The sequence below is a fragment of the Lachnospiraceae bacterium KGMB03038 genome (assembly GCA_007361935.1).
Taxonomy (GTDB): domain Bacteria; phylum Bacillota; class Clostridia; order Lachnospirales; family Lachnospiraceae; genus Massilistercora.
Genome location: CP041667.1, coordinates 890,686 through 1,077,500 on the forward strand (window position 1 = coordinate 890,686; position 186,815 = coordinate 1,077,500).

Sequence of the window (186,815 nt, forward strand, 5' to 3'; positions counted from 1 at the left end):
GATCCTGGATGTGATGATGCCAAAGATGGACGGCTGGCAGACCTGCCGAGAGATCCGCCAGTCCTCCAATGTTCCGGTGATCATGCTGACCGCGAGGTCGGAAGAAAGGGATGAACTGCAGGGCTTTAATCTGGGAGTGGACGAATATATATCAAAGCCCTTCAGCCCCAAGATCCTGGTGGCCAGAGTGGAAGCGATCCTTAGGCGCTCCCATGCCCTTGGAACGGAAGAGGTAGTAAGCGCGGGAGGGATTTCCATTGATAAATCTGCTCACCAGGTCCGGATTGACGGGCAGGAGGTGGAGTTGAGCTTTAAGGAATTTGAGCTTCTTACTTATTTCATAGAGAATCAAGGGATTGCCCTTTCCAGGGAGAAGATCCTGAATAATGTGTGGAATTACGACTATTTTGGAGATGCCAGAACCATCGATACTCATGTGAAGAAGCTGAGAAATAAGCTGGGAGACAGAGGAAGCTATATCAAGACCATCTGGGGGATGGGCTATAAGTTCGAGGTGGACGCAGAATGAAACATTCGATCAAGTGGCAGGTAACAGCGGTTTTCGCGGGATTGCTGATCGTGCTGATCCTTGCCCTTATGATGATCAATCTCCGCTTTTTAGAGCCATATTATATCAACAATAAAAAAGTGGCTTTTATTGAGATGTATCAGGAACTGAATACCGCGGTAGAAGACGGGAGTATCGAGAATGAAGATGTGTCTACGGAACTGGCCCACCTTGCGGAGGAGAATAACATTTCCTTTCTGGTCAGCGATCAGACTTTAGAAAAAGTGTTTACCAATGTACAAAATCCGGAGCTCCTTCGGAATCAGCTGGTGGGATATCTTTTGAATCAGGCCCAGAAGCAGGGGAAGGTTCTGGAGAAAACCAATGACTATGAGATCAGCCAGTCTTTTGATCCCTGGAACCAGAAGGAATATATTGATATGTGGGGGCATATAGGGAACGACAATCAGTTTTTGCTGAGGAGCCCTGTAGAAGGGATTCGGGAGAGCGCGGAGATTTCCAACCGCTTTTTGGTTTATATCGGAAGCGTTCTGGGAATCCTTGCTCTTGTGCTGGTCTGGTATTTCTCCAAGCGGATGACTAAGCCGCTTCTGGAACTGACAGCTTTGTCAGACCGGATGGCGAATCTGGATTTTGAGGCCAAATACAACAGCGGCGGGAAAAATGAGATTGGAGAGCTGGGGGCTAATTTCAACCGGATGTCAGAAAAACTGGAGAGTACGATCTCTGAACTGAAGAAGGCCAATAACAGTCTGAAGCATGATATTGAACAGAAAGAGAAGATCGAACAGATGCGGACGGAATTTCTGGGGAATGTGTCTCATGAACTGAAGACGCCGATCGCTTTAATCCAGGGATATGCGGAAGGGCTGAAGGAAGGAGTCAGTGACGATCCGGACAGCAGGCAGTTCTATTGCGACGTGATCATGGACGAGGCGGCAAAAATGAATCAGATGGTGAAAAACCTTCTGACCTTGAACCAATTGGAATTTGGAGATGAGGATATCGTTTTTGAACGGTTTGATATTACAGAATTGATCCGGGGAATTCTCCAGAGCATGGAGATCCTTGCTCAGCAGGCGGAAGCCCAGGTGATCTTTGGCCTGCGGGAACCGGTCTATGTATGGGCGGATGAATTCAAGGTAGAACAGGTGCTCCGCAACTATATCAGCAACGCTTTCCATCATGTAGACGGTGAAAAGGTGGTGGAAGTGAAAGTAATGAAAGGACCGGATAAAGCCAGGGTCAGCGTGTTCAATACCGGGCAGCCCATCCCTGAGGAAGATCTGGCCCATATCTGGGATAAATTCTATAAAGTGGACAAGGCCCATACCAGGGAGTACGGCGGAAATGGGATCGGTCTTTCGATCGTGAAAGCGATCATGGAATCTTTCCATCAGGAATATGGAGTTAATAATTATGACAATGGTGTTGAATTCTGGTTTGAACTGGATGTAAAATAGAAAACAGAGTTTTCATTTTATAAGGAGATTAGAAGAATGATCGCAATCATAGACTATGACGCGGGAAATATCAGAAGCGTGGAGAAAGCCCTGCGGTTTCTGGGACAGGAGGTTTCAATTACACGGGATAAAGAAGAAATCCTGGCGGCGGATAAGGTGGTCCTTCCAGGAGTAGGAGCCTTCGGGGACGCCATGGAGAAGATCCGGCAGTATGACCTGGAGGGAGTGATCTATCAGGTGGCGGAACGCAATATCCCCTTCCTTGGGATCTGCCTTGGCCTGCAGCTCCTGTTTGAGAGAAGCGAAGAATCTCCGGGTGCTGTCGGCCTGGGCCTCTTAAAGGGAGAAATCCTGCGGATCCCGGAAGGAGAAGGCCGCAAGATCCCGCATATAGGATGGAATTCCTTGAATCTTCAGAATGAGGGACGACTGTTTCGGGGAATCCCGGAAGGGGCCTATGTGTATTTTGTCCATTCCTACTATCTGAAAGCGGCGGATGAACAGATGGTGAAGGCGTCTGCAGAATATGGCCCGGTGATCCATGCCTCTGTAGAGAAAGATAATATCTTCGCCTGTCAGTTTCATCCGGAGAAAAGCGGCAGCACAGGATTAAAGATTCTTAAGAATTTTGTGGAAATATAGACTGGGAGGGAAGGTATGCATACGAAGAGAATCATTCCCTGCCTGGACGTGAAAGACGGCCGGGTAGTCAAAGGAGTTAATTTTGTAGATTTGAAAGACGCCGGAGATCCGGTGGAGATCGGGGCGGCCTATGATCAGGCGGGAGCGGACGAACTGGTGTTTCTGGATATTACGGCTTCTTCCGACGCTAGAAAAACCGTGGCGGACATGGTGCGCAAAGTGGCGGAGACCGTATTTATCCCGTTTACCGTGGGAGGCGGGATACGGACAGTGGAAGATTTCAGGGCGCTTCTCAGGGAAGGGGCGGACAAGATTTCGATTAATTCTTCCGCTATCAATACGCCAAGACTGATCTCGGATGCGGCGGAGAAGTTTGGCAGTCAGTGCGTTGTTGTGGCGATCGATGCAAAAAGGAGGCCGGATGGCAGCGGCTGGAATATTTATAAAAATGGAGGCCGCATTGATGTGGGGATCGACGCGCTGGAGTGGGCGGCTGAAGCGGAGAAGCTGGGCGCGGGAGAGATTCTGCTCACCAGCATGGATTGTGATGGGACGAAGGCAGGATACGATTTGGAACTGACCCGCGCTATTGCGGAGACCGTATCGGTTCCGGTGATCGCGTCCGGCGGGGCGGGAAGCTTGGAGCATTTCTATGATGCCCTGACGGAAGGGAAAGCGGATGCGGCTCTGGCGGCTTCCTTATTCCACTATAAAGAACTGGAAATCCGGGAAGTAAAAGAATACTTGAGAGAAAAAGGCGTATCCGTACGTCTGTAATGGAAAAGGAGAAGAACAGCATGGCGGCGATCAGCAACGACTGGCTTGAAGTCCTGCAGGATGAGTTTAAGAAGCCATATTATAAACAATTGTTCCAGACGGTAAACCAGGAGTACCGGACCAGGAAGATCTTTCCCCCGGCAGAGGACATTTTCAACGCGTTCCATCTGACCCCTTTCCATCAGGTGAAGGTGGTGATCTTAGGACAGGATCCTTACCATAATTACGGACAGGCCCATGGCCTTTGCTTTTCCGTAAGGAAAGGAGTGGAGATCCCGCCGTCCCTGGTCAATATCTATCAGGAGCTTCATGACGATCTGGGCTGTACGATCCCAGACCATGGGTGCCTCACAAAGTGGGCGGAGCAGGGCGTGCTGATGCTGAATACCGTACTGACTGTACGGGCCCATCAGGCCCATTCCCATCGGGATATTGGCTGGGAGGAATTTACAGACGCGGTGATAAGGGCCTTAAACAAGGAGGATCGGCCGATTGTCTTTATCCTGTGGGGAGCGCCGGCTCAGCGCAAGGCATCCATGCTTGATAACCCAAATCATTTGATCCTAAAATCGCCTCATCCAAGTCCTTTGTCCGCGTTTAGGGGATTCTTTGGGAGCCGGCCCTTTAGCAAGACCAACGCTTTTTTGAAGGAGCATGGGGAAACGGAGATCGACTGGCAGATCGACTGGACCCCAATGGGGCGATGAATTTTTAGAAAACAGTAAAAATGGTTACGAAAATGTTAATTTTGTCTTGTTTTTATGCCAAATGGTTGAAATCACAAAAACCATTTGGCATAATTAATTGGTGTAGAATGATTGCAGTATGTCCTGCATATAGATAGTTATAGAAGAGGAAAGTAGAGTTATGACGGCGCAGTTGAAAAGGAGAAGTTTGATCTTTGGTGCTGGCGTTTTGGTTTATCTTTGCGCATTGGGAGTTTCAGCGCAGGTGACCTTGTCAGACTGGGTAAGATTCATCTGGTTTTTAATTGCATATTTGATTGTTGGATTCGATTCTTTTATGGGACTACGAGACCGGTTTGCTCAAAAAAGATTTCTGACAGAGTATACGCTGATGATCCTGGCTACGGTCGGGGCTTTTGGCGTTGAGCGGTATGAAGAGGGCGTTTTGGTTATGATCTTGTTTGAACTGGGTCTGATCTTCGAGGCGTTTTCCACAGATACGGCAAAGAGGTCTATTGCTGAGATGATCGATATACGTCCTCAGTACGCGACCCGCAAAGTAAAGGGAAAGGAACAGCAGGTAGATCCTTCAGAATTAAAGCGCAATCATATCATTATCATCAAACCGGGAGAAAGAATACCGGTAGACGCCGTCATCACGAGCGGGACAACAACCATCGACACAAAGGCGGTGACAGGAGAGTCTGTTCCGGTCAGCGCGGGACCGGGGGACCGGATTTACAGCGGCTGCATCAATCTGCGGGGAGTGATCGAGGCAAGAGTATCTAAAGTATATAAAGAGTCTACCGTCTCTAAGATCATGGAGATGGTAGAAGAAGCGCAGAATAAAAAGGCGGAAAGCGAGACGATCATCTCTCGCTTCGCGAGGATCTACACGCCGATCATGCTGGGGCTTGCGTTTTTGGTCATGATCTATCCGCCCCTTACCTTTTCTTACGGCAACTGGGATACCTGGATCTATCGGGGACTCATCTTTCTGATCGTGGCCTGTCCAAGCGGAATCGTCATGTCGATCCCAATCGCGTTCCTTGGAGGGATCGCCGCGGCGGCACGGCAGGGAATCCTGGTAAAAGGCGGCAATTATCTGGAAGACATGTCGAAAGCGGATACGTTCATTTTTGATAAGACAGGAACCTTAACGAAAGGCGTGTTTAAAGTAAAGGAGATCCAGCCAGAAGGAATAAGCGAGGACGAACTGCTGGAGATCGCGGCCCATGTGGAAAGCTACTCTAATCATCCCATCGCGCAGTCTCTGACGGAGGCATATATAGAACGGGGGAAAACTCTGGATAAAGAAAAGGTCTATCGGATGAAAGAAATCCCAGGATTCGGGATCACAGCCACCTATGCGGGACAGCGGGTATATGTGGGAAACTGGCGTATGATGCGGAAGCAGAAAGTGGAGGCAGAGGAGATAGAGAAGGCCGGCACAGTCGTATATGTGGCGGTAGACCGGCGTTACGCGGGATATATCGTGATCGCGGATGAGATCAAAGAAGAGGCTAAGGAGACGCTTCAATATTTGAAGGAGAAATGCAGAGGCGTTCTGGTCATGCTGACAGGAGATTCGGAAGCGGCAGGCCAGGAGGTGGCCGATGAACTGGAAATGGACTATGTTTATTCCAACCTGCTCCCGAAGGATAAGCTGGAACAGGTAGAGGATTTCTTGTCTTTGCAGGACTCTACAGAGCGGCTGGTATGCGTAGGGGACGGCATCAATGATGCGCCGATCCTGACACGCGCGGACGTAGGAATCGCAATGGGAGATCTTGGATCGGCCGCGGCGGTAGAGGCCGCGGATGTGATCCTGATGGAAGATGAGCTTGGAAAGATTACGGAAGTGATCCGGATCGCGAAAGAAACCCTGAGAGTGGTCAGCCAGAATCTTTCTTTTGCGCTGGTCATTAAGGCGATGGTGCTGGTTCTGGCGGTGGTCGGATATTTTGGGATGTGGGAAGCGATCCTGGCAGAAGTGGGAGTCATGTTCACTGTGATCCTGAACGCGGTCGGGGTTGTGAAATACACAGCTTAGGAGGAAATATGAGAAAAGTTCAAAGTTTATTGATCATAGCGGCCGCTGGGATATTTCTTGCGGGCTGCGGACAGAATCCCTATGACAGCGGAATGGAACAGTTGGAAGCGGGTTCCTATTCAGAGGCGGCCCAGCAGTTCCAACAGGCCATAGAGGAGGAAGATAATCTGGCGGATTCTTACCGTGGATTGGGACTGGCCCTCTGGGAACAGGAGGACTATGAAGGAGCGAGGGATGCGCTAGTATCCGCCCTAGAGCAGGGAAGCCAGGAAAGCGGAACAATCTACAGCCTTCTCGGCAACTGCGAATTGCGGCTGGACAACCCGGAGCAGGCGGTCCAATACTATGAGAAGGGGATCGCGGCAGAGGACAGCAGCAAAGAACTGATCCAGGAAATGAAGCATAATGAGATTGCCGCCTACGAACAGATGGGAGATCTGGAACAGGCGAAGTCGCTTTTGGAAGAATATATAGAAGCCTATCCGGAGGATGAGGCGGCTGCCAAGGAAGCAGAGTTTTTAGAGACAAGATAGCAGAGCGTATGATTGAATTAGGAAAAGAGCAAGAAAAGGTCATCCTGGTTGGAGTCAACCTTCCGGGCCAGGAGGATACAGAACAGCTGCTGGATGAGCTGGCGTTTCTGGCTGACACGGCGGGAGCCAGGGAAGTAGGAAGAGTGATCCAGTCAAGAGATCAGATCCACCCGGCGACATATGTGGGAACGGGAAAGATCAGAGAGATCAAAGATCTTCTATGGGAAACAGAGGCCACAGGGGTTATCTGTGATGATGAGCTGACACCGGCTCAGATGAAGAATCTGCAGGATGAGCTGGAGGTCAAGGTGATGGACCGGACTCTTTTGATCCTGGATATCTTTGCGGCGAGAGCGCTCACCAGTGAAGGAAAGATCCAGGTGGAGCTGGCGCAGCTCAAATACCGGCAGACCAGACTTGCGGGTTTTGGGGCGTCTCTTTCCAGACTGGGCGGAGGAATCGGAACAAGAGGACCGGGAGAGAAGAAGCTGGAGACAGACCGCCGCCTGATCCGGAACCGGATCGGCCAGCTAAACCGGGAATTAAAAGCGGTCCGGATGCACCGGCAGGTAACGCGGGAACAAAGAAGGAAAAGCGCGCTTCCGGTGGCCGCCATTGTGGGTTATACCAACGCGGGGAAATCCACCCTTTTAAACCGGCTTACAGGGGCTGGCATCCTGGCGGAAGACAAGCTGTTTGCCACTCTGGACCCAACGACAAGGAATTTTAAACTGCCGGGAGGCCAGGAGATCCTTCTGACGGATACAGTAGGATTTATCCGGAAACTGCCCCATCACCTGATCGATGCGTTCCGAAGTACGTTGGAAGAGGCATGCTATGCGGATATGATCATCCATATGGCGGATATCTCCAGCCCTCAGGTGGAAGAGCAGATGCACACCGTTTATGAGACCCTGCAGGAATTGGGAGTCAAAGATAAACCTATTATCACAGTCTTAAACAAACGGGACCGGGTGGAGAAGCTGCCCCTGATCCGGGATTTTAAGGCGGACTGTACGGTGGCGGTCTCGGCAAGGACGGGGCAGGGATTGGAAGAATTTTTAAGTTTGGTGGAAGGAATCTTACGCGCCCAGGAGATCTGCATCGAAGCAATCTTTCCTTATCAGGATGGAGGGAAGATCCAGCTGATCCGCAAATACGGAGAGATCTTGGAAGAAGAGTACAAGGAAGAAGGGATTTTGATCAAAGCCTATCTTCCCGCCCAGCTCTACGAAAGAGTGCGGCCATCCTGAGGAGAGCGGCCGAAAAGCTTGCGGTAAGCCCGGAAGAAGGTGGAGTAGTCCCGGTAACCGCATTGGAAGCAGGCCTGAGCGGGCGGCATGCCGGACAGGATCAATTCTTTGGCCAGCAGAAGCCGTTTTTGGGAGATATAACTTCCCATGGTGTATCCCGTTTCTTGCTTGAAAAGCCGCATCATATGATATTTGCTGATATAGAATGTCTCCGCGATCTGGCCGATGCTAAGATCTTCTGACAGATTGTCGTTGATATACTGAAGAATGGCGCTGACTTTAGAGCCATTCTTTTCTTTATCCAGGAATTCCAGCCGGTTTCTTCTGGCGGCCCGGTTTAAATGAACCAGGAATTCCAGAAATAAAAGCTGGCGGTAAAGGCCGCAGGCATACCCTTCGTCAGAAAAAGAACGCTCCAGCCGGGTAATAGCGTGAAAGAGAGAACTTTTCTCCAGAGAAGGAATACGCAGTACATTGGAACCTTCCTGATAAGCCTTCTGGAAACAGAAGCTCAGATCGTAGTCGGCAGTTTTGTAAGCCTCGATAAAGGAAGGAGAGATATAGACGATGATCCGCTCGTAGGGAGCTTGATCGTCCACAGTGAGACGATGCAGATCATTATGTTTGACAAGGACAATGTCGTAGGGTTTCAGTTCGTAAGAACGGCCCTCCACCACATAGGTTACCCGTCCTTTGACAAAGATGGTGATCTTGTCGAAATCATGATAGTGGTATTCGATTTCCCGTGTTTCCTGGTCTGTTAGATGGAACAGACGGAATTGACCGTCCAGATATCCCTTTTTCTCATAACGTTCCATATTGCTGTCCTCCGGCTGTGTGGGGCTATACGAATTGAAAGTCTGTAAGTTGTCTTCTATTCTAATTGAAAAGAGCAGGATTTGCAATAAAAAGGGCATGATTTGCCTTGAAAGAGTAAATCATGCCTGCTATGATGAAACTAACATGGAGTGGAGAACCGAAAGAGATTCGGGAAAAGCATGGAGGTATATCATGAAGGTTGTATTGGAGCGATATCATGGTCTGGGAAATGATTATGTAGTATTTGACCCCAACAGAAATGAGCTGGAACTTAGAGAAGAAAATGTGCGGATGATCTGCGACCGGAACGAAGGCTTAGGCGCGGACGGGATCTTAGAAGGCCCGATCCTGAAAGAAGAGGGAATGTACGTAAAGGTGTGGAACCCTGACGGCAGCGAGTCGGAGACCAGCGGAAACGGCGTCCGCATTTTCGCGAAATATTTAAAAGATGCGGATTATGTGCAGAAAAAGCATTTTACACTTTATACAGAAAACGGACCTGTAGAAGTTACCTTCCTGAATGAGGAAGGGAGCCGCTTAAGAGTGTCCATGGGAAAACTTTCCTTCTGGAGCGACGATATCCCGGTGACTGGAGAGCGCAGGGAAGTGATCAATGAAGACATGGTATTTGGACGGACGCTGTACCCGGTAACCTGCGTCAGCATCGGCAATCCCCACTGTGTGATCCCTATGCGGGAGGTGTCTAAGCCGCTGGTGTGCAAGATTGGCGATTACGCGGAGATTGCCAGATATTTCCCGAATCGGATCAATACACAGATCATGAAGGTGATCGACAAAGAGAATATCGCTATCGAGATCTATGAAAGAGGCGCCGGATACACTCTGGCCTCCGGAACAGGAGCCTGCGCGGCGGCAGGCGTAGCCTACAAGCTGGGAATGACCAATAATAAAGTGATCGTCCACATGCCGGGGGGAGATCTGCAGGTAGAAGTGGAAGACGACTGGAACGTCTATATGACCGGAGATGTCTTCTATGTGGCCAAGATCACACTGAGTAATGAATTTGTAGAAAAATTAAGAAGCATATAGTATACTAAGGCATAGGGAGGAACACCTATGCCTTTAAAATTTATTTTTGGACCTTCCGGGTCCGGGAAATCCTATCAGTTGTATCATCAGATCATCCAAGATTCTATGCGTCATCCGGAACGCTCGTATATTGTTTTGGTACCGGAGCAGTTTACCATGCAGACGCAGAAGGATCTTGTCTTATTACACCCCCGGAAAGGGATCATGAATATTGACGTGCTGAGCTTTGGCCGTTTGGCTTACCGGGTATTTGAGGAAACAGGCGGCAATTTGCTTCCTGTGCTGGATGATGAAGGGAAGAATCTGATTCTGCGCAAGATCGCTGGAGACTATGAAAAAGAGCTGAAGGTCCTTCGGGGAAATATGAAGAAGCTCGGGTATATCAGCGAGGTCAAGTCGGCGCTGTCTGAATTTACCCAGTATGACATTGGACAAGAGGAACTTTCCCAGGTTATGGAGGAAGCGGGAGAGGGCAGCAGGCTGTATTATAAGCTTAGAGATATTGGGATTCTGTACCGGGGATTTTACGATTATCTGGAGAAAAAATATATTACGAAAGAAGAACTTTTAGACGTGCTCAGCCGTCTGGTAAAACGTTCGAAGACCTTAAGAGACGCGACGATCGCTTTGGATGGATTTACCGGATTTACCCCGGTGCAGAACCGGCTGCTGGGAGAACTTCTGACTTACTGCCGGGAGGTTTTCGTGACGGTCACTATGGATCAGAGGGAAGATCCCTGGCGGTATGACCATCCCTATCAATTGTTTTCTCTGAGCAAACAGATGGTCACGTCCCTGACCCGTATCGCCGGAGAGTTAAAGGTTCCTATAGAAGAACCAGAGTTTTTGTATGACGGAGTCCCGCAACGTTTCCGAAGCAGCCCGGCGCTGGCGTTTTTGGAACGGAATCTGTTCCGGGCTGAGGGAGATATTTATAAAGAAAAGACTGCCGCTATTGGGCTCCATCAGGCCAGGAATCCCAGAGAAGAGGCGTTTGCCGCGGCAGGGAAGATCCGCTCCCTTGTGAGGAGACAGGGACTGCGTTACCGGGAGATCGGTGTGATCACAAGCAGTATGGAAACTTATGGAGATTATCTGGAACAGGCCTTTGAAGCCTATGAGATCCCAGTATTCATGGACCATAAGCGCAGTATTCTTCTGAATCCTTTTATTGAATATATCCGGAGTCTGCTGAATATGGGGGTGCAGAACTTCACATACGAAAGCGTCTTTCGGTTCCTGAGGACCAATCTGGCTGGATTTACCTACGAGGAGACCGACCGGCTGGAAAGCTACGTGATTGGTTTGGGGATCAAAGGTTATAAGCGGTGGCAGGAAAGATGGACGCGGCGTCTGAAGGGAATGAAGGAAGAAGAGCTGGAAGAGCTGAACCATTTTAGAGTGGCGTTTGTGGAAAAAGTGGACGGCCTGATGTATGTGCTGAGACAAAGGAGCAAGACAGTCCAGGATATCACCCAGGCAGTTTATGAGTTCATGGTTCAGGAAGAATTGCAGCTCAAGCTGAAGAAACAGGAGGAAGCGTTCCAGAACAGGGGAGAACTGGCGCTGGCGAAAGAATACGCCCAGATCTACCGCATCTTGATCCAGCTGTTTGAAAAATTTGTGGAACTCCTGGGAGATGAAAGAGTGGGGCTGGAAGAATACTGCCAGCTTTTTGACGCGGGACTGGAAGAGGCGCGGGTAGGTGTGATTCCGCCCAGCGTAGATCAGGTAGTGGCGGGAGATATGGAACGGACCCGGCTTAAAGACGTAAAAGCGCTGTTTTTTGTAGGGGCTAATGACGTACATCTGCCGGGGGCCCTGACTCGTACCGGGCTTCTGTCTGAGCGGGACAGGGAAGTATTTGGCAAAAGGCGGATTTCCCTTGCGCCGGGAGGAAAGGAACAGGCCTATATCCAGAAGTTTTATCTGTATACCAATCTGACCAAGCCTTCCGAATACTTGGAGGTCTATTACAGCAAAGTCTCCCCGGACGGAAAGAGTCTGCGTCCTTCCTATCTGATCCAGGAGCTTCGGAGACTCTACCCTGCGCTGGAAGTGGAAGATGAGGAGAAGAGGAAGATCCAGGATGGAGAATTGACCGCCCCTATAGGGATGGACTGGCTGATCCGGGGATTGCAGGGGATAGGAGAGGGAATGGATCCGGCGTGGCAGGAATTATACACCTGGTACCAGAAGGAGCCATCCTGGAAACAGGAGACAGAGCGGCTTCTGGAAGCGGCCAGTTACCACTGCCCCAAAGACTCGCTGACCCGGAAGACGGCGGAAAAATTATACGGGAAAGAGTTCCAGGACAGCATTACCAGGATGGAGAAATTTTCTTCCTGCGCTTTTGCCCATTTCATGGATTACGGCCTGCGGCTTCAGGAGCGCCAGGAGTATGATTTCGAGGCTTTGGATCTGGGAAATATCTGTCACAGCGCTTTGGAGCTCTATTCTAAGAAAGTGGAAGGGGAAACGGGAGGATGGCTCGGTGTTTCCCGGGAAAAACGAAGAGCATATATCGATGAGAGCGTGGAGGAAGCGGCCGCCGGCTATGGAAATTCTATTCTCTACAGTTCCGCCCGCAATGAATATGTGATCGTCCGCATCAAGCGGATGCTGGAACGGACCGTGTGGGCTTTGACCCGCCAGCTTGAGGCCGGGGATTTCCGGCCATCCGCATACGAGCAGAGATTTTCGGGAGGAAAGATCGACCGGGTGGACCTGTGCAGGGAAGGAAATAAGATCTATGTCAAGGTTCTGGACTATAAGACAGGAATGAAAGCGTTTGACGCGGGGGCCTTGTATTACGGCCTCCAGCTTCAGCTGATGGTGTATATGTCTGCGGCGGTCCGGCAGGAAGAAAAGCGGAATCCTGACTGTGAAGTGATCCCCGCGGGAGTATTTTACTACCGGATCTGGGATCCGCTGGTGGACAGGCAGAAAGACGGAGCCGTGGAAGAGGCGGTGCTGAAAGAACTGCGGCCTGATGGGATCGTGAATCTGAAAGAGGAAGCGCTGGAGCACCTGGACCGGACGAAGGCAGGGGAATCTCTGGCGGTTCCAGTGAAGTTTAAGAAAGATGGGAGTCTGTCCAAGACTTCCAGGGCAGTGTCAGATGAAGAATTTCGTGTGATGATGGATTTTGCCGGGGAAAAAGTAGAGGAAAACCACCAAAGAATCCTGGAAGGAGAGATACGGCCCAGGCCCTACCGGCAGGGAAATACAACAGGATGTGATTACTGCGGATACCGGCATATCTGCGGATTTGATGTAAGGATGCCGGGATTTGGCTACCGGGAACTTGGGAAACTGAGCCGTGAGGAAGCCATCCTGCGGATGCAAAAGGATCTGGAAAAAGGAGAAAGGTAGACCATGGGAGTACAGTGGACCAAAGAACAACAGAAGGTGATCGACTTAAGAGACCGCAATATCCTGGTATCCGCGGCAGCGGGATCGGGAAAGACCGCGGTGCTGGTAGAGCGGATCATCTCCATGCTCACAGATCCGGAACATCCGATGGATGTAGACCGGCTTTTGGTGGTGACGTTTACCGAAGCGACGGCGGCAGAGATGAAGGAGCGGATCCGGACGGCCATCGAGAAGAAACTTGCGGAGAATCCGCGGCAGGAACATCTGAAGCGGCAGGCTACGCTGATTCACAGCGCCCAGATCACTACGATCCACAGTTTCTGTCTTTCGGTAGTGCGGGATCATTTTCACGCCATTGACCTGGATCCTGGATTCCGGATCGGGGAAGAGGGAGAATTAAAGCTTTTGGAAAGGGAAGTGTTAGGGGAGATCCTGGAAGAGCAGTACGAGGAAGGAGAGAAGGGATTCCTTAACTTTGCCAGCGCATATGGGACTGGAAGAAGCGATAAAAAGCTGGAAGACCTGATTTTGAAGATTTTCCAATTCTCCAGAAGCTATCCGGATTCGGAGAAATGGTTGGAAGATTGTGTCAGCGCCTATCAGGCGGAGAGCTTGGAGGAATTAGAGGAAAGCAGGTATATCCGCCTTCTGATAGAGCTGGTAAAGAAAAACTTACAGGACGCGGAAGCGTTTTTGGACCGGGGGATCAGGATCTGCCGGGAGCCGGACGGACCGGCGGTATACGAGGAAATGCTGCTGGACGATCGGGAAACGGTGCGGGGGCTCCTGAAGAAAGAGAGCTATCAGGCGCTGGGGAAAGGATTTGGAAACTTGTCCTGGATGCGGCTGAAAGCGTGCAGGGACCAGGAAGTCTCGGAGGAGAAGATCCTGCAGGTGAAAGGGATCCGGGAGGAAGTTAAAGACATGGTCAAGGATCTGGCCTCCCAGTATTTCTATGAGGAAGCGGAAGTGATCCTGGCAGATCTGAAGCTGTGCCGCCCCTATATGGAGGAATTGGCCCGCCTTACGAAACTGTTTGCCGTAAGATTTGAGGAAAAGAAACGATCCCGGAACCTGATCGATTTCTCAGATATGGAGCAGTACGCCCTGCGGATCCTGACCAGGGAAGAACATGGCAGGCGGGTTCCATCGGATACCGCGGAAGAATACCAGCGGCAGTTTTATGAGATCATGATCGACGAATACCAGGACAGCAATCTGATCCAGGAGACGATCCTGACCAGCATTTCTGGAGTTTCAAAGGGACGCTACAATATTTTCATGGTGGGGGATGTGAAGCAGAGCATCTACCGCTTCCGTCTTTCCCGGCCGGAACTTTTCATGGAGAAGTTCGATACCTATGATCTGGAGTACGGGCCCCGGCAGAGGATCGACCTGCACAAAAACTTCCGAAGCCGCGGCCAGGTGCTGGATAGCGTCAATGCTCTGTTCCGAAAGCTTATGCGGCGGGAACTTGGGGGGATCGCCTATGATGACCGGGCGGCCCTTTACGTGGGAGCCTCGTACCCGGAGGGGGAAGGGTTTGATACGGAAGTCCTGCTGGTCGATACGGAACCGCCGGAGGGAGAGGGAGCCTCTGGCGGATCAGATGTTCCCGAGTCTGCGGGACCAAGCGCCCTGGAACTGGAAGCGCGGGCGATCGCGGGCAGGATTCGCGGTCTTTTGGCGGAACAGAAGGTGCTGGACCGGGAGAGCGGGAATCTGCGTCCCGTCAGATATGGGGACATTGTGGTTCTGACCAGGAGTATTCGGGGATCTGCGGAAGTATTTGCGGAAGTGTTGGCCAAAGAAGGGATTCCGGCCCATGTTGGGACGCGGGAAGGATATTTTTCCGCGCAGGAAGTGGGACTTGTGCTGGATTATCTGCGAGTGCTGGATAACCGGCGTCAGGATATTCCGCTGGCAGCGGTATTGGCCTCGCCTATGGGAGAGCTGAACAGCGAAGAGTTGGCGCGTATCCGCGGCGCGTATCCGGAGGAGCCTTTCCATCAGGCGGTGGAGCGCTGCCGCAGAGAAGAGGAGATGGAAGAGATCTCCCGGAAACTGGAAAAGTGCCTTGGAACGATGGACCGATTGAGAAGCCTGGTTCCTTATACCCCTATGCATGAACTTCTGCAAAAGGTGTTAAAAGAGACTGGCTACGGAGCTTACGCGGCGGCCATGCCGGGAGGAATACAGAAGAAAGCTAATCTGGAAATGCTGGAAGAGAAGGCCAGGGCTTTTGAAGCGACCAGTTATAAAGGGCTGTTTCATTTTATCCGGTATATCGAACAGCTTGAGAAATATGATGTAGATTACGGAGAAGCCAGCATCGAGGACGAGAATTCTGACGCGGTAAGGATCATGACCATCCATAAGAGCAAAGGGTTGGAGTTCCCCATCGTCTTTGCGGCGGGGATGGGAAAGCGGTTCAACATGCAGGACACCAGAAGCAGTGTGGTCCTTCACCCGGATCTGGGGATCGGCCTGGAAGCCATCGACCTGGACAGCAGAACGAAAAGTCCCAGCCTGATCAAGAAAGTGATCCAAAAGGAGGAAGTCATGGACAGTCTGGCGGAGGAGCTTCGGGTGCTGTATGTAGCGTTTACCAGGGCGAAGGAAAAACTGATCATTACCGGAACCCTTGCCCAGGCAGCCCAAAAAGCGGAAGCGGCGAAGTCGATCATACTGGATAAAGAAGAAGCTCTGCCTTTTGGAAAGCTGAGCCGGGCATCTGTCTACTGGGACTGGCTGCTTCCCGCTCTTGTCAGCCTGCCGGAAGAAGCCGGGGTTAAGCTCCGCCTGCTGGGATTGGAAGAGATTACCAAAGAAGAGGTGCTGCGGGAGACAACGGATACGGTAAAACGGCAGATATTGGAACATTGGGATATAGACCGGGTCTATGACCGGGAGGTCAAAGAAAGGCTGGACCAGCAGTTTCGTTATCAATATCCGGATACAAAAGCAGGAGAGCGGAAGCTGAAGTTTACGGTATCAGAATTAAAGAAGCGGGCCCATCTGATAGAAGAGCAGGGATCCGGGGAGGATGACCTGGGTCAGTTGGTTTATGAAGAACCGGAAGTGATTCCGCTGATCCCAAAGTTCCTGGAAGAAAAGGAAGAATTGACCGGCGCATCCAGGGGAACCGCTTATCACCGGGTCATGGAACTGCTGGATTTTGGAAAAGATTACAGCCGGGAAGAATTAGAAGAGGAAATCCGGTGTTTCCATGAGGAAGGAAAGCTTTCAGAGGAAATGGCTTCCTGCATCCGGGCGGATGACATCGGCAAAGTAGTAGACAGCCCTTTGGGACAGCGGCTTAAGGAAGCCGCCGGGAAAGACCGTTTGTGGAAAGAACAGCCCTTTGTCCTGGGACTTCCCGCCCGTGAGCTCTATCCGGAAGAGCGGGAAGAGGAAGTGGTGCTGGTCCAAGGGATCATAGACGTGTATTTTGAGGAAGAAGACGGGCTGGTAGTGCTGGATTATAAGACGGACCGGGTAAAGAACGTAGAAGAACTGGCAGAGAAATATCACGCTCAGCTTGAGTATTACGCAAAAGCTTTGGAACAGCTGACGGAAAAGAAGGTGAAGGAGAAGATCGTCTATTCCTTTACTCTGGGTGAGTATAAATATCTGTAGAAATCGATACGTGGAGGATAAAAGCTGATGGAAGAGAAAAAGAGTAAGATTTTGATCGCGGACGATGAGCGCGAGATTCGAGAGATCGTGGAACTGCTTCTGGAAGGGGAAGGCTATGAGGTGGTGGCGGCGAAAGATGGCCAGGAAGCGCTGGATCTTGCGGATTCTACTGTGGATCTGTATATTTTGGATGTAAATATGCCGGTTTTGTCCGGGTTTGCGGCGGCGGCAAAGATCAGGAAAAGGTTCTACGCGCCGATTCTTTTCCTGACGGCTTACTCAGGAGAGTCCGATAAGGTTATGGGATTCTCGGTAGGCGGCGATGATTATTTGGTGAAGCCTTTTTCCAATACGGAGCTTTTAATACGAGTGAAGGCGCATCTGAGAAGGGCGCAGCAGTACCATCCATCCGGAGAGATTGAGGAAGAAGAGCCGACGAAGATCCCATACAAAGACCTGATCCTGGATTTAGACAGTCAGTCTGTATATAAGGGAGAAGAAGTGATCACTCTGACATATACAGAGTTTAAGATATTAGAATTATTTATTACATACCGCAGGAAGATTTTCTCTCTGGATAATATTTACGAGAGTGTCTGGGGAGAAGAGGCGGTAGGAGACAGCACTATCATGGTACATATTAAGAATATACGCAAAAAACTGGGAGACAGCTCAAGGAATCCTAAGTATATCAAAACGGCCTGGGGGAAAGGATATTATGCGGACTGACGCTAAGAAGAAAAACGAGAAAAGCAAGAAACTTTCTATAGTCATTTTAGAATACTTGATCCTGTCGGCGCTGATCTCAGGCTTTATCTTTTTCTTTCTGTATGGAGTCTCCGATTCGATCGCGGAAAACTATTTTTTAAGAAAAGGAATCCAGCTTACCGATGTCCAGGTCCGGGTGCTGCATGTGTGGCTGCGGAGTATCTGCGGATTTGCGGGAATTATCGTGTTTGTGATCCTTTTCCTTTTTATGCTGGGGCAGAGGCTGTCCTATTTGATCCAGATCATCCAAGGGGTTGAAAAGCTTCAGGAGAATAAGATGGACCACAGAATCCCTCTGGAGGGAATGGATGAACTGACGCGGCTGGCGGAGACGATCAATTATCTCTCCGCTTCCCAGCGGGAATTAAATCAGAAGGAAACCCAGATGAAAGAAGAGAGGGAAGCGTGGATCAGGTCCCTGTCCCACGATATCCGCACGCCTCTTACTTCGATGATCTCCTACTCGGAATTTGTACTGGAGAAGAAGGAGCCGGATTTGGAAGAAATGAAAAATTGTATTGCTCTGATCCATACCAAATCGATTCAGATCAAAGAACTTACCGATCAGCTTATGGGAAGGAATCAAGTAAACTGGGAGCCGGTGGAGGATGTGGGCTTCTTGTTTTCCCAACTGGCCCAGGAATGGCAGGAAATCTTGGAAGACCGGTTCCAGTGCGGCATAAGGCTTGAATCTATGGAGGGTATGGATGGACTTGCGGATATCTATGTTCTTCGGAGGATCGTAGATAATCTGGCTTCTAATGTAGAGAAATACGCAGATGACAGTCAGCCGGTGAAGCTGGAGATCCAGGAAGAAGACCGCACTGTTTCTATCATACAGAGCAATGGAATCCGCACGGGGGAAGGCCCGGCAAGAGAAAGTCATAAAATCGGTCTGTCAAATATACAGAAGCTGGCGGCCTTATATGGGGGAACTGTGGAAATAAAAGAAGAAGACTGTCAGTTCCAGATCAGGATCAGCCTGTATATACGTCCCCTTGTTTAGAATTTTTTAGGAATTCATTTAGAATTTCTTTATGAGCGATTGGTATCCTAAGTCCATAGAAAAGACAAGGAGGAAATAAAAAATGGCAATTGGTTTAATTATGGTCATGTTTGTGGGGATGAGCGCAATCAGTATTGTGGGGATGATCCTGCTGCTTTTGGTAAAAAATGAAACAGTAAAAAGAAGATTATTTTATGTAATGTGCGCATGGGGGATGGTCGTTGCGATATTGAGCGCGAACAGTCTTCCCGCCAACTGGACCGGACAGCAGATATTGGCATGGGGGATGGGATTCCTCAGCGTGGCCGGAGGGATCGTACATGTGAAAGCAAAGACGAGATATCAGTATTTGGCAGCCTATGGTCTGGTAGCGGTATCCTGTATAGGCGGTGTCTTGAAAATGTTTATAATCTAAGAAATGTGAAAAGCTTCCTGCGAAAATCGGGAAGCTTTTTTTGTGTTTATTGACAGTTTGGGTTTTTGATGCTATTATGATGATATCAAAATGATATCAAAAAGAAAAGGGGGAATACAATATGGAAAAAGAGAAGATCAGGAAGGAAAAAGTATTAAACCCTATGAATGGATATGTAATGCTTTTCTTAGGTGTAATTGGAATTATAGGGGGGATCGGGGTGATCGTTGCCGGGTCTGTGATCGGAGCTGGAGCAGGCAGCGCCTGGACGATCAGCCTCAGTGTGTGCGTGGGAGTGGTACTGCTGGTTTTAGCGGTCATTCTTCTATGCGGGCTGAAGGTATTGAATCCCAATGAAGCATATGTGTTTGCTCTTTTTGGCAATTATTATGGGACGCTGAAAAGAGAAGGGTTCTTCTGGGTCAATCCATTTTGCAGCGCCTTGAATCCGACAGTCAAAGGGACGCCGGTAGTGACCGGTAAGGTAGAAGGGGCCTCTGCGGCGTTTTCTGTAGGAAATTCTGTGAAAAAGGTGTCTATGAGGACAATGACTTTGGATAACAAGAAGCAGAAAGTCAACGATCTTCTGGGGAACCCGGTTGAGATTGGAGCAGTTGTGATCTGGAAGGTGGAGAATCCTACGAAAGCGGTCATTAATGTAGAGAATTATAAGAATTACCTGTCTATCCAGTGCGATGCCATTATCCGCAATACTGCGAGACAGTATCCTTACGATACTAACGAGGGCGGCGATGAGAAGTCCCTGCGGGGCAGCAGTCAGGAGATCGCGGAGATCATGAGCCAGGAACTGCAGGAGAAGACGGTGGAAGCAGGCATTAAGATCATAGACGTGAGGATCACACATTTGGCTTACGCGCCGGAGATTGCCTCGGCTATGCTGCAGCGCCAGCAGGCATCCGCGATTATCGATGCGCGGCAGAAGATTGTAGAGGGCGCGGTAGGAATGGTAGAGATGGCTCTTGGAAGGCTGAGTGAAGCGGAAGTGGTGGATCTGGACGAGGAAAGAAAAGCAGCTATGGTAAGCAATCTTTTGGTAGTGCTCTGCGGAAATAGAGAGGCCCAGCCGATTGTAAACAGCGGCAGTCTGTATTAGAATAATAAAAAACTGGCAGAAAGGGGGAGGATTTTGGAAAAGGAAAAGAAATCAAAGAAACAGGTCCCCCTGCGTCTTTCAGAGAAATTGTATAACGAGATCGCCCAATGGGCGGAAGATGACTTCCGCTCCATGAACGGGCAGATCGAATATCTTCTGACAGAATGTGTAAAACATAGAAAAGGGAAAAAGGATCCTAAGTAAAACTCTGCATCTGTGTTAATAGCTGATCTGTGGACGGAGAAGGATAGGAGTGAATCATCAAAGAGAGTCTGTCAGCGTGGCCCATGGCAAGGGTCCCCATGAGGGATTTCGCGTCCACAGCGCGGTTCCCGCTTACCAGATCCATATGAAAAGGATATTGATTTGCGATTTCTACAAATTTTACAATGTCGTCAGTCTTGCGAAAATTAATAGGGATCTTGATCAATTATAACCGCTCCTTTCTTTTGATTGCTTCAGTCTAATATATTATATTTGATCAATGCCGAAAAAAGTAGAACCAGGATTGTAAAAAAAAGGCCATATTTTGTAAGAATAGGAGAAATTTGGCAAAATCTGTCGATTCTGGCAAAAAAGAGGACGAAAATTGCGCAAGTGTGATATAGTAGAGACAGGAAGCGGCAAAAGAGGCGGACAAAGGGAGTGGGCCGGATGGATAAAAAGCTTTTGGAATATCTGGAAGAAATGAACGACCAAGAGAAGAAGATCTTAAGCGAAGGGAAACCGGTGCTTTCCTACTTTACAAAAGGTGAGAATGATACGGTTGTAGATTCTGAGGTCGTGATGCGTCCGATGACATTGATCGACATTTTGAAACAGCCCAGATTTGTATCACTGCCAAGACATACCCACAATTACATGGAGATGGTGTATATGTGCAGCGGCTCTACGACCCATGTGATAAACGGAGAGACTGAGATCACTCTAAGGGAGGGAGAAGTGCTGTTTCTCCAGCAGGGAACGTCTCATGCGGTCAGCGCGGCCGAATATCATGACATTGCGGTGCGTTTTATGATCCTTCCCGCTTTTTTGCAGTATCCTTTAAGTATGCTGCGGGAAGACACTGTTTTGCGCAGATTCATCGAACGCGCGGTGGAGGACGATAGAAAAGAAGGTGATTTCCTTCAGTTTCACCTGCAGGATATGCCGGAAGCGGAGAACCTTCTGGAAAATATGACTCGGATGCTTTTAAACCGCCGCAGGAACAGCAGGCAGATCCTGCAGGCAACAATGGGCGTACTGCTTTTGGAACTCTCCGGAAGGACTTATAAGATCACGGTAGGAGCGCCTTCCTCTTATGAACAGGAAATCGTATTGAAGGCGATGAACTACATCGAGACAGAGTATGAGACGGCAAGTCTGGGCAAGTTCTGTAAAGAGCAGAATCTGCCGGATTACTATATCAGCCGGCTGATGAAACGATATTCTCCTTATACATTTACTCAGTATCTTCAGAAAAGACGGCTTTTGCAGGCCGCATATATGCTGACGGAGACGAAAGAGCCGGTGGAGAATATCATTCTGTCTGTGGGATATGAGAATTCCAGCCATTTTCACAGGCTGTTCAAAGAAACTTACGGTATGACGCCCAAAGAATACCGAAAGAAGTATACCATGTCAGAGTGGCCTATGTTTGAGGAGCGAAAGAAAAACCCTGAGAGATGAATTTCTCTCAGGGTTTGACTTTTCACTAAACCTAGCGGTTCCGCAGACGAGCCAGGAATCCTTTTTTCTTTACTGGCGTCTCAAGAGGACCTCTTAAGCCCTTGACCGCTGTGATATAGATTCCGCTGACGGTTGCTTTTACTTCCTTTTTTACAGGAATCAGCGGATAGATCTGAGCGTCGCACATTAAAGTCATGACTTTGGGACCTACCTTAGCTTTTACTACCGGAACTTTGGAGCGGCGCAGATACTTGGGGGTGTTCTCGATCACAACAGCTGGCAGCCCGGCTTCTTTTAAACGAAGCTTTCCTTTATCAATGATCAGCATGGATACGGTCTGAGCGACAGCATCCAACTGTTCCTGCTGCTCGGCCTGTTTTTTCTCTGCCCGTTTACCGAGAAAATACAGTACGACGCAGGCAATGATCAAAACAACTAAAATCACGAGAAGAACGATGGTTAATGTACTCATGATAAACCTCCTAAATAACTCGTTTTCACGAAGTACATTGTATCATTGTTTTTGGACAAGTGCAAGAGATTTGAGGTTTTGAGGTTACTTTTTAGGGGAATACAGATATAATATAGAGACAAAAGGGAAAGGAAGGTCGCATCATGCTGGAAACGGCGGGACAGGCTCTTGGCAGCGGTTATCTGTGGGTTCTGGAGCATTTTATCATTATCAATATTTTGTTTTCACTTCTGATCATCTTCTTTCAGAGGCGGAATCCGACGACGGTCTGGGCATGGCTGCTTTTGCTGTATTTTATTCCGGTCCTTGGATTTGTCTTGTATCTGATTCTGGGACAGAATTTCCGAAAGGAGAGGATGTTTAAGATGAAGGAGATCGAAGGGGAGATCAAATACGCGGTGCGGCGCCAGGAAGAATCCATCTACCAAAGAAAGCTGCGTCTGCGGAATCCGGAAATGGAGCGGTTCAAAAGCCTGATCTTATACAATTTGAATGAAGGGGAAGCAGTGTTGACGGATAATAATGATATCCGTATCTACACAGATGGGGAAGAAAAGTTTCGGGCGCTGATGTGGGAGATGGATCACGCCAGGAATTATATTCATCTTCAATATTATATTATCCGCAATGACGAGCTGTGGCAGGAGATTGAGACAATTCTGGCGCGAAAGGCCAGACAGGGAGTGGAAGTAAGGGTCTTGTTCGATAGTATGGGCTGCAGAGGAATGAGAAGATCAGATTGGGAACGACTGGAAAAGGCGGGAATACAGGTGGCTGAGTTCTTTCCCGCGGTGCTTGGCAAACTGCAGCTTCGGGTCAACTATCGTAATCACCGGAAGATTGTGGTGATCGATGGAAGAATCGGATTTATCGGAGGATTCAACATTGGACGGGAATACCTGGGACGGAGCCGGAAGTTTGGTTATTGGAGAGATACCCATATCTGCGTGGAAGGATCTGCGGTAACCTCTTTGGCGGTAAGATTTGTACTGGATTGGAACTATGCCGCCAAAGAGAATTTATTTCTGGAGGATCGTCTGTTCGGACTTCCGGAATATGAACGGGGAGGCGGGGATCCGGTGCAGATCATATCCAGCGGGCCGGATTCTCACAGCCGGGAGATCAGGAACAATTATCTCAGGCTGATCCATATGGCCCAGAAGAATATTTATATCCAGACACCTTACTTTATTCCAGACGATGATATTCGGGATGGTCTTATTATTGCCGCAAAGTCCGGAATCGACGTCAGGATCATGATACCCTGCAAGCCGGATCATCCCTTTGTATACTGGGCCACTTATTCTTATATCGGAGAGCTGGTGGAAGCGGGAGCCAGATGTTACACGTATGACAACGGATTCCTTCATACCAAATGTCTGTGCGCGGATGGACTGGTAAGCTGTATTGGCACGGCGAATATGGATATCCGCAGCTTTAGTTTGAATTTTGAGGTGAACGCGGTGATCTACAGCGCTTCTACAGTCAGAAAATTGGAGGAAGCATTTGAAAATGACATCGCAAAGAGCACCCTGATCACTCGGGAACAGTATGAACAGCGCGGTCTGCTGATTCGGGGGAAAGAGCAGTTCTGCCGGTTGTTTTCTCCGGTGCTGTGATAGAAAATATACCAGAATATCTTTAAAATCCAGACAAAATGTGATATAACTTAAGAGTGTGCCTTTATCTGGAAATAGGGAGGGATGACGGCGCGCTTATATCAGGAAAATATAGTTGAACGAGGTGTAGTAAATGAAGAGAAGAGCAATAGTTCTGGCAGGAATCCTGACAGCGGCCCTGGTGTTTGGCGGCTGCGCGGCCAGCAAAGGTCTGGAGACCGATGCGATAAAGATCACAAAGTACAAGGGCGTAGAGGTGGCTCAGGTGGAAGAACCAAGTGAGATCACAGAGGATGATGTGGAGGCGGCGATCCAGTCCACGCTGGAATCTGAAGCGACTACCACAGAGATCACAGACCGGGCTGTAGAGTCTGGAGATACAGTGAACATCGATTTCGTAGGGAAGATGGACGGGGAAGAGTTCGAGGGAGGATCTGCCGAGGATTATCCTTTGACCATCGGATCTGGAGTATTCATTGAAGGGTTTGAAGATAGTATCATCGGCCATAATGTGGGAGAGACGTTTGACTGGAACGGTACCTTTCCGGATGATTACGGCAATGCGGACATGGCAGGCAAAGACGTGGTATTTACCATTACCGTGAATTCGATCACAGTGGACGAAGTGCCGGAACTAACGGACGATCTGGTAAAAACACTGTCTGAAGAATCAGCAACGGTAGAGGAATACCGGGAAGAAGTCAAGAAGCAGTTAGAAGAAGAGGCCCAGACCAGCTTTGACTCTACTCTGGAACAGAATGCGTGGCAGGCAGTACTTGAGAATACAGAAGTAAAAGAGTATCCGGAAGAGAAAGTAGAAGAGCTGTCTGATTCGCTGATCCAGCAGTATAAAGACGCGGCTGAATACTATCAGATGGAATACGATCAATTTATCGAAGAACAGATGGGATATACAACGGAAGATTTCGAGGCTGAGGTCAAGAATGTGGCTCAGGAGAATGTAAAAGATGAGATGGCGGTAGAAGCTATCGCTGATAAAGAGAATATTGAGCTGACAGACGAGGCTTATGAAGAACAGCTTGGAATTCTTGCAAAAGACTATGGATATGAAGACGGGGACGCGATGAAGGAAGCCTTTGACGAGGAAGAACTGAAAAGCGCGGCGTTAAAAAATCTGGTCATGGAGTATGTAAAAGACAACTGTATCCAGGTGGCGGAGTAATCAAAGGAGAACTTGCGGTTTCCTCTTTTCTGTGATAAGGTATAGCAATAAAAACTGTCGGCAGAGAGATTATATCAATCTGCCGACAGTTTTTTAGATGCATATTTATAAAAGATCAAACCGGCTGATGGGAAAACTTTGGAGCTTTCTTTTCCTGGGCCGCGTAGATCAGCGGATAAAGGATACTGGCCATGGCAAAGGCGGCGATCATATCTGTTACAGAATGTTGTTTTAAAAATACGGTAGACAGAATGATCAGGGCAGTCAGGATATAAGCCCCCCATTGGAGCATCCGGTGCTTCTTCAAAGAGCTGCTTTTGGCGATCGCGATGGCCGCGCCGAGCGAATTAAACACGTGGATGCTTGGCAGCACATTGGTCGGTGTATCCGTTTGGTAAATATATCGTACAAGATCTACAAATACGTTGTCACGGGCAAATGTATCCGGACGCAGATTTTGCGCGTTTGGAAAGACGGTACATACGATCAGGAAGATCGTCATGCCGGTACACAAAAATGCGGCGAGGCGATAGAATCCTCTTTTGTCCGTGAAGAAGAAGTATGCTAAGGTCGCCGCGATAAAAATGAACCAGAGCAAGTAAGGAATAACAAAATATTCAATAAAAGGGATTTGATCATCCAGAGGTGAATGGATATAGAAATACCGGACGCCTCTGCGATTCTCCAGATAACAGAACCAGGGCATATAGATAAATCCGTACAAAAGCACCCAGATATGACTATATTTTTTTGCCAGGTCGATCAGTTTTTTCTTGGCCGTCATGATGATACTTCCTTTTTATGGTTTCTTGGTCTATGGATCGTTGCTTTTTGATTATTTGGATTATATCATGAAAAAAATGAATCAACAAGAATCTTCACCCTTTCTTAATAATTTTTCATGAGGTTTTAATAAGGCGAAGTTTCTGGGATTCCAGTCCAGCTGTTATATGCTGCTGAAAAATGACGGGTTCTCCATCCGTGTGGACGGGAAGCGCTTTTTCGCTAAGAATATGGGCTTCTTTGAAGCGGCAGGTAAAGACGCCTTTAAAATGTGTATGCCAGCCTTTAAAAGCGGTAGGAAGCAGCAGCAGAGTCTTCCATTTTGGAAGGCCGGCTATTACGATCAGATCAAGGCTTCCGTCAGAGGGATCCGCCTTGGGGCAGAAGCGGAAACCGCCGCCCTCATAAGGATGATTCATAACTGCCGCAAAATAGACTTTCTCAAATTTTAAGCTCTCTTTTCCATCCAGAGTAAGAGTCATCCTTCCGGGAGTAAGGGAAAGAAGAAGGCCAAGAGCCACTGCGGTATAAGACAATTTTCCAAGACCGATTTTGTTCAGAAGGATTTTAAGGCGGGAGACCGCTACCTGGTGACAGACGCCGGCGTCGAAGCCAATCCCAGAACTGACTACAAACCGTCTCCGTTTATCCTGATACTGAAGTATCCCGATATCGGTACTGATATACCGCGACGGCGTAAGGATTTCATGCAGGGCTTTTATGGGATCCTGCTCAAGTCTTAAGCTTCTGGCGAAATCATTACTGGAACCAATGGGGATGTAGCCCAGGATAACCTTGGAGAGATCCTGGATTCCGTTGACAGCCTCATTTAACGTGCCGTCTCCGCCCAAGACGATAAGAGAGCGGCAGGACTGCTTTTGGGTAAGTTCTCTGGCGATCGAAACGGCGTGGTTCTGGTATTTGGTGAAAAAGACCTGATATCGCACCTGTTTTTTCTCTAATTCTTGTTCAAGGATTTTCCACGTCCGCAGTCCTTTTCCGGAGCGAGCGTTAGGATTTACAATAAAATAGTACATGGTAAGCCCCCGCGGTATTTGCTATAGATACTATCTATAAATAGATTCAAATAAACAATTAGAAATCCTGGGAAAAAAGGATTATAATAAAACCATAAGATATTATTGTTTGGCAGCATAGCTGCCGGTTTCCTTCCGGAAAATCCTTTAAGCTTTACTTAAAGGATTTTTTGTTTCGGCAAATAAATCAAAGAACCCCGTCCAGATATGCTTCCAAAGTACGTTTCATATTTCCCTCAAAGTCCGCGTTTCCATTTTTCAGACACCATTCAAATACATTCCCGATCACGATGATACGGATATCACTGGTAATCTCTTCCAGAGAAAATTTGGGTGAAAGGATACCGGCATCGATACATTTCTGCAAGTAGTTTTGGACAGTAACGATCGGGTAAGGCCGTTCTGTACGGATCAATGGATTGAGAGACTGGTTTTTGGGAGTATAGTAGTTTGCCATGAATTCAAGTCCCAGTTCCCGGCAGTAGTGGACGTAATTTAAGTAAACATAGACAATAGCCGCTTCTGCCTCCTTAGCGCTTTTGGGAAGTTCCAGAAGGTCCGGGTCGATACTGGGCTGTTCTTCAATATAGTAGGACAGAAGATCCTCCTTGGTCTTAAAATGATGATAGAAGCTTCCATTGGAAACTCCGGCTTCCTCACAGATGTTTTTGATGGAAAGAGCTTCATAGCCTTTCTTCTGGAGAATCCGTTTGGCGGCCTGGAAGATCTTGGCTTTTGTTTCCTGAGATTTCTGCTGCTGACGGGATAATTCCCTGGTTTCGTTTTTTTGACTCATAGATTTATAATGCTCCCTCGTTTGATTTCTCCCGGCGGCAGGCGGCCGCACTGTTGGGGGATTCCTTTTCCCTTGCGGTTAAGGTGCCCTCAGTATAGCACAGCGGACAAGGATTTTCAAGAAAACAGAGTGAACTCTAATTTAAGCGTGAGAGAATTTAAGATCGCCGCATGTCTGGAGGGGTTATACATTGCGCGGCAGGGGAAATTCAGTTATAATCTAGAGAGACCAAAAGATAAAATATGTAAAGCGGCCCCAAAAGGGCGGAGATAAGAGGAAAACAGCATGGATATCAATCAAAAGATCACAGAAGAACTGGGCGTGAAAAAGTGGCAGGTGGATGCGGCGGCAGCGCTGATCGACGAGGGGAATACGATTCCATTTATCGCTCGGTACCGCAAAGAAGCCACCGGTACTCTGGATGACGAGCAGCTTAGAAAACTGTATGAACGTTTAAATTATCTGCGGGGATTGGAAGAGAAAAAGGAACAGGTCCTCTCCAGTATCGAAGAACAAGGGAAACTGACGCCGGAATTAAGGGAGAAGATCCAGGCGGCGGAGACGCTGGTAGTGGTGGAAGATCTGTACCGGCCCTACCGTCCCAAGAGAAGGACGAGAGCCACCATCGCCAAAGAAAAAGGGCTGGAACCGCTGGCCGCGGCTATTGCTTTGCAGAAAATGGAACAAACCGTGGAAGAAGCGGCGGAAAAATATATTGATGAAGCAAAAGGAGTGTCCTCGGTAAAAGAAGCGATTGCGGGCGCTCAGGATATCATTGCCGAATATGTTTCAGACAAGGCAGATTATAGAAGCTGGATCCGGAAGACGACGATGAAAAAGGGAACTTTATTATCCCAGGCCAAAGATCCCAAGAAAGAGTCGGTCTACGAGATGTACTATGAATTTGAAGAGCCGGTAAACCGGCTGGCGGGACACAGGATCCTGGCGGTAAACCGGGGAGAAAAGGAGAAATTCCTGACGGTAAAGATCCAGGCGCCGGAGGAGGAGATTCTTCAATACCTGGAGCGGCAGATGATCCGTCCCGGAAATCCAAGGACAGAGCCGGTGATGAAAGAAGCTTTGGAAGACAGCTATCAAAGGCTGATCGCTCCGGCCATTGAGCGGGAGATCCGCAATGAGCTGACAGAGAAGGCGGAAGATGGGGCGATTCAGGTCTTTGGAAAAAACCTGACCCAGCTTCTGATGCAGCCGCCGATCACGGGGCAGACGGTGCTTGGATGGGACCCGGCATTTCGGACAGGCTGTAAATTGGCTGTAGTAGACCCTACCGGCAAGGTCATAGGCACGACGGTGATCTATCCCACGGCCCCTACCACGCCCAAAAAGATTCAGGCCTCCAAGGATCTCTTAAAGAAGATCATAGAGAAATATCATATTACGCTGATCTCTTTGGGAAATGGAACGGCTTCCAGAGAATCGGAACAATTTATCGTAGAACTGCTGAAAGAAATCCCTCAGAAGGTGCAGTATGTTATCGTAAGCGAGGCGGGCGCTTCTGTGTATTCCGCGAGTAAGCTGGCATCCGAGGAGTTTCCAAAATTCGATGTGGGCCAAAGGAGCGCCGCTTCGATTGCCAGAAGGCTTCAGGATCCGCTGGCGGAATTAGTGAAGATCGATCCAAAGTCGATCGGGGTAGGTCAGTATCAGCATGATATGAACCAAAAGAAATTAAGCGAAGCCCTCTCGGGTGTAGTGGAGGACTGTGTAAACCGAGTAGGCGTGGATCTAAATACGGCTTCCGCGCCGCTGCTTTCCTATATTTCCGGGATCACTCCGGCTGTCGCCAGGAATATTGTGGCTTACCGGGAAGAAAACGGACGGTTTACCAATCGAGGCCAGCTTTTAAAAGTGGCGAAGCTGGGCCCCAAGGCTTTTGAACAGTGCGCCGGATTTATGCGGATCCAGGGAGGCGAGAATCCATTGGACGCGACCAGCGTCCATCCGGAAAGCTATGAGGCGGCGAAAGGGCTTTTAAAGAAGCAGGGGTTTTCTGCGGAAGACGTAAGAGAAGGCCGGCTGGCCGGATTGTCGCTCACGATCCGGGATTATCCGGGATTGGCGCAAGAATTGGGGATCGGGGAGATCACGCTTAGGGATATTGTCAAAGAATTGGAGAAGCCGGGCAGAGATCCAAGAGATGAGATGCCGGCTCCGATCCTGCGGACAGATGTCCTGGAAATGAAGGATCTAAAGGAAGGAATGGTGCTCAAAGGCACAGTCCGCAATGTGATCGATTTTGGCGTGTTTGTAGACATCGGCGTCCATCAGGACGGCCTGGTCCATATCTCAGAAGTGACGGATAAGAAGTTTATCCGGCATCCGCTGGAAGTGGTCAGCGTGGGAGATATTGTGGATGTAAGGGTGATGAGTGTGGATCTGAAAAAGAAACGGATACAACTGAGTATGAAAGGAATTTCATAGGAAACAAAATATAGAAGAAGTTCAGCGGGTGTGTCAGAGAGGAAGGAGAAGATTCATATGAAAAGGACAGATGAAAAGTACCAGGCGTATGTAAAGATCCTGGAAGAGGAACTTGTTCCGGCTATGGGGTGTACGGAACCTATTGCCCTGGCCTACGCGGCGGCTAAGGCGAGAGAGACTCTGGGCTGTATGCCTGAAAAGGTAGAGATCGGCGCAAGCGGGAGCATTATCAAAAATGTAAAAAGCGTTATCGTACCAAATACCGGACATCTAAAAGGAATCCCGTCCGCGGCCGCCGCCGGGATCGTGGCAGGAAATCCAGACCGGGAATTGGAAGTGATCGCGGATGTGACAGAAGAACAGACCAGGGAGATTGCCGAATATCTAAAGACGGCGGAGATTACAGTAGAGCACATTGACCAGGGAATCACATTCGATATCATTGTGGCGGTCTCAAAGGGGGATTCTTCCGCGAAAGTACGGATCGCCAACTATCATACCAATATTGTGCTGGTGGAGAAGAACGGCGAGAAACTGCTGGATCTTCCGGTAGAAGGAGAGAAGGAGGAAGGCCTTACAGACAGGAGCCTTTTGGATATGGAGAGTATCTGGGATTTCATCAATACGGTGAAGGTTGACGATATTCGGGAAGTGATCAGCCGCCAGATTGAATATAATACGGCCATCGCAAAAGAAGGGCTGCGGGGAGATTATGGGGCGAATATAGGAAGCGTCCTGCTTGAGACTTACGGACAGGATGTGAAGAATCGAGCGAAAGCATTGGCCGCCGCCGGCTCTGACGCCCGGATGAATGGCTGTGAACTTCCGGTTATTATCAACGCTGGAAGCGGCAATCAAGGAATGACCTGCTCTCTGCCTGTACTGGAGTATGCGAAAGAACTGAAAACAGAAGAAGAGCAGGTGTATCGGGCGCTTGCTTTGTCAAATCTGGTGGCGATCCATCAGAAGACAGGAATCGGAAGATTGTCTGCTTACTGCGGAGCTGTCAGCGCGGGGGCGGCGGCAGGCGCGGGTATTGCCTATCTGTGCGGAGGCGGTTATGAAGAAGTGATCCATACGGTGGTGAACGCCCTGGCCATTGTTTCAGGAATCGTCTGCGATGGGGCGAAAGCTTCCTGCGCGGCTAAGATTGCCTCCGCGGTGGACGCGGGGATATTGGGATATCATATGTACCTGAACGGGCAGCAGTTCTATGCCGGCGATGGGATCGTTACCAAAGGCGTAGAGGCTACGATCACGAATATCGGACGGCTGGGAAAAGAAGGCATGCGGGAAACCAACGAAGAGATCATCAAGATGATGATCGGAGATTAACCCTAAACCGGCTGTAAAGCAATCTCTAATGGAGAGCTTTACAGCCGGTTTTATAATGCTAAGATTTCATTTCCGAGGCGCATTGGTCAATAACAGCGGCAGCCTTTAAAGCTTGTTGAATGATAAATTGGATTTCTTCCGGAATCGAAACCTCTTCTGGAACGGTGAAAGGAACATTGTCAAGAAATGAGTTTGCCAGAAGATAGACATAAGCTTCCGCGTTTTGCTGCTCGTTTGCCAGTATATCTCCGGTAAAACGCATTCCATCTAAGCTTATTTCACCGCCAAGGACCATTTGATTCAAAGTTTCCAGCATAATGAAGAAATGACTGTCATCCCAGGCAGATAAATACATACATTTGCATAGACCGGGAGTAAAGAAAGGCTGGTCTGAGAAACAGTCCAAAAGCTCTTTGAAACGGGTCCGGTGTCCGGAATCGATAAACATTTTTTCCTCATTAAGCGCCGAAAGGCACAAATCTTTCCATGTCATAGCCGCCCCTCCATAATCGACTGGATAACTTTATTATAGGATAAGAATGGAAAGAACACAATATATTAAGAAAAAAGTCTTGAATCAGGAAAAGCAGGGGCGTATAATGGAAAAGAACTAAAAAAGAATTTCTTCGGGGCAGGGTGACACAAGAAGGAGAGACTCTGATGTTTGTGAATTCCCAACCGGCGGTAGAGTCCGCGACCCGGCGCGTTTCGCGCTGGCTGATCTGGTGAGATTCCAGAACCGACAGTATAGTCTGGATGAGAGAAGAAGTGTGATTGTGATGCTGCAAAACCCCGATACTTTATGTGTCGGGGTTTTTTCACGGGAAATGTGCAGGGCATGTCCTTCAAGACGGCGGACGTTACATAATTCTAAGAAGATTTTCTTTCTTTGTTGAGTTTATTTGAAAAGGAGAGAAAAAGACATGAGTTCAGAAGTAATGACAAACACAAAAGCAAAGGTAAATGTAAGGAAGATGGCCCAGGTAGCAATGCTGAGCGCGATCGCGGTAGTATTGATGCTGTTCGAGATTCCGCTTCCCTTCGCGCCGTCCTTCTATGAGATTGACTTCAGCGAAGTTCCAGTGCTGGTAGGATGTTTTGCAATGGGCCCGCTTGCGGGAGTGGCGATAGAACTGCTGAAGATCCTCCTGAATCTGGTGATCAATGGAAGCGCCACAGCAGGCGTAGGAGAAATGGCCAACTTTCTGATCGGATGCGCGCTGGTTCTTCCGGCGGCAGTGATCTATAAACGGATGCATACCAGGAAAGGCGCGATCGTCGGTATGGCCGCCGGGACCGTATTTATGACGGCCGTAGGATGTTTCCTTAACGCATTTGTCCTGCTTCCAGCTTACGCGGCTGCTTTTGGAATGCCTATCAGCGGACTTGTGGAAATGGGAACCGCGGTAAACAGCGGGATTACGGATCTTACCACCTTTGTGCTATTTGCGGTAGCGCCTTTTAACCTGCTGAAAGGTGTCCTTGTATCATTGATCGTGTTCATTATCTATAAAAAGATCAGTCCGGTACTGCGGATGAGGTAAGGGTGGATTTGTTGAGATCAGGTCCCTGCTTTTGGCTGTCCATATCCCCAATTTCATCGGGATTAGGAAAATCCATCTCTAAAAATGTTAGGCTTCGGGATTGCGCTATGTTAGGCGACAATCCCGGAGCCTTATATTTTTGTGGATGTGAGTTACAGGGGACGGAGCAGCGAGTCAGTTATCCCGGCTTCTGCGTGTGACCTTTATCCCGACAACCCCGAATTGTACTGGCATATTCTTTTCATATGGATTACAATAGAGAAAAACGCGGATTTGTGAGAGGAAAGATGATGGTATACGAGAAATTATCAAAACGTGCGCTCTATTGCATGTATGCGGCTGGGGCGGTGACCGGAACAGTTGTGCTTGCGGTGATCGGGGCGGTAAATTGGTTCTGGCTGTTCCCGAATGATATTGGCGTGGGAAAGATCATATCGCTTATCCTGGCGGTCCTGACGGTGGCTGACGTGGCGGTGAGCCCTTATTTCAGATATCATCGGTACCGCTATTGCATTAATGAGGAATGTATTGATATCCAGGAAGGATATTTGTTTGTAGAGAGAAATATTGTTCCTATTGAAAGGCTGCATAAGCTGCAGACGGCAAAAGGACCGCTGGATCAGCTTTTTCGAGTGGCTAAGGTGGTAGTGACGACTGCGGGTGGAGATGTGACGATCCGTTTCCTGGAAGAAGAAAAGGCAGAAAAGATTGCGGATACGCTCAGAAAAAGGATCAACGAGATTGTGGAAGAGCAGAGGAACGCAGATGGAAGGCAGTCAAATGATGAAGAATGAAAGATTCAGAAATCATATATCGATCGTGGCGGAACGGATGGGGAAAGGGTTTGTGGTCATTTTGGCGCTTCTTGTAGGAGGAATCGCCCAAAATTTAGGGGAAGCGGCAGAGCTGGCCGAGCACGGAATGAAAGCCGGACGGGAGATCCTGCCGGCAATGCTTGCGGCTTTGGTGTTCTTGGTCCTGCTGACTGTCTGGCAGATACTGATCTGGGCCAGGACTTATATTTCCATTGATGGAACGACTTTGGTGATTGAGAAGAATACCCTGAACCGGAAGAAAAATACGATCGGGATCGGAAATATTTCAAATGTAAATACAGAGCAGAATTTATTTGAGATGCTGATCGGCACCTGTAAGATCAAGATAGATACGAACAGTTTATCCACAGCAGATTCTACAGATGTAAAGATTGTCCTGAAAAGGCGGGAAGCGGAAGCCCTTTGCGGACGGATCACAGGAATCATGGAAGAACTGGCGGGCAGAAATGGTCAGGAAGGACAGACAGCGCCGGAGATGGTCCCCGCAAAAAGGCGGGGAGGCGTGGAAGAGGCGCTGAGAGATACACCAGGCGCATCCCTTGGGACTATGTTTGTCCATGGATTTTATCAGGCCAGTCTGCTCTCGGCGTTGATCGTGATTCTCTGTCTTGTGGGAACAGCAGCTGGAGCGGCGGAATCTCTGAGCAAAGGAAATATTGGAAGAAGCTTGGTGGAACTTCTGGCGGCCGGCGCGGTAGTGATCTTTGTTTTCCTTTCTGCGGTATGGGATCTGCTCAAGGGATTTATCCAATACTATGATTTTAAAGTGAAGAGAAAAGAAGATAAACTTTATATCAGTTATGGCCTTTTGAAGAAAATCAGTTATACGATCCCGGTGGACAAGATCAATGGATTGAAATTGACCCAGTCTTTCCAGGGAAGGCTGACAGGACGATGTATGGCAGAAATTCTTAATGTAGGGATGGGAGACGATCAAGAGGAAAAGAAGTCCTTTCTCCTCCTGTACGATAAGAAGGCGAAAAATGCGGAAAGAATCCGGGAACTGCTTCCCGAATTCTCGGGAGTGACAGAATGGGAGACGCAGAAACAGCCTAAGCAAGTGTGGCTGCTTTGGCTGGTCCGGGGATTGATCTGGACCCTGCTGACGGCAGGGGCGGCCTGGATCGCGGCAGTGATATGGCAGGAATACCAGATTTGGATTCTTGCCGCGGAAGCTCTTCTGCTGGCCGCGGCAGGAGGAATGCTGGTATGCCGGTATCGTACGGCAGGAGTGGGAGTCAGTGAGGAATTCCTGCTCATATCCAGCGGATATATGGGAAGGCGCTTCCTGGCTGTACGATTCGGGAAGATCCAATACCTGCAGATAAAGCAGAGCTTTCTGGCAAAGCGCTGGAAAATGCAGAAGGGAACCATCTATCTTCTTGCGGCGGCGTCCGACCGTACGCAGAACATCCCCTATTTCAGGGAAGCGGTATCAGAACAATTAAAGACATGCATACTAAAAAGAAAAGATAAGGCGAGGGAGAACTTATGAAGAGAACAGGAGTTGTAAATGGAAGATTTCAGGTGCTTCATTTAAAACATATGGAGTATATCCTGGCGGCCAAGATGCGCTGCGGGAAATTATATATCGGGCTTACGAACCCAGACAGCCTGCATACCAGAGAGTCTGTCAATGATGCGAACCGTTCTGCCAAATACGCAAATCCACTGACCTATTTTGAGCGTTATGAGATGATCCGGGGAGCGATGGCAGAATTTAGAGTTCCGGAGTCTGAATATGATATCCTGCCGTTCCCGATCAATTGTCCGGAATATATCCCCCAGTACGCGCCGAAAGATGCGGTATTCTATATGGGACTGTGTGATGAGTGGGACGAAGAGAAATATAAGATTCTGAGAAGTCTGGGATTGGAGGTTGAGGTCCTTTGGAGAAAGCCGCCGGAAGAAAAAGGGGTCACCTCTTCCTGGGTCAGAAGCTGCATCGCCACAGACCAGGAGTGGGCTCACTTAGTCCCCAAAAGCGTATACGCTTATCTGACGGAGCATCATCTGGACGAGCGGATCAAGCGACTGGAACAGATGCGGATGGATGAAAAAGATGTGAGTCTTTTGTAATTTTGTTTGTATTCCTACGCAGAAAGAATACTCAGAGAAAAGACAAAATAACAGATGCGAATGCTTTATCGACTTACACCTCTTTCTGTGCTATGATTATGAATGCATAATATAGAGAGAAAGGGGTATTTTCTATGGGAAATACGTCTGAAGATAGAGTGGATAAAAATGGACAGAGCAGATCAGGACATCTCTGTATGGGTATCCTCGCCCATGTGGACTCGGGCAAGACCACCCTTTCCGAGGGGATTCTCTATCTGTGCGGGAAGATTCGGAAGCTGGGGAGAGTGGACCATAAAGACGCGTTTCTGGATACGGAAGAACTGGAGAAAGACAGAGGGATCACCATCTTCTCCAAACAGGCGGTGTTTGAGTTGGGAGATAAGCGGGTAACACTTCTGGATACGCCGGGACATGTGGATTTTGCCGCGGAGATGGAGCGAACTCTTCAGGTACTGGATTACGCCGTGCTGGTGATCAGCGGCGCGGACGGCATACAGGGACATACCCGCACGCTGTGGAAGCTGCTGGAACGGTATCAGATCCCGGTCTTTTTGTTTATCAATAAGATGGATCAGGCGGGAACTCAAAGAGAGGCGGTCCTGGAAGAAATACAGAATGGATTAAGCGAAAGCTGTATCGCTTTTGACAGGGCGCAGACGCCGGATTTCCTGGAAAGTCTGGCCATGTGTGAGGATCAGGCCCTGGAAGAATATCTGCGGACAGAAAGTCTGAAGAAAGAGACGGTCTCACGGATGATCCGGCACAGAAAGGTCTTTCCCTGCTATTTTGGATCGGCTCTGAAGCTGGAAGGGGTACAGGAGCTTTTAGACGGACTGGCCCAGTACGCGCAGAGCTTTTCTGAGAGAAAAGAGAAGACAGGAGACGGACGCTTTGGGGCCAGGGTATACAAAATTTCCAGAGACGGCCAGGGGAACCGTCTGACTCATATGAAGATTACAGGTGGCATCCTGAAAGTGAAGGATACACTGGGCGCGGAAGGAGAAAAGGTGAACCAGATCCGGATTTATTCCGGAGGCAAATATGAAATGGTTCAGGAAGCGCAGGCGGGAATGATCTGCGCTGTCACGGGGCTGAGTCAGACTTATCCTGGAGAAGGGCTTGGGAAAGAGCCGCCGGCCCATCCGCCGGTCCTTGAACCGGTGCTGAGTTACCAGATCTATCTGCCGGAAGGCTGCGAAGTATCGAAAGCCCTCTCTGACCTGCGGCAGCTGGAGGAAGAGGACCCGCTGTTTCGAATTGTGTGGATGGAAGAATTGGGAGAACTGCACGCTCAGGTTATGGGAGAAGTGCAGATTGAGATCCTGAAAAGGCTGATCCAGGATCGATTTGGACTGGAAGTGGAGTTTGGAGCCGGAAGCATTGTCTATAAAGAGACAATTCAGAATCGGGTGGAAGGAGTGGGACATTTTGAACCTCTCCGGCATTACGCGGAAGTCCATCTTATCCTGGAGCCGGGCGAACCGGGAAGCGGCATGGTCTATGTTTCCGAATGCGGTGAGGATGTGCTGGACCGTTCCTGGCAGAGACTGATTTTGACTCACTTAGAGGAAAAAAGGCATCTGGGGGTGCTGACCGGAGCGGAATTGACAGACGTGAAAATTACGCTGAAGGCCGGGAGAGCCCATTTAAAACATACAGAAGGCGGGGATTTCCGGCAGGCGACTTACCGAGCGGTCCGCCAGGGACTGATGCAGGCACAGAGTGTACTTTTGGAACCTTATTATGAGTTCCGGCTGGAAGTCCCCTCGGAGAATCTTGGGAGAGCCATGACGGATATCCAGAGGATGAGCGGAGAGTTCCTGCCGCCTAAGACGGAAGGTGAAATGGCGGTCCTGACAGGAACGGTGCCGGCGGCTGGTCTGAATGGATACCAGATCCAGGTAGCAGGCTATACCGGGGGGAGAGGCCATTTATCCTATGTGTTCCGGGGATATGGACGCTGTCAGAATGAAGAAGCGGTTGTGGAGGCTGCTGGTTATGATCCTTTAAGGGATATGGACAACCCTTCAGATTCTATTTTCTGCAGCCATGGAGCAGGATTCAGCGTGCCATGGGATCAAGTGCCGGAATATATGCATATAGAGAGCGTTTTAAAGAAAGAACAAAAGAAAGAAGAAGGACGGAACATTTCTAAGGAAAAGAAAAACGGAGGCAGAAGTTCTGCCGGATACGCCCAGAGCAAAGAAGCGGAAAAGGAGCTGGAAGAGATCTTTATCCGCACCTACGGGAAGATCGAGCGGAAAAAAGCGCCGGAGACCAGCCGGGTAACTGCCAGAGGAGAGGCGAAACGCCGCAAAAAGGAAGATAGATTGAGGGAATATCTGCTGGTGGACGGATATAATGTGATCTTTGCCTGGGAAGAGCTGAAAGATCTGGCCAGAGATAATATTGACGGGGCCAGAAACCGGCTGATGGATATTCTCTGCAACTATCAGGGTTATAAAAAATGCACAGTGATTCTGGTTTTCGATGCTTACAGGGTAGAGGGAGACGTGCTGGAAATCCAGAAATATCACAACATTCATGTGGTTTATACCAAGGAGGCGGAGACGGCGGATCAGTATATTGAGAAAGTGGTCCATGAGATCGGCCGGAAATATCACGTGACAGTAGTGACTTCAGACGGTGTTGAGCAGGTGGTGACACTGGGGCAGGGGGGAACTCTGATCTCCGCCAGAGAATTCCGGGAGGAAGTAGAGATCGTCCGCCAAGAGATCCGCAGGGAATGGGAGGCAAGAAGAGAGAAGAAAAAGCAGTATTTATTTGACTCCATGGAAGATGAATTGGCGGAGCAGATGGAGAAAGTGCGTCTGGGAAAACAAAAACTGGAATAAAAGAAGGAAGAGAAAGAGGTATATTTTGCCGGAATGGACGACAGACTAATAGGAAAAGCGGAAAGGATGGCAATAGACATGGAAAAACAAACGCTGGCACTATTAAAGGAATGTAGTTCTGGATGCAAAATGGCTGTTGACAGTATGGATCAGATCAAGGAATATGTTCTGGATTCAAACCTGTCTCAAGTGATCGACGAGGCAAAAAAACGGCATCTGCAATTGGAAAAGGAAACCGATGAACTGCTCAGAGAGCAGGGGGAAAGAGGCCGGGAACCAGAGAAGCTGGCGCAGGCGTTCTCCTGGATCACAACGGAGATGAAACTTCTGATCAAAGATGATAACACTCAGATCGCTAAAATTTTGATGGACGGGTGCGGCATGGGGATCAAGAGCTTGAGCGAACAGATCAATAAATACCCGGAAGCATCTAGGGAGAGCAGAACTGTGGCTGGCAAGATCGTAAAATGCGAGGAAAAACTGATGGGAGAATTAAAGAAGTTTCTGTAAGAAACGGGGCAGAGATGAACTGCGGCCGCATGGGGAATGGAAGAGGACCAAGGAGGAAACAGATATGATAAGTTTTGAAAATGTAAAGAAAAACTTTGGCTTTGGATGTATGCGTCTTCCCATGAAGGGAGATGAGGTAGACACAGCAGAATTTTCTAAAATGGTGGATATATTTCTGGAAGCCGGATTCAATTATTTTGACACAGCAAGAGGATATCTGGAGGGTAAGAGCGAGACCGCTCTGCGGGAATGTCTCACCAGCAGATATCCCCGCGGCCGCTATATCCTGACGGATAAACTGACGGAAACTTTTTTCAAAACAGAAGCGGATATCCGGCCGTTTTTTGAAAGCCAGCTGGAAGCCTGCGGCGTAGACTATTTTGATTTCTATTTGATGCACTCTCAAAATGCGGAATATTTTAAAAAATTCAAAAAATGCCGCGCCTATGAGACGGCGTTTGCTCTGAAAGAAGAGGGAAAGATCCGTCATGTGGGGATCTCATTTCATGACAAAGCGGCGGTGCTGGAACAGATCCTGGAAGAGTATCCGCAGATCGAAGTTGTCCAGATCCAATTTAATTATGTAGACTATGAGGACGCGGCGGTAGAAGGACGGAAGTGTTATGAGGTCTGTGTGCGCCATAAGAAGCCGGTTATCGTCATGGAGCCGGTAAAAGGAGGCAATCTGGTGAATCTGCCAAAAGAGGCGAAGGAAGTTCTGGATGAGTTAAAAGGCGGTTCTCCAGCCAGCTATGCGATCCGCTTTGCCGCTGGGTTTGAAGGGAACGAGATGGTAATCTCCGGAATGAGCAATATGGAACAGATGGAGGATAATTTGAGTTATATGAAAGACTTCCATCCCCTTGACCAACGGGAAATGGCTGCGGTAGAAAAGGTGGCGAAGATCTTCCGGTCTATGGATCTGATCTCTTGTACCGCCTGCCGTTACTGTGTTGCCGGATGTCCCCAAAATATCCTTATTCCGGAACTGTTCGCGGCGATGAACGCAAAGCACACATACCAGGACTGGAACAGCGGCTGGTATTATATGATACATACGCTGAATAAAGGGAAGGCTTCTGACTGCATCAAATGCGGAAAATGCGAGAAGGCATGTCCGCAGCATTTGAAGATCCGTGAACTGCTGGAGGCAGTGGCAAAGGAATTTGAGAAAAAGGAAGCCTGACGGCGTCAGCCGCGCAAAAGCCCTGAAAGATTCTGTCGTTACCACGCCAAGAAAATCAAATGTCTGCTGCGCAGCCGCTTGATTTTCTTTTGAGCGTGGTATTTTAATGTTTTTTTCATGTTTTTGTACTATAATTGAGAAAATGGACGGAAATAGGAGGGATTTCTATGCGCCTTTTGGTGGTGGAAGATGAGATCTACCTTTTGGATGTTTTAAAGAAAAGACTGACGAAGGAGCACTATAGTGTGGATGCCTGTGAGGACGGCCTGGAAGCGTGGGATTTTATCAAGCTGACTCCTTATGATGGGATTATTCTGGATATTATGCTTCCGGGAATGGATGGCATCGAGATATTGAAGCGGATGCGAAAGGAAGGAAACCATACGCCGGTGCTTCTTCTGACGGCCAGGGACAGTATTGAGGATCGGGTAACGGGATTGGATATCGGAGCGGATGATTATCTGGTCAAGCCTTTTGCTTTTGAAGAACTTCTGGCCAGAATCCGGGTCATGCTGCGCCGGAAGAATACGGTGCAGCCCCAGGAGGAGGTCTATACTTTGGCGGATCTGTCAGTAGACTGCAAGAGCCATGAGGTGGCCAGGGCGGGAAAGCAGATTGAACTTTCCGCAAAAGAATTTGCGCTGCTGGAATATTTGATCCGCAATCAGGGAGTCGTGCTTTCCAGAGAACAGATTGAAGAACATATCTGGAATTACGATTATATGGGGAGTTCTAATATGGTGGACGTTTATATCCGGTATCTGCGCAAGAAAATTGACGACGGACATGAGAAAAAGCTGATCCAGACGGTGCGGGGCGCGGGGTATGTCCTGCGGGAAACATCATAAAGGAGAGGGAGTATGAAAAAACTTTCGATCAAAATGAAGGTGACCATATGGTATACGGTTTTTGTGGCTATTGTGGCGCTGTTTGCCCTTGGAGTCGTCGCGCTTTACGCGGGCCGGATGATCTGGTCAGAGCAGGAAAAAGAACTGCGGGAAGAGGTGGCGGAGTTCGCCGAGGAGCTGGAAGTGTCTGGAAGCGGCTATGTGACAGAAGAAGGACGGTTCTACGATGACGATATTGTGTTCAGTCTGTACAATGAAAGCGGAGCGCTGCTGGACGGAAACGTCCCGGCCTCTTTTCCAGAGAACACCACGTTAAAAAATGGTGTGGTCCAGACCATTTCGTCAGGAGAGCAGGAGTGGCTGACCTATGATATTGCTGTAGACTATGGCGGGGATCATATGGTGTGGGTGCGGGGAATCACATATATGGGCCTGGCAATGACTATGTCGGGAGGACTTCTCATTGTTTCCTGTATCTTGATCCCGGTTCTGGTAGTCTTGGCCGCTGCCGGCGGATTCATCATTACAAAGCGGGCTTTTAAGCCGGTAGAAGATATCCAAAGAACAGCGGCTGAAATCGCGGGAAGCAAAGACCTGGCCCGTCGGATGCCCACAGAAGAGGCCAGCGGGGAGATCCGGGAACTGGCGGAAACTTTTAACGGTATGCTGGGGACGCTGGAATCGACCTTGGAGGACGAGAAGCGGTTTACGGCGGACGTATCCCATGAACTTCGGACGCCGGTATCGGTGATCATGGCTCAGGGAGAATACGCCATGCTGGAAGATTCCACGGAAGAAGAGCGGAAAGAGGCGCTGGAGATCATTGTAGGACAGGCCAAGAAAATGTCTGCCATGATCGCCCAGCTTCTGGAAATGGCAAGAAGAGAAAAGAGCGCCGGACCGGCGGGAAGAGAGAAGGTAGACCTGGGAGAGATCGTGAATCTTGCGGCGGAAGAACTAAAAGATCTGTCCGGAGAGAAGCGGATCACTATCACAAGCGACAGCGAGCAGGAATTGTATGTCTGGGGAGAGCAGACGGCATTTACCCGGATCTTCATGAACCTGGTAACAAACGCGGTCCAGTACGGGAAAGAAGGGGGCCATGTGTGGCTTAAAGCGTGGAAAGAAGGAGAAGAAGTCCTGTGCAGCGTGAGAGATGACGGGATCGGCATCGGGCCGGAGGAACTGCCCCACATTTTCCGCAGGTTTTACCGGGAGGATAAGTCGCGGACCGGCCGGGCGGAGGCGCACGCGGGATTGGGATTGTCTATGGTAAAGCATCTGACTGAGAATTTCGGTGGAACTATCCAGGTATACAGCCAGAAGGAGAAAGGCACTACCTTTGTACTGCATTTTCCCGCTTTACGAAATCCAGACAATCCGTTACAATAGATAATAAAGTTTTAGAGATACAAAAAGGAAGGTATGAATTATGGCAAATCCAATTGTTACAATTGAAATGGAAAATGGAGATATCATGAAGGCAGAGCTTTATCCGGATATTGCTCCAAATACAGTGAATAATTTTATCTCATTGGTGAAGAAAGGGTATTATGACGGTTTGATCTTCCATCGGGTGATCAATGGATTTATGATCCAGGGAGGCTGCCCGGAAGGAAGAGGAACCGGCGGGCCGGGCTATCACATCAAGGGAGAGTTCTCTCAAAATGGGGTGGAGAATCCGCTGGCTCACACAGAGGGGGTCCTTTCTATGGCAAGGGCTATGCATCCGAATTCAGCAGGGTCCCAGTTCTTTATCATGCATAAGACGTCACCCCATCTGGACGGAGCTTACGCGGCTTTCGGAAAGATCATTGAGGGCATGGATGTGGTCAATAAGATCGCGGAAACTCAGACCGACTATCAGGATCGTCCGTTAACTGAGCAGAAGATGAAGAAGGTTACGGTAGACACCATGGGTGTGGACTATCCGGAGCCAGAGAAAGAATAGAGGAACCAGCAAACAGATGGAACGATTTTATCAAAATACGGCAGTCAGGGTCATCCTGGCATTGGTGTGCTGCGCCTTATGGGGCAGCGCATTTCCGTGTGTAAAAATCGGATATGAAATGTTTCAGGTGACGGGAGCGGGCAGTCAGATTTTATTTGCGGGCTGCCGCTTTTTCCTGGCGGGAGTTCTTACATTCTTAATGGCCTGTCTGCTGGAGCGGCGGGTCGTGAGGATCAAACGATCTTCCGTGCCTTATGTATTTGGACAGGGAGTCCTTCAGACCACGATCCAGTATGTCTGCTTTTATATTGGGCTTTCAAATACCACTGGATCCAAGGGATCGGTGATCAATGCCTCGAACGCCTTTTTTTCTATTATTATGGCGCATTTTCTGCTGAAATCAGAGAAGATCACTTGGAGGAAGGCCCTTGGCTGTGTGGTCGGTTTCGCGGGAGTGATCGTGATCAATCTGGCGCCGGGCGCTTGGGGAAGCGGCTTCCATCTGGCGGGAGAGGGGCTGATCCTGCTCTGCTCCTTTGCCTACGGGACCAGTTCTGTTACCTTGAAAATGATTTCTGATAAGGAAAGTCCAGCCGCGATCACGGCGTATCAGCTATTGTTTGGAGGCGCGCTTTTGATCCTGATCGGAGTGATGACGGGAGGAAGAGTAGGGCATTTTACACTTAAGTCCGCGGCGCTCCTATTTTATCTGGCCTTATTATCCACGATCGCCTTTACCTTGTGGGCAGAACTTTTGAAATATAATCCGGTAGGCCGGGTGGCGGTATTCGGCTTTAGTATTCCAGTATTTGGAGTAGCGCTGTCAGCGCTGCTGCTGGGGGAAGATATTTTCCGGTTTCAAAATCTGGCGGCCCTTGTATTGGTAAGTCTGGGGATTATTGCGGTGAATCTGCCGCCTTGCAAAAAGACCGGGGATAACGTACAATAGGAACAACAACCACTGGGAGGCGTTGAGATTGATGGATAGACAGACGGATATGGTGCAGGCAGAACAACTGATATTCGAGTATGAGAAACGGGATGAAGAAGGCAACGTGATCGGCGCTTCCCGTGCCATTGACAAGGTGGATCTGGATGTGAAAGAAGGACAGTTTATTGCCATCTTAGGCCACAATGGTTCTGGAAAATCTACGCTGGCAAAGCATATAAACGCCATTCTTGTGCCAACAGAGGGAACAATCTGGGTAGATGGAAAGGATACGAAAGATCCGGAGGAATTGTGGAATGTGCGCCAAAGCGCCGGTATGGTCTTTCAAAATCCAGATAACCAGATCATTGGTACTGTAGTGGAAGAGGATGTGGGGTTTGGACCGGAAAATCTGGGAGTCCCTACGGATGAGATCTGGCAGAGAGTGGAGGAAAGTCTAAAAGCGGTGGGTATGCTTTCTTACCGCCATCATTCTCCTAACAAATTGTCAGGAGGGCAGAAACAGCGGGTGGCCATTGCCGGGGTTGTAGCTATGGAACCAAAGTGTATTGTTTTGGACGAGCCTACCGCAATGCTGGATCCTATGGGACGCAAAGAAGTCCTTAAAACCGTACAGAAACTGCGGGAGCAAAAACAGGTAACAGTGATTCTGATCACTCACTATATGGAAGAAGTGGTGGATGCGGATAGAATTTATGTAATGGATCACGGGCATGTTGTCATGGAGGGAACGCCAAGAGAGATATTCTCAAGAGTAGAGGAACTAAAAAACTACCGGCTGGACGTGCCTCAGGTGACGATCCTGGCGGATGAACTTAAGAAACGGGGACTGGATCTCCCGGCAGGGATCTTGAAAAAGGAAGAATTGGTGGAAGCATTATGTCAATTAAAATAGAGCATTTGAATTATATATACAGTCCTGGGACGGCGTATGAAAGACAGGCGCTCAAAGACATCTGCCTGGAGCTTCCCCATGGAGAATTTGTTGGGATCATCGGCCATACGGGTTCCGGGAAATCTACATTGATCCAGCATTTGAACGGGCTGATCAAGGCCACCAGCGGGAAGATCTATTATAATGGAGAGGACATTTACCAGGAAGGGTACGATATGAAGGCTTTGAGAAGCCAGGTGGGCCTGGTCTTCCAGTATCCAGAGCATCAGTTGTTTGAAGTGGACGTGATGACGGATGTGTGCTTTGGCCCTAAGAATCTGGGACTTGGCCCGGAAGAATGTAAGGAACGGGCGCTGGAGGCCCTGCGGCTGGTGGGCCTGAAGGAGAAATATTATAAATCTTCGCCTTTTGAATTATCGGGAGGCCAGAAACGGCGGGCCGCCATAGCGGGAGTCCTGGCTATGCATCCTAAGGTGCTGGTCCTGGATGAACCGACAGCCGGACTGGACCCTAAGGGAAGAGACGATATCCTGGATCAGATCGCATATCTCCATCAGGAGACGGATATGACGGTGATCCTGGTTTCCCACAGCATGGAAGATATCGCCAAATACGCCGACCGTATCGTGGTGATGAACCAGGGAGAGGTTCTTTATAATGATACGCCCCGGAAAGTATTTGCCCACTATCAGGAACTGGAACAGGTGGGGCTTGCGGCGCCCCAGGTAACTTATATCATGCATGATCTAAAGGAAAAAGGATTTCCGGTCAGCGTTCATGTAACTACGGTACAGGAAGCGGCAGATGAGATCATGAAAGCACTGGAGAGGGAAGCATGATTCGAGATATTACGATTGGACAATATTATCCCGCAAAAAGTATACTGCACAGACTGAATCCAAGAGTGAAGATCGTGTGTACCCTTTTGTATCTGGTTTCTTTGTTTTTATTTCGGAGTATTCCGGGCTATCTGGCGACAACGGTGTTTCTGATCGCGGTCATCCGCATGTCGAAAGTGCCCTTGTCCTATATTATGAAAGGGCTGAAGCCGATCATTTTCCTGCTTTTGATCACGGTTTTGTTCAATCTGTTTTTGACCAGAAGCGGGGAAGTGCTCTTTCAGAAATGGATCTTTACGATTACGGCGGGAGGGCTTCAGACGGCAGTATATATGGGAATCCGGCTGATCTATCTGATCATCGGTTCCTCTTTGATGACATTTACCACAACGCCCAATGAACTGACGGACGGGATCGAGGCGCTGCTTGGGCCGCTCAAGAAGCTCCGTGTGCCGGTCCACGAGGTGGCCATGATGATGTCCATAGCCCTGCGGTTCATCCCGATCCTTCTGGAAGAGACCGATAAGATCATGAAAGCCCAGATTGCCAGAGGCGCAGATCTGGAAAGCGGCAATCTGATCCAGCGAGCCAAAAGCATGATTCCGATCCTGGTACCCTTGTTCGTGTCCGCGTTCCGGCGGGCCAATGATTTGGCGATGGCTATGGAGTCCCGATGCTACCGGGGCGGTGAGGGAAGAACCAAGATGAAACCGCTGAGGTATCGGAGCAGAGATTATATTGCGTATATTGTTGTAATTGTTTATGTAATAGCGGTGGTACTGATCGGAAGGTACGTGCCACTGCATATCTGGGTGTTTTAATTGTAATTTGGGACGTAGTATTTTGCAAAAATACTACGTCCCAAATTGAAAGATGCCCTGTACCCAATGGAGGTTCTATGAAAAGAGTCAGAATTGTTGTCGCTTATGACGGAACGGATTACTGCGGCTGGCAGATCCAGCCCAATGGGGTTACGATTGAGGAGGTTTTGAATAAGTGTCTGAAGGCGCTGACGGGAGAGGAAATCCGGGTGATCGGCGCGAGCCGTACGGATTCCGGGGTTCATGCTCTGGGGAATGTGGCGGTGTTTGACACGGAGTCCAGGATTCCGCCGGAGCGGATGGCTTACGCTATGAATCAGCGGCTGCCGGAGGATATTGTTGTGGTCCGGTCGGAAGAGGTGCCTCTTGACTGGCATCCCCGCTATCAGTCCCAGATCAGAAAGACTTATGAATATCATATTTACAACGCGAAATCCAAGAACCCGCTGCGTCGGCGTTATGCCGCGTTCGTTTCTTTTCCTCTGGATATCGAAAAGATGCGGGAAGGGGCGGCATATCTTATGGGAACCCATGATTTTGCAAGTTTCTGCTGTATCCGCTCTAATGTGGAAGATACCGTGCGGACCATTGACGACATACAGATCCGGCAGGAAGGGCCGGAGATCACGCTGAAGGTCAGCGGAAGCGGCTTTTTATACAACATGGTGCGGATCATTGCCGGAACACTGATCCGGGTGGGAAGAGGTTTCTATACTCCGGAGATGGTCCGGGAGATCCTGGAAGCGCGGGAGCGGACGTCAGCCGGAGTGACAGCGCCGCCGGAAGGGTTGGTTTTAGTGGAGGTGTGTTATGGAGAATCGGATCTATTTTGACAATGGGAGTACGTCCTGGCCCAAGGCGCCCGGTGTGGCGCAAGCAGTGGAAAAGCTTTTGACGGAAGGCGCTTTCAACATTAACAGGGGAAACTATGAGGGAGCTTATGAGGTGGAAGGAATGGTGCTTGAGACCAGAGACCAGCTTGCGGACTTGTTCCAGGCCCCTTCCTCCAGAAATGTGATCTTCACGCCAGGTATTACCTATTCCTTGAATTACTTTATCAAAGGTTTTCTGCGGTCAGGGGATCATGTGATCATTACCGGGATCGAACACAATGCGGTCATGCGGCCTCTGTGGCAGATGAAAGCGGAAGGAGTGGCCTTCGATGTGGCAAAAACAGATGAGGAAGGAACGGTGGACCCGGAGAGTGTGGAAAAATTGATCCGCAAAGAGACGAAAGCGGTCATTGTTTCTCATGCGTCCAATGTATGCGGAACCATTGTGCCGCTCCGGGAAATCGGAGAAATCTGCCGCCGCCATCACATATTTTTTGTGGTGGACAGCGCCCAGAGCGCTGGAACGCTGGAAATCAATATCAAAGAATGGGGGATTGATTTTCTCACCTTTACAGGACATAAAGGACTGCTTGGACCTCAGGGGATCGGTGGTTTTGTGGTGTCGGAAGAATTGGATCAGGAGATGGCCCCGCTGATCGCGGGCGGAACAGGAAGCCAGTCGGATTCTTATGAGATGCCCCGGATGCTTCCGGATAAATATGAAAGCGGGACCATGAACCTGCCTGGGATCGCGGGCCTTCATGCCGCCTTATCCTATCTTCAGGCAGCAGGGATCTCCCGGATTTATGAAAAGAAAATGGAGCTGACCGGATATTTTCTGGAACAGACAAGAGAGATTCCGGATTTAAGAGTGGTGGGAAAGCAGGGGGTGCAGGACCGAACCGCGGTCGTGTCCATTGATTTTCAAAAGATAGACAACGCGCAGGCGGCTTTTGAGCTGGAGCAGCGGTATGGGATCATGACCAGAGTCGGCCTGCACTGCGCGCCTTTGGCCCATAAGACCCTGGGCAGTTATCCCAGGGGAACAGTCAGGTTTGCTTTTAGCGGGGCAAATACAAAGGATGAGATTGATATCTGTGTAAAAGGAATTCGAGAATTGTTTTCAGTATAGAAACAGTCGATAAATTTTGGAAAACATAAGAAAAATCAATGATCCAAGGCGGTGGATTTCATTGTTTTGCTTTAGAAAACATGTTACGGTAAATCTAGTTCAGACAATTTGGCGCAGGCTGGATTGTATAGTCACGAAAGAAGCAAGGAGGAATGTAAAATGGCTGATTACCGTAAAATGTGGGAAGAACTGGGGATGGATCTGGAGACTCACGATCAATTGTGCGAAGTGCTTCCACAGGCGTTTGGGGATGTGTATCTATCCCAGGAAAACCGTCCGGAGGGCATGGATTACTATAATATGGTAGTCGCTGATATCCACGGGATCCGCCCGGCAGAGCTGATCGAACATCAGAAGAAAGGCGGAAAAGTCTTTGGAACTTTCTGCGTATATGTACCGGATGAGATCGTATTTGCGGCAGACGGGATCGCGACAGGTCTGTGCGGCGGTTCGCAGTTCTGGGTGCCGGGTGGGGAGAAAGTGCTGCCTACGAATACCTGCCCCTTGATCAAAGCGTCGGTGGGAGCAAGATTGGATCGGACTTGCCCGTTTTTCCGGATCGCGGATATCTATGTGGGCGAGACTACCTGCGATGGAAAGAAGAAAGCTTGGGAGATTCTGGGAGAGGACGTTCCGGTCTATGTGATGAACCTTCCTCAGATGAAGCGGGCGAAAGACGTGCAGGCATGGGCGGAAGAGATCGCGGCTTTCAAAGATAAAGTGGAAGAAGTTACAGGAAATCAGGTGACAGCAGAGAAGCTGGCTGAAAGCATCCGCCTGATCAACGGAAAGAGAAAAGCCCTGGAACGCTTATATGAAACCCGGAAACAGGAGAATCTTCCGATCAGCGGACGGGATGCGCTTTTGATTTCTCAGATCGCTTTCTATGACGATCCGGGGAGATTCACCCAGATGACGAACAAGCTGTGCGAAGAGCTGGAGCAGCGGGTGAAAGATGGCGTCAGCGTGTTTGAAAAAGGAACAAAACGGATCATGCTGACAGGTACGCCTCTGGCGATTCCAAACTGGAAGCTTCACAATATTGTAGAGACCAGCGGAGGAGCAGTTGTCTGTGAGGAAATGTGTACGGGAACCCGTTACTTTGAACACCAGGTGGATGAAAGCGGACGGACTCTGGAGGAGCAGATTCAGGCCCTGGCTGAAAGATATATGAACATTAACTGCGCTTGTTTCACGCCAAACAGCGGAAGGATCGACGATATCCTGCGGCTGGCCAAAGAGTACAAGGTGGATGGGATCATTGATGTAAATCTGAAATTCTGCGGCCTCTACGACACAGAAGGATACTTTGTAGAGCGGGCGATGAAAGAAGCGGGAATTCCGGTGCTTGGCATTGAGACAGACTATACGGATAGTGATGCGCAGCAGCTTCGTACGAGGGTAAGCGCGTTTATCGAGATGCTGAATAACTAGAGAGAAGAGTCAGAAGGAAGTGTCTGTATGGATCAGATCCAGCATTATGTGTTGTTTCCCAACCACGACAACGGGATGCGTCTGTATCAGGAATTAAAAAAGCTGGGATTAAAAGTGACGATCGCGCCAACACCCCGGTCTGCCAGCAAATGCTGCGGTATTTCCCTGATCGTGCAGGAGAAAGATCTGGACAGGATTCGTGCCTGTATCCGGGAACATGAAATAGAGATCTTGAAGATCGCGGCGATTAAACGGGATATCAACGCAAATAGAGACAAATATTGTTAGTAAAAAGATTCGGCTATAAGGCCTGGATTTTGAGAGATATTCTCGAAATCCGGGCCTTTCTGCGTGAGAACCCTGGAAACCGGGACGGGTTTGTGATAAGATAGAAACCAAAGTTGAAAACAAACATCCAGAAAAAGTTTGCGGATAAAAAGGAGTGTTGATTATGACAAAAGTAGATATTATTTCAGGATTCCTGGGAGCCGGGAAGACCACCTTCATCAAAGAACTGATCAATAAGGTGTTTGCCGGGGAAAAACTGGTGCTGATCGAAAATGAATTCGGGGAGATCGGAATTGACGGCGGTTTCTTAAAAGATGCGGGAATAGAGATCACAGAAATGAATTCCGGCTGCATCTGCTGTACTCTTGTGGGGGATTTCAGCAAGGCGCTTCAGAAGGTGCTGGAAGAATATCAGCCGGATCGGGTAATGATCGAGCCCTCTGGCGTAGGGAAGCTTTCGGATATTGTAAAAGCTATCGAGGACGTAAAAGCAAACGCCGATATAGAGATCCATGGAAGGATCACAGTGGTAGATGGGAAAAAGGCGAAAGTGTATATGAAGAACTTCGGAGAATTCTTCAAAGATCAGGTGGCCCATGCTTCCACCATTGTGATCAGCCGGACCCAGTCTATGTCCGCGGAGAAGATTGAGGAATGTGTGCACATGCTCAGAGAAGAGAATGGAGAGGCAACCATTATTTCTACGCCATGGGAAGAATTGGGGAAAGAAGCGATCATCCGCGCCCTGGAACATGGGGCGGAGATTGAAGGAATCCTGGAGGAGCACAGCCACGATCACGAGCATCATCATGACCATGATCATGATCACTGCTGCGGCCACGACCATCACGATCACGACCATGACCACGAGCATTGCAGTGACCACGACCATCACGATCATGATCACTGCTGCGGCCACGATCATCACGATCATGACCACGACCATGATTACTGCTGCGGCCACGACCACCACCATCATCACGCGGACGAGGTGTTTACAAGCTGGGGAAGAGAGACTGCCCACAAATATACAGAAGAGGAACTGGATTTCATTTTGAAAGCGCTGTCTGAGACGGAAGGCTATGGAACGATCCTGCGTTCAAAAGGGATCATCGCAATGGCAGACGGAACATGGAAACAGTTTGACCTGGTGCCGGAAGAGTATGAAGCGCGAAAAGGACAGGCGGACTATACAGGCCGTATCTGTGTGATCGGAACGGATCTGAAAGAAGAGGAGTTGGAAAAGCTGTTCCATATTTAATGAAAGAGCAGGCTAGAAAGAAAGGCAGGTGTTCTCAATGAGCACACCAGTATTTGTATGTACTGGATTTTTAGACAGCGGAAAGACCACATTAGTAAAAGATACTCTTATGAAGCAGGACTGGATCGAACCCGGACTGACGCTTCTGATCCTCTGCGAAGAAGGGGAAGAGGAATATTCGGAAAAATATCTGGAAGAAAATGAGATGAAGCTTTTGACTGTCGAAGAGCCGGAACAGTTAAACAGAGAATTCTTTGTCAACTGTGAGAAAAACTATCGTCCATCCCAGGTCGTCATCGAATATAACGGCATGTGGAATCTGGGAGAGCTGCTGTCCAAGAAATATCCCAAAGGATGGGAGATCCAGGGAATCTACTCTACGGTAAATGGAACGACGCTGGATATGTATCTGAAGAATATGCGCAATCTTCTAATGGAACAATTGACGGAATCAAGTTTGATCGTAGTCAACCGCTGCGACAAACAGGTGGATCGTTCTGGCTTCCGAAGGGCGCTGAAGGTACAAAACCCAATGGCGCAGCTGATCTTCGAGGACCTGGACGGCAATATCATACAACCGTCAGAGGATGATCTGCCCTACGATGTAAAAGGAGATAAAATCGTGATCCAAGACATGGATTTTGGTGTCTGGTATGTGGATGCCTATGATCATCCGGGGCTTTATCTCCATAAGGAGATCGAGTTTGTGGCTCAGGCGTTCCGTCCCAAAGGAATGGGAGAGGATATGTTTGTCCCGGTGCGCAAGATCATGACCTGCTGCGCCAATGATATGCGGTTCTATGGATACCCGTGCAAAATAGAAAATAAAATGAAAATTCCGTTAAAAAAATGGGTCCGTGTAACGGCCAGGTTTGAGTTTGAGCCAATACCGCCCTATGGGAACAGGCAGCCGGTTTTACATTTGGTCAAGATGGAACCGGCGAAAAAACCGGAAGAAGAAGTGGTGTATCTGGGGTGATCGGGATTTACAGAATGTAAGGCGGCGGAAACGCCGCCTTACATTCTGTAAATCCCATCTTTTTTGGACAGAAATCCCCACCCTTATCCTGATTCTCTCTGATGCAACAAAAAAGATTTGTGAAATGGAAATAGCCATGTTGACAAACAATATTATATAACATATAATATTGTTAAAACAAATATATTTGTGGGTAAATAATATTATAAGATTCACTAAAAGGGGTGAGGACATGGTATTTAACACCGGAGCCGCCCTTCTGGATGCGATCGTACTTGCGGTAGTATCGCGGGAGAAGGAAGGAACTTACGGTTATAAGATCACACAGGATGTGCGCAGAGCCATTGACGTCTCTGAATCAACGCTGTATCCGGTCCTGCGCAGACTTCAGAAAGACGAATGTCTGGAAGTCTACGATCAGCAGTTTGACGGAAGGAACCGAAGATATTATAAAGTGACGGATAAGGGAGTGGCGCAGCTGAATCTTTACCGTGTAGAATGGAAGAATTATTCGACAAAGATCAATGAGTTATTTGAGGGAGGTGTGACCGCATGAACCGCATTGAATTTATGACAGAATTAGCCGCGCTGCTGCAGGATGTCCCAGTAGAGGAACGCAGAGAGGCGATGCGGTACTATAATGACTATTTTGACGAAGCGGGAAAGGAGAATGAGGCGCAGGCCGTTTCAGATTTAGGTGATCCGGCGAAGGCGGCGGCCAAGATCAAAGAAGAATTAGGCAGTCAGAATAAAGCGGGAGAAGAATATAAAGAATACAGAGAGACCGGGTATCAGGACACCCGGTTTGAGCAAAGAAACGTGCCCGGCGGAAGAGGGCAGCAGGGGAACAACAATGTATTGAAAATAATCCTGATCATTCTGATCATCGTGATCGGCGCGCCGATTGTTCTTCCGATTGTGACCGGGCTGCTGGGCCTTTTGGTTGGCGCGCTGGCAGTGGTTTTTGGGATTTTTATCGCGCTGGTCGTTTTGTTCCTGGCCCTTGCGGTTACCGGCGCCGCCCTGGTGTGCGCGGGAATTGTGAGTTTGGTTCCGGAGATCGCGGTAGGCCTTGCTCTGATCGGTATGGGTCTGATCCTGGCGGTGATCGGCGTGATCGGAACAGTAGCCTGTGTAAAACTCTGCATGGTGGTATTTCCAAGTTTGTTCCGCTGGATCGTGAATCTATGTCGGAAACCTTTTCATAGGAAGGCGGTGTGATAAGGGATGAAAAAGCGATGGAAAGTCTTCTGGATTGTGTGCGGGATCACAGCTGGGATAGGGTTTGCCTGCTGTATCGCGGCGCTGGCGCTGGGGGTCACCGTAGAGATGTTGGAAAACCGTTTTCCTAACGGGATTGGGATCGTATCTGGAAACCATGGGTCAGAGAGTACCTCGGAGTCCTATGGCGGGGTTCAAAAGATCGATATGGACTTAGCCGCCGGAGAAGTGATCGTCCTGCCTTCAGACAACCAGGAGACGGTCGTGGTGGAGACGGAGAATATCAGCCGGCGGCTTAAGTTTTCTACTTATATGGAAGGAAATGAATTGAAGATCACCTCCGCGAAATGGCTGCTTTTTGGAGAACACATAGGCAAGGGGAAGATTTATGTATATATTCCGCAAAATCAGACAATGGAAGAGGTTTCTCTGGATATGGGAGCGGGAAATCTAACGGTAGAGAACCTGTGGGCAAAGAAATTCTCGCTCTCTGTGGGCGCGGGTGACGCAGAGGTGTGGGATTTTACGGCGCAGGAAGCAGACTTTGACTGCGGAACCGGAAAGATCACGGCTTGCGGGGGAGCCAGCCGCGGGATAGATATTGACTGCGGCGTTGGTGATATAGAATATACGGCTTATGGAAATGAAAGGGACTACAATTATGATATTGACTGCGGCGTCGGCGACGTGGTGATCGGAGCGAATGAGTATTCCGGGCTTGGAAGAAGCAAGAACGTCAATAATGGGGCGGACCGAGAGATCAGTATTGATTGCGGAGTCGGAAAAGTCAATGTCGCGTTTGACAGCAGTCGTCAGGCAGCCGGACCGAGAATGGCGGCGCGGCGGACCGCGGATTTTTAAGCAGAAGAAAAGGAGGAATTTCTATGGAAACAAAGCGACTTTACCGTTCCCGGGAGAACCGGATGGTCTGCGGAGTATGCGGCGGCATCGCGGAATATTTTGGGGTAGACCCCACACTGATCCGGCTGCTGCTGGTCTTGATCGTGTGTACGGCCGGTTTTGGGATCCTGGCCTATTTTATCGCGGCTATTATTATACCGGACAGGCCGCAGATATAGAGACAAAATCTTTCTGCCAAAATGAATAACTCTGCCGCCTTTTGTACATACTCCAGAAAAAGAAAGGGGTATGACAGATGGCGGGAAAGAATCAGAAACCAATCCGGTTAGAAGAATTAACGCAGGAAGAAAAGATGAAATACGAGATCGCGGAAGAACTTGGACTTCTTGACAGGGTCCTGGAAGAAGGATGGCGCTCATTGTCTTCCAAAGAAACCGGCAGGATTGGCGGCCTGCTTGCAAGGAGAAAGCGGGCTGCGGGAAAAAAATAACAAAATTATTAAGAACTGTGAACATTTTGTTAGAAACCTTGAAAACACACCGCCTGTTTGCTATAATCGGAAAGCTGGAAGAAAGCGATAGCAGGTGGAAACATGAGTGCCAAGATAAATGTTTTGGATATTGAAATCGATAATTGTACAGCTAAAGAAGCAATGAAGAAAGCAGTGGAGTATCTGGCCACGGAACCGGCCAATATGATCGAGATGGTAACGGTAGATGCCATTATGCAGCTGGATGAAATGACAGAGATGAGAAAAGAATTCAGTCAGTTCGATCTGGTGCTGGCGGGCGATCGGATGATCCTGGAAGCGGCGGAAGTTACAGACCGCAAGTATCTTCAGGAGACGGAGAATCATGTTTTCTTAAAAATGTTTCTGCGGTATCTCCATAAAAACCACAAGAGGATATACCTTCTGGTGGAGTCGGAAGAAGACGGACAGAATTTTTATGATTATCTGGAACGGCATTACGGCGGCGTCCAGATTGTGGGAATGGCGAAAGTATCCGCTCAGAACCGGGCGGATGATATGCTGGTCAACGCGATCAACGGCGGAGAGATCGACTGTGTCTTATCTGCTTTGGCGGCTCCTCTCCAAGAAGAGTTTATTGTGCGGAATAGGAACCTTTTGAACGCGGGGCTGTGGCTTGGACTTGGATGCGAGATGCTCCCGGTGCGGCGCGCGGGGTTTGGAAGAGGACGGATCAGCCAGTTCCTTGTGAAGATGATCTTTAAAAAAGAGATGGAGAAACGAAAAAATAGAACGTAAAAAAGAGGAAATTAACAAAAAATCGTAATTTCCTCTTTCTTTTTTTGTAAAAATATATTAAGATAAATTTTGAAGTATGCATTTTGACAAAATAATTTCTTTTTTTGTTGTGAAAAATGCATATTGTAACGAGTGGAGGAGATAGAATATGATATCTAATCAAATACTTCAAAATACAATTGAAGGATTGAAGGGGATCACAAGAATTGATTTTTGTGTCATGGATACAGACGGAAAATCTCTTGCCAGTACATTTTCGGAGCAGGAAGACTATGAAGATGAGGTGCTATCTTTTGTAGGTTCACCCGCGGACAGCCAGGTAGTCCAGGGATATCAGTTCTTCAAAATCTTTGACGAACACCAGCTAGAGTACGTTCTTTTGGCAAACGGCGGAAGCGATGATGTATATATGGTAGGGAAAATAGCCGCGTTTCAGATCCAGAATCTTTTGGTGGCTTACAAGGAGCGTTTTGATAAAGATAATTTTATAAAAAATCTTTTGTTGGATAATCTGCTTTTGGTGGATATTTATAACCGTGCCAAAAAATTACATATTGACACAGAAGTCAGACGTGTTATCTTTATTATTGAGACAAAACATGAGAAAGATTCCAATGCCCTTGATAATATGCGCGGTCTTTTGGGCAATAAAGCCAAAGATTTTGTTACGGCAGTGGATGAAAAAAATGTGATCGTGGTCAAAGAGCTGGAGGAGCAGGATGGTCCTGCGGAACTGGAAAAGACGGCGGAGAATTTCTACGAAATCTTGAAAAATGACGGCGAGGAAGAGATTCTCATCGCATATGGGACGATCATCAATGATATCAAGGAGGTGTCAAAATCCTATAAAGAAGCGAAGCTTGCCCTTGATGTAGGGAAAATTTTCTTTAGCGAGAAGAATGTTATTGCGTTCAGCGAATTGGGGATTGGAAGGCTGATCTATCAGCTGCCTGTCCCGCTGTGCAAGATGTTCATTCGAGAGATATTTGAGGGGAAATCACCGGATGATTTTGACGAAGAGACGTTGACTACCATCAACAAGTTCTTTGAAAATAATCTGAACGTGTCAGAGACATCCAGACAGCTGTATATTCACAGGAACACTCTGGTATACCGTCTGGATAAGCTTCAGAAGAGCACAGGTTTGGATCTGCGCGTTTTTGAAGATGCCATTACTTTTAAGATCGCCCTTATGGTGGTAAAATACATGAAGTATATGGAGTCACTGGAGTATTAGTAATTAGGAGGAACATATGATTGAATTAAAAGAAGTTACAAAGGAGTATTCCAAGGGGATCTCTGCTTTGAATGGAGTGAACCTGAAGGTGGAGAAGGGGGAGTTCGTCTTCATTGTAGGTGACAGCGGTTCCGGGAAATCTACATTGATCCGTCTTATTATGAAAGAGCTGGATCCCACATCAGGAACGATCATTGTCAACGGTCAGAACCTGAATCGGATGAAACATAGAAAGATTCCGATGTACCGCAGGAGACTGGGGGTTGTATTCCAGGATTTCCGACTTTTGAAGGACAGGAATATCTATGAGAATATTGCTTTTGCCCAGCGAGTGACAGAAGTCCCCACAAGAGTGATCAAGAAGAAGGTGCCGGCAGCCCTTTCGCTGGTAGGTCTGGCACAGAAATATAAATCCTTCCCTCGTGAGTTGTCTGGAGGAGAACAGCAGCGCGTAGCCATTGCAAGGGCGATCGTAAATGAGCCGGCGATCCTTCTGGCAGATGAGCCTACGGGAAATCTGGACCCGACAAATTCATGGGAGATCATGAAGCTTTTGGAAGAAGCCAACGACAGAGGGACGACCGTCCTTGTCGTTACTCATAACCAGGAGATTGTAAACGAAATGAAGAAGCGGGTGGTTACAATGAAAAAGGGGGTCATTGTAAGCGACGAGAAAAAAGGTGGGTATAAATAAATGAGGATAAGTACATTTGGATATTCGATGAAACAAGGAGTAAAGAACATAGGAAGAAACAAGATGTTTTCCATTGCTTCCATTGCGACGATGGCTGCTTGTATTTTCTTGTTCGGGCTTTTTTATTCCATCGTACTCAATTTTAATTACATTGTAGCCAAGGCGGAAGAGAGTGTTGCGATCACCGTTTTCTTCGAGGAAGACACGACAGATGATCAGAAAGAAGAGATCGGGAATCAGCTGGAAACGGCGGATGGTGTTTTAAGCGTGACATACGTAAGCGCGGACGAAGCCTGGGAAAGCTTCCAGGAAGATTATTTCGGAGGATCAGAAGAAGCGGCGGCGGGATTCGCTAACGACAATCCATTGGCTACTTCAGACAACTATGAAGTTTATATGGCGGACGTGTCCAAACAGGATGATGTGGTCGAGTTCGCGGAGAGCCTGGACGGCGTGCGGATGGTCAATAAATCAGATACTGTGGCAGATACGCTGACCAGTGTAAACAGGCTGGTGGGATACATATCCGCGGCGATCATCCTGATCTTGCTGGTGGTATCTGTTTTCCTGATCAGCAATACCGTTACCATGGGTGTTACGGTAAGAAGAGAAGAGATCGCGATCATGAAATATATAGGGGCCAAAGACGGGTTTGTCCGGGCGCCGTTCGTGTTCGAAGGCCTTCTGATCGGAGTCATCGGAGCGCTGATTCCGCTGGTGGCGCTGTATTTCATGTACGATAAGGCGGTACAGTATATTATGACCAGGTTCAGTCTTTTGAACAATATTATCGATTTCCTGCCGGTTACAACTGTATATAGAACGCTTCTTCCGGTAGGCATCGCGCTGGGAGTCGGAATTGGATTCCTGGGAAGTTTCCTGACGATCAGAAAGCATTTAAGAGTATAAGTTTCAGGGGAAAATTATATAGGGGGTACATAAGATGCGAGGAAAGAAGATCATCAGTATTTTATGCGTATTGTCTCTGTGCTTTGGGATGACGTTCCAGGTACAGGCGACAGGTCTCCAAGAGAAGAGGGAGCAGCTTAACGATCTGGAGAAGGAAAAGGCCGCCGCTGAGCAGGAGAAGGCAGACCTTTCAAAACAGCTTGAGACGGTCGTGGCTGAAATGGAGACCATGAAAGGTGAGATCGAGAAGAAAGAAGCGGAGATCACCGTCAAGGAGGAAGAACTGATCCAGGCTCAGATTGATGAGAACGATCAATATGAGAGTATGAAAAAGCGGATCAAATACATGTATGAAAACGGCAGCAGCCAGTTTATCGAGGTGCTGTGCGAGGCTAAAGATATTACAGATTTTCTGAACAAGGCGGAATATATTTCAAATATTTCGGATTACGACAGAGATATGCTCAAACAGTTCCAGGATATTGTGGCCGAGGTGGAAGCGCAGGAAAAACAGCTTCAGGCAGAATACGATGAGATGGAACAGATGCAGAATGATCTGATCGAGAAACAAAGCTCTATTGAATCCTTGATCGATGCGAAAGATACCGAGATCGGGGAGATGTCGGATCAGCTTGCGGAATTGAAGGAAGCTGTGGCTACGGCGGAGCGGAAGCAGCAGGAGCGGGCTTCTTCTTATTCCAACAGCGCGGGGGCGTCCGTGGTGACGGGGAATGGGACTTTTACACATCCATGCCCTGGCTATACAAGAATCTCCAGCTATTTTGGATGGAGAGAGCAGCCGCTGCCGGGAGCCAGTACGAACCACAAAGGCATGGATTTTGCGGCGCCTACTGGAACGCCGATCTACGCGGCCGCGGGAGGCACGGTTACCTCAGCGGGGTACAGCGGCAATGCCGGGAATCTGATCATCATCAATCATGGAAATGGCCTGCAGACTTACTATATGCACTGCCATCAGATTTATGTCCGGGCAGGGCAGAAGGTGAGCAAGGGACAGAATATTGCGATCGTGGGTACGACAGGAAACTCGACGGGGCCGCATCTGCATTTCCAGGTAATGTCCGGCGGGACGCCTGTGAATCCACAGAATTATTTGTAGATAGGACTGAACAGATATGAAATATCAAAAGAGATTTTGGCAGGGGGCGCTGTGCGGCGCCCTTGCTGTATTGCTGGGAGCAGGGCTGGTGTCCTGTGCCGGAAGATTCCCCTTTGGCGGGGGAGATACGGTCTCTGATGTGACGGAGGAAAAGCTTTCCCAGATCCAGGCGCTGATCCAGGAGGAATATCTGGGCGAAGTGGACGAAGAAGCATTGCAGACGGGATTGTGCCAAGGCTATGTAAATGCCCTGGAAGACCCTTATTCTGTATATTACGATGAAGAACAGACTACTGCTTTGATGGAATCTACTCAGGGAGAATACGGAGGGATTGGAGTGGTCCTGACACAGAATCTGGAGACAGGGATCACAGAGGCATCCAGCGTATATGAGGATTCTCCGGCAATGGAAGCCGGGATGCAGGATGGAGACGTGATCTATAAAGTGGACGGGGAAGATATGTCCGGTAAAGATTTGGAAGAGATCTCCGGAAGCATCAAAGGAGAAAAGGGAACCGCTGTCGAGATCACTGTCCTTCGGGGAGAAGATCAAGAGGAGATTACTCTTACGGTCACCAGGGATACTATACAGGCGGAAACTGTAGAATCCCGCATGTTGGGAGACGGCGTGGGATATCTTGCTGTCAGTGAATTTGACGATGTGACATTTGACCAGTATCAGGGAGCCATGACAGAGCTGGAAGCAGAAGGCATGGAAGGTTTGATCGTGGATCTGAGGGGAAATCCGGGAGGAAACCTGGATACCGTCTGCCAGATCCTGGACCTTATGCTTCCGGAGGGGTTGATCGTGTATACAGAAGATAAGGATGGCAACCGGCAGGAGTCTACTTCGGATGGGGAGCATAAGATCGATATGCCGCTGGTAGTGTTAGTAGATGGAAACAGCGCCAGCGCGGCGGAGATTTATGCGGGAGCCATTCAGGATCATGGAATCGGCAAGATCGTGGGAACCCAGACTTATGGGAAAGGCGTGGTTCAGTCTATCTATGATCTGGGTGACGGAACCAGCTTGAAACTGACGGTGGCAGAATACTTTACGCCTAACGGAAGGAGCATTGACGGGGAAGGGATCACTCCGGATGTGGAAGTGGAATATCAGCCGGATGAAAAGAACCCAGAGGCGGATAACCAACTGGACCGGGCAGTTGAAGTCCTGCAGGAAGAGATGAAATAGCAAAAATATAGTGAGGGATGAAAAGGGAATGTCAAAAGGGGCATTCCTTTTTTTTAGGCCATATGATAAAATAGAAAAGAATATGGAATGATAAAATGCCCTTATTGTTGGGCGGAAAGGGAAGTATATGCGGACGATCATTCAAAACGGATGGGTAGTGGATCCACTTTCCAGAACAGTGGAGCAATCAGATGTTCTGATCGAAAACGGCAGGATTCAAAAAATAGAAAAAGAGATCCAAGAGAAAGGCGGCAAGATCCTGAAAGCCGACGGCTGCTATGTGATGCCAGGATTTATCGATCTCCACGTGCATCTGCGGGATCCGGGACAGGAATATAAAGAAACTCTGGGAACCGGAGGAAAAGCGGCGGTAAAAGGCGGGGTAACCGCTCTCTGCGCTATGCCTAACACACGTCCCCCTATCGATGATGGGGAGAAATACAAAGCCGTTCAAGAACGGGCAAAAGAAGAGTCGCCGGCCCGCGTCTTTCAGTTGGGGGCAGTGACCAAAGGACAAAAAGGAGAAGAGCTGGCAGATATTAAAGGAATGGCTGAGGCTGGCTGCGTGGGGATCAGCGAGGACGGCAAGTCTGTCATGAACGCGTCTCTCTATCGGAAGGGAATGAAGCTGGCAAAAGAGTGCGGAATGACTGTATTCGCTCATTGTGAAGATATCCATATGGTAGAAGGCGGCGTCATGAACGCTGATGAAAACGCCGGGCGGCTGGGAATGAAAGGGATCACCAATTCTGTAGAAGACGTGATCGTCGCAAGAGATATCCTGCTGGCAAAAGAGACAGGGGTAAAACTGCATCTGTGCCACTGCTCCACCGCGGACAGCGTTAAGATGGTAGAAGAGGCTAAAAAAGCCGGCCTTCCGGTAACTGCTGAAGTGTGTCCCCATCATTTTATCCTGACCTCTGACGATATCCCTGGAGACGACGGAAATTATAAGATGAATCCGCCATTAAGGAGCAGGGAGGATGTCGAAGAACTGCGAAGAGGGCTGAAGGAAGGGATCATGGATGTGATCGCCACAGACCACGCCCCTCATGGCGAAGAAGAGAAGAATCAGTCTATGAAGAAGGCGCCGTTTGGGATCGTGGGATTGGAGACGTCGGCGGCTCTTACCTATACGGAACTGGTGAAAACAGGCATCTTGAGCATTGTGGATATGGCGGATAAGATGAGTTTCCAGCCGGCCAAGATCCTGGGATTGGCAGAGCAGGGAAGCGTCACGGAAGGAAAGATCGCGGATCTTGTGATCTTTGACCCGGAAAAAGAGTATGAGATCGACCGGGAAACCTTTGTGTCTAAGGGAAAGAATACGCCGTTCCATGGCCGAAAAGTCTGGGGAGAAGTGAAATACACCCTGGTTGGCGGCCGTGTAGTATACGAAAATGGGCAAATTTAGAAAGTGATAAAAAGAGCAGGAGGAAAAAGAATTGATCAATCGATTAGTGGAAAATATAAAAAAGACAAATGCGCCGATCGTGGTGGGATTAGACCCGATGCTGAAATATGTGCCGGAGCGGGTGCAGAAAAAAGCGTTCGCTGAATATGGAGAGACATTAGAAGGAGCGGCTGAAGCAGTCTGGCAGTTTAATAAAGAGATCGTGGACAAGACCTGGGATCTGATCCCGGCGGTGAAGCCGCAGATCGCCATGTATGAACAATTTGGGATCCCAGGGCTTGCGGCCTTTAAGAAGACGGTGGACTACTGCCGGGAGAAAGGGCTGGCAGTGATCGGAGACATTAAGAGAGGGGATATCGGCTCTACATCGGCGGCTTATGCCGCGGGGCACTTAGGACGTGTCAATGTGGGAAGCAAGACCTATGTGCCCTTTGGGGAAGATTTTGTGACAGTCAATCCCTATCTTGGCTCAGACGGGGTCAATCCATTCCTGGATGTATGCAGAGAAGAGAAGAAAGGGATTTTTGTCCTTGTCAAAACGTCCAATCCATCCAGCGGAGAATTCCAGGACCAGAAGATTGACGGAAGACCGCTCTATGAGCTGGTAGGAGAGAAGGTGGCAGCCTGGGGAGAAGACCTGATGGGGAAGGATTACAGCTATGTAGGCGCTGTAGTGGGCGCTACCTATCCGGAGATGGGGAAAGTGCTGCGCAAACTCATGCCCAAAGCCTATATTCTGGTGCCGGGATACGGCGCCCAGGGCGGAAAGGGAAAAGACCTGGTACATTTCTTCAATGAGGATGGACTGGGAGCCATCATCAATTCTTCCAGAGGCATCATCGCAGCCTGGCAGCAGGAGAAATATGCTTCCTTTGGAGCGGAACATTATGGAGAGGCGGCCAGAGAAGCGGTATTGGATATGAGGAAAGATATCCAGGAAGCTCTGGAAGGCCAAAGATAGGAATAGAAGAGAAGCAAAAGCGAGGAAAAGCGGTTATGAGTAAATATAAAGAACATGCCCTGGTCTGTTCCCAGGAGCAGATCGGGACAGATATCTGGAGCCTGTGGATCCAGACGGGAAATATTGCAAGAGAAGCGGGACCGGGCCAGTTTCTGTCCGTTTATACCGGAGACGGGACCAAATTACTGCCGCGTCCCATCAGTATCTGTGAGATCGACCGGGAAAGAAACCGGATCCGCCTGGTATACCGGGTAACAGGTCCGGGTACTGGAACCGAGCAGTTCTCAAGAATGAAAGCGGGAGATATTCTTGAGGTAATGGGACCGTTGGGAAATGGATTCCCTACAGATTTCAAGGGAACGGTATTCCTGGTAGGCGGAGGCATTGGGATTCCGCCAATGCTGGAATTGGCGAAGGAGATTTCCGCAGACAAGAAAATTATCTTAGGCTACCGAGATGAGCAGTATCTGGCCGAGGAATTAAAGGCCTGCGGAGAGGTGTATATAGCTACGGAAGACGGCAGCGCGGGAACAAGAGGAAATGTGCTGGATGCCATCCGGGAAGGCGGCCTGGACGCGGACGTGATCTGCGCCTGCGGGCCTACGCCAATGCTGCGTGCTTTGAAAGAGTATGCCGCGGAAAAAAATATATTATGCTATCTTTCCTTGGAAGAGCGGATGGCCTGTGGGATCGGCGCCTGTCTGGGATGTGTCTGCCAGTCCACGGAAGTGGACGGCCACAGCAATGTCCGCAATAAGCGGGTCTGCAAAGACGGTCCGGTATTCCTGTCAACGGAGGTGGAGTTATCATGAATACAAAGGTAAAGATTGCGGGTGTGGAGCTGAAAAACCCGGTTATGACGGCCTCCGGGACTTTTGGGTCAGGCGAGGAATACAGCGAGTTTGTAGACTTGAACAAGCTGGGAGCGGTGGTGACCAAAGGAGTCGCCAATGTGCCCTGGGAGGGGAATCCAACGCCCAGGATCGCCGAGACCAGCAGCGGGATGCTCAATGCCATCGGACTGCAGAATCCGGGAGTAGATGTGTTTTGTAAAAGAGATCTGCCATTTCTGCAGAAGTTTGATACGAAGATCATTGTGAATGTCTGTGGCCATGCGCCGGAGGAGTATCTGGAAGTTGCAGAACGCTTATCGGAGGAGAAGATCGATCTGATGGAGATCAATATTTCCTGCCCGAATGTAAACGCGGGATTTCTGGCCTTTGGACAGGATGCTTCCCATGTTGAGAAACTGACGGCGCAGATCAAACGGATCGCCGCACATCCGGTGATCATGAAGCTGACCCCAAATGTAACAGATATTACAGAGATCGCCAAAGCGGCGGAAGCGGGAGGGGCAGACGCGGTCTCTCTGATCAATACGCTGACAGGAATGAAGATCGATGTAAACCGAAGGACATTTGCTCTGGCAAACCGGACGGGAGGATTGTCCGGCCCGGCGATCAAGCCCGTGGCCGTTCGTATGGTTTATCAGGCTGCCCGCGCGGTAAAGATCCCTGTGATCGGAATGGGGGGCATTGCCAGCACAGAAGATGCGCTGGAGTTTATCCTGGCAGGGGCCACAGCCGTAGCCGTCGGGACCGCGAATTTCAGGAATCCCCGCATAGCGGAGGAAATCGCGGATGGCATAAAAACATATATGGAACACGCAAAAATTGACGATATCCAGGAATTGATCGGAGGTGTAAGATAAATGGCTGGATGTGGAACATGTACACAAAGAAACGGCTAAAAAGAAGGGAGAATTCTTCTGTTTATCGATTTTTACAGAAACAAGTTTAAAGAAAAGTTAAAGGAAGCCCTGATCGCGGTGCTTCCTACCATTGGAATCGTATTATTATTAAGTTTTACGATCGCGCCGATCCCGCCGAGCATCCTGCTTTTATTCCTTTTTGGGGCGGTACTCTTGGTGATCGGAATGATGTTTTTTACCCTGGGAGCGGAACTGGCGATGACGCCTATTGGCGAGAAGATCGGAACAAGGATCGCTCATTCCAGGAAACTGGGCGTTGTTTTGCTGCTGTGTTTCATCCTGGGGTTCATTATTACCATATCTGAGCCGGATCTGCAGGTTCTGGCAGAACAGGTACCGTCGGTCCCCAATCTTACATTGATCTTGGCGGTGGCTGCAGGCGTAGGATTATTTCTGATGATAGCGATGCTGCGAATGTTATTTTCCAGAACATTGCGCTCACTATTGATCTTATTCTATCTGTTGGTATTCGGGCTGGCTTTTTTCGTGCCAGATGATTTCCTTGCGGTTGCGTTTGATTCCGGAGGTGTGACCACCGGGCCAATGACGGTACCCTTTATCATGGCCCTGGGCGTTGGTTTTGCCGCGGTTCGAAGTGATAAACACGCAGAGGACGATAGTTTCGGACTGGTAGCTCTCTGCTCTATTGGACCGATTATGGCGGTTTTGATCCTGGGATTTTTGTACCGGCCGGAGGATACAGCATATACGCCGTCTGAACTTCCGGTGATCCAAGATTCTGTTGAACTTTGGAGATGTTTTGCGGAAGGACTGCCGAAATATATCATGGAGATCGCGGTCTCTCTTCTGCCGATCGTGATATTTTTCGCTGTTTTCCAGGTGATCTCTTTGAAAATAAAGAAGAAGCCGCTCCTAAAGATCATAATCGGAATGGTCTACACCTATATCGGACTGGTGCTTTTCCTGACGGGAGTAAATGTAGGATTCATGCCTGCCGGAAATTATCTTGGCGAGACGATCGCGGGACTTTCCTACCGCTGGATCTTGATCCCTATCGGAATGATCATTGGATTCTTTATTGTAAAAGCGGAGCCGGCGGTTTACGTGTTAAAAGAGCAGGTGGAAGAAATCACTTCCGGGGCGATCCCTGGACAAGCAATGGCGCTGAGCCTGTCGCTTGGAGTTTCTGCCTCTATTGGCCTGGCCATGATCCGTGTGCTGACAGGGATCTCTATTTTCTGGTTTATCCTGCCAGGCTACGTCATTGCCTTATGTCTTTCCTTTTTTGTCCCGAAGATTTTTACAGCAATCGCGTTTGACTCCGGCGGTGTTGCCTCAGGTCCTATGACGGCCACGTTCCTTTTGCCTTTTGCTATGGGAGCGTGCCAGGCGGCAGGAGGAAATATTGTGCAGGATGCGTTTGGAGTTGTGGCAATGGTGGCGATGACGCCGCTGATCACCATCCAGGTCATGGGAGTGATCTACAAATACCGGTTTGCTCATGCAGAAGCGGCAGAGGCCGCGGCAGTATCCTATCTGGATGCCTGGGCAGACGACGATATCATAGAGTTATAGGAGGAAGGCCATGAATCAAATATATGTATTGGGGTTGATCACCAACCGGGGAATGAGAGAACGGTTTCTCCAGTTTTTTAAAGAATATCATATAGAAGTGACCTTCACGACTCTGGGAAGAGGAACGGCTGCCAGTTCTCTTTTGGATTTCCTTGGGATGGAAGATACAGAGAAGGCGATCTATCTGGCAGTGATCACGCGGGATACCTGGCAGGGACTGAAGAAAGGGCTCTATACTCGTATGAGGATTGATATACCGGGAAGAGGAATCGCTTTTTTGATCCCGTTAAGCAGTGTTGGGGGAAAGAAAGTCTTGCAGTATCTGACAGCTGGACAGAAAATCGAGATTGAGGAGGAAAGCGTTTTGCAGAACACAGAGTATGAATTGCTGATCGCGATCGCGAATTCAGGATACACGGAGACGATCATGGATGCCGCCAGAAGCGCCCGCGCTCCCGGCGGAACGGTGATCCATGCCAAAGGAACTGGAGCGGAACACGCTGAGAAATTCTTGGGCATCAGTCTGGCGGAAGAAAAAGAGATGGTATTTATCGCCGTTAAGACCAGCCGGAAAAAGGCGATCATGAAAGCCATCATGGAAAAGGCCGGCGCCGATACCAAGGCGGGAACGGTTGTGTTTTCCCTGCCGATAACGGAAACTGCCGGCCTGCGTATGCTGGATGAGATGGAAGAAGATTAATTCCAGAAGTCAGTCTTATCCTTAAGCTGGATATCAGCCGCCTTGAATACGGGATCTTTCCCTTCCTTTTTCTGTTTTGTATAATCGCGCATTGCCCGGATCGCCGGGGCGCCCAAGATCACAATGACAGGAAGGTTGATAAGAGCCATCAGTCCCATAAGGACGTCGGCCATATTCCATACCAGTCCAAACTCCATCATCGCGCCGGCAAGAACGATCGCAGCGGCGATGATGCGGAAGATATTGAGCAGAAGCTTTCCGGGGTTTCTGCCGCACAGGAACTTTAAGCCCATCTCCGCATAGTAAAAGTTGCCGATCAGAGTTGTGAAGGCGAACAGGCAGAGAGCGATGGTGATAAAGATTGTTCCAAATCCGCCCAGGGAATTGGAAGCCGCGGCCTGTACCCAAGGCATTCCCGCAAGGTCGATATCCGGCGCTACTCCGGAACACAGGAGCATGAATGAAGTGGCGGAACAAATCAGTATGGTGTCGATAAAAACAGAGAGCATCTGTACCAGTCCCTGTTTTACCGGATGTGAAACCGCCGCGCTGGCGGCCGCGTTCGGAGCGGATCCCACGCCGGCCTCGTTGGAGAACAGTCCCCGCTTGATTCCCTGCATGATGCAGGAACCGGCAAACCCGCCGAAGATGGCCCGGAAATCGAAAGCGTTGGTGAAGATGTCCGTGAACATCTGAGGGATCAATTGAAAATGTGTGACTACAATAAACAGTGATACCGCCAGGTAAAAGATCCCCATGAGCGGAACCAGTACGCCGGTGATCTTGGAGATCTGCTTGCTGCCTCCGAAAATAGAGGCGGCAAAGATCAGGGCTAGGATCACGCCGATAACGATCGGGGTCATCTTGGGATCATAGAAACCATAGGCGCGGAAAGAATCCGCGATATTAAAGGAAGCCACAAGATTAAAGCCGCCCATATAAGTAAAAATAAGAGTAACGGCGAATAATACGCCGATCCAGCGCTTTTTGAGGGCTGCCTGGATATAATAGGCGGGGCCTCCGTAGGAACTGCCATCTTCCGCCCGATGTTTATAAATCTGGGCAAGGGTACTCTCGATGAAGGCGGAAGCGCTTCCCAAAAGAGCCGTCAGCCACATCCAGAAGACGGCTCCAGGGCCTCCCAGACAGATGGCGGTAGAAATACCCGCGATATTTCCAGTACCTACTCTGGAAGCGGTAGATACCATGAGGGCCTGAAAGGACGAAAGTCCGTTTTCATCATCCCCAGGCTGGGCAACGACACGCAGGGATTCTTTAAACATGCGAAATTGTACAAAGCGGGTTCGGATGGAAAAATAGATTCCGACACCCAAAAGAAGGACGATCAGGATATAGCTGTACAGAAGATCGCTGATCGTGCTGATGATTTCTGCAAACACAATAGATTCCTCTCTTTCCTAAAAATGACATAAATGCTTAACTATTATATAGTATTTGTAAGAATTTGTCTATAATTGCCATGGGTAAAGAGAGGTTTTTCTTCCCCATTTTTCTCATTTTCCAACCCTGAATTGAAAATCTCTACCAGGTATGTTAGAATTGAAAGAAAAAAGAAAGCCCATAAATATGGAGGTTTTATCAATATGGAAGCGTACAAGCAGGAATTTATTGAATTTATGGTAGAAAGCGATGTGCTGAAATTCGGAGAGTTCACACTGAAAAGTGGAAGGAAATCTCCCTTTTTTATGAATGCGGGAGCCTATGTGACCGGTTCACAGTTAAAGCGGCTGGGAGAATACTACGCAAAGGCCATCCACGAGACCTATGGAGATGATTTTGACGTATTGTTCGGGCCGGCCTACAAGGGGATCCCATTAGCTGTAGTGACGGCTATCGCTTACAGTGAGCTGTACGGAAGAGAAGTGCGTTATTGTTCTGACAGAAAAGAAGAGAAAGACCATGGGGCGGATAAAGGAAGCTTCCTTGGCAGCAAGCTGAAAGATGGGGATCGCGTCATCATGATCGAAGATGTGACCACATCCGGGAAGTCCATGGAAGAAACGGTACCCAAGGTAAGAGGCGCCGCGGATGTGACAGTCAAAGGCCTGATGGTTTCTTTGAACCGCATGGAAGTAGGAAAGGGCGGAGAAAAATGCGCTCTGGATGAGATCAAGGAGCTCTATGGATTTGAGACGGCGGCGATCGTCACCATGGAAGAAGTGGTTGAATATTTATACAACCGGGAATGTCAGGGGAAAATCGTTATTGATGATACATTAAAATCCGCGATCGACGCATATTATGAACAGTATGGGGCGAAATAAGGACCAAAGGAGGAGCGGTTATGAGTGAAAAAGCGTATAAATCTATGGGGATTGCCGGAGCCGTGGGAATAGCGGTGGGAGTTGTAGTAACTGTAATAGGGATCGCGGCAGGAGTGATCACCATCATATTTGGCACACGTCTGCTGAAAGACAGAAAAGGATTGACATTTTAAGCCGAAAGGGTGCTGACTTTTGAATTCAAAAAAAAGGAAAAGAATCCGCGGACTTGGAAAAGTTTTGTTTATTCTGTATATCCTTTTTATCATTTATTTTCTGATTTTCTCAGAGTGGTACGGACGCACAGGCGTGATGGAAGAGTATCACTATAATCTGGTGCTTTTCAAAGAGATCAAACGGTTCTGGGAATACCGGGAACAGCTTGGGATGTTTGCTGTGTTTACGAATTTATTCGGGAACGTGCTGATTTTTGTGCCGTTCGGGTTTTTCATGCCTATGGCGAGCAAATACAGAAGCTTTTTTTCCACGCTGTTTTACAGTTTTGGTTTGAGTCTGTGTGTGGAAACATTCCAGCTTTTTTCTAAAGTTGGAAGTTTTGACGTAGACGATCTGCTTTTGAATACCGTCGGAGGGGTGGCGGGATATATTATATTTACGGTCTGCGCGTTTATAAGGAGAAGATATGATCATAAAAAGAAAAACAGGAATTATAGGAAACGATAAGAAGAGAGGCAGGATGGACTCCAGAGAGAAGCGCAGGAGAAAAATGGTGCGGACCAAATACGGACAGGCTCCGGAAAGACATTCCAGGAAAGGAGTCAAGTCTTGTTTTTTTGCTGGAACCGCAGTTTTTCTGCTGGTCCTTCTCTTAGTAATCTCCTTCCTCAGGAAAGGAGAATTAAGCGAGCTGATCGGATTTGCCGGAATCGCGGTCCTGGCGCTTGGGATTGCCGGGCTCGTTTCAGGTATCCGCGGACTGAAAGAAAGAGATAAAAATTATACAACATGCAGAGTTGGAATCGGGATCTGCGCGGCCTTGATCCTGGGTATGTGCGGAATATTTGTCAGGGGGCTTTTTTAGATGACGGAAGAGAGATACCGGCTGGCCATTGGGCGCATCAGGGAAATGAAGAAAGAAACCAGTGTAAACGAAAGGTTCAGAGATTATTTCCGCAAAATGGCGGAGTTCTTTATTATGATCGATGAACTGAAAGAGAGTCTGGAATCAGGAAGCTACCAGGCGGCTTCCCTGGCGGAATTGGAATACTGGAACAAGCGGTTATATCAGGATATCCTGCCGGAGAACTATGAGATGAGTTATGGAAATCCCACATTCGCCGCAAAACGCCTGGGAGAGGATTACGGGAAGATCTTGTGTTTTCTCTATGGAGAAATGCGTGGAGCGGTGGTTTATGCTTTTGAGGACAGAGCAGAGTATCTGGATATTCTCATGGAACTTTTGATCGAGGTGTATAACCAGTTTGAAGAGACGGGACTGCCGGAGATCCGCAATATTAAGGATACGATCTATTGGTATGCCAGCGATTATTGCGACGTGTTTGTGGCGGACAGGATCAAAGAACAGGTATGCCCGGAGGAATCTTTGGCGGTGAAACTGATCTTGGAAAGCGATCTGACCTCGCCGAGATATCTCTATCAATTTGGAGAGTACATCAGCGAAAATGAGCGAAAGACGGCGGAACATCTGGGCAACCTGGATGAAAGCGTGATCCAAAAGATGGCGGATACTTGTACAGAAGGATATAGAAGAGGCTTCGTAAACACGGGAAAGGACCTCTCGAAAAAGGCATCTGTCAATATCCGTTATGTCCTGGGATTTGAACGGGTCATCCGCAAAGTGATCGAGAATTTTGAGGCCATGGGCCTCAAACCGATCATCTACCGGTCCGCGGTCAGCGCCCTGACAAAGCGCCAGCATCTGAAGATCGGATATTACGGAGGTATCGCGAATAAGCAGTACGACTATGACCACAAGGATGACCAGGCCCTGTTTCTGGATAAGCAGTTCGCGGAGCGGAAGCTGGAAGTGATACAGAGCACCTATGAGAATTATAAAAAAGAAGCGGGAGAGTTTGCCGGCCCGGCCTGTATGGAAACATTTGGGGAAGCTCCGTTCTCGCCGGAGCATAAGGAAGAAGCTTTGAAGCTCACCCGGCGCCAGGAAGAGACCGCGCGGTCTTTAGACAGCCGTCAGAGCCAGATCGCGAACACCTATATTCCGGGGGATGAGCGGAGTTTTACCATCGTGGCATATCCGGTGCCGGAAGTGGGGAAACGATATGAAGAGATTTTTGATGAGATCATAAGAATCAATACGCTGGATGCGGCCCTTTATGAATCGGTACAGCAGACGCTGATCGATGCGTTGGACCAGGGAGCTTGCGTCCATGTTCTGGGAGCCGGAGAGAACCGGACAGATTTGAAGATCTGCCTCCACAGCCTGGAAGATCCAGGAAAGGAAACGATTTTTGAGAATTGTGCGGCAGACGTGAATATCCCCGTCGGGGAGGTGTTCACCTCACCAGTCCTGGAAGGGACTAACGGGGTGCTCCATGTGACGAAAGTCTATCTCAACGAACTGCAGTATCGGGATTTGGAAATCCGGTTTTCCAATGGTATGATCGAGGACTATCACTGCGCCAATTTTGAGCGGGAGTTGGAAAATAAGGAATATATCCGGGAGAATATCCTGCATAATCATCCCACACTTCCCCTTGGAGAGTTTGCCATTGGAACGAATACAACGGCCTATGTGGCGGCTAGGAAATACGGGATTGAAGAAAAACTGCCGATTTTGATCGCTGAGAAAATGGGGCCTCATTTTGCTGTGGGGGATACCTGCTATAGTTGGAGTGAGGACATTAAAGTGTACAACCCCAACGGGAAAGAGATTGTTGCCAGAGATAATTCCATATCGATCAAGAGGAAGGAAGATGTATCAAAGGCTTACTTCCATTGCCACACGGATATTACGATCCCTTACGAGGAATTGGGGAAGATCGCGGTGGTGACCGCTCAGGGCCAGGAGATCAGTCTGCTGGAGAATGGAAGATTCGTTCTCCCGGGTACAGAGATTCTGAATGAGCCATTGAAAGATGCGGATAAATAAGGTATTATCAGGATAAAAATACAGGAGAAAAGAAAGGATGAAAGAGTATGCCAAAAGTAGGAATTGTAATGGGCAGCGACTCAGACCTTAAGGTGATGAGTAAAGCGGCCGCAATGCTGGACAAGTTAGGAATTGATTACGAGATGACGATCATCTCCGCCCATCGGGAGCCAGACGTATTCTTTGAGTGGGCGAAAGCAGCAGAAGGAAAAGGAATGAAAGTGATCATCGCGGGAGCTGGAATGGCGGCTCACCTTCCGGGGATGTGCGCCGCGCTGTTTCCAATGCCGGTGATCGGAGTACCTATGTCAGGAAAGAATCTGGCAGGAGAGGACGCGCTGTTTTCGATCGTCCAGATGCCGCCTGGAATCCCGGTAGCTACCGTGGCCATCGACGGAGGTATGAACGCGGCCATTTTAGCAGCCAAAATTCTTGCTGCTTCCGACGGGGATCTGCTTGAGAAATTGAAAGATTACACAAAAGAGATGAAAGAAACCGTGCAGGGAAAAGCGGCAAAGCTTGAAGAGATCGGTTATGAAGCCTATCTGGCGCAAAAAGTTTAAAGAATGTAAAAACAGCAAAAAGGAGATTGCTATGGATTATAAAAAAGCAGGTGTGGATATTGAGGCTGGTTATAAATCAGTAGAACTGATGAAGGAGCATGTAAAGAAAACCATGCGCCCGGAAGTCCTGGGGGGCCTGGGGGGATTCTCAGGAGCATTTTCTCTCAGTAAGATCAAGGAAATGGAAGATCCGGTCCTGTTATCAGGAACTGACGGCTGCGGGACAAAGGTGAAACTGGCAATGATCATGGACAAGCATGATACCATCGGCATCGACGCGGTGGCTATGTGTGTCAATGATATTGCCTGCGCCGGAGGCGAACCGCTGTTTTTCCTGGATTATATCGCATGCGGAAAGAATTATCCAGAGAAGATCGCCGCAATTGTAAAAGGTGTGGCGGAAGGCTGTCTCCAGTCAGAAGCGGCTCTGATCGGCGGCGAAACCGCGGAGCATCCGGGAATGATGGCAGAGGATGAATATGACCTGGCCGGGTTTGCGGTAGGTGTCTGTGACAGAAAGGATATGATCACCGGAGAGAATCTGAACGCGGGAGATGTATTGATCGGAATGGCTTCTTCCGGCGTACACAGCAACGGATTTTCTCTGGTACGCAAGGTGTTTGAGATGACAAAAGAGTCCCTGGATACCTATTATGAAGAACTGGGAGGGACTCTGGGAGAAGTTTTGCTCGCGCCGACCAAGATTTATGTGAAAGCATTAAAAGCAGTCAAAAAGGCAGGAGTTGCCGTAAAGGCATGCAGCCATATCACAGGCGGCGGTTTCTATGAAAACGTACCCAGAATGTTGAAGGATGGAGTCCGCGCAGTCATTGAAAAGGAAAGCTATCCAATCCCGCCGATTTTCAAAATGCTGGCGGAAAAAGGAAACGTTGAAGAGCATGCTATGTATAATACCTACAATATGGGGCTTGGAATGATCATCGCGGTTGGGCCGGAAGACGTGGAAGCCGCAATGGACGCGATTCGCAGAGCAGGTGAGGATCCATATGTGGTTGGCCGTATCGAGACCGGAGAAAAGGGAGTAGTATTATGTTAAGAGTTGTGGTCTTAGTGTCTGGAGGCGGAACCAATCTGCAGGCAGTCATTGATAAGATAGAGTCTGGAGAAATCCCGGATACAAAGATCGTGGGTGTGATCAGCAATAATCCCGGAGCTTATGCTTTGGAGCGGGCAAAAGCGCATGGAATCCAGGGGAAGTGCGTATCACCGAAGAGTTTTGCCGACCGGGCGGCTTTTAATGAAGGTTTCCTGGCGGAAGTGGATGCGCTCCAGCCGGATCTGATCGTGCTGGCCGGGTTTCTGGTGGTGATCCCCCCGGCGATGATCGAAAGATACCGGAACCGGATCGTGAACATCCATCCATCTTTGATCCCTTCTTTCTGCGGAACCGGTTATTACGGACTGAAAGTGCATGAGGCGGTTCTTGAGCGGGGAGTGAAGGTAACAGGCGCTACCGTTCATTTTGTGGACGAAGGAACAGATACGGGGCCGATCATTCTGCAAAAGCCAGTGGAAGTCCATCAGGAGGATACCCCGAAGAGCCTGCAGAGGCGAGTGATGGAAGAGGCGGAATGGCAGATCCTTCCCCAAGCGATCCGACTGATCGCGGAAGGAAGAATATTGGTGGAAGATGGAAGAGTAAGGATAAAAGAGTAAGGACAGAAGAAGGAGGTCCCAGATGAAAGTATTAATTGTAGGCAGCGGCGGAAGAGAGCACGCGATCGCGTACAGCGTCGCAAAAAGCGAGAAAGTAGATAAGATCTACTGTGTTCCGGGAAACGCGGGAATTGCGGAGTATGCGGAATGCGCGCCGATCGGCCCTATGGAATTCGATAAGATTACGGCATTTGCAAAAGAAAAGGCGGTGGATCTGGTGATCGTAGGAATGGACGACCCGCTGGTAGGCGGCCTGGTGGACGAGCTGGAAGAGGCGGGGATCCGCACCTTTGGCCCTAGAAAAAACGCGGCAATTTTAGAGGGGTCTAAAGCTTTCTCCAAAGATCTTATGAAGAAATACCAGATACCTACGGCGGCCTACGAAACATTTTCTGATCCAGAGAAAGCGCTTGCTTATCTGGAAACGGCCAAATTCCCTATCGTTTTGAAAGCAGACGGCCTGGCTCTTGGCAAAGGCGTACTGATCTGCAATACATTAGAGGAAGCGAAAGAGGGCGTGAAAACCATCATGCAGGACAAGAAGTTTGGCTCTGCCGGGGATGAGATGGTGATCGAAGAGTTTATGACCGGCCGGGAAGTTTCCGTACTTTCCTTTGTAGACGGGAAAACCATCAAGACCATGGCTTCCGCCCAGGATCATAAACGGGCAGGAGACGGAGATACGGGACTGAATACCGGAGGAATGGGAACCTTCTCGCCAAGTCCTTTCTACGCAAAAGAAGTAGAAGAGTTCTGTGAGAAATACATTTACCAGGCTACGGTAGATGCTATGAGAGCAGAGGGACGTCCCTTTAAAGGGGTGATCTTCTTTGGGCTTATGCTGACGGAAGATGGTCCAAAAGTACTGGAATATAACGCGAGATTCGGCGATCCGGAGGCCCAGGTTGTACTGCCCAGGATGAAGAATGATATCATTGAAGTGGCAGAGGCTTGTATTGACGGCACATTAGACCAGGTAGATCTGCAGTTTGAGGACAACGCGGCTGTCTGCGTAGTCCTGGCAAGTGACGGGTATCCGGTGAAATATGAGAAGGGGTTCCCCATTGAAGGATTGGAAGAATTCAAAAAGCATGAAGGATATTACTGCTTCCATGCGGGCACAAAGTTTGATGAAGCAGGCAGGATCGTTACAAGCGGAGGAAGAGTGCTGGGAATCACAGCCAAAGGAAAAGATCTGAAAGAAGCCCGCGCCAACGCGTATGCCGCCGCGGAATGGATAAAGTTTGAAAATAAGTATATGCGGCACGATATTGGAAAAGCGATTGACGAGGCGTAGAAGAAAAATGCACGGTGTCTGACACCGTGCATTTTTGCGCCCTTGATAGAGATGATTTACGATAGAGATGATTTACAAAACCCCAGTCTGAAGGAAGGAGCATAGTCCCTGCCGTTCAGACTGGGGTTATTTTAGACTAGATTAGCTGGCGTTAGCCGGTATCGCCAGTACCGGGATCGGTATTGCCGCCGTCACCGCCTCCGCCGCCGGTGTTGTCACCGCCTCCGCCGCCGGTGTTGTCGCCGCCGGTATTGCCGGTGTCGCCGCCGGTGTTGTCGCCGCCGGTATTGCCGGTGTCGCCGGTATTGCCGGTATTACCGGTGTCGCCGGTGTTGCCGGTGTTGCCGGTGTTGCCGGTATTGCCAGTATTACCGGTGTCGCCGCTGTTATCGGTATTACCGGTATCGCTGCTGCTGTCAGGTTCTTCCACGTTCTCGCCGTCTTCACCTACTACATTTCCATGGCCTGGACAGCTTTCCGTAGGAGCGGTGTCGGCCGCAAAATACTCGGTCGTGCTGGGGCACTGGCCAGCTACCGCAAGTTTGCCGGTGAGAGTACAAACAGTTTTCTTCTCGACAGAACTTGGCATTTCAAAATCTTTATATTCCAGATTCTCGTGGATCCGGCTCATGATTCCTCTCCACAGCCGGAAACGGAAGCTGGTATCGTAATTACATTCTTTGTTGTCATCGTAACCGCCCCATACCGCGCAGGTATAGTATGGAGTATAGCCGCAGAACCAAAGGTCTTTATTGGAAGTGGTGGTACCTGTCTTGCCAGCCACGGGCATATTATCCAGCTGGCAGGAAGTTCCGGTTCCGCTTGTGACTACGGTTTCCATCGCGCTGGTCAAAAGAGCGGCGGTGCTGTCTTTTAACACTGTACGGGTTTCCTGATTGTTTTCCAGAAGCACATTGCCGTCGTGGTCAACGATCTTGGTATACATAGTAGGAGAATTGTAAACGCCTCCGTTGGCGATTGTTGCGTAAGCGGCGCACATTTGATAGTTATAGACACCTTCTGTAACACCGCCGAGAGCCAGGGTCTGGTTTACGTCGCTGTAGATCTCCCCATTGATCTCTTTATCCTTGACCAAGGTGCTGATTCCAAAATCTTCGCAATATTCAAACCCTAATTCCTGAGTGATCTCGTCGCTTACTTTTACCGCGCAGACGTTGATCGAGTTTGCGATGGCGGTACGATAGGTGACGTCGCCTTTGTAGGAACGGCTGGCATTCTGGACCTGCCTTCCGTTCTTGTAAGAGTAAGGCTCATCCCGGACGATGGTTGCCAGAGATTTGCCGCAGGCATCAAGAGCCGGAGCGTAAGCCGCCAGGATTTTGAAACAGGAACCAGGCTGGCGTTTCGCATCCTGGTATGCGCGGTTCAGACCCTGGGTCGTTTTCTCGCCTCGTCCTCCGACCATTGCTTTTATCTGGCCGGTAGCCTGATCCATAATGGTGACAGAGGCCTGAGGCTGGGGAGTGATGGTGATCCGCTCATCGTAGGTGTCGCCTTCCTGTGCGATCGTGGACTTCCATTCCTCTACCATAGCCCGTGCTTCATCTTCGCTGGAATAAAGCAGCCCCTGGTCGTCGCCATAAGTCTCTTTGACATAGTTTTTGATATGGCCGGAACTATAATTTTCTACTGTTCCATCCGCCCGTGTGACAGTCAGCGCATAATCCAGCCCGTATTCTTTCAGTCCCGGATAATTGTCGTCATCATTCATCTCTTCATCGCAGATCTGCTGCATTTCCAGGTTCTGCGTGGAATATATGCTCAGGCCTCCGCTGTAGAGAGCATTGTAAGCCTGCGCTTCACTGTAGCCCAGCTGTTCTTGCAGATCGGTCATGACTTGATCCGCCAGAGCGTCTACAAAATAAGACGTAGAAGTTTCCTGTTCCTCTACCTGGGTGTTTACCTGTTGGATGCGGGCGTAGACATCATCTGCCATTGCCTCGTCATAAGCCGCCTGATCGATATACCCCTGTTCCAGCATATTGTCTAAGACTTTCTGGCGGCGCTCGGCGTTTGCTTCCGGATTTGTTACCGGATTATAGCCGGAAGGGCTCTGAGTGATCGCTGCGATGACCGCGCATTCAGAGAGGGTGAGTTCCGATACATCTTTCCCAAAATAGCGCTGGGCCGCGGACTGGACTCCCAGAGAATTCTGTCCCAGATTGATGGTGTTCAGATAAGCCTCCATGATCTCTTCTTTACTCATCTGCTTCTCGATCTGAAGAGCAAGATACTGTTCCTGGATCTTTCGCTGTAATTTATCATAGAAGGTTTTTTCTTCCGTGAATTCGGGGAAGACATTGTTCTTGATCAGCTGCTGCGTCAGAGTACTGGCGCCTTCAGAAAAATTCCCGGAGGTGATTCCCACCACAGCGGCACGGGCGATACCCTGCAGATCGATACCGTTGTGTTCATAGAAACGCTCGTCCTCGATCGCGACAAAAGCGTGCTGCAGATCTTCCGGGATCTGGTCCAAGGTTTTGTAGACACGATTGGAACCAGAAGCGACAAAACGCTGGATTTCAGTTTCCCCGTCATCCGCATAGACAAAAGTAGTATATCCAGATGGTTTTACATCGTCCGGAGAGACTTCCGGCGTGTCGTCTAAGATTCGCTTGATAAAGACGCCGCCGCCAACGGCCCCGGCGACTCCTACAACAAGCAGACAAAGTAAAAAGGCTTTAAAAAGCCTTACGCCAACTCGTTTTCCCTGCATGGTAGATTTGGACGTGATCTTCTTCTGCTTTTGAGAAGCTTTTTTCTTACCATAATTCATGCGCGTCTGCCTCCTTTATACCTGGTCATTATATCAAATAACAGTATTGAAATAAAGAAAAAAATGAAAACTTCACATTTTGGTAGGAAAATCTTAAGAAATTCGTTATAGTAATAAGGTAAGGCTATGTAGAAGCAAAACTTTTAGAAAGGAACGGCAGCAGCATGCAGTCAGAATATAAAATCATATATCAAGGCGGGCAAGCCCAGATCATAGAGAAAAAGTCCAGATTTATCGCCACAGTCATCCCGGTAGAGACGGAAGAGGAAGCGCTGGAGTTTATTGAGTCCACACGCAAAAAATATTGGGATGCGACTCACAATTGTTATGCCTATGTGATCGGAGACAGGCAGGAGATCCAGCGCTGCAGTGACGATGGAGAGCCGTCCGGAACAGCGGGGCGGCCTATGATGGATGTCCTTTGCGGAGCGGGGATACATAATGCGGCTGTGGTGGTGACAAGGTATTTTGGAGGTACGCTCCTTGGGACCGGAGGGCTGATCCGCGCGTATTCTATGGCTGTTCAGGAGGGGCTTGCTTCTTCTGAGATTATAACCAGAATACCGGGGATTAAACTAAAGATAACTGTAGATTATACAGAATTAGGCAAAATCCAATATCTGCTTGGACAAAAGAAGCTGACGGCCCAGGATGAGGTATATACGGAGAACGTAGAATTTACAGTACTGGTTCCAGAGGCGGAAGCCTCCAGGCTTCAGGAAGAACTGACAGAAGAGACCAATGGAAGGATCATCATGGATATCCAAGGACCCTGCGGGATCGCGAGACGAAATGGAAAACTAACAGAATTGTAGAAAACAGATCGCGGGCCTGTGGGAAAGGGGCCGCGCCGCTTCCCACAGGCCCGCTGCTATGGTGAGGGACATTCCTGCGAAGATCCGCTGTCACACTTGTTAATCGAATTCTGGTTCGATCAGACCAAAACTTCCGTCTTTGCGCCGGTAGACCACGTTGACCTCGTCTGTCTGCGCATTGCAGAATACAAAGAAGTCATGTCCCAAAAGCTCCATTTGTACGCAGGCATCTTCCGGGAACATTGGTTTGATACCGAATTTCTTTGTGCGGACGATGCGGATCTCACCATCGTCTTCTACCACGTCTTGATCATCAAAGAATTCTTGTTTAAAGTTTCCGCCTTCCTGGTGTCTGGCAATCAGTTTATTCTTATATTTCCTGAGCTGACGCTCAATAACCTCTTCTACCAGATCAATGGAAACATACATGTCGCTGCTTTGCTGTTCTGAGCGGATAAGACCGCCCTTGACAGGGATTGTGACTTCTATTTTTTGACGTTCTCTCTGTACGCTTAATGTAACGTGGATTTCCGTATCAGGAGTAAAATACCTTTCCAGTTTTCCTAATTTGTTTTCGATGGCCTGCCTTAAACCTGGCGTAACATCAATGTTTTTGCCGATAATGATAAATTTCATGATACCAACTCCTTTTGACATATTTTCAGAAAGTATAGTCTGACAATTCCTGCCAAAACCATGAATCTATCTGATATATGTAGTATAACATGTTTGGAGTCTAATGTATAGCTCGGATTACTTCGATTCGTGAAATTTTTCCATCATGCATTTTGGCGACACGCAATCCAAAGTTCGTGAAACGGATCAAAGTCCCGACACCGATCTCAATATCTTCCTCTTTGCATTTGCGCAGGAACACATCTTTCAGCGTATCTCCATCTTCATGGGGGATTGAAATGCCAAGGATTTTGTTGATGACCCCTACTTTCGTGGTAGACCGGAAGACGATCTCATCAGAGACGTCAAAATTGGAAAACAGGAATTTCCGGGTGGCAAAAAGAACCGCGATGGCACACACGCCGATCAGGCTGGTCCAGGCGGAAGAATGATCCACGATGATCTGCCGGGCAATGGCGAACAAGAGTACGTCAAATACCGTGGTAGGAGAATGATAGTACATCATGCGGATCAGCTCTACGCCGATGATCAGATTGAAGCATGTTTCCAGCAGATCATCATAGTTGGGCCAAACATCCAGATTGGGAATGTTTCCAAGCTCTCCCACCATGCGCAGAGAGAGCAGAAGGATTCCGATCGCCAGCATAATGGCAATGAAAAACTCCAGGATCGTGGCCAGACGTTTTAAAAAGATGGATACATATTGTCTCATGATTTCCTCCTTCAGAGTTTATTAAGAGCGGTTCGCCCGCTTGCGCATCCGGGGATCCAGGATCTTCTTGCGGAGCCGGAGGCTTTTGGGAGTGACTTCCAGAAGTTCGTCTGTGTCGATAAAATCCAGAGCCTGTTCCAGGCTTAAGATCTTAGGGGGAGTCAGCCGGAGCGCTTCATCAGCGCTGGAAGACCTGGTATTGGTCAGATGTTTTGTCTTGCAGACATTTACTTCAATATCATCCGTCTTTGCGTTCTCTCCAATGACCATCCCGGAGTAGACTTTTTCTCCGGGACCGATGAACAATGTCCCCCGTTCCTGCGCGCTGTATAGGCCATATGTTACAGACTCGCCGGTCTCAAAGGCGATGAGAGAGCCTTGTTTTCGATATTGGATATCGCCTTTATAGGGAGCGTAGCCATCGAAGGCGGTATTCATGATCCCGTTTCCTTTGGTGTCAGTCAGGAATTCGCCCCGGTAGCCGATGAGTCCGCGGGAAGGAATAGAGAATTCCAGGCGGGTGTAGCCGCCGCCGATGGGGCTCATATTGCGCAGTTCTCCTTTGCGCTGGCTCAGCTTTTCAATAACCGTCCCGGTGAACTCATCGGGCACGTCAATATAAGCGGTCTCCATAGGCTCCAGAAGTTTTCCGTTCTCGTCTTCCCGGTAGAGGACCTCTGCCTTGCTTACGGCAAACTCATATCCTTCCCGGCGCATATTCTCGATCAGGACGGAAAGATGGAGTTCTCCCCGACCGGAAACCTTGAAGCTGTCTGTGCTGTCGGATTCTTCCACCCTTAAACTGACATCGGTGTTCAATTCCCGGAACAAGCGGTCCCGCAGATGCCGGGATGTAACGTATTTCCCTTCCTGCCCGGCGAAAGGACTGTCGTTGACGATAAACTGCATGGCGATGGTAGGATCTGAGATTTTCTGGAAAGGGATGGCTTTTGGATTTTCTGGAGAGCATAAAGTATCACCGATGGAAATATCGGAGATACCGGAGATGGCTACGATAGAGCCGATGGTCGCCTCCTTGACATCAACCTTATTCAGACCGTCGAATTCATAGAGTTTGCTAATGCGTACTTTTTCCTGGCGGCTGGGATCATGCTCGTTGACCACAACGGCATCCATGCCTACTCGGATCCGGCCGTTCTCTACCTTTCCGATGCCGATGCGGCCCACATATTCATTATAGTCGATGGTACTGATCAGCACCTGGGTATCTGCGTCCGGATCGCCCTGGGGAGCTGGGATATAGTCAAGAATCGTTTCAAACAGCGGTTTCATATCCCGTTCCTCATCTGTCAGATCCAGGACAGCTACGCCGGCCTTTGCGGAAGCATAGACAAACGGACAGTCCAGCTGTTCTTCGGACGCGTCCAGATCGATAAAGAGTTCCAGGACTTCATCGATCACTTCCTCCGGCCTGGCCTCCGGACGATCGATCTTGTTGATGCAGACAATGACCGGGAGAGACAGATCCAAAGCCTTGCGCAGTACAAATTTGGTCTGGGGCATAGCTCCTTCGAACGCATCGACCACCAGTATAACGCCGTCGACCATTTTAAGCACCCGCTCCACCTCGCCGCCGAAATCAGCGTGGCCCGGAGTGTCCACAATATTGATCTTTGTTCCTTTATAAAAAACAGCGGTATTCTTGGAGAGGATGGTGATTCCCCGCTCCCGCTCAATGGCGTTGGAATCCATGACTCTTTCCGCTACTTCCTGGTTTTCGCGGAATACGCCGCTTTGCTTGAGCAGCTCGTCCACCAGGGTGGTCTTGCCATGGTCGACGTGGGCGATGATCGCGATATTTCTAATGTCTTCACGTTTTTGTTTCATAACAGATCTTCCTTTTCTCTACTTATATTAATATATCAATCATTTTCGTACAACGCTAATAGTGTATCATATTTTTAAAAATTTACAAGTACCAGGAAAATCAGGTTCTAAAACAGAAAGGCTGTTCATAGACTAAATAGTGACCGAGAAATACGATTTAGAGGAAGGGAGATTGTAAAATTATGTCAGATAAGATCATTGAGAACAACCAGGTGACGATCATGGGAGAGGTTGCATCGGCTTTTTCATTCAGCCATGAAGTGTTTGGAGAGGGCTTCTATATGGTGGACGTAAGCGTAAAAAGGCTGAGTAATTCCAGGGATTTGATACCGGTCATGATATCGGAGCGGCTGATCGACGTATCCCAGGATTATACCGGGGAATTCCTGATGGTAACAGGACAGTTCCGATCCTATAACAGGCATGAGGAACAGAAGAACAGGCTTGTGCTGTCTGTGTTTGCCAGGGAGGCGGCGTTTATTGAAGAGGAGCCGGACGGAGCGAAGACCAATAATATCCTGCTGGACGGATACATATGCAAGCTTCCGGTCTACCGAAAGACACCGCTTGGCAGAGAGATCGCGGATCTTCTTCTTGCGGTAAACCGTCCTTATGGAAAGTCGGATTATATTCCCTGTATCTGCTGGGGCAGGAACGCAAGATTTGCCTCTGCCTTTGAAGTAGGAGAACATGTTCAGCTGATCGGCAGGATCCAGAGCCGGGAATATGTGAAGAAATTATCCGAGACGGAAACGGAGAAACGAACGGCTTACGAGGTCTCTGTGAGCAAATTGGAATGCTGTGAAGATTAGACGGTCCCTCATTGACATCATATTTGATTGATGATAGAATTTTTATAAATCAGAATGTCAGGAGGGTAATTATGGCTATTTTTAAGGGTTCTGGCGTGGCGATCGTCACACCGTTTCAAAAGGACGGAAGCATTGATTATGATATGCTGGACCGGCTGATAGACTATCACTGTGAGAATGGAACAGACAGCATCATCATCTGCGGTACTACTGGGGAATCAGCCACCATGACGGAAGAAGAACATATGGAGTGTGTAAAGTTCGCCATTGACCGGGTAAAAGGCAGACTGCCGGTGATCGCGGGGACTGGTTCCAACTGTACGAGAACGGCCATTGACATGTCAAAGGAGGCGGCAGATTACGGCGCGGACGGACTGCTTCTTGTGACACCTTATTATAACAAGGCGACTCAGGCTGGGCTGATCGCGCATTATACGGCGGTGGCGAAAGAAGCCAAGGCTCCGATCATCATGTATAGCGTAGCCAGCCGGACGGGATGTAATATCGAGCCGGCGACGGTGGCTTCTCTGGTGAAGAATGTAGACAATATTGTAGGAGTTAAGGAAGCTTCCGGAAATATTTCTCAGGTCGCGAAGATCATGGCGCTGACAGACGGAAATATTGACCTTTACTCGGGAAATGACGACCAGATCGTGCCGCTTTTGTCTTTGGGCGGCAAAGGTGTGATCTCCGTACTGGCGAATGTGGCGCCAAAAGAGACTCATGATATCTGCGAGAAATTTTTCGCTGGAGACGCGGCAGGAAGCGCCGCGCTTCAACTGAAGGCTGTCCCGCTGATCGAGCAGCTCTTCTGCGAGGTGAATCCGATTCCGGTCAAGAAGGCGGTAAGCCTGATGGGATTCGAGTGCGGACCGCTTCGCATGCCGCTGACAGAATTAACGCCGGAGCATGAGAAGTCGCTTGTTCAGGCAATGAAGGACTTTGGTATCAAGCTGGCATAGAACAGACATGGAACAGCCGCGAAGGCGGCTCAGACGGGAGGACAAAGAAAGAATGGTACGGGCGATCATGCACGGCTGCAACGGAAGAATGGGCCGTGTGATTACAGAGATGATAGAAAAAGAACCAGAGATGGAGATCGTGGCAGGCGTAGACGCATATACAGGCACCCCCAATACCTATCCGGTATTTGAGACCATTGGGGCATGTGACGTTGAGGCGGATGTGATCATTGATTTTTCCACAGCTTCAGCGGCAGACGATCTGCTGGCTTACGCAAAGGAACACAAAATGGCGCTGGTCCTGTGTACGACAGGGCTTTCAAAGGAGCAGATCGAAAAAGTGGGCGAGACGGCGAAGGAAACGGCGGTTCTCAGATCCGCTAATATGTCCATGGGCATTAACCTGCTTTTGAAATTACTGAGGGATGCTTCTAAAGTGCTGGCGAACGCGGGCTTTGATATTGAGATCGTGGAACGCCATCACAACCAGAAGCTGGACGCGCCAAGCGGAACCGCGCTTGCGCTGGCGGATGCGGTCAATGACGCTCTGGGACAAGAATATCATTATGTATATGACAGAAGCGATAAGCGTCAGAAACGGGACGAGAAAGAAATCGGAATTTCCGCGGTGCGCGGAGGCACTATTGTGGGGGACCATGAAGTGATCTACGCGGGGACAGACGAAGTGATCGAATTCAAGCACACAGCTTATTCCAGAGCGATCTTTGCAAGAGGCGCTGTGGAGGCGGCCAAATTCCTGGCGGGGAAGCCGGCGGGACATTATGACATGGCTGATGTGATCGAGGCGCAGCAAAGCCGATAAGTTTAGCGAAGAAATCACTGTGTGTGAAAATTACATATGGGGAGGAGTTTATGAGAGATCTGGAAGAACGTTATCTAAAGAGACTTTCCGAACTTTATCCTACCATCGCAAAGGCATCGACAGAAATCATCAATCTGCAGGCGATCTTAAACCTGCCTAAAGGAACAGAGCATTTTTTGACTGATATTCATGGGGAATATGAGGCTTTTTCTCATGTTTTAAAGAATGGCTCCGGTTCCGTAAAGCGGAAGATTGAAGATGTTTTTGGAAATACTGTGAGTAGCAGGGACAAACAGGCCCTTGCTACTCTTATTTATTATCCAAGAGAGAAGATGGAACGGATTCGGAAAACAGAAGAAAACCTGGAGGATTGGTACAAGATCACATTATACCGTTTGATCGAAGTATGTAAAAGCGCCGCCAGCAAGTATACCCGCTCAAAAGTGCGCAAGGCCCTGCCGGAAGAATTCTCTTATGTGATCGAGGAGCTGATCACGGAGAAGCCGGAGCTTACAGATAAGGAGTCCTATTACAGTTCCATTATCAGCACGATCATCCGTCTGGGAAGAGCGGAAAAGTGTATTACTGCGTTCAGCAGGGTGATCCAGCGGCTGACGGTAGATCATCTTCACATTCTGGGCGACATCTATGACCGGGGACCTGGACCGCATATTATCATGGATAAGCTGATGGACTATCACAGCGTGGACATTCAGTGGGGCAATCATGATGTGCTCTGGATGGGAGCCGCGGCGGGGCAGAGAGCCTGTATTGCCAATGTAATACGAATCTGTGCCAGATATGGGAACCTGGATATTTTGGAAGATGGATATGGGATCAATCTTCTCCCGCTTGCGGCGTTTGCAATGGATACTTACAGAGACGATCCATGCGCCTGTTTCGCCCTGAAAAGCCCGCCGGCACATGGAGAAGGAGAGCGGGCCATGGATATGCGGATGCACAAAGCCATCTCCATCATCCAGTTTAAAGCGGAAGGCCAGGCAAGCCGGAGGAATCCGCAGTTCCATCTGGAACACCGGGATCTGCTGCACAAGATCGATTACCAGAATGGCACGATAGAGCTGGATGGAAAAATCTACGAACTGTTGGACAAGAACTTTCCTACCATAGATCCCAAGGACCCCTATCAGCTTTCCAATGAAGAAGAAGAGATCATGGAACGGTTGGAACAGGCGTTTCGCAACTGCGGGAAACTGCAGGATCATATGCGGTTCCTGCTGAATAAAGGGAGTCTCTACAAAGTATATAATAAGAACCTTCTGTATCACGGATGTGTACCCCTTATGGAAGACGGCCAGCTGAAGGAGGCCAATATATTTGGGGAAAAAAGAAAAGGGGCGGGGCTGTACCGGATCTTGGAAGAATATGTGCGGAAAGGTTTTTACGCGGAAGCTGCGGACCAGCGGCAGCGGGGACGGGACATGATGTGGTATATCTGGCAGGGACAGGATTCTCCTTTGTTTGGCAAAGACAAGATGGCTACATTTGAGCGGTATTTTCTGAAAGACAAAGAGACCCATATAGAGAAGAAGAATCCTTATTACCGGTATCTGGAAGATCCGCGGGTAATAGATGGGATCTTAAAAGAATTCGGGTTGGAAGGAGAAGAATCCCATATTATCAACGGACATGTGCCGGTACGGCTGAAAGATGGGGAAAGTCCGGTGAAATGTGATGGGAAAGTACTGGTCATCGACGGCGGATTTTCCAAAGCATATCAGAAGGAAACCGGGATCGCGGGATATACGCTGATCTATAATTCTTATGGTCTGATCTTGGCGGCCCATGAGCCATTTGAATCAACTGAAAACGCGATAGAGAAAGAGAGTGATATCCATTCAGACAGCATAGTGGTCAAAAAAGTCATGCGCCGCAAAAAGGTGGGCGATACGGATATCGGAACAGAACTAAAAGCTCAGATCAAAGATTTGGAAGAACTTGTAAAAGCTTATCGGAGCGGACGGTTGACAGAGAAAATATAATAGGCAAAAAAAGCCAGCGAATAAAAAGTATAGAATCTCCCATTTTGCAGATATTACTAACACCAGGAAATACCTGATAATCAAAGAATATACATGAAAGGGAGATTTTGACCATGAAACAGTTTAAAAAACTACTGGCCGTGTTTCTCTGTGCGGGAGTGCTGATGAACCTTGCCGCCTGCGGAAGCGACGGCAGCGCCAAAGACAACGGCGCGGTAAACACAGAGACCACAGAGGATAGGGACCAAAACAGCGCAGATCGGGAGGAGGCCGATATGAACGGCGCTACAGACGGAACCGCGGATGATGGCGTGCTGGATGAAATTGGAAATGATGTTAAAGATGGCGCGGAAGATATTGGGAATGACGTGAAAGACAATGTGGAAGACATGGAGAAGGATGCCAAGGACGCCAATGACCGGGAGGCCGCAGAGGATGCCCGGTAGATGAAAAAAGACAGACACCGAAAAGGAAGACGGCGGAAAATCCGCGGTCTTTCTTTTTGAGTCCGGGACCTTTTCCGACAGGCTGATTTTACGTGGATTTTACAAAGAAGCGGTGGAGAATAAAGGATAAGGACTTCATAATAAAAGAAGGGGGATCGGTCTGGTGAAGAGAACCTGGAATGGAGGAAATGCTGTGAATGGAATTATGATCGTAAGTTTACTGGCTGGTGTCTTGTTTCTTTGTCTGGCGGCGCGGGGGCTTTGGAAAGCAAAAGCATGGTTTGGCGCGCGCAGGCTTACGGCGGAAATTGTAGGGATCGAACATCAGGAGGCATGGAAGGGAGAAGAAGTGATCGCCAATGAAGATTCTTGTACAGAGGTGACGCTGCAGTTTTTCTGTGACGGCCGTATGGTCAGGAAGAAGAAGAAATATCAAGGTCTTCTGGAGACTCCGCAAAGCTGCGGGAAGCGGATGCCGGTTTTCTATGTCCCGGATACAGACCGGTGGATCCTGCGAAAAGACGTGCGGGCAAATTGGATTTGGCAGCTTTTAGCGGCTTTCTTTTTCTTATGTATGGCTTTTTGCTTTGTGGAGGCTGGAGGAGGGACTGCCGCTGAACTGACGGCGGATGGTGTGATCGGTCCATCTTACGCGGGAAGGGCTCTGCGCATATCCGCGGGGTGCCTGTCTCTTCTGGCGGGCTTCCAGTGCGGAAGGAAAATTGTTCCCGCATGCTTTTCCCCGATTTTTTTCCTGCTGTGGTGGAAGTTCCAGGAGTCCAGAGGCGCGCTGGAAGCGGTAGAGGCCAAGTTTGCGGGGATGGTCTGTCGGACAGAACCGGAACATGAAGAACATGATTATCCAGTATTCTTATACTGCAGCCAAGGAGAATGGAGGAAGTGGTATTCCAACAATATAATGATAAAAGGAGATTACCAGCTGGGAGAGTATGATACGATCTACCGTGAGAAAAGGACTGGAGATTTTTATCAAAGGCCAACTGGTCTGGATATTTTTACCGCCGCGATCTTTGGTTTTGTATTCCTGGTCTGTCTGGTCTTTGCGGTCTCTCTGCTGGGATTTGGGGGAAATCTGATCTATACTGGGATTACGGGCGTGTGGGAATGATTCGGCCCTTCGCTGGATTCCCGCTCTTCCCTTGCTTTGGGGATTGTGGTATACTGTACCAATAAGCGCCGGCTCAAAAAGGACGCGCCGGCAATAGTTCAAAGGAAAGAACTAAAAAGGAGATACATAATATGGCAAGAGAATTACTGATGGGAAATGAGGCCATCGGTCTGGGGGCTGTCCACGCGGGCATCAGCCTGGCGGCGGGGTATCCGGGGACGCCTTCCACAGAAATCCTGGAGACGGTGGCAAACTATAATAAGGAGAAGCGCATCCATGTAGAATGGTCTGTCAATGAGAAGGCGGCTCTTGAGGTGGCGGCGGGAGCATCCTATGCGGGAGCCAGAACACTTGTGACCATGAAGCAGGTGGGACTTAATGTGGCAAGCGATCCGGTGATGAGTCTGGCTTATATTGGAGTGGAAGGCGGAATGGTGATCGTCGCGGCGGATGATCCGGGACCGATTTCTTCCCAGACAGAGCAGGATACAAGAAGGTTTGGGGCGTTTTCTAAGCTTCCGGTCTTTGACCCCGTTTCTCCAGAGGAAGCGTATGAAATGGTAGAAGAAGCGTTCCGGTATTCAGAAGCATACCATACACCGGTAATCCTGCGTCCTACCACGCGAGTCTGTCATGGCTGCGCTTCTATTGAAGTAAAAGAAGAATCTTGGAAGTCCGCGCCAAGAGGATTTGTCAAAGACGCCGGGCGTTGGGTGATCTTTCCCAGACTTTCTTATCAAAACCATAAGAAGATAGAGGCAAGAAATGAAGAGCTTTCCCGCCAGTTTTCTAAATGTCGTTTCAATCATATAGAAGGCGGCATAAAAGGCGCAGACGGTGTGCCGCGAAAGGGCATCGCCGCGGGAGGCGTTTCCTATGCCTATGTGAAAGAGTCTCTGCCGGAAGAGGTGCCTCTTCTGAAGATTGGCACGCCCCATCCATTTCCGGAAGAGCTGGTGGTTGAATTCCTAAAAGGGCTGTCGGAAGTGTTGGTCCTGGAAGAATTAGATCCTATAATTGAAAAAGAATTGCTTTGTATCGCCGGAAAGTATCATCTTCCGGTTACGATCAAAGGGAAGCTGACCCATGATACCCAGAATGCGGGCGGGAACAGTGTGGAGAGCGTGAAAGCGGATTTGGCTGCTTTTCTGCCGGAATATCCGGAACTTGCGGAAACTGAAGAAAGTGCCGGAAAGGAGACGGAACAGCCCGCGCTTCCGATCCGTCCTCCGGTATTGTGCGCGGGCTGTCCCCACAGGGCGTCCTTCTATGCGGTAAAACGGGCGGTAAAAGGGAGAAAAGCGGTTTACAGCGGGGATATCGGATGTTATACGCTGGGGAACGCTAAACCTTTGGATATGGTAGATACCTGTCTTTGTATGGGAGCGGACGTTACCATTGCCCAGGGCCTGCATATCATAGAACCAGATGCGGTAAACTTTGCATTCATTGGAGATTCTACGTTTTTCGCGTCTGGAATTACGGGAGTGGTAAACGCGGTTTATAATCAGACGGATATTGTACTGATCATTCTGGACAATTCCACGACGGCTATGACCGGCCACCAGCCCCATCCGGGAACGGGCAGGACTATGATGGGAGAGATCGTGGAGAAGATCAGTATCCGGAAGATTCTGGAAGGCATTGGCGCGGCCAAGATCGTGGAGGCGGATCCGCTGGATCTGGAAGCGGCGGAGAACGCGGTCAAGCAGGTGCTGGATGTGCGGGGAGTCCGTGCGGTGATCTTTCGGTCTCCCTGCATCGCGGTAACAAAACCCAAGAAGCAGTATCAGGTGGAGGAAGAGACATGTACCTTCTGCCGTCAATGCATTCGGGAGATCGGGTGCCCGGCGATCTCAGCAGAAGACGGGAAAGCCCATATCGAGCCGTCCCTGTGCTTTGGCTGCGGGCTGTGTACTCAGATCTGCCATTTTAACGCCATAAAGGAGGTGGGGGCACATGAATAAGAATTGTCTGCTGTGCGGCGTGGGGGGGCAGGGAGTGATCCTGGCCTCAAAGCTGATCGCCTATGCGGCTATGGAGAAAGGACTTCAGGTGCGGACCACGGAGACCATCGGAATGTCTCAGAGAGGAGGAAGCGTGGTCAGCCACGTGCGTATGGGCGAGGCGGTCCACTCACCTATGATCCCCAAAGGAAAAGCAGATATACTTCTGGCTTTTGAGCCTGCGGAAGCAGTGCGGAACCTGGTTTATCTGAGGGAAGGCGGCGTAGTGGTCGTGAACCGGAAGGCTGTGAAATCAGCGGCTTCCACTCTGAGCCAGGACGGATATCAGGGACCGGAGATGCTGGAATTCTTAAGCAGACAGAATCTCCGCCTATATGTGGCAGACGGAGAAGCGCTGTGCGCTCAGGCAGGATCTCCGAAGGTGCTCAACGTCGCTCTTCTTGGGGCGGCCGCGGCCAGCAAAGCTTTGGATCTGACGCCGGGGGATCTTGAGACGCAGATCCGGAGAAAAGTAAAACCGTCTTATGTGGATATGAACTTGAAGGCCCTGGCCCTTGGCGCCAAGGTGGAAAAGGAAGGGAGGCCCAGCCGATGAAAATGACAGAATTACAGTTTCGACTGATCAAAGCAAATTTGAAGGTACTGACATCGAAGCCTTGCTTTTATAAAGAAAAATTCAAAGACATTGATATGGATTCTATCCAGAGTCAGGAAGATTTTGAGAAACTGCCGTTTACCTGGAAAGGAGATCTCAGAGAAGCGTACCCGCTGGGGCTCCAGGCAGAGCCGGACGAAGAGATCGTGCGGATCCATTCGTCTTCCGGGACTACGGGAACTCCGGTGATCATCCCTTATACGCAGAAAGATGTGGACGACTGGGCGAAAATGTTTGCCCGCTGTTATGAGATGGCCGGGATCACGGCTCTGGACCGGATCCAGATCACGCCGGGGTATGGACTGTGGACTGCCGGGATCGGATTCCAGCTTGGCGCGGAACATCTGGGGGCGATGACAATCCCAATGGGGCCGGGGAATACGGATAAACAGCTTCGGATGATGCAGGACCTGAAGGCGACAGTGCTTTGCGCTACTTCTTCTTACGCCCTTCTTCTTGCGGAAGAGATCGCAAAGCGGAACCTGACGGATAAAATCTATCTGAAAAAAGGCGTGATCGGTTCGGAACGCTGGGGCGAGAAGATGAGAAAAAGAATCGCCGCGGAGCTTGGCGTCCAGCTTTATGATATTTATGGACTGACGGAAGTGTACGGCCCAGGCATCGCCATGAGCTGCGATTATGAATGCGGCATGCATTACTGGGACGACTATGTATACTTTGAGATCGTAGATCCTAAGACCGGGGAAAATGTGCCGGATGGAGAGATCGGAGAATTGGTGATCACTACGCTGCGCAAGCAGGGAGCGCCGCTGATCCGTTACCGTACCCATGACCTGACCAGATTTATTCCGGGAGACTGTCCATGCGGGTCCAGATTCCCCAGGATCGATACGCTGATCGGACGGACCGACGACATGGTGAAAGTCAAAGGCGTGAATATCTTCCCAAGCCAGATCGAAGAGATGTTAAAAGGAGTGGAAGAGGCGTCCAGTGAGTATCAGTTCATGCTGGATCATATGAACGGCAAGGATGTGTGCACACTGTTTGTAGAGATCAACAAAGGAGCAGACCCAAAGGCGGCCGCCAGAGTGATCCAGCAGGAATTTAAGAGCAAGATCGGGATCATGACCAACGTAAAACCAGTGGCCATCGGGGATCTGCCCCGCAGCGAGAAGAAATCCACACGCATCTTTGATAACCGGTACTAGGAAAGGAACACAGACATGAGATTTCGCCCGTGTATTGATATCCACAATGGAAAAGTAAAGCAGATCGTAGGCGGCAGCCTTACGGACGAAGGGAACCAGGCCCAGGAGAATTTTGCCACAGAGCAGGGAGCGGAGTATTACGCAAAGCTTTATCAGAAAGACGGTCTCTTAGGCGGCCACGTGATCCTTTTAAATCCGGCGTCTTCTGAGTATTATCCAGAAACAAAGCGCCAGGCCCTGAATGCCCTCAAGGCTTATCCCGGAGGTCTGCAGATCGGCGGAGGGATCACCGCGGAAAACGCCGGGGAATACCTAAGCGCCGGGGCCAGCCATGTGATCGTGACTTCGTATATTTTCCAGAATGGTCAGATCTATTGGGAGAATTTGGAAAAGCTAAAACAGTCTGTTGGAAAAAAACATATTGTGGTGGACGTAAGCTGCCGGAAAAAGGACGGAGCTTACTATATCGTAACGGACCGCTGGCAGAAATTTACAGAAGTAAAATTGGAAGAAAGCATTTTGGATAAGATCAGCCAATGTTGTGATGAGTTCCTGGTCCATGGAGTAGACGTGGAGGGGAAGGCGGCTGGCGTGGATGAAGAACTGGCCGCTCTCCTTGGAAACTGGTCCGCGGTTCCGGTGACCTATGCCGGAGGTATCGGCAGTATGGAGGACTTGGAACGTTTCTTTCAGATCACGGGAGGAAGACTGGACTTTACCGTGGGAAGCGCCCTGGATCTCTTTGGAGGGAACCTGCCTTATGATCGGGTGAAAGGATATCGGGGAAGTTCTGGAGAGTGTTAGCGGATAGGAGAAAGGAGGCGTCTTATGAAAAACCAGTTTGGGACAGCGCTTCGGGCACAGATGGAAAAACTGGGGTTAAAAGAAAGCCAACTGGCGGAGGCTCTTGGGTATGATGCCACATATATTAGTAAATGGGTCAGTGGGAGCAAGCTGCCTTCTTCCCGCAATGCACAACAGATCATACAAAAGGTTTCTGATTTTTTTACAGAACAGTCGGAAAAGCAAGAGGATTCCTTTTTTGATGAGTTGAAAAGGGCCTATGACAAGGATAGCAGCTATCTGAATTTTCAGGCGTACAGCAGCGGCCAATTGGCAATGATCAATGACTCCAAGCAATTGTGCCAAATGGTGAAAGATGTGCTGCTGCGGACAGGAGGCAGTGACAGGCGGGAGATTTCTATTATGGCAGCCTTTGATCTCTTTGGGTTGTTTGGCAGTGAATTCAGGTATCTGATCCGGGAACTTCATGATACGGGTGTGAGAAAAGTGGAGTTAAGACTGGCGCTGGATCCAGAATTATTAAGCCAGGAGGAATGGGGCCGTTTTTATACGGGGAATATCCTGCATACGATTGATTCACTAGAATATGTAGAAATGTCGGTTGTGGCTTTGGAACCGGGCGCGCCTCAGATCTTGGTCATTGACGGTCTGTTCTGCGCGCAGATATTATGGAAAAAAGACAGTCATTTTATGGCGGTTTATTCATTGGAAACCGATATGACAGAACGGTTTGCGCAGATTGTCACACAGGTTTTAGAAAATGGGGAGAAGCTGCTGGATCCGGCGAAGCCGGAGAGTTTAAAGCGGACGAATGCGCAGATAGAGACATATTCGGATCAAAGGCAGTGGCTGTTTTTCAATGAACCGCCGTCTATACTTTTCCCGGATGAGATCATGGATTCTTTGATCAAACGCGCAGAGTCAAAAGATTATATGGATCACTTGATAAAAATGAAGAACATTTTTTCTAAATGGACTTGCAGATCTCAGATTGACCTGGTGCTGTATGCTTCAAGACTTGGCCAGTATCTGTCTGATGGACGTATCAGCGTGGGGAATGTAGAACAGAAGCTGACAAAAGACCAGGTGGACAGTCATTTGCGGCATTTGGCTAAGATTATGGAAGCAAATCCGCAATTGCGTGTCTGGCTGATTCGGGATACGGTGCAATTAGGAGAAGAATTCCGATGGTGTCCCTCAATTTTTATCGATACACATTTGCTGTATCTTGAGACTGCCAAAAATGCATCCATTGATAATTTTCACATTTCTATGGACCCCAGAATGAGGGAGGCTTTTAAGCGGTTTTTTGAGAATATGCTGAAACAGTCTTTTTGCAGCAGAATAACTGGGGAAGAACTTTTTGCGGTATCTATAGAAAGGAAAATAGAATAATCAAGAATCTTAGATATGGACTTGGATACATGAATTTCATGAATTCAGGTCCATTTGTTTTTCCTGTGACAGAATTCAGACAGGTTCAGTTGCCGGGAACAGGCGCTCCATGTATGCTTTAATTAGGAACTGGTGGTGGAGGTTGAGAAGGGAGAAATGCGGAATGGATATAAAGATAAATGATTTTATTAAATCTCAGGATAAGACAATGTATATTGATGATGACCCTTCACAAGCATCATCTCTGTCGATTGACTGCGGCGAAGGGATTAATATTATGCAGATTCCCCCTTGCTGGATGTCAGCGATTGAAAATCTGGACCTGGAATACATCCGGACCTATCCTCATACGCCGGGATTAAAAGAAGAAATCGTCCATTATTGGAAGGAGTGCGCAGCGATAGATGAGGAGAATATCTTTTTCATAGAAGGTTCTATGGATGGAATCCGTATCGCGTGTCGCGTGTTCCTGGAAAGAGGAGATCTGGTACTTGGAAATATTCCCACTTTTAACGCGGCGGAAGGCGAGATTAAGCTAAGCGGCGCAAAATACGATGGGATACTGCTGGAAGAGAAACAGAATTATGCGTTTGACTGCGGCAGATTTTTGGAGAAACTAAATGGTGGATATAAGATGGTATTTCTTGATAATCCCAACAATCCTACGGGACAGGTCATTCCATTGGAACAAATCCGGAAGATTGTAGATAAGGCGGCGGAATATGGGATAGGTGTCATTGTCGATGAAGCATATGGAGATTATATGTCTAAGGAGAATTCTGCGGCCAACCTGCTGGATCGATTTGAGAATGTGGCTGTCCTGCGCACCTTTTCTAAAGGATTTGGACTGGCAGGAATGAGAATCGGCTATATGATCACAAGCGGCGGACAGTTGAGCCGGGCAGTTTCAAAAGTGACGGATGGATATAAAGTGGGAATATTGTCCCGCCTGTTGGCAGTCAAAGCGCTGAGAGACACAGACTTTCTGAAGAGGGTAAATGAAGAGGCTGGAAAATTGAAAAAGGTTTTCCTTGAGGAAACCTGGGAGAATCTGAGTATTTCTGCAACAGGGAAAAACGTGCCGATCATGTTGTTGAGTCACAAAGAAACGAATGTGGATCTGGCCGGCTGTCTTGCGGAATATGGGATCAAAGCGATCTCTGGGATGGAATTTGACGGAATAGGGAAGAATAGTGTTAGATTCCGGGTGCCGCCGCAAAAAGATTTAGAAGAAGTGCTGAGGGCATTGAAAGAGATAGACAAACGCTAGACAGGATTATAGAAGGAAACGGAGTTGGGAACGCAGGGCATTGCGCCTTGGCGGTCTGCTCCGTTTCTTTTTTATTTTTGCTTCTCCATAAGATAAAAAGTGCTATAATCTAAGCAAAAATAACAACGTTAAAAGATATCTGCCAGTTAAGAAAAGAGAACGTGTATGTAAGAAGGGAGCAAATTTAATGAAAAAGTTTGTGCCAACGTTAAGTATAGTACTGTTTCCGTATGCCGTTGCGTTTGTACTGTACTGTATTTTCAGCGGTTTTCTAATGGAAAATATTTTTCAAAACAATGCTTATCTCTGTCTGATCCTATTAGTTATCATTTGGGCAGTGGCTTTCGTTTGCGCGGTTTCGACTTGCGCGGCCAGTTTGATAAGAAAATGGGATTTCGTTGAATTGTGCCGAGTAAATTTGTTGATTAAAACAATTTCAATTCCAGCATACCTTTTTATTTTTATATTTGGAATTGTATGTATGCTTACAATTTTTACATTTGCGATTTCCGTTATTCTGATGGTTTTAGATGTGATGTCTATTATATTAAGCGGTTTAATTGGTATATCTGCTGTTAAACGCAGTTACGATAATGAGGCTATATCAGCAGGTGAAATGGTTCTTTACAGTATTCTTCAATTTGTTTTTTGCGCGGATGTGATCATTTCTATTATTGTATTTCACAAATCAAAGAAAAAATCGAAAGCCGGTGTTTGAATCATTTCCTGTAAAATATATTGTGTATCAAGGATAAACGAGATAATAAATCCTAGTTGAATAAAGGGGAAGGAAACGCTTATGAAATTATCGGATATGTCTAACGGTCCCGACTGGATCATATGGGCGGCGGCAGCTTTATTTGCCCTTATCTCCATCATCCTGCTGTCTGGACGCGGAAGCGGGCTGATCGCGGGATACAATACGGCTTCAAAGGAAGAGAAGGCAAAGTATAACGCGAAAAAGCTATGCAGGGTATATGGAGGCGGAATGGCGGTCATTACCATTCTTCTCTTGGTCATGGGAGTGTTAGAAGACCAGCTGCCTGCCTGGTTTGCCTACATAGCGGTGGGGATCATTGTTCTTGACGTTTTGGTGCTGATGATCCTTGGGAATACGGTTTGTAAAAAGCGGTAGGTGCCCAGAGCCGAGGCGCCAACTCCGCCGCGCCATTCGCAAAATCCGCGTCTGCGACGCTTGCCCCGGCAGAAATGCCGGGATTTTGCTCATAGGAAGGCGCGCCACTCAAACAGAATACCACTCGAAACTTCATGCAAGCATGAGTTTACTCGTGGCACCCTGCTTGGCGGAGTTGGAAGAGTGGAATTGTAAACACTTTGTAAACGGCTTGAATTGAGGGGTAGTTAGTGCTAGAATGGAAAATGATTAAATTTATGACAAGGAGTTTATGTCTAGCATGGGTTTAATAGAGAAAATTTTTGGAACGCATAGTGAGAATGAACTGAAAAGGATCTATCCTATCGTAGATACGATCGAGGCGATGGAACCTGAAATGCAGTCTCTCTCAGATGGCGAACTTAAGGAAAAGACTAGAGAATTTAAGAAAAGGCTTTCGGATGGAGAGTCTCTGGATGATATTCTTCCGGAAGCTTTTGCGGTTGTTCGGGAGGCGGCGTCCAGGACTCTTGGAATGAAGCACTACCGGGTTCAGCTGGTGGGCGGTATCATCCTTCATCAGGGACGTATCGCAGAGATGAAGACAGGTGAAGGAAAGACGCTTGTTTCTACACTGCCTGCTTATTTAAATGCGCTGACCGGCGAAGGCGTCCATATTGTAACGGTCAATGACTATCTGGCGAAACGTGACGCCCAGTGGATGGGGCAGGTTCATGAATTCCTGGGCCTGACTGTGGGAGTAGTCCTAAACGGCATGGACAGTGATGAGCGCCGTGCCGCTTATAATTGCGATATTACTTATGTGACGAACAATGAGCTTGGATTCGACTATCTGAGAGACAACATGGTGATCTATAAGGAGCAGCTGGTGCAGAGAGGGCTGAAATACGCCATCATCGATGAAGTGGACTCTGTATTGATCGATGAAGCCAGAACTCCTCTTATCATATCCGGACAGAGCGGCAAATCTACTAAACTCTATGAGGCCTGCGATATCCTGGCCCGGCAGCTGGAACGCGGAGAGGCCAGCGGAGAGTTTTCCAAGATGAACGCCATCATGGGCGAAGAGATCGAAGAGACCGGAGATTTCATTGTCAATGAGAAAGAGAAAAATATCAATCTGACCGAAGACGGTGTGAAGAAAGTAGAGAAATTCTTCCATATCGACAACTTGGCAGACCCGGAGAACCTGGAGATCCAGCACAATATTATTCTTGCGCTGCGGGCTCATAATCTGATGTTCAGGGATCAGGACTATGTAGTGAAGGACGACGAGGTGCTGATCGTAGATGAATTTACCGGGCGTATCATGCCGGGACGGCGTTATTCCGACGGTCTCCATCAGGCGATCGAGGCAAAAGAGCATGTAAAGGTAAAGCGGGAGAGCAAGACTCTCGCTACGATCACCTTCCAGAATCTTTTTAATAAATTTGCGAAAAAAGCAGGTATGACAGGTACGGCCCTGACGGAAGAAAAGGAATTCCGTGAAATCTACGGCATGGACGTAGTAGAGATTCCGACCAATGTACCGGTGATCCGTAAGGATTTGGAAGATGCGGTATACAAGACCCAGAAAGAGAAGTTTAAGGCGGTGTGCGATGCCATTGAAGATGCGCACGCAAACCACCAGCCAGTGTTGGTAGGTACCATTACCATTGAGAATTCAGAACTTTTAAGCGGAATGTTAAAGCGGCGCGGAATCAAGCATAACGTACTGAACGCGAAGTTCCATGAGATGGAAGCGGAGATCGTTGCCCAGGCAGGCGTGCACGATGCGGTAACGATCGCTACAAATATGGCTGGACGTGGTACGGATATCAAGCTGGACGATGAGGCAAGAGCGGCCGGAGGACTGAAGATCATTGGTACAGAACGGCATGAGTCCCGTCGGATCGATAACCAGCTCAGAGGACGTTCCGGACGTCAGGGAGATCCGGGAGAGTCCAGATTCTACATTTCTCTGGAGGATGACCTTATGCGTCTGTTCGGCTCAGAGCGTCTGATGAGCATCTTCAATACGCTGGGTGTGGAAGAAGGGGAGCAGATCGAGCATAAGATGCTGTCCAGCGCCATTGAGAAGGCGCAGCAGAAGATCGAGAGCAATAACTTTGGCATCCGTAAGAACCTGTTGGAGTACGATCAGGTAATGAATGAGCAAAGAGAGATCATTTACGAAGAGAGACGCCGGGTTCTGGATGGAGAGAATATGCGGGATTCTATCTTCCACATGATCAATGACTATATCGAGAATACGGTGGATATGATGATATCCTCAGATCAGGACAGCGAGGACTGGGATCTGACAGAATTGAACATGACGATACACAAGACGATCCCTATGCCCTTTATCAGTGAAGAAGATGTGAAGGACATGAGCCAGAAAGAACTGAAGCATCTTCTGAAGGAACGGGCCGCAAAGGCTTATGAAGCAAAAGAAGCAGAGTTCCCAGAGCCGGAACATTTGAGAGAAGTAGAGCGGGTAGTCCTTCTGAAAGTCATTGACGCAAGATGGATGGCTCATATCGATGATATGGATCAGCTCAGACAGGGAATCGGCCTGCAGGCTTACGGCCAGAGAGATCCGAAAGTCGAGTACAAGATGCTGGGATACGATATGTTCGGCGAGATGACAAAGAGCATTACAGAGGATACTGTGCGCACATTGTTCCATGTAAGGATCGAACAGAAGGTAGAAAGAGAACAGGTGGCCAAAGTAACGGGAACCAATAAGGATGACTCTGCAGCCAAAGCGCCAAAGAAACGGGCGGAGAAGAAGATTTATCCAAATGATCCATGTCCCTGCGGAAGCGGCAAGAAATACAAACAGTGCTGCGGACGCAAATAAAAAGTAATAAATGATAGAACGAAATGAGGTGACAAGATGGTCGAGTTAGATCAGTATAAGAGTCTGATGAACGCTTACGAAGAACCTCTTGCCGAAATGAGGGATTCACTTTGACGTCTCTGGCAAGGAAAAGCGGATCGAAGAACTGGAGAGAAAAATAGAAGAGCCGGGATTCTGGGATGACCCGGAGCAGTCCCAGAAGGTGATGAAAGAATTAAAGAGCCTTCAGGAACTGGTAAAGAGAATGAGGGAACTGGGCCAAAGCCGGGAAGATATCATGGTCTTGATCGAAATGGCATATGAGGAAAACGATGGCTCTATGGCGAAGGAGATCCAAGAAGAAATCGGGCAGTTTGAAGAACAATTTGAAAACTTGAGGACACAGACCCTGCTCTCCGGAGAGTATGACGGCTGCAGCGCTATCGTAACGATCCATGCGGGAGCGGGCGGGACTGAGTCCTGCGACTGGGCCGGAATGTTATACCGGATGTATACCCGGTGGGCTGAGAGAAAAGGATTCTCGATCCAGGTGCTGGATTTTCTGGACGGGGATATCGCCGGCATCAAGGGAGTAACCTTTCAGGTGGACGGCGAAAACGCTTACGGATATCTGAAGTCTGAGAAGGGAGTGCACCGTCTGGTGAGGATTTCCCCATTCAACGCCGCGGGAAAGCGGCAGACGTCTTTCGCTTCCTGCGATGTGGTTCCTGATATTGAAGACGATATTGATATTGAGATCGCGGATGACGATCTGAAGATCGATACCTACCGGGCCAGCGGCGCGGGCGGCCAGCATGTAAACAAGACTTCATCGGCGATCCGTATCACCCATCTCCCAACAGGGATCGTGGTACAGTGCCAGAATGAACGGTCTCAGCATCATAATAAGGAAAAAGCAATGCAGATGCTGAAGGTAAAGCTGAAAATGATGAAGGAGCAGGAGCAGGCGGAGAAAGTATCTGATATCCGCGGAGAGATAAAAGAGATCGGATTTGGAAATCAGATCCGGTCCTACGTGATGCAGCCATATACATTGGTGAAGGATCACCGGACAAATGTAGAGAGCGGCAATGTAAACGCCGTTCTGGATGGGGGCATTGACATGTTCATCAATGCGTATCTGAAGGAAACAGTGAACAGTTAAAGGGAGGAAAGTATGATAAACATAGCGGTAATGGGTTATGGAACCGTTGGTTCCGGCGTGGTGGAAGTGATCGATACCAATGGGAAACGGATCAACCAGAGAATCGGCGAGGAGCTGAACATTAAATATGTGCTTGACCTAAAGGATTTCCCGGGGAATCCGGTGCAGGAGAAGATCATTCATGATTTTGAGACCATCATCAATGATGACGAGGTTCAGATCGTGGTAGAAGTTATGGGAGGGATCGAGCCTGCGTATACCTTTGTGAAGCGCTGTCTTTTGGCGGGCAAATGTGTGGCCACTTCCAATAAAGCGCTGGTGGCGAAGCATGGCGCGGAGCTGCTGTCCATTGCCAGAGAGAAAAATATCAACTTCCTGTTTGAGGCCAGTGTGGGAGGCGGGATTCCCATCATCCGCCCGCTGAATTCTTCCCTGACGGCGGATGAGATCGAAGAGATCACCGGTATCTTAAATGGGACCACCAACTATATGCTGACCAAGATGTTCTACGAAGGGGCGGATTATGACACCGTCCTGAAAGAAGCTCAGGCAAACGGCTACGCTGAGAGAAGCCCGGAGGCGGACGTAGAAGGATATGACGCCTGCCGGAAGATCGCCATCCTCTCTTCTTTGATCTCCGGACAGCAGGTGGATTTCGAGGATATATACTGTGAGGGCATCACCCAGATCACGGTAGAAGATATGAAGTACGCAAAAGAGATGGGGATGACCATCAAGCTTCTGGCTTCCAGCAAGCGTCAGGGAGGAAGACTCCACGCCATCGTAGCGCCGTGCCTGCTTTATCCGGAACATCCCCTCTATAATGTGAATGGCGTATTCAACGCGATCTTTGTACATGGAAATGTTCTTGGAGACGCGATGTTCTATGGAAGCGGCGCGGGAAAACTTCCGACAGCCAGCGCCGTAGTATCCGATGTGGTGGAAGCGGCTAAGAATCTGCACCGGAATGTGATGACAATGTGGAAGCAGGAAAAGCTCCAGATCGAGGACAAGGCAGATGCCAAGAGAAGATTCTTTATCCGTATGAAGGGAGATCCGGATGAAATGCTTTCAGATCTGCAATATTCCTTTGGGGATATCCAGATCGTCCGGGTACCTGGTCTGGAAGGAGAATTTGGATTTACCACCCATGTCATGATGGAAGGGGATTATGACACCCGCGCGAAGCGTTATAAAGATCAGATCCTGCATATGATCCGGATTGAGGATCTGGAAGGAACGGGAGAATAGCGAATGAAATATGTAGTTGTCTTAAGTGATGGAATGGCGGGAAGACCTTTAGCACAGCTTGGAGGACGGACAACACTGGAAGCGGCGGAAACTCCGGTGATGGATGCGCTGGCTCCTAAAGCGGAGCTTGGGATGGCGTCCATGGTTCCGGAAGGAATGGCGCCGGGAAGCGATACGGCGAATCTGTCTGTCATGGGGTACGATCCCAGGATCTATTATACAGGGCGCTCTCCTTTGGAGGCTTTGAGCATTGGAGTGCGGATGGAAGAGACGGATGTTTCCTTCCGATGTAATCTGGTCACCTTGTCTGAGGAGGCCGGTCCCTACGAGAACCGGGAGATGATCGACCATAGTTCTGACGAGATAGAGACAGAAGAAGCCGCTCAGCTTTTGAAGGCATTGGAAGAGGGATTGGAAAAAGAGGGGTTTAGGTTTTACACAGGAACCAGCTACCGGCATCTTCTGGTGTGGAAAGAAGGAGAACTTCTTGAAATGACACCGCCCCATGATATCCTGGGGCGCGGGATCAAAGAATACCTTCCCAGTGACCCTGTTTTCCGGGAGATGATGGAGAAAAGCTATGACATCTTAGAGCATCATCCCATCAATGAAGCGAGAAGGAAGCGGGGACTTCATCCGGCCAACTCCGCCTGGTTCTGGGGAGCCGGCAAAAAGCCGTCCCTTCCGAACTTCCGGGAACGGATGGGGAAGAAAGGGATTATGATCTCCGCGGTGGATCTTTTAAAAGGCATCGCGGTGGGAGCTGGAATGGACTGCGCTTTTGTAGAAGGGGCTAACGGCGGACTCCATACGAATTATGAAGGAAAAGCCGCGGCCGCGGTTGGAGCGCTGACCGAGAAGGGGTATGATTTTGCCTATATCCATATAGAAGCGCCGGATGAAATGGGCCATCAGGGACAGGTCCAGGATAAGCTCACGGCTATTGAGTATGTGGATCAGAGAGTTTTAAAGCCAGTGGTAGAAGGGCTTAGGGAAGCCAGAGAAGAGTTTCGCCTCCTCCTTCTGCCGGACCATCCTACGCCTATCGAAGCGCGCACCCATACTGGAGAAGCCGTGCCCTATCTGCTCTATGACAGCACAAGACCAATGGAGGGCCAAGAGGCGTATAACGAAAAAACAGCGGCTCGGACTGGCAGAAACTGGCCGGACGGATACCAGCTGATCAATCATTTACTACAGGAGGAACTATGCTGATCGTAAAGAAATTCGGCGGCACATCGGTCGCTGACAAGGAAAGAATTTATAATGTGGCCAGGCGCTGCATTGAGGATTATAAAGCGGGACATGACGTCGTGGTAGTCCTTTCGGCAATGGGAAAGACGACGGATGAACTGATCGCCCTGGCTGAAAGTGTGAATCCAAAAGCGAAAAAGCGGGAATTAGATATGCTTTTGACCACGGGAGAGCAGGTTTCTGTATCATTGATGGCGATGGCTATGCAGGCCATGGATGTGCCGGCGGTATCCCTGAACGCGTTCCAGGTGCGGATGCATTCCACATCCCGGTACGGGAACGCCAGATTCAAACGGGTGGATACCGAGAGGATCCAGCACGAATTGGATTCCCGTAAGATCGTGATCGTCACAGGGTTCCAGGGGGTGAATAAATATGATGATATCACCACTCTTGGGAGGGGCGGCTCCGATACAACGGCCGTGGCTCTGGCGGCGGTCCTCCACGCGGATAAATGTGAGATCTATACGGATGTAGACGGGATTTATACAGCAGATCCGCGGGTAGTAAAGACCGCGAGAAAGCTGGAGTCTATCAGTTATGATGAGATGCTGGAACTTGCCAGCCTTGGAGCGAAGGTGCTCCACAACCGTTCTGTGGAAATGGCGAAGAAATATAATGTAGAATTGGTCGTGCGTTCCAGTCTGAATGAGACGGAAGGAACTGTGGTCAAGGAGGTAGCGAACGTGGAAAAATTATTAGTAACAGGAGTTGCGGCAGATAAAAATACAGCAAGGATCTCTGTGATCGGGGTAGAGGATAAGCCGGGAGTGGCGTTCCGCATTTTTGACGTACTTGCGAAAAACGGGATCAATGTAGATATTATCCTTCAGTCGGTAGGAAGAGATGGGACCAAGGATATCTCCTTTACCGTGGCGGAGGAAGACCTGGAAGGCGCGATCGCCATTCTGGAAAAGAATAAAGAAAGACTTACTATTAAAGAGATCGTATGGAATGAACATGTGGCGAAACTGTCTGTGGTAGGGGCCGGAATGATGAGTAATCCGGGAGTCGCGGCGAAGATGTTCGAGTCTTTGTATAACTCCAGGATCAATATCAACATGATCTCTACTTCTGAGATCCGGATCACAGTGCTGGTAGATGAGAAGGATATCGACAAAGCTATGAACGCGGTTCACGATGGATTTGAAGTTAATGACTAATTGGATCTGGCGCTAGAAAGGAAACCGGCGATCAGCTGTCTGCTTTCCTGAGAAAGGGAGCGGAACCGGATGATAAAATCCAGTTCTTCCTGGGAAAGATAGATGGCTGCGTCGGTCTTTTTGTCTTTTGCGAGAAGATAAGGAATCTGGCTCTCTGCCAAAAGCTCCTGAGGACGGAGGGAGTCCTCCAGATTGTGAAGGACTAAAGTGTCAAGTGAAAGATGATAAAACCGGGAGAGATAAAGGAGAGAATCCAGATCAGGCGTCCGTTTGCTGGTTTCATAGTTAGAATAAGCCTGCCGGGAGATGTTGAGCATCTTGCTCAGATCCTTCTGAGTCAGTCCATGCTTTTTCCTGAGATAGCGCAAGTTGTTGGCAAGCTGTATATTGGACATCGCCGTTATCCTCCCTGATTATTATTTGGTAATAGTGATAGTATAGCAATTTGTCCAATAAATAGGTAAATATGCCTCGAAATGTTACAAAAGGCGATAAAGCAACATAACGTTGCCTTATCGCCTGCTTAGATTACTGTTATGGTATTTAGAGGAAAAGGTTACATCCTCGCCAAACCAGTCGGGAGGAATAAAAGCGTTTGCCGTCTCCTCATCAGGAAATTCTACCTCCACCAGCTGGAGGGGAGCAAGCTCTCCCTCAAACAGATCCAGCTCGGCGGTTAATGAGCCGGGAAGGGGGAGCAGATATCTCTTTTTCTGGATCAGCCTTCCATCGATCTTGGGGAGCATGTGCTGGTAAGCCTCTTGGGTAAGAGGAAGATTATGTTCCTCCCGGATCATAAGTCCTTTGGACTTGTAGGTGAGTTCGCATCGGTCATCATCCCTGCGGATGCGAACGACAGGTTCGATGCAGAGATAGCCCTGTTCGATTCTGCGGCAGGGGTAGGAGTCAAGATGATCTGGAAGTTTCCGGACCAGATATTTGCGTTCGATTTCCATAGTATATCCTCCTTTTTTATTAATATAAACGTATTTACACTAAATGTAAACGGTGTTAATATTTAAGTATACGTGCTGGAGCAGGGGTTAGGTGCTTCAAATTTAATATCATAAAAGAAAGGAAGAAGCGGGAAATGAAAAGAGTGAGTGTATTGTTGGCAGACGGTTTTGAAGAAGTTGAAGCTTTGACAGTGGTAGACCTGCTCAGAAGAGCTAAGGTTTATGTGGATACAGTTTCTATCATGGATGATTACACGGTCCGCGGATCTCACGGGATCAATGTGCAGACGGAAGACCTGTTCGATGAAGTGAATTTTGCGGAATTTGACATGATCGTTCTTCCGGGGGGGATGCCGGGAACGACAAATCTGAAAGCCCACAGCGGCGTTCGGAAAATCGTTAAGGAGTTCGCGGACGAAGGCAAATACGTAGCGGCAATCTGCGCGGCGCCCACGATCCTGGCGGATCTGGGACTTCTGAAAGGGAAACGGGTTACCTGTTATCCGGCTATGGAGAAAGAGATTCCGGGAGCTGTGATCACCCGCGCTCCTGTAACGGTGGATGGAACGATCATTACCAGCCGGGGAGTAGGAACGGCGATCGATTTTGCCCTGGAATTGATCCAGACTTTGGAGGGCCGGGAGAAGACAGAAGAGATTGCGGAATCTATTGTTTATGAATAAAAAAGTTCCGCTGGATATTTACTAGGGTTTGTGTTATACTTCTTTAGTGAATGTAATGGAATATGCCCGTTTTTCGGCCTGCGGGAGACGGGATAGAAACAGGAGGAGTCAAGGAAAATGAATTTACAGGTGGAAAAATTAGAAAAAAACATGGCGAAGCTTACGATCGAAGTGCCCGCCGATGATTTAGAGAAAGCGCTGCAGAGTGCATATATGAAGCAGAAAAACAAGATCAATATGCCAGGCTTCCGGAAAGGGAAAGTACCGCGCCAGATGATCGAGAAGATGTATGGACCAGAGATTTTCTATGATGACGCGGCAAACAGCCTGATCCCGAAGGCTTATTCTGAAGCTTATGACCAGTGTGAGCTGGAGATCGTATCTCAGCCGGAGATCAATGTAGAGCAGATCGAAAAGGGCAAGCCGTTTATCTTTACAGCAGAAGTGGCTACAAAACCAGAAGTGACTCTGGGCGAGTATAAAGGACTGGAAGTAGATAAGGTTTCTACCCGCGTGACGCAGAAGGAAGTAGACGCGAAGATCCAGGAAGAAGCGGAGAAGAACGCTAGAACAGTGACGGTAGAAGACCGTCCGGTCCAGGATAAGGACGAGATCATCCTTGATTTTGAAGGATTTGTAGACGGAGAAGTTTTTGAGGGCGGAAAAGGCGAGAACTATCCGCTGACCATCGGTTCAGGTTCGTTCATTCCCGGATTTGAGGAGCAGCTCATCGGAGCGGAGCCGGAGAAAGAGATCGAAGTAAAAGTAACCTTCCCGGAAGATTACCATGCGGAAAACCTGAAAGGCAAAGATGCGGTGTTTAAATGTACCGTACATGAGATCAAGGCGAAAGAACTTCCGGAGATCGATGATGAATTCGCGGCAGAAGTTTCAGAATTTGATACATTGGATGAATACAAAGCCGATGTAAAGGCAAAAATCAAAGAGCAGAAGGCTTCTGACGGAAAAAGAAAGAAAGAGGACCAGGCGGTAGAGAAGGCGATCGCTAACGCTTCTATGGAGATTCCGGATGCGATGGTAGACACCCAGGCTCGCCAGATGGCAGATGAATTTGCCCAGAGGATCCAGGCTCAGGGACTGACACTGGAGCAGTACTTCCAGTTTACCGGCATGGACAGAGAGAAAATGCTGGAAGAAATGAAACCGCAGGCTCTGAAGCGGATCCAGACCCGTCTTGTGCTGGAAGCGGTGGCCAAGGCAGAGAATATTGAGATCAGCGATGAAAAGCTGGACGAAGAACTGGCTAAGATGGCAGAGGCTTACAAGATGGAAGTAGAGAAGCTCAAAGAGTTTATGGGCGATGCTGAGAAACAGCAGATGAAAGAAGATATGGCTGTCCAGGAGGCGGTGACCTTCCTGGCGGAGAACGCAGTAGAGAAATAGAAGACATGTAAGAAGTGGACAGGAGGCATATAATATATGAGTTTAGTACCTTATGTCATTGAACAGACAAGCCGCGGAGAGAGATCTTATGATATTTATTCCAGACTTCTGAAAGACCGGATCATTTTCCTTGGAGAGGAAGTGACGGATGTATCGGCAAGTGTGATCGTTGCGCAGCTTTTGTTCTTGGAAGCGGAAGACCCGGAGAAGGACATCCATTTATACATCAATAGTCCGGGAGGTTCTGTGACGGCAGGACTGGCTATTTATGATACCATGCAGTATATCAAATGCGATATCGAGACGATCTGTATCGGTATGGCGGCAAGCATGGGCTCCTTCCTGCTTTCTGGCGGAACGAAAGGCAAACGTCTTGCGCTTCCCAATGCGGAGATCATGATCCATCAGCCCTCAGGAGGGGCCCAGGGACAGGCGACAGAGATCCAGATCGCGGCGGAGCATATCTTAAAGACCCGTCAGAAACTGAATCAGATTTTGGCAGAAAATACAGGACAGCCGCTGGAAGTTATCCAGGCAGATACAGACAGGGATAACTTTATGACAGCGGAAGAAGCGAAAGCATACGGTCTGATCGACCAGGTGATCACACGCCGTTAAGCTGCCGGAAGTGTCCTGAAATTATGAGGTGAAAAAATGGTAGGTAGAAACGACGACCAGGTAAGGTGTTCGTTTTGCAATAAGACGCAGGCTCAGGTGCGCAAACTGATCGCGGGGCCAAATGGCACATACATCTGCGATGAGTGCGTGGAAGTCTGCGCGGAGATCATCGAGGAAGAACTGGAATATGAGGAAGGAAGACGCAGAAGTCCGTTTATGGATATCAACCTTCTGAAGCCGGAGGAGATCAAAGCGTTTCTGGATGAATACGTGATCGGTCAGGACGAAGCTAAGAAGGTTCTGTCAGTGGCCGTTTACAATCATTATAAGAGGATCATGGCAGGCCGCGAGGATCTGGGAGTAGAGCTGAGCAAGAGCAATATTCTGATGCTTGGCCCTACCGGATGCGGCAAGACTCTTTTGGCCCAGTCTTTAGCCAGGATTTTGAATGTCCCATTTGCGATCGCGGATGCAACCGCGCTTACTGAGGCTGGATATGTAGGTGAGGATGTGGAGAATATCCTTCTCAAGATCATTCAGGCGGCGGACGGCGATGTAGAGCGCGCGGAGTATGGGATCATTTACATCGATGAGATCGATAAGATCACGAAGAAGTCCGAGAATCCGTCTATCACAAGAGACGTGTCGGGGGAAGGCGTACAGCAGGCGCTCCTTAAGATTATTGAAGGAACGGTGGCCAGCGTGCCGCCCCAGGGGGGGAGAAAACATCCCCACCAGGAACTGATCCAGATCGATACGACAAATATCCTGTTTATCTGCGGCGGAGCCTTTGATGGGATTGAGAAAGTGATCGAAAAAAGGATCGATCAGAAATCCATCGGTTTTAACGCGGAAATCGCCAGCCGACATGAAAATAATATGGACCGGCTTTTGAAGCAGGTGCTTCCGCAGGATTTGGTGAAATATGGGCTGATTCCAGAATTAGTAGGGCGTATGCCGGTGACGGTAGCTCTTGAGATGCTGGATAAAGAAGCTTTGATCCGGATCTTGACAGAACCTAAGAACGCGATCGTGAAACAGTACCAGAAGATGCTGGAACTGGACGGGGTTGACTTGATCTTCGATGAAACAGCTCTGGAAGAGATCGCGGAGACTTCTCTGAAGCGGAAGACAGGAGCCAGGGGACTGCGGGCGATCATGGAAAATACGATGATGAATATTATGTACCAGGCGCCTTCGGATGAAACGCTGAAGTCTTGCCGGATTACGGGAGATGTGATAAAGGGAATTGGAGAACCGGAATGTGTTCATGAGGCAGTCCGGTCTGAGAGTGCATAATATAAGGCGGGTGCAGGTAAGAGCGTACCCGCCTGTTTATATATAAGGGAAGGACATTTGGAAAGAAAACGAGAGACAGGAGAGTTAAAAGATACATGGAAAAAGAGAGAATAAGTCTCCCAATGGTAGCCTTGCGGGGAATGGTAGTCCTGCCGGAGATGGTAACGCATTTTGACATAAGCCGCGAGAAGTCGATCCAGGCGGTTGAACGCGCAATGGCCGGCGAACAGCTGATCTTCCTTGCAGCCCAGAAGGATGTGGAGATAGAGGAACCGGGCGCTTCTGACGTCTATGAGACTGGTTGCGTGGCCAGTATTAAGCAAGTACTGAAGCTTCCTAAGAAAATCACCAGAGTTCTGGTAGCAGGCCAGATGCGGGCACACTTGGAAGAGTTAGAGCAGGAGAGCCCGTTTCTCTATGCTTCCGTCCAGGTGATAAAGGATATGAAGAGCGGGCAGGAAGACGCTGCGGTTAACCGGGAGGCCATGCTGAGAGGATTGAAAGAGCTGTTTAGGGAATATCTGGGGAAAAATCCTAAAACCGCGAAGGAACTGGGGCAGCAGATCGAGGAGACCATGGATCTTGGGAAACTGGTAGATATCATTGGCGCGAATCTTCCCTTGCGTTATACAGAACAGCAGGAGCTTTTGGAAGAAGCCGACCTTATGCGCCGGTACGACCTTCTGTCCGATAAGGTCGTGCAGGAGATCCGGGTACAGAATATTAAGGATGAGCTGCAGGCAAAGATTAAGGAGCGGGTGGATAAGAACCAGAGAGAGTATATTCTGCGGGAAGAACTGAAACTGATCCGGGAAGAACTGGGAGACGAGACCACGCTTTCGGATGCGGAAGAGTTTCAGCAGGCCGCGGATGCTTTAAAAGCGCCGGAAGAAGTAAAGGAAAAACTAAACAAAGAAATAAAAAGGTTTAAAAATTCGATGAACAGTCCGGCGGAAGCAGGCGTGATCCGCACTTACATCGAGACCATGCTGGAGCTTCCCTGGGACAAAACATGCAGAGACAATAAAGATATTGCTTATGCCAAGAAAATATTGGATGAGGATCACTACGGCCTTGAGAAGGTAAAAGAGCGGGTATTGGAATTCCTGGCGGTCCGAGCCCTGACGAAGAAGGGAGACGTTCCGATCCTGTGTTTAGCCGGCCCTCCGGGAACCGGCAAGACCTCCATTGCCAAATCTCTGGCCAAGGCGCTGAAGAAGCCTTATGTGCGGATTTCCCTGGGAGGAGTCCGGGATGAGGCGGAGATCCGGGGGCACAGGAAGACTTATGTAGGGGCGATGCCTGGACGGATCGCGGAAGCCCTGCGAAGAGCGAAAGTGAAGAATCCATTGATGCTGTTGGATGAGATTGATAAGGTGAGCAACGACTACAAAGGGGATACATTCTCTGCGCTTTTGGAAGTGTTGGACAGCGAGCAGAATATGAAGTTCCGGGATCATTACCTGGAAGTCCCGCTAGATCTGTCAGAGGTGCTGTTTGTGACGACCGCCAACACGCTCCAGACGATCCCAAGGCCGCTTCTGGACCGGATGGAAGTCATTGAGATCAGCAGCTATACAGAGAATGAAAAGATGCATATCGCCCTGGAACATTTGATTCCGAAACAAAGAAGCCGCCACGGCCTGAAAGAGGATCAGCTTACCATCAGCAAGAAAGCGGTTTGGAAGATGGCCCGCAATTATACAAAGGAAGCGGGAGTGCGCCAGCTGGAGCGCAAGATCGGCGAGATCTGCCGGAAAGCGGCGAAAGAGATTTTTGAGACGAAGAAGAAAAGCGTGCATATTACAGAAAGAAATCTTCATTTATATTTGGGAAGAGAGCTTTATACTTACCAGATGGCCAACGAATCGCCGGAGGTAGGAATTGTAAGAGGACTTGCCTGGACTAGTGTGGGAGGCGATACGCTGCAGATCGAGGTCAATATCATGCCGGGAGAAGGAGAGATCCTGCTGACCGGGCAGTTGGGAGACGTGATGAAGGAGTCCGCGAGGACCGGTATCAGTTACATCCGTTCCGTCAGCCGGGAGCATGACATTGCGGAAGATTTCTTCAAGAAACACGACGTACATATCCATATTCCGGAAGGAGCGGTGCCAAAAGACGGGCCATCCGCCGGCATTACCATGGCGACAGCTATGCTGTCTGCCGTTACCGGGAAGAAGGTCCGTTCTGATGTGGCAATGACAGGGGAGATCACACTGCGGGGACGGGTGCTTCCCATCGGAGGGCTGAAAGAGAAGCTGCTGGCGGCGAAAAACGCAGGAATCCAGACGGTGATCGTACCCAAGGAAAACAAACCGGACGTGGAGGAAATCTCCGCGGAGATTACAAAAGGCTTGGAGATCCTTTTTGTGTCACATATCAACGAAGTGCTGGATCGGGTTTTGATCAAGTAACGAAATGACGAAGCAGTGACGAGAAAGAAGAAATGGAGAACAAACATGATCATTAGAAATGTGAATCTGGAAACCGTCTGCGGGATTACCAGTCCGCTTCCAAAGAACCAGCTGCCGGAGATCGCGTTTGCGGGGAAGTCCAACGTGGGAAAGTCATCTCTCATCAATGGGCTTATGAACCGCAAATCTTACGCCAGGATCTCGGCTACGCCGGGAAAGACGCAGACCATCAATTTCTATAACATTAATGAAGAATTATATCTGGTAGATCTGCCGGGATACGGGTACGCGAAAGTGTCTGAGCAGGAAAAGAAGCGATGGGGCGAATTGATCGAACGCTATCTGCACGGGTCAAAGGTGCTTAAAGCGGTGTTTCTCCTGATCGATATCCGGCATGCGCCTTCTGCCAATGATAAGATGATGTATGACTGGATCGTGGCACAGGGTTTTCAGCCGATCATCATTGCCACGAAGCTGGATAAGATCAAAAGGAGCCAGAAGGACAAGCAGCTGAAGCTGATCAGGCAGGAACTTGGGCTGATCCCAGGGACCGTGATCATCCCCTTTTCCTCTGTGACAAAGCAGGGGAGAGATGAGATCTGGGAATTGGTAGAGACGAATTTCCTGGGGAAGCAGGAAGAAGAGCAGAATCCGCAGGAGAGCGGGAGTTCGTAGAAGCCGGAGGACCGAGGTTTTTAAAAGCGGGGCAGGACAGGAGGAAGAGGAGAATGGAAACGAGCTATAGAGAGCAGCTTGGTGACAACCGTCCATATTGGAAAGTGATCGTCAGTCTGGCATTCAGCCTGGCGGGGACGATCCTGTTTGTGTGGATTGGGGTTGAACTGCTTTTCTATTTTATGCCGTTTGTCATCGGCTGGTTTATCGCTTACATCGTAAGCCCAGTGGTAAACTGGCTGGAGCGCAGGCTGAAGATCGTAAAAAAACTAAGCTCGGCTCTCGTCATCATTCTGGTGTTGGCGGGAGTGATCCTGCTGCTTTATTGGGCTGGAAGTAAACTTTTTCGGGAAGTGGCGCAGCTTTTGGCAGATATGCCGTCTCTTTACCGGGAGTTGAGCAAAGGATTTCAGTCTATTGGGGAGAGTCTGGATGGTGTGTTTCAGATGCTCCCGGCGGGACTTCAGAACGGACTGCATACATTTACGGAGAATTTGGGTAGCTCAGCTGGAAATATGATCCAGAATCTGAGCGCGCCTACAGTAACAGCGGCAGGTAACTTTGCGAAGCGGATTCCCTCCATGTTGATCGGGGTGATCGTAACCCTTATATCATCATATTTTTTTGTGGCAGAGCGGGAGGAAGTGATCGCCTGGGCCAAAAGGATTGCTCCGGATTCTCTGGTAAAAAGGATGTCCATGGTCATCTCCAATCTGAAATACGCGGTGGGGGGATACTTTAAAGCGCAGTTTAAGATCATGATAGTCGTATTTGCTATTCTTCTGGCCGGCTTTGCGGTCATGGAGATACACTTTTCCTTTTTGCTGGCTCTGCTCATTTCATTTCTGGATTTTCTTCCCTTTTTTGGGACGGGAACGGCAATGATCCCATGGGCTGTCTATCATCTTCTGACGGGAGATTACAGGAGAGCGGCGGCGCTGCTTGTACTGTACGCGGTCACACAGCTGGTGCATCAGCTGATCCAGCCTAAACTGGTGGGAGACAGCGTGGGACTGAAACCCTTGCTGACCCTGGTACTTCTGTATATCGGATACCGTGTCGGAAGCGTGCTGGGAATGATCGTGGCCGTACCGGTGGGAATGATCGTCATCAATCTATATAAAGCAGGGGCTTTTGACTATATTCTGGACGATGTGAAGATTCTGGCAGAAGGAGTGCTGAGTCTGCGGAAAAAGTAAATTGTGAATAAACTGTGAACGGGGACGTAGTAAACTGCAAAAAGGCTACGTCCCCAATTAACTTTTGCCCTGTACCCGATCGTCCGAAACCTCATGCAAATGTATGGAAAAAGGAACAAAATAAGGGGAAGAATCACTAGACTTTTAATTTTCCAGGGACTATAATAAATTATATATGTGAATGTATGATCATGTAACAAACATTTAAGGAGGAACAACAAAAATGGCAAGAAAAATGAAGACCATGGATGGTAACCAGGCCGCGGCTCATGCGTCATATGCGTACACAGAAGTTGCGGCTATTTATCCGATCACGCCATCATCTGTTATGCCAGAACATGTAGATGAGTGGGCGACCGAGGGAAGGAAAAATATCTTCGGACAGACGGTTCAGGTAACAGAGATGCAGTCTGAGGCGGGAGCTGCGGGAGCTGTACACGGTTCTCTGGCGGCAGGCGCGCTGACGACTACATTTACCGCATCCCAGGGCTTGCTGCTGATGATTCCAAACTTATACAAAGTGGCAGGGGAGCAGCTTCCGGGCGTATTCAACGTATCTGCCCGTGCGATCGCAAGCCATGCGCTGTCTATCTTCGGTGATCATTCCGATGTTTATGCCTGCCGCCAGACCGGAGCCGCTATGCTCTGCGAGTCCAGCGTACAGGAAGTTATGGATTTGACACCCGTTGCTCACTGCGCGGCTTTGAAAGGCAAACTGCCGTTTATCAACTTCTTTGATGGATTCCGCACTTCTCATGAGATCCAGAAGATCGAGACTTGGGATTACGAGGATCTGAAAGACCTGGTAGATATGGATGCGATCGATGAATTCAGAAATCACGCCTTGAATCCAAATCATCCATGCCAGAGAGGTTCTGCTCAGAACCCGGACATCTTCTTCCAGGCAAGAGAGGCATGCAACCCATATTATGATGCTATGCCGGCGATCGTTCAGGAATACATGGACAAGGTTAATGAGAAGATCGGTACCGATTACAAACTGTTCAACTACTATGGAGCAGCGGATGCGGAGAAAGTGATCGTTGCTATGGGATCTGTCTGTGACACTATTGAAGAGACCATTGACTATCTGATGGCAGCAGGCGAGAAAGTGGGCGTTGTAAAGGTACGTCTGTACAGACCGTTCTGCGCTCAGGCATTGATCGACGTTATTCCTGACACTGTAAAATATATCAATGTTCTTGACCGGACAAAAGAGCCGGGAGCACAGGGAGAGCCTCTGTATCTGGACGTTGTTTCCGCTCTGAAGGGAAGCAAGTTTGAAAATGTTCCGGTAAACAGCGGACGTTACGGACTGGGATCTAAGGATACCACACCGGAGCAGATCGTTGCGGTATTCAATAATCAGGAGAAAGCAAGATTCACCATCGGTATCGAAGACGATGTAACAAACCTTTCTCTGAATGCTGGCCCGGCGCTGGTAACCACGCCAGAAGGAACCATCAACTGCAAGTTCTGGGGACTTGGCGCGGACGGAACTGTTGGAGCCAATAAGAACTCCATCAAGATCATCGGCGACAATACAGATATGTACGCTCAGGCTTACTTTGACTATGACTCCAAGAAGTCCGGCGGTGTTACCATGTCTCACTTAAGATTTGGTAAATCTCCGATCAAATCTACTTATCTGATCCATCAGGCGAACTTTGTGGCATGCCACAATCCGTCTTATGTAAATAAATACAATATGGTTCAGGAATTGGTAGACGGCGGCACATTCCTTCTGAACTGCCCATGGGATATGGAAGGTCTTGAGAAACATCTGCCAGGCCAGGTAAAGGCTTATATCGCGGATCACAACATCAAGTTCTATACCATCGACGGTATCAAGATCGGGAAAGAGATCGGACTTGGCGGACGTATCAACACAGTACTGCAGTCCGCGTTCTTCAAGCTTGCGGCTATCATTCCAGAGGAAGAAGCCATCGATCTGATGAAGAAAGCCGCAAAAGCTACCTATGGAAGAAAAGGTGACAAGATCGTACAGATGAACTACGATGCCATCGATGCCGGAGCAAAACAGGTGCATGAAGTAGAAGTTCCAGAATCCTGGAAATCCTGTGAGGACGAAGGCCTGTTTACACCAGAGGTAAAAGGCGGCAGAGAAGACGTAGTTTCCTTTGTTAAGAATATTCAGGCAAAAGTAAACGCTCAGGAAGGAAATTCACTTCCAGTATCCGCGTTTACAGATTATGTAGATGGTTCCACACCGTCAGGATCTTCCGCATATGAGAAACGTGGTATCGCGGTAGATATCCCGGTATGGCAGCCGGAAAACTGTATCCAGTGTAACCGCTGCGCATATGTATGTCCGCACGCGGTTATCCGTCCGGTAGCTCTGACTGAGGACGAGCTTGCGAACGCTCCGGAAGGAACCGTAGGAATCGACATGATCGGTATGCCGGGAATGAAGTTTACCATCACGGTATCCGCTTATGACTGTACCGGATGCGGATCCTGTGCAAATGTATGTCCAGGCAAGAAGGGCGAGAAAGCGCTTGTTATGGGCAACATGGAAGAAAACGCCGGATGTCAGGAGACCTTCGACTTTGGCCGTGAGATCCCGGTAAAACCAGAAGTTGTCGCTAAATTTAAACCAGAGACAGTAAAGGGAAGCCAGTTCAAACAGCCGCTCCTTGAGTTCTCAGGCGCTTGTGCCGGATGCGGTGAAACTCCGTACGCAAAACTGATCACTCAGTTATTCGGTGACAGAATGTATATCGCAAACGCTACCGGATGTTCTTCTATCTGGGGCAACTCTTCACCGTCTACGCCATACACGGTAAACGCGAAGGGACAGGGTCCTGCATGGTCCAACTCCCTGTTTGAAGATAATGCTGAGTTTGGTTACGGTATGCTGCTTGCTCAGAAAGCCATCCGTAAGAGACTGAAAGAGGAAGTAGAAGCGGTTGCGGCTTCTGATCAGGCTTCCGCAGAAGTAAAAGCAGCCTGCCAGGAATACCTGGATACCTTCAACTGCGGCGTTACAAACGGAGATGCTACGGACAAGCTGGTAGCGGCTCTGGAAGGATGTGAGTGTGAGACCTGCAAGGATATTGTGAAGAACAAAGACTTCCTGGCGAAGAAATCCCAGTGGATCTTCGGTGGAGACGGATGGGCTTATGATATCGGATTCGGCGGTGTTGACCATGTATTAGCAAGCGGTGAGGATATCAATATCATGGTATTCGATACCGAGGTTTACTCCAATACCGGCGGACAGTCTTCCAAGGCTACTAAGACCGGAGCAACCGCTCAGTTTGCCGCAGGCGGAAAAGAGACCAAGAAGAAAGATCTGGCTGGTATCGCTATGACCTACGGCTATGTATATGTCGCTCAGATCGCTATGGGCGCTGACTTCAACCAGACAGTCAAAGCCATCGCTGAGGCTGAGGCATATCCGGGACCGTCTCTGATCATTGCTTACGCTCCATGTATCAATCATGGTATCAAGAAGGGCATGAGCAAAGCGCAGACAGAGGAACAGCTGGCAGTAGAGTGCGGATACTGGAATAACTTCCGGTTTAACCCGGCTGCTGAAGGCGCGAAATTCACGCTGGACAGCAAAGAGCCAAAACAGGAAGAGTATCAGGCATTCCTGGACGGTGAGGTTCGTTACAACGCGCTGAAGAGAGCGAATCCGGAGAAAGCCGAGAAGATGTTCGCTCAGAACGAAAAAGAAGCTATGGAGCGTTACGCTTATCTGAAGAAGCTGGTAACACTGTACGGCGAGGAATAAAAGATAGGTTTTAAAAGAAAACTGATGGAAAGGAGCTGCTGTGGAAAAGGCAAATGAGCCTGCTTCACGGCAGCTCTTTTTGTGTGTGGGAAGGAGGAATAATGAATAAAAAAATGAAAATAAAATTTCATATATAGAATGATTGAAAATTAACTTACATTTTACCGAATTAGGATATATGCCTTTACCTCCTGCTGATATGATAAACAACGTAGAAATTACAATTGTTTATCAGGAGGAGAGAGAAATGATAAAACAACAAGCGACGCAGTCTCAGAAATTGATGATATTTGTGCTTACGATGTCCCTTTACGGGCTGGCAACATTATTCACAGAGCTGATTCCTTCATTTCAGGTAGGAATTGTGGAATTCTCTGTAGAATACTTCTTATTCATCCCATTGGTTTTGGCCATGCTGTTTGATCCTATGTCCGCGGCTTTGGGGGCGGCTACGGGGGAACTGGTATTTAGCGAGATTATGCTGGGGCAGTTTGGCGGCCTTGGAGAGTTGGAGAAATTTATTACTGTAACGATCGGAATATATATTGCGGGACGTATGGTAAGGAATCCAAGAAACCGGAAGATGGTCGGCATTGCGGCGATCAGCGGAGTGATGATCCAGCAGATTCTGGGGATGATCGTGGATATTTTGAAAGTACAGTTCGCGGTGCAGGATTTCGAGGCGGTTCCGGGACTTCCGGAAAGCGTTTTTGCCACAGAAGGATTTGCCTGTCTGAATGATGTGCTGTTCTCAGGAATCTTGTTTTGTATGCTTCCAACGTTGTTCCTGGTACCGAAGCTCTATGGAAAGATCGAGCCGCTGCTTGGAATGAGTCCAAGAACCGAAGATACGGCCCTTGGAGCGGTGAATGCAAAGGTGGTAGTCTGCTGCGCCATCGCGTTTGCAGCAGCCGTAGGAGCTGAGATGATGGCGGAAAGCGGAATGGCTCTGATCGACTGGGAAGCAGGATGGGCAGGAAGCACTACAGCTCTGGCGGTAGGAATGGTAGTGGCCGCAGTGATCGCAATCGTCATGATCTTGGTGCTCAAAAGCCGCTCAGATCATTCAAATACCGCTAAGAACGCATAGAAGGATGACAAATCATGAGTATGATCGAGATCAAGAATTTGACGTATACCTATCCGGGCGCGGAGGAAGCTACGCTGAAAGGAGTAAACCTAGAGATTGAACGGGGAGATTTCCTCGCGGTGGTAGGCAACAACGGATGTGGAAAGTCTACGCTATGCAAGGTTATAAACGGATTGATCCCGCATTTTATCACAGGGGAATTCTCGGGTACTGTCAAGATTGATGGGGCTGACACCCTAGATCTGGAAATTGGTGATCTTGCCCGGAAGGTAGGGTATGTATATCAGGATTTTGAGAATCAGATCGTCCGGCCTACAGTCTTAGATGATGCTTCCTATGCCTGTATGAATTACGCAATGAAAGACTATCTGGAGAGAGGGAGAAAGGCGCTTGCCCAGTGCGGCCTGGAAGGTCGGGAAAAAGACTATATCTGGCAGTTGTCGGGAGGACAGACCCACCTGCTGGCCTTGGCTGGCGCGGTATCTCTTCAGCCGGAGGTGCTGATCCTGGACGAGCCTATCGCCCAGCTTGATCCTCAGCATGCAGACCGGATTTATGAAGTCTTAAAAGAGCTAAACCGGACTTATGGGAAAACGATCATTGTGATCGAGCATCATACTGAATATATCGCTGATTATTGTAAACATGTTCTCTTGCTGAAAGATGGACGCGCGGAATGGAAGCTGCCGGCGAAAGAGGCTTTAGGCAGGGTAGAGGAACTGCGAAACTGCAACATCTTTCCGCCCCAGGTGACGACAGCGGCCTACGAATTAGAAAAAGACGGGGTTTTAGCAGAGCAAATAAAACTGCCATCCACGATAGAAGAGGGAAAAACAGTATTTAAAGAACTTGTCTATAGGGAGAATGGGAAAGCGGCTGTCGCAGAAGAGGAGCTGTCCCCGAAAAGAAAGCAGGGAGAAATCGCTGTGTCCTGTCAGGATGTGTCCGTCTCCTATCGGTCGGTTAAAGGAGAACCCAGGAAGGTTTTCCAGTCTCTGGATCTGGAATTGCACAAAGGCGAGAAGATTGCCCTGATTGGTTCCAACGGAGCGGGGAAGTCTACGCTTATGAAGATGCTGACAGGACTTTTAAAACCAAACAGTGGTCAGATAAGGATCGGAGATATGGATATCCGGGACAAGAAGCCGGAACAGCTGTCCAGATATGTGTCTCTCGTTTACCAGAATCCAGAAGATATGTTTATCAAGGACTCCATTCAGGCAGATATTTCTTTTGCGATGCAGGTGCGCGGCGAAGAGTGTTGGAAGGAGCGGACAGAAGAACTCCTGGAGAAATTCCGTTTGCTGAACTTGAAAGAGCAGGATGGAAGATTGCTTTCAGGAGGACAGATGCGAAGAGCCAGCCTGGCGATTGGCGTGGCGTTAAAGCCGCAGATCCTTCTTTTGGATGAGCCAACGGCAAACCTGGATATCGCTACCCGCAAGGAAATCATGAGAACGTTAAAAGAGATGGAAGATATTACGGAAACGGTAATGATCGCCACTCATGATATGCAGTTGGTATGTGAGTGGGCCCAGAGGATCATCGTTCTGTGCGGCGGTAAGGTGATAGCGGATGGAACGAGGGATGAAATCTTTGGGAATCAGGAGGTCTTAGAAACGGTAGGAATACGTCCGCCGGAGATCTTTAGTATGGGGCAGGCGCTCAATCCCAAGGCCTGCTGCTATACGATCGATGAATTTGTGGCCGGATTTGGAAGGAGATAGAATATGGATCAGATAAAGAAAAGGTTATCGGAAAATATCCTGGACAAATTTTCTATGGATTTTCTGAGGAATCAAGTGCTGAAAAACGCATATGGAAATGACGATACATTTATTGCCGCTCTGGATCCAAGGCTGCTCTTGGTCTGGTACGCGTTTTTCGCGTTGGTGCCTTGGTTTGCGGATAATCTGATATTCCTGTTGGGGTGCTTTCTGCTGGTGGCGGTGACTACCGTCATGGCACGGGTTGCAGGTCTGGTGTTGGTTCTGTTTGGCGTAGGAGTGTTCTCACAGACAGGATATTTGTTTGTTGTATCCCTTCTGTTTGGAGGAAATGTAGAGACGGCGGCGCCGCTTTTGATCTTGACGCTGAAGGTTGCCACAGTGTCTTTGGCTTCTGTCACTGTGTTTTCCGGCCTGGATCCGGACCGCCTTTCTAATGGACTTATGTGGTATGGCTGCCCGGAGAAACTGTCTTTTTCCATCTCTTATGCTTACCGGATGCTGCCTATGCTGATGGAGGAATTTCAGAATGTGCTCCTGTCCTACCGACTTCGGGGAAATGCGCCGGACAGCTCTACCTTATGGGGAAAAGTGCGGTATTTGATCTATCAGATTAAAGTGATCATTCATTCTTTTTATCCGTTGATGCTAAACACCGCCAAACGTTCCAGAACTACGGTGGAAGCTCTGGAGCTCAAGGGATACCGGTATGCGGCTGTCAATAAAGAAGTGAAGAAAATGAAGCTGTCTTCTCTTAAAGTGACTTATGATGATCTGTTGTTCCTGGCGGTTTCATTTTTGTGGGTGGCCCTTGCCATATTGGGAACAGTGGTGATAGGATAGGAGGAAGAAGAGCATGTACATAGATTTTCATACCCACGGGAAATTGGCGAAAAAGCTGCCCTTTTCTACCGCGTATACGGACTGGCTGTTTGAGGAGGCCAAAGGAGCGGGACTTGATGCTTTGTGTCTGACCGAGCACTTTAATACGCTTCAGTTTGACGAGCTATACGGATACCTGATGGACAGCGGTGACCGGGAAGGGGATACTCTGATGACGAAGAACGGTCTGCGTATTTTCGCTGGAATGGAGACGGACATCCGGGAGGGCGGCCACATTTTGAGTATAGGGACGCCGGAAGAGATCCTGGAGTTAAACCAGAGACTGGAGCCTTATAAGACGGCCGGAGCGTTTCTTCCCTTTGAGAAACTAATGGATTTATTTGGGGAGTACTCGGTGATCGTAGGGGCAGGACATCCCTTTCGGGAAGGCGGCCATATTCCGCAGCTTCCGGAGGAACAGCTGAAGAGACTGCATTTCTTGGATTTGAATGGGAAAGATGTGGCCCAGGACCCAAAAGCGGCATGGACACAGACTCAAAGTATGGCGCGGGCGTTGGAGATTCCTATGGTAAGCGGAAGCGATACCCACCAGGCGGTACAGTATGGGTGTATTCTCAGCAGGTTTTATCAGGAAGTAAAGACTGTAAAGGAATTGTACCAGCAGATGAAACTGGGAAATTATGAGATCATAGTCTCAGATTATGCCTCTTTTCAAGTAAAAACCGCGGGGATTTTGAAAAAAGCGTTGAAGGAGATCCATGCGATCGGAGGAAACTACGTATCTGTTTTGACAGATAAAAGCCCATGCTATTCACATTTGCAGTAAGGAGAGAGAAGGATGGTACTTGCGTTGCCGGAATCGGAAAAGAAATATACCCGGTCAGAGGAAAGGATCCTGGAATTTATTGAAGAGTTCACAGATGAATTTCTGTTCATGAGCATTGGCCAGCTTGCACAGCGTTTGGAGATTTCGGAAGCTACTATTTCCAGATTTGCCAGACATACGGGATATCGGGATTTCAAAGAATTGAAAAATGGTGTCGCTCAGCAAAAATCAGGAAAGGGCGCGGCAAGAAAGATGGCGGGGACTTTGCTTAAAGAGGATGGGTTTGATGTGGAAAACTGGTTTTCCTACCAGCAGGAGTGCATCGCCAGGACGGTAGAAAATCTGGATCAGAGAGAATTTACCCGCGCTGTGGAACAGATCATAAACGCCAAGAAGGTTCTGATCCATGCAAAGAACGCTTCTGCGGCAGCAGGGCAGTTATTATTTTTTCGCCTTCGGAGAATGGGTTTCCCTGTTTCTGTGATTCCATCAGGAGGGTCAGAAGTACTGGAGGGCCTTGCTCAAGCTGGTCAAGGAGATCTGGTAATTCTTTTCAGCTATTCTAAGGTCTCTGAAGAAGGAAGGATCATCCTGGATTATGCCAGAAAGGCGGGATATGAGACGCTGGCCTTTACAAGCCGGAGATATGCGCCTGAAGATCAGCGGGCGGACACGAACCTCTATGTATACCGGGGAGAAAAGAAGGAATATCACTCCATGACCGCGGCGGTAGCCCTTGTGGATGCTTTAGTTCTTGCGCTTTCTAAGAGAAGCCAGGAGACATCCGCCGAGAGTCTGATCCGCCTCCAAAAGCTAAAAGAACGATATCAAGGAACGGGACCACGGGATTAGTTATTGACATTTCTCCCCAAAGGTGCTACAAATGTACTATATGAATCATAATGCTTGATAGAGGCGCGGCCGCCATCAGTATCTGGAAGGCGATAGTTTGGAAGACTGTCTTGCGGGGAAAGGGGCGTCCGCCGAAGAGACGGGATGTTTCCAGGTCTTGTCTCTGGGACGCGGCAGAAGATGCCGCGGACTGTCACATTCGTGGAGCGCTATCGCAGGAAATGATCGGGGATTAAAAGGTCATGCCATGAGCGCGCCAGGAAAAGCGTTGTTCATGGTATTTTTTATCACCTAAGAAGAGAGGAAGAAAAGGAAATGAGAGGAAAAAGAAAAACAATCTGGGGGATCCTGGCTTTGCTTTGTATCTTGGCCTGCAGTTCCCTGACCGTTTTCGCGGCGGAAGACGCGGCGGAATATGTTCCCGATATGTATGCGACATTTTGGTCGCTTGTGCCTCCGGTGGTGGCGATCGGCTTGGCGCTGATCACTAAGGAAGTTTATAGCTCCCTGTTCATCGGAATCTTGATCGGAGGAATCTTTTATTCTGGTTTTGAGTTTGAGGGAACGATCACGCATGTATTCCAGGATGGAATCGTGGGAGTACTGACAGATTCTTATAACATGGGGATTATCGTATTTCTGGTGATCTTGGGGATCATGGTTTGTATGATGAATAAGGCGGGCGGTTCTGCCGCGTTCGGCCGCTGGGCCAGCACCAAGATCAAAAGCCGGGTGGGAGCGCAGCTTGCTACCATAGCTTTGGGCGTGATGATCTTTATTGATGATTATTTCAACTGCCTGACGGTAGGAAGTGTTATGCGGCCGGTGACAGATAAGCATAATGTGTCCAGAGCGAAGCTGTCCTACCTGATCGATGCCACGGCGGCGCCTGTGTGTATCATCGCCCCCATTTCTTCCTGGGCGGCGGCTGTGACTGGATTCGTGGAGGGAGAGGATGGATTCTCTATCTTTATCCGGGCCATCCCCTACAACTATTACGCCCTGCTTACGATTGTCATGATGATCGTGATCGCGGTAATGAATTTTGATTACGGCCCAATGAAGCTTCATGAGGAAAACGCTAAAAAAGGAGATCTTTATACAACGCCAGACCGCCCGTACGCGGACGCGGAGCAGGAGATCGTGGAAGGGAAAGGGAAAGTGATCGATCTGGTATTCCCGGTGATCGTGCTGATCATTACCTGCGTGATCGGAATGTTGTATACCGGCGGCTTCTTCAGCGGAACCGGATTTGTAGAGGCTTTTTCCAATAGTGACGCTTCTGTAGGACTGATGTTTGGAAGTTTCTTCGCGTTTATCATCACGATAGGATTTTACGCCGTAAGAAAAGTGCTAAGCCCGAGAGAATCCATGGATTGTATCCCGGAAGGATTCAAAGCGATGGTGCCGGCTATCCTGATCCTGACCTTTGCCTGGACCCTGAAAGCTATGACAGACAGCCTGGGTGCGGCGGATTATGTGGCTCATATCATGCAGTCCGCGGCGGGAGGGCTTATGAGCCTGCTTCCGGCCATCATTTTCGTGGTCGGATGTCTTCTGGCTTTTGCCACAGGAACTTCCTGGGGAACCTTTGGCATTCTGATCCCGATCGTTGTCGCGGTCTTTGAAGGTATTGATGAGAATATGATGATCATGTCTATTTCCGCGTGTATGGCAGGAGCCGTGTGCGGAGACCACTGTTCACCGATTTCCGATACAACGATCATGGCTTCCGCGGGCGGCCAGTGCAACCACGTCAACCATGTGACGACCCAGCTTCCCTACGCGTTTACGGTTGCGGCAGTTTCCTTTGTGAATTACATCATTGCCGGATTCATCCAGAATCCCTTTATCTGTCTGCCGATCGGAATTGTTCTGATGATCGGAACGCTGATGGTGATCCGCCTGATAACAGAAAAGAAAGTATAAAGAATCTTGAAAGGATCCATAAGAGGGACGCTTCCGAAACGTCCCTCTTTTTTGCGGCTTTTCTCATAAAAAAGGAGGCAGGTACGAAAAATAATGGTATAATAAGGAACAGAAGCAAAAAGAGAGGAGATCGAAAATCGGATGAGCATAAAAGATTTACAGACCTATGAGATCATAACAGAAGAAAATTTAAGCGGCATTCAGACCAGAGGAACACTGCTCCGTCACAAAAAGAGCGGGGCCAGAGTCCTTCTGATGGAGAATGACGATCCGAATAAAGTATTCAGCATCGGTTTTCGCACACCGCCTTCAGACAGCACAGGTGTCCCGCATATCATGGAACACTCAGTGCTCTGCGGGTCGAAAAATTTTCCGGCGAAGGATCCCTTTGTGGAATTGGTAAAAGGATCCCTGAACACCTTCCTCAACGCCATGACATACCCGGATAAGACGGTGTATCCGGTGGCCAGCTGCAACGATAAGGATTTTCAGAACCTGATGCATGTGTACATGGATGCGGTATTTTATCCGAATATTTATCAGCATGAGGAGATCTTCCGGCAGGAAGGGTGGAGCTACCGCTTGGAGTCACCGGAAGGGAAGCTGTCCTATAATGGAGTGGTCTACAATGAGATGAAAGGGGCTTTTTCTTCTCCGGAGAGCGTGTTGGACCGGGTGGTCTTGAATACTCTTTTCCCGGATACTTCTTACGCCAACGAATCCGGCGGGGATCCGGAAGAGATCCCGAAACTGACCTACCAGCAGTTCCTGGATTTCCATAGGACTTATTACCACCCCTCCAACAGCTATATCTATCTGTATGGCGATATGGATATGGGAGAAAAGTTAAGATGGCTGGATGAGGAATATTTGAGCGGCTTTGAGAAAATGGATGTGGATTCCCGGATCAAGTATCAGGAACCTTTTGAGGAGATGGTGGAAAAAAGAATTCCATATTCCATAGCAAGCGATGAATCTTTAGAAGATAATACCTATCTTTCTTATAATAAGGTGATCGGGACAAGCCTGGATCGGGAGTTATATCTTGCTTTCCAGATCCTGGATTACGCGCTCCTCTCCGCGCCGGGAGCGCCGCTTAAGAAAGCGCTGACAGAAGCCGGCATCGGGAAGGACATTATGGGATCCTATGATAATGGGATCTACCAGCCGATCTTCTCTGTTATCGCAAAGAATGCCAATCTGTCCCAGAAAGAGGAATTCCTGAAGGTGATCGGTGAGGTCCTCCAGGAACTAGTCAAAAACGGCATTGACCGGAAAGCTTTGGAAGCGGGAATCAATTATCATGAATTTCGTTACCGGGAAGCGGATTTTGGAAGCTATCCCAAGGGATTGATGTATGGCCTGCAGATCCTGGACAGCTGGCTCTATGATGATACAAAGCCATTTATTCACATCGATGTGCTGGATGTGTTTGAGTTCCTGAAAGAAAAGCTGGATACCGGATATTATGAGAACTTGATCCAGAGGTACCTTTTAGATAACCCTCACGGCGCGGTAGTGATCGTGGAGCCGGAGCAGGGAAGGACTGCCAGGCTGGATGCCGCTTTGGATGAACGATTGCAGGAGTACAAAGCGGGATTGAGCAGGGAAGAAGTACAAGAACTGGCAGAACGCACGAAAGCCCTGGAAGATTATCAATCTGCCCCGGAAAGAGCGGAGGACCTGGAGCGTATTCCTGTTCTGAAGCGGGAAGATATTTCCAGGGAAATTGAGCCTATCATCAACGAAGAAATGACCATTGCCGGGGTGCCGGTCATTTTCCATGAGACGCAGACCAATGGGATTGGGTACCTGGACCTTTTATTCGATATGTCCGGCGTGAAAGAAGAGCTGCTTCCCTATGTGGGAATCCTGCAGTCCGTTCTTGGTATCATCGACACGGAACATTACAGTTATGGAGAATTGTTCAACGAGATCAACCGTTGTACCGGCGGCATCGGTACCAGTTTAGAACTTTATAATGATGTGACTAATATCCGGGAGAAGGCTTTTAAAGCCACCTTTGAAGTGAAGGGGAAGGCATTGTATGAGAAGCTTCCTGTGCTTTTCTCTATGGCAGGAGAGATCCTTACGGCGTCTAAACTGGGAGACGAGCGCAGGCTGAAGGAAATCCTGGCTATGGCCAAATCCAGGCTTCTCATGCGTTTTCAGTCTTCCGGCCATTCCACGGCGGCGCTGCGGGCCCTGTCCTACGGGTCCCCTTCGGCCAAGCTGAAAGATATGACCAACGGCATTGACTTTTACCGGACGGTAGCAAGGATCGAAGAGCATTTTGGGGAGGAGAAGGAATATCTGATCCAAGTCTTGAGAGAACTGGCAGAGCGTCTGTTCCGGCCGGACAATCTGATGATCAGTTATACCGCTTCCAGGGAAGGATTAAAAGGGATGGAAGAAATGATACAGGGATTAAAGAACGTCTTGTTCCAGACTCCGGTGAAGGAAGAATCCTGTATCCTGCGCTGCGAGAAGAAGAACGAAGGATTTAAAACCGCCTCTAAGGTGCAGTATGTGGCCCGTACCGGGAATTTTATCGACAATGGCGCAGAGTATACCGGAGCTCTTCAGATCTTGAAAGTGATCTTAAGCTACGATTATCTGTGGCAGAATATCCGGGTCAAAGGAGGCGCTTATGGCTGTATGAGCAGCTTTAACCGGATCGGCGAAGGGTATTTCGTGTCCTACAGGGATCCCAATCTGAAGCGGACGATGGAGGTCTATGAGGGCGTGACGGATTATCTGAAGAAGTTTACCGTCAGTGAACGGGATATGACCAAATATATCATCGGGACCATGAGCAATATCGATCATCCTATGACGCCGTCCGCAAAGGGAGAGCGTTCCATGAATCTCTATATGAATAAAGTGAGCGCGGATATGATCCGGGAAGAGAGAAGACAGATCCTGGAAGCAGGACAGGAGGATATCCGGGCGCTTTCCAAGGTCACAGAGGCGCTGTTGAAAGCAGGACAGATCTGTGTGATCGGCGGGGAGGAAAAGATCGAAGAAGAGAAATCCATGTTTGATACGGTGACCAGTTTTTAGGAAAGAGAAGAAATAGGGAGGAACTATGAGAGAGGATTTTAGATCTGGGTTTGTAACATTGATCGGCCGCCCTAATGTAGGGAAATCTACACTGATGAACTATCTGGTGGGACAGAAGATCGCCATTACATCCAAGAAGCCCCAGACTACAAGAAACCGGATCCAGACGGTGCTGACCACAGAAGAAGGACAGATCATCTTCGTGGACACGCCGGGGATCCATAAGGCGAAAAATAAATTGGGAGAATACATGGTGAATGTGGCCCGGCAGACTTTGAATGAGGTGGACGTGATCCTGTGGCTGGTAGAGCCTGCCACCTTTATCGGGGCGGGGGAACAGCACATTATCCAGCAGCTGAAGAAGGTGAATACGCCGGTGATTCTGGTCATCAATAAGATCGACAGCGTGAAGAAGGAGGAAATCCTGCCGGCCATCGCCGCCTACAAAGATAAGCTGGATTTTGCGGAGATCGTGCCTGTGTCCGCCAGGAGCGGCGAGAATACAGACGAGCTTCTCAAGACAGTGATGCAGTATATGCCCTACGGACCGCTGTATTATGACGAAGATACGGTGACGGATCAGCCGGAGCGGCAGATCGTGGCGGAGTTGATCCGGGAGAAGGCGCTCCACTGTCTGGAAGAAGAGATTCCCCACGGCATCGCGGTCACCATTGAAAGTATGAAGAAAAAGGGGAAGATCACCCATATCGATGCTACGATCATCTGCGAGCGGGATTCCCACAAGGGGATAATTATTGGAAAACAAGGAAATATGTTGAAAAAAATCGGAAGCACCGCCCGCTATGAGATCGAGAAAATGCTGGACTGCCAGGTAAATCTCAAGCTTTGGGTGAAAGTAAAAAAAGACTGGCGGGACAGTGAATTCCTAATGAAAAATTTTGGATACCGGGAAGAAGAATAAAAGATCCCGGCCATGGGAGAACCTAATCTTAACCGTAGGAGACGGAAGAAAATAACGGACAGATGAGGTGATTTCATGGAAGAAACATACTGGAGACGATTCCTGGAAACGGGAAAAGTAGAGGATTACTTGTATTACAGAGGAATGGAAATCTGCAGCCAGGTAATGAAGAATCACGAAGGTGAGCCGATCGATGAATCAGATAACAGTGACGGGTATGGTACTTGCCGCGGCGCCTGCGGGAGAATATGACAGGCGGGTGGTGATCTTGACAAAAGAGCGGGGAAAGATCGCGGCTTTCGCCAGAGGAGCCAGGCGCCAGGGAAGCGCCCTCCTTGGGGTGACAAGCCCCTTTTCCTTCGGAGAGTTTACGCTGTATGAGGGGCGGACATCCTATACGCTGATGTCGGCCTCTATTTCCAATTACTTTGAAGAACTGCGGACAGATGTAGAAGGTGCTTACTATGGGTTTTATTTTATGGATATGGCCAATTATTATGCCAGGGAGGCGGCGGACGAGCGGGAGCTTTTAAAGCTTTTATATCAAACGCTGCGGGCGCTGTCAAATGTACATATTCCCAACCGGCTGGTACGGTGTATCTATGAGCTGCGGATGATCGTGATCGAGGGGGAAGGCCCCCAGCTTGCGGAATGTGTCCTGTGCGGCAGACGGGAAGGGGAGAAGCTGTTCAGCGTCAGAAAGGGAGGACTGATCTGCCCGCAGTGCGCCAAGAAAGCCGGAGACGGAAGGACTTTGCGCTCCTCTACTCTTTACGCGATGCAGTATATCGCGGGGACACCCCTGGAGAAACTGTATACCTTTGTGGTGAAAGAAGAGGTGCTGGAGGAATTGGAGCAGATAATGAAAGCTTATTTGGAAATGTATCTGGGGAAGCGGTTTAAGTCTTTGGATATTCTGGAAACAGTAGTGAACCAGGGAATATAAAATGCTCTGGAAAAACCTTGGCAGGGGTTGCAAACCAGGAGGGATAACTGTATAATAATTAACAATTATTATAGTAAAAAGAGAGGACAAGGGTATGGTTGAAAAGACAATGGATAAGATCGTGGCGTTAGCCAAGTCAAGAGGATTTGTTTATCCTGGGTCTGAGATTTACGGAGGACTTGCGAATACATGGGACTATGGAAATCTTGGAGTAGAGTTAAAGAATAATGTAAAAAGAGCCTGGTGGCAGAAATTCGTCCAGGAATCTCCTTACAATGTGGGAGTGGACTGCGCGATCCTGATGAACCCGCAGACATGGGTGGCCAGCGGACACCTGGGCGGATTCAGCGATCCATTGATGGACTGCCGGGAATGTCATGAGAGATTCCGCGCGGATAAGATCATAGAGGATTACGCCAAGGAGCATGGCCTGGATATTGGGGACAGCATTGATGGGTGGAGCCATGAGAAGATGGAAGCCTACATTGAAGAGCACCAGATTCCATGTCCGACCTGCGGCAAACACAATTTTACAGAGATCCGGGAGTTCAACCTGATGTTCAAAACCTTCCAGGGAGTAACGGAAGACGCGAAAAGCGTAGTATACCTGCGCCCGGAGACAGCTCAGGGAATTTTCGTAAACTTTAAGAATGTACAGCGTACATCCAGAAAGAAGATCCCATTTGGAATCTGTCAGATCGGGAAATCCTTCCGGAATGAGATCACACCAGGAAACTTTACGTTCCGTACCAGAGAGTTTGAGCAGATGGAGCTGGAGTTCTTCTGTGAGCCGGATACTGATCTGGAATGGCATGCGTACTGGAAGCAGTTCTGTCTGGACTGGCTGAAGAAACTGGGATTGAAAGACGAAGAGGTGCGTTACCGGGATCATTCTCCAGAAGAGCTGAGCCACTACAGCAAGGCGACGACAGACGTAGAGTTTTTGTTCCCCTTTGGCTGGGGTGAGCTTTGGGGAATCGCGGACCGGACAGATTTCGACCTGACTCAGCATCAGAATGTTTCCAAACAGGATATGTCCTACTTTGATGATGAGAAGAAGATCAAATATATTCCGTATGTGATCGAACCATCACTGGGAGCTGACCGTATGGTTCTGGCGTTTCTGTGCAGCGCTTACGATGAAGAAGAGCTGGAAGGCGGAGATAAGAGAACGGTGCTTCATTTCCATCCAGCGCTGGCGCCGGTGAAGATTGGAGTTCTGCCGCTGTCTAAGAAACTGAGCGAGGGAGCGGAAAAGGTCTACGCAAAACTGAGTAAGAAATACAACTGCGAGTTCGATGAAAGAGGAAATATCGGAAAACGCTACCGCCGTCAGGATGAGATCGGCACGCCGTTCTGCGTCACCTATGATTTTGATTCGGAGGAAGACGGCGCTGTGACAGTCCGCGACCGGGATACGATGGAACAGGAGAGAGTGAAGATCGAGGATCTGGAAAGCTACTTCGAGAAGAAGTTTGAGTGGTAGGAGTATTCCGGGGAAAAGAAAAGGAATATCTGGAAGCCGTGGGAAAGCAAAAAGAGACTTTCCCACGGCTTTTCTTTTGTAAGACGGCTTTTTATCTGGTCTTATGGTATAATTTACTTTAAAGACAACGGGGATCTGAAAGGAAGGCTTGATAAGAAATAAAGAGAAAAAGGAGATACCATTATGAGCGGATTATCGGAAAATATGCGGGAGATCGTGCGGGAGTCAGTTCTGTCCGTTAAGAAAGAGGATGTCAAAAAGTATAAAAAAGCGGCGATGCCTTTGGGACTGGCGCTTGGTTCCCAATTTTCGGAGAAACAGATCGGAAACGCTATCGCGGGTTATGCTTCAAACTGTAGAAAAGAAGATATCGTGGTCATGTTCGACAACACTTTTGGCGGCAGCGGAAAGAAGGGGATGGTATTCTCCACAGAGGGTTTTTACTGCGATGACCTCAGCGTGTTAAGAAAGAAACGCCCCCTTCCCCTTCCAGTGCGCTATCAGGAGCTTCAGAGCGTAGAGACAGACGGCGGCACCTTGCTGCTGCATTTGAAAGACGGCCGCTTGGAAAAGGCGTTTGGGAGTATTTACAGTGGATTTATCGCGGAAACTTTGAACCGGATCGTAGAGAGGATCTCCAAGGAGGAAAAGGCGGCTGGAGAGAAGGCTGCCCAACCGGAGCCGGAACTTGCTCGGGAAGAAGAGAAGCCAGGGGAAGCCAAGCCGGAGACCGAGGATATTTTCGGATGTATCTGGGCGGAAGAATCGGAAGGAAGAGAGGAGTTGGTACTTTTCAATCTGGAGCGGAGAGAGATCTATCAGATCTATCCGGCGCCCTTTTCCCAGAGAGAAATGGAAACAATGCGCACGCTTGTCTATTTTGCGGCCGCCAGGATAGAGACTTTCCCGGACGGCAGCAGGAGGCTTGCGGAATTAAATAGGCTGGAATCAAGGTATATCAAGGTGATCGTGCTCTGGAATGAGATAACTGACACCTGCTTTACTTTTGCGGACAGTGAGACGGAAGAACACAAATATCGGATCCGGCAGGAAATCTTGGGGATGGATGAAGACGAGCTCTACTTTATGATGCTGGACGAAGATTTAGGAGAGGAGCTTATACTGAGCGCGGTCAACAAAGCGGGAGCCGGCTCTCCTGTCTCTCTTTGCCACGCGCCCTTCTTTGAGGAGGAGGAATATCTTAAAGAGCAGAAATCCGCAGAAGAGTTCCGCAAAAGGGGAGTATAGGAGAAACGCAGAGCGGGAAGAGGATGACTGTTTATAGAAAGAAAACCGACCTCACAATCGTCAGAATGTTGGCCTGACTTTTGGAGGTCGATTTAAAATGGACTTTATCCTGCGCTATTACAGAATCTTAATCTCAGGATCAAAGGGTTTATCCGCATAACGCTCCGGATGGATCCGTCTGTCGCGGAAATCCGCGATCGCTGTGTAGAGAACATCGGTAGAAGAGTTTACACCGGTCTCGCAGGAATCCTGGATTACACCGATGATGAAACCAACGCCTACAACCTGCATGGAGATATCGTCCGGGATTCCAAACAGGCTACATGCCAGCGGGATCAAAAGCAGGGAACCGCCAGCCACGCCAGAAGCTCCAGCCGCGCTGGCCGCCGCCAGTACGCACATGATCAGGGCGCTTCCGATGGATACTTTAATATCCAGGGTATTGGCCGCCGCAAGAGCCATGGTGGAGATGGTGATGGCCGCTCCGGCCATATTAACGGTAGATCCCAATGGAATGGAGATGGAATATGTATCTTCATCCAGCCCCAGCTTCTTACACAGTTCCATATTGACCGGAATGTTGGCCGCGGAACTTCTGGTAAAGAAAGCAGTGATAAAGCTTTCTTTCAAGCAGGTGAAGATCAGCTTGTAAGGATTCTTGCGGATAAACAAGAATACGATGATCGGGTTGACGATAAATACAACTGCCGCCATGGTGCCTACCAGTACCAGGATCAGACGTCCATATCCAAGGAGGACTTCCAGCCCCTGCTCGGAAATGGTAGTGAAGATCAGACCGGCAATACCAAAGGGCGCGCAGCTGATGACCCATTGTACAGCCAGGGAAACGGCGTCCGAGATATTTTCCAGCGCCCGCTTAGTCCCCTCGCTGGCGCCTTTTAAGGCGATACCAAAGATGATGGCCCAGGCAAGGATACCGATATAGTTGGCGTTGATGATCGCGTTGACCGGATTGTCTACCAGGTTCATCAAAAGATTGGTCAATACTTCCGTTACGCCGCTTGGAGGGGCTACATCACCGGTATCTGTGTTCTCGGAGAATGTCAGCACGATCGGGAATAAACGGCTTGCGATCACGGCACAGGCCGCGGCTACCACGTTGCCGACCATGTATAAGATCACGATGACTTTCATGTTTGTTTTCTGGCCTTTTCCCATGTGACATAAGGAACTCATGACCAGGAAGAATACCAGGACAGGAGCGATTCCCCGCAGCGCTCCTACAAACAGATCTCCAAGGATGGAGATGCCGGTTGCCTGCGGAACGGTCAGTCCGAGGATGATACCAATGATCAAGCCGCAGATGATCCGTTTTACCAGGCTGATACTGTTCCATTTTTTGACTAGATTCTTGATTGCTTCCATACACTTCTCTCTTTCTCTTTTTCTTTTTTTGGATCCTGCAATGCAAAGATAACGTTAAGACATTGCCTTCTATTAATATACAGGATTTGATAAGATTTGTAAATAATAACTAGAAATTTTTTTGAATAAATGGAGATTCTGTGCTGTTTGCACAGAACGAACGGAAAGAGAAAAAGAAAAGCATCCAAAGACTGAGCCTTGGATGCTTTTTAAGTTTTTATTTGATGATTTTGGTGTGCTACATAATTTTGATCTCAGGATCAAAAGGCTTATCCGCATAGCGCTCCGGATGGATCCGTCTGTCGCGGAAATCCGCGATCGCTGTGTAGAGAACATCGGTAGAAGAGTTTACACCGGTCTCGCAGGAATCCTGGATTACACCGATGATGAAACCAACGCCTACAACCTGCATGGAGATATCGTCTGGGATTCCAAACAGGCTACATGCCAGCGGGATCAGGAGAAGAGAACCGCCTGCCACGCCAGAAGCTCCGGCCGCGCTGGCCGCCGCCAGTACACACATGATCAGGGCGCTTCCGATAGAAACGTGGATATCCAATGTATTTGCCGCCGCTAACGCCATCGTAGAAATGGTGATGGCCGCTCCTGCCATGTTAACCGTTGCTCCAAGAGGAATGGAGATAGAATATGTATCTTCATCCAGTCCCAGCTTCTTGCACAGTTCCATATTGACCGGAATGTTGGCCGCGGAACTTCTGGTAAAGAAAGCGGTGATAAAACTCTCTTTTAAGCAGGTGAATACCAATTTGAAAGGATTTTTGCGGATAAACAGGAACACGATGATCGGGTTGACGATGAAGACAACAACTGCCATGGTTCCTACCAGTACCAGGATCAAACGTCCATATCCAAGGAGTACCTCCAGACCCTGTTCGGAGATGGTAGTGAAGATCAGACCCATGATACCAAAGGGCGCGCAGCTGATGACCCACTGTACCGCGATCGAAACAGCATCGGAGATATTCTCCAGAGCTTTCTTTGTCCCCTCGCTGGCGCCTTTGAGGGCAACACCGAAGATGATCGCCCAGGCAAGGATACCAATATAGTTAGCATTGACGATCGCGTTGACTGGATTGTCTACCAGGTTCATCAGAAGGTTGGTCAATACTTCGGTCACGCCGCTTGGAGGCGCCACATCACTGGTATCTGTATTCTCGGTGAAGGTGAGCACGATTGGGAAAATATAGCTTGCGATCACGGCACAGGCCGCCGCCAGCACGTTGCCCGCCATATAAAGGATAACGATCATCTTCATATTAGTCTTCTGGCCTTTTCCCATATGACACAGAGCGCTCATTACAAGGAAGAATACCAGGACAGGGGCGACTCCCCGCAGTGCTCCGACAAACAAGTCTCCAAGGATGGAGATTCCGGTTGCCTGCGGAACGGCCAGTCCGAGGATAATACCGATGATCAAGCCGCAGATGATTCGTTTTACCAGGCTGATACTGTTCCATTTGTGAATAACATTCTTAATTGCTTCCATGTGTTTTCGCAGATATTGTTATCTGCCACCTCTCTTTCCTCTAGATTTTGTTTTCGTGTTTTGGAAGAAAACGCTATAAGGATTATAATTTATCCGATATGATTTGTGAACATGAAAAAGGATTTTGACGAAATCTTAGCGTTTTATAAACATATTTGTGCAAAATTTAACGAAAAGAGAAATGTTTTTTATGCAACTTTAGCAAATTCCGTTGTGCAAGAGGAAAAGCTTATGCTATAATATATCGAGAAAAATCGTCCAGGGGGACGGAAATATGGGAGGTACCTCGAAATGAGTGAAAAAAACGATGGATTAATGTGGGCACTTGTGAAAGAGAAGCCAGAAGAAGGATTGTGGATGAAACGAGTTCCAATTCCGGAAGTTGGGCCCAACGATGTGAAGATCAAGATCCATAAGACCGCGATCTGCGGAACAGACGTACATATCTGGCAGTGGAATGACTGGGCGCAGCATACGATTCCTATTGGACTTACCGCTGGCCATGAATATGTGGGAGAGGTCGTTGAAGTGGGAACGGGCGTGAAAGGGTTTAATATAGGAGATCTGGTTTCTGGGGAAGGCCATATCACCTGCGGAAAATGCCGGAACTGTCTGGAAGGCCACAAAGAAAACTGTAAGGACGCGAAAGGCGTGGGTGTCAACAGAAACGGCGCGTTTGCGGAATATCTTGTGATTCCTTCTTCTAATGTATGGCCTTGTAATCCAAATATTCCGGAAGAGATGTACGCGATTTTTGATCCGTTTGGAAACGCGACTCATACAGCGCTTTCTTATGATGTCCTGGGTGAGGATGTGCTGATCGCGGGAGCTGGACCGATCGGGATCATGGCGGCGGCGATCGTAAAATTCTCAGGCGCAAGGCACGTGGTAGTGACCGATTTCAATGAGTATCGTCTGGAACTGGCTAAGAAGCTTGGCGCTACCAGAGTTGTTAATCTTGGAAAAGAAAAGCTGCCTGACGTGATGAAAGAGATCGGAATGACGGAAGGATTTGACGTGGGTCTGGAAATGTCTGGATCACAGGCGGGTCTCGCGGATATGATCCACAATATGAAACACGGCGGAAATATCGCTCTTCTGGGACTGCAGAGAACAGACGCTACCGTAGATCTTGAGACAGTGATCTTCAATGGCCTGAATCTCCGCGGAATCTATGGACGTAAAGTATGGGATACCTGGTATAAGATGTCTACAATGCTTCAGGCTGGCTTGGATATTTCCCAGATCATCACCCACCACTTTGATATTAAAGACTATGCAAAGGGATTTGAGGCTATGATCTCCGGACAGTCTGGGAAAGTGATCCTGGACTGGGCTCATGTGAATGATTAAAGACCGGAAAAGGCGCGGAGCACGAGTATTTATTTTTAAGAAAGAAGGATGATAGAAATGGCAAGGAAAGACGACATTTTAGATATTTACGCAAAAGAAGTAGAAGGGATCAAAGAGGCAGGGCTCTTTAAAGGGGAGGCTCCATTTGTTTCCCCGCAGGGCGCGAGAGTGACCATGGAAGATGGAAGAGAGCTTCTGTGCATGTGCGCCAATAACTACCTGGGGCTGGGCGACAGCCCGCGCTTGATCGAGGCGGCAAAGAAAACCTACGATGAAAAGGGATTTGGTGTCGCATCTGTTCGTTTTATTTGCGGAACCCAGGACATCCATAAGAAATTGGAAAAGAAAATCTCCGATTTCCTGGGAACAGACGATACGATTTTGTATTCTTCCTGTTTTGACGCAAATGGCGGTTTGTTTGAGACGATCCTGACGGCAGATGACGCGGTCATCAGTGATGAACTGAACCACGCTTCTATCATCGATGGTGTGCGTTTGTGCAAGGCAAAGAGATTCCGCTATAAAAATAATGATATGGAAGATCTGGAAGCTAAATTAAAAGAGGCGGATGAAGCAGGCGCAAGGATCAAACTGATCGCTACCGACGGCGTGTTCTCTATGGATGGAATCATCTGCAACCTGCAGGGCGTATGTGATCTGGCGGACAAGTACAATGCTCTGGTAATGGTAGACGACAGCCACGCGGTAGGATTTGTAGGAAAGACGGGCCGCGGGACACCAGAATACTGCGGCGTACAGGGCCGTGTAGATATCATTACCGGAACATTGGGCAAAGCTCTTGGCGGAGCTTCCGGCGGATATACATCCGGCAGGAAAGAGATCATTGACCTGCTTCGTCAGCGCAGCCGCCCGTATCTGTTCTCCAATTCTCTTGCGCCGGCTATTGCGGGAGCCAGCCTGGAACTCTTTGATATGCTGGATGAGAGCACGGAATTAAGAGATCATCTGGAAGAAGTGACCGCTTACTATCGGCAGCAGTTGGTAGATAATGGATTCGATATCATTCCGGGAACCCATCCGTGCGTGCCGGTAATGCTCTATGATGAGAAGACGGCAGCGGAATTTGCGAAACGTATGATGGACAAAGGCGTATACGTAGTGGCTTTCTCCTATCCAGTAGTTCCAAAGGGAAAAGCAAGAATCCGTACACAGGTATGCGCAAGCCATACAAAAGAAGATATCGATTTTATCGTGAAGTGCTTCAAAGAAGTAAGAGACGAGATGAAATAATCATCATCATCCAGGACGTAGCCTTTTTGCAAAAGGCTACGTCCTGGATGAATATTTGCGGTGTACCCAAATGAAAGATGGGGTGTACCTAAATGAAAAATGACCTGTACCCAAATGGAAGGGAGGAAAGTTAGTGCCAACCAGAAGGCGACAAAGAAGTGGTACAGATATCTATCATGTGATCACAAAAGGAATTAATAAGGAAAGAAATTTTAATCAAGATCGTGAAAAAAGATATTTAAAGAAAATTATTCGAAAAGTTCAAAAAAAGTACAAAAGTGTTGAAATATACGCGTATTGTATCATGTCAAATCATCTCCACTTGATTCTCAAGGCGGAATTTCCAATTTTATCATTATTTATGGCGGCTGTTTTAGCTGAATATGCAAATTACTATAATTATAAACATCATAGAAATGGTCATGTGTTTCAAAACCGTTTTATCAGTGAATGTATAGAAACGGAACGCTATTTTTGGAATTGTTTGAGATATGTTCATTTAAACCCGGTGAAAGCCTATATTGTCGAAGAAGCGGAGAAATATAAATATAGCAGTATGATGGAATATAGAAATAGTGCACCGGATCTTCTGCATGAAAAGGCAATTGAATTTTATAGAAAGGAATTTGGTTCATATAGTGAATTTGAAGAATTTCATAAGCAGCGTCAGAGAGAACTGTTTATTGATATTCCAGACGAAATTACTTCACAACAAAATGAAATTGCGCTATTGATTGCGGAAGAATTATTTAAAACTAAAAATTTATCCCACTTGACTCAGGTTTTTGAGGAAAGAGAGATTCGGCAGGTATACCTTCAGGAAATAAAGAGAATCCTGAGAATATCAGAAAAAAAGGCAAAGCAGCTTTTCAATACGGTAAAAAAGCAGGTAGAAGAACAAAAAGGTACAGGGTAGAATAGAAAAAGTGACACCCCATCTTTCATTTGGGTACACCGTAAAGTTTAATTCCAGACGTAGTAAAAATAAAGAATACTACGTCCCCAACATATGTTATACTTACACCAGGAGGTTGATCAACTATGAACAAACAAAACGCATGGAAATCTTACGATGCTTCCCAGCTTCAGGAGCTGGAGCGTATCAACACAGACTACAGAGCCTGCCTGGACGCAGGGAAAACGGAACGGGAGTGCATCAAGCTTACCGTCCAGAAACTGGAAGCCCAGGGCTACCGGAATATCAAATCTATCGAAGAAGGGATCAAGCCGGGGGATAAGATCTACGCGGTCTGCATGAACAAGAGTATCGCCATTTTCCAGATCGGCAGGCAGCCGCTGGAAAACGGCATGAATATCCTGGGCGCTCACATTGATTCGCCCAGGATTGATGTAAAGCAGAATCCCTTATATGAAAATGAAGAACTGGCCTATTTGGATACCCATTATTATGGAGGGATCAAGAAATATCAGTGGGTGACCCTTCCTCTTGCCCTCCATGGGGTGATCGCCAAAACGGACGGTTCAGTAGTCGAGGTCAACATCGGCGAAAAGGATGAGGATCCGGTATTTGTGATCACAGATCTTCTGGTCCACCTGGCTGGGAAACAGATGGAAAAAAAGGCCAGCGCAGTGATCGAAGGAGAAAAGCTGGATCTGCTATTTGGGAGTCAGCCGATTCAGCAAGCGGAAGGTCTTGATGAAGAAGATAAGGATGCGGTAAAGGCAAATGTGCTGCGGATCTTAAAGGAATATTATGATATGGAGGAAGAAGACTTCCTGTCTGCGGAATTGGAGATTGTTCCGGCGGGAAGAGCAAGAGAGTGCGGCCTGGATCGGAGTATGATCCTGGCTTACGGACAGGACGACAGAGTATGCGCGTTTACATCCCTGTTCGCTATGCTGGATACCCAAGAGGTAGAGCGGACGGCCTGCTGTATTCTGGTGGATAAGGAAGAAATCGGAAGTGTGGGCGCCACCGGAATGCATTCCCGTTTTTTTGAAAATGTGGTGGCAGAGCTGACCGCCCTGACCGGAAGCGAGTCTGAATTAAGAGTGAGACGGACTCTGCAGAACTCGAAAATGCTTTCTTCCGATGTAAGCGCGGCTTATGACCCTATGTTTGCGGAAGCCTTTGAGAAGCGCAGCGCCGCTTTTTTTGCCAAGGGTTTGGTATTCAATAAATTTACCGGAAGCCGAGGCAAAAGCGGATCTAACGATGCCAACGCGGAATATTTGGCGGAGCTTCGCAGTGTGATGGAGGAGGGAAATGTGGCCTTCCAGTTCGCGGAGCTTGGCAAGGTGGATGAAGGCGGCGGAGGTACCATCGCCTACATTATGGCCAATTATGGGATGGAAGTGATCGACAGCGGCGTAGCGGTCCTTTCTATGCACGCGCCTTGGGAAGTGACCAGCAAAGCAGACGTTTATGAAGCTTACAAAGGATACAAAGCGTTTTTACAGATCCGTTAAGAAAAGGACGATTGTTTTTCACCGACAGGCGCATAGCTGAATAGTTATAATATATTGGGAGAAACTCTTGACGAAAACTGGCAAAACCAGTAAAATAGATGTGCTATTTAGTTAGAAAAGTTTAGAAAAAAGAATTTAGGAGGTCATAACAGATGGCAAAATGGGTCTATATGTTCACAGAAGGTAACGCGACCATGAGAAACCTTCTTGGTGGAAAAGGCGCAAACCTCGCAGAGATGACAGGCCTTGGACTCCCGGTTCCACAGGGATTCACGGTAACGACAGAGGCTTGTACGCAGTATTATGAAGATGGCAGACAGATCAACGACGAGATCATGGGGCAGATCATGGAAGCCATGACCAAACTGGAAGAGATCACCGGAAAGAAATTTGGAGACAAAGAGAACCCGCTTCTCGTTTCTGTTCGTTCTGGCGCGAGAGCTTCTATGCCTGGTATGATGGACACGATTTTGAACCTTGGCCTGAATGAAGAAGTTGTTGAGACGCTGGCAGAGGCTTCCGGCAATCCGCGCTGGGCTTGGGACTGCTATAGAAGATTTATCCAGATGTACTCCGACGTTGTTATGGAAGTCGGAAAGAAATATTTTGAAGAGCTCATCGACAAGATGAAAGAAGAAAAAGGCGTAACACAGGACGTTGAACTGACCGCAGAAGATCTGAAGACTCTGGCAGGCCAGTTCAAGGCTGAGTACAAAGAGAAGATTGGGGATGATTTCCCATCTGACGCGAAAGAACAGTTGATGGGCGCTGTAAAAGCGGTATTCCGTTCCTGGGACAACCCAAGAGCAAATGTATACCGTCGTGACAACGATATCCCATATTCTTGGGGAACCGCTGTCAACGTACAGATGATGGCATTTGGCAACATGGGAGACGACTGCGGTACAGGCGTTGCGTTCACTCGTGACCCAGCTACAGGAGAAAACGGACTGTTTGGAGAGTTCCTGACAAATGCTCAGGGCGAGGACGTTGTTGCCGGAGTTCGTACTCCTATGCATATTTCCGAGATGGAAGAGAAGTTCCCGGAAGCGTTTACACAGTTCAAAGATGTGTGCAAGACTTTGGAGACGCACTACAGAGATATGCAGGATATGGAGTTCACCGTTGAGCACGGCAAGCTGTACATGCTGCAGACAAGAAATGGTAAGAGAACGGCGAAAGCTGCCCTGAAGATTGCCTGCGACCTGGTAGACGAAGGCATGAGAACAGAGGAAGAAGCAGTTGCTATGATTGATCCAAGAAACCTGGATTCTCTGCTTCATCCGCAGTTTGACGCTGACGCTCTGAAGAAAGCCACTCCAATGGGAAAAGCTCTTGGAGCATCTCCTGGAGCTGCTTGCGGTAAGATCGTATTTACAGCAGATGACGCGGTAGAGTGGGCAGAAAGAGGCGAGAAGGTTGTTCTGGTGCGTCTGGAGACCTCCCCGGAAGATATCACAGGTATGAAATCTGCTCAGGGTATCCTGACCGTTCGCGGCGGTATGACCTCTCACGCAGCCGTTGTTGCACGTGGAATGGGAACATGCTGTGTATCCGGCTGCGGCGATATCGTAATGGACGAAGCAAATAAGAAATTCACACTTGGCGGAAAAGAATTCCACGAAGGAGATCCAATCTCTTTGGATGGATCTACAGGAAATATCTACGATGGAATCATCCCAACGGTAGACGCTACTATCGCAGGTGAGTTCGGACGGATCATGGGATGGGCTGACAAGTACAGAAGACTGAAAGTCCGCACCAACGCAGATACACCGGCTGATGCTAAGAAAGCCGTTGAGCTGGGCGCGGAAGGAATCGGTCTTTGCCGTACCGAGCATATGTTCTTCGGCGAGGGCAGAATCGATGCGTTCCGTGAGATGATCTGCTCTGAGACAGAGGAAGAAAGAGAGAAAGCTCTGGAGAAAGTCCTTCCATATCAGCAGGGAGACTTTGAGGAACTGTACGAGGCGCTGGAAGGAAATCCGGTTACCATCCGCTTCCTTGATCCTCCGCTTCACGAGTTCGTTCCAACGGAAGAAGAAGATATCAAGAAACTGGCTGAGGCTCAGGGCAAGACTGTTGAGCAGATCAAAGCTGTGATCGACAGCCTGCACGAGTTCAACCCAATGATGGGACACCGTGGATGCCGTCTGGCAGTAACTTATCCAGAGATCGCTAAGATGCAGACAAGAGCTGTTATCCGCGCAGCGATCAAGGTTCAGAAGGCGCACCCAGACTGGAGCATCAAACCAGAGATCATGATTCCGCTGGTTGGCGAAGTAAAAGAGCTGAAATACGTGAAGAGATTCGTAGTTGAGACCGCTGACGCTGAGATCGCGGCAGCAGGAATCGACCTGAAATACGAAGTAGGTACCATGATCGAGATCCCAAGAGCGGCTCTTACCGCTGATGAGATCGCAAAAGAGGCTGACTTCTTCTGCTTTGGTACAAACGACCTGACACAGATGACATTCGGATTCTCCCGTGACGATGCAGGAAAATTCCTGAACGCGTATTATGATGCAAAGATCTACGAGAATGATCCATTTGCGAAACTGGACCAGACAGGCGTTGGCAAGCTGATGAAGATGGCTATCGAACTTGGAAAATCTTCCAATCCGAACATGCATCTTGGAATCTGCGGCGAGCACGGCGGAGACCCATCTTCTGTTGAGTTCTGCGATGGACTTGGACTGGATTATGTATCTTGCTCACCATTCCGTGTACCGATCGCAAGACTTGCGGCAGCACAGGCAGCGATTGCGCATAAATAATCATAATAATCCGGAGTGTTTCAATAAGGAGAGGCATTTAGCCTCTCCTTATTTTTGTGAAAAAGTTAACTGGGGACGTAGTAAAATTCAATTTTACTACGTCCCCAGTTAAGCAAAAACAGGTAATAAATCCCCAGATTCTGTGTTTTTATCAAGAAAAAACCGTGAAATATACAAGATGTATTGATTTCGTTTTCAGAAATATATATAATAAATATTTACAATGAAACGTATATAAAAGGGGAGATAAAGGATAAATGAAGGATGTTAAGAGACAGGGGAAAGTATTCCTGAACAAGAGAGAGAAATGGAAGAAACGAGTGCTTAGTATTCTACTGGTCTTCGTGACAATCCTGACGTTGGTTCCATCTTCTGTCTATGCGGACGGAACGCAGGGAGAAAAGGCTACTGTGGATACTGGCGCAGCCGAAGACGTGGATAGCGCTGGCGGGATGGAGGAGAATACCAGCGAGACGGAAAAGGCTGGTATATCGATAGCATGGACGCCTGAGGCGGAAGAGGTAAAGACGGGAGAGACCGGGACAGTCAGACTTACGGCGGAATTAGAATATGGGTTCGCCGAAGGAACAGAAGTCCAGGTAGAAATCTCATTGGATGCGAGAGAGGCTGCGGCGTTAGAAAATGTATCCGATGCGAGGATCGTGAAAGAAGAGCAGGGAGAAGGGAATGCCAAATTGAGTTTTTCCCTGGATGACAGCCGGAATGCGCTGGACAGCACCCTGACTTTCCATACAGAAAATGACATTACAGCACCATTCGAAATCCAGATTACTAAAGACGATATCAAAGTCACAGCTACCAAGAATGGAAATCCGATAGAAGCAGAGGTAGAGAAACAGGGCGGAACAATGAAAGTGGCGGCCTCTTTCGGATGGGAAACTGCCGTGACGGCAAAGTCGGAATTCGTTCAATGGGATGGAGAAAAAGGGACAAATGGGTGCTTTTCCTGGAATATGTCTTCCCAGAACCGAGCAGAGACAGGAACCATTCTGACCAAGGAACAGGAGGTTGTTTTTGCCTTGACACTTCCTGAGGGAATGGAGTTCCCGGAAGGAACGTATCAGGTCAGAGAGGAAAAAGGAGAGAATAAGACGATCTTGGTGGGAAAAATGCCGGTGGTCGGAGGATTGCCGGAAGAACTTGAGGTGGCAGAGGTAAAACGTGCGGACGTACGTACACTGGCCTTGACACTGCGTAGGGAGAATACAAACGGTCAGGAAGAATTGTCAGATCTGGTGACAGAACTGACTCTCTTTGGCGGCGCGCTGGAAGCGGAAGAGACCTTTCAGCCTGCACAGGATACAGAGATTACATTGGTAATGAAAGCAGAGGCTGTTTCGTTGGCAGGGGAATCCTATACCAGTGTGAAAGAATTGACTGTCAGCCTTCCTGTAGTGGCAGAAGAGCGGACGGAGGAAGACGGAGAGGCGAAGACAGAAGGGACACAGAAGAGAGACAGGGAGAAGACTCTGGCGGAAGAAAGAGACGGGGCGTTCCAGATTCCTGATGGAGCCACGGTTTCAATCCAGGATTACGCGCAGGCTATTACCCGTCAGATTTACTGGTCTGATAATAATGATGAGGCAGATATCAGACCAGAAGCAGGAGGATATCCCGAGGCGGCTCTTCATTTTACGGTAAAGGCAGAGGATGGAACAGCGGTCGGGACAGGTATCTTAAGCGAATCTAATATGAAGGAATTGGGGCTTGCCAGTATGCCGATTGTGGATGTGGTGGATCGCGGAGGTTCACACTATGAATACGCGGTAACGGCTGGCAGACTTCCTTCTAAGATCACGGTTACAGACATTTATGGGACGCCGGTTTCCTATACTGTGGAGTGGAAGGCGGTTCCGGAAGAAGTGGATGGATACGCGCTGGCAGTGGTGACGGAAGAAAATAAAGACAATTATCCGTCGATTTCAGATAGAGAGGATCCTGAAGGATGGTATTATATGCTGGAGACAGACTTCTCTTTCAAGATCGATCTGCACTGCGGAGAGGTAGAGGCGGATACCCAGAAGATCCAAGATCGACTGATGGAACAGTTTGCGTTAAATCTCTCTTATGGAAGTAAGAACGAAACGTATGATCTGGATGCAATCGGCAAGGACAATTTTGCTGTAGAGAAGATTGAAGCAACGGATAACGATACTCTGTGGGAGGGGACCATCAGCGGTTTATGGAAATATAATCTAGATGGCAGTTTGATTTACGCGACAGTGTCTGAGGAAGACAAAGACGGCAGATTGGATGTGCCAGGCAGTGTGATCTTGGAAGAAGGGGATTATTTCGCAATCTCTTATGATAATTCAGCGGCGTCAAATTATGGAGCGGTAAAGGACTGCATCCACGATGGAGGAACCCTGGATCTGACCTTGGCGGGAGAAACGGAGTATCAGGCGGAAAAGCAATGGCTGGATGAAGAAGACAGCCAGCGTCCTGCGGGAGAACTCCAGCTTTGGCGTTACCGGAAGGGCGCCAGCTATACCACGGCAGCCGCGGTGCGTGATACAGATAATAATATCTTGACGTTGGACTTAAATGGAAACACAGAACAAAAGATTACCTTTTCAGATCTTCCCAAATATGATGCGGAGGGGTATGAGTATATCTATGTAGTAAGAGAATACTTGGACGGTAGTACAGCAGAGGGAGGAACGGCAGACAGCTACACGCAAGTATTTGGAAAGGTTACAGAGAATGAAGATGGAACCTTTACAGTCTCTGATATCGGAGAGGACGGAACGGCTTATAAAGATCGGCCTTCCGGGAACACTTATCTCTATGACGGAGGAACTCTTTCAAACCGCATCACGGGAACTGTTTCCGCGGAAGCGGTCAAGATTTGGAAGGCATCTGCTTTCCAGGCGGAATTTGAAGATGTTTCTGTAGAGCTGACTTTGATGTGCAGACCTGCGGGCGAGGAAGATATGTCCTGGATAGAGGCCCAAAAGGATGGAAAACCAGTCAAAGAAGTAATGGAAGGCTTTACCGCGGAAACATTAGCCACCACATCTGTAGATGCCTTTATGCCGGAATATGACAGCCTGGGCCGTAAGCTGGAATACCAGTGGATAGAGACGGGCGTTTATCAGGGAAATGGGGGAGAAAATCTTCTGGAAAACGAAAGATTCACTCTGGAGCAGGATGGAAGAGAGATCCTCTATCAATCTGAGCAGAAGATGACGGTCACAGAGGAAGGGCAGTCTCAGACGGTGATCACTAACAGTATCGCTAATACCATCGACTATGAGGTGGAAAAAATCTGGGAGAATATGGATCCGGGAGAGTCTGTGCAGTTTTCTCTGTATCGGATCCTGAGCGGAGAGGCTCTCACGGAGGATAGTAAGCCGGTAGCGACCTTTACCCTGGATGGTAAGGCGGATCCTGACAAGGTTTTAGTGAATGAGACAGAAAAAATTTATTGTCAGGAGATGGAGCCCTGGAAGGCAGAAGTTACCGGACTGCCTGAATACGATGAGGACGGCCGGGAATATGAATATATCCTGCTGGAGAACAGCGGCGGGACGGAGTATACACCTACTTATACAACAACCAGGGATCCAGAGACCAGAGATTACTATACAGAGGTGGTCAATGCTCCGGGAGAAGGGAATCGGATCACGGTACGCAAGGACTGGATCGATGACAGCGATATCCTGCATCGGGAAACCGTTGCTATCGGGATATACGTCCGGAAAACGAATGAGCGGATCAGTGGGGTCACATTAGAGGGAGATGTGTGGCAGGCCCAGGCAGGCATTGGTCAATATGAAGTAGATGATGTGTATATCCTGGAAGAAACGGTGGGAGGAGAGAAGATCCCCCTGAGAGAGACGGAAAAGGATGAAGATCAGTATGAGCCTGAGTGTCCTGTGTTTTATACCGCAGATGCAGAAACCTGTACTGAAATTCGCTACGAGACCGATCACCATCGTTATGAAGCTACTTATCATGAGGCTATTGAGATTGCCGGAGAAACGATTTATTCTGTAACGAACCGCCGGCTGGGCAATGTGGATCTGACGGTCACGAAAGAATGGGTAGATGGTGATGGAGAGCGCCGGGAGGAAATCCAGACTGAGCTGGAGGAGTTGAAGGAAGAATCTCATGGCGGCTTATCCCTGAATCTGCGCCTGACTTTTGCAGATAGTGTAGACAGCGAAGGCAGCGGCTATAAGATTGACTACGAAAATGATTATGTCACGATAGGAAACAGGGACGATCAGGTGCCGATCATGCGCCCTGTAAAAGAGGAAGGCGGTTTAACAGGCGATGATCGGGAAAAAGGGAGCGCCATTGTCCCAATAGAGCTGAGCGAGGATTCCTTTACCTGCTATTTTTGGAATCTCCCCAAATATGACCAGAATGGTTCCGTAGTCCGTTACAGTGTGGAGGAAGTCTGGCTGAATGAAGAGGGACAGGAAGTCACCCTTGAGGAAATGAGTCAGAAGTATCCAGACCTTTACGCATTGGTGGCTGAATATAGCTCCGGTTATCAGGAGACCTTTGTGACCAGTGATCTGCACGATGTGGATACGCAGACGGTGACGGTGACAAATAAACTGACCGGGACCAAAGAGGTACGCTGGCATAAACAGTGGAATGACATGTACAACTATGATTCTGGCCTGCGCCCGGATATCTATCTGGACATCTACACGGTAAAGAGGGAGAAAGGTGACGGAGGAGTCCCAGAAAAGAAAATCGAGCTTTATCGGGCAAATTATAAGTGGGAGTATTCAGAAGACGCTTCAGACAGCGGCGAGAGCAGTGAGGATGGGACTTATGATAAACAACGGCACTGGCATGCTGTGCTGAGCGGTCTGCCTAAGTATGATGCCTATGGGTATGAGATTATCTACTACGCTGTTGAGCATACCTTGGTAAATGCTTCTGATTTCGATTATACGGATACGGTTTATTCTATTGAACGGAGTGGAAATCTGGAAAAGATCGGGACTGTGAATCAGCTGACCGATCCAACAGCGCTGGATGATGGAGATGCAATAGCCATTCCGGATGAGGAGCTGGATCCGTTTGCGGAACAGACTTATGCCTTGCGGGAGGAAGGAACCTTTACCAATAATCTTTCCGGTACGGCTTCGGTAACAGGACGGAAATTATGGGAGAATCTGCCTTCCGGTTATCCAAGAGAGGATATGCCGGACATCCGTTTCCGCCTGGAGCAGTATGTGGCGGTGAATCCTTGGAATCAAGATCAGGATGATAATGATGATGGCTTGGTTTTGATAGATGATGAATGTGCGGTTTTAACGGTTACTGACTGGACATCTGTCTATAAAAACGGCTCTTATACGTTCCAGATTGATTATGAAGGTGAGAACGTAATGGAGGTAGAGGAAGAAACCGGAGAAGTCTCTTTCGGCCCGGCAAATGAGAGCGCCGCAGAGCTCCCGCGCTATGATGCTCTGGGAAGTCTCTATATCTATAGGCTGGTAGAGGATAAGATTATCTGGGATGAGGACATTACAGATCCAGATCTGGATATTGATGATGTCTACACAAAAGAGGATGGAAGCAATACCTATCTGGTATCCAATGCCTATGAAGGCAAGAAGGGCGCCTTGTCTTATCAGAAATACCTGTATCTGCCGACAGATGAAAATGGAACAGTGGAAAGTTTCCCGGCTGTTCTATTCCGGCTGGTGCGTACTTATACGAAAGGCGCGGATGAAGACGGCAACAAGATCCAGTCTGATCCGGAGGTGGCCGAGACCATTACTTGGACTTCAGCCCAGGTCAAAGAGGCAGTTGAGAAAGAAGGAGAGGATTTTGACGGCCTGATCCAGCATACCTTTACGATTGAGGATCAAGAGATCTACGCTCCCAACGGCTCCGAATATCAATACTATATCTGTGAGGTAAAGACCTACTTGAACGACTATAATACCTGGGTAAAGGCTGACGACATAAAAGAAGCAGAATTAGCATTAACGATGAAAGAAAAACCTTCAGAACCGGAATTACAGGAGGGAGAGAAACGGATTCCAGTAGCGATAAAATTGACGCAGAATCAAGCGGATGGGAAAGGAGCAACAGAGGAGAATTTACCAATCTGCGCTACTTTTATCAATCAGCGGACGGAGGATCCCGCTGCAGTGACGCTGCAAGGGGAAAAGATCTGGGAGGATTACAGCAATGCTTTTGAAACCCGCCCAGAGGATGTGGAACTGAAAGTATTCCGCTTGGCCATTTCCCAGCCGGGGCAGGGGAATCAAATTCCGGAGCAGGAAGTGCCGGCAACTGAGTATGAAATTACCTGGACCAAAGAAGAGGGAGACACCTGGACTTATGAAATCCAGGGAGCCCAGGGAAGTGGTGAGCTGGAGCGCTACGCGCCTAACGGACGGCCCTGGCAGTACATTGTACGGGAGTATCTGGAGGATGGAAGCGTTTATCAGGTGACTCCAGTGGATGGAAGCGGAACAGCCGCCGGTCAGGTAACTGAGAAAAATCCAGACGGCACCACGGAGGGAACCAGCTGGATGAATCCGCTGACCAATTCGATGGAGACGGCCGCGGTTTTCCGCAAGGAATGGCAGGATTCGGATGGAAATGAGATCACCGAGGATTATTTGGGAAATAAGATCGAGATTGATTTCAAACTTCAGGTGGCGGAGGAGACCATTGGAACAGACGGAAGCGGGAATATCATCGGCAAGTGGTCAGATGCCTCAGAATATTTCAAGAAGAATTTGACTTCAGAGGATTATGGAAAGATTTTTGGATCAGGAGAAACACCCTACCAGTTTACCCAAACCTTACAGGGACGGGTTACAGATTCCATCTGGGGCAAGGGCGGAAGATTCCAAGATCTCCCTCGGAGTATTTTGAAAAAGGATGAAACAACGCGGACCAATCTGCTTTACCGGGTAGTAGAGAGTGAGCTCCGCTATGGATCGCAGGCTATCAACGTTGGGGTAATAGACAGTGATGATAACCGGACCTATACGTATGAATTTGGAGAGAGCCTGTTTTCGCCCGCTTATGAATTGGGAGATAGTAATAATGCGGGAACTCAGACTCATATCAACCGGATTGGAAGCACCAGTTTTACGGTGACCAAAGAGTGGCAGGGAGACCGTGACAATATCTACGGCACTCGGCCGGATACTGAAAGCGTGGGGGATGACTGGGAGACCATCTTTGTGATCCAGCGTACAACTACGCCGCGAGTCGAGAAAAACTGGAAGAATGTGACAGATGGAGTGGGGCAAGCGTTAATCGTCTACGTGACGGGAGCCAATGCAGACGAGAGTGCTTCTGTTACAGTCAGCGGCCTGCCCCAGCAGAATGAAAATGGAGAAACCTATTATTACCGTGCCAGAGAGCTGCAGCCTGCCGAGGATCGGTACATCGATGGAGAGGTAACCGATGAAGATATTGTGGCGGAGGATGGGACCTATCACGATGCTTATACGGCGTCTTATACGGATGATCTGGAGCATGGAACCGGTACGACTGCCGTAAACACACTGAAATCTACCAAGATTTACGCTGTGAAGAACTGGTATGGAAAAGAGAACACCTCCGTGACTTTGGAATTGCAATATTTAACAGAGAACGGCCAGTGGACCTCCTTCCCGACGGCGGCCAGTGTGACTCTGGACGGAACAACAGATCCAGATTCATCAACGCCCTGGTATGAATATGAAAGCTGGCAGGCGGTCTGGGAAGACGTGCCGAGCGTCTATCCGGGCAGTGCTCTTACAGAAGGAGGCAGGACCCAGTACCGGGTGGTGGAAAACACGCCGGATGGATATATCCAGATCAGTTCTGACACCCAGACCAAGGAAGAGGGCGGACAGGAATATACGGAGTGGGTATTTACCAATGTGGCGTCCACGTCCCTGACGGTGACCAAGGCCTGGTATGAGATCGCCGCCGCCGATCAGCAGGCGGTAACGGTGGAACTGTGGCGGACTACGGGAACCATTGGAGACAGCGTCAGTGAGCCGGTAAAAGATGCGGATGGGGATGTCCAGACCCTGACATTGACAGCAGGAAATCAATGGACAGGAACTTTTTCGGACTTGCCTAAGTATGACGCGGACGGACAGCCTTATACCTATTACGCGGCAGAGACCAAGATCGGCGATGAACCCGCTGAGGACAGCGGATATCGGATCGTCTATACCTATGGCGGTTCAGCTGCTGACGGGTTTACTGCCTCTATCGCCAATATCGGCCGGATGGAAGTGACCGGTACCAAGACCTGGGTGGACAATGGGAATGCCTATGGCACCCGGCCGGATACCCTGGAACTGAAACTATACAGAAGTACGACCGGCGCGGATGGAAGCTGGGCAGAAGTAAGCGCCCAGACTCTGGCGGAAGAGGGAGCAGAGCTGATCTGGAGCAATACAGATACAGATGTCTGGACCTACCGCTATAGGAACCTTCCAGCGGCAGATGACGATGGTAATCCGTACCAGTATCGGGTGGAAGAAGTGACGCCAGAAACTGTGACTGAAGAAGATACCTACAAGGGAACCAGCGAAACTACAGCTGATGGAGCGAATTTCACCAATACTTTGACTGGCACGGTGGATATCCCTGTTTCCAAGATCTGGCAGGACGGAAGCGACGCGGATGGTGAGCGGCCAACGGAAGTGACACTGATCCTGTACGCGGACGGCGTGGAAAAGGAACGGATCACTTTGACGGCAGATAACGCGGACGCGGGCAAAGACCGGTGGAGCTATACGTTTACGGGGCTGGATAAATATGACAGTACTGGAAAACAGATCACCTACACGGTGGGAGAAGCGGCAGTTCCAGACGGCTATGAGGCAAGTGCGGATCAAGGGTCTTATACCGTGACAAATGTACTTTTGACCTCTTTGTCTGTGCGTAAAGTCTGGGGCGGAGTGCCGGAAGAAGATCAGGAAGATGTAACGGTGGCCCTGTACCGCAGTATAGAAGGACAGGAGGAAGAAGCGGTAACCGATGGGCAGGGGAATGTGCTGACGCTGACGCTGACGGCCCAGGGGAACTGGACGGGAACCTTTACGGACATTCCAAGATTTGATGAGAATGGAAATCGATACAGCTATACAGTGAGAGAAATTTCCATTGGCGGAAGACCGGCAGAGGAGTCAGATTATATCATCCATATTGGTAAAGATAAAAATGGCGCGGTTGTTTCTAATATTGCCAAGACCTTCCTGACGGGGGTGAAGATCTGGCGGGATGAGCAGAACGCTTATGGGACCAGACCGGAGACGCTTAAGCTGACCTTGTGGCGGCAGATCGAAGGCGGAGAGAAAGAGCAGGCAGAAGCCACGCCAGTTTGGGATAATACAGACAGCGATACCTGGACCTACACCTTTGAGAACCTTCCGGTGACCGATGATGAAGGAAATCCATATACCTACTGGGTGACAGAAGAGGTTCCGGAAGAATACGAGCTGACACAGCAGGAAGGAAACCGGTTTGTCAATACTTTGAAAGACACCATTGATATTTCAGTAGAGAAACTCTGGACCGATCAAAATAATATGCGGGGAATCCGTCCATCTTCCATTGAAGTGGCGCTCTATGCGGACGGTCAGGAAGTGGAACGGGCAGAACTATCCAGAGAGAATGGGTGGAGCCGTACGTTCCCGGAACTGGAAGAATACGATGAGACGGGAAGAAGGATCCAATATGAGGTCAAAGAAACACAAGTGCCGGATGGATATAAAGTGTCCTACAGCGGCGGAACTCAAGAAGGATTTATCATTGAGAATACCAGAGAAGATCTGGCTGGGGGAAGTCTGGCGAAGACAGGAGACGGGGCAAATCTGGCTGGGTATGCAGGGCTTATGCTGATCTCTGGAACTGTGTTCGCGGTAACAGTGACAGGAAAGAAACGAAAGAAAAAGGGAAACCGGTAAATCCTGAGGAATGAGTATAAAAAAGAGCGCGAAAGGGCCGGACGCATATAAGCGTCATGGCCCTTTCGCCATTGGTGTGGATGCCTGGCACGAATTGTCAAGAGGAATTCCCATTTCAAGAGTTGCCCTTGTAAACAAGAAATTCTGTAGTTATAATAGAACAATACCGGGAACGGAGACGACCAGAAAATCGCGGAGGTGAAAGAAGCTATGACGGGAGAGGAAAGGCGGGAGGATATCCTTGCCAGGATCGGGCAAAGCGGCCGGCCGCTGGCGGCGAGAGCCCTGGCGGATCTCTATGGGGTCAGCAGACAAGTGATCGTTCAGGATATCGCCTTGATCCGAGCGGCCGGACATGAAATCTTATCTACCAATAGAGGATATCTTCTGCAGGAGGAAAAGAAGGCCAGGAGAGTCTTCAAAGTATGCCATACAGACGAGCAGCTGGAAGAAGAACTGTGCGCCATCGTAGATCTGGGCGGCTGTGTGGAAAATGTAGTGGTACATCACAAAGTGTATGGGAAGCTGGAAGCCCATTTGGGGGTGGACTCCAGAAGAAGGGTCCGGGAATTCTTAGAAGAACTCCAAAGCGGCAAATCCAGTCCTTTGAAGAATATCACATCTGGATACCATGACCACGAAGTCCGGGCTGACCAGGAGAGAACGCTGGATATGATCGAGAACATGCTGCGGGAAAAAGGGTTTCTTGCAGAAAATGAATAGAGATTTCATTTTCCGCGAAAAGGCGGTATAATAGAAGCAGGAAAACCCAGAACGAGCATTGCGGCCAGTAAAGGAGGGATCCACATGGCTGAGCATAAGATCATTACTATTGGGAGACAATTTGGAAGCGGAGGACATGAGATCGGAAATTCTCTGGCTACGAGACTGGATATCCCGCTCTATGACAACAATCTTGTCAGAATGGTGGCGGAGAAACTGGATATCAGGGAGGAGACGGCGCAGGCCGTGGATGAGACTACTTTGAACAGCTTCCTGGAGGGGTATGTTCTTGCGCCCATCGAGCGGTCTGGAAATACGGCGGCTGAATATACCCAGCCTTTGAATGAACAAGTCTATGGATTACAGTCGGAAATCATCCGAAAATTGGCGCGGAGAGGCCCCTGCGTCATTGTAGGGCGCTGCGGCGATTATGTTTTGAGGGACTGGCCGGGACTGATCAATGTCTTTATCTGCGCCGGGAAAGAAGACCGGATCAAAAGGATTGCCAAGCGCTATGATTTATCAGAGAAAAAAGCGGCGGAAAAGATCAAGAAGATAGACCGGGAGCGCAGGTACTACTACGAGTCTCACACGGGAATGGAGTGGGGCAGTATAGAAGCGCATCAGGTACTTCTGAATGTGAGCAGACTTGGAATGGAAGGGACTGTAGATCTTTTGGAGCGGATGTACCTGGCTTAGCGGCTTTTGAAAAATGATTTGACAGAAGAAGGGATAGAAAGAGGACAAAAACGGATGGACTTACTGAGAGAAGCTTTTTTACATGCGGGAGAGGACTGCCTGCGGATGCTCCCATTTTTATTTGCGGCGTTTCTGCTGATTGAGGCGCTGGAGCATCATGGATCACGGAAGATTGCCAAGGTTCTGGCAAAAGTGGGGAAGGCAGGCCCGGTGGCGGGCGCACTGGCGGGATGTATCCCCCAGTGCGGTTTTTCGGTCCTGGCGGCAAATCTATACGCGGGAGGAGTCATTTCAGCCGGGACGCTGATTGCTGTATTTGCCGCGACTTCTGACGAAGCAGTCCTGATCCTGATGGGAAATCCGGAAAGCGCGGGAACGGTTTTGCCCCTGCTGGCAGGAAAAGTGATCATCGGGATGGCGGCGGGGTATCTGACAGATATCCTTTTAAAACGGTATATCGAGAAACCAAAGGAGACGAGGGAGATCTGCCATCACTGCGGCTGCCATGAAGAGGGAGCGGGGCTTTTGCGGCCGGCGCTGAATCATACGGTACGGATTTTTGTATACCTTTTTCTGTTTACTGTTATTTTAAATCTGTGCATTGATTTCTTCGGTATTCGTCAGCTTTCAGCGTTTCTGCTGGGGGATACTCCGATCCAGCCTCTGATCGCGGCGGTGATCGGGCTGATTCCTAACTGTGCGGCGTCAGTGATGCTGACGCAGCTTTACTTAAGCGGAGCGATTTCATTTGCCTCCGCAATGGCGGGATTATGCACGGGGGCAGGAATCGGTCTTGTTGTTTTGTTTAAGATGAACGAAAATAGGAAGGAAAATCTAAAAATTCTTCTTCTTTTGCTGCTGACAGGCGCCGCTGCGGGAATGATTTTGGAATTGTTGAATTTTTGACGAAATTATGAAGAAAAACAGCCGGTTTCCGGGCAAAATCATGGAATTTAAGGCGGAAAGTTGCATTTTGACCGAAAGGTGCTATAATAGTTCACAGCTAAAGCAGATAGCTTTAGAGGATTGAGGAGGAAATATCATGGCAACAAAAAAAGCAACATCAGAAGCAAAGAAAGCCGGCACTGTCAATACATCCTCAGCAAAGACAGAAACAATCAAGACAGAAACCCAGCAAAAGGCAGCGAAAGCTGAACCGGCTAAGACTTCTACTACAGAGAAAGCGGCAAAGACAACAACAGCGAAGAAGACGGCAGCAAAAAGGACGTCTGCGAAGAAGGACATAAAAGTAAAGGCAATCGTAGAGTATTATGGAAAGCAAGTAGAGGAAAAGGACATGATCGCCAGTGTAAAGAAGGCGTGGACAAAGTCCGGCAGGAAAGTAGGCGAGATCAAGACCATCGATCTCTACATAAAACCGGAAGAAGGAGCCGTTTATTATGTGATCAACGGCATCGATACTGGAGCGGTTGCGTTCTAACAGACAAAAGAGAAAAGGGCGTGTTTCCTAGAGAAGTTGGATTTTCAAAAGGACGCGCCTTTTTTGTTGCGGTGGATGATGAGTCTGAAAATTAAAAAATAATTTAAAAAAATATTGACAAATTTAAAAATGAGTGATAGTATTACGATATAAACAACAAAGCACATTAAAAAACAGATAAAACATTTGTTGAAGGTGTGGTTGTTGTTCATTTGAAAACCATCTGTAAAATAAAACTTTAAAAAGAGCGGACTTGATCGAAAAGCAATATTTTCTATTCAGAAAGCGGGATCTTTATAATCAGGTTCAAGATAAGTGGATCAAAAAGGAAGATTTCGGTGAAGGAATAGCGGTATTGGCGGAAGACAGGAACTGGTCTCTGAAAGAAGCAAAGGACTACGGACGGTGTTCAGAAATAGTTTAAGAAAGGAAGGTATGGACCACCAAAAAATTAAACTATGCAGCCGGTTGAAAACCGGGGAAAAATTACCAAAAGGAAGAGGTAAAAAATGATTGAAGAATCAAGGTGAGGATGGGTATCATTTATATTATATATTTGATGCCCATCCTTACTGTTTACTGTGGGGAAAATAGGAAACAATATTTTTAGAACTTAACAGAATGAGGGAAAGATGCTATAATTGCAGAGGAGAATAGGAAAAGAAAATAATTCAGTAAGGGGTAAAGGAGACAAAAGATATGGAACAAGTATTAAGCAGCGGAAGCAATGTGGTAACGAATGCTTCTGGAAACGCGAGACAGATTGCGGAACAGATAGGCGGTCAGCCCAGTTTAGAAGCGCTGATCGCGATGACAGTGGTAGGGCTTTTGATTTGTTTCTTTGGATTGAAGCTGGTCAAGATCCAGGTGGCTTTGGTAGGATTGTGTATCGGAGCTTTGATAGGAGTTGCGGTTTCCAGGGCTATGGATATCTCAGGGATTACGTTTGCGATCATTGTATTTGCCTGCGCGGCTCTTTTGGCGGCACTTTCCTTCTTCCTGTATCGATTTGGGGTGTTCTGCCTTGTGTTTTGTATTGCTGTTGGAATTGGAATCCAGTTTATCGATCTGCGGGAAACGCTCCAGCTGATCATTGTTCTGGCAGCAGCTTTGGTAATTTCAGTCGTTGCGGTTATTTTTGTGGAACCTATGGTCATTATATGCACAGCGATTTCTGGCGGGATTACGGCAGGAACCTCCATTGGTACGGCGGCCGGATTTGAGTCCGCGTGGATCGGATACGCCATTGGCGGCGTATTGCTGGCGGCAGGGATGGCTGTACAGTTTATGCTGCATTCCCGGAAGGTAGGGAAAAAGGAAAAGATTTATTCGGAACAGGTGAAAGAAAAGGATTCTGTAGAGTCGGAGGTGGAAAAGGCCAGGATGATTCTGGACGATTCGGAAGAAGAATAAGATCAAAGAGTGAAGGAGGCTTGACTTTGAAGCTGGATATGCATTGTCATGTGAAGGAAGGCTCCATTGACAGTAAAGTGGGTTTGGATGAATATATAACAAAGCTGAAGGAAAACGGTTTTGATGGGATGTTGGTTACAGACCACGATACTTACAAAGGTTACCGTCATTGGAAATACCAGATGAAGGGAAAAGTCCATGAAGACTTTGTCGTGCTTAAGGGCATCGAATATGATACCTGTGACGCGGGACATATTATTTGTATCATGCCGGAAGGGGTAAAGATGCGCCTCCTGGAGCTGAGAGGGCTTCCGGTTGCGGTATTGATCGATTTTGTACATCGGCATGGAGGGATTCTGGGCCCGGCTCATCCCTGCGGGGAAAAGTATCTTAGTTTTACGAATACAAAAAAGTTTTATAAGTCGCCGGAGATTATTAAGAGATTTGATTTTATAGAAGTGTTTAACGCCTGCGAGCCGGAGGAATCCAACGAAGGAGCGCTGAAGCTGGCATATAAGTATAAAAAGCCGGGCATTGGCGGCAGTGATGCCCACAGGCCGGATTGTGTAGGAATGGGATATACCATCCTTCCGGAATATGTAACCTGTGAGACAGAATTGATCTCGCTGATCCGGCAGAAGAAACCGACAGAAGCAGGCGGAAGTCTTTATAATAAGACAACGAAAGATAAGATGGGAAAGGCTAATAAACTTCTGGTCTATTCCTTTTGGATTTACAACAAAGGCGGGGAACTGCTGAAACGTCGTAAGCGGAAGAAGAAAGGAGAGATCGAGAACCCGGTAGATCCCATAGACCCTATTGAGCTGCAATATTGGCAGAATCGCCAGTGATCGCTGGAAGCAGATTATTGAGATGAAAAATGACAAGATAAAAGGGCATTTCCAAGAGAAATGCCCTTTTAACGCGCCTAAATAAGTTTACTCAATGGTAATGAGTTGTGGCTGATCCGCCTGCTTTTCTACTTCCTTTGGAAGCTGAAGACGGAGGACTCCATCTTTAAATGCGGCTTTGATATCTTCCTGAGTGATATCCTCGCCCACATAAAAACTTCTGTTGCAAGTGCCGGTGTACCGCTCTTTGTGGATACATTTGCCCCTGGCATCCTTTTCTTCTTTCGTTTCATTTTTGTGCGCGGTAATGGTAAGATATCCATCTTTCAAATCCGCTTTTATCTCTTCCTTTGCGTATCCGGGAAGTTCCATTTCAATGACATAGTTATTATCTTTCTCGTGGATATCTGTTTTCATGATCTGAGAAGAACCACGGTCATAAGAACGAGTGAAGAAAGGATCGTTAAACATGTCGTCAAATAAATTGTTGAAAGATCTGTTTGCAAGTAACATAACACATTCCTCCTTGAATATATGTGATTGAATTATTGTTTCATTTGTTATATTTATTATATAACACAAATTATTAGCAGTGTCAATAGGTGAGTGCTAAATTTTAAAAATTTCTGAGCATTTTGCGGCATTCGCTAATTGAAAAATGATTTCTGGTTTTCTTATTAGGGTTTTGTGCTAGAATCTTTCTTTCATACAATCCAGACAGAAAAACCAGTGGGAGGTAGTTTTTTAAAAACACTTGCATAATATACGGATAAGATGTATAATTATGCAAGTTCTTTCAATTAGGGACAGGGCAATTTTAATTTGGGCCGGGGGATTTTCAATTTTCCCCCGTCCCAAACTGGAAAGGAAGTAGGAAAATGATCAAAGCAGGTATTATCGGAGCTACTGGATATGCGGGCGCTGAGCTGGTCCGCATCCTTATGGGGCATAAAGAGGTGGAGATTGTCTGGTTTGGCTCTAGAAGTTACATAGATGAAAAATATGCAAATGTATACAGAAATATGTTTGAGATTGTAGACACCCAATGTATGGATGACAATATAGGCGGGCTGGCGGATCAGGTGGATGTGATCTTTACAGCCACACCCCAGGGATTTCTGGCTTCTGTACTGACGGAGGAAATTCTTTCTAAGGTTAAGGTGATCGATCTGAGCGCGGATTTTAGGATCAAAGATGTGGATATCTATGAGAAATGGTACGGAATCCAGCATAAGAGTCCGCAGTTTATCCAGGAAGCGGTCTATGGCCTATGCGAGGTGAACCGCGAGCAGATCCCAAAGGCACGTCTGATCGCCAATCCGGGCTGTTATACTACCTGTTCTATTCTGACGGCTTATCCGTTGGCGAAAGAGGGATTGATCGATATGGATACTTTGATCGTGGACGCAAAGTCAGGGACTTCAGGAGCGGGACGGGGAGCCAAGGTACAAAACTTATTCTGTGAGGTCAATGAAAATATGAAAGCCTACGGGGTAGCCTCCCACCGGCACACTCCGGAGATCGAGGAGCAACTGGGCTATGCGGCCGGCCGGAAAGTGAGGATCAGCTTCACTCCCCACCTGGTACCGATGAACCGGGGAATCCTGGCGACAGAATACGCGGCGCTGACAAAGGATGTGTCTTGGGAAGAGGTCAAGGCGGTTTATGACAAGTACTATAAAGAAGAGAAATTTGTCCGGGTTCTGGATCAGGGAGTGTTCCCAGAGACAAAATGGGTGGAAGGAAGCAATTATTTGGATATTGGATTCCAGATCGATCCGAGGACGAACCGGATCATTTTGATGGGAGCGATTGACAATCTGGTAAAAGGCGCGGCCGGCCAGGCAGTCCAGAATATGAACCTGATATTTGGTCTCCCGGAAACGGAAGGACTGGAACTGGTACCCATGTTCCCATAACCGGATGAGGATAGAGGAGGTTTTCAGAAATGGAAGACAGCAAGACGGTGATCCGGGTGATGACCATTGACGATTACGATCAAGTATACGCGCTCTGGCATCGGATTCGCGGATTCGGCCTGCGCAGCGTAGACGACTCCAGAGAAGGGATCCAGCGTTTTCTGAAGCGGAATCCGACCACCAGCGTGGTGGCTGTGATAGATGGAGATGTGGTGGGAGCGATCCTCTGCGGTCATGACGGAAGACGGGGGTGTCTGTACCATGTCTGTGTTGACGAGGCGTATCGTATGCGCGGCATCGGCAAAGCTATGGTAGTGGCGGCTATGGAGGCGCTGAAGGAGGAAAAGATAAATAAGGTTTCTTTGATCGCGTTTACGAAAAATGATATCGGAAACGCCTTTTGGAAGGAAATTGGCTGGACAAAACGGCAGGATCTGAACTATTATGATTTTACGTTGAATGAAGAAAATATCACAGCCTTTATCCAATAGAAATCGGCTGAAAAAGAAGAACTTGGAAAAAGGCGGATGTGCAGAAAGGAAGGAAAAGTATGAAACAGATAAAAGGTGGCGTGACAGCGGCAAAAGGATATGAGGCGGCAAGTACGGCGGCGGGGATCAAATACCAGGACCGGACAGATATGGCGATGATCTACAGTAAAGTTCCCTGCAAAGCAGCGGGAACATTTACCACCAACGTGGTAAAAGCAGCACCGGTAAAATGGGACCGCCAGGTGATCGACAGCGGGGCTCCCGTACAGGCTGTGATTGTGAATTCAGGCATTGCCAACGCATGTACGGGAGAAGAAGGGATGGGATACTGTCAGGAGACGGCCCAGGCGGCGGCAGAGATGCTGGGAATCCCGGCAGAAAGTGTGACTATCGGTTCCACAGGTGTGATCGGTATGCAGCTTCCCATTGAGAAAGTGAAAGCTGGGATCCAGGTGATGGCGGGAGAGAAGAATGATTCTCTGGAAAATGGCACGGCGGCGGCAAAAGCCATCATGACGACGGACACCAGTGAGAAAGAGCTGGCGGTGGAGATCGAAGTGGGAGGGAAAACGGTAACCCTGGGCGGAATGGCGAAGGGATCCGGCATGATCCACCCTAACATGTGTACCATGCTGGCGTTTTTGACCACGGATGCGGTCATTTCCAAAGAAACACTGCAGAAAGCATTAAGTGAAGATATCCAGGATACTTATAATATGATCTCCGTAGATGGAGATACCTCTACCAATGATACCGTCCTTCTGCTGGCAAACGGGCTGGCGGAGAATGAAGAGATCGTCTGCGGAAGCGAAGCATATCAGAAATTCGTGGAGGCCCTCCACACAGTGAATGAGTACCTGGCCAAGAAGATCGCGGGCGACGGAGAAGGGGCGACCGCCCTGTTTGAAGTAAAGGCGGTAGGCTGTCAGAGCGTGGAACAGGCAAAACTGCTGGCAAAATCTATTGTATGCTCCAACCTTACCAAGACAGCAATCGCGGGCCATGATGCCAACTGGGGGAGGATCCTGTGCGCCATGGGCTATTCCGGAGCGCAGTTTGATCCGGAGAAGGTGGATCTGTTTTTTGAGAGCAAAGCAGGAAAGATCCAGATCATTGCGGACGGGACGGCAGTAGACTACAGTGAGAAAAAAGCGACGGAAATCCTGTCCCAGCCGGAAGTAACGGCGATCGCGGACGTGAAGATGGGATCGGAAACCGCTACAGCCTGGGGCTGTGATCTGACCCATGGATATATTGAGATCAATGCGGACTACAGAAGCTAAGAAAGCAAGATAAAGGAGTATAGAATCGAACAATAAGGGACAGAAGGGAGTGGATCACATGAACAAAGATATGGAAAAATATCTGGAGAAGGCGGAAGTCCTGATCGAGGCCCTGCCTTATATCCAGCGGTTCAACCGCAGAGTTATCGTGGTGAAATACGGCGGAAGCGCTATGGTGGATGAGAGACTAAAAGAACAGGTCATCAAGGATGTAACGCTTCTGAAGCTGGTAGGCTTTAAGCCTATCATTGTCCACGGAGGCGGAAAAGAGATCAGCCGCTGGGTTGGTAAAGTAGGGATGGAGCCGGAATTCAAAAACGGCCTGAGAGTGACGGACGAGGCGACCATGGAGCTTGCGGAGATGGTGCTGGGCCGGGTGAACAAAAGTCTGGTGCAGCTGGTAGAGAGCCTGGGGGTACGGGCGATTGGGATCAGCGGCAAAGACGGAAGACTCTTTTCTGTCAATAAGAAATACACCGGCGGAGAAGACATCGGCTTTGTAGGAGAGATCAAGAAAGTAAACGCCCAGGTATTATACGATCTGATCGAGAAAGACTTTCTTCCGATCGTGTGCCCGGTAGGATTGGATGACGATTACAACACGTATAACATCAACGCGGATGATGCGGCCTGCGCGATCGCCAAAGCAATGCGGGCGGAAAAGCTTGCCTTCCTGACCGATATTGAGGGTGTGTACCGAGATCCAGAAGATCCGGATACCTTGATCTCGGAACTGCGGGTTTCAGAGGCCAGAAAGCTGATGGGCGAGGGCGTGATCGGCGGAGGAATGCTTCCTAAGCTGAACAACTGCATCGATGCCATTGAGCATGGAGTTTCCAGAGTCCATATCCTGGACGGGCGGATCCCTCACTGTCTCCTTCTGGAGATATTTACCAATAAAGGAATCGGAACAGCAATTTTAAATGAAGGCGAACAGCAGTATTATTATGGAGAGTAAGACAATGAATCAATATATGGAAGATACCAATAACAGTCTGGTGCATACGTATAACCGCTTCCCAGTAGTCCTGGATCGGGGCGAGGGCGTATATCTTTACGATACGGATGGAAATAAATATCTGGATTTCGCGGCGGGGATCGCGGTATCAGGCCTGGGATACGGGAACCAGGAATTGAATAACGCTTTGAAATCCCAAATTGATAAGCTGATCCATTCTTCCAATCTGTATTACAATACCGCCTGCGGAAAAGCGGCAGAGGCATTGAAGCGGGTGACAGAGATGGATCGGGTCTTTTTTACCAACAGCGGGACCGAGGCTATTGAGGGGGCGCTGAAAGCCGCCAGAAAATACGCCTGGAAACAGGGGGACGGAAGGTATGAATTTATCGCTATGGAAAATTCTTTCCACGGAAGGAGTATGGGAGCCTTATCGGTGACAGAGCATGAGGCCTACCGGACGCCTTTTGAACCTTTGATCCCAGGAGTGAAATTTGCCCGGTTTAATGACCTGGACAGTGTGAAATCTCTGGTGACGGATAAGACCTGCGCCATTATCCTGGAACCCCTCCAGGGAGAAGGAGGCATCAACACGGCCAGCCAGGAGTTTATGGAAGGGATCCGGAAGCTGTGCGACCAGGAAGGCATATTGATGATCTGTGACGAGATCCAGTGCGGCATGGGACGGACTGGAACCATGTTCGCATGGCAGTCCTATGGAACCAGGCCGGATATCATGGCGATGGCCAAAGCCATCGGAAGCGGAGTGCCGGTAGGAGCATTTGCCATGACGGAGAAAGTGGCCAAGGACTCCCTGGAACCAGGCGATCACGGAACCACATACGGAGGAAATCCGCTGGTCTGCACTGCCGTGGAGAAAACCATAGAGATTTTTGAGAAAGAGCAGATCGTACGGCATGTACAGGAAGTGGGCGCGTATCTGGAAGAAAAATTGGAAGAACTGGTACAGTCCTGCGAGGGAGCGCTGGAAAGACGGGGCAGGGGACTGATCCAGGGACTGAAGGTCAGCCGGCCGGCCGGAGAGATCTGCCAGGCCGCGCTGAAAGAAGGACTGCTGGTGATCAGCGCCAGAAGCGATGTGGTCCGTCTGGTTCCCCCACTGGTCATCGAGAAAGAACATGTAGATGAGCTGGCGGAAAAATTAAGAAAAGTATTATAGACAAATCAGACATAAAAAACCAGTCATCGGATATACTATCTGGAAGCAGAGAGGAGGAATACCGATGATTGGTTTTTTTATTGCTCTTTTGTCTGGGGCGTTGATGAGTGTCCAGGGCGTTTTTAACACCCAGGTGACAAAGACGACGGGACTGTGGGTCAGCAACGGCTGGGTTCAGTTGAGCGCGTTCGCGGCCTGCTTCGCGGCTTGGCTTTTTGCGGGAAGAGACAATATCGGGACACTTTGGAAGGTGGAACCCAAATATGTTTTGCTGGGAGGTGTGATCGGGGCCGGGATCACGTGGACGGTAGTAAAAAGTATGGAACAGCTTGGGCCTGCTAAATCCGCCCTTTTGATCGTGATCGCACAGCTGATCGTGGCCTATCTGATCGAGCTCTTAGGCTTGTTTGGCGTGGATAAAGAACCGCTGGAATGGCGGAAGGTGATCGGCATGGGAATCGCGTTGATTGGAGTTGCAATTTTCCAATGGAAATAGTACAATAAGCCTATCTAGGCATAAGAGGGGTATTTACAGTCTGACAAACTGTAAAGGAGAAAGGTTATGCGTAGAAAATGGAGAAAAATTTATCTGTTGGCAGTGTGGATGGTACTTGTGACAGCGGCAGGCTGTCGGGATGAAAAGAAAGAGGAGATTCCTCTGGAGGAAGCACAGACCCAGGAAGACGAGACGGGATCGGAAAGCGCCAAGAAGCAGGAGGAAGAGAAGATTTATGTCCATGTCTGCGGGCAGGTCAAAAGTCCCGGAGTTTATGAACTGCCGTCAGAAAGCCGCGTCTACCAGGCATTGGATGCTGCGGGAGGAATGACGGAAGAAGCGGCGTCCCAGCAGGTAAATCAGGCGCAGAAACTTGCGGACGGACAGCAGATCTATGTGCCCTCCGCGCAAGAGGCGGAGAATTCTTCGGGACAGCCGGGGCAGAGTCCCGCGGCGGACGACGGGAAGGTGAATCTAAATACCGCCGATAAGGAAGAACTTATGACTCTTTCCGGGATCGGAGAGGCAAGAGCGGAAGCAATCCTGGAATACAGAGAAGAAAAAGGGGGCTTTCAGTCCGTAGAAGAACTGAAAGAGATCGATGGGATCAAAGACGGGATATTCGGCAAGATAGAAGATCAAATCAAGATTTGACAGGGGAGACAAGTATGAGCAAAAAGGTATTGGTCGTGGATGATGAAAAACTGATCGTAAAAGGAATCCGTTACAGCCTTGAGCAGGACGGCATGGAGGTGGACTGCGCCTATGACGGAGAAGAGGCGCTGAAGCTGGCAAGAGAAAATGATTATGATATTCTGCTCCTGGATGTGATGCTTCCTAAGCATGACGGATTTGAGGTATGCCAGCAGATCCGGGAATTCTCTGATGTGCCGATCGTTATGCTGACGGCCAAGGGGGACGACATGGATAAGATCTTGGGACTGGAGTACGGAGCGGATGATTACATAACAAAACCTTTTAATATTCTTGAAGTCAAAGCCCGTATTAAAGCGATCATGCGCCGTACCGGAAAACGGCATGAAGAGAAAGACAGCCGCAAGGTCGTGATAAAAGGCGATATGAAGATCGACTGTGAAAGCAGGAGAGTGATCATTGGGGAGCGGGAGATCAACCTGACGGCGAAAGAATTTGACCTTTTGGAACTCCTGGCGACGAATCCGGGCAAGGTATACAGCAGGGAGAATCTTTTGAATATTGTGTGGGGATATGAGTATCCCGGCGACGCAAGAACGGTAGATGTACATATCCGGAGACTCCGGGAGAAGATCGAGGCCAATCCAAGTGATCCGAAATATGTATATACCAAGTGGGGAGTGGGTTATTATTTCAGGGGTTAAGAAATATATCAAAATCGGCAGATTAAAGAGTCTCCGCTTTCGGATCATTGTCCTGATCATTCTGGCGGGCATGGTGCCTGGCCTGATCATGCGGGCAGTGATCTTAAGCGGTTATGAAGACTATGCGGTCCAAATGCGGACTGCTGAGATACAGAATCAGTGTACTATTCTCTGCGACCGGCTGAGCAATGTGGATTATTCAAGCGGGGTCGCGTCGGAGGTCATCCAGACAGAACTTACCCAGATGACGAATATTTATAATGGACGGGTCATGATCATCAACGGTGATTATCAGATCGTGGAAGATACCTATGATATGGACGAGGGAAAGACCATCATATCAGAGGATGTGATCCGCTGTTTCCAGGGACAGGGAACCAGCCAATATGATGCCGGGAACAAATATATCGAGATTACATCTCCGATTCTGGACGGATCTTCCGAAGGAGTGACAGGAGTTATGCTGATAAGCGTTTCTACCGATGTGATCGCGGATCAGCTGGCAGTTCTGGAGGGACAGACATGGGCGGTCTGGGCGGTTACGGCATTGGTGGCAGTGCTGCTTGCGGTAGGAGCAGGCTTTTTGATGGTTCGGCCGTTTAAAAGGATCACCCGGTCCATCGAGGCGGTGACAGAAGGATATGAAGACCAGTATCTCCATGAGAACGCGTATACAGAGACAAAGCTGATCTCAGAAGCGTTTAACAAAATGTTGGGGCGGATGAAAGTCCTCAATGATTCCAGACAGGAATTTGTGTCCAATGTATCCCATGAATTGAAGACGCCCTTGACATCTATGAAGGTGCTGGCGGATTCTCTGCTGATCCAGGAGGATGCCCCGGTAGAACTCTATAAGGAGTTTATGGGAGATCTGTCGGAAGAGATCGAACGGGAAAATAAGATCATCAATGACCTGCTGTCTCTGGTGAAACTGGACAAAACCGCCAATGTGATGAATATCCAGTCGGAGAATATCAATGAATTGGTAGAGAAGATCCTAAAAAGGCTCCGTCCTATCGCGGCCAGCCAGAATGTAGAGGTAATCTTTGAAAGCTTCCGGCCCGTTACGGCGGAAGTGGATGAAGTGAAGCTTTCTCTGGCAATCTCTAATCTGGTGGAAAACGCCATTAAATATAACAAAGAATCTGGGTGGGTCCACGTGTCTTTGAATGCGGACCATAAGTTCTTCTATCTGGAAGTGGCGGATTCCGGTATTGGTATTTCAAAACCGGATGTAGAGCATATTTTCGAACGTTTTTACCGGGTGGACAAGTCCCGTTCCAGAGAGATCGGAGGAACCGGTCTGGGACTTTCTATTGCCAGAAGCGCTGTCGTGATGCACAGAGGAGCGATCAAAGTATTCAGCCAGCCGGGAGAAGGCACGACTTTTACCATACGGATTCCGTTGACCTATGTGGCGTAGGAGAAAGGAGGACCGGATGAAACAAAAAATCTATTTTTTGCTGCTTTTGACTGCCGTGATATCTCTCCTTGCCGGATGCGCGGCAGGCAAAGAGAAGGAAGGAGACGGCCCCTTTCTTTACTATGTCAATACAGATGGGACAGGTTTAGTAAAGCAGGAAGCGGGAGACCTGGATCAAGAAACGGAGCAGGCGGTGGAATCTATGCTGGAAGAACTTCAGGCCGCTACGGATTCCGTTGATTATAAAAGCGCGTTTCCGCAGGGGGTCGCGGTGGAAAAGTGCGTGCTGGATGAAGGCAGGCTGGCGCTGTATTTTACAGAAGATTACCAAGAGATGGATCGGGTGTCGGAAGTGCTTTTGCGAGCCGCCGTTGTCCAGTCGCTGACCCAGATCGAAGGCGTGGATTCAGTAGAGTTTTATATTGGCGATACTCCCCTGGTGGGAAGGGACGGAAATGCCGTGGGAGCTATGACATCAGAGGATTTTGTACAGAATGTAGGCTCTTCCCTTCATTCGTATCAGGTGGGAGATTTCAGCCTGTATTTCGCGAATTCTAATGGGGATAAGCTGGTGCGCAAAGAGGTCCGCATGCGCTACAACAGCAATAATTCGGCAGAGAAAATGATTGTTGAGCAGCTGATCAAGGGCCCTTCCGATGAAGAGCTCCTTCCAACGCTTCCAGAAGAGACAAGGCTTCTGGGAATTTCCGTCAGAGACGGTGTCTGTTATGTGAATTTCAGCGAAGAGTTTCTGACGGCAGTGGAAAATGTGGATCCTGAGCTTACGATCTACTCAATTGTGAATTCTATTGCGGGAAGCGGAAATGCGGGGCAGGTCCAGATTCTTGTCAATGGGGAGACGAATATCTCCTATCAGGGGGCGAACGACATCAGCCAGCCATTTTCCATGAACGCAGATCTGATAGAGGAGGATAATTGAAGAATCGGCCATTATGTTTTATGAGCCTGGCAGTATTTTTGATCCTGTGCATCCAGGTCTTTGCCGGAGGAGGAAAGTTTCTGAAAGAGCTTAAGCCTTCTCCGATGGAAACCTGGGGAGAGGAAAAAGAGATTATCTGTTTTGCGGGCCAGATCTATCAAAGAGAAACGAAAGAAGATTATCAAATCTTATATCTAAAGGACAATTCTGTAAGGTCTAAGGGACATTCGTTCCAGATACCCGGAATCATCGTTTATGACGACAAGAAAAAAGAAATTGCCATTGGAAACCGTCTGGTTGTGGAAGGCCAGGTGTTCCCGCAAGAGGAGGCGCGCAATCCCGGAGGTTTTGACCGGCGGCTGTACGACCGCAGGCGGGAGATCTATGGAAGCGTATGGGCCGCCAGGATTCAGGTGACGGACAGGGATACCGATTATTTCAGGGAGGGATTGTATCAGTTCCGCCAGATGTGGAGGAAGGGACTGATCGAGACCATGGGAGAGAAAGACGGAACTATCCTGTCGGCTATCCTGCTGGGAGAGAAGGCGGGAATGGACCCGCAGGTGAAGGAACTGTATCAGGATCAGGGGATTGGTCATATTCTGGCTATATCCGGTTTGCATATTTCCTTCATCGGTCTTGGCGTATACCAGATCTTTCGGCGCGGGACCGGTTCTTACATAGGGGGCGGAGCGGCAGGAATCATATTCCTTGGTCTGTATGTTCTGATGATCGGTCTGACAGTTTCGGTAGTGCGGGCGTTTCTGATGTTTCTGTTCAGGATCGGAGCGGATATGACGGGCAGACATTATGACGGCCTGACAGCGCTGTCCTTTTCCGCGGCGGCGGCAGTCCTTTGGAAGCCCTTATATCTCTTTGACGGGGGATTCTGGCTCTCTTACGGAGCGGTTTTGGGAATGTTGGTCCTGCTTCCGTATTTTGAGAGGCTTCCTGTTCAGGGATTTTGGGCCAGCCTTTGCGTCAATCTGATGATCTTTCCGATTCTTGCGTGGTATTTCTTTGAATTTCCACCCTATTCTCTGCTCCTAAATCTTCTGGTGATCCCTCTGTTTTCCCTGCTTCTTGTGCTGGGGCTCGCGGGAAGTCTGACGTTTTTTTTCGTGCCTTCTTTGGGCGAACTGCTGCTGCAGATATGCCGGGGGATCTTCTGGATCTACGAAGAGAGCTGCCGGCTGATGGCGGCGCTGCCTGGTTCGCGCGTGATCACAGGGAAACCGGAGATATGGCAGATGGCAGTCTATTATCTTTGTCTGAGCCTTAGTCTGCTCTGCCTGTGGAGGCGGGGAAAGAAGGAGAAGAAGGAAGAAAGCAAAGGGAAGGACAAGACTAAGGGACAGAGATTGGCGGCGGCGGTAGTTCCTATCCTTTGGTGCATTGGGGCGGGGGTTATTTTATTCCCGCCCGGGCCGCAGGGGCAGCTGTCTGTTACTGTGCTGGATGTGGGGCAGGGAGACGGGATCTTTATCCGGGATCCAAAGGGCGGCACCTATTTGATCGACGGGGGCAGCAGTACACAGGAGCAGATCGGAAAGTACCGGATCGAACCATTTCTTAAAGCAAAAGGGGAGAGCCGGATCGACTGGGTGCTGATCACCCATGGAGATCTGGATCATTACAGCGGGGCGGAAGAGCTGATCGAAAGAAGAGATCAGGGGATCACCATAGGAGCATTGGTACTGCCGCCGGAGGAACTATGGGAGGAACATTTGAAAACATTGGCGGGAAAGGCAGAAGAAGCGGGAATCCCTGTAATGGTGATCCATCCGGGACAAAAACTTGCCGGCGGGGGAATGACTTTAACCTGTCTGCATCCAAAAGAGGATTTTGCCGGGGAGCCCGGCAACGAGGCATCCATGGTGCTGGCCCTGCGGTATGGAGATTTTGACCTTCTGCTGACGGGAGATGTGGAAGGGACAGGGGAAGAAGTTTTGACGAAAAGACTGAAAGAATCCTATGGAGAAATAAGCTGGGATGTGCTGAAAGTGGCTCATCACGGTTCGGGAAGCTCCACCGGGGAAGTTTTCCTGGAAGCGGCGCCTCCTGCCTATGCTGTGATTTCTGCTGGAGCAGACAATCGGTATGGTCATCCTCATCCGGATACAGTGGACCGGCTAAAGAAAGCAGGAAGCAAAGTTTGCTCTACGGCGGATTCAGGGGCGGTGGAGATAGAGACGGACGGGAAAACCATGACTATAACCGGGTTTTTGCAGTTGAATTAATTCTTGAAATTTAGTATACTTCTGTAGGAAGAAAAAATTTGAAATCATAGAAAAGAAAGAAGGAATCATTCATGACTTATGAAGAGGTATTACAGCAGGCAAGAACCTGTATCGGCGAGTATTGTAAAGCCTGTCCGGTCTGCAACGGCAAGGCCTGTTCCAATAAAATCCCAGGACCTGGCGCGAAAGGAACCGGAACGGTAGCGATCCAGAATTATGAGAAATGGCAGGAACTGTGCATCAATATGGATACCATCTGTGAGAATAAGCCGGTGGATACCAGTCTTTCGATTTTTGGCCAGACCATGCGCTATCCGATCTTTGCCGCGCCTATCGGATCGATGAAGATGCACTACGGCGATAAGTATGATGATCTGGAATATAACGATATCCTGGTATCTGCCTGCGCGGACGCTGGTATTGCGGCTTTTACCGGGGATGGAACCAATCCGGCGGTTATGGAAGGAGCCACCAAGGCCATTAAAAGCGCTGGCGGCCGCGGGATCCCAACGGTGAAGCCATGGGATATCAACACATTGAAAGAAAAGTTCGCGCTGGTAAGAGAATCAGGGGCTTTTGCGGCGGCTATGGATATTGATGCGGCCGGCCTTCCGTTTTTGAAGAATCTGACCCCGCCGGCGGGAAGCAAGACGGTGGAAGAGCTAAAAGAAGTCGTTGCGGCGGCTGGCGTGCCATTTGTGGTAAAAGGGATCATGACGGTGAAAGGGGCTCTGAAAGCAAAAGAAGCGGGAGCCTCCGCGATCGTAGTATCCAATCATGGCGGCCGGGTTCTGGATCAGTGTCCGACCACCGCGGAAGTTTTGCCGGAGATCGCAGAAGCGGTGGGAGCGGATATGAAGATCCTGGTGGACGGCGGAATCCGTTCAGGCGTAGATGTATTTAAGGCTCTGGCCCTGGGAGCGGACGCGGTATTGATCGGCCGTCCATTTGTGACTGCCGTCTATGGAGCTGCCGCAGAGGGAGTGAACGTGCTGGTTCAAAAGCTGGCGGATGAACTTGCCGACACAATGGCGATGTGTGGAGCTCACAGTTTGGATGAGATTACGAGGGATATGATCAGATAATCTATGAAAAGTCTAAATGAAGACATTAAAACAGGACAGTTTAAGCAGGTATACCTCCTCTATGGAGAGGAGGCGTACCTGAAGAAGCAATACAAAGAAAGGCTTATCAAGGCCATGCTGCCGGAAGGCGATACGATGAACTATGCCTGCTATGAGGGAAAGGGCATCGACAGCGCGGAGCTTATCGATCTTGCGCAGACTATGCCTTTTTTTGCGGAGCGCAGGCTGATCGTGGTAGAGAATTCCGGTTTTTTTAAGAGTTCTGAGCCGCAGCTTGCCGACTACCTACAAGAGGTGCCGGAGACAGCCTGCTTTCTTTTTGTGGAAAATGAGGTAGACAAAAGAGGCAGGATGTACAAGGCTGTGAAGGCTAAGGGACGGGCTGTGGAGCTGGGGCGCCAGGATGAGAAAACCTTGCTCTACTGGATTGCCGGCTGTATGAAGCGTGAAAGGAAGCAGATCACAGAGAAAGCGGCCCGCCATCTGGTAGAGCGGGCAGGAACGGATATGGAGAATCTGACCCAGGAGATGGACAAACTATTTGCCTATACTATGGGAAGAAGTCAGATCACGGAAGAGGACATCGATGCGATCTGCACCGTTCAGATCACCAACCAGATCTTTGATATGGTGGAAGCAGTCGCGAAGCGGCAGCAGAAGAAAGCCCTGGAATACTACTATGACCTGCTGGCATTGAAGGAACCTCCCATGCGGATCTTGTATCTTTTGGCCAGGCAGTTCCGGCTTCTTCTGGAAGTCAAAGAATTGATGAAAACCGGCGCGGACAAAGCGCGGATCGCGAAAGTGGCGAAACTGCACCCTTTTGTGGCGGGAAAATATATGCGGCAGTGCCGGGACTTTAAAAGCGGGGAGCTAAGAAGCGCTATGGAAGAGGCGGCAGAACTGGAAGAGGCAGTAAAGACAGGGCGGCTGGGAGACCGGATGAGTGTGGAGCTGTTTATTGCTTCCAGGACGAAACAGGCGTCTCCAAGCAGAAACTAGCAAGCAGAAACTAGATTGAAGACTTACGCGGCAAACTTAGTTTGATAGAAATGATACCAGGAAGAAAGGACAGACAATGGCAGAGATAGATCAGAGCAAAATTCGTAATTTTTGTATCATCGCCCATATCGACCACGGAAAATCCACGCTGGCGGACCGGATCATTGAGATGACGGGACTTTTGACCAGCAGGGAGATGCAGTCGCAGGTGCTGGACAATATGGAGCTGGAGCGGGAGAGAGGGATCACTATCAAAGCCCAGACAGTTCGGACAGTATACAAGGCTAAGGATGGAGAAGAATATATTTTCAATCTGATTGATACCCCAGGGCACGTGGACTTTAACTATGAGGTATCCAGAAGCCTGGCGGCCTGCGACGGCGCGATCCTGGTGGTGGATGCGGCTCAGGGGGTGGAAGCCCAGACTCTGGCGAATGTATATCTGGCGCTGGATCATGATCTGGACGTGATGCCGGTCATCAATAAGATAGACCTTCCAAGCGCGGAACCAGAGCGGGTGATCGAGGAGATCGAGGACGTGATCGGGATCGAAGCTTCCGATGCGCCCCAGATTTCCGCGAAGACGGGGCTGAATGTGGATCAGGTTCTGGAACAGGTGGTGGAAAAGATCCCGGCGCCCCAAGGCGATCCCAATGCGCCGCTGAAAGCTCTGATCTTCGATTCCGTCTATGATTCTTATAAAGGTGTGATCGTGTTCTGCCGGATCAAAGACGGAGTGGTGAAAAAAGGTACGCCGATCCGGATGATGGCTACAGGAGCCAAGGCGGAAGTGGTGGAAGTAGGTTATTTTGGGGCTGGCCAGCTGATCCCCTGTGAAGAACTGAGCGCGGGCATGGTAGGCTATATTACTGCCAGCCTGAAGAATGTGAAAGAAACCAGAGTTGGAGATACAGTGACCAACGCCCAGAATCCCTGTGCGGAGCCTCTGCCTGGATATCGGAAGGTCAATCCTATGGTGTACTGCGGCATGTATCCGGCGGATGGGGCGAAGTATCCGGATCTGAGAGACGCGCTGGAAAAATTGCAGTTAAACGATGCGTCTCTTCAGTTTGAACCGGAGACTTCAGTGGCTCTCGGCTTTGGGTTCCGATGCGGCTTCTTGGGGCTTTTGCACCTGGAGATCATCCAGGAGCGGCTGGAACGGGAATATAACCTGGATCTTGTAACAACGGCGCCCAGCGTTATTTATAAGGTTTATAAGACGGATGGCGAAGTGATCGATCTGACGAATCCCACCAATCTGCCGGATCCATCGGAGATTGATTACATGGAAGAGCCGGTGGTGAAAGCGGAGATCATGGTGACGTCAGAGTACATCGGATCTATCATGGATCTGTGCCAGGAGCGGCGGGGCGTGTACGAGGGAATGGAATACATTGAAGAGACCCGTGCGGTCCTGCGTTATAAGCTTCCGCTCAACGAGATCATTTATGATTTCTTTGACGCTCTCAAATCCCGGTCCAGAGGGTATGCTTCCTTTGATTATGAGCTGGCCGGCTACGAGCAGTCTGAATTAGTGAAGCTGGATATCCTGATCAACAAGGAAGAAGTGGACGCGCTGTCCTTCATTGTCCACGGGGATACGGCTTATGAGAGAGGCCGGAAGATGTGCGAGAAGCTCAAAGAAGAGATTCCGCGCCAGCTTTTCGAGATTCCGATCCAGGCGGCGATCGGCAGTAAGATCATTGCCAGGGAGACCGTGCGCGCTCTGCGCAAAGACGTGCTGGCCAAATGTTACGGCGGAGATATCACCCGGAAGAAGAAGCTTTTGGAGAAGCAAAAAGAAGGAAAGAAGCGGATGCGCCAGGTGGGCAATGTAGAGATTCCGCAGAAGGCCTTTATGAGCGTTTTGAAGCTGGATGATAAATAAGAGAGGTTCTTGTATGAAACCCTTAGAATTATATCTTCATATTCCTTTTTGCGTCAGCAAGTGTAAATACTGTGATTTCCTGTCCGCTCCGGCCGGTGAGGAGGAGCGGCAGGCCTATGTGGAAAACCTTTGCCGGAAGATCCGTTCCTACGGAGAACTGGCAGAGGTTTCTTCGGTTGTCAGCATTTTTCTGGGCGGCGGTACGCCGTCCATCCTGAAAGCAGAGCAGACAGAAGCGATTTTTCAGGCGATCCGGGAGACATTTGCCTTGGCGGAAGATGCGGAGATCACTACCGAGATGAATCCGGGGACGGTGACGCGGGAAAAACTGAAAACATACCGGAAGGTGGGCATCAACCGGCTGAGTATCGGCCTGCAGTCCATGGATGACCAAGAGTTAAAGATGTTGGGAAGGATCCATACCGTTCAGGATTTCCTGGATACTTACCGGCTTGCCAGAGAGGAAGGCTTTAGGAATATCAATGTGGACTTGATCTCGGCGATCCCTTATCAGACGGTGGAAAGCTGGGATCAGACTCTTAGGAGGACGGCGGAGCTTGGGCCGGAGCATATTTCCGCCTACAGCCTGATCATCGAGGAAGGAACGCCTTTCTATGAGCGATACGGAGAAGGGGGGCACGCAGATGAACTGCCCGGTGAAGAAGCAGAGCGGCAGATGTATTACGATACAGCCAGGATTCTGGCGTCCTACGGATATCACCGCTATGAGATCTCCAATTATGCGAAGAAGGGGTACGAGTGCAGGCATAACCTGGGATACTGGAACCGGACCGACTACCTGGGCATCGGGAGCGGAGCCGCTTCTTTGATCGATAACCGCCGCTGGGCAGAGGGTGAAGAGCCACAGGAGCTGACCCTGCAGGAACAGATGGAAGAATACATGTTTCTGGGCTTGAGGAAAACGGAAGGAGTGTCGCTGGAACAGTTTGCGGAGAATTTCGGAAGTTCTATGGACCGTGTATACAAAGAGGTGCTGGAGCGGATGTACCGCCTGGGATTGATGGAGAAAAAAGGAGAGTATGTGCGGTTGACCGAGCGAGGGATCGATGTCAGCAATTCAGTGATGAGCGAGTTCTTGTTGTAATTGGGGACGGGGGATTTTTAAAAATCCCCCGTCCCCAATTGACATCCGCACATCGTTTTCCCGGATATTGGGTCGTTCCAATAATACAATTCTTCAGGCTCTGCCACCCGGAACATGGGAAAGAGAGATTCCATATTTGGACAGATTTCCGGAAAGATGTTCCTGCATTGGATAAAAAGATCTGGATGATAGATTTTTGTTCGATGGTCGTTCCAAATAGCGCAGTAAAAGATACCTGCTTCGATCAGATCCTGGAACATATGGCTTCCATAACTTAGCTCCGGAAGGTATCCGGCCCCGCTGTCGGAGACTTCGCAGATGCCTCTAAACCCGGAGATATCCGCGAATCTGACGGGGACACCCAGCTCTGGGGAGGAGGTGCCCAGGCGGCCTGGAGATAAAAGGAGAAGATGTTTTCCTTTTCCCCGATAAAACCGATTGATTTGTCCTACTGCTTCTGCGGCCTGGGATTTCAGGCTGTAAGGATAGTTGTAGTAGGCTGTGGGGTCAATCTGGACGACAACATCAATCTTTTCTTTGACGGAATTTCCCATGGAAGAATTCTGAAGGGAAAAGAAGATGTCTTTGTCCGCCAATAAAGGGATCTCTACAGATGATCCTTGATGACCGGTGTACAGAGGCCGGCATTGGAGCAGATTTATTACAAAACGGCCTTGTTCGTCCAGGTTGACGGTATATTCGATGTCTACCGGATGTTCGTAAACCTTCTCCAGAGTATGGAGGATCTGCCGCATAATGTCTGTGAATTCTTTGTTTTCCAGAAGTTTCTGGCAGGTAATGAACCAGACCTGCCGGCGCCGGTTCATCCGTTCCAGGGAAGCTTCAGCCTCATAGTCTCTTTCCATAACCGCTTTTTTATACCACAGTGGGAGCTGCTCGATCAGAGAGTCGGCGGAAATGGTGACGAGAGCATTTTGGCTGGTGTCCAGAACATCCAGGTTCCTCTGGGAGAAACGATGCCTGTCTGCGGCAGTGCTGTGCATAGAGGCGGAAGGACGGTCCAGATTCGCCAGCCTGGGATAATCATTTTCTGTCCGGTCTACCGCTCGTGTCCCAAGTCCGGCCACGATCCTAAGAAGGCCTGCAGAGGGGTCCATATCGGAGTTCCAGCGATAAACGCTGTAGCTATAACCAACTCCGGCGGCGGATGGGAAGAAGTAAGGGCCGTGGTAGGAGCCGGAAACTCTTTGGACCAGAACGGCCATTTGCTCATCGTGTTGTTCCAATCCTCTTTGCCTTCGATATTCCAAGGCGGAGAGATCCATGGTACTGGCGTAAACGGCGCGCACCGCATCTTCGAAGGCCAAGAGACGCTCCTCCGGGGTACCCTGATTAACGCAGAAAACAGACTCGTATTTGCCGGCAAACGCATTCCCAAATCCGTCCTCCAGAAAGCTGGAAGAGCGGACGATGATCGGACTTTGCCCAAAATATTCGATGATAGACCGGAATTTCTCACGGATGTCAGGAGGAAAAGTTCCAGACAAGAGGGCGTTCCTCAGGTCTTGAGCCTTCTTAAAGTACCCGTCCTACGTCCGCTGGGCAATGCGGGTTTCCCAGCAGTTGTTGGAGACGATATAAGTATAGAAGACATCGGAACCGATATAAAAAGAATCATGAGGTTCCTGATGTGCCAAGTATTGAGGAAGATGCTGATGGACGATCTTGCGGGCAAGCAGCATGCCGCAGGCTTTCCCGCCGATAGAACCGCTTCCAGCCATTCGGTCCCGGATGAGAAAATAGTCTTTAGGAGAAAAGTACTTCTTGATCATTTCCTGCAGGCGGGAATCTCTGGTCAAAGTGCTTTCCAGAATCTGCTGTTCTGTGTCCAGGTCAAAAGTTCCTCTCCGATAAGCCTCTCTGGCCATGGAGAAGAAGCGGTCATGACTGTCATAATTTTGGTCCGTCATTTCTGTTTCTTCCTCTTCCAGCAGCTGGTAATACCGGCTTAAGGCTACGCCGTCTTCTAAGGTGCGGAAGGCCCCGGACGCCTGGTCATAAGAGTGGGGAAGAAACATTTTGGCAGAATATCGGTTCCATACTTTGAGAGGGTGCAGATAGAGAGCGTCTCCGGTATGGACATCAAGAAGGAGCTGAGTGGTATCCCGTATCCTGGCTACAGCCTCATAGGAGTGGCGCCCCCGCAGGAGCGGGAAATAAGCTACGGTGTCCAGACGAAATAAGAAGGGACAGGTTACCTGGAAGAAATTCCCCATCATAAGATCTGTATACCAGGCAGATTGAAGGGAAGAGAGGCTGTCAAAAATGTAGAACGCGTCCCGTCCCTCTTTTGCGATGCATTGGTAAATGTCTACCGTAAACGCCTCAAACCCTTTATCCGGGTCGAATTCGCGGATTTTAAGGCCGGGACGCGGAGTCAGTAAAGGCTCATGGCCCGCGAAGCGCATATAGATCAGATTACGCCCGTCCTGAATCGCCTGCCGGGCAAATGGCTCGGCAAAGAAGCGGAATTCTTCCAGGGCAGTCACACGCCACACTACATTGTCGCCCATGCGGATATGATCCAGTAGAGCATCTACGCCGGAGAACCCGCTGCTGATCTTGTCAAATGCACTCATAAGATATTCCTCCTTCTGCAAATGAAATAGGGTTTTTAGTTCAGACATGAAAAAAGGACGCGCAGAACTTCTGCGGCGCCCTTGCCGGTCGTGTTTTCTCTTATTATATCAGAATTACTAGTAATTTCCAAGTTCTCCTAAGTAACGGTCGATCTTTTTCAGCCGCTTCTCAATGCCCTTTACTTGATGGCTGATCACGTCCAACAGGATTTCCGCCGCAAACTGGGGAGCGATCATTGAATTAAAAAAAGTACTGCTGTCTACCGGAACTGTGATCAGGGCGGAAGCGTACGGGGCCAGCAGGGCGCTTGGCTTATCGGTGATGACTACGATGGAAGCGCCGGCTTCCTTGGCCATTTCCACAACACAGCGGTCCACAGATGAATACCTGGGGAAACTAAATACGATCAGGCAGTCGTCCTTGGTGATGCTGCAGATATGATCGATTGGACTGATGGAGCTGGAAGCGGTGGTTTCCACGTTTGGAAGCATGTGCTTCAGATATAGAAGAAAATAATCGCCAAGACAGGCGTTCCCGCGGGTGGCAACAATATATCTGCGCCGGGCCTTGATGATCAGCCCGGCGGCTTCGCGAAAAGAAGCGCTGGTATTGTTGACGAAAACGGTTTCTAGATTTTTGGCGGCATTATTGAAATGGAGCTGGATATATTCAGAATCTTTCCCAAGCTTTGAGGCCTTGGCAGCCCGCTGGGAAGGGACGGTAATAGAACTGGAAATGTTTAAAACCTTCCCCTGATAGCTTTTCCTCAGCGCTTTTTGGAAATCCATAAATCCGGAGAACCCAAGAGAGCGGCTGAAGCGGATAACGGAAGATTCGCTGACGGAAAGCTTTTGGGCAATTTCTGTGGAGGTCATAAAGCAAGCCTCGGAGGAGTTGTCGAGGATAAATTCCGCGATGGTCTTCTGTGTTTTGGTCAGATTTGCGTTGTGGATTAGTTCGTGTAGTTCTTTCATAGGTTAAATGCCTCCGGTGATGCGTTCTATTCTATGATAATTTAATCACGAATCCTGCAAAGATGCAAGGAAATTGTAAAGACAATTTGAAAAAACTACCCGTATTCAAAAGGATTTGTGAAAAAAATAACTTTTATTGAATAATAGAGAACCTTATGTTACTATAATTTTAAAGACAAATGAATAATATTCTTCACAAAAGAAACTTTGTGAAAAATATTGTTCATTTACTTTCTGCACACTGCGGAAGCGGAACGGAAAATTTTTAAATTTAGGAGGTAGAGATAAGTGAAAGTAGGATGTGTAAAAGAAATCAAAAACAATGAATTTCGTGTGGGTATGACTCCTGACAATGTAAAGATTTATGTTGGAGCGGGACACGAGGTTTATATCGAAAAAGGCGCTGGAGTCGGTTCCGGATTTACCGATGATGAATATGCGGCAGCCGGAGCGAAGATGATCGATACGGCTAAGGAAGTATGGGATACAGTAGAAATGATGATCAAGGTTAAAGAGCCTCTGCCGGAAGAGTATCCGCTGTTCCACGAGGGACTGATCCTCTATACATATCTGCACCTGGCGGCGGACAAACCGCAGACAGATGCTCTGTTGAACGGCAAAGTAAAAGGTGTCGCTTATGAGACCTTATTTGATCCAAAACAGGGCGGACTTCCGCTGCTTGCTCCTATGAGCCAGATCGCCGGACGTTTGAGTATCCAGGAAGGCGCGAAATATCTTGAGAAGACATTCGGCGGAGAAGGTGTTCTCCTTGCTGGTGTTCCGGGAACTCCGAAAGCAAATATCGTAATCCTGGGCGGCGGTAATGTAGGAACAAACGCATGTAAGATCGCGGTAGGCATGGGCGCAAATGTAACGATCATGGACATCAGCCTTCCAAGACTGGCTTATCTGGATGACCTGTTTGGAGCGCGGGTACAGACTCTTGTTTCCAATGACGCCAACATCGAGAAAGCTGTTAAAGAGGCGGATCTGGTGATCGGTTCTGTTCTGATCCCAGGAAAAGCCGCTCCGAAGATCTTTAAGAAGAAATACCTCAAAGAAATGAAGCCAGGCGCTGTATTCGTTGACGTTGCGGTTGACCAGGGCGGATGCGGTGAGACCACAAAGGTAACTTATCACGACGATCCGATCTTCGTTGAAGATGGCGTAGTTCACTACTGTGTAGGAAATATGCCGGGAGCTGTTCCGAGAACATCTACGATCGCTTTGACCAACGCGACCGTATTCTACGGACTGCAGATCGCGAACAAAGGATTGGAGCAGGCATGTAAAGATAATGAAGTGATCTACTCTGCGATCAATACTTATGACGGCAAACTGACCTGCAAGAACGTTGCGGACAGCTTTGACTGCTATGAATATGTAGACATTAAGACTCTGTGTTAATGACCGACACTTATCTTAGAAATTTCCAAACTTAATTCCTTCAAAGTTGCGAGAAGGGGCCTGCGGCGAAAAGCCGCGGGTCCCTTTGCGCTTCTAAAAACAACTTGCTTTCCTATGCCACGTGTGCTAATGTATATATAACAAAAGAAAAAGGTGATTTTATGATAATAGAAATCGATTTTAACAGTGACGAGGCAATCTATGTGCAATTGCAGAATCAGATCATTATGGGGATTGCTACAGCGACGATCCATGAGGGAGATACATTGCCCTCTGTCCGGCAGCTGGCTGATATGGTAGGAATCAATATGCATACAGTCAATAAAGCTTATTCTGTTTTGAAGCAGGAAGGGTTTATTCAGCTTGACCGGCGAAGAGGCGCGGTGATCGCCATTGATGCCAATAAGGCTCAGACGCTTTTGGAGCTGAAGAGGCAGCTGCGGATTCTGCTGGCCAAAGGGAGTTGTAAAAACATTTCCCGTGAAGAGGCGCACGAGCTGGTAGATGAGATTTTTGACGAGTATAGAAAGGGAAGGACAGAATGAATTATACGGAACAGGCAAAGGAAGCGCTGAGGATCGCTGGAGTTGAGGCTAGAGAACTGAAGCATCCATATATAGGAACAGAACATCTGCTCTTGGGATTGCGGAAGGTGTATACCGGCGTGGCAGGGCAGGTCCTTGCGGCGAACGGGGTGGATGAAGAGAGTATTCTGAAAATCGTGGATGAACTGGTATCGCCGGTAGGGAATACAGTCGTAAAAGAAAGGGCCGGAAACAGTCCCAGGTTAGAATATATTCTGGAGGAAAGCCAGGCGGAAGCAGTTCGTTTCCATTCGGAACAGACGGGGACGGAACATATGCTTCTTGCCCTTCTGCGGGATGTGGACTGCGTCGCCACCAGGATCCTTTTGACTCTGGGGATCAGCTTGCAGAAATTGTTCCAGGATATTTTGGAAGTCCTGGGAGCAGACCCGCGGGAATATCAAGATGAGATGAACCAGGAAAATGTACGGAAAAAGGAAGGTGTACTGGAACAATTCGGTACGGATCTTACCGCACAGGCAGAGGAAGGGAAGCTGGATCCCGTGATTGGGAGAAAAGAGGAGATTGGCCGGCTTATGCAGATCTTAAGCAGAAGGACGAAGAATAATCCCTGCCTGGTTGGCGAGCCTGGAGTTGGAAAGACCGCGGTGATCGAAGGGCTGGCTCAGCAGATCGCGGCCGGCGTGGTCCCGGACAGCATGAAGAATAAGCGGATCCTGACCATGGATTTGGCGGGAATGGTGGCTGGCTCCAAGTACCGAGGAGAATTTGAAGAGCGGATGAAACGTCTGATACAGGAAGTAAAAGCGGCGGGAAATATCATCCTTTTCCTGGATGAGGTCCATACGATCATCGGAGCCGGCGGCGCGGAGGGAGCCATTGACGCCTCCAATATCCTGAAGCCCTCCCTGGCAAGAGGGGAACTTCAGCTGATCGGGGCGACTACTATTGTGGAGTATCGGAAATATATTGAAAAAGATGCGGCGCTGGAACGGCGGTTCCAGCCTATTATGGTGGAGGAACCGACACAGGAGCAGTGTCTGGAGATATTGAAAGGCCTGAAAGCAAAGTATGAGGCTCACCATCGCGTAACGATTGAAGAAGAAGCGCTGGAAGGAGCGGTATATTTAGCGGACCGGTATGTGAGCGATCGGTTTTTGCCGGATAAGGCGATCGATGTGTTGGATGAGGCCTGTTCAAAAGTAAGCCTGCGGGGATTCAAAGCGCCGGATTCTATTTATGAGCTGGAAGAGCTGACTGCCCGTCTGCTGGGAGAGATCGAGGAATCCATCCGGCAGGGGGATATGGCGGAAGCGGCGCTTCTGAACCGGGAGAAAGAAGAGGCATCTAAGAAATTAGAGAAGACGAGAGAACGCTTCCAGAAGAGAAATGCGGGAAAGGAAATCCATGTTGCGGAGTCAGACATCGCGGATGTGGTCTCTGAGTGGACCAAGATACCGGTACAGAGGCTCCAGGAATCTGAAGGGGAACGGCTTCGGAAACTGGAAGTCACTCTGCATAAGAGAGTGATCGGCCAGGATGAGGCGGTGTCGGCGGTTGCGAAAGCGGTAAGGCGCGGCCGGGTAGGACTGAAAGACCCCAGGCGTCCTATTGGTTCTTTTTTGTTCCTTGGGCCTACCGGAGTGGGAAAAACGGAGCTGTCCAAGGCTTTGGCAGAAGCTTTGTTCGGAAATGAGGATTCGATGATCCGTGTTGATATGTCTGAATACATGGAGAAACACAGCGTGGCCAAGATGATCGGTTCTCCTCCGGGGTATGTGGGACATGAGGACGGGGGGCAGCTCAGCGAGCAGGTGAGGAGGCATCCTTATTCTGTAGTCCTGTTTGATGAGATTGAGAAAGCCCATCCGGATGTGTTCAATATCTTATTGCAAGTCCTGGACGACGGACATATTACAGATTCTCAGGGGCGGAAAGTAAATTTCGCGAATACGGTGATCATAATGACTTCCAATGCGGGGGCCCAAGCGATCATAGATCCTAAAAGACTGGGATTCAATGCCAAAGAAGATGCGGCAGACGATTATAAGAGAATGAAAAGCAGTGTTATGAATGAGATCAAGCTGATCTTCCGGCCGGAATTCCTAAACCGGATCGATGAGATCCTTGTGTTCCATCCTCTCGGCAAAGACGAGATGAAACGGATCGTTGGTCTGATGTGCAGAGAATTTGCGGACAGGGCAAAAAATCAGCTTGGCATCCATCTTACTGTCCGGGACTCAGTGAAAAAACATATCGTGGAAAAAGGAACGGATCAGAAGTATGGAGCCCGTCCTTTACGCCGCGCTATGCAGAATATGCTGGAAGATAAACTGGCGGAAGCGCTGCTGTCCGGCGAGATAAAAAGAGACAGCGATGTGGTCGTTGGAATGTCTAAAAAAGAAATAAAATTTATTTCAAAGACTACAAAATAAAAGGGAATTGATATATAATAGGGGATACAAAAGAAGAACCTAGGAGGAAAATGAAATGGCAGCAGTGAGGGAGCTTTTAAGAGCTGAGGCAGACGGAACGCTCAGTTTTGGAGACTACACCTTAGAAAGTAAGACAAAACTGGACGGTTTTGAATTCCAGGGCGATCTCTACAAGGTCAAAACTTTTTCTGAGATCACAAAGCTTGAGAGAAATGGAATGTTTGTATATGAATCTGTTCCGGGAACAGCGGTAGAACAGTTTCAGGCGACAGAACAAGAGATTTCTTTCAATGTCTCCGGCGCTCAGGATGCCCAATTTACCTTAGAGCTTGAAGCGGACAGCGAATATACCGTTTATCTGGATGGAGCCGCGGCGGGCGACATGAAGACGAATTTAAGCGGAAAGCTCAGTGTCAGCACAGAATTGGCAGAAGGAGAGAGCGTTGCTGTAAGGATTGTCAAGAAATAAAAGAAAGAATACAATATAAAGGCGGAAGGGCTGCGGATCGCAGCCCTTTTTGCGGCATGGGAGAGAAGAATGGCAAAAGCGAAAAAGACGGTGTTTTTCTGCCAGAACTGCGGGCATGAAGAAACAAAGTGGCTGGGTCAGTGCCCGGCCTGCAAAGAATGGAATACCTTTGTGGAGGAGAAAGTGTCGGTATCTTCGCCTGGAAAATCCGGAATTGTGAAGGAAGAACGGGATAATCGTCCCGTTGCGCTGAAAAGTGTTGCTACAGATGAAGATGACCGGATACAGACAAAGATCGGAGAATTGGACCGAGTGCTGGGAGGCGGGATCGTGCCCGGCTCTTTGGTGCTGGTGGGCGGCGATCCGGGAATCGGGAAATCCACTTTGCTGCTGCAGGTCTGCCAGGCGCTTTCCGCGGGAAATAAGAATATCCTCTATATTTCGGGAGAAGAGTCATTGAAACAGATTCGCCTCAGGGCAAACCGGATGGGGGAATTTTCTGAGAAACTATATCTTTTATGTGAGACAAGCCTGGATAGGATACGAAATGTGATTGAAAAAAGCAGGCCGGATATGGTGGTGATCGATTCTATCCAGACTATGTATAATGAGGAGGTGGCATCGGCGCCGGGAAGCGTATCCCAGGTTCGGGAGTCTACGAATATCTTTATGCAGCTGGCAAAGGGGCTGAATATTTCTATTTTTATTGTGGGCCATGTGACAAAAGAAGGAACGGTGGCGGGACCTAGGGTGCTGGAGCACATGGTGGACACGGTGCTGTATTTCGAGGGAGACCGCCATGCCTCTTATCGAATCTTGAGGGCGGTCAAGAATAGGTTTGGTTCTACAAACGAAATCGGCGTTTTTGAGATGCGTACAGAAGGACTGGTGGAAGTGAAAAATCCTTCCGAGTTCATGTTAAGCGGAAAGCCGGAGAACGCTTCTGGCTCTGTTGTGGCCTGCGCGATGGAAGGAACCCGGCCTATGCTGATGGAAATCCAGGCTCTGGTCTGCCGCAGTAATTTTGGTATGCCAAGGAGGACGGCGGCAGGGTTGGATTATAACCGGGTGAACCTTCTGATGGCGGTGCTGGAGAAACGGGCGGGGCTTGCACTTTCCAACTATGATGCCTATGTGAATATTGCGGGAGGGATCAGAATGAACGAGCCTGCGGTGGACTTGGGCGTTGTGATGGCCATTGCATCCAGTTATCGGAATAAACCGATTCCCGATGATATGATCGTATTTGGAGAAGTGGGCCTAAGCGGCGAGGTGCGCGGGGTCACTATGCCGGAGCAAAGAGTGACAGAGGCGAAGAAGCTGGGGTTCAAAAGCTGTATCGTGCCAAAGGTATCTGAGGAAGCACTGAAGGGGATAGAAGGAATCCGGATTATTGGAGTGGGTTCTGTCAACCAGGCGATCAGTGTGCTGTAATTGCGGAAAGGGCTGCCCCAATTGGAGACATTCCTTCCGTGCGTTATTTTGATTTATAGGTTTCTTTATTTTCACCGACACGATTCAATGCAGAATAGGAGGTGTTTTATGAGCGGCATGAAAGAAAAGATGCATACAGGAGAGCTTTACCTGCCGGGGGATGAGGAGATCCTGGAAGAGCAGATAAAGCGGCTGGACCGCCTGTATGATTATAATATGACCCGTCCGACAGAAAGCGGGAAAAGAGAAACGATTCTGCGGGAAATGCTTGCTGAAGTCGGGGAAGGATGTTATATAGAACCGCCATTCCATGCCAACATGGGCGGCGCTAATGTCCATTTTGGCAAA

158 protein-coding genes, 1 pseudogene and 1 riboswitch (2 of these 160 only partly in view) are annotated in these 186,815 nt (G+C 48.9%); of the genes and pseudogenes, 139 read left to right on the forward strand and 20 right to left on the reverse strand.

Annotated features, from left to right (window positions below; genetic code table 11):
• From FND36_04385 to hflX, 8 genes are all read left to right on the forward strand, one after another.
• Window positions 1-529 carry the 3' portion of a response regulator transcription factor gene (locus FND36_04385; GenBank protein ID QDW73341.1) on the forward strand. Its footprint begins 155 nt before the window's first position, so 529 of the gene's 684 nt are visible here — the last part of the coding sequence; its start codon lies off the left edge, out of view; it ends in the stop codon at window positions 527-529.
• The gene (locus FND36_04390; GenBank protein QDW73342.1) at window positions 526-1,992 is read left to right on the forward strand and encodes a HAMP domain-containing protein; all 1,467 of its coding nucleotides are present in this window, start codon (window positions 526-528) and stop codon (window positions 1,990-1,992) included. The genes FND36_04385 and FND36_04390 overlap by 4 nt, the downstream gene beginning before the upstream one ends.
• Window positions 1,993-2,028: 36 nt before the next feature.
• Window positions 2,029-2,634 carry an imidazole glycerol phosphate synthase subunit HisH gene (hisH, locus tag FND36_04395; protein ID QDW73343.1) on the forward strand — a complete coding sequence of 202 codons (606 nt, stop codon included), beginning with the start codon at window positions 2,029-2,031 and terminating at the stop codon, window positions 2,632-2,634.
• 15 nt (window positions 2,635-2,649) lie between these two features.
• Entirely contained in the window at window positions 2,650-3,411 is a 762-nt protein-coding gene (hisF, locus tag FND36_04400; GenBank protein ID QDW73344.1) for an imidazole glycerol phosphate synthase subunit HisF, read from the forward strand.
• A 20-nt stretch (window positions 3,412-3,431) separates the two neighbouring features.
• Entirely contained in the window at window positions 3,432-4,118 is a 687-nt protein-coding gene (locus tag FND36_04405; protein QDW73345.1) for a uracil-DNA glycosylase, read from the forward strand.
• Window positions 4,119-4,278: 160 nt separating this feature from the next.
• Window positions 4,279-6,150, forward strand: coding sequence for a cadmium-translocating P-type ATPase (gene cadA / locus FND36_04410; protein ID QDW73346.1), 1,872 nt, complete (start codon window positions 4,279-4,281; stop codon window positions 6,148-6,150).
• A gap of 8 nt (window positions 6,151-6,158) precedes the next feature.
• Window positions 6,159-6,683 carry a tetratricopeptide repeat protein gene (locus tag FND36_04415; protein QDW73347.1) on the forward strand — a complete coding sequence of 175 codons (525 nt, stop codon included), beginning with the start codon at window positions 6,159-6,161 and terminating at the stop codon, window positions 6,681-6,683.
• An 8-nt stretch (window positions 6,684-6,691) separates the two neighbouring features.
• Window positions 6,692-7,936 carry a GTPase HflX gene (gene hflX, locus FND36_04420; GenBank protein QDW73348.1) on the forward strand — a complete coding sequence of 415 codons (1,245 nt, stop codon included), beginning with the start codon at window positions 6,692-6,694 and terminating at the stop codon, window positions 7,934-7,936.
• On the opposite strand, the gene FND36_04425 is transcribed toward hflX, so the two are convergent.
• The gene (locus tag FND36_04425; protein QDW73349.1) at window positions 7,912-8,754 is read right to left on the reverse strand and encodes a helix-turn-helix domain-containing protein; all 843 of its coding nucleotides are present in this window, start codon (window positions 8,752-8,754) and stop codon (window positions 7,912-7,914) included. The two genes, hflX and FND36_04425, sit on opposite strands and share 25 nt — an antisense overlap.
• Window positions 8,755-8,947: 193 nt before the next feature.
• Here FND36_04425 and dapF point away from each other — a divergent pair, with 193 nt between their 5' ends.
• The 8 genes from dapF (at window position 8,948) to FND36_04465 (ending at window position 20,326) form a co-directional block, all read left to right on the forward strand.
• Complete coding sequence (gene dapF, locus FND36_04430) at window positions 8,948-9,805, forward strand: diaminopimelate epimerase (protein QDW73350.1); 858 nt, start codon at window positions 8,948-8,950, stop codon at window positions 9,803-9,805.
• Window positions 9,806-9,832: 27 nt separating this feature from the next.
• On the forward strand, window positions 9,833-13,180 hold the full coding sequence (locus FND36_04435) for a helicase-exonuclease AddAB subunit AddB (GenBank protein QDW73351.1): 3,348 nt from the start codon (window positions 9,833-9,835) through the stop codon (window positions 13,178-13,180).
• 3 nt (window positions 13,181-13,183) lie between these two features.
• A complete protein-coding gene (gene addA / locus FND36_04440; GenBank protein ID QDW73352.1) occupies window positions 13,184-16,819 on the forward strand; it encodes a helicase-exonuclease AddAB subunit AddA in 3,636 nt (1,211 codons plus the stop codon).
• Between the two features lie 27 nt (window positions 16,820-16,846).
• Window positions 16,847-17,548: a response regulator transcription factor gene (locus FND36_04445; GenBank protein ID QDW73353.1), complete on the forward strand. Its 702-nt coding sequence runs from the start codon at window positions 16,847-16,849 to the stop codon at window positions 17,546-17,548.
• Entirely contained in the window at window positions 17,538-18,593 is a 1,056-nt protein-coding gene (locus tag FND36_04450; protein QDW73354.1) for a HAMP domain-containing histidine kinase, read from the forward strand. The genes FND36_04445 and FND36_04450 overlap by 11 nt, the downstream gene beginning before the upstream one ends.
• Window positions 18,594-18,675: 82 nt before the next feature.
• Entirely contained in the window at window positions 18,676-19,008 is a 333-nt protein-coding gene (locus tag FND36_04455) for a hypothetical protein (GenBank protein ID QDW73355.1), read from the forward strand.
• Window positions 19,009-19,129: 121 nt separating this feature from the next.
• Entirely contained in the window at window positions 19,130-20,122 is a 993-nt protein-coding gene (locus FND36_04460; protein QDW73356.1) for an SPFH domain-containing protein, read from the forward strand.
• 33 nt (window positions 20,123-20,155) lie between these two features.
• Window positions 20,156-20,326: a hypothetical protein gene (locus tag FND36_04465; protein ID QDW73357.1), complete on the forward strand. Its 171-nt coding sequence runs from the start codon at window positions 20,156-20,158 to the stop codon at window positions 20,324-20,326.
• Here the strand turns inward: FND36_04465 and FND36_04470 are convergent.
• Window positions 20,319-20,552 carry an HPr family phosphocarrier protein gene (locus tag FND36_04470; protein QDW73358.1) on the reverse strand — a complete coding sequence of 78 codons (234 nt, stop codon included), beginning with the start codon at window positions 20,550-20,552 and terminating at the stop codon, window positions 20,319-20,321. The genes FND36_04465 and FND36_04470 overlap by 8 nt on opposite strands.
• 224 nt (window positions 20,553-20,776) lie before the next feature.
• Here FND36_04470 and FND36_04475 point away from each other — a divergent pair, with 224 nt between their 5' ends.
• The gene (locus FND36_04475; GenBank protein ID QDW73359.1) at window positions 20,777-21,790 is read left to right on the forward strand and encodes a helix-turn-helix domain-containing protein; all 1,014 of its coding nucleotides are present in this window, start codon (window positions 20,777-20,779) and stop codon (window positions 21,788-21,790) included.
• Window positions 21,791-21,821: 31 nt separating this feature from the next.
• Here the strand turns inward: FND36_04475 and FND36_04480 are convergent, their stop codons facing one another.
• Window positions 21,822-22,262: a hypothetical protein gene (locus tag FND36_04480; protein ID QDW73360.1), complete on the reverse strand. Its 441-nt coding sequence runs from the start codon at window positions 22,260-22,262 to the stop codon at window positions 21,822-21,824.
• A 143-nt stretch (window positions 22,263-22,405) separates the two neighbouring features.
• On the opposite strand from FND36_04480, the gene cls reads away from it, so the two are divergent.
• Window positions 22,406-23,881 (forward strand): cardiolipin synthase, encoded by a 1,476-nt coding sequence (gene cls / locus FND36_04485; GenBank protein QDW73361.1) that lies wholly within the window; start codon window positions 22,406-22,408, stop codon window positions 23,879-23,881.
• Window positions 23,882-24,014: 133 nt separating this feature from the next.
• The gene (tig, locus tag FND36_04490; protein QDW73362.1) at window positions 24,015-25,064 is read left to right on the forward strand and encodes a trigger factor; all 1,050 of its coding nucleotides are present in this window, start codon (window positions 24,015-24,017) and stop codon (window positions 25,062-25,064) included.
• A 115-nt stretch (window positions 25,065-25,179) separates the two neighbouring features.
• On the opposite strand, the gene FND36_04495 is transcribed toward tig, so the two are convergent.
• The 3 genes from FND36_04495 to FND36_04505 form a co-directional block, all read right to left on the reverse strand.
• Entirely contained in the window at window positions 25,180-25,848 is a 669-nt protein-coding gene (locus tag FND36_04495; protein QDW73363.1) for a phosphatase PAP2 family protein, read from the reverse strand.
• A gap of 115 nt (window positions 25,849-25,963) precedes the next feature.
• The gene (locus FND36_04500; GenBank protein QDW73364.1) at window positions 25,964-26,884 is read right to left on the reverse strand and encodes a diacylglycerol kinase family lipid kinase; all 921 of its coding nucleotides are present in this window, start codon (window positions 26,882-26,884) and stop codon (window positions 25,964-25,966) included.
• Window positions 26,885-27,071: 187 nt separating this feature from the next.
• Window positions 27,072-27,680 carry a TetR/AcrR family transcriptional regulator gene (locus tag FND36_04505; protein ID QDW73365.1) on the reverse strand — a complete coding sequence of 203 codons (609 nt, stop codon included), beginning with the start codon at window positions 27,678-27,680 and terminating at the stop codon, window positions 27,072-27,074.
• A 285-nt stretch (window positions 27,681-27,965) separates the two neighbouring features.
• On the opposite strand from FND36_04505, the gene FND36_04510 reads away from it, so the two are divergent.
• The gene (locus FND36_04510) at window positions 27,966-30,122 is read left to right on the forward strand and encodes an RNA-binding transcriptional accessory protein (protein ID QDW73366.1); all 2,157 of its coding nucleotides are present in this window, start codon (window positions 27,966-27,968) and stop codon (window positions 30,120-30,122) included.
• Window positions 30,123-30,179: 57 nt separating this feature from the next.
• Window positions 30,180-31,457 carry a serine dehydratase subunit alpha family protein gene (locus tag FND36_04515; GenBank protein QDW73367.1) on the forward strand — a complete coding sequence of 426 codons (1,278 nt, stop codon included), beginning with the start codon at window positions 30,180-30,182 and terminating at the stop codon, window positions 31,455-31,457.
• Window positions 31,458-31,515: 58 nt separating this feature from the next.
• On the opposite strand, the gene FND36_04520 is transcribed toward FND36_04515, so the two are convergent.
• Window positions 31,516-31,950, reverse strand: coding sequence for a hypothetical protein (locus FND36_04520; GenBank protein ID QDW73368.1), 435 nt, complete (start codon window positions 31,948-31,950; stop codon window positions 31,516-31,518).
• 125 nt (window positions 31,951-32,075) lie between these two features.
• Window positions 32,076-32,229: riboswitch (FMN riboswitch) on the forward strand.
• Between the two features lie 151 nt (window positions 32,230-32,380).
• Between FND36_04520 and FND36_04525 the strand changes: the two genes are divergently transcribed.
• From FND36_04525 to FND36_04705, 37 genes are all read left to right on the forward strand, one after another.
• A complete protein-coding gene (locus FND36_04525; protein QDW73369.1) occupies window positions 32,381-33,001 on the forward strand; it encodes an ECF transporter S component in 621 nt (206 codons plus the stop codon).
• A 290-nt stretch (window positions 33,002-33,291) separates the two neighbouring features.
• The gene (locus FND36_04530; GenBank protein QDW75533.1) at window positions 33,292-33,795 is read left to right on the forward strand and encodes a PH domain-containing protein; all 504 of its coding nucleotides are present in this window, start codon (window positions 33,292-33,294) and stop codon (window positions 33,793-33,795) included.
• Complete coding sequence (locus FND36_04535) at window positions 33,767-35,332, forward strand: PH domain-containing protein (protein QDW73370.1); 1,566 nt, start codon at window positions 33,767-33,769, stop codon at window positions 35,330-35,332. Before FND36_04530 ends, FND36_04535 begins: the two co-directional genes overlap by 29 nt.
• A complete protein-coding gene (locus FND36_04540; GenBank protein QDW73371.1) occupies window positions 35,329-35,916 on the forward strand; it encodes a nicotinate-nucleotide adenylyltransferase in 588 nt (195 codons plus the stop codon). The genes FND36_04535 and FND36_04540 overlap by 4 nt, the downstream gene beginning before the upstream one ends.
• Before the next feature lie 134 nt (window positions 35,917-36,050).
• Window positions 36,051-38,774: a GTP-binding protein gene (locus tag FND36_04545; protein QDW73372.1), complete on the forward strand. Its 2,724-nt coding sequence runs from the start codon at window positions 36,051-36,053 to the stop codon at window positions 38,772-38,774.
• 66 nt (window positions 38,775-38,840) lie between these two features.
• Window positions 38,841-39,284, forward strand: coding sequence for a hypothetical protein (locus FND36_04550; protein ID QDW73373.1), 444 nt, complete (start codon window positions 38,841-38,843; stop codon window positions 39,282-39,284).
• A 64-nt stretch (window positions 39,285-39,348) separates the two neighbouring features.
• The gene (locus tag FND36_04555; GenBank protein ID QDW73374.1) at window positions 39,349-40,470 is read left to right on the forward strand and encodes a 4Fe-4S dicluster domain-containing protein; all 1,122 of its coding nucleotides are present in this window, start codon (window positions 39,349-39,351) and stop codon (window positions 40,468-40,470) included.
• Between the two features lie 167 nt (window positions 40,471-40,637).
• A complete protein-coding gene (locus FND36_04560; GenBank protein QDW73375.1) occupies window positions 40,638-41,318 on the forward strand; it encodes a response regulator transcription factor in 681 nt (226 codons plus the stop codon).
• 12 nt (window positions 41,319-41,330) lie between these two features.
• Entirely contained in the window at window positions 41,331-42,710 is a 1,380-nt protein-coding gene (locus tag FND36_04565; protein ID QDW73376.1) for a HAMP domain-containing histidine kinase, read from the forward strand.
• A gap of 40 nt (window positions 42,711-42,750) precedes the next feature.
• The gene (locus FND36_04570; protein QDW73377.1) at window positions 42,751-43,269 is read left to right on the forward strand and encodes a peptidylprolyl isomerase; all 519 of its coding nucleotides are present in this window, start codon (window positions 42,751-42,753) and stop codon (window positions 43,267-43,269) included.
• 16 nt (window positions 43,270-43,285) lie between these two features.
• Complete coding sequence (locus tag FND36_04575) at window positions 43,286-44,218, forward strand: DMT family transporter (protein QDW73378.1); 933 nt, start codon at window positions 43,286-43,288, stop codon at window positions 44,216-44,218.
• 31 nt (window positions 44,219-44,249) lie between these two features.
• Window positions 44,250-45,113 carry an energy-coupling factor transporter ATPase gene (locus FND36_04580; GenBank protein ID QDW75534.1) on the forward strand — a complete coding sequence of 288 codons (864 nt, stop codon included), beginning with the start codon at window positions 44,250-44,252 and terminating at the stop codon, window positions 45,111-45,113.
• The gene (locus FND36_04585; protein ID QDW73379.1) at window positions 45,098-45,952 is read left to right on the forward strand and encodes an energy-coupling factor transporter ATPase; all 855 of its coding nucleotides are present in this window, start codon (window positions 45,098-45,100) and stop codon (window positions 45,950-45,952) included. Before FND36_04580 ends, FND36_04585 begins: the two co-directional genes overlap by 16 nt.
• The gene (locus tag FND36_04590; GenBank protein QDW73380.1) at window positions 45,949-46,773 is read left to right on the forward strand and encodes an energy-coupling factor transporter transmembrane protein EcfT; all 825 of its coding nucleotides are present in this window, start codon (window positions 45,949-45,951) and stop codon (window positions 46,771-46,773) included. The genes FND36_04585 and FND36_04590 overlap by 4 nt, the downstream gene beginning before the upstream one ends.
• 77 nt (window positions 46,774-46,850) lie before the next feature.
• A complete protein-coding gene (gene truA / locus FND36_04595) occupies window positions 46,851-47,606 on the forward strand; it encodes a tRNA pseudouridine(38-40) synthase TruA (protein QDW73381.1) in 756 nt (251 codons plus the stop codon).
• On the forward strand, window positions 47,584-48,738 hold the full coding sequence (locus tag FND36_04600; GenBank protein ID QDW73382.1) for an aminotransferase class V-fold PLP-dependent enzyme: 1,155 nt from the start codon (window positions 47,584-47,586) through the stop codon (window positions 48,736-48,738). Before truA ends, FND36_04600 begins: the two co-directional genes overlap by 23 nt.
• 159 nt (window positions 48,739-48,897) lie before the next feature.
• Window positions 48,898-50,172 (forward strand): 2-hydroxyacyl-CoA dehydratase, encoded by a 1,275-nt coding sequence (locus FND36_04605; protein ID QDW73383.1) that lies wholly within the window; start codon window positions 48,898-48,900, stop codon window positions 50,170-50,172.
• A gap of 27 nt (window positions 50,173-50,199) precedes the next feature.
• Window positions 50,200-50,460: a DUF3343 domain-containing protein gene (locus FND36_04610; protein ID QDW73384.1), complete on the forward strand. Its 261-nt coding sequence runs from the start codon at window positions 50,200-50,202 to the stop codon at window positions 50,458-50,460.
• A gap of 163 nt (window positions 50,461-50,623) precedes the next feature.
• Entirely contained in the window at window positions 50,624-51,721 is a 1,098-nt protein-coding gene (locus FND36_04615) for a GTP-binding protein (GenBank protein ID QDW73385.1), read from the forward strand.
• A gap of 37 nt (window positions 51,722-51,758) precedes the next feature.
• Complete coding sequence (locus FND36_04620; protein ID QDW73386.1) at window positions 51,759-52,700, forward strand: hypothetical protein; 942 nt, start codon at window positions 51,759-51,761, stop codon at window positions 52,698-52,700.
• Between the two features lie 232 nt (window positions 52,701-52,932).
• On the forward strand, window positions 52,933-53,256 hold the full coding sequence (locus FND36_04625) for a PadR family transcriptional regulator (protein QDW73387.1): 324 nt from the start codon (window positions 52,933-52,935) through the stop codon (window positions 53,254-53,256).
• Window positions 53,253-53,921, forward strand: a complete 669-nt coding sequence (locus FND36_04630; GenBank protein QDW73388.1) for a DUF1700 domain-containing protein — start codon at window positions 53,253-53,255, stop codon at window positions 53,919-53,921. Before FND36_04625 ends, FND36_04630 begins: the two co-directional genes overlap by 4 nt.
• 6 nt (window positions 53,922-53,927) lie before the next feature.
• Complete coding sequence (locus FND36_04635; GenBank protein ID QDW73389.1) at window positions 53,928-54,782, forward strand: DUF4097 domain-containing protein; 855 nt, start codon at window positions 53,928-53,930, stop codon at window positions 54,780-54,782.
• A gap of 23 nt (window positions 54,783-54,805) precedes the next feature.
• Window positions 54,806-55,000, forward strand: coding sequence for a PspC domain-containing protein (locus tag FND36_04640; protein ID QDW73390.1), 195 nt, complete (start codon window positions 54,806-54,808; stop codon window positions 54,998-55,000).
• 77 nt (window positions 55,001-55,077) lie between these two features.
• A complete protein-coding gene (locus FND36_04645; protein ID QDW73391.1) occupies window positions 55,078-55,272 on the forward strand; it encodes a small, acid-soluble spore protein, alpha/beta type in 195 nt (64 codons plus the stop codon).
• 102 nt (window positions 55,273-55,374) lie between these two features.
• The gene (locus FND36_04650; protein ID QDW73392.1) at window positions 55,375-56,049 is read left to right on the forward strand and encodes a WecB/TagA/CpsF family glycosyltransferase; all 675 of its coding nucleotides are present in this window, start codon (window positions 55,375-55,377) and stop codon (window positions 56,047-56,049) included.
• A gap of 148 nt (window positions 56,050-56,197) precedes the next feature.
• Window positions 56,198-57,286, forward strand: a complete 1,089-nt coding sequence (locus tag FND36_04655; GenBank protein QDW73393.1) for a PucR family transcriptional regulator — start codon at window positions 56,198-56,200, stop codon at window positions 57,284-57,286.
• A 16-nt stretch (window positions 57,287-57,302) separates the two neighbouring features.
• Complete coding sequence (gene ftsE, locus FND36_04660; protein QDW73394.1) at window positions 57,303-57,980, forward strand: cell division ATP-binding protein FtsE; 678 nt, start codon at window positions 57,303-57,305, stop codon at window positions 57,978-57,980.
• Window positions 57,981-58,889, forward strand: a complete 909-nt coding sequence (locus FND36_04665; protein QDW73395.1) for an ABC transporter permease — start codon at window positions 57,981-57,983, stop codon at window positions 58,887-58,889.
• 34 nt (window positions 58,890-58,923) lie between these two features.
• Window positions 58,924-60,009, forward strand: coding sequence for a peptidoglycan DD-metalloendopeptidase family protein (locus FND36_04670; GenBank protein QDW73396.1), 1,086 nt, complete (start codon window positions 58,924-58,926; stop codon window positions 60,007-60,009).
• 16 nt (window positions 60,010-60,025) lie between these two features.
• The gene (locus FND36_04675; protein QDW73397.1) at window positions 60,026-61,204 is read left to right on the forward strand and encodes a S41 family peptidase; all 1,179 of its coding nucleotides are present in this window, start codon (window positions 60,026-60,028) and stop codon (window positions 61,202-61,204) included.
• 127 nt (window positions 61,205-61,331) lie between these two features.
• Window positions 61,332-62,618 carry a dihydroorotase gene (locus FND36_04680; GenBank protein QDW73398.1) on the forward strand — a complete coding sequence of 429 codons (1,287 nt, stop codon included), beginning with the start codon at window positions 61,332-61,334 and terminating at the stop codon, window positions 62,616-62,618.
• Between the two features lie 31 nt (window positions 62,619-62,649).
• Complete coding sequence (gene pyrF, locus FND36_04685; protein ID QDW73399.1) at window positions 62,650-63,579, forward strand: orotidine-5'-phosphate decarboxylase; 930 nt, start codon at window positions 62,650-62,652, stop codon at window positions 63,577-63,579.
• A gap of 35 nt (window positions 63,580-63,614) precedes the next feature.
• Window positions 63,615-64,391, forward strand: coding sequence for a dihydroorotate dehydrogenase electron transfer subunit (locus tag FND36_04690; GenBank protein QDW73400.1), 777 nt, complete (start codon window positions 63,615-63,617; stop codon window positions 64,389-64,391).
• Complete coding sequence (locus FND36_04695) at window positions 64,388-65,290, forward strand: dihydroorotate dehydrogenase (protein ID QDW73401.1); 903 nt, start codon at window positions 64,388-64,390, stop codon at window positions 65,288-65,290. The genes FND36_04690 and FND36_04695 overlap by 4 nt, the downstream gene beginning before the upstream one ends.
• Before the next feature lie 63 nt (window positions 65,291-65,353).
• Window positions 65,354-66,886, forward strand: coding sequence for a DUF1538 domain-containing protein (locus tag FND36_04700; GenBank protein QDW73402.1), 1,533 nt, complete (start codon window positions 65,354-65,356; stop codon window positions 66,884-66,886).
• Between the two features lie 10 nt (window positions 66,887-66,896).
• The gene (locus tag FND36_04705; GenBank protein ID QDW73403.1) at window positions 66,897-67,586 is read left to right on the forward strand and encodes a P-II family nitrogen regulator; all 690 of its coding nucleotides are present in this window, start codon (window positions 66,897-66,899) and stop codon (window positions 67,584-67,586) included.
• On the opposite strand, the gene FND36_04710 is transcribed toward FND36_04705, so the two are convergent.
• A complete protein-coding gene (locus FND36_04710; GenBank protein QDW73404.1) occupies window positions 67,583-68,986 on the reverse strand; it encodes an alanine:cation symporter family protein in 1,404 nt (467 codons plus the stop codon). The two genes, FND36_04705 and FND36_04710, sit on opposite strands and share 4 nt — an antisense overlap.
• Window positions 68,987-69,190: 204 nt before the next feature.
• On the opposite strand from FND36_04710, the gene pyrE reads away from it, so the two are divergent.
• The 8 genes from pyrE to purD all read left to right on the forward strand — a co-directional run bounded on the left by pyrE (window position 69,191) and on the right by purD (window position 76,496).
• A complete protein-coding gene (gene pyrE / locus FND36_04715; protein QDW73405.1) occupies window positions 69,191-69,871 on the forward strand; it encodes an orotate phosphoribosyltransferase in 681 nt (226 codons plus the stop codon).
• A 192-nt stretch (window positions 69,872-70,063) separates the two neighbouring features.
• A complete protein-coding gene (locus FND36_04720) occupies window positions 70,064-70,552 on the forward strand; it encodes a VanZ family protein (GenBank protein ID QDW73406.1) in 489 nt (162 codons plus the stop codon).
• A 13-nt stretch (window positions 70,553-70,565) separates the two neighbouring features.
• Window positions 70,566-70,910, forward strand: a complete 345-nt coding sequence (locus FND36_04725) for a hypothetical protein (GenBank protein QDW75535.1) — start codon at window positions 70,566-70,568, stop codon at window positions 70,908-70,910.
• A complete protein-coding gene (locus FND36_04730; GenBank protein ID QDW73407.1) occupies window positions 70,911-72,959 on the forward strand; it encodes a leucyl aminopeptidase in 2,049 nt (682 codons plus the stop codon). It abuts the gene before it with no gap.
• A 47-nt stretch (window positions 72,960-73,006) separates the two neighbouring features.
• Window positions 73,007-73,522: a 5-(carboxyamino)imidazole ribonucleotide mutase gene (gene purE, locus FND36_04735; protein ID QDW73408.1), complete on the forward strand. Its 516-nt coding sequence runs from the start codon at window positions 73,007-73,009 to the stop codon at window positions 73,520-73,522.
• A gap of 31 nt (window positions 73,523-73,553) precedes the next feature.
• On the forward strand, window positions 73,554-74,579 hold the full coding sequence (locus FND36_04740) for a phosphoribosylformylglycinamidine cyclo-ligase (GenBank protein ID QDW73409.1): 1,026 nt from the start codon (window positions 73,554-73,556) through the stop codon (window positions 74,577-74,579).
• Window positions 74,573-75,199, forward strand: coding sequence for a phosphoribosylglycinamide formyltransferase (locus FND36_04745; protein QDW73410.1), 627 nt, complete (start codon window positions 74,573-74,575; stop codon window positions 75,197-75,199). The genes FND36_04740 and FND36_04745 overlap by 7 nt, the downstream gene beginning before the upstream one ends.
• Before the next feature lie 22 nt (window positions 75,200-75,221).
• Window positions 75,222-76,496 carry a phosphoribosylamine--glycine ligase gene (purD, locus tag FND36_04750; protein ID QDW73411.1) on the forward strand — a complete coding sequence of 425 codons (1,275 nt, stop codon included), beginning with the start codon at window positions 75,222-75,224 and terminating at the stop codon, window positions 76,494-76,496.
• Window positions 76,497-76,647: 151 nt separating this feature from the next.
• On the opposite strand, the gene FND36_04755 is transcribed toward purD, so the two are convergent.
• The gene (locus FND36_04755; GenBank protein QDW73412.1) at window positions 76,648-79,293 is read right to left on the reverse strand and encodes a PBP1A family penicillin-binding protein; all 2,646 of its coding nucleotides are present in this window, start codon (window positions 79,291-79,293) and stop codon (window positions 76,648-76,650) included.
• A 164-nt stretch (window positions 79,294-79,457) separates the two neighbouring features.
• Here FND36_04755 and FND36_04760 point away from each other — a divergent pair, with 164 nt between their 5' ends.
• Window positions 79,458-80,108: a YigZ family protein gene (locus FND36_04760; protein QDW73413.1), complete on the forward strand. Its 651-nt coding sequence runs from the start codon at window positions 79,458-79,460 to the stop codon at window positions 80,106-80,108.
• A gap of 99 nt (window positions 80,109-80,207) precedes the next feature.
• Here FND36_04760 and raiA read toward each other — a convergent pair whose 3' ends face one another.
• From raiA to typA, 3 genes are all read right to left on the reverse strand, one after another.
• Window positions 80,208-80,744, reverse strand: a complete 537-nt coding sequence (gene raiA, locus FND36_04765) for a ribosome-associated translation inhibitor RaiA (protein QDW73414.1) — start codon at window positions 80,742-80,744, stop codon at window positions 80,208-80,210.
• A 100-nt stretch (window positions 80,745-80,844) separates the two neighbouring features.
• The gene (locus FND36_04770; protein ID QDW73415.1) at window positions 80,845-81,456 is read right to left on the reverse strand and encodes a transporter; all 612 of its coding nucleotides are present in this window, start codon (window positions 81,454-81,456) and stop codon (window positions 80,845-80,847) included.
• 21 nt (window positions 81,457-81,477) lie between these two features.
• Window positions 81,478-83,304, reverse strand: a complete 1,827-nt coding sequence (typA, locus tag FND36_04775) for a translational GTPase TypA (protein ID QDW73416.1) — start codon at window positions 83,302-83,304, stop codon at window positions 81,478-81,480.
• A gap of 182 nt (window positions 83,305-83,486) precedes the next feature.
• On the opposite strand from typA, the gene FND36_04780 reads away from it, so the two are divergent.
• The 19 genes from FND36_04780 (at window position 83,487) to FND36_04870 (ending at window position 105,531) form a co-directional block, all read left to right on the forward strand.
• Window positions 83,487-84,116: a single-stranded DNA-binding protein gene (locus tag FND36_04780; protein QDW73417.1), complete on the forward strand. Its 630-nt coding sequence runs from the start codon at window positions 83,487-83,489 to the stop codon at window positions 84,114-84,116.
• Window positions 84,117-84,187: 71 nt separating this feature from the next.
• Window positions 84,188-85,078 (forward strand): 4-hydroxy-tetrahydrodipicolinate synthase, encoded by an 891-nt coding sequence (locus FND36_04785; GenBank protein QDW73418.1) that lies wholly within the window; start codon window positions 84,188-84,190, stop codon window positions 85,076-85,078.
• Window positions 85,079-85,130: 52 nt separating this feature from the next.
• On the forward strand, window positions 85,131-85,901 hold the full coding sequence (locus FND36_04790) for a 4-hydroxy-tetrahydrodipicolinate reductase (protein QDW73419.1): 771 nt from the start codon (window positions 85,131-85,133) through the stop codon (window positions 85,899-85,901).
• 50 nt (window positions 85,902-85,951) lie between these two features.
• On the forward strand, window positions 85,952-87,904 hold the full coding sequence (locus FND36_04795; GenBank protein ID QDW73420.1) for a fructose-1,6-bisphosphatase: 1,953 nt from the start codon (window positions 85,952-85,954) through the stop codon (window positions 87,902-87,904).
• A gap of 113 nt (window positions 87,905-88,017) precedes the next feature.
• Window positions 88,018-88,350 (forward strand): hypothetical protein, encoded by a 333-nt coding sequence (locus FND36_04800; GenBank protein QDW73421.1) that lies wholly within the window; start codon window positions 88,018-88,020, stop codon window positions 88,348-88,350.
• Window positions 88,351-88,513: 163 nt separating this feature from the next.
• Window positions 88,514-89,479: a hypothetical protein gene (locus tag FND36_04805; GenBank protein ID QDW73422.1), complete on the forward strand. Its 966-nt coding sequence runs from the start codon at window positions 88,514-88,516 to the stop codon at window positions 89,477-89,479.
• Window positions 89,480-89,610: 131 nt separating this feature from the next.
• Window positions 89,611-91,446 carry an indolepyruvate ferredoxin oxidoreductase subunit alpha gene (gene iorA / locus FND36_04810; GenBank protein ID QDW73423.1) on the forward strand — a complete coding sequence of 612 codons (1,836 nt, stop codon included), beginning with the start codon at window positions 89,611-89,613 and terminating at the stop codon, window positions 91,444-91,446.
• Window positions 91,439-92,041, forward strand: coding sequence for a pyruvate ferredoxin oxidoreductase (locus FND36_04815; protein ID QDW73424.1), 603 nt, complete (start codon window positions 91,439-91,441; stop codon window positions 92,039-92,041). The genes iorA and FND36_04815 overlap by 8 nt, the downstream gene beginning before the upstream one ends.
• Window positions 92,038-93,270 carry a phenylacetate--CoA ligase gene (locus FND36_04820; protein QDW73425.1) on the forward strand — a complete coding sequence of 411 codons (1,233 nt, stop codon included), beginning with the start codon at window positions 92,038-92,040 and terminating at the stop codon, window positions 93,268-93,270. Before FND36_04815 ends, FND36_04820 begins: the two co-directional genes overlap by 4 nt.
• Before the next feature lie 15 nt (window positions 93,271-93,285).
• Entirely contained in the window at window positions 93,286-94,074 is a 789-nt protein-coding gene (gene hisA, locus FND36_04825; GenBank protein QDW73426.1) for a phosphoribosylformimino-5-aminoimidazole carboxamide ribotide isomerase, read from the forward strand.
• Window positions 94,075-94,098: 24 nt separating this feature from the next.
• Window positions 94,099-95,469, forward strand: coding sequence for a helix-turn-helix transcriptional regulator (locus tag FND36_04830; protein ID QDW73427.1), 1,371 nt, complete (start codon window positions 94,099-94,101; stop codon window positions 95,467-95,469).
• A 109-nt stretch (window positions 95,470-95,578) separates the two neighbouring features.
• Window positions 95,579-96,739 (forward strand): pyridoxal phosphate-dependent aminotransferase, encoded by a 1,161-nt coding sequence (locus FND36_04835; GenBank protein QDW73428.1) that lies wholly within the window; start codon window positions 95,579-95,581, stop codon window positions 96,737-96,739.
• A 187-nt stretch (window positions 96,740-96,926) separates the two neighbouring features.
• Entirely contained in the window at window positions 96,927-97,457 is a 531-nt protein-coding gene (locus tag FND36_04840; GenBank protein QDW73429.1) for a hypothetical protein, read from the forward strand.
• An 81-nt stretch (window positions 97,458-97,538) separates the two neighbouring features.
• Entirely contained in the window at window positions 97,539-97,874 is a 336-nt protein-coding gene (locus FND36_04845) for a DUF3784 domain-containing protein (protein QDW73430.1), read from the forward strand.
• Window positions 97,875-98,154: 280 nt separating this feature from the next.
• Window positions 98,155-100,719 (forward strand): preprotein translocase subunit SecA, encoded by a 2,565-nt coding sequence (gene secA, locus FND36_04850; GenBank protein ID QDW73431.1) that lies wholly within the window; start codon window positions 98,155-98,157, stop codon window positions 100,717-100,719.
• 36 nt (window positions 100,720-100,755) lie between these two features.
• Window positions 100,756-101,863, forward strand: a protein-coding gene (locus tag FND36_04855) for a peptide chain release factor 2 (GenBank protein ID QDW73432.1) whose coding sequence is annotated in 2 segments (ribosomal slippage) — window positions 100,756-100,830 and window positions 100,832-101,863 — 1,107 coding nt in all. Because the reading frame shifts where the segments join, the coding sequence is not laid out codon by codon here.
• Between the two features lie 12 nt (window positions 101,864-101,875).
• Window positions 101,876-103,114, forward strand: coding sequence for a homoserine dehydrogenase (locus FND36_04860; GenBank protein ID QDW73433.1), 1,239 nt, complete (start codon window positions 101,876-101,878; stop codon window positions 103,112-103,114).
• Between the two features lie 3 nt (window positions 103,115-103,117).
• The gene (locus tag FND36_04865) at window positions 103,118-104,329 is read left to right on the forward strand and encodes a cofactor-independent phosphoglycerate mutase (protein QDW73434.1); all 1,212 of its coding nucleotides are present in this window, start codon (window positions 103,118-103,120) and stop codon (window positions 104,327-104,329) included.
• Window positions 104,323-105,531 carry an aspartate kinase gene (locus FND36_04870; GenBank protein QDW73435.1) on the forward strand — a complete coding sequence of 403 codons (1,209 nt, stop codon included), beginning with the start codon at window positions 104,323-104,325 and terminating at the stop codon, window positions 105,529-105,531. The genes FND36_04865 and FND36_04870 overlap by 7 nt, the downstream gene beginning before the upstream one ends.
• On the opposite strand, the gene FND36_04875 is transcribed toward FND36_04870, so the two are convergent.
• Together FND36_04875 and FND36_04880 are read right to left on the reverse strand one after the other, a co-directional pair.
• Window positions 105,528-105,926: a helix-turn-helix domain-containing protein gene (locus FND36_04875; protein QDW73436.1), complete on the reverse strand. Its 399-nt coding sequence runs from the start codon at window positions 105,924-105,926 to the stop codon at window positions 105,528-105,530. The two genes, FND36_04870 and FND36_04875, sit on opposite strands and share 4 nt — an antisense overlap.
• Before the next feature lie 117 nt (window positions 105,927-106,043).
• Window positions 106,044-106,487 carry a CYTH domain-containing protein gene (locus FND36_04880; protein QDW73437.1) on the reverse strand — a complete coding sequence of 148 codons (444 nt, stop codon included), beginning with the start codon at window positions 106,485-106,487 and terminating at the stop codon, window positions 106,044-106,046.
• Window positions 106,488-106,621: 134 nt separating this feature from the next.
• Here FND36_04880 and FND36_04885 point away from each other — a divergent pair, with 134 nt between their 5' ends.
• The 20 genes from FND36_04885 to FND36_04980 all read left to right on the forward strand — a co-directional run bounded on the left by FND36_04885 (window position 106,622) and on the right by FND36_04980 (window position 133,474).
• Entirely contained in the window at window positions 106,622-107,170 is a 549-nt protein-coding gene (locus FND36_04885) for a DJ-1/PfpI family protein (protein ID QDW73438.1), read from the forward strand.
• A 117-nt stretch (window positions 107,171-107,287) separates the two neighbouring features.
• Window positions 107,288-108,574 (forward strand): trigger factor, encoded by a 1,287-nt coding sequence (locus tag FND36_04890; protein QDW73439.1) that lies wholly within the window; start codon window positions 107,288-107,290, stop codon window positions 108,572-108,574.
• Window positions 108,575-108,610: 36 nt separating this feature from the next.
• Window positions 108,611-109,192 (forward strand): ATP-dependent Clp endopeptidase proteolytic subunit ClpP, encoded by a 582-nt coding sequence (gene clpP / locus FND36_04895; protein ID QDW73440.1) that lies wholly within the window; start codon window positions 108,611-108,613, stop codon window positions 109,190-109,192.
• A gap of 36 nt (window positions 109,193-109,228) precedes the next feature.
• Window positions 109,229-110,491, forward strand: a complete 1,263-nt coding sequence (clpX, locus tag FND36_04900) for an ATP-dependent Clp protease ATP-binding subunit ClpX (GenBank protein QDW73441.1) — start codon at window positions 109,229-109,231, stop codon at window positions 110,489-110,491.
• A 95-nt stretch (window positions 110,492-110,586) separates the two neighbouring features.
• A complete protein-coding gene (lon, locus tag FND36_04905) occupies window positions 110,587-112,908 on the forward strand; it encodes an endopeptidase La (protein QDW73442.1) in 2,322 nt (773 codons plus the stop codon).
• A gap of 45 nt (window positions 112,909-112,953) precedes the next feature.
• Complete coding sequence (locus tag FND36_04910) at window positions 112,954-113,583, forward strand: YihA family ribosome biogenesis GTP-binding protein (protein ID QDW73443.1); 630 nt, start codon at window positions 112,954-112,956, stop codon at window positions 113,581-113,583.
• A gap of 53 nt (window positions 113,584-113,636) precedes the next feature.
• Window positions 113,637-114,782 (forward strand): sporulation integral membrane protein YtvI, encoded by a 1,146-nt coding sequence (gene ytvI, locus FND36_04915; GenBank protein ID QDW73444.1) that lies wholly within the window; start codon window positions 113,637-113,639, stop codon window positions 114,780-114,782.
• 223 nt (window positions 114,783-115,005) lie between these two features.
• Entirely contained in the window at window positions 115,006-118,542 is a 3,537-nt protein-coding gene (nifJ, locus tag FND36_04920) for a pyruvate:ferredoxin (flavodoxin) oxidoreductase (protein ID QDW73445.1), read from the forward strand.
• Between the two features lie 247 nt (window positions 118,543-118,789).
• Window positions 118,790-119,632, forward strand: a complete 843-nt coding sequence (locus FND36_04925) for a cell division protein FtsQ (protein ID QDW73446.1) — start codon at window positions 118,790-118,792, stop codon at window positions 119,630-119,632.
• Between the two features lie 14 nt (window positions 119,633-119,646).
• Window positions 119,647-121,359: an ABC transporter ATP-binding protein gene (locus tag FND36_04930; GenBank protein QDW73447.1), complete on the forward strand. Its 1,713-nt coding sequence runs from the start codon at window positions 119,647-119,649 to the stop codon at window positions 121,357-121,359.
• A gap of 3 nt (window positions 121,360-121,362) precedes the next feature.
• Entirely contained in the window at window positions 121,363-122,202 is an 840-nt protein-coding gene (locus FND36_04935) for an energy-coupling factor transporter transmembrane protein EcfT (GenBank protein ID QDW73448.1), read from the forward strand.
• Between the two features lie 13 nt (window positions 122,203-122,215).
• Window positions 122,216-123,028 carry a hypothetical protein gene (locus tag FND36_04940; protein ID QDW73449.1) on the forward strand — a complete coding sequence of 271 codons (813 nt, stop codon included), beginning with the start codon at window positions 122,216-122,218 and terminating at the stop codon, window positions 123,026-123,028.
• Between the two features lie 12 nt (window positions 123,029-123,040).
• Complete coding sequence (locus tag FND36_04945) at window positions 123,041-123,880, forward strand: MurR/RpiR family transcriptional regulator (GenBank protein QDW73450.1); 840 nt, start codon at window positions 123,041-123,043, stop codon at window positions 123,878-123,880.
• A gap of 97 nt (window positions 123,881-123,977) precedes the next feature.
• On the forward strand, window positions 123,978-124,175 hold the full coding sequence (locus tag FND36_04950) for a hypothetical protein (GenBank protein QDW73451.1): 198 nt from the start codon (window positions 123,978-123,980) through the stop codon (window positions 124,173-124,175).
• 20 nt (window positions 124,176-124,195) lie between these two features.
• Entirely contained in the window at window positions 124,196-125,809 is a 1,614-nt protein-coding gene (locus FND36_04955; GenBank protein QDW73452.1) for a Na+/H+ antiporter NhaC family protein, read from the forward strand.
• A gap of 141 nt (window positions 125,810-125,950) precedes the next feature.
• Window positions 125,951-128,872, forward strand: coding sequence for an insulinase family protein (locus FND36_04960; protein QDW73453.1), 2,922 nt, complete (start codon window positions 125,951-125,953; stop codon window positions 128,870-128,872).
• Window positions 128,873-128,897: 25 nt separating this feature from the next.
• Window positions 128,898-129,794: a GTPase Era gene (locus FND36_04965; protein ID QDW73454.1), complete on the forward strand. Its 897-nt coding sequence runs from the start codon at window positions 128,898-128,900 to the stop codon at window positions 129,792-129,794.
• 193 nt (window positions 129,795-129,987) lie between these two features.
• Window positions 129,988-130,740: a DNA repair protein RecO gene (recO, locus tag FND36_04970; protein ID QDW73455.1), complete on the forward strand. Its 753-nt coding sequence runs from the start codon at window positions 129,988-129,990 to the stop codon at window positions 130,738-130,740.
• A 94-nt stretch (window positions 130,741-130,834) separates the two neighbouring features.
• A complete protein-coding gene (locus tag FND36_04975) occupies window positions 130,835-132,226 on the forward strand; it encodes a glycine--tRNA ligase (protein ID QDW73456.1) in 1,392 nt (463 codons plus the stop codon).
• A gap of 183 nt (window positions 132,227-132,409) precedes the next feature.
• Entirely contained in the window at window positions 132,410-133,474 is a 1,065-nt protein-coding gene (locus FND36_04980; protein ID QDW73457.1) for a hypothetical protein, read from the forward strand.
• 117 nt (window positions 133,475-133,591) lie between these two features.
• On the opposite strand, the gene sstT (FND36_04985) is transcribed toward FND36_04980, so the two are convergent.
• On the reverse strand, window positions 133,592-134,851 hold the full coding sequence (sstT, locus tag FND36_04985) for a serine/threonine transporter SstT (protein QDW75536.1): 1,260 nt from the start codon (window positions 134,849-134,851) through the stop codon (window positions 133,592-133,594).
• A gap of 247 nt (window positions 134,852-135,098) precedes the next feature.
• Window positions 135,099-136,358: a serine/threonine transporter SstT gene (sstT, locus tag FND36_04990; protein QDW75537.1), complete on the reverse strand. Its 1,260-nt coding sequence runs from the start codon at window positions 136,356-136,358 to the stop codon at window positions 135,099-135,101.
• 300 nt (window positions 136,359-136,658) lie between these two features.
• Between sstT (FND36_04990) and FND36_04995 the strand changes: the two genes are divergently transcribed.
• The 12 genes from FND36_04995 (at window position 136,659) to FND36_05050 (ending at window position 159,231) form a co-directional block, all read left to right on the forward strand.
• Complete coding sequence (locus FND36_04995; protein QDW73458.1) at window positions 136,659-137,720, forward strand: L-threonine 3-dehydrogenase; 1,062 nt, start codon at window positions 136,659-136,661, stop codon at window positions 137,718-137,720.
• Window positions 137,721-137,777: 57 nt separating this feature from the next.
• Window positions 137,778-138,971 carry a glycine C-acetyltransferase gene (locus FND36_05000; GenBank protein QDW73459.1) on the forward strand — a complete coding sequence of 398 codons (1,194 nt, stop codon included), beginning with the start codon at window positions 137,778-137,780 and terminating at the stop codon, window positions 138,969-138,971.
• 178 nt (window positions 138,972-139,149) lie between these two features.
• The gene (locus FND36_05005; GenBank protein ID QDW75538.1) at window positions 139,150-139,887 is read left to right on the forward strand and encodes a hypothetical protein; all 738 of its coding nucleotides are present in this window, start codon (window positions 139,150-139,152) and stop codon (window positions 139,885-139,887) included.
• 125 nt (window positions 139,888-140,012) lie between these two features.
• On the forward strand, window positions 140,013-141,401 hold the full coding sequence (locus FND36_05010; protein ID QDW73460.1) for an aminopeptidase: 1,389 nt from the start codon (window positions 140,013-140,015) through the stop codon (window positions 141,399-141,401).
• A 152-nt stretch (window positions 141,402-141,553) separates the two neighbouring features.
• Window positions 141,554-144,178, forward strand: coding sequence for a pyruvate, phosphate dikinase (locus FND36_05015; GenBank protein QDW73461.1), 2,625 nt, complete (start codon window positions 141,554-141,556; stop codon window positions 144,176-144,178).
• Between the two features lie 257 nt (window positions 144,179-144,435).
• Complete coding sequence (locus tag FND36_05020; GenBank protein QDW73462.1) at window positions 144,436-154,104, forward strand: Cna B-type domain-containing protein; 9,669 nt, start codon at window positions 144,436-144,438, stop codon at window positions 154,102-154,104.
• Window positions 154,105-154,314: 210 nt separating this feature from the next.
• Window positions 154,315-154,827 carry a transcription repressor NadR gene (locus FND36_05025; protein ID QDW73463.1) on the forward strand — a complete coding sequence of 171 codons (513 nt, stop codon included), beginning with the start codon at window positions 154,315-154,317 and terminating at the stop codon, window positions 154,825-154,827.
• 84 nt (window positions 154,828-154,911) lie between these two features.
• Window positions 154,912-155,526, forward strand: coding sequence for a cytidylate kinase-like family protein (locus FND36_05030; protein QDW73464.1), 615 nt, complete (start codon window positions 154,912-154,914; stop codon window positions 155,524-155,526).
• 54 nt (window positions 155,527-155,580) lie between these two features.
• A complete protein-coding gene (locus FND36_05035; protein ID QDW73465.1) occupies window positions 155,581-156,432 on the forward strand; it encodes a hypothetical protein in 852 nt (283 codons plus the stop codon).
• A 136-nt stretch (window positions 156,433-156,568) separates the two neighbouring features.
• Window positions 156,569-156,967: a hypothetical protein gene (locus tag FND36_05040; GenBank protein ID QDW73466.1), complete on the forward strand. Its 399-nt coding sequence runs from the start codon at window positions 156,569-156,571 to the stop codon at window positions 156,965-156,967.
• Between the two features lie 699 nt (window positions 156,968-157,666).
• A complete protein-coding gene (locus FND36_05045; GenBank protein QDW73467.1) occupies window positions 157,667-158,380 on the forward strand; it encodes a TMEM198/TM7SF3 family protein in 714 nt (237 codons plus the stop codon).
• Window positions 158,381-158,406: 26 nt separating this feature from the next.
• A complete protein-coding gene (locus tag FND36_05050) occupies window positions 158,407-159,231 on the forward strand; it encodes a PHP domain-containing protein (protein QDW73468.1) in 825 nt (274 codons plus the stop codon).
• 87 nt (window positions 159,232-159,318) lie between these two features.
• Here FND36_05050 and FND36_05055 read toward each other — a convergent pair whose 3' ends face one another.
• Window positions 159,319-159,744: an Hsp20/alpha crystallin family protein gene (locus FND36_05055; GenBank protein ID QDW73469.1), complete on the reverse strand. Its 426-nt coding sequence runs from the start codon at window positions 159,742-159,744 to the stop codon at window positions 159,319-159,321.
• Window positions 159,745-160,109: 365 nt separating this feature from the next.
• Between FND36_05055 and FND36_05060 the strand changes: the two genes are divergently transcribed.
• The 15 genes from FND36_05060 (at window position 160,110) to hemW (ending at window position 176,602) form a co-directional block, all read left to right on the forward strand.
• Window positions 160,110-161,150, forward strand: a complete 1,041-nt coding sequence (locus FND36_05060) for an N-acetyl-gamma-glutamyl-phosphate reductase (GenBank protein ID QDW73470.1) — start codon at window positions 160,110-160,112, stop codon at window positions 161,148-161,150.
• Window positions 161,151-161,197: 47 nt separating this feature from the next.
• Entirely contained in the window at window positions 161,198-161,641 is a 444-nt protein-coding gene (locus FND36_05065) for a GNAT family N-acetyltransferase (protein QDW75539.1), read from the forward strand.
• 59 nt (window positions 161,642-161,700) lie between these two features.
• Complete coding sequence (gene argJ / locus FND36_05070; protein ID QDW73471.1) at window positions 161,701-162,924, forward strand: bifunctional glutamate N-acetyltransferase/amino-acid acetyltransferase ArgJ; 1,224 nt, start codon at window positions 161,701-161,703, stop codon at window positions 162,922-162,924.
• A gap of 58 nt (window positions 162,925-162,982) precedes the next feature.
• On the forward strand, window positions 162,983-163,882 hold the full coding sequence (argB, locus tag FND36_05075) for an acetylglutamate kinase (protein QDW73472.1): 900 nt from the start codon (window positions 162,983-162,985) through the stop codon (window positions 163,880-163,882).
• 4 nt (window positions 163,883-163,886) lie between these two features.
• Window positions 163,887-165,062 (forward strand): aspartate aminotransferase family protein, encoded by a 1,176-nt coding sequence (locus FND36_05080; GenBank protein QDW75540.1) that lies wholly within the window; start codon window positions 163,887-163,889, stop codon window positions 165,060-165,062.
• Window positions 165,063-165,126: 64 nt separating this feature from the next.
• The gene (locus tag FND36_05085) at window positions 165,127-165,558 is read left to right on the forward strand and encodes a DMT family transporter (GenBank protein QDW73473.1); all 432 of its coding nucleotides are present in this window, start codon (window positions 165,127-165,129) and stop codon (window positions 165,556-165,558) included.
• Window positions 165,559-165,624: 66 nt separating this feature from the next.
• On the forward strand, window positions 165,625-166,212 hold the full coding sequence (locus tag FND36_05090) for a hypothetical protein (GenBank protein QDW73474.1): 588 nt from the start codon (window positions 165,625-165,627) through the stop codon (window positions 166,210-166,212).
• A 14-nt stretch (window positions 166,213-166,226) separates the two neighbouring features.
• Complete coding sequence (locus tag FND36_05095) at window positions 166,227-166,916, forward strand: response regulator transcription factor (protein ID QDW73475.1); 690 nt, start codon at window positions 166,227-166,229, stop codon at window positions 166,914-166,916.
• Window positions 166,873-168,339 carry a two-component sensor histidine kinase gene (locus FND36_05100; GenBank protein QDW73476.1) on the forward strand — a complete coding sequence of 489 codons (1,467 nt, stop codon included), beginning with the start codon at window positions 166,873-166,875 and terminating at the stop codon, window positions 168,337-168,339. The genes FND36_05095 and FND36_05100 overlap by 44 nt, the downstream gene beginning before the upstream one ends.
• A gap of 16 nt (window positions 168,340-168,355) precedes the next feature.
• Window positions 168,356-169,279, forward strand: a complete 924-nt coding sequence (locus tag FND36_05105) for a GerMN domain-containing protein (protein QDW73477.1) — start codon at window positions 168,356-168,358, stop codon at window positions 169,277-169,279.
• Window positions 169,276-171,519 carry a DNA internalization-related competence protein ComEC/Rec2 gene (locus tag FND36_05110; protein QDW73478.1) on the forward strand — a complete coding sequence of 748 codons (2,244 nt, stop codon included), beginning with the start codon at window positions 169,276-169,278 and terminating at the stop codon, window positions 171,517-171,519. Before FND36_05105 ends, FND36_05110 begins: the two co-directional genes overlap by 4 nt.
• A gap of 71 nt (window positions 171,520-171,590) precedes the next feature.
• Complete coding sequence (locus FND36_05115; GenBank protein QDW73479.1) at window positions 171,591-172,604, forward strand: alpha-hydroxy-acid oxidizing protein; 1,014 nt, start codon at window positions 171,591-171,593, stop codon at window positions 172,602-172,604.
• Between the two features lie 3 nt (window positions 172,605-172,607).
• Complete coding sequence (gene holA / locus FND36_05120) at window positions 172,608-173,606, forward strand: DNA polymerase III subunit delta (protein QDW73480.1); 999 nt, start codon at window positions 172,608-172,610, stop codon at window positions 173,604-173,606.
• 76 nt (window positions 173,607-173,682) lie between these two features.
• Window positions 173,683-175,497 carry an elongation factor 4 gene (gene lepA / locus FND36_05125; GenBank protein QDW73481.1) on the forward strand — a complete coding sequence of 605 codons (1,815 nt, stop codon included), beginning with the start codon at window positions 173,683-173,685 and terminating at the stop codon, window positions 175,495-175,497.
• A 13-nt stretch (window positions 175,498-175,510) separates the two neighbouring features.
• On the forward strand, window positions 175,511-176,602 hold the full coding sequence (hemW, locus tag FND36_05130) for a radical SAM family heme chaperone HemW (protein QDW73482.1): 1,092 nt from the start codon (window positions 175,511-175,513) through the stop codon (window positions 176,600-176,602).
• A 17-nt stretch (window positions 176,603-176,619) separates the two neighbouring features.
• Here hemW and FND36_05135 read toward each other — a convergent pair.
• From FND36_05135 to FND36_05145, 3 genes and pseudogenes are all read right to left on the reverse strand, one after another.
• A pseudogene (locus tag FND36_05135) lies at window positions 176,620-179,202 on the reverse strand (phosphoenolpyruvate synthase).
• Window positions 179,203-179,319: 117 nt separating this feature from the next.
• Complete coding sequence (locus tag FND36_05140) at window positions 179,320-180,177, reverse strand: MurR/RpiR family transcriptional regulator (GenBank protein QDW73483.1); 858 nt, start codon at window positions 180,175-180,177, stop codon at window positions 179,320-179,322.
• Between the two features lie 153 nt (window positions 180,178-180,330).
• On the reverse strand, window positions 180,331-180,558 hold the full coding sequence (locus FND36_05145; protein QDW73484.1) for a hypothetical protein: 228 nt from the start codon (window positions 180,556-180,558) through the stop codon (window positions 180,331-180,333).
• On the opposite strand from FND36_05145, the gene ald reads away from it, so the two are divergent.
• From ald to FND36_05175, 6 genes are all read left to right on the forward strand, one after another.
• On the forward strand, window positions 180,466-181,584 hold the full coding sequence (ald, locus tag FND36_05150) for an alanine dehydrogenase (protein ID QDW73485.1): 1,119 nt from the start codon (window positions 180,466-180,468) through the stop codon (window positions 181,582-181,584). The genes FND36_05145 and ald overlap by 93 nt on opposite strands.
• Window positions 181,585-181,745: 161 nt before the next feature.
• Window positions 181,746-182,129, forward strand: a complete 384-nt coding sequence (locus tag FND36_05155; protein ID QDW73486.1) for a GntR family transcriptional regulator — start codon at window positions 181,746-181,748, stop codon at window positions 182,127-182,129.
• A complete protein-coding gene (locus tag FND36_05160; GenBank protein QDW73487.1) occupies window positions 182,126-184,564 on the forward strand; it encodes an ATP-dependent Clp protease ATP-binding subunit in 2,439 nt (812 codons plus the stop codon). Before FND36_05155 ends, FND36_05160 begins: the two co-directional genes overlap by 4 nt.
• 55 nt (window positions 184,565-184,619) lie before the next feature.
• Window positions 184,620-185,033 (forward strand): endosialidase, encoded by a 414-nt coding sequence (locus FND36_05165; protein QDW73488.1) that lies wholly within the window; start codon window positions 184,620-184,622, stop codon window positions 185,031-185,033.
• Window positions 185,034-185,102: 69 nt separating this feature from the next.
• Window positions 185,103-186,467 carry a DNA repair protein RadA gene (radA, locus tag FND36_05170; GenBank protein ID QDW73489.1) on the forward strand — a complete coding sequence of 455 codons (1,365 nt, stop codon included), beginning with the start codon at window positions 185,103-185,105 and terminating at the stop codon, window positions 186,465-186,467.
• A 108-nt stretch (window positions 186,468-186,575) separates the two neighbouring features.
• Window positions 186,576-186,815, forward strand: partial view of a sugar O-acetyltransferase gene (locus FND36_05175; GenBank protein ID QDW73490.1) — the beginning only. It continues 378 nt past the right edge of the window; 240 of the gene's 618 nt are visible here — the first part of the coding sequence; the start codon lies at window positions 186,576-186,578; its stop codon lies beyond the right edge, outside the window.

What these genes read in the sequence shown, in the direction of transcription:
- FND36_04390 (QDW73342.1), top strand. Translation starts at nt 526, where the DNA reads ATGAAACATTCGATCAAGTGGCAGGTAACAGCGGTTTTCGCGGGATTG.
- hisH (QDW73343.1), top strand. Translation starts at nt 2,029, where the DNA reads ATGATCGCAATCATAGACTATGACGCGGGAAATATCAGAAGCGTGGAG.
- hisF (QDW73344.1), top strand. Translation starts at nt 2,650, where the DNA reads ATGCATACGAAGAGAATCATTCCCTGCCTGGACGTGAAAGACGGCCGG.
- FND36_04405 (QDW73345.1), top strand. Translation starts at nt 3,432, where the DNA reads ATGGCGGCGATCAGCAACGACTGGCTTGAAGTCCTGCAGGATGAGTTT.
- cadA (QDW73346.1), top strand. Translation starts at nt 4,279, where the DNA reads ATGACGGCGCAGTTGAAAAGGAGAAGTTTGATCTTTGGTGCTGGCGTT.
- FND36_04415 (QDW73347.1), top strand. Translation starts at nt 6,159, where the DNA reads ATGAGAAAAGTTCAAAGTTTATTGATCATAGCGGCCGCTGGGATATTT.
- hflX (QDW73348.1), top strand. Translation starts at nt 6,692, where the DNA reads ATGATTGAATTAGGAAAAGAGCAAGAAAAGGTCATCCTGGTTGGAGTC.
- FND36_04425 (QDW73349.1), bottom strand. Translation starts at nt 8,754, where the DNA reads ATGGAACGTTATGAGAAAAAGGGATATCTGGACGGTCAATTCCGTCTG.
- dapF (QDW73350.1), top strand. Translation starts at nt 8,948, where the DNA reads ATGAAGGTTGTATTGGAGCGATATCATGGTCTGGGAAATGATTATGTA.
- FND36_04435 (QDW73351.1), top strand. Translation starts at nt 9,833, where the DNA reads ATGCCTTTAAAATTTATTTTTGGACCTTCCGGGTCCGGGAAATCCTAT.
- addA (QDW73352.1), top strand. Translation starts at nt 13,184, where the DNA reads ATGGGAGTACAGTGGACCAAAGAACAACAGAAGGTGATCGACTTAAGA.
- FND36_04445 (QDW73353.1), top strand. Translation starts at nt 16,847, where the DNA reads ATGGAAGAGAAAAAGAGTAAGATTTTGATCGCGGACGATGAGCGCGAG.
- FND36_04450 (QDW73354.1), top strand. Translation starts at nt 17,538, where the DNA reads ATGCGGACTGACGCTAAGAAGAAAAACGAGAAAAGCAAGAAACTTTCT.
- FND36_04455 (QDW73355.1), top strand. Translation starts at nt 18,676, where the DNA reads ATGGCAATTGGTTTAATTATGGTCATGTTTGTGGGGATGAGCGCAATC.
- FND36_04460 (QDW73356.1), top strand. Translation starts at nt 19,130, where the DNA reads ATGGAAAAAGAGAAGATCAGGAAGGAAAAAGTATTAAACCCTATGAAT.
- FND36_04475 (QDW73359.1), top strand. Translation starts at nt 20,777, where the DNA reads ATGGATAAAAAGCTTTTGGAATATCTGGAAGAAATGAACGACCAAGAG.
- FND36_04480 (QDW73360.1), bottom strand. Translation starts at nt 22,262, where the DNA reads ATGAGTACATTAACCATCGTTCTTCTCGTGATTTTAGTTGTTTTGATC.
- cls (QDW73361.1), top strand. Translation starts at nt 22,406, where the DNA reads ATGCTGGAAACGGCGGGACAGGCTCTTGGCAGCGGTTATCTGTGGGTT.
- tig (QDW73362.1), top strand. Translation starts at nt 24,015, where the DNA reads ATGAAGAGAAGAGCAATAGTTCTGGCAGGAATCCTGACAGCGGCCCTG.
- FND36_04495 (QDW73363.1), bottom strand. Translation starts at nt 25,848, where the DNA reads ATGACGGCCAAGAAAAAACTGATCGACCTGGCAAAAAAATATAGTCAT.
- FND36_04500 (QDW73364.1), bottom strand. Translation starts at nt 26,884, where the DNA reads ATGTACTATTTTATTGTAAATCCTAACGCTCGCTCCGGAAAAGGACTG.
- FND36_04505 (QDW73365.1), bottom strand. Translation starts at nt 27,680, where the DNA reads ATGAGTCAAAAAAACGAAACCAGGGAATTATCCCGTCAGCAGCAGAAA.
- FND36_04510 (QDW73366.1), top strand. Translation starts at nt 27,966, where the DNA reads ATGGATATCAATCAAAAGATCACAGAAGAACTGGGCGTGAAAAAGTGG.
- FND36_04515 (QDW73367.1), top strand. Translation starts at nt 30,180, where the DNA reads ATGAAAAGGACAGATGAAAAGTACCAGGCGTATGTAAAGATCCTGGAA.
- FND36_04520 (QDW73368.1), bottom strand. Translation starts at nt 31,950, where the DNA reads ATGACATGGAAAGATTTGTGCCTTTCGGCGCTTAATGAGGAAAAAATG.
- FND36_04525 (QDW73369.1), top strand. Translation starts at nt 32,381, where the DNA reads ATGAGTTCAGAAGTAATGACAAACACAAAAGCAAAGGTAAATGTAAGG.
- FND36_04530 (QDW75533.1), top strand. Translation starts at nt 33,292, where the DNA reads ATGGTATACGAGAAATTATCAAAACGTGCGCTCTATTGCATGTATGCG.
- FND36_04535 (QDW73370.1), top strand. Translation starts at nt 33,767, where the DNA reads ATGGAAGGCAGTCAAATGATGAAGAATGAAAGATTCAGAAATCATATA.
- FND36_04540 (QDW73371.1), top strand. Translation starts at nt 35,329, where the DNA reads ATGAAGAGAACAGGAGTTGTAAATGGAAGATTTCAGGTGCTTCATTTA.
- FND36_04545 (QDW73372.1), top strand. Translation starts at nt 36,051, where the DNA reads ATGGGAAATACGTCTGAAGATAGAGTGGATAAAAATGGACAGAGCAGA.
- FND36_04550 (QDW73373.1), top strand. Translation starts at nt 38,841, where the DNA reads ATGGCAATAGACATGGAAAAACAAACGCTGGCACTATTAAAGGAATGT.
- FND36_04555 (QDW73374.1), top strand. Translation starts at nt 39,349, where the DNA reads ATGATAAGTTTTGAAAATGTAAAGAAAAACTTTGGCTTTGGATGTATG.
- FND36_04560 (QDW73375.1), top strand. Translation starts at nt 40,638, where the DNA reads ATGCGCCTTTTGGTGGTGGAAGATGAGATCTACCTTTTGGATGTTTTA.
- FND36_04565 (QDW73376.1), top strand. Translation starts at nt 41,331, where the DNA reads ATGAAAAAACTTTCGATCAAAATGAAGGTGACCATATGGTATACGGTT.
- FND36_04570 (QDW73377.1), top strand. Translation starts at nt 42,751, where the DNA reads ATGGCAAATCCAATTGTTACAATTGAAATGGAAAATGGAGATATCATG.
- FND36_04575 (QDW73378.1), top strand. Translation starts at nt 43,286, where the DNA reads ATGGAACGATTTTATCAAAATACGGCAGTCAGGGTCATCCTGGCATTG.
- FND36_04580 (QDW75534.1), top strand. Translation starts at nt 44,250, where the DNA reads ATGGATAGACAGACGGATATGGTGCAGGCAGAACAACTGATATTCGAG.
- FND36_04585 (QDW73379.1), top strand. Translation starts at nt 45,098, where the DNA reads ATGTCAATTAAAATAGAGCATTTGAATTATATATACAGTCCTGGGACG.
- FND36_04590 (QDW73380.1), top strand. Translation starts at nt 45,949, where the DNA reads ATGATTCGAGATATTACGATTGGACAATATTATCCCGCAAAAAGTATA.
- truA (QDW73381.1), top strand. Translation starts at nt 46,851, where the DNA reads ATGAAAAGAGTCAGAATTGTTGTCGCTTATGACGGAACGGATTACTGC.
- FND36_04600 (QDW73382.1), top strand. Translation starts at nt 47,584, where the DNA reads ATGGAGAATCGGATCTATTTTGACAATGGGAGTACGTCCTGGCCCAAG.
- FND36_04605 (QDW73383.1), top strand. Translation starts at nt 48,898, where the DNA reads ATGGCTGATTACCGTAAAATGTGGGAAGAACTGGGGATGGATCTGGAG.
- FND36_04610 (QDW73384.1), top strand. Translation starts at nt 50,200, where the DNA reads ATGGATCAGATCCAGCATTATGTGTTGTTTCCCAACCACGACAACGGG.
- FND36_04615 (QDW73385.1), top strand. Translation starts at nt 50,624, where the DNA reads ATGACAAAAGTAGATATTATTTCAGGATTCCTGGGAGCCGGGAAGACC.
- FND36_04620 (QDW73386.1), top strand. Translation starts at nt 51,759, where the DNA reads ATGAGCACACCAGTATTTGTATGTACTGGATTTTTAGACAGCGGAAAG.
- FND36_04625 (QDW73387.1), top strand. Translation starts at nt 52,933, where the DNA reads ATGGTATTTAACACCGGAGCCGCCCTTCTGGATGCGATCGTACTTGCG.
- FND36_04630 (QDW73388.1), top strand. Translation starts at nt 53,253, where the DNA reads ATGAACCGCATTGAATTTATGACAGAATTAGCCGCGCTGCTGCAGGAT.
- FND36_04635 (QDW73389.1), top strand. Translation starts at nt 53,928, where the DNA reads ATGAAAAAGCGATGGAAAGTCTTCTGGATTGTGTGCGGGATCACAGCT.
- FND36_04640 (QDW73390.1), top strand. Translation starts at nt 54,806, where the DNA reads ATGGAAACAAAGCGACTTTACCGTTCCCGGGAGAACCGGATGGTCTGC.
- FND36_04645 (QDW73391.1), top strand. Translation starts at nt 55,078, where the DNA reads ATGGCGGGAAAGAATCAGAAACCAATCCGGTTAGAAGAATTAACGCAG.
- FND36_04650 (QDW73392.1), top strand. Translation starts at nt 55,375, where the DNA reads ATGAGTGCCAAGATAAATGTTTTGGATATTGAAATCGATAATTGTACA.
- FND36_04655 (QDW73393.1), top strand. Translation starts at nt 56,198, where the DNA reads ATGATATCTAATCAAATACTTCAAAATACAATTGAAGGATTGAAGGGG.
- ftsE (QDW73394.1), top strand. Translation starts at nt 57,303, where the DNA reads ATGATTGAATTAAAAGAAGTTACAAAGGAGTATTCCAAGGGGATCTCT.
- FND36_04665 (QDW73395.1), top strand. Translation starts at nt 57,981, where the DNA reads ATGAGGATAAGTACATTTGGATATTCGATGAAACAAGGAGTAAAGAAC.
- FND36_04670 (QDW73396.1), top strand. Translation starts at nt 58,924, where the DNA reads ATGCGAGGAAAGAAGATCATCAGTATTTTATGCGTATTGTCTCTGTGC.
- FND36_04675 (QDW73397.1), top strand. Translation starts at nt 60,026, where the DNA reads ATGAAATATCAAAAGAGATTTTGGCAGGGGGCGCTGTGCGGCGCCCTT.
- FND36_04680 (QDW73398.1), top strand. Translation starts at nt 61,332, where the DNA reads ATGCGGACGATCATTCAAAACGGATGGGTAGTGGATCCACTTTCCAGA.
- FND36_04690 (QDW73400.1), top strand. Translation starts at nt 63,615, where the DNA reads ATGAGTAAATATAAAGAACATGCCCTGGTCTGTTCCCAGGAGCAGATC.
- FND36_04695 (QDW73401.1), top strand. Translation starts at nt 64,388, where the DNA reads ATGAATACAAAGGTAAAGATTGCGGGTGTGGAGCTGAAAAACCCGGTT.
- FND36_04705 (QDW73403.1), top strand. Translation starts at nt 66,897, where the DNA reads ATGAATCAAATATATGTATTGGGGTTGATCACCAACCGGGGAATGAGA.
- pyrE (QDW73405.1), top strand. Translation starts at nt 69,191, where the DNA reads ATGGAAGCGTACAAGCAGGAATTTATTGAATTTATGGTAGAAAGCGAT.
- FND36_04725 (QDW75535.1), top strand. Translation starts at nt 70,566, where the DNA reads ATGGACTCCAGAGAGAAGCGCAGGAGAAAAATGGTGCGGACCAAATAC.
- FND36_04730 (QDW73407.1), top strand. Translation starts at nt 70,911, where the DNA reads ATGACGGAAGAGAGATACCGGCTGGCCATTGGGCGCATCAGGGAAATG.
- purE (QDW73408.1), top strand. Translation starts at nt 73,007, where the DNA reads ATGCCAAAAGTAGGAATTGTAATGGGCAGCGACTCAGACCTTAAGGTG.
- FND36_04740 (QDW73409.1), top strand. Translation starts at nt 73,554, where the DNA reads ATGGATTATAAAAAAGCAGGTGTGGATATTGAGGCTGGTTATAAATCA.
- FND36_04745 (QDW73410.1), top strand. Translation starts at nt 74,573, where the DNA reads ATGTTAAGAGTTGTGGTCTTAGTGTCTGGAGGCGGAACCAATCTGCAG.
- purD (QDW73411.1), top strand. Translation starts at nt 75,222, where the DNA reads ATGAAAGTATTAATTGTAGGCAGCGGCGGAAGAGAGCACGCGATCGCG.
- FND36_04755 (QDW73412.1), bottom strand. Translation starts at nt 79,293, where the DNA reads ATGAATTATGGTAAGAAAAAAGCTTCTCAAAAGCAGAAGAAGATCACG.
- FND36_04760 (QDW73413.1), top strand. Translation starts at nt 79,458, where the DNA reads ATGCAGTCAGAATATAAAATCATATATCAAGGCGGGCAAGCCCAGATC.
- raiA (QDW73414.1), bottom strand. Translation starts at nt 80,744, where the DNA reads ATGAAATTTATCATTATCGGCAAAAACATTGATGTTACGCCAGGTTTA.
- FND36_04770 (QDW73415.1), bottom strand. Translation starts at nt 81,456, where the DNA reads ATGAGACAATATGTATCCATCTTTTTAAAACGTCTGGCCACGATCCTG.
- typA (QDW73416.1), bottom strand. Translation starts at nt 83,304, where the DNA reads ATGAAACAAAAACGTGAAGACATTAGAAATATCGCGATCATCGCCCAC.
- FND36_04780 (QDW73417.1), top strand. Translation starts at nt 83,487, where the DNA reads ATGTCAGATAAGATCATTGAGAACAACCAGGTGACGATCATGGGAGAG.
- FND36_04785 (QDW73418.1), top strand. Translation starts at nt 84,188, where the DNA reads ATGGCTATTTTTAAGGGTTCTGGCGTGGCGATCGTCACACCGTTTCAA.
- FND36_04790 (QDW73419.1), top strand. Translation starts at nt 85,131, where the DNA reads ATGGTACGGGCGATCATGCACGGCTGCAACGGAAGAATGGGCCGTGTG.
- FND36_04795 (QDW73420.1), top strand. Translation starts at nt 85,952, where the DNA reads ATGAGAGATCTGGAAGAACGTTATCTAAAGAGACTTTCCGAACTTTAT.
- FND36_04800 (QDW73421.1), top strand. Translation starts at nt 88,018, where the DNA reads ATGAAACAGTTTAAAAAACTACTGGCCGTGTTTCTCTGTGCGGGAGTG.
- iorA (QDW73423.1), top strand. Translation starts at nt 89,611, where the DNA reads ATGGCAAGAGAATTACTGATGGGAAATGAGGCCATCGGTCTGGGGGCT.
- FND36_04815 (QDW73424.1), top strand. Translation starts at nt 91,439, where the DNA reads ATGAATAAGAATTGTCTGCTGTGCGGCGTGGGGGGGCAGGGAGTGATC.
- FND36_04820 (QDW73425.1), top strand. Translation starts at nt 92,038, where the DNA reads ATGAAAATGACAGAATTACAGTTTCGACTGATCAAAGCAAATTTGAAG.
- hisA (QDW73426.1), top strand. Translation starts at nt 93,286, where the DNA reads ATGAGATTTCGCCCGTGTATTGATATCCACAATGGAAAAGTAAAGCAG.
- FND36_04830 (QDW73427.1), top strand. Translation starts at nt 94,099, where the DNA reads ATGAAAAACCAGTTTGGGACAGCGCTTCGGGCACAGATGGAAAAACTG.
- FND36_04835 (QDW73428.1), top strand. Translation starts at nt 95,579, where the DNA reads ATGTATGCTTTAATTAGGAACTGGTGGTGGAGGTTGAGAAGGGAGAAA.
- FND36_04840 (QDW73429.1), top strand. Translation starts at nt 96,927, where the DNA reads ATGAAAAAGTTTGTGCCAACGTTAAGTATAGTACTGTTTCCGTATGCC.
- FND36_04845 (QDW73430.1), top strand. Translation starts at nt 97,539, where the DNA reads ATGAAATTATCGGATATGTCTAACGGTCCCGACTGGATCATATGGGCG.
- secA (QDW73431.1), top strand. Translation starts at nt 98,155, where the DNA reads ATGGGTTTAATAGAGAAAATTTTTGGAACGCATAGTGAGAATGAACTG.
- FND36_04860 (QDW73433.1), top strand. Translation starts at nt 101,876, where the DNA reads ATGATAAACATAGCGGTAATGGGTTATGGAACCGTTGGTTCCGGCGTG.
- FND36_04865 (QDW73434.1), top strand. Translation starts at nt 103,118, where the DNA reads ATGAAATATGTAGTTGTCTTAAGTGATGGAATGGCGGGAAGACCTTTA.
- FND36_04870 (QDW73435.1), top strand. Translation starts at nt 104,323, where the DNA reads ATGCTGATCGTAAAGAAATTCGGCGGCACATCGGTCGCTGACAAGGAA.
- FND36_04875 (QDW73436.1), bottom strand. Translation starts at nt 105,926, where the DNA reads ATGTCCAATATACAGCTTGCCAACAACTTGCGCTATCTCAGGAAAAAG.
- FND36_04880 (QDW73437.1), bottom strand. Translation starts at nt 106,487, where the DNA reads ATGGAAATCGAACGCAAATATCTGGTCCGGAAACTTCCAGATCATCTT.
- FND36_04885 (QDW73438.1), top strand. Translation starts at nt 106,622, where the DNA reads ATGAAAAGAGTGAGTGTATTGTTGGCAGACGGTTTTGAAGAAGTTGAA.
- FND36_04890 (QDW73439.1), top strand. Translation starts at nt 107,288, where the DNA reads ATGAATTTACAGGTGGAAAAATTAGAAAAAAACATGGCGAAGCTTACG.
- clpP (QDW73440.1), top strand. Translation starts at nt 108,611, where the DNA reads ATGAGTTTAGTACCTTATGTCATTGAACAGACAAGCCGCGGAGAGAGA.
- clpX (QDW73441.1), top strand. Translation starts at nt 109,229, where the DNA reads ATGGTAGGTAGAAACGACGACCAGGTAAGGTGTTCGTTTTGCAATAAG.
- lon (QDW73442.1), top strand. Translation starts at nt 110,587, where the DNA reads ATGGAAAAAGAGAGAATAAGTCTCCCAATGGTAGCCTTGCGGGGAATG.
- FND36_04910 (QDW73443.1), top strand. Translation starts at nt 112,954, where the DNA reads ATGATCATTAGAAATGTGAATCTGGAAACCGTCTGCGGGATTACCAGT.
- ytvI (QDW73444.1), top strand. Translation starts at nt 113,637, where the DNA reads ATGGAAACGAGCTATAGAGAGCAGCTTGGTGACAACCGTCCATATTGG.
- nifJ (QDW73445.1), top strand. Translation starts at nt 115,006, where the DNA reads ATGGCAAGAAAAATGAAGACCATGGATGGTAACCAGGCCGCGGCTCAT.
- FND36_04925 (QDW73446.1), top strand. Translation starts at nt 118,790, where the DNA reads ATGATAAAACAACAAGCGACGCAGTCTCAGAAATTGATGATATTTGTG.
- FND36_04930 (QDW73447.1), top strand. Translation starts at nt 119,647, where the DNA reads ATGAGTATGATCGAGATCAAGAATTTGACGTATACCTATCCGGGCGCG.
- FND36_04935 (QDW73448.1), top strand. Translation starts at nt 121,363, where the DNA reads ATGGATCAGATAAAGAAAAGGTTATCGGAAAATATCCTGGACAAATTT.
- FND36_04940 (QDW73449.1), top strand. Translation starts at nt 122,216, where the DNA reads ATGTACATAGATTTTCATACCCACGGGAAATTGGCGAAAAAGCTGCCC.
- FND36_04945 (QDW73450.1), top strand. Translation starts at nt 123,041, where the DNA reads ATGGTACTTGCGTTGCCGGAATCGGAAAAGAAATATACCCGGTCAGAG.
- FND36_04955 (QDW73452.1), top strand. Translation starts at nt 124,196, where the DNA reads ATGAGAGGAAAAAGAAAAACAATCTGGGGGATCCTGGCTTTGCTTTGT.
- FND36_04960 (QDW73453.1), top strand. Translation starts at nt 125,951, where the DNA reads ATGAGCATAAAAGATTTACAGACCTATGAGATCATAACAGAAGAAAAT.
- FND36_04965 (QDW73454.1), top strand. Translation starts at nt 128,898, where the DNA reads ATGAGAGAGGATTTTAGATCTGGGTTTGTAACATTGATCGGCCGCCCT.
- recO (QDW73455.1), top strand. Translation starts at nt 129,988, where the DNA reads ATGAATCAGATAACAGTGACGGGTATGGTACTTGCCGCGGCGCCTGCG.
- FND36_04975 (QDW73456.1), top strand. Translation starts at nt 130,835, where the DNA reads ATGGTTGAAAAGACAATGGATAAGATCGTGGCGTTAGCCAAGTCAAGA.
- FND36_04980 (QDW73457.1), top strand. Translation starts at nt 132,410, where the DNA reads ATGAGCGGATTATCGGAAAATATGCGGGAGATCGTGCGGGAGTCAGTT.
- FND36_04995 (QDW73458.1), top strand. Translation starts at nt 136,659, where the DNA reads ATGAGTGAAAAAAACGATGGATTAATGTGGGCACTTGTGAAAGAGAAG.
- FND36_05000 (QDW73459.1), top strand. Translation starts at nt 137,778, where the DNA reads ATGGCAAGGAAAGACGACATTTTAGATATTTACGCAAAAGAAGTAGAA.
- FND36_05010 (QDW73460.1), top strand. Translation starts at nt 140,013, where the DNA reads ATGAACAAACAAAACGCATGGAAATCTTACGATGCTTCCCAGCTTCAG.
- FND36_05015 (QDW73461.1), top strand. Translation starts at nt 141,554, where the DNA reads ATGGCAAAATGGGTCTATATGTTCACAGAAGGTAACGCGACCATGAGA.
- FND36_05020 (QDW73462.1), top strand. Translation starts at nt 144,436, where the DNA reads ATGAAGGATGTTAAGAGACAGGGGAAAGTATTCCTGAACAAGAGAGAG.
- FND36_05025 (QDW73463.1), top strand. Translation starts at nt 154,315, where the DNA reads ATGACGGGAGAGGAAAGGCGGGAGGATATCCTTGCCAGGATCGGGCAA.
- FND36_05030 (QDW73464.1), top strand. Translation starts at nt 154,912, where the DNA reads ATGGCTGAGCATAAGATCATTACTATTGGGAGACAATTTGGAAGCGGA.
- FND36_05035 (QDW73465.1), top strand. Translation starts at nt 155,581, where the DNA reads ATGGACTTACTGAGAGAAGCTTTTTTACATGCGGGAGAGGACTGCCTG.
- FND36_05040 (QDW73466.1), top strand. Translation starts at nt 156,569, where the DNA reads ATGGCAACAAAAAAAGCAACATCAGAAGCAAAGAAAGCCGGCACTGTC.
- FND36_05045 (QDW73467.1), top strand. Translation starts at nt 157,667, where the DNA reads ATGGAACAAGTATTAAGCAGCGGAAGCAATGTGGTAACGAATGCTTCT.
- FND36_05055 (QDW73469.1), bottom strand. Translation starts at nt 159,744, where the DNA reads ATGTTACTTGCAAACAGATCTTTCAACAATTTATTTGACGACATGTTT.
- FND36_05060 (QDW73470.1), top strand. Translation starts at nt 160,110, where the DNA reads ATGATCAAAGCAGGTATTATCGGAGCTACTGGATATGCGGGCGCTGAG.
- argJ (QDW73471.1), top strand. Translation starts at nt 161,701, where the DNA reads ATGAAACAGATAAAAGGTGGCGTGACAGCGGCAAAAGGATATGAGGCG.
- argB (QDW73472.1), top strand. Translation starts at nt 162,983, where the DNA reads ATGAACAAAGATATGGAAAAATATCTGGAGAAGGCGGAAGTCCTGATC.
- FND36_05080 (QDW75540.1), top strand. Translation starts at nt 163,887, where the DNA reads ATGAATCAATATATGGAAGATACCAATAACAGTCTGGTGCATACGTAT.
- FND36_05085 (QDW73473.1), top strand. Translation starts at nt 165,127, where the DNA reads ATGATTGGTTTTTTTATTGCTCTTTTGTCTGGGGCGTTGATGAGTGTC.
- FND36_05090 (QDW73474.1), top strand. Translation starts at nt 165,625, where the DNA reads ATGCGTAGAAAATGGAGAAAAATTTATCTGTTGGCAGTGTGGATGGTA.
- FND36_05095 (QDW73475.1), top strand. Translation starts at nt 166,227, where the DNA reads ATGAGCAAAAAGGTATTGGTCGTGGATGATGAAAAACTGATCGTAAAA.
- FND36_05100 (QDW73476.1), top strand. Translation starts at nt 166,873, where the DNA reads ATGTATATACCAAGTGGGGAGTGGGTTATTATTTCAGGGGTTAAGAAA.
- FND36_05105 (QDW73477.1), top strand. Translation starts at nt 168,356, where the DNA reads ATGAAACAAAAAATCTATTTTTTGCTGCTTTTGACTGCCGTGATATCT.
- FND36_05115 (QDW73479.1), top strand. Translation starts at nt 171,591, where the DNA reads ATGACTTATGAAGAGGTATTACAGCAGGCAAGAACCTGTATCGGCGAG.
- holA (QDW73480.1), top strand. Translation starts at nt 172,608, where the DNA reads ATGAAAAGTCTAAATGAAGACATTAAAACAGGACAGTTTAAGCAGGTA.
- lepA (QDW73481.1), top strand. Translation starts at nt 173,683, where the DNA reads ATGGCAGAGATAGATCAGAGCAAAATTCGTAATTTTTGTATCATCGCC.
- hemW (QDW73482.1), top strand. Translation starts at nt 175,511, where the DNA reads ATGAAACCCTTAGAATTATATCTTCATATTCCTTTTTGCGTCAGCAAG.
- FND36_05140 (QDW73483.1), bottom strand. Translation starts at nt 180,177, where the DNA reads ATGAAAGAACTACACGAACTAATCCACAACGCAAATCTGACCAAAACA.
- FND36_05155 (QDW73486.1), top strand. Translation starts at nt 181,746, where the DNA reads ATGATAATAGAAATCGATTTTAACAGTGACGAGGCAATCTATGTGCAA.
- FND36_05160 (QDW73487.1), top strand. Translation starts at nt 182,126, where the DNA reads ATGAATTATACGGAACAGGCAAAGGAAGCGCTGAGGATCGCTGGAGTT.
- FND36_05165 (QDW73488.1), top strand. Translation starts at nt 184,620, where the DNA reads ATGGCAGCAGTGAGGGAGCTTTTAAGAGCTGAGGCAGACGGAACGCTC.
- radA (QDW73489.1), top strand. Translation starts at nt 185,103, where the DNA reads ATGGCAAAAGCGAAAAAGACGGTGTTTTTCTGCCAGAACTGCGGGCAT.